This is a genomic window from Streptomyces sp. NPDC058239, from assembly GCF_042882185.1.
Lineage (GTDB): Bacteria > Actinomycetota > Actinomycetes > Streptomycetales > Streptomycetaceae > Streptomyces.
Genome location: NZ_JBHVWS010000001.1, coordinates 376,356 through 559,859 on the forward strand (window position 1 = coordinate 376,356; position 183,504 = coordinate 559,859).

174 protein-coding genes, 8 pseudogenes and 1 riboswitch are annotated in these 183,504 nt (G+C 70.1%); of the genes and pseudogenes, 86 read left to right on the forward strand and 96 right to left on the reverse strand.

All coding sequences use genetic code 11. The features are described 5' to 3' along the window. Positions 1-173: 173 nt before the first annotated feature. The 16 genes from ACFVYE_RS01750 to rsmH all read right to left on the reverse strand — a co-directional run bounded on the left by ACFVYE_RS01750 (position 174) and on the right by rsmH (position 18,177). Positions 174-1,316: a DivIVA domain-containing protein gene (locus ACFVYE_RS01750; RefSeq protein WP_266361984.1), complete on the reverse strand. Its 1,143-nt coding sequence runs from the start codon at positions 1,314-1,316 to the stop codon at positions 174-176. A 49-nt stretch (positions 1,317-1,365) separates the two neighbouring features. Further along, on the reverse strand, positions 1,366-1,650 hold the full coding sequence (locus ACFVYE_RS01755; protein ID WP_114244063.1) for a YggT family protein: 285 nt from the start codon (positions 1,648-1,650) through the stop codon (positions 1,366-1,368). A gap of 70 nt (positions 1,651-1,720) precedes the next feature. Next, positions 1,721-2,338 carry a cell division protein SepF gene (locus ACFVYE_RS01760; RefSeq protein ID WP_114244064.1) on the reverse strand — a complete coding sequence of 206 codons (618 nt, stop codon included), beginning with the start codon at positions 2,336-2,338 and terminating at the stop codon, positions 1,721-1,723. A 126-nt stretch (positions 2,339-2,464) separates the two neighbouring features. Further along, entirely contained in the window at positions 2,465-3,184 is a 720-nt protein-coding gene (locus ACFVYE_RS01765) for a YggS family pyridoxal phosphate-dependent enzyme (RefSeq protein WP_383973594.1), read from the reverse strand. Positions 3,185-3,190: 6 nt separating this feature from the next. Continuing rightward, on the reverse strand, positions 3,191-3,949 hold the full coding sequence (gene pgeF, locus ACFVYE_RS01770) for a peptidoglycan editing factor PgeF (RefSeq protein WP_389603575.1): 759 nt from the start codon (positions 3,947-3,949) through the stop codon (positions 3,191-3,193). Beyond that, complete coding sequence (ftsZ, locus tag ACFVYE_RS01775) at positions 3,946-5,160, reverse strand: cell division protein FtsZ (RefSeq protein ID WP_383973598.1); 1,215 nt, start codon at positions 5,158-5,160, stop codon at positions 3,946-3,948. The genes pgeF and ftsZ overlap by 4 nt, the downstream gene beginning before the upstream one ends. 277 nt (positions 5,161-5,437) lie before the next feature. Then, entirely contained in the window at positions 5,438-6,232 is a 795-nt protein-coding gene (locus tag ACFVYE_RS01780; RefSeq protein ID WP_389603577.1) for a cell division protein FtsQ/DivIB, read from the reverse strand. Between the two features lie 51 nt (positions 6,233-6,283). Beyond that, positions 6,284-7,378, reverse strand: a complete 1,095-nt coding sequence (gene murG, locus ACFVYE_RS01785; RefSeq protein WP_383973602.1) for an undecaprenyldiphospho-muramoylpentapeptide beta-N-acetylglucosaminyltransferase — start codon at positions 7,376-7,378, stop codon at positions 6,284-6,286. Between the two features lie 6 nt (positions 7,379-7,384). Then, positions 7,385-8,830, reverse strand: a complete 1,446-nt coding sequence (gene ftsW, locus ACFVYE_RS01790; protein ID WP_383973604.1) for a putative lipid II flippase FtsW — start codon at positions 8,828-8,830, stop codon at positions 7,385-7,387. A gap of 112 nt (positions 8,831-8,942) precedes the next feature. Further along, entirely contained in the window at positions 8,943-10,370 is a 1,428-nt protein-coding gene (murD, locus tag ACFVYE_RS01795) for a UDP-N-acetylmuramoyl-L-alanine--D-glutamate ligase (protein ID WP_383973617.1), read from the reverse strand. Continuing rightward, the gene (mraY, locus tag ACFVYE_RS01800) at positions 10,367-11,437 is read right to left on the reverse strand and encodes a phospho-N-acetylmuramoyl-pentapeptide-transferase (RefSeq protein WP_382957260.1); all 1,071 of its coding nucleotides are present in this window, start codon (positions 11,435-11,437) and stop codon (positions 10,367-10,369) included. The genes murD and mraY overlap by 4 nt, the downstream gene beginning before the upstream one ends. Beyond that, positions 11,434-12,840: a UDP-N-acetylmuramoyl-tripeptide--D-alanyl-D-alanine ligase gene (gene murF / locus ACFVYE_RS01805; protein ID WP_389603580.1), complete on the reverse strand. Its 1,407-nt coding sequence runs from the start codon at positions 12,838-12,840 to the stop codon at positions 11,434-11,436. Before murF ends, mraY begins: the two co-directional genes overlap by 4 nt. A 4-nt stretch (positions 12,841-12,844) precedes the next feature. Further along, complete coding sequence (locus ACFVYE_RS01810) at positions 12,845-14,572, reverse strand: UDP-N-acetylmuramoyl-L-alanyl-D-glutamate--2,6-diaminopimelate ligase (RefSeq protein ID WP_389603582.1); 1,728 nt, start codon at positions 14,570-14,572, stop codon at positions 12,845-12,847. An 18-nt stretch (positions 14,573-14,590) separates the two neighbouring features. Further along, complete coding sequence (locus tag ACFVYE_RS01815) at positions 14,591-16,573, reverse strand: penicillin-binding transpeptidase domain-containing protein (protein WP_389603584.1); 1,983 nt, start codon at positions 16,571-16,573, stop codon at positions 14,591-14,593. A 4-nt stretch (positions 16,574-16,577) separates the two neighbouring features. Beyond that, positions 16,578-17,162: a septum formation initiator family protein gene (locus ACFVYE_RS01820; protein ID WP_383973610.1), complete on the reverse strand. Its 585-nt coding sequence runs from the start codon at positions 17,160-17,162 to the stop codon at positions 16,578-16,580. Positions 17,163-17,211: 49 nt separating this feature from the next. Further along, positions 17,212-18,177 carry a 16S rRNA (cytosine(1402)-N(4))-methyltransferase RsmH gene (gene rsmH / locus ACFVYE_RS01825; protein ID WP_351258542.1) on the reverse strand — a complete coding sequence of 322 codons (966 nt, stop codon included), beginning with the start codon at positions 18,175-18,177 and terminating at the stop codon, positions 17,212-17,214. 317 nt (positions 18,178-18,494) lie between these two features. Between rsmH and ACFVYE_RS01830 the strand changes: the two genes are divergently transcribed. The 4 genes from ACFVYE_RS01830 to ACFVYE_RS01845 all read left to right on the forward strand — a co-directional run bounded on the left by ACFVYE_RS01830 (position 18,495) and on the right by ACFVYE_RS01845 (position 24,223). Further along, entirely contained in the window at positions 18,495-19,121 is a 627-nt protein-coding gene (locus ACFVYE_RS01830; protein WP_383973613.1) for a beta-class carbonic anhydrase, read from the forward strand. Between the two features lie 244 nt (positions 19,122-19,365). After that, positions 19,366-20,415, forward strand: a complete 1,050-nt coding sequence (locus ACFVYE_RS01835; protein ID WP_383973615.1) for an AAA family ATPase — start codon at positions 19,366-19,368, stop codon at positions 20,413-20,415. Then, positions 20,415-21,803: a DUF58 domain-containing protein gene (locus ACFVYE_RS01840; RefSeq protein WP_389603587.1), complete on the forward strand. Its 1,389-nt coding sequence runs from the start codon at positions 20,415-20,417 to the stop codon at positions 21,801-21,803. The genes ACFVYE_RS01835 and ACFVYE_RS01840 overlap by 1 nt, the downstream gene beginning before the upstream one ends. Then, positions 21,800-24,223, forward strand: coding sequence for a DUF3488 and DUF4129 domain-containing transglutaminase family protein (locus ACFVYE_RS01845; protein ID WP_389603589.1), 2,424 nt, complete (start codon positions 21,800-21,802; stop codon positions 24,221-24,223). Before ACFVYE_RS01840 ends, ACFVYE_RS01845 begins: the two co-directional genes overlap by 4 nt. A 371-nt stretch (positions 24,224-24,594) precedes the next feature. Here ACFVYE_RS01845 and ACFVYE_RS01850 read toward each other — a convergent pair whose 3' ends face one another. The 3 genes from ACFVYE_RS01850 to ACFVYE_RS01860 all read right to left on the reverse strand — a co-directional run bounded on the left by ACFVYE_RS01850 (position 24,595) and on the right by ACFVYE_RS01860 (position 26,671). After that, on the reverse strand, positions 24,595-24,987 hold the full coding sequence (locus tag ACFVYE_RS01850; protein ID WP_383978771.1) for a DUF3040 domain-containing protein: 393 nt from the start codon (positions 24,985-24,987) through the stop codon (positions 24,595-24,597). 295 nt (positions 24,988-25,282) lie between these two features. After that, on the reverse strand, positions 25,283-26,041 hold the full coding sequence (locus ACFVYE_RS01855; protein ID WP_383978774.1) for a class I SAM-dependent methyltransferase: 759 nt from the start codon (positions 26,039-26,041) through the stop codon (positions 25,283-25,285). Positions 26,042-26,143: 102 nt separating this feature from the next. Continuing rightward, positions 26,144-26,671, reverse strand: a complete 528-nt coding sequence (locus ACFVYE_RS01860) for an SAV_6107 family HEPN domain-containing protein (RefSeq protein WP_383978777.1) — start codon at positions 26,669-26,671, stop codon at positions 26,144-26,146. A gap of 165 nt (positions 26,672-26,836) precedes the next feature. Between ACFVYE_RS01860 and ACFVYE_RS01865 the strand changes: the two genes are divergently transcribed. The 5 genes from ACFVYE_RS01865 (at position 26,837) to ACFVYE_RS01885 (ending at position 32,882) form a co-directional block, all read left to right on the forward strand. Continuing rightward, positions 26,837-27,625 carry an ATP-binding cassette domain-containing protein gene (locus ACFVYE_RS01865; protein WP_383978780.1) on the forward strand — a complete coding sequence of 263 codons (789 nt, stop codon included), beginning with the start codon at positions 26,837-26,839 and terminating at the stop codon, positions 27,623-27,625. Continuing rightward, positions 27,597-29,684 (forward strand): YhgE/Pip family protein, encoded by a 2,088-nt coding sequence (locus tag ACFVYE_RS01870; RefSeq protein WP_383978783.1) that lies wholly within the window; start codon positions 27,597-27,599, stop codon positions 29,682-29,684. Before ACFVYE_RS01865 ends, ACFVYE_RS01870 begins: the two co-directional genes overlap by 29 nt. Positions 29,685-29,713: 29 nt before the next feature. Next, on the forward strand, positions 29,714-30,325 hold the full coding sequence (locus ACFVYE_RS01875; protein ID WP_383978786.1) for a TetR/AcrR family transcriptional regulator: 612 nt from the start codon (positions 29,714-29,716) through the stop codon (positions 30,323-30,325). A gap of 397 nt (positions 30,326-30,722) precedes the next feature. Beyond that, positions 30,723-31,340: a DUF4126 domain-containing protein gene (locus ACFVYE_RS01880; RefSeq protein ID WP_389603592.1), complete on the forward strand. Its 618-nt coding sequence runs from the start codon at positions 30,723-30,725 to the stop codon at positions 31,338-31,340. A 30-nt stretch (positions 31,341-31,370) separates the two neighbouring features. Next, positions 31,371-32,882, forward strand: a complete 1,512-nt coding sequence (locus ACFVYE_RS01885) for a phytoene desaturase family protein (RefSeq protein WP_389603594.1) — start codon at positions 31,371-31,373, stop codon at positions 32,880-32,882. Between the two features lie 103 nt (positions 32,883-32,985). Here the strand turns inward: ACFVYE_RS01885 and ACFVYE_RS01890 are convergent, their stop codons facing one another. The 6 genes and pseudogenes from ACFVYE_RS01890 to ACFVYE_RS01915 all read right to left on the reverse strand — a co-directional run bounded on the left by ACFVYE_RS01890 (position 32,986) and on the right by ACFVYE_RS01915 (position 37,819). Further along, the gene (locus tag ACFVYE_RS01890; RefSeq protein ID WP_383969724.1) at positions 32,986-33,900 is read right to left on the reverse strand and encodes a hypothetical protein; all 915 of its coding nucleotides are present in this window, start codon (positions 33,898-33,900) and stop codon (positions 32,986-32,988) included. Positions 33,901-33,950: 50 nt separating this feature from the next. Beyond that, complete coding sequence (gene metF / locus ACFVYE_RS01895) at positions 33,951-34,868, reverse strand: methylenetetrahydrofolate reductase [NAD(P)H] (RefSeq protein ID WP_383055282.1); 918 nt, start codon at positions 34,866-34,868, stop codon at positions 33,951-33,953. A 99-nt stretch (positions 34,869-34,967) separates the two neighbouring features. Next, positions 34,968-35,621: a thiamine phosphate synthase gene (gene thiE / locus ACFVYE_RS01900; protein WP_383969721.1), complete on the reverse strand. Its 654-nt coding sequence runs from the start codon at positions 35,619-35,621 to the stop codon at positions 34,968-34,970. A 103-nt stretch (positions 35,622-35,724) separates the two neighbouring features. Further along, positions 35,725-36,090: an Rv2175c family DNA-binding protein gene (locus ACFVYE_RS01905; protein WP_030919271.1), complete on the reverse strand. Its 366-nt coding sequence runs from the start codon at positions 36,088-36,090 to the stop codon at positions 35,725-35,727. Positions 36,091-36,160: 70 nt separating this feature from the next. Next, positions 36,161-37,414: an NAD(P)/FAD-dependent oxidoreductase gene (locus tag ACFVYE_RS01910; RefSeq protein ID WP_383969717.1), complete on the reverse strand. Its 1,254-nt coding sequence runs from the start codon at positions 37,412-37,414 to the stop codon at positions 36,161-36,163. A gap of 28 nt (positions 37,415-37,442) precedes the next feature. After that, positions 37,443-37,819, reverse strand: a pseudogene (locus ACFVYE_RS01915) (hypothetical protein). A 50-nt stretch (positions 37,820-37,869) separates the two neighbouring features. Continuing rightward, positions 37,870-37,983: riboswitch (TPP riboswitch) on the forward strand. Between ACFVYE_RS01915 and thiO the strand changes: the two are divergent. The 6 genes from thiO to ACFVYE_RS01945 all read left to right on the forward strand — a co-directional run bounded on the left by thiO (position 37,981) and on the right by ACFVYE_RS01945 (position 43,773). Next, positions 37,981-39,165, forward strand: coding sequence for a glycine oxidase ThiO (thiO, locus tag ACFVYE_RS01920; protein WP_383969715.1), 1,185 nt, complete (start codon positions 37,981-37,983; stop codon positions 39,163-39,165). (Overlaps the previous riboswitch by 3 nt.) Then, positions 39,162-39,380 carry a sulfur carrier protein ThiS gene (gene thiS / locus ACFVYE_RS01925; RefSeq protein ID WP_383969712.1) on the forward strand — a complete coding sequence of 73 codons (219 nt, stop codon included), beginning with the start codon at positions 39,162-39,164 and terminating at the stop codon, positions 39,378-39,380. Before thiO ends, thiS begins: the two co-directional genes overlap by 4 nt. A 2-nt stretch (positions 39,381-39,382) precedes the next feature. Continuing rightward, positions 39,383-40,177 (forward strand): thiazole synthase, encoded by a 795-nt coding sequence (locus tag ACFVYE_RS01930; protein ID WP_327275691.1) that lies wholly within the window; start codon positions 39,383-39,385, stop codon positions 40,175-40,177. Positions 40,178-40,298: 121 nt separating this feature from the next. Next, entirely contained in the window at positions 40,299-42,215 is a 1,917-nt protein-coding gene (gene pknB, locus ACFVYE_RS01935; protein WP_389603598.1) for a Stk1 family PASTA domain-containing Ser/Thr kinase, read from the forward strand. Between the two features lie 6 nt (positions 42,216-42,221). After that, positions 42,222-43,079, forward strand: coding sequence for a deoxyribonuclease IV (locus ACFVYE_RS01940; protein WP_383969707.1), 858 nt, complete (start codon positions 42,222-42,224; stop codon positions 43,077-43,079). A gap of 100 nt (positions 43,080-43,179) precedes the next feature. Next, positions 43,180-43,773, forward strand: a complete 594-nt coding sequence (locus tag ACFVYE_RS01945) for a DUF4396 domain-containing protein (protein WP_389603600.1) — start codon at positions 43,180-43,182, stop codon at positions 43,771-43,773. Between the two features lie 32 nt (positions 43,774-43,805). On the opposite strand, the gene ACFVYE_RS01950 is transcribed toward ACFVYE_RS01945, so the two are convergent. Continuing rightward, positions 43,806-44,438 (reverse strand): sulfite oxidase-like oxidoreductase, encoded by a 633-nt coding sequence (locus ACFVYE_RS01950; protein ID WP_389603602.1) that lies wholly within the window; start codon positions 44,436-44,438, stop codon positions 43,806-43,808. 154 nt (positions 44,439-44,592) lie between these two features. Here ACFVYE_RS01950 and bfr point away from each other — a divergent pair, with 154 nt between their 5' ends. Further along, complete coding sequence (bfr, locus tag ACFVYE_RS01955; protein WP_383969698.1) at positions 44,593-45,072, forward strand: bacterioferritin; 480 nt, start codon at positions 44,593-44,595, stop codon at positions 45,070-45,072. A 15-nt stretch (positions 45,073-45,087) separates the two neighbouring features. On the opposite strand, the gene ACFVYE_RS01960 is transcribed toward bfr, so the two are convergent. Both ACFVYE_RS01960 and ACFVYE_RS01965 read right to left on the reverse strand, forming a co-directional pair. Next, positions 45,088-45,396, reverse strand: coding sequence for a bacterioferritin-associated ferredoxin (locus ACFVYE_RS01960; protein WP_383969695.1), 309 nt, complete (start codon positions 45,394-45,396; stop codon positions 45,088-45,090). A gap of 169 nt (positions 45,397-45,565) precedes the next feature. Continuing rightward, positions 45,566-46,912: a class II 3-deoxy-7-phosphoheptulonate synthase gene (locus tag ACFVYE_RS01965; RefSeq protein WP_383969732.1), complete on the reverse strand. Its 1,347-nt coding sequence runs from the start codon at positions 46,910-46,912 to the stop codon at positions 45,566-45,568. A 103-nt stretch (positions 46,913-47,015) separates the two neighbouring features. Between ACFVYE_RS01965 and ACFVYE_RS01970 the strand changes: the two genes are divergently transcribed. Beyond that, a complete protein-coding gene (locus tag ACFVYE_RS01970; protein ID WP_107408160.1) occupies positions 47,016-47,072 on the forward strand; it encodes a trp operon leader peptide in 57 nt (18 codons plus the stop codon). A 94-nt stretch (positions 47,073-47,166) separates the two neighbouring features. After that, positions 47,167-49,107 carry an anthranilate synthase family protein gene (locus ACFVYE_RS01975; RefSeq protein WP_383969692.1) on the forward strand — a complete coding sequence of 647 codons (1,941 nt, stop codon included), beginning with the start codon at positions 47,167-47,169 and terminating at the stop codon, positions 49,105-49,107. 43 nt (positions 49,108-49,150) lie between these two features. On the opposite strand, the gene ACFVYE_RS01980 is transcribed toward ACFVYE_RS01975, so the two are convergent. The 5 genes from ACFVYE_RS01980 to ACFVYE_RS02000 all read right to left on the reverse strand — a co-directional run bounded on the left by ACFVYE_RS01980 (position 49,151) and on the right by ACFVYE_RS02000 (position 54,096). Beyond that, positions 49,151-50,152 (reverse strand): 2-hydroxyacid dehydrogenase, encoded by a 1,002-nt coding sequence (locus ACFVYE_RS01980; protein WP_383969690.1) that lies wholly within the window; start codon positions 50,150-50,152, stop codon positions 49,151-49,153. Positions 50,153-50,251: 99 nt separating this feature from the next. After that, the gene (locus tag ACFVYE_RS01985; protein WP_383969687.1) at positions 50,252-51,280 is read right to left on the reverse strand and encodes a 6-phosphofructokinase; all 1,029 of its coding nucleotides are present in this window, start codon (positions 51,278-51,280) and stop codon (positions 50,252-50,254) included. A 109-nt stretch (positions 51,281-51,389) separates the two neighbouring features. Beyond that, a complete protein-coding gene (locus ACFVYE_RS01990) occupies positions 51,390-52,082 on the reverse strand; it encodes a response regulator (protein ID WP_383969685.1) in 693 nt (230 codons plus the stop codon). Beyond that, positions 52,079-53,302, reverse strand: coding sequence for a MacS family sensor histidine kinase (macS, locus tag ACFVYE_RS01995; protein ID WP_389603606.1), 1,224 nt, complete (start codon positions 53,300-53,302; stop codon positions 52,079-52,081). Before macS ends, ACFVYE_RS01990 begins: the two co-directional genes overlap by 4 nt. Before the next feature lie 50 nt (positions 53,303-53,352). Next, complete coding sequence (locus tag ACFVYE_RS02000; protein ID WP_383969679.1) at positions 53,353-54,096, reverse strand: lysophospholipid acyltransferase family protein; 744 nt, start codon at positions 54,094-54,096, stop codon at positions 53,353-53,355. A 195-nt stretch (positions 54,097-54,291) separates the two neighbouring features. On the opposite strand from ACFVYE_RS02000, the gene ACFVYE_RS02005 reads away from it, so the two are divergent. Together ACFVYE_RS02005 and ACFVYE_RS02010 are read left to right on the forward strand one after the other, a co-directional pair. Next, positions 54,292-55,071 (forward strand): alpha/beta hydrolase, encoded by a 780-nt coding sequence (locus ACFVYE_RS02005; protein ID WP_383969676.1) that lies wholly within the window; start codon positions 54,292-54,294, stop codon positions 55,069-55,071. Continuing rightward, positions 55,064-55,786, forward strand: coding sequence for a hypothetical protein (locus ACFVYE_RS02010; protein WP_383969673.1), 723 nt, complete (start codon positions 55,064-55,066; stop codon positions 55,784-55,786). The genes ACFVYE_RS02005 and ACFVYE_RS02010 overlap by 8 nt, the downstream gene beginning before the upstream one ends. Before the next feature lie 42 nt (positions 55,787-55,828). Here ACFVYE_RS02010 and ACFVYE_RS02015 read toward each other — a convergent pair whose 3' ends face one another. The 6 genes from ACFVYE_RS02015 to ACFVYE_RS02040 all read right to left on the reverse strand — a co-directional run bounded on the left by ACFVYE_RS02015 (position 55,829) and on the right by ACFVYE_RS02040 (position 60,918). Then, entirely contained in the window at positions 55,829-56,587 is a 759-nt protein-coding gene (locus tag ACFVYE_RS02015) for an endonuclease/exonuclease/phosphatase family protein (RefSeq protein WP_389603609.1), read from the reverse strand. 79 nt (positions 56,588-56,666) lie between these two features. After that, a complete protein-coding gene (locus ACFVYE_RS02020; protein WP_383969667.1) occupies positions 56,667-57,608 on the reverse strand; it encodes an ROK family glucokinase in 942 nt (313 codons plus the stop codon). Positions 57,609-57,682: 74 nt separating this feature from the next. Then, a complete protein-coding gene (locus tag ACFVYE_RS02025; RefSeq protein WP_327275676.1) occupies positions 57,683-58,141 on the reverse strand; it encodes a DUF5304 domain-containing protein in 459 nt (152 codons plus the stop codon). A gap of 83 nt (positions 58,142-58,224) precedes the next feature. Continuing rightward, a complete protein-coding gene (locus ACFVYE_RS02030) occupies positions 58,225-59,550 on the reverse strand; it encodes an ArsA family ATPase (protein ID WP_389603611.1) in 1,326 nt (441 codons plus the stop codon). A 4-nt stretch (positions 59,551-59,554) separates the two neighbouring features. Further along, on the reverse strand, positions 59,555-60,004 hold the full coding sequence (locus ACFVYE_RS02035) for an SRPBCC family protein (RefSeq protein ID WP_389603613.1): 450 nt from the start codon (positions 60,002-60,004) through the stop codon (positions 59,555-59,557). A 107-nt stretch (positions 60,005-60,111) separates the two neighbouring features. Beyond that, positions 60,112-60,918 carry a metallophosphoesterase gene (locus tag ACFVYE_RS02040; protein WP_389603615.1) on the reverse strand — a complete coding sequence of 269 codons (807 nt, stop codon included), beginning with the start codon at positions 60,916-60,918 and terminating at the stop codon, positions 60,112-60,114. A 280-nt stretch (positions 60,919-61,198) separates the two neighbouring features. On the opposite strand from ACFVYE_RS02040, the gene ACFVYE_RS02045 reads away from it, so the two are divergent. Next, a complete protein-coding gene (locus tag ACFVYE_RS02045) occupies positions 61,199-62,995 on the forward strand; it encodes an AMP-dependent synthetase/ligase (protein WP_383969656.1) in 1,797 nt (598 codons plus the stop codon). 173 nt (positions 62,996-63,168) lie between these two features. Here ACFVYE_RS02045 and ACFVYE_RS02050 read toward each other — a convergent pair whose 3' ends face one another. Continuing rightward, complete coding sequence (locus ACFVYE_RS02050; protein ID WP_383961037.1) at positions 63,169-63,933, reverse strand: response regulator transcription factor; 765 nt, start codon at positions 63,931-63,933, stop codon at positions 63,169-63,171. Positions 63,934-64,060: 127 nt separating this feature from the next. On the opposite strand from ACFVYE_RS02050, the gene ACFVYE_RS02055 reads away from it, so the two are divergent. The 4 genes from ACFVYE_RS02055 to ACFVYE_RS02070 are packed head-to-tail and all read left to right on the forward strand — an operon-like array spanning position 64,061 to position 67,666. Further along, on the forward strand, positions 64,061-64,594 hold the full coding sequence (locus ACFVYE_RS02055) for a hypothetical protein (protein WP_383961034.1): 534 nt from the start codon (positions 64,061-64,063) through the stop codon (positions 64,592-64,594). 14 nt (positions 64,595-64,608) lie between these two features. Next, positions 64,609-65,649 (forward strand): efflux RND transporter periplasmic adaptor subunit, encoded by a 1,041-nt coding sequence (locus ACFVYE_RS02060; RefSeq protein ID WP_383961048.1) that lies wholly within the window; start codon positions 64,609-64,611, stop codon positions 65,647-65,649. Then, positions 65,646-66,428 carry an ABC transporter ATP-binding protein gene (locus ACFVYE_RS02065; protein ID WP_383961033.1) on the forward strand — a complete coding sequence of 261 codons (783 nt, stop codon included), beginning with the start codon at positions 65,646-65,648 and terminating at the stop codon, positions 66,426-66,428. The genes ACFVYE_RS02060 and ACFVYE_RS02065 overlap by 4 nt, the downstream gene beginning before the upstream one ends. Continuing rightward, positions 66,425-67,666 (forward strand): ABC transporter permease, encoded by a 1,242-nt coding sequence (locus tag ACFVYE_RS02070; RefSeq protein ID WP_383961030.1) that lies wholly within the window; start codon positions 66,425-66,427, stop codon positions 67,664-67,666. Before ACFVYE_RS02065 ends, ACFVYE_RS02070 begins: the two co-directional genes overlap by 4 nt. Before the next feature lie 73 nt (positions 67,667-67,739). On the opposite strand, the gene ACFVYE_RS02075 is transcribed toward ACFVYE_RS02070, so the two are convergent. Both ACFVYE_RS02075 and pdxH read right to left on the reverse strand, forming a co-directional pair. Then, positions 67,740-69,095, reverse strand: coding sequence for a PAS domain-containing protein (locus tag ACFVYE_RS02075; protein WP_389603618.1), 1,356 nt, complete (start codon positions 69,093-69,095; stop codon positions 67,740-67,742). Positions 69,096-69,465: 370 nt separating this feature from the next. Then, a complete protein-coding gene (gene pdxH / locus ACFVYE_RS02080) occupies positions 69,466-70,092 on the reverse strand; it encodes a pyridoxamine 5'-phosphate oxidase (RefSeq protein ID WP_389603723.1) in 627 nt (208 codons plus the stop codon). A 222-nt stretch (positions 70,093-70,314) separates the two neighbouring features. Between pdxH and ACFVYE_RS02085 the strand changes: the two genes are divergently transcribed. Next, positions 70,315-71,424 (forward strand): citrate synthase 2, encoded by a 1,110-nt coding sequence (locus ACFVYE_RS02085; protein WP_383961022.1) that lies wholly within the window; start codon positions 70,315-70,317, stop codon positions 71,422-71,424. A 45-nt stretch (positions 71,425-71,469) separates the two neighbouring features. Here the strand turns inward: ACFVYE_RS02085 and ACFVYE_RS02090 are convergent, their stop codons facing one another. The 7 genes from ACFVYE_RS02090 to ACFVYE_RS02120 form a co-directional block, all read right to left on the reverse strand. Continuing rightward, positions 71,470-72,063 carry a TetR/AcrR family transcriptional regulator gene (locus ACFVYE_RS02090; protein WP_383961019.1) on the reverse strand — a complete coding sequence of 198 codons (594 nt, stop codon included), beginning with the start codon at positions 72,061-72,063 and terminating at the stop codon, positions 71,470-71,472. Further along, positions 72,051-72,797: an enoyl-CoA hydratase family protein gene (locus ACFVYE_RS02095; protein WP_383961017.1), complete on the reverse strand. Its 747-nt coding sequence runs from the start codon at positions 72,795-72,797 to the stop codon at positions 72,051-72,053. The genes ACFVYE_RS02090 and ACFVYE_RS02095 overlap by 13 nt, the downstream gene beginning before the upstream one ends. A gap of 86 nt (positions 72,798-72,883) precedes the next feature. Then, positions 72,884-74,080, reverse strand: coding sequence for an acyl-CoA dehydrogenase family protein (locus tag ACFVYE_RS02100; RefSeq protein ID WP_383961011.1), 1,197 nt, complete (start codon positions 74,078-74,080; stop codon positions 72,884-72,886). Beyond that, entirely contained in the window at positions 74,077-76,023 is a 1,947-nt protein-coding gene (locus tag ACFVYE_RS02105; protein WP_389603621.1) for an acetyl/propionyl/methylcrotonyl-CoA carboxylase subunit alpha, read from the reverse strand. Before ACFVYE_RS02105 ends, ACFVYE_RS02100 begins: the two co-directional genes overlap by 4 nt. An 8-nt stretch (positions 76,024-76,031) precedes the next feature. Further along, positions 76,032-77,639 (reverse strand): acyl-CoA carboxylase subunit beta, encoded by a 1,608-nt coding sequence (locus ACFVYE_RS02110; RefSeq protein ID WP_389603623.1) that lies wholly within the window; start codon positions 77,637-77,639, stop codon positions 76,032-76,034. After that, positions 77,636-79,351: an acyclic terpene utilization AtuA family protein gene (locus tag ACFVYE_RS02115; protein ID WP_389603625.1), complete on the reverse strand. Its 1,716-nt coding sequence runs from the start codon at positions 79,349-79,351 to the stop codon at positions 77,636-77,638. Before ACFVYE_RS02115 ends, ACFVYE_RS02110 begins: the two co-directional genes overlap by 4 nt. Further along, positions 79,348-80,142 carry a TIGR03084 family metal-binding protein gene (locus ACFVYE_RS02120; protein ID WP_383961000.1) on the reverse strand — a complete coding sequence of 265 codons (795 nt, stop codon included), beginning with the start codon at positions 80,140-80,142 and terminating at the stop codon, positions 79,348-79,350. The genes ACFVYE_RS02115 and ACFVYE_RS02120 overlap by 4 nt, the downstream gene beginning before the upstream one ends. Positions 80,143-80,375: 233 nt before the next feature. Here ACFVYE_RS02120 and ACFVYE_RS02125 point away from each other — a divergent pair, with 233 nt between their 5' ends. Beyond that, entirely contained in the window at positions 80,376-80,897 is a 522-nt protein-coding gene (locus tag ACFVYE_RS02125; RefSeq protein ID WP_383960997.1) for a GNAT family N-acetyltransferase, read from the forward strand. Between the two features lie 48 nt (positions 80,898-80,945). Here the strand turns inward: ACFVYE_RS02125 and ACFVYE_RS02130 are convergent, their stop codons facing one another. Next, positions 80,946-81,908: a DMT family transporter gene (locus tag ACFVYE_RS02130; RefSeq protein WP_383960996.1), complete on the reverse strand. Its 963-nt coding sequence runs from the start codon at positions 81,906-81,908 to the stop codon at positions 80,946-80,948. 146 nt (positions 81,909-82,054) lie between these two features. Here ACFVYE_RS02130 and ACFVYE_RS02135 point away from each other — a divergent pair, with 146 nt between their 5' ends. Together ACFVYE_RS02135 and ACFVYE_RS02140 are read left to right on the forward strand one after the other, a co-directional pair. Next, positions 82,055-82,945: a LysR family transcriptional regulator gene (locus ACFVYE_RS02135; protein ID WP_389603628.1), complete on the forward strand. Its 891-nt coding sequence runs from the start codon at positions 82,055-82,057 to the stop codon at positions 82,943-82,945. Between the two features lie 36 nt (positions 82,946-82,981). Continuing rightward, positions 82,982-83,113, forward strand: a complete 132-nt coding sequence (locus ACFVYE_RS02140; RefSeq protein WP_389603630.1) for a hypothetical protein — start codon at positions 82,982-82,984, stop codon at positions 83,111-83,113. A gap of 73 nt (positions 83,114-83,186) precedes the next feature. On the opposite strand, the gene ACFVYE_RS02145 is transcribed toward ACFVYE_RS02140, so the two are convergent. Beyond that, the gene (locus ACFVYE_RS02145; protein ID WP_389603632.1) at positions 83,187-86,057 is read right to left on the reverse strand and encodes an FAD-binding and (Fe-S)-binding domain-containing protein; all 2,871 of its coding nucleotides are present in this window, start codon (positions 86,055-86,057) and stop codon (positions 83,187-83,189) included. A gap of 291 nt (positions 86,058-86,348) precedes the next feature. Between ACFVYE_RS02145 and ACFVYE_RS02150 the strand changes: the two genes are divergently transcribed. From ACFVYE_RS02150 to serC, 7 genes are all read left to right on the forward strand, one after another. After that, the gene (locus tag ACFVYE_RS02150; protein WP_389603634.1) at positions 86,349-87,788 is read left to right on the forward strand and encodes an ATP-binding protein; all 1,440 of its coding nucleotides are present in this window, start codon (positions 86,349-86,351) and stop codon (positions 87,786-87,788) included. Further along, the gene (locus ACFVYE_RS02155; RefSeq protein ID WP_383960976.1) at positions 87,785-88,231 is read left to right on the forward strand and encodes a roadblock/LC7 domain-containing protein; all 447 of its coding nucleotides are present in this window, start codon (positions 87,785-87,787) and stop codon (positions 88,229-88,231) included. Before ACFVYE_RS02150 ends, ACFVYE_RS02155 begins: the two co-directional genes overlap by 4 nt. Further along, positions 88,228-88,590: a DUF742 domain-containing protein gene (locus ACFVYE_RS02160; RefSeq protein ID WP_327273701.1), complete on the forward strand. Its 363-nt coding sequence runs from the start codon at positions 88,228-88,230 to the stop codon at positions 88,588-88,590. The genes ACFVYE_RS02155 and ACFVYE_RS02160 overlap by 4 nt, the downstream gene beginning before the upstream one ends. Further along, entirely contained in the window at positions 88,571-89,221 is a 651-nt protein-coding gene (locus ACFVYE_RS02165) for an ATP/GTP-binding protein (RefSeq protein ID WP_383960973.1), read from the forward strand. Before ACFVYE_RS02160 ends, ACFVYE_RS02165 begins: the two co-directional genes overlap by 20 nt. Then, positions 89,218-90,510, forward strand: a complete 1,293-nt coding sequence (locus ACFVYE_RS02170; protein ID WP_389603637.1) for a cytochrome P450 — start codon at positions 89,218-89,220, stop codon at positions 90,508-90,510. Before ACFVYE_RS02165 ends, ACFVYE_RS02170 begins: the two co-directional genes overlap by 4 nt. Next, entirely contained in the window at positions 90,507-91,715 is a 1,209-nt protein-coding gene (locus tag ACFVYE_RS02175) for a cytochrome P450 (RefSeq protein ID WP_389603639.1), read from the forward strand. Before ACFVYE_RS02170 ends, ACFVYE_RS02175 begins: the two co-directional genes overlap by 4 nt. A 93-nt stretch (positions 91,716-91,808) precedes the next feature. Further along, positions 91,809-92,927, forward strand: coding sequence for a phosphoserine transaminase (serC, locus tag ACFVYE_RS02180; protein ID WP_389603641.1), 1,119 nt, complete (start codon positions 91,809-91,811; stop codon positions 92,925-92,927). A 302-nt stretch (positions 92,928-93,229) separates the two neighbouring features. Here the strand turns inward: serC and ACFVYE_RS02185 are convergent. After that, a pseudogene (locus tag ACFVYE_RS02185) lies at positions 93,230-93,340 on the reverse strand (GNAT family N-acetyltransferase); the annotation flags it as partial. Between the two features lie 51 nt (positions 93,341-93,391). Continuing rightward, positions 93,392-94,390: a WD40 repeat domain-containing protein gene (locus tag ACFVYE_RS02190; protein ID WP_383960963.1), complete on the reverse strand. Its 999-nt coding sequence runs from the start codon at positions 94,388-94,390 to the stop codon at positions 93,392-93,394. Between the two features lie 58 nt (positions 94,391-94,448). Between ACFVYE_RS02190 and ACFVYE_RS02195 the strand changes: the two genes are divergently transcribed. Continuing rightward, on the forward strand, positions 94,449-95,135 hold the full coding sequence (locus tag ACFVYE_RS02195; RefSeq protein WP_383960960.1) for a GDSL-type esterase/lipase family protein: 687 nt from the start codon (positions 94,449-94,451) through the stop codon (positions 95,133-95,135). Between the two features lie 56 nt (positions 95,136-95,191). Then, a complete protein-coding gene (locus ACFVYE_RS02200; protein ID WP_383960958.1) occupies positions 95,192-95,821 on the forward strand; it encodes a histidine phosphatase family protein in 630 nt (209 codons plus the stop codon). 30 nt (positions 95,822-95,851) lie between these two features. On the opposite strand, the gene ACFVYE_RS02205 is transcribed toward ACFVYE_RS02200, so the two are convergent. Together ACFVYE_RS02205 and ACFVYE_RS02210 are read right to left on the reverse strand one after the other, a co-directional pair. Beyond that, positions 95,852-96,478 carry a helix-turn-helix domain-containing protein gene (locus tag ACFVYE_RS02205; RefSeq protein ID WP_383960956.1) on the reverse strand — a complete coding sequence of 209 codons (627 nt, stop codon included), beginning with the start codon at positions 96,476-96,478 and terminating at the stop codon, positions 95,852-95,854. Positions 96,479-96,513: 35 nt separating this feature from the next. Next, positions 96,514-97,104, reverse strand: coding sequence for a TetR/AcrR family transcriptional regulator (locus tag ACFVYE_RS02210; protein ID WP_383961042.1), 591 nt, complete (start codon positions 97,102-97,104; stop codon positions 96,514-96,516). 216 nt (positions 97,105-97,320) lie between these two features. Here ACFVYE_RS02210 and ACFVYE_RS02215 point away from each other — a divergent pair, with 216 nt between their 5' ends. Both ACFVYE_RS02215 and ACFVYE_RS02220 read left to right on the forward strand, forming a co-directional pair. Further along, positions 97,321-97,794: a phospholipase D-like domain-containing protein gene (locus tag ACFVYE_RS02215; RefSeq protein WP_383960953.1), complete on the forward strand. Its 474-nt coding sequence runs from the start codon at positions 97,321-97,323 to the stop codon at positions 97,792-97,794. 207 nt (positions 97,795-98,001) lie between these two features. Further along, complete coding sequence (locus tag ACFVYE_RS02220; protein WP_383960950.1) at positions 98,002-98,745, forward strand: class I SAM-dependent methyltransferase; 744 nt, start codon at positions 98,002-98,004, stop codon at positions 98,743-98,745. Positions 98,746-98,779: 34 nt separating this feature from the next. On the opposite strand, the gene ACFVYE_RS02225 is transcribed toward ACFVYE_RS02220, so the two are convergent. Further along, positions 98,780-99,364 carry a cysteine hydrolase family protein gene (locus ACFVYE_RS02225; protein ID WP_389603645.1) on the reverse strand — a complete coding sequence of 195 codons (585 nt, stop codon included), beginning with the start codon at positions 99,362-99,364 and terminating at the stop codon, positions 98,780-98,782. A gap of 171 nt (positions 99,365-99,535) precedes the next feature. On the opposite strand from ACFVYE_RS02225, the gene ACFVYE_RS02230 reads away from it, so the two are divergent. Beyond that, on the forward strand, positions 99,536-100,303 hold the full coding sequence (locus ACFVYE_RS02230) for a hypothetical protein (protein WP_383960944.1): 768 nt from the start codon (positions 99,536-99,538) through the stop codon (positions 100,301-100,303). Positions 100,304-100,404: 101 nt separating this feature from the next. On the opposite strand, the gene ACFVYE_RS02235 is transcribed toward ACFVYE_RS02230, so the two are convergent. Then, positions 100,405-100,860, reverse strand: a complete 456-nt coding sequence (locus tag ACFVYE_RS02235) for a MarR family winged helix-turn-helix transcriptional regulator (RefSeq protein WP_383960942.1) — start codon at positions 100,858-100,860, stop codon at positions 100,405-100,407. 164 nt (positions 100,861-101,024) lie between these two features. Here ACFVYE_RS02235 and ACFVYE_RS02240 point away from each other — a divergent pair, with 164 nt between their 5' ends. After that, positions 101,025-102,482 (forward strand): MFS transporter, encoded by a 1,458-nt coding sequence (locus ACFVYE_RS02240; protein ID WP_383960939.1) that lies wholly within the window; start codon positions 101,025-101,027, stop codon positions 102,480-102,482. 245 nt (positions 102,483-102,727) lie between these two features. Here ACFVYE_RS02240 and ACFVYE_RS02245 read toward each other — a convergent pair whose 3' ends face one another. Further along, positions 102,728-103,708, reverse strand: a complete 981-nt coding sequence (locus ACFVYE_RS02245) for a hypothetical protein (protein WP_383960936.1) — start codon at positions 103,706-103,708, stop codon at positions 102,728-102,730. 191 nt (positions 103,709-103,899) lie between these two features. Here ACFVYE_RS02245 and ACFVYE_RS02250 point away from each other — a divergent pair, with 191 nt between their 5' ends. Together ACFVYE_RS02250 and ACFVYE_RS02255 are read left to right on the forward strand one after the other, a co-directional pair. Continuing rightward, a complete protein-coding gene (locus ACFVYE_RS02250; protein WP_383960933.1) occupies positions 103,900-104,178 on the forward strand; it encodes a type II toxin-antitoxin system Phd/YefM family antitoxin in 279 nt (92 codons plus the stop codon). Between the two features lie 4 nt (positions 104,179-104,182). Next, a pseudogene (locus tag ACFVYE_RS02255) lies at positions 104,183-104,462 on the forward strand (type II toxin-antitoxin system RelE/ParE family toxin). Between the two features lie 29 nt (positions 104,463-104,491). On the opposite strand, the gene ACFVYE_RS02260 reads toward ACFVYE_RS02255, so the two are convergent. After that, on the reverse strand, positions 104,492-104,911 hold the full coding sequence (locus tag ACFVYE_RS02260) for a hypothetical protein (protein ID WP_383960930.1): 420 nt from the start codon (positions 104,909-104,911) through the stop codon (positions 104,492-104,494). 81 nt (positions 104,912-104,992) lie between these two features. On the opposite strand from ACFVYE_RS02260, the gene ACFVYE_RS02265 reads away from it, so the two are divergent. Both ACFVYE_RS02265 and ACFVYE_RS02270 read left to right on the forward strand, forming a co-directional pair. Further along, positions 104,993-105,805, forward strand: coding sequence for a helix-turn-helix domain-containing protein (locus tag ACFVYE_RS02265; RefSeq protein WP_383960927.1), 813 nt, complete (start codon positions 104,993-104,995; stop codon positions 105,803-105,805). After that, positions 105,802-105,981 carry a DUF397 domain-containing protein gene (locus tag ACFVYE_RS02270; RefSeq protein WP_383960925.1) on the forward strand — a complete coding sequence of 60 codons (180 nt, stop codon included), beginning with the start codon at positions 105,802-105,804 and terminating at the stop codon, positions 105,979-105,981. Before ACFVYE_RS02265 ends, ACFVYE_RS02270 begins: the two co-directional genes overlap by 4 nt. A 224-nt stretch (positions 105,982-106,205) precedes the next feature. Here ACFVYE_RS02270 and ACFVYE_RS02275 read toward each other — a convergent pair whose 3' ends face one another. After that, positions 106,206-106,883 (reverse strand): GAP family protein, encoded by a 678-nt coding sequence (locus ACFVYE_RS02275; RefSeq protein ID WP_383960922.1) that lies wholly within the window; start codon positions 106,881-106,883, stop codon positions 106,206-106,208. 25 nt (positions 106,884-106,908) lie between these two features. On the opposite strand from ACFVYE_RS02275, the gene ACFVYE_RS02280 reads away from it, so the two are divergent. The 4 genes from ACFVYE_RS02280 to ACFVYE_RS02295 all read left to right on the forward strand — a co-directional run bounded on the left by ACFVYE_RS02280 (position 106,909) and on the right by ACFVYE_RS02295 (position 110,463). Beyond that, positions 106,909-107,181, forward strand: a complete 273-nt coding sequence (locus ACFVYE_RS02280) for a hypothetical protein (RefSeq protein WP_383960919.1) — start codon at positions 106,909-106,911, stop codon at positions 107,179-107,181. Positions 107,182-107,311: 130 nt separating this feature from the next. Beyond that, complete coding sequence (locus ACFVYE_RS02285) at positions 107,312-108,433, forward strand: catalase family protein (protein WP_383960916.1); 1,122 nt, start codon at positions 107,312-107,314, stop codon at positions 108,431-108,433. A gap of 92 nt (positions 108,434-108,525) precedes the next feature. Continuing rightward, positions 108,526-109,911, forward strand: coding sequence for a Dyp-type peroxidase (locus tag ACFVYE_RS02290; RefSeq protein WP_383960914.1), 1,386 nt, complete (start codon positions 108,526-108,528; stop codon positions 109,909-109,911). Between the two features lie 72 nt (positions 109,912-109,983). After that, entirely contained in the window at positions 109,984-110,463 is a 480-nt protein-coding gene (locus ACFVYE_RS02295; protein WP_383960913.1) for a hypothetical protein, read from the forward strand. A 66-nt stretch (positions 110,464-110,529) separates the two neighbouring features. Here ACFVYE_RS02295 and ACFVYE_RS02300 read toward each other — a convergent pair whose 3' ends face one another. From ACFVYE_RS02300 to ACFVYE_RS02320, 5 genes are all read right to left on the reverse strand, one after another. Then, complete coding sequence (locus tag ACFVYE_RS02300; RefSeq protein WP_383960911.1) at positions 110,530-111,393, reverse strand: ABC transporter permease; 864 nt, start codon at positions 111,391-111,393, stop codon at positions 110,530-110,532. Continuing rightward, complete coding sequence (locus tag ACFVYE_RS02305; RefSeq protein WP_389603651.1) at positions 111,353-112,222, reverse strand: ABC transporter ATP-binding protein; 870 nt, start codon at positions 112,220-112,222, stop codon at positions 111,353-111,355. Before ACFVYE_RS02305 ends, ACFVYE_RS02300 begins: the two co-directional genes overlap by 41 nt. Then, the gene (locus ACFVYE_RS02310; protein ID WP_383960906.1) at positions 112,219-112,677 is read right to left on the reverse strand and encodes a MarR family winged helix-turn-helix transcriptional regulator; all 459 of its coding nucleotides are present in this window, start codon (positions 112,675-112,677) and stop codon (positions 112,219-112,221) included. Before ACFVYE_RS02310 ends, ACFVYE_RS02305 begins: the two co-directional genes overlap by 4 nt. Positions 112,678-112,791: 114 nt before the next feature. Continuing rightward, a complete protein-coding gene (locus ACFVYE_RS02315) occupies positions 112,792-115,656 on the reverse strand; it encodes a S8 family serine peptidase (protein ID WP_389603653.1) in 2,865 nt (954 codons plus the stop codon). Beyond that, entirely contained in the window at positions 115,614-116,153 is a 540-nt protein-coding gene (locus ACFVYE_RS02320; RefSeq protein ID WP_389603655.1) for a S8 family serine peptidase, read from the reverse strand. Before ACFVYE_RS02320 ends, ACFVYE_RS02315 begins: the two co-directional genes overlap by 43 nt. A gap of 9 nt (positions 116,154-116,162) precedes the next feature. Between ACFVYE_RS02320 and ACFVYE_RS02325 the strand changes: the two genes are divergently transcribed. Further along, complete coding sequence (locus tag ACFVYE_RS02325; RefSeq protein WP_383960900.1) at positions 116,163-116,729, forward strand: hypothetical protein; 567 nt, start codon at positions 116,163-116,165, stop codon at positions 116,727-116,729. 13 nt (positions 116,730-116,742) lie between these two features. On the opposite strand, the gene ACFVYE_RS02330 is transcribed toward ACFVYE_RS02325, so the two are convergent. Then, the gene (locus tag ACFVYE_RS02330) at positions 116,743-117,252 is read right to left on the reverse strand and encodes a hypothetical protein (protein ID WP_389603657.1); all 510 of its coding nucleotides are present in this window, start codon (positions 117,250-117,252) and stop codon (positions 116,743-116,745) included. A 65-nt stretch (positions 117,253-117,317) separates the two neighbouring features. Between ACFVYE_RS02330 and pip the strand changes: the two genes are divergently transcribed. From pip to ACFVYE_RS02345, 3 genes are all read left to right on the forward strand, one after another. Continuing rightward, positions 117,318-118,295, forward strand: a complete 978-nt coding sequence (pip, locus tag ACFVYE_RS02335) for a prolyl aminopeptidase (protein ID WP_383960894.1) — start codon at positions 117,318-117,320, stop codon at positions 118,293-118,295. Positions 118,296-118,492: 197 nt separating this feature from the next. Then, positions 118,493-120,766, forward strand: a complete 2,274-nt coding sequence (locus ACFVYE_RS02340) for an N-acetylmuramoyl-L-alanine amidase (protein ID WP_389603659.1) — start codon at positions 118,493-118,495, stop codon at positions 120,764-120,766. Between the two features lie 127 nt (positions 120,767-120,893). Beyond that, the gene (locus ACFVYE_RS02345; protein ID WP_383961040.1) at positions 120,894-121,889 is read left to right on the forward strand and encodes an aldo/keto reductase; all 996 of its coding nucleotides are present in this window, start codon (positions 120,894-120,896) and stop codon (positions 121,887-121,889) included. A gap of 95 nt (positions 121,890-121,984) precedes the next feature. On the opposite strand, the gene ACFVYE_RS02350 is transcribed toward ACFVYE_RS02345, so the two are convergent. Then, complete coding sequence (locus tag ACFVYE_RS02350; protein WP_389603661.1) at positions 121,985-122,515, reverse strand: PadR family transcriptional regulator; 531 nt, start codon at positions 122,513-122,515, stop codon at positions 121,985-121,987. A gap of 87 nt (positions 122,516-122,602) precedes the next feature. Here ACFVYE_RS02350 and ACFVYE_RS02355 point away from each other — a divergent pair, with 87 nt between their 5' ends. Next, positions 122,603-123,379 (forward strand): alpha/beta fold hydrolase, encoded by a 777-nt coding sequence (locus tag ACFVYE_RS02355; RefSeq protein WP_389603663.1) that lies wholly within the window; start codon positions 122,603-122,605, stop codon positions 123,377-123,379. Between the two features lie 263 nt (positions 123,380-123,642). Here the strand turns inward: ACFVYE_RS02355 and thpR are convergent, their stop codons facing one another. After that, the gene (gene thpR / locus ACFVYE_RS02360) at positions 123,643-124,215 is read right to left on the reverse strand and encodes an RNA 2',3'-cyclic phosphodiesterase (protein WP_389603665.1); all 573 of its coding nucleotides are present in this window, start codon (positions 124,213-124,215) and stop codon (positions 123,643-123,645) included. 98 nt (positions 124,216-124,313) lie between these two features. Here thpR and ACFVYE_RS02365 point away from each other — a divergent pair, with 98 nt between their 5' ends. Next, positions 124,314-124,904: a Uma2 family endonuclease gene (locus ACFVYE_RS02365; RefSeq protein ID WP_383960880.1), complete on the forward strand. Its 591-nt coding sequence runs from the start codon at positions 124,314-124,316 to the stop codon at positions 124,902-124,904. An 81-nt stretch (positions 124,905-124,985) separates the two neighbouring features. On the opposite strand, the gene ACFVYE_RS02370 is transcribed toward ACFVYE_RS02365, so the two are convergent. Both ACFVYE_RS02370 and ACFVYE_RS02375 read right to left on the reverse strand, forming a co-directional pair. Next, positions 124,986-126,320 carry an MFS transporter gene (locus ACFVYE_RS02370; RefSeq protein WP_389603667.1) on the reverse strand — a complete coding sequence of 445 codons (1,335 nt, stop codon included), beginning with the start codon at positions 126,318-126,320 and terminating at the stop codon, positions 124,986-124,988. 95 nt (positions 126,321-126,415) lie between these two features. After that, positions 126,416-126,856: a MarR family winged helix-turn-helix transcriptional regulator gene (locus ACFVYE_RS02375; protein WP_093899797.1), complete on the reverse strand. Its 441-nt coding sequence runs from the start codon at positions 126,854-126,856 to the stop codon at positions 126,416-126,418. 145 nt (positions 126,857-127,001) lie between these two features. On the opposite strand from ACFVYE_RS02375, the gene ACFVYE_RS02380 reads away from it, so the two are divergent. Continuing rightward, the gene (locus ACFVYE_RS02380) at positions 127,002-127,217 is read left to right on the forward strand and encodes a ribbon-helix-helix protein, CopG family (protein ID WP_383960875.1); all 216 of its coding nucleotides are present in this window, start codon (positions 127,002-127,004) and stop codon (positions 127,215-127,217) included. Here the strand turns inward: ACFVYE_RS02380 and ACFVYE_RS02385 are convergent. Beyond that, complete coding sequence (locus tag ACFVYE_RS02385) at positions 127,210-128,664, reverse strand: NCS2 family permease (RefSeq protein WP_383960872.1); 1,455 nt, start codon at positions 128,662-128,664, stop codon at positions 127,210-127,212. The two genes, ACFVYE_RS02380 and ACFVYE_RS02385, sit on opposite strands and share 8 nt — an antisense overlap. A 220-nt stretch (positions 128,665-128,884) precedes the next feature. Between ACFVYE_RS02385 and ACFVYE_RS02390 the strand changes: the two genes are divergently transcribed. Further along, complete coding sequence (locus tag ACFVYE_RS02390) at positions 128,885-129,193, forward strand: DUF2530 domain-containing protein (RefSeq protein WP_383960870.1); 309 nt, start codon at positions 128,885-128,887, stop codon at positions 129,191-129,193. A 179-nt stretch (positions 129,194-129,372) separates the two neighbouring features. Further along, positions 129,373-131,853: an HAD-IC family P-type ATPase gene (locus tag ACFVYE_RS02395; RefSeq protein WP_383960867.1), complete on the forward strand. Its 2,481-nt coding sequence runs from the start codon at positions 129,373-129,375 to the stop codon at positions 131,851-131,853. A gap of 24 nt (positions 131,854-131,877) precedes the next feature. On the opposite strand, the gene ACFVYE_RS02400 is transcribed toward ACFVYE_RS02395, so the two are convergent. The 5 genes from ACFVYE_RS02400 to ACFVYE_RS02420 all read right to left on the reverse strand — a co-directional run bounded on the left by ACFVYE_RS02400 (position 131,878) and on the right by ACFVYE_RS02420 (position 139,486). After that, on the reverse strand, positions 131,878-132,672 hold the full coding sequence (locus ACFVYE_RS02400) for a calcium-binding protein (RefSeq protein WP_389603671.1): 795 nt from the start codon (positions 132,670-132,672) through the stop codon (positions 131,878-131,880). Between the two features lie 102 nt (positions 132,673-132,774). Further along, the gene (locus tag ACFVYE_RS02405) at positions 132,775-133,659 is read right to left on the reverse strand and encodes a calcium-binding protein (RefSeq protein ID WP_383960861.1); all 885 of its coding nucleotides are present in this window, start codon (positions 133,657-133,659) and stop codon (positions 132,775-132,777) included. Between the two features lie 246 nt (positions 133,660-133,905). Continuing rightward, positions 133,906-134,838, reverse strand: a complete 933-nt coding sequence (locus ACFVYE_RS02410; RefSeq protein WP_389603673.1) for a hypothetical protein — start codon at positions 134,836-134,838, stop codon at positions 133,906-133,908. 190 nt (positions 134,839-135,028) lie between these two features. After that, positions 135,029-138,235: a sacsin N-terminal ATP-binding-like domain-containing protein gene (locus tag ACFVYE_RS02415; protein WP_389603725.1), complete on the reverse strand. Its 3,207-nt coding sequence runs from the start codon at positions 138,233-138,235 to the stop codon at positions 135,029-135,031. A gap of 315 nt (positions 138,236-138,550) precedes the next feature. After that, a complete protein-coding gene (locus ACFVYE_RS02420; RefSeq protein ID WP_383965771.1) occupies positions 138,551-139,486 on the reverse strand; it encodes a DUF3027 domain-containing protein in 936 nt (311 codons plus the stop codon). A gap of 433 nt (positions 139,487-139,919) precedes the next feature. Between ACFVYE_RS02420 and ACFVYE_RS02425 the strand changes: the two genes are divergently transcribed. Genes ACFVYE_RS02425 through ACFVYE_RS02440 form a run of 4 tightly spaced genes read left to right on the forward strand, consistent with a single transcriptional unit; the run spans position 139,920 to position 143,464 of the window. After that, entirely contained in the window at positions 139,920-141,344 is a 1,425-nt protein-coding gene (locus tag ACFVYE_RS02425) for an MFS transporter (RefSeq protein WP_389603675.1), read from the forward strand. Between the two features lie 27 nt (positions 141,345-141,371). Then, positions 141,372-141,854, forward strand: coding sequence for a DUF2771 domain-containing protein (locus ACFVYE_RS02430; protein ID WP_383965766.1), 483 nt, complete (start codon positions 141,372-141,374; stop codon positions 141,852-141,854). A 40-nt stretch (positions 141,855-141,894) separates the two neighbouring features. Continuing rightward, entirely contained in the window at positions 141,895-142,617 is a 723-nt protein-coding gene (locus ACFVYE_RS02435; protein WP_383965763.1) for a futalosine hydrolase, read from the forward strand. Continuing rightward, entirely contained in the window at positions 142,598-143,464 is an 867-nt protein-coding gene (locus ACFVYE_RS02440; protein ID WP_383965762.1) for a 1,4-dihydroxy-6-naphthoate synthase, read from the forward strand. The genes ACFVYE_RS02435 and ACFVYE_RS02440 overlap by 20 nt, the downstream gene beginning before the upstream one ends. Before the next feature lie 28 nt (positions 143,465-143,492). On the opposite strand, the gene ACFVYE_RS02445 is transcribed toward ACFVYE_RS02440, so the two are convergent. Further along, positions 143,493-143,876: a cold-shock protein gene (locus ACFVYE_RS02445; RefSeq protein WP_072485776.1), complete on the reverse strand. Its 384-nt coding sequence runs from the start codon at positions 143,874-143,876 to the stop codon at positions 143,493-143,495. A gap of 208 nt (positions 143,877-144,084) precedes the next feature. On the opposite strand from ACFVYE_RS02445, the gene ACFVYE_RS02450 reads away from it, so the two are divergent. The 6 genes from ACFVYE_RS02450 to ACFVYE_RS02475 all read left to right on the forward strand — a co-directional run bounded on the left by ACFVYE_RS02450 (position 144,085) and on the right by ACFVYE_RS02475 (position 150,015). After that, entirely contained in the window at positions 144,085-144,309 is a 225-nt protein-coding gene (locus tag ACFVYE_RS02450) for a hypothetical protein (RefSeq protein WP_382900632.1), read from the forward strand. Between the two features lie 467 nt (positions 144,310-144,776). Beyond that, the gene (locus ACFVYE_RS02455; RefSeq protein ID WP_383965758.1) at positions 144,777-145,175 is read left to right on the forward strand and encodes a DUF6507 family protein; all 399 of its coding nucleotides are present in this window, start codon (positions 144,777-144,779) and stop codon (positions 145,173-145,175) included. Positions 145,176-145,180: 5 nt separating this feature from the next. Beyond that, positions 145,181-147,457 carry a hypothetical protein gene (locus ACFVYE_RS02460; protein ID WP_389603678.1) on the forward strand — a complete coding sequence of 759 codons (2,277 nt, stop codon included), beginning with the start codon at positions 145,181-145,183 and terminating at the stop codon, positions 147,455-147,457. Positions 147,458-147,485: 28 nt separating this feature from the next. Beyond that, complete coding sequence (locus ACFVYE_RS02465; RefSeq protein ID WP_383965752.1) at positions 147,486-147,941, forward strand: hypothetical protein; 456 nt, start codon at positions 147,486-147,488, stop codon at positions 147,939-147,941. A 28-nt stretch (positions 147,942-147,969) separates the two neighbouring features. Continuing rightward, the gene (locus ACFVYE_RS02470) at positions 147,970-149,388 is read left to right on the forward strand and encodes a DUF6177 family protein (protein WP_383965750.1); all 1,419 of its coding nucleotides are present in this window, start codon (positions 147,970-147,972) and stop codon (positions 149,386-149,388) included. 42 nt (positions 149,389-149,430) lie between these two features. Then, positions 149,431-150,015, forward strand: coding sequence for a DUF1877 family protein (locus tag ACFVYE_RS02475; RefSeq protein ID WP_389603680.1), 585 nt, complete (start codon positions 149,431-149,433; stop codon positions 150,013-150,015). 183 nt (positions 150,016-150,198) lie between these two features. Here ACFVYE_RS02475 and ACFVYE_RS02480 read toward each other — a convergent pair. The 5 genes and pseudogenes from ACFVYE_RS02480 to ACFVYE_RS02500 all read right to left on the reverse strand — a co-directional run. Then, a pseudogene (locus ACFVYE_RS02480) lies at positions 150,199-150,300 on the reverse strand (hypothetical protein); the annotation flags it as partial. 18 nt (positions 150,301-150,318) lie between these two features. Continuing rightward, positions 150,319-150,507, reverse strand: coding sequence for a DUF397 domain-containing protein (locus tag ACFVYE_RS02485; RefSeq protein WP_383965745.1), 189 nt, complete (start codon positions 150,505-150,507; stop codon positions 150,319-150,321). Positions 150,508-150,518: 11 nt separating this feature from the next. After that, positions 150,519-150,635, reverse strand: coding sequence for a hypothetical protein (locus ACFVYE_RS02490; RefSeq protein WP_383965743.1), 117 nt, complete (start codon positions 150,633-150,635; stop codon positions 150,519-150,521). A 128-nt stretch (positions 150,636-150,763) separates the two neighbouring features. Then, positions 150,764-150,973 (reverse strand): annotated as a pseudogene (locus ACFVYE_RS02495) (Scr1 family TA system antitoxin-like transcriptional regulator); the annotation flags it as partial. Between the two features lie 51 nt (positions 150,974-151,024). Next, positions 151,025-151,617 (reverse strand): annotated as a pseudogene (locus tag ACFVYE_RS02500) (IS5 family transposase); the annotation flags it as partial. 101 nt (positions 151,618-151,718) lie between these two features. Between ACFVYE_RS02500 and ACFVYE_RS02505 the strand changes: the two are divergent. The 3 genes from ACFVYE_RS02505 to ACFVYE_RS02515 all read left to right on the forward strand — a co-directional run bounded on the left by ACFVYE_RS02505 (position 151,719) and on the right by ACFVYE_RS02515 (position 153,846). Next, positions 151,719-152,129 (forward strand): peptidase inhibitor family I36 protein, encoded by a 411-nt coding sequence (locus ACFVYE_RS02505; RefSeq protein ID WP_383965740.1) that lies wholly within the window; start codon positions 151,719-151,721, stop codon positions 152,127-152,129. Positions 152,130-152,369: 240 nt separating this feature from the next. Further along, a complete protein-coding gene (locus ACFVYE_RS02510; protein ID WP_389603727.1) occupies positions 152,370-152,705 on the forward strand; it encodes a peptidase inhibitor family I36 protein in 336 nt (111 codons plus the stop codon). Positions 152,706-152,898: 193 nt separating this feature from the next. Continuing rightward, complete coding sequence (locus ACFVYE_RS02515) at positions 152,899-153,846, forward strand: hypothetical protein (protein WP_383965736.1); 948 nt, start codon at positions 152,899-152,901, stop codon at positions 153,844-153,846. 51 nt (positions 153,847-153,897) lie between these two features. On the opposite strand, the gene ACFVYE_RS02520 is transcribed toward ACFVYE_RS02515, so the two are convergent. The 4 genes and pseudogenes from ACFVYE_RS02520 to ACFVYE_RS02535 all read right to left on the reverse strand — a co-directional run bounded on the left by ACFVYE_RS02520 (position 153,898) and on the right by ACFVYE_RS02535 (position 155,954). Next, positions 153,898-154,164 (reverse strand): hypothetical protein, encoded by a 267-nt coding sequence (locus ACFVYE_RS02520; protein ID WP_383965733.1) that lies wholly within the window; start codon positions 154,162-154,164, stop codon positions 153,898-153,900. A 200-nt stretch (positions 154,165-154,364) separates the two neighbouring features. Further along, positions 154,365-154,520 (reverse strand): annotated as a pseudogene (locus ACFVYE_RS02525) (hypothetical protein); the annotation flags it as partial. A 376-nt stretch (positions 154,521-154,896) separates the two neighbouring features. Then, entirely contained in the window at positions 154,897-155,091 is a 195-nt protein-coding gene (locus ACFVYE_RS02530) for a DUF397 domain-containing protein (RefSeq protein ID WP_383965731.1), read from the reverse strand. 11 nt (positions 155,092-155,102) lie between these two features. After that, entirely contained in the window at positions 155,103-155,954 is an 852-nt protein-coding gene (locus ACFVYE_RS02535; protein ID WP_383965728.1) for a helix-turn-helix transcriptional regulator, read from the reverse strand. A 211-nt stretch (positions 155,955-156,165) separates the two neighbouring features. On the opposite strand from ACFVYE_RS02535, the gene ACFVYE_RS02540 reads away from it, so the two are divergent. Beyond that, positions 156,166-156,627 carry an ATP-binding protein gene (locus tag ACFVYE_RS02540; RefSeq protein WP_383965726.1) on the forward strand — a complete coding sequence of 154 codons (462 nt, stop codon included), beginning with the start codon at positions 156,166-156,168 and terminating at the stop codon, positions 156,625-156,627. Between the two features lie 144 nt (positions 156,628-156,771). On the opposite strand, the gene ACFVYE_RS02545 is transcribed toward ACFVYE_RS02540, so the two are convergent. Beyond that, positions 156,772-158,736, reverse strand: a complete 1,965-nt coding sequence (locus tag ACFVYE_RS02545) for a transglycosylase domain-containing protein (RefSeq protein WP_383965724.1) — start codon at positions 158,734-158,736, stop codon at positions 156,772-156,774. A gap of 198 nt (positions 158,737-158,934) precedes the next feature. Then, positions 158,935-159,558, reverse strand: coding sequence for an HAD family hydrolase (locus ACFVYE_RS02550; RefSeq protein ID WP_383965721.1), 624 nt, complete (start codon positions 159,556-159,558; stop codon positions 158,935-158,937). Between the two features lie 108 nt (positions 159,559-159,666). On the opposite strand from ACFVYE_RS02550, the gene ACFVYE_RS02555 reads away from it, so the two are divergent. The 4 genes from ACFVYE_RS02555 to ACFVYE_RS02570 all read left to right on the forward strand — a co-directional run bounded on the left by ACFVYE_RS02555 (position 159,667) and on the right by ACFVYE_RS02570 (position 163,804). After that, positions 159,667-160,677 carry a FecCD family ABC transporter permease gene (locus tag ACFVYE_RS02555; RefSeq protein ID WP_389603684.1) on the forward strand — a complete coding sequence of 337 codons (1,011 nt, stop codon included), beginning with the start codon at positions 159,667-159,669 and terminating at the stop codon, positions 160,675-160,677. Beyond that, a complete protein-coding gene (locus ACFVYE_RS02560; protein WP_389603686.1) occupies positions 160,674-161,753 on the forward strand; it encodes a FecCD family ABC transporter permease in 1,080 nt (359 codons plus the stop codon). Before ACFVYE_RS02555 ends, ACFVYE_RS02560 begins: the two co-directional genes overlap by 4 nt. Next, complete coding sequence (locus tag ACFVYE_RS02565; RefSeq protein ID WP_383965712.1) at positions 161,750-162,604, forward strand: ABC transporter ATP-binding protein; 855 nt, start codon at positions 161,750-161,752, stop codon at positions 162,602-162,604. The genes ACFVYE_RS02560 and ACFVYE_RS02565 overlap by 4 nt, the downstream gene beginning before the upstream one ends. Before the next feature lie 222 nt (positions 162,605-162,826). Then, entirely contained in the window at positions 162,827-163,804 is a 978-nt protein-coding gene (locus tag ACFVYE_RS02570; protein WP_389603688.1) for an ABC transporter substrate-binding protein, read from the forward strand. A gap of 144 nt (positions 163,805-163,948) precedes the next feature. Here ACFVYE_RS02570 and ACFVYE_RS02575 read toward each other — a convergent pair whose 3' ends face one another. After that, positions 163,949-165,019: a hypothetical protein gene (locus ACFVYE_RS02575; protein WP_389603690.1), complete on the reverse strand. Its 1,071-nt coding sequence runs from the start codon at positions 165,017-165,019 to the stop codon at positions 163,949-163,951. Positions 165,020-165,093: 74 nt separating this feature from the next. On the opposite strand from ACFVYE_RS02575, the gene ACFVYE_RS02580 reads away from it, so the two are divergent. Together ACFVYE_RS02580 and ACFVYE_RS02585 are read left to right on the forward strand one after the other, a co-directional pair. Then, positions 165,094-167,553: a helicase-associated domain-containing protein gene (locus ACFVYE_RS02580; RefSeq protein WP_389603692.1), complete on the forward strand. Its 2,460-nt coding sequence runs from the start codon at positions 165,094-165,096 to the stop codon at positions 167,551-167,553. Between the two features lie 235 nt (positions 167,554-167,788). Further along, complete coding sequence (locus tag ACFVYE_RS02585; protein WP_383965705.1) at positions 167,789-169,432, forward strand: DNA repair helicase XPB; 1,644 nt, start codon at positions 167,789-167,791, stop codon at positions 169,430-169,432. Between the two features lie 27 nt (positions 169,433-169,459). Here ACFVYE_RS02585 and ACFVYE_RS02590 read toward each other — a convergent pair whose 3' ends face one another. From ACFVYE_RS02590 to ACFVYE_RS02600, 3 genes are all read right to left on the reverse strand, one after another. Beyond that, on the reverse strand, positions 169,460-169,849 hold the full coding sequence (locus ACFVYE_RS02590; RefSeq protein WP_383965702.1) for a hypothetical protein: 390 nt from the start codon (positions 169,847-169,849) through the stop codon (positions 169,460-169,462). Positions 169,850-169,858: 9 nt separating this feature from the next. Beyond that, entirely contained in the window at positions 169,859-170,263 is a 405-nt protein-coding gene (locus ACFVYE_RS02595) for a hypothetical protein (protein WP_383965699.1), read from the reverse strand. Between the two features lie 72 nt (positions 170,264-170,335). Then, on the reverse strand, positions 170,336-170,539 hold the full coding sequence (locus ACFVYE_RS02600) for a hypothetical protein (protein ID WP_383965696.1): 204 nt from the start codon (positions 170,537-170,539) through the stop codon (positions 170,336-170,338). A 361-nt stretch (positions 170,540-170,900) separates the two neighbouring features. Between ACFVYE_RS02600 and ACFVYE_RS02605 the strand changes: the two genes are divergently transcribed. Continuing rightward, entirely contained in the window at positions 170,901-173,024 is a 2,124-nt protein-coding gene (locus tag ACFVYE_RS02605; protein WP_383965693.1) for a HelD family protein, read from the forward strand. Positions 173,025-173,207: 183 nt separating this feature from the next. Here ACFVYE_RS02605 and ACFVYE_RS02610 read toward each other — a convergent pair whose 3' ends face one another. Then, positions 173,208-173,897, reverse strand: coding sequence for a copper homeostasis protein CutC (locus tag ACFVYE_RS02610; protein ID WP_383965690.1), 690 nt, complete (start codon positions 173,895-173,897; stop codon positions 173,208-173,210). Positions 173,898-174,152: 255 nt separating this feature from the next. Here ACFVYE_RS02610 and ACFVYE_RS02615 point away from each other — a divergent pair, with 255 nt between their 5' ends. Next, complete coding sequence (locus tag ACFVYE_RS02615) at positions 174,153-176,435, forward strand: heavy metal translocating P-type ATPase (RefSeq protein WP_389603695.1); 2,283 nt, start codon at positions 174,153-174,155, stop codon at positions 176,433-176,435. Positions 176,436-176,461: 26 nt separating this feature from the next. On the opposite strand, the gene ACFVYE_RS02620 is transcribed toward ACFVYE_RS02615, so the two are convergent. From ACFVYE_RS02620 to ACFVYE_RS02630, 3 genes are read right to left on the reverse strand one after another with little or no spacing between them, the layout of a single operon-like run. Beyond that, positions 176,462-177,322 (reverse strand): biotin-dependent carboxyltransferase family protein, encoded by an 861-nt coding sequence (locus tag ACFVYE_RS02620; protein ID WP_389603697.1) that lies wholly within the window; start codon positions 177,320-177,322, stop codon positions 176,462-176,464. Beyond that, entirely contained in the window at positions 177,319-177,969 is a 651-nt protein-coding gene (locus ACFVYE_RS02625; protein ID WP_389603699.1) for an allophanate hydrolase subunit 1, read from the reverse strand. Before ACFVYE_RS02625 ends, ACFVYE_RS02620 begins: the two co-directional genes overlap by 4 nt. Next, positions 177,966-178,715: a LamB/YcsF family protein gene (locus ACFVYE_RS02630; RefSeq protein ID WP_389603729.1), complete on the reverse strand. Its 750-nt coding sequence runs from the start codon at positions 178,713-178,715 to the stop codon at positions 177,966-177,968. The genes ACFVYE_RS02625 and ACFVYE_RS02630 overlap by 4 nt, the downstream gene beginning before the upstream one ends. 174 nt (positions 178,716-178,889) lie before the next feature. On the opposite strand from ACFVYE_RS02630, the gene ACFVYE_RS02635 reads away from it, so the two are divergent. The 5 genes and pseudogenes from ACFVYE_RS02635 to ACFVYE_RS02655 form a co-directional block, all read left to right on the forward strand. Continuing rightward, positions 178,890-179,612: a GntR family transcriptional regulator gene (locus ACFVYE_RS02635; RefSeq protein WP_389603701.1), complete on the forward strand. Its 723-nt coding sequence runs from the start codon at positions 178,890-178,892 to the stop codon at positions 179,610-179,612. Between the two features lie 307 nt (positions 179,613-179,919). After that, positions 179,920-180,651: a DUF969 domain-containing protein gene (locus ACFVYE_RS02640; RefSeq protein ID WP_383965676.1), complete on the forward strand. Its 732-nt coding sequence runs from the start codon at positions 179,920-179,922 to the stop codon at positions 180,649-180,651. Next, positions 180,648-181,616 carry a DUF979 domain-containing protein gene (locus tag ACFVYE_RS02645; RefSeq protein ID WP_383965674.1) on the forward strand — a complete coding sequence of 323 codons (969 nt, stop codon included), beginning with the start codon at positions 180,648-180,650 and terminating at the stop codon, positions 181,614-181,616. The genes ACFVYE_RS02640 and ACFVYE_RS02645 overlap by 4 nt, the downstream gene beginning before the upstream one ends. 86 nt (positions 181,617-181,702) lie before the next feature. Continuing rightward, positions 181,703-182,731, forward strand: coding sequence for a DUF2891 domain-containing protein (locus ACFVYE_RS02650; protein ID WP_383965672.1), 1,029 nt, complete (start codon positions 181,703-181,705; stop codon positions 182,729-182,731). A 296-nt stretch (positions 182,732-183,027) separates the two neighbouring features. After that, positions 183,028-183,504 (forward strand): annotated as a pseudogene (locus ACFVYE_RS02655) (hypothetical protein); the annotation flags it as partial.

The following is a 183,504-nucleotide window of genomic DNA, read 5'->3' on the forward strand; positions in this document are numbered from 1 at the left end:
TTTTTTTCCCCCCGCCGGGCCCTTTTTTCCCGGGTTTTTGGGGCGGGCCCCGTGTTCGCTTGGGGGGGGGGGGGCAACCCCCCCCCCCCCCGCAACCGGGGGGGGCCCGGGGAAAACCCCGGGGCCCGGCCCTCAGCCTGCCGACGGCTACGCGCTCAGCGCGCGTACCCGGCTCAGTTGTCGTCCTCGTCGATCAGGAACCCGCGCATCGGCGAAGGAGCCTGCTGCATCGGCTGCGGCGCCTGCGGCCGCACCGGCGCCATCGGCTGGGTCATCGCCGGCGACATCTGCTGCTGGCCACCGTACGAGGGCCCACCGCTCATGGACGGGTTGCCGCCCATCTGCTGGTTGCCGTGACCGCCGTGGTTGCCGCCCATGGTGTGGCCCATGGCACCCGCACCGGCCGGAGCCAACGAGGGCGACGGCGGCAGCGAAGCGGTCGCCGGGGTCCGCGGCGGGGCCAGCGAGTCGTCGGCCTGGGTCTCCAGCTGACGCAGCTGGCTCTCCAGGTAGGACTTCAGCCGGGTCCGGTACTCGCGCTCGAAGCCACGCAGGTCCTCGACCTTGCGCTCCAGCGTCGCGCGGGCCGACTCCAGCGAGCCCATCGCCACGCGGTGCTTCTCCTGCGCGTCCCGCTCCAGCGCGTCCGCCTTGGCACGCGCGTCCCGCTCCAGGCCCTCGGCACGGCTGCGCGCCTCGCCGACGATCTTGTTGGCCTCGGAACGGGCCTCCGCGATCGCCTGGTCGGCGGTCTGCTGCGCGAGCGAGAGGACACGGGCGGCGCTGTCGCCACCAGGGCCCTGACCGGGCTGCTGCATCTGCGGCGGCTGCTGCATCTGCTGCATCTGCTGCTGCGGGGCGTGACCACCCATGGGGCCGCCCATCGGGCCACCCATGGGACCGCCCTGCATCGGACCGGGGCCGTGCGGGCCCTGCGGGCCGGGGCCGTGCTGGCCCTGGGGACCAGGACCGTGACCGCTGGGACCGGCGGGCAGCTGCGGAGCACCACCGGGCAGCTGGGGCGGACCCATCTGCGGGGGCTGCTGCTGGACCGGCGGACCCGATATGGCGGCGGGCACAGGCGCCCCGGGCCGGTCCTGCGGCTCCGGCTTGCGCATCCCCTGCTGCTGGTTCTGCGCGGCGGCACGCGTGGCGGCGGCCAGCTTGGCGCGCAGGTCCTCGTTCTCACGGAGCAGGCGGGTCAGCTCGGACTCGACCTCGTCGAGGAAGGCATCGACCTCGTCCTCGTCATAGCCTTCTCGGAGACGGACAGTCGTGAACTGCTTGTTCCGCACGTCCTCGGGGGTCAGCGGCATCTCTTCTTCACCTCTACGTAGTCGTCGGCAGTCGGCAAGACCGTATCGCTCACAGCCTGATCACGATGCCGATCAGGATGTAGACGATGATCATCAGAACGAAGAAGGACAGGTCGAGTGCCACGCCCCCGAGACGCAGCGGCGGGATGAACCGCCGCAGAAGCTTGAGCGGTGGATCCGTGACAGTGTAGGTGGCCTCAAGTATGACCACCATCGGCTTGCCGGGCTGCCATGAACGTGCGAACTGGAAGACGTAGTCCATGACCAGCCGGAAGATCAGCACGATGAGGAAACACATCAACGCGATATAGACAACCTGCAGTGCGACGCCCATTTCGCGCTTCCCTCTCCCCTGGCTCTCGTAGCTCCGGCCTTACGGCCGGGTCGTTCCCGGTGTCGTGTTCTCAGCTCTGGTTGAAGAATCCGCCCTCAGCAATGCGGGCCTTGTCCTCCGCCGTGACATCGACGTTAGCAGGCGACAACAGGAACACCTTCTGCGTCACGCGCTCAATGCTGCCATGGAGACCGAAGACGAGTCCTGCGGCAAAGTCGACAAGTCGCTTCGCGTCCGTATCGTCCATCTCCGTGAGATTCATGATCACCGGAGTGCCCTCACGGAAGTGTTCCCCGATGGTACGGGCCTCGTTGTAGGTCCTGGGGTGCAGCGTGGTGATGCGATAGGGCTCCCGCTCGGACACAACCTTGGGCATGATCACCGGTGCGTTCTTCTCCATGTTCGGGCGTTCAGGTGTGATGGATGCCACGGGGGCGATTCGGGCGGGTCGCTCCCTCTCCGCCGGGATCTGAACCGGCTCCCGCTGCGCGGGAGGCTGCACCACTCGCACCGGTTCGTCCCTTTCCCGGTCCCGCTCCACCTGATGCGCGGGCTGGTGCCGCCGCCGGTCGCGCTCGGGCTCCGGCTCGGGTTCGAATTCGTCGTCGGGGTCGAACCCCGGACCGTCGTACCCATCGTCCTCCACGAGGCCGAGGTAGACCGCCATCTTGCGCATCGCGCCGGCCATGCTCTGAGTCCTCCGCTCTGTGGTGGATCGGCATCTGTCACCAAGTGCCCCGCGATCCACTGAGGCCTGCCCGCCAAAGGCGGGAATGACCATATTTTCTGCTGTGGTCCGACTTGCTTGGCGACGTTACCCGAGCCTCGGTCGGACTCCGAGTACCGCCGTACCGACGCGCACATGTGTCGCTCCGGCCGCAACCGCTTCCTCGAGGTCCGCGCTCATCCCTGCAGAGACCATGTTCGCAGCCGGATGGTTCCCGCGCAGGCGGGATGAGAATTCCATCAGCCGGTCGAAGGCGGCGCGTTGCCGTCCCGCGTACGGCCCGGCGAGCGGTGCGACGGTCATCAGACCGCCGAGCCGCAGCCCGGGCGCGGATTCGACCGCGGCGGCCAACTCCTCGATCCCGTCCGGCGCGACGCCACCCCTGTCACCCCGCTCGCCGCTCTCCGCGTCGAGCGCGACCTGGATGAGGCAGCCGAGTTCGCGCCCCTCACGCACGGCCGCCGCCGAGAGAGCCGTGACCAGTTTGACCCGATCCACCGACTGCACGACATCGGCATAACTCGCCACAGAACGAACCTTATTCGTCTGCAATTGACCGACAAAGTGCCATGTGAGCGACAGATCCGCACTTTCGGCTGCCTTGGGTGCCGCGTCCTGGTCACGATTCTCTGCGACATGGCGCACACCGAGTTCATGCAGAATCCGCACATCGCTCGCGGGGTAGGTCTTGGTGACCACGATGAGGGTCACTTCTTCCCGTTTGCGGCCGGCGGCGATACAGGCGGAAGCAATACGTTCCTCCACCTGTGCCAGATTTTCGGCGAGTTGAGTCTTACGGTCCGTCATGCCCTATCAGTCCAACCAGACATATCCGGCGAGCCGCCCGGTGGTGCGGTCGCGGCGGTACGAGAAGTGGTCGCCCGATTCGAGGGTGCAGACCGCAGATGCGTGCCGGTCCTGGACCCCGAGGGCTTCGAGCTGGGCGTGGACCCCGGCGGTGACATCCACAGCCGGGGTGCCCCAGCTGGTCTCGGACCATGAGGCCGGGACGCTCTCGGCGACCTCGGCACGCATCCGGGACGGGACTTCGTAGCACCGTCCGCAGACCGCCGGTCCGGTGCGGGCCATGATCCGGGAGGGCTCGGCACCGAGCCCGATCATGGCCTCGATCACGGCGGGGACGACTCCGGCGACCAGACCTGGACGGCCCGCGTGCGCTGCCGCCGCGATCCCGGCGACCGGGTCGGCAAGCAGTACGGGGGTGCAATCGGCGGTGAGCACAGCGAGCGGGAGTCCGCGCCGTGCGGTCACCACCGCGTCCACCGCGGGGATTTCCGAAGCGTCTCCCCACGGGCCGTCGACGACCGCGACGTCCCGCCCGTGCACCTGGTTCATCCAGACGACCTGCGCCGAGTCAAGGCCGAGGGCCCGCGCGGCGCGCCCCCGATTGGCCAGAACGGCGGCGGGGTCGTCTCCGACCGCGCCGCCGAGGTTGAGCTCCTCGTACGGAGCGACGCTCACCCCGCCCCACCTGTCGGTGAAGGCGAAGTGCGCGCGACCCCCCGAGGGTACTGAAGACACTGCGGGCACTGCGTGGTGCGGACCTATCACTTCAAGAAGTCCGGAACATCCAGCTCTTCGGCCTGGGAGTCCTGGTAGGGACGGGCCGGCGGGATGTGCGGCGGAGCGACCGGCGGCAGATGACTCTCGCCGACCGCCGGAACGGGCTCGGTCTGGACCGGGGACTCCTCGCGCGGGGGCACGGAGCCCAGTCCGCCGGTCTGGCGCACGGGCTCGGCGGTGCGGACCGGCGGGGCCGGCTCCTCACGCTTGGTGGCGTTCGCGCCCAGGACGTTCTCGCGACGGGCCGGCGGCTGTCCGCCATCGAAGCCCGCTGCGATCACGGTGACGCGTACTTCGTCGCCCAGTGCGTCATCGATGACCGCACCGAAGATGATGTTCGCCTCGGGGTGCGCCGCCTCGCTCACCAGCTGGGCCGCCTCATTGATCTCGAAGAGACCGAGATCGCTGCCGCCGGAGATGGAGAGCAGGACACCGCGGGCGCCGTCGATGGACGCCTCCAGGAGCGGCGAGGAGATCGCCATCTCCGCGGCGGCCACCGCGCGGTCGTCGCCGCGGGCGGAACCGATGCCCATGAGTGCCGATCCGGCCTCGGACATGACCGACTTGACGTCGGCGAAGTCGAGGTTGATCAGACCCGGGGTCGTGATGAGGTCGGTGATGCCCTGGACACCCGAGAGCAGCACCTGGTCGGCCGACTTGAACGCGTCGAGCACGCTGACCTGGCGGTCCGAGATGGACAGCAGTCGGTCGTTGGGGATGACGATGAGGGTGTCGACCTCTTCGCGGAGCTCGGCGATGCCGTCCTCCGCCTGATTCGCGCGTCGACGGCCCTCGAAGGTGAACGGGCGGGTGACCACGCCGATCGTCAGGGCGCCGAGCGAGCGCGCGATGTTGGCCACGACGGGTGCGCCGCCGGTGCCGGTGCCGCCGCCCTCTCCGGCGGTGACGAAGACCATGTCGGCCCCCTTGAGGACCTCCTCGATCTCCTCACGGTGGTCCTCTGCCGCCTTGCGACCGACGGCCGGGTTGGCCCCGGCGCCGAGGCCGCGGGTGAGTTCGCGGCCGACGTCGAGCTTGACGTCGGCGTCGCTCATCAACAGGGCTTGCGCATCAGTGTTGATCGCGATGAACTCGACGCCCTTGAGACCGACCTCGATCATTCGGTTGATGGCATTGACACCACCGCCGCCGACACCGATGACCTTGATGACTGCGAGGTAGTTCTGCGGTGCTGCCACGTCGAAGGCCTCTCGCCTCGAGTTACGTGTCGTCGCTTTGCGGTGGTACCGCCGCGACGACGGATGCCGATTGGGACGGTCCGAAACGCCGACCCAAACCCTAACGTTGAAGTTTAGGGTTACCAGTGTGTCTGCTTCATGGACTCTTCCGAACAGGACACTAAGTCGACAAGTGGCGCACGTTCAACGAACACGCCGAACCTCCCGTTTTTCTTTTCACCCTATGTGATCACCCGTAGCGCTGACCAACCAGGGTGCTGGCCAGGCCAAATGTGCGTCAACTGCCCGACACCGCAGGGGCGGTGGGTGCACTCACGTCGAAGTGTCCCGCTTTGGGAGCGGTTTTCATGAGTGCGGTGAGGACTCTTGCCTTCACCGGTCCCTCTTCACCGCTGCCCCAGACCACCGTGCGCCCCCGGGTGAGTTCCAGGGAGATCAAGTCGTACGAGGTGACCCGTACGACCTTGGTGTCCTTGGCGACGCCGGCCGGCAGTTCACCCGCGACCCGGACCGCTTCCCGCACCAGCCGGGCGCTGCCGAAGCGACGCAGGCTCGCGGACTGACCAGGCGTCAATTCCAGCAGCGGTACACGTCCGGGCGATTTGTCCACCGTTGCGAAGCGCACGCCTTTCGCGTCCACTTCAATGAACTTTGCGCCCTTTTTCACCAACAGGACCGGCTGTCGTTCGATCACCTTAAGTCTGATTCCGTGCGGCCATGACCGTACGACATCCACCGAGTCGATACGAGGCAGCTTCTGGCGCAACCGGTCGGCGATGGCGTCGGTGTCCACGGAGATCAGCGGGGCCCCGATCGGTACCGCCGCCGCGGCTTCCACCTCGGCCGGTGTCAGTACGTCGACACCGGTGGTCCCGACCTGTTCGGCCCGGAGCCAGGAGGAGCCGTAGAGCGCCCAGACGGCGCCGGAGGCGAGCAGCAGCACGAGCACGCCGATCACGATCAGCTGTCTGCGGCTGGGCAATCTGCGCCCTTCGGGGCGCGGACGCGGCGGGCGGGCCGGGGAGTCCTTCTGCTGCGCTGCACCGCGCTGGGCGGTCGTCGGTCCGGCCACGCTCGCTCCTTATGCCGGGTCCGGGGGCCACCGCTCCCGGACCCGTCCGCCTCACGCGTTGCGACGTGCGGCAATCGCCTCGTACACCATGCCGACGAGCAGGTCGTCGGCGTCCCGGCGGCCGAACTCGGCGGCGGCGCGGGACATCTCGTACAGCCGGTGCGGATCCGCAAGCACCGGAAGGACGTTGCCCTGCACCCACTCGGGGGTGAGCGCCGCGTCGTCCACCAGCAGACCGCCCCCGGCGTTGACCACCGGCTGGGCGTTGAGCCGCTGTTCGCCGTTGCCGATGGGCAGCGGTACGTAGGCGGCGGGGAGCCCGACGGCGGAGAGTTCGGCGACGGTCATCGCGCCCGCGCGGCAGAGCATCATGTCGGCCGCCGCGTACGCGAGATCCATCCGGTCCACGTACGGTACCGGGATGTAGGGCGGCATCCCGGGCATGTTGTCGACGCGCGGCAGTTCGTTCTTCGGGCCGACCACGTGCAGGATCTGGATCCCGGAGCGCTGCATCAGCGGGGCGACCCGCTGGACCACTTCGTTGAGGTGGCGGGCGCCCTGCGAGCCGCCGGAGACCAGCAGCGTCGGCAGGTTGGGATCGAGACCGAAGGTGGCACGCGCCTCGGGGCGGACCCGGGCCCGGTCCAGGGTGGCGATGGTCCGGCGGAGCGGGATGCCGATGTAGCGGGCACCACGCAGCTTGCTGTCGGGGGTGGAGACGGCGACCCCGTGGGCGTACCGCGAGCCGATCTTGTTGGCCAGGCCCGGCCGGGCGTTGGCCTCGTGGACGACGATCGGCACACCGGCCCGTTTGGCGGCGAGATAGCCGGGCAGGGCGACGTAGCCGCCGAAGCCGACCACGCAGTCCGCCTTGGTGCGTTCCAGGACCTGCTCGGCGGCCTTGATGGTGCCGCGCAGCCGTCCCGGGACGGTGATCAGCTCCGGGGTGGGCTTGCGCGGCAGCGGCACGGCCGGGATCAGGGCTAGTTCGTACCCCCGCTCGGGTACGAGCCTGGTCTCGAGTCCGCGCTCCGTGCCGAGGGCAGTGATTCCCACGGTCGGGTCCTGCCTGCGCAGGGCGTCCGCGAGGGCAAGCGCGGGCTCGATGTGGCCGGCGGTCCCCCCACCGGCGAGTACGACATGCACCGAAATTCACCGCTCTCCGGACGGACGCTTCTTGACGCGCCGTCTCATCGTCTTCCATCTCACCCCGGGCCTCCGCATGGCCAGGGCCGCCTTCGCCGCGGGATCCTCTCGCGCGAACGCGATCAGCAGCCCAACAGCGAACATGGTCGGCAGCAGGGCCGATCCTCCGTAGGAGAACAGCGGGAGCGGGACACCGGCGATCGGCAGCAGGCCGAGCACCGCACCAATGTTGATCACGGCCTGCACCGTGATCCAGGTGGTCACACCTCCCGCGGCGTACCTCACGAAGGGGTCCTCCGTGCGTCCGGCCACGCGGATACCCGCATAGCCTAGAGCCGCGAAGAGGGCGAGTACCGACAGCGTCCCCGCCAACCCCAGTTCCTCCCCGGTGATGGCGAAGATGAAGTCGGTGTGCGGTTCAGGTAGTTGACCCCATTTTTCCACACTTGCACCGAGCCCGGAACCGAACCATCCACCGGACGCCAGAGCATAGATGCCGTGCACGGCCTGCCAGCAGGAGTCCCCCGGGCCGGGCTCGCTGGCGCCGATGCAGGCGAGCCTGGACATCCGGTTCGGGCTGGTCTTGATCAGCACGAAGGCGACCGCTCCGGCGAAGGCGAGCACTCCGGCGAAGAGCCGGGTGGGTGCCCCGGCCAGCCAGAGCAGTCCGAACAGGATCGCCGTGAGAATGATCGCAGTGCCCATGTCGCCACCGAGCATGATCAGCCCGAGGAGCATGAAGGCGACCGGGACGAGCGGTACGAGCATGTGCTTCCACTGCGTGAGCAGCCGTTTGTCCTGTTTACGGGCGAGCAGGTCCGCGCCCCACAGGACCAGGGCGAGCTTCCCGAACTCGCTGGGCTGGAGCTGGAAGGGGCCGCCCAGATAGAGCCAGTTCTGGTTGCCGTTGACCGACATCCCTATCCCCGGCACCTGGACCAGCACCATCAGGAAGACGGTTCCCATGAGCAGCGGATAGGCGAACGCCCGGTGCAGTTTGGCGGGCATCCGGGCAGCGAGCGCCATCAGTCCGGCGCCGATGACGGCGGCGAGGAACTGTTTACGGAAGAAGTAGGTGCCGGGTTTGTCCAGCTCCAGGGCCTTGATCATCGAGGCGGAGTAGACCATCACCAGGCCGAGCACGGTGATCAGCAGGCCGGCGCCCAGGATCAGGTAGTACGCGGTCAGAGGGCGGTCCCAGGCCCGGCGTGCCTGCTCGTACATCCGCCGCACACCGCCGCCGCGGGGGGACCGGGGGCCGCCGGAACGCCCCTTGGGGCGTGGCGCCGAGGGGCGCCGGGAGCCGGTGACCGAACGGACCCGCAGGACGGGGCCGAGGGGCGCCGGGGAGCCCGCACCCGCGAGCAGGGGCGGGGTGATCGCCCGGCTGATCGCCGCGGCGGCCCGTGAGCGGTCCCCACGGGGCGCGGCGGAGCTCTCTTCGGCCGGCATTGTCGCTGTCCCCTCCACTGCTCGTGCCCGGGGCTGCCACCGAGGGCCGGGCCCGTGGCGCGGCCGCCCGCACCCGGTCGTCCGGGACAGTACGGCGCGGGGGCCGGGCCCGTCAGTCGCTCTCGGCGGCGAGTGCGCGGACCGCGTCCGCGAACGCCTCGCCCCGCTTGTTGTAATTGACGAACATATCCATCGAGGCGCAGGCCGGGGCCATCAGTACGGTGTCCCCCGGACGGGCGAGCCGTGCCGCCTCTCGGACCGCCTCGGACATCGCCCCAGTGTCGGTCCGGTCGAGGTCGACCACCGGGACCTCGGGGGCGTGTCGCGCGAGGGCTTCGCGGATCAGGGCCCGGTCGTGGCCGATCAGTACGACGCCCCGCAGCCGCCCGGCTGCCCCGGTCACCAGCTCGTCGAAGGTGGCTCCCTTGGCGAGGCCGCCGGCGATCCAGACGATCGGGTCGTAGGCCGCGAGGGAGGCCTCGGCAGCGTGGGTGTTGGTGGCCTTGGAGTCGTCGATGTACGCGACCCCGGCGACGTCCGCGACATGCTCGATGCGGTGCGGGTCGGGGCGGAAGGCCCGCAGTCCGTCCCGTACGGCCGCGGGCTCGACACCGAAGGCGCGGGCCAGGGCCGCGGCCGCCAGGGCGTTGGCGATGTTGTGCGGGGCCGCCGGGTTGACGTCGGTGACCTCGGCGAGCTCCTGGGCCTGCTTCTGCCGGTTCGTCACGAAGGCGCGGTCGACGAGGATGCCGTCGACGACGCCCAGTTGGGACGGGCCCGGTGTGGCCAGAGTGAAGCCGATGGCGCGGCAGCCCTCTTCGACGTCGGCCTCGCGGACGAGGTCCTCGGTCGCCTTCTCGGCCGCGTTGTAGACACAGGCGATGCGATTGCCCTCGTAGATCCGGCCCTTGTCCGCGACGTACGCCTCCATGGAGCCGTGCCAGTCGAGGTGGTCGGGGGCCAGGTTGAGGACTGCCGCGGAGTGGGCGCGCAGCGAGGGCGCCCAGTGCAGCTGGTAGCTGGACAGTTCGACGGCGAGTACGTCGTACTCCTCGTCGCCGAGGACGGCGTCGAGGAGGGAGACGCCGATGTTGCCGACGGCGGCGGTGCGCAGCCCGGCCGCCTCCAGGATCGAGGCGAGCATCCGTACGGTCGTGGTCTTGCCGTTGGTACCGGTGACCGCGAGCCAGGGTGCTGGTTCTCTGCCGTCCCGACCGCGCAGCCGCCAGGCGAGTTCGACGTCGCCCCAGACCGGGACGCCCGCCTCGGCGGCTGCGGTGAAGAGCGGCTTGTCGGGCTTCCAGCCGGGGGTGGTGACGATGAGCTCGGTGGACTCGGGCAGGGTCGCCCCGTCGCCGAGGCGCACGGTGATGCCCTGCGCCTCCAGCTCCGCGGCCTGCGCACGGGAACCCTCGTCGTCCCCGTCGTTGACCACCGTGACGACGGCCCCGAGGCCGTGCAGCACCTTGGCCGCCGGGATTCCGGAGACTCCGAGTCCCGCGACGGTGACGCGCTTGCCCTGCCAGTCCTCGTTGCTCACTTCTCGGCTGCCCATCCTGCGTAGAAGAGACCGAGTCCGACGATCACGCACATGCCCTGGATGATCCAGAAGCGGACCACGACAAGGACTTCGGACCACCCCTTGAGTTCGAAGTGGTGCTGGAGCGGTGCCATCCGGAAGACCCGCTTACCGGTCATCTTGAAGGAGCCGACCTGGATGACCACGGACATGGTGATCATCACGAAGAGGCCGCCGAGGATGGCCATCAGGAACTCCGTGCGGGAGCAGATCGCCAGGCCGGCGAGCGCGCCGCCGAGGGCGAGCGAGCCGGTGTCACCCATGAAGATCTTGGCGGGCGAGGTGTTCCACCACAGGAAGCCGAAGCAGGCGCCCATCAGGGCGGAGGCGACCACGGCCAGGTCCAGCGGATCTCGTACCTGGAAGCAGGCGTTGGGGTTGGTCAGGGTGTCCGCGTTGACGCAGGACTCCTGGAACTGCCACAGCCCGATGAAGGTGTACGCGCCGAAGACCATCACTGACGCCCCGGTGGCCAGGCCGTCCAGACCGTCCGTCAGGTTCACGCCGTTGGACATGGCGAGGATCATGAACAGGGCCCAGACGACGAACAGCACCGGGCCGATCGACCAGCCGAAGTCCGCGACGAATGACAGCCGGTCGGAGGCCGGTGTGTTGCCCTGCTTGTCCGCGAACTGGAGCGAGAGGACGGCGAAGGCGATGCCGACGATCAGCTGGCCCGCCATCTTCGCCTTGGCCCGCAGCCCCAGCGAACGCTGCTTGACGATCTTGATGTAGTCGTCGAGGAAGCCGACGAGGCCCATGCCCGTCATCAGGAAGAGCACCAGCACGCCGGAGAATCGCATCTCCTCGCCGGTGATCAGCTTCGCCGCGATGTACGCGATGATCGTCGCCAGGATGAAGGCAATGCCGCCCATGGTGGGCGTGCCCTTCTTGGACCCGTGGGTGCGCGGGCCGTCGTCCCGGATGAACTGCCCGTATCCCTTGCGGGCGAGCAGTTTGATCAGCAGCGGAGTTCCGACCAGGGTCAGGAAGAGCCCGATGGCCCCCGCGAAGAGGATCTGCCTCATCGGCCGGCGACCTCGCCCTCGGACGCGTTCTCCAGCAGTGCCTGGACGACCCGCTCCAGGCCGACCGACCGGGACGCCTTCACCAGCACGACGTCTCCAGCGCGCAGTTCACTGCGCAACAGGTCGACGGCCGCCTGTGCGTCGGACACGTGCACCGACTCCTCACCCCACGAACCCTCGTTGTATGCGCCCAGTTGCAGCCAGGAGGCTTCTCTGCCCCCGACCGCGACGAGCTTGCTGACGTTGAGCCGGACGGCGAGCCGTCCGACCGCGTCGTGCTCGGCGAGCGAGGCGTCGCCGAGCTCGGCCATGGGGCCGAGCACCGCCCACGTACGCCGGCCCTTCCCCATGGCGGCCAGCGCGCGCAGCGCTGCTTTCATGGATTCGGGGTTCGCGTTGTAGGCGTCATTGACGAACGTCACGCCGTCCGGACGCTCGGTGACCTCCATGCGCCAGCGGGAGAGGGTGCCCGCCTCGGAGAGCCCTTCGGCGATCTCGTCTGCGGACAGGCCCAACTCATGGGCGACGGCGGCCGCGGCGAGCGCGTTCGACACGTGGTGCTCACCGTACAGGCGCATGGTCACGTCGCTGCACCCGGTGGGTGTGTGGAGCTTGAAAGTGGGGCACCCGTCGTCGGTGAGACGGACATTCTCTCCCCGTACGTCCGCATCCGCGGCTTCGCCGAAGAACAGCAGCCGGGCTTTCGTACGGGAGGACATGGCGCGCACGAGCGGGTCGTCGGCGTTGAGTACGGCGAGGCCGTCCTCGGGCAGGGCCTCGACCATCTCGCCCTTCGCCTTGGCGATCTGCTCACGGCCGCCGAACTCGCCGATGTGGGCGGTGCCGACGTTGAGGACGAGGCCGATCCGGGGCGGGACGAGGCCGGTGAGGTAACAGATGTCTCCGATGTAGCGTGCACCCATCTCCAGGACGAGGTGCTGGGTGTCCTCGGTGGCACGCAGCGCGGTGAGCGGCAGGCCGATCTCGTTGTTGAGGTTGCCCGCCGGGTAGACGGTGGGCCCCTTGCGTTCGAGGAGCTGGGCGATGAGGTCCTTGGTGGAGGTCTTGCCCGCGGAGCCGGTGAGGGCGACGACGGTGGTACCGAGGCGGCCGACGACGGCGCGGGCGAGCGCGCCGAGCGCGGTCACGACGTCGTCGACGACGATCGCCGGAACACCGACGGGGCGGGCGGCCAGCACGGCTGCCGCGCCCGCCTCGACGGCGCCCTGCGCGAAGTCGTGGCCGTCGACCCGCTCGCCGGTGAAGGCGACGAACAGGCTGCCTTGCTTCACCTCTCGGGAGTCCATGACGACAGGGCCGCTGACGGTCGCTGCCGGATCCGGTATGTCGTACGACTGCCCGCCGACGATTTCGGCGATCTCGGCGAGGGAAAGGGCGATCACTTGGTCATCCCTGACTGTTGTTCTCGTGGGTGTGGGCGCGGTGGGCGGCGCTCTCGGTGCTGCTCTGCCCCAGGGACCGCTCGATGGCCGCGCGCAGGACCACGCGGTCGTCGAAGGGGCGTACCACGCCATGGATGTCCTGGCCCTGCTCGTGGCCCTTGCCGGCGATGAGCACCGTGTCACCGGGCTCGGCGCGGGCGACCACGGCTGCGATGGCGGCGGCCCGGTCGGCGTCGACCAGGACGTCGCCCCGCTCGTGGACGGGCACCTCTGCGGCGCCCGCAAGCATTGCGGCGAGGATTCCGAGCGGGTCCTCGGAACGGGGGTTGTCGGAGGTCAGTACTGCGGTGTCGGCGAGGCGGGCCGCGGCGGCGCCCATCGGGCCGCGCTTGGTGGTGTCGCGGTCGCCGCCGCAGCCGAGGACGATGTGCAGCCTGCCCTCGGTGACCTTCCGCAGGGAGCGCAGCACGGATTCGACGGCGTCGGTCTTGTGCGCGTAGTCGACGACCGCGAGGTACGGCTGTCCGGCGTCGATGCGTTCCAGGCGGCCGGGGACGCCCGGAACGGCGGCGACACCATCGGCTGCGGTCTGCGGGTCGAGGCCCGCGACGGCGAGCGTGACGATCGCGGCGAGGGTGTTGGCGACGTTGAACGGGCCGGGCAGCGGGGCCCTGGCGGCGATCCGCTCGTCCTTGGGGCCCACGACGGTGAAGGTGGAGCCCAGCGGCCCGACTTCGACGTCCTCGGCGCGCCAGTCGGCGTCCGGGTGGCCCTCGGCGGAGAAGGTGACGACCGGGACGGAGGCCTCGGTGACCAGCCTGCGGCCGTACTCGTCGTCGAAGTTGACGACGCCCTGCCGGCTGCGCAGCGGGGTGAAGAGCTGCGCCTTGGCCTGGAAGTAGTCCTCCATTCCGGAGTGGAACTCCATGTGCTCCGGGCTGAGGTTGTTGAAGACCGCGACGTCGAAGACGCAGCCGTCGACCCGGCCGAGCACCAGGGCGTGGCTGGAAACCTCCATGGTCACCGAGTCGACGCCGCGTTCGCGCATGACGGCGAACAGCGCCTGCAGGTCGGTGGCTTCGGGGGTGGTGCGCTCGGACTTGATGCGCTCGTCGCCGATCCGTGTCTCCACGGTGCCGATCAGCCCGGTGGCACGCCCGGCGCCCTGGAAGCCGCCCTCGATGAGGTAGGCGGTGGTGGTCTTGCCGGAGGTTCCGGTGATGCCGATCTGGAGGAGGTCGGCGCCGGGCCGTCCGTAGATCTCGGCAGCGAGTTCGCCCATCCGGCCGCGCGGGTCCTCGGTGACCAGCACCGGCAGTCCGGTGGCGGCGGCGCGCTCGGCGCCGGCCGGATCGGTGAGGATCGCCGCCGCGCCGAGGCCGGCAGCCTGGGCCGCGAAGTCGGCGCCGTGGAAGCGGGCGCCCGGCAGGGCCGCGTACACATCACCGGGGCGGACCGCCCGCGAGTCGTGGGTGATGCCGGTGACCTCGCCGGTTCCCGGCGGTTCGACTCCCAGCCGGGCTGCCAGCTCGCCGAGGGGCGTCGGCCTGAGCCGGTCCGGGCGGGGCGCTCCCGGGTAGTTCACAGGGGCGTCCTTCTGGGTGGTTTGGAACTGATCAGCGTGGGGCACGGCGGTGAGCGTACCGGGCCCACCCCGCCTCTCGCGAAGTGAGGGGGCGGGGCTCTGGTGGTTCCCGTTCCGGTTCCCGGGATCGGGGGTGATGGTTGTCACTGGCTGGTTTCCCCGTGTTCACTCGCCGGGATTGAAGGACACCGGCAGCCGGGCTGGCTTGCTGCCGGACGGTGGGGTCTGAAGGGTCTTGAGTGCGAACTCCATGACCTGCTTGTAGATCGGTCCGCAGATCTGGCCGCCGAAGTAGCTGCCCTTGGTCGGGTTCTGAATCGCGCAGTAGACGGTGATCTGCGGGTTGTCGGCGGGTGCGAAGCCCGCGAAGGACGCCGTGTAGCCGTGGTAGCCGCCGCGTACCGGATCGACTCGGTTGGCCGTACCGGTCTTGCCCGCCACCCGGTAGCCCGGGATCTTGGCCTTCGTCCCGGTGCCTTCCTCGTCACCGACCACCGACTCCAGCATGGCGGCGAGCGACTTGGCGGTCTTCTCGCTGACCACCCGGGTCCGTTCGGCAGCGGCGGCGGCCTTGAAGTGGCCGTCGGGGCCCTTGGTGCCACGTACCAGTGTGGGCGCGACGCGCACCCCGCCGTTGGCGATCGTCGAGTAGATGGAGGCGGCCTGCATGGCGTTGAGCGAGAGACCCTGGCCGAACGGGATCGTGTACTGCTGCGAGGTCGACCAGTCCTCGGGCTTGGCGAGGATGCCGGGGGTCTCGCCCGGGTAGTCGAGACCGGTCGGCGAGCCGATCCCGAATTTGCGCAGGTAGGAGTAAAGGACCTTGTTGGCCTCGGCCTGGGTCCTGCCGAGTTCTCCGGTGGCCAGGATCGTGCCGATGTTGCTCGACTTGGCGAGTACTCCGTTGAGCGTCAGATACCAGGTGGGGTGGTCGATGTCGTCCTTGAAGAGCCGGTCGCCGCGGTGCAGCCGGTTGGGGACGGTGACATGGGTGCCGGGGGTGGCTGCCCCCTCCTCCAGCACGGCGGCCATGGACATGACCTTGCTGGTGGAGCCGGGCTCGTACACGTCCTGAAGCGCCGCGTTTCCCAGCGACGCCGCGTCGGCCCGCGAGAGGTCGTTGGGGTCGAAGCCGGGTGCGTTGGCCATGGCGAGGACCTCGCCGGTCCTGGTGTTCTGCACGATCACATAACCGCGGTCCGCCTTGGACTTCTTCACCTGGTCGGTGATGGCCTGCTGGGCGGCCCACTGGATGTCGCGGTCAATGGTCAGTTCGATGTCGGACCCGGCGACGGCCGGGACCTCCTTGGTGCCCGCGGTGGGTACCCGCCGGCCGCCGGACTGGGCGTACTTGATCTTGCCGTCCTCGCCCGCGAGCTCCTCGTCCAGCTGCGATTCGAGGCCGCCTGCGCCCTTGCCGTCGGTGTTGACATAGCCCAGTATCCCGGCGGCGAGCCCTCCGTTCGGGTAGACCCGCTTGGTCGTCGACTCCTGGAAGACCCCGGCCAGCACATTGGCTCCGGCACCGCCGGCCGCCTTGTCCTTCGCGGCCTTCTCGGCGAAGACGGACTTGAGGTCCTTGATCTGATTCCAGACCTGCGGGGTCTGGCGGCGGGCCAGAACGGTGTAGCGGCCCTTCTTGGACAGCTTCTCGGTCAGTTCGAAGGCGTCGGCGCCGAGGATCGGGGCGAGGAGCGCCGCCGCCTGCTGGGGCGCGTCGGGGGCCTTGCTGATTTCCGGCGTGAACATCGACGGGTCGGCAGTGATGTCGTACGCGTCGACGCTGGTGGCCAGGGCGATACCGCTGCGGTCGGTGATCTCGCCGCGCTCGGCGGAGATCGTGTAGCTGAGGTAGCGGTTCTCCTTGGCCCTCGCCGCGTAGGCGTTGGCGTCGACGGCCTGGACCTGGAGGAGCCGGACGACGAACGCCAGCATGACGAGCGTCAGGGCGAGACTGACCAGGCGCAGCCGGGGACGCGGGCTGCCGAGGCGGAGGGGGCGCGCGGGCCGATTGCGGGGCGTACGGGCGCGCGGAGCCGGGGACGACGGGCGGCGGGCGGCGGGCCGGGGGCGTCCCTGGCCGCCTGCGGCGCCGCGGGGGCGCGCGGGGCCGGGGACCCGGCGGCGCGGTGGTTCCTTGGAAGGCACTGCGTCACCTGCCGGGGCTCGTCGAGGGCTGGTTTGCCGGGGCACGCGGCCCGGCGGGCGGGGCCGCGGAGGTGCTGGGCTTCACGGCGGCGCCCGAAGGGGTGGCCGACATCGAGGGAGAGGGCGGGCCGGCGGCCGGGGTGGAGGCGGCGGACGGTGCGGTCGCGGGGGGCGCCTGGGGTGCTCTGGGCTTCTGCGGCGGCGTTGCGGGGGTCGGCTCGGCGCTGGCCTCGGCGGCTACGCCGCGGACCCTACCGTCCGGATCGAGGAAGGCGGGGCTGCCACCGGGCACCATGCCCAGCTTGCGGGCGCGCCGCTCCAGGGCGTCCGGCTCGGAGTAGCTGTCGACGTCGCGCTGGAGGGCCTGCTGCTCGTCCGTGAGCTCGGTGGTCCGTTTCTTCAGCTCGCTCAGCCTGAACGATCCTTCGTTGAGGGCCGAGTTGAGGACCAGAAGCGTGATGAGCCCTCCGCCGAGGAGCAGCACGACCAGCAGGACGAAGGGGGTACGGGCCGCGTTGCTGGGCCCGGACGGCATCAGCCGGGCGAGCCGCGCTGCCCGCCCTTTCAACTGCCCGGCCGGTTTGCTCACCACGCCGCCCCGGGTGTCGCCGGTGTCCGGGTTCCCGGACGCCGGACGCTCATCGTTCCTCCTCGCGGATCCGCTGGGCGCCGCGCAGCCTGGCGGGGGCGGCACGCCGGTTCTCGGCGACCTCTTCCTCCGTGGGCAGCTCCGCCCCGCGGGTCAGCAGCTTCAGCCGGGGCTGATAGCGCTCGGGCACGACCGGCAGTCCGGGCGGCGCCGTGGTGGCGGCGCCCGCCGCGAAGACCTGCTTGACCAGCCGGTCCTCCAGCGAGTGGTACGAGAGGACGGCGATACGGCCGCCGACCGCGAGACTCTGCACGGCGGCCGGAATGGCCCGCTCCAGGACGGTGAGCTCGCCGTTGACCTCGATGCGCAGCGCCTGGAAGGTGCGCTTGGCAGGGTTGCCGCCGGTGCGCTTGGCGGCCTGCGGCAGCGAGTCACGGATCAGCTCGACGAGCCGGGCGCTGTTGCTGAACGGCTCCTTCTCGCGCTCGCGCACGATCGCGGAGACGATCCGCTTGGCCTGCTTCTCCTCGCCGTACGCCCGCAGGATCCGTACCAGTTCGCCCGGCGGATACGTGTTGAGCACCTCGGCCGCGCCGATGCCGGTCGTCTGGTCCATGCGCATGTCGAGCGGGGCGTCCTGGGCGTACGCGAATCCGCGGTCGGCCTCGTCCAGCTGCATGGAGGAGACCCCGAGGTCGAACAGGACGCCCTGGACCTTGGGGATGCCGAGTCTGGCGAGCACCTCGGGCAGTTCGTCGTAGACCGCGTGCACCAGGGTGGCCCGGTCTCCGTACGGGGCGAGCCGCTCGCCGGAGAGCCGCAGCGCCTCCTTGTCACGGTCCAGCGCGATCAGCCGCGCGGAGGGGAAGGCGGAGAGCAGCGCCTCGCTGTGTCCGCCGAGGCCGAGGGTGCAGTCGACCACCACGGGCTGCGGCGGGCCGGGCGCCTCCAGAGCCGGGGCCAACAGGTCCAGGCACCGCTGGAGCATCACCGGGACGTGTCGGGTCTGGCTCATGCGCCCTCTCAGGCTCAGGTCCCGTGCGGCTGCACGTACGGCCTGGTCCCCGCCCGCTCGGAAGGGGAGGTCGGCCGGCGCCGGGGAAGGGGCGTCGGTCGACCGGCGAGCGGGAGAGGGCCGGACCGTACGCACGCCGCACACACGGGGGAAATCTACGGAATGTGCAGGGTGTCGGTAACTTCCCGTCACTTTAGTCCACCCTGCCATTCGATCGATTCCCGATCAATCAACCGGGCAGCGCGTCGCCCTGCCCGCCGTTCACCCGGCCGAATGAACAGCTGTGAGGCTTGTGGGTTACCTCACAACAAGCCTCGTTGACGTTCTTTGTCCCTTCTCACAGCACGACGGGACCAAGGGTGACAGCTAACGTCATATCCATGTCGACTTCCGCGCACTCCCCCGCCGAGCCTTCCGCGCCCGCTGCCGACCACGCCCGCACCGGGGGCACGGTCACCGACCGCCTCGTCGAGGCGAACGTCCGGTACGCCGCCGAATTCACCGACCCTGGCATGGACGCCAAGCCGGTGCTGCGCGTCGCCGTGGTCGCCTGCATGGACGCCCGGCTCGACCTGCACGACGCACTCGGTCTGTCGCTCGGCGACTGCCACACCATCCGCAACGCGGGCGGCGTGGTCACCGATGACGTGATCCGTTCGCTGACCATCAGCCAGCGGGCTCTCGGCACCCGCAGCGTCATACTCATTCATCACACGAATTGCGGCCTGGAATCGATCACCGAGGAATTCCGCCAAGAGCTGGAGTTGGAGGTCGGTCAGCGTCCGGTCTGGGCGGTCGAGGCATACAAGGACGCCGACCAGGACGTACGGCAGTCGATGCAGCGCGTGCGCACCTCGCCGTTCCTGCTGCACACCGACGACGTCCGCGGCTTCGTCTTCGATGTGACCAGCGGCTTGCTGCGCGAGATCCTTCCCGTCTCCTGACCGCCCGGACAGGTGTTCGTCGGGAACCGATAACCCCACCGACCCCGACATATCGCCCCCACTTGTCCACAGGCGAGTGACACGAAGCGGTAACGGCAACAAGAATGCGCATGTGGCATCTCGCCGGACGTTTCCGGAGGGGTGTCCGTGTTTCGGGGTGGGCCGGGCCGCTGCATGCGCGTCGGCCCGTGAATGGGGTATCCCCTGCTCCTGGTGAGCGTGGGGCAGGGCCGAGGAGGGCCGGGTGACGACCTATGACGATCGAGCGAGCCTCACAGATCTGACCACGACTGCGGAGCGGGTGCGCAGGTCGGTGGAGAGCGTGATCGAGGGCAAGCCTGAGGTCGTACGGCTTTCGCTGACCGTGCTGCTGGCGGAGGGGCATCTCCTCATCGAGGATGTCCCCGGGGTCGGCAAGACGATGCTGGCCAAGGCGCTGGCGCGGTCCATCGACTGCTCGGTGCGGCGCATTCAGTTCACACCGGACCTGTTGCCTTCGGACATCACCGGTGTGTCCATCTTCGACCAGCAGCGGCGCGACTTCGAGTTCAAACCGGGCGCGATCTTCGCCCAGATCGTGATCGGCGACGAGATCAACCGTGCCTCGCCGAAGACCCAGTCGGCGCTGCTGGAGTCGATGGAGGAGCGCCAGGTCACCATCGACGGGCACACGTACGAGCTGCCCGACCCGTTCATGGTGGTGGCCACCCAGAACCCGGTGGAGATGGAGGGCACCTATCCGCTGCCCGAAGCCCAGCGCGACCGGTTCATGGCCCGGGTTTCGATCGGCTATCCGAGTGCGGACGCCGAGCTGCGGATGCTCGATGTGCACGGCGGGACCTCGCCGCTCGACGATCTGCAGCCGGTGGCGCACGCGCACGACATGGTGAAGCTGATCGACGCGGTACGGACGGTCCATGTGGCCGACGCCGTGCGGCGGTACGCGGTGGAGCTCGTCGGGGCCACCCGCAGCCATCCCGATCTCCGGCTCGGCGCCTCGCCGCGGGCCACCCTGCATCTGCTGCGCGCGGCGAAGGCCTCCGCGGCGCTGAGCGGCCGGGACTACTGCCTGCCGGACGATGTGCAGGCGCTGGCGGTCGCTGTTCTCGCGCACCGGCTGCTGCCGACGGCACAGGCCCAGCTGAACCGTCGTACCGCCGAGCAGGTCGTGCTGGAGATCCTGCAGCAGACACCGGTACCCACCGCCGGTGGCGGCGCCGCCACCGTGCAGCCCCAGCACCAGCCGGGCCGTCCGGTGTACAGCCGGCAGCAGCCCGGCGTACGGCGGGTGTGATGACCTCCGGGGGGCCGGCCGCGATGGACGACGGCGACGACAAGGGCGGTCTGCGGGCCGCTCTGAGCGGGCTGACCACACGCGGGCGGTCCTTCCTCGCGGCCGGTATCGCCGCGGCGATCTGCGCGTATGTGCTGGGACAGGCGGATCTGCTGCGGGTCGGGCTGCTGCTCGCCGCGCTGCCACTCGTCTGTGTCGTGGTGCTCGTCCGCACCCGTTACCGGGTCGCGGGCACCCGGCGGCTCTCGCCGTCCCGGGTGCCCGCGGGCACGGAGGCGCGGGTCCATCTGCGGATGGAGAACGTGTCCCGGCTGCCGACCGGGCTGCTGATGCTGCAGGACCGAGTGCCCTACGTGCTCGGGCCGCGGCCCCGGTTCGTGCTGGACCGGGTGGAGGCGGGCGGTCGTCGCGAGGTCTCCTACCGAGTGCGGTCGGATCTGCGCGGGCGCTATCCGCTGGGTCCGCTGCAGCTGCGGCTGAGCGATCCGTTCGGGATGTGCGAGCTGACCCGTTCGTTCAGCGCGTACGACACCCTCGTCGTCATTCCGCGGACCGAGCCGCTGCCGCCGGTACGGCTGGCGGGCGAGGCCTCCGGATACGGCGAGGGACGGCAGCGTTCGCTGGCGCTGGCCGGTGACGACGACGTGATTCCGCGCGGCTACCGGCACGGCGACGATCTGCGCCGGGTCCACTGGCGCTCCACCGCGCGCTACGGCGAGCTGATGGTGCGCCGCGAGGAGCAGCCGCAGCGGGCCAGGTGCACGGTGCTGCTGGACACCCGGCGGGTCGCCTATCAGGGGACGGGGCCCGACTCCGCCTTCGAGTGGGCGGTGTCCGGTGCGGCGTCCACGCTGGTGCACATGCTGGAGCGCGGCTTCGCGGTCCGGCTGCTGACCGACGACGGGAACGCGGTTCCGGGCGAGGGCGAAGGAGGCTTCGCCGGATCGACGCAGGAGTCCGCCGACTCCGCGGGGCTGATGATGGACACCCTGGCGGTGGTAGATCACTCCGACGGGGGCGGTCTGTCACGTGCCTACGACGTACTGCGCGGCGGCAACGAAGGGCTGCTGATCGCGTTCTTCGGCGATCTGGACGAGGAGCAGGCGGCGGTGGCGGCCCGGATGCGGCAGCGCAGTGGTGGCGCCGTCGCGTTCGTACTGGACAGCATGGCCTGGGCGCAGGGCGCCGCGCCCGCGGGGGCGGACACGGCGTTCGAACGGCGGCTGCGGCTGCTGCGTGAATCGGGCTGGACGGCGGTGGCGGTGGCGCCGGGGACCGGTCTCGCCCGGTATTGGCAGCAGGCGGGACACCAGGGCGTGGCGACGCAGTCCGCTGCCGTCGGCGGCACCACAGGTGGCACGACAGGTTTCTCCGGGGGATGGTCATGAGCGGTCGTGGTCGGCTGACGCTGTGCGCTTTCGCGGCGACGCTGATGGCGGCGGGCTCGATGCTGCCGCTGGTCGAGCCGGCCGGGTGGTTCCTGCAGGCCGCGTTTGTGCTGGCGGTCCAGAGCGGGATGGGCGCGCTCGCCCGCCGGGTGCCCATGCCCCGGATGCTGATCGTCGCGGCGCAGACACTGGTCACGCTGGTTCTGCTGACGGTGGTGTTCGCCAGGACTCAGGCGTTGGCCGGTGTCCTGCCGGGTCCGGAGGCCGTCCAGCGGCTCGCGGATCTGCTGACATCGGGCGCCGAGGATGTCGGGAGGTACGCCGCTCCGGCGCCCGTGACGGACGGCATCCGGCTGATGCTGATCGGCGGTGTGCTGCTGGTCGGTCTGGCCGTGGACGCCCTCGCTGTGACGTTCCGCAGCGCGGCCCCGGCCGGTCTGCCGCTCCTCGCGCTGTACTCGGTGGCCGCGGGACTTTTCGAGGGCGGAGCGGACTGGCTCTGGTTCCTGCTCGCGGCCGGTGGCTATCTGCTGCTTCTGCTGGCCGAGGGCCGGGACCGGCTCTCCCAGTGGGGGCGGGTCTTCAGCGGCGCGACCAGCCCCCCTGGCGGTCCGGCGGTCGGTGCGGCGTTCTCCGACGGCCGTCCGACGGCCCCGGTCCGCACCGGACGCCGCATCGGTGCGCTTGCGCTGGGGATCTCACTGGTCGTACCGGCGGCGCTGCCCGCACTCGACAGCGGTCTGCTGGCCGGTACGGGCGGCACGAACGGCAAAGGGAGCGGCGGAGGCACCATCTCCGCGGTCAACCCCCTGGTCTCGCTGCAGAACAATCTGAACCAGCCGGAGAACCGGGAGGTGATGTCCTACCGCACCGATTCCGGTGACCCGCAGGGCTTCTATCTGCGGATCCTGGCCCTGGATCAGTTCAACGGAAGCGAGTGGCGGCCCTCCACGCGCCGTCTGAAGGATGTACCGAAGCGGCTCCCGACCCCGGAGGGCCTCGGCCCGGACGTCCTGGCCACGGAGATCAGGTCGAACATCTCCGCGTCCCGTTCCTACCAGCAGACCTATCTGCCGCTCCCCTACCCCGCGACCGAGGTCAGGATCGGCGGGCGCTGGCGATACGAGCCGATGGGGCGGACGCTCGTCGGTGACCGCGGGGAGACGACCCGCGGTGCGCAGTACCAGGTCTCCAGTCTGATGGTCCAGCCGACCGCTGATCAGCTCGCCGCGGCAGGCGCCGCGCCGGCCGCTCTGCAGCGCGAGTACACCAGTGTTCCCGACTCCCTGCCGAAGGTGGTCGGGCAGACCGCGGACAGGGTGACGAAGGGCGCCGCCAACAACTACGAGCGGGCGGTGAAGCTGCAGAACTTCTTCGCCTCGGACGGCGGCTTCACCTACGACACCTCGGTGAACTCGGGCACCGGGAGCGCGGCGATCGGCCGGTTCCTGAAGGACAAGCGGGGCTTCTGCGTCCACTTCTCGTTCACGATGGCTGCGATGGCGCGGACACTGGGCATTCCGGCCCGGGTCGCGGTGGGCTTCACTCCCGGCACTGCGCAGCCGAACGGTTCGGTGTCGGTGGGGCTGCGCGATGCTCATGCCTGGCCCGAGCTGTATTTCGAGGGCATCGGGTGGACCCGTTTCGAACCGACGCCGACGCGGGGCACCGCCCCGTCCTACACCCAGTCGGACGCCCCCGTCGGCGGCACGTCCGATCCGGCCCGGCCGGAGAAGGGCGCCTCGGCCGCTCCGACTGTCGCGCCGTCCGTCTCGGACAGCTGCCCGGCCCAGATGCGCAAGCAGGGCGAGTGCGGCAGCTCGGCGGCGCCGGGGGCAGCGGCTCCGACGGATTCCGGGACGCCGACAGGCACCGTCCTCGGTCTGGTCCTGGCCGCCGGGTTGATCCTGGCGCTCCCGTTGCTGCCGATGCTCTGGCGGGTTCGGGCGCGCAGGCGCCGGCTGAGTTTCTCCGCCGGGCGTACGCCGGCGGATGCGACAGCCAGAACGCTGGCGGCCTGGCAGGAGATCATCGACACGGCATGGGACCACGGCATCGAGCCGGATGACTCCCGGACCCCGCGCAAGGCGGCGGCCCGGGTGGTGCGGCTGGGTCAGCTCGGCCCCGACGAGGCCGCCGCGGTGCACCGGGTGGCGGGGGCGGTGGAGCAGGTGCTCTACGCCCCGGAGCCCCGGTCGGGTACCGGGCTCGCCGAGGACGTGGAGACGGTGCGGGCCGGACTGCGGGCGTCGGCCGGGCGGTTCGCCCGGATCCGCGCAGTCGCGGCGCCACGCTCGGCCGTTCGGGTGATCTGGGCGGCCTCGGATCGCTGGGCGGCGTTCACCGGCAGGTGGGCGGCGCGGTGGCGCCGGGACCGGTGGGCCGGTTGGCTGCGACGGCCTTCCCGCCAGCAGGGGTGACGGGGCCTGGCCTGCGGCCCGGTTCTGTCACGCCGGCAGGGGTGACGGCGGGCCTGGCCTGCGGCCCCGTCTCTGTCCTCGATCGCCGGACGGGCCGGTAGGCGCTTCGGGCCCGCCCGGCGGCCTTCGCCCCGGCAGCGGACGGGCCCGAAGCTTCCTGGGGCCCGCCCCCGACAGTCCCTTGCCCCGATTGGCCGGACAGGTTCGGAGCTTTCTCGCACTGCCCCGGACGAAGGTATGCACTCAAGCGCCGGGCAGGCTCGGTTTTCGGGGCCGCCCGGCATGTGAGTGCGGCGGCGGGCCGAACCCGGGCACACGTGAGGGGCGGCGGCTGAAATGCGTCTGCAAATCACCCACGATTGTTCGAGGCCCTATTGGCCCTGCTCGTCACGGCGACGCTGCCACCGCTGCTCGATCCGATTCATCACGGTCCGGCGTTGCTTGGGCTGACGGCGCTCGCCGCCGCCTCCGGCTGCCTGTCGCTCGCCCGGCTTGGGCGCTTTGCGCCAACCTGTGACCGCAAGGACCGCGCAGCCGAGCATGACGAGGAACCCCACCACGCTGATCCAGATCTGCTGGGCGACCATTCCGGCCATGAGGAGCGCGATACCTACCAGGAAGCCTGCGACCGCCTGGTAGACCCGTCGCCGGGTGTACGTACGCAGCCCGCTTCCCTCGAGCGCTGTCGCGAACTTGGGATCTTCGGCGTACAGCGCTCGCTCCATTTGCTCGAGCATTCGCTGCTCGTGCTCCGAGAGCGGCACGGAGTCCTCCTCGTCGTCGGCCGCGGGGGGCGGCCGGTATGCGGCCCTTCCAGGATAGGCAGGGAATCGCCCCCGTGAAACCCGCCCTCTTTGCCAATCAGCCAGTCCGGGCCGCCATGACGACTCAGCTGCTGAGGCGTTGATTCCCCAACCTCCGATCCGTCATGCCGGATGGTGTCCCCCGATCATACGTGGCGAAGCCCCCGATCGGGGGTCCTGGGGCGTACTCCATCTGCGGCTGCGTCCCTGATCAGCCGCGCTACAGCTGAGCTACCACTGGTCGGCGGCCGCGCGCTCAGGCGCGCTTCGTGCCCAGAACGTGCAGCTGCGTCGCGACCGAGTGGAAGGCGGGCAGTTCGGCCGCGGCCGCCTCCAGCTTGAGCAGGGCCTCCATGGCACCGGGCTCGGTGTCCACCAGGACGCCCGGTACGAGGTCGGCGAAGACTCGTACGCCGTGGACCGCACCGACCTCGACGTCCGCCGCGGAGACCAGCTCGGTGAGCTGTTCCGCGGTGTAGCGCCGGGGCACCGGGTCCCCGTCGCCCCAGCGGCCCGCCGGGTCGCTGAGCGCCTGCCGCGCCTCGGTGAAGTGACCGGCGAGTGCCCGGGCCAGGACCGCGCCGCCGAGCCCGGCGGCGAGCAGGCTGAGCGCACCGGACGGACGGAGCGCCTCGACCGCGTTGCGCACACCTTCGGCGGGGTCGTCCACGTACTCCAGGACTCCGTGGCACAGCACCGCGTCGTAACCACCGCGCTCCACCACCTCGAACAGGCCGTGGATGTCGCCCTGGACGCCGCGGACCCGGTCGGCGACCCCGGCCTCGGCGGCTCGGCGCTCCAGGGCGAAGAGCGCGTTGGGGCTGGGGTCGACGACGGTGACCCGGTGGCCGAGACGGGCGACCGGCACCGCGAAGTTGCCGGTGCCGCCGCCGGTGTCCAGGACATCCAGGGCGTCCCTGCCGGTCGCCTTGACCTGGCGGTCGAGGGCGTCCTTCAGGACCTCCCAGACCACGGCGGTACGGAGGGAGGCGCGGGGGCGCAGCTGGTCCGACACGGCAGATGACTCCTCGGCACGGTGCCGCCGCTGACGGCGGAGCGTGAACAGTGCAGGTGGTACAGGTGCTGTCCACCCTATTGCCTCGCGCCCCCGTCGCCGTCATCCTGCGTCGGGCCGCTCCCTCCGGGCCTGCGGGAGCACCGGCTGAAGCGCCAGCAGCCGCTCGACCAGGCGCAGGAACATCGCCGCGTCACGCAGCAGATCGTCGGCGTCCCGCCGGCTGGCCGCACCCGGTATACCGGCTTCCGCGCGGGCTCTGCGACGGGCGCCGGAGGCGAACAGTGCGCTCCATTCGGTCAGTTCGGGGGCTATTTCCGGGAGAACCTCCCAGGCGCTGCGGATCCGCTCGCGGCGCCTCCGGGATGCCTCGGGGCGGCCCCGCACGGCGAGCACGGCGGCAGCAGTGCGCAGCGCGGCGAGGTGGGCGGTGGCATACCGCTCGTTCGGCACATCGAGAACGGCGGCCTCGTCGAGGCCGGTGCGGGCCTGGGCGAGCAGATCGAGGGCGGCGGGCGGCGCCGTGGTGCGGCGCACAACGGGATGGACATCGTTTGCCGGACCGGTCAGTGAGGGGGCAGGGCCGTCTGCGCGGCGCCGGGGTGCGGCTGCTGCGGACGAGTGGGCCATGACGAAACCTCCTGTCTCGTGTAACGGCTCCGTGGCCGTATGTATCCATCGTGAGGGGCGCCACTGACAATCGGCCCCGCCTACCGCCTGACCTGCCCTTTTGCTTCGATCGCGAGTTCGGGATACTTTTTAGACTGACCAGTCAGTTCAAAAAGGGGAGAGTCTGTGGACAGCCCGCACGGGGCAGCTGTCACCGCCGAGGATTTCGGGCTCAAGGGACCACGCGGCTGGGCCTTCCGGGGTGCAGGCATCGAGGCCGGGCCCGGCTCACTCGTGGCGATCGAGGGCCCGTCCGGCTCCGGCCGCACCTGCCTGCTTCTCGCCCTCACCGGCCGGATGCGCCCCACCGAGGGCCGGGCGGAGATCGGCGGACTGCGCCTGCCGCGCCAGATGGCCGCCGTACGCCGCATCAGCGCACTGGGCCCGGTGCCCGGAGTCAGCGAGCTCGACCCGGCCTTCACCGTCGCCGAGCACCTGCGGGAGCGGGCCCTGCTGCAGCGCCGCTTCGACGGTTCGTTGCGCGCTCTGCTGCGTCCGCGCGCCGAGCGCATCGCCGCCGCGCAGGAACGGATCGACGCGGCGCTGGACGCCGCCGGACTCGACCCCGCCGCCCTGCCCAAGGCCGAGCGGACCTCCGTACGGGATCTGGAACGGCTGGAGGCGCTGCGGCTGTCCATCGCCCTCGCGCTGATCGGCCGGCCCCGGCTGCTCGCGGTGGACGACACCGATCTCAAGCTCTCCGACGCCGAACGGGCCCAGGCCTGGGAGCTGTTGCGGTCCATCGCCGACAGCGGGACGACCGTGCTCGCCGTGTGCAGCCAGGCACCCGAGGGCGCCATCACCGTACGTACCGACACCACGGCCGCTCCGGCGGACGCGCAGGACACCGCAGCCGAGGAAACCACGACCGAGGAGGGACCGGCCGATGCGTTCGCCGAGACTGGCCGCGCTTGAGCTGAAGCGTTTCGGCAGGGGAAAACTGCCGGTCGCCGCACTGATCGCGCTCCTGCTGCTGCCGCTGCTCTACGGCGCCCTGTACCTGTGCTCCTTCTGGGACCCGTACAGCCGCCTCGACAAGATCCCGGTCGCGCTGGTCAACGACGACAAGGGCACCACCGCCGCCGGAAAGCACATCGCGGTCGGTGACGAGATCACCGGCAAGCTCCTCGACTCCAAGACCTTCGAGTGGCACGAGGTGAGTTCCGCCGAGGCGCACAAGGGCGTCGAGGACGGTACGTACTACCTCTCGCTCACCATGCCGTCGGACTTCAGCAAGCAGATCGCATCCAGTTCGGGTGACTCCCCCGAGACCGGCGCGCTCCAGGTGCGGACCAACGACGCCAACAACTACATCGTCGGGCAGATCTCCCGGACGGTGTTCTCCGAGGTGCGCACCGCCGCGTCGACCAACGCCTCGCGCGGCTTCCTCGACCGGATCTTCATCAGCTTCTCCGACCTCCACGACGCGACGGCGAAGGCCGCCAAGGGTGCCGACGACCTCAAGGGCGGCATCGGCAAGGCGAAGAAGGGATCGCAGGATCTGGCGGACGGGCTGAAGGACGCCAAGGCCGGCAGCAGCAGTCTGGCCGGTGGGATCGTCAAGCTGAACAAGGGCGCCGGCGACCTCGAAACCGGCTCCCGGCAGGTCGCCGACGGGACCCAGCTGCTCGCCGACAAGGTCAACGGGGTGGCGGCCGACGTCCGCCCGTTCCTGAAGGACAACGGCAAGTCGATCGGCGACACCGCCCGGCTGGTCGCCGATTCCTCGCAGACCGTACGGGACAACCTCGACCTGCTGGTGAAGTCGGCGCCCACCGCGGCCACCGCCGCCCACACAGCCTCCGACGACCTGGCCGACGTCTACCGCACCCGCTGCACGGAGCAGCTGCTCGCCGACCCCACCGTCTGCCCGCCGCTGAAGCGCGCGAAGACCGCGGCGGCCGATGTCGCGAAGGTGGCCGACGACGTGAATGTGCTGGTCACGAACCAGAACGGCGATCTGAAGAAGCTTCGCGCCCAGCTGACCACGCTGCAGCAGCAGGCCACTGACCTGGCCGAGAGCGCGCCGCACCTGAACGAGGACCTCAAGTCCGCCGTGAAGAAGGTCAACGCGCTCAACACCGGCGCCCACAAGGTCGCCAAGGGAGCGGACGAACTGCACACCGGCCTGGCCACGGCCAAGACCGGCTCCGCCGACCTGGACACCGGGGTGAGCAATCTCAAGAAGGGCGCGAACGACCTGGACGGCGGACTGATCCGGCTCGGCGACGGTTCGGCCACCCTCGCCCAGGGACTCAACGACGGCGTCGGCAAGATTCCCGACTACGACAAGAAGGACCGCGACGCGCGTACGGAGGTCATGGCCGACCCGGTGCAACTGGCCTCCAAGTCGCTGCACTCGGCCCCCAACTACGGCACCGGCTTCGCCCCTTACTTCATCCCGCTCTCGCTCTGGGTCGGCGCGATGGTGGCGTACATGCTGATCCAGCCGCTCAACCGGCGCGCACTCGCCGCCGGGGCCTCCGCCTGGCGGATCGCCTTCGCGGGCTGGCTGCCGGTGGCCGCGATCGGTCTGCTGCAGGTGGCCGCCCTGATGTCCGTACTGCACTGGGGCCTCGGTCTGCAGATGACCCGTGCCGCCGGAACGATCGGCTTCCTGGCGCTGGTCACCTGCTGCTTCGCAGCGATCGTCCAGTGGCTCAACGCCCGGTTCGGAGCTGCCGGACGGATTCTCGTGCTCGCGGTGCTGATGCTCCAGCTGACCTCGGCCGGGGGCACGTATCCCGTCCAGACCAGCCCCGGATTCTTCAACGCGATCCACCCCTACCTGCCGATGAGCTACGTCGTCGATGGGCTGCGCCGGCTGATCACGGGCGGCGGGCTCGGTCCCGTCTGGCAGGGCTGCGCGGTGTTGCTGGCCTTCACAGCGGGGGCGCTCGCACTGACGGCGGTCTCCGCACGCCGCAAGCAGGTGTGGACCCTGGACCGCCTTCACCCGGAGCTGAGCCTGTGAGCGCGCCCGGACCTGTGAGAATCAGGGGCATGGAAAGCAGTAGCACCACGCGCCGCCAGGCCACCCGGCAGAAGCTCTACGAGGCGGCCGTGACTCTCATCGCCGAGAAGGGCTTCTCGGCGACCACGGTGGACGAGATCGCCGAGCGCGCCGGGGTCGCCAAGGGCACGGTCTACTACAACTTCAAGAGCAAGACCGAGCTCTTCGAGGAGCTGCTGCGCCACGGCGTCGGGCTGCTCACGGCATCGCTGCGCTCGGCGGCGGAGGAGACCGAGGGGCGCGGCGGCACCCGGGTCGAGGGCCTGGACGCGATGATCAGGGCCGGTCTGGTCTTCATCGACCGCTATCCGGCCTTCACCCAGCTGTACGTCGCGGAACTGTGGCGCACCAACCGGGCCTGGCAGTCGACCCTTCTGGTGGTGCGTCAGGAGGCCGTCGCCGTGGTCGAGGAGGTGCTGCGCGAGGGCGTGAAGAACGGTGAGCTCAGCGAGGAGATCGACATCCAGCTGACGGCTGCCGCCCTGGTCGGCATGGTGCTGGTGGCGGCTCTGGACTGGCAGGCGTTCCAGCCGGAGCGGTCGATCGACGATGTGCACTCGGCGCTGTCGCTGCTGCTGCACGGGCGCGTCAGCGGGCGCTGACCCCGTGGGGGCCGGCCCCTGAGGCGGGGCCACCCCGCCGCGGCCGCCCGCACCGACACACAAGGACGCCGGTCCGGCAAGGCTCGATCCCCCCGAGCCTGCGCCGGACCGGCGTCTGCTGTGCAACCGGAGAACCTTCCCCCGTGACCCCCGTTTTCCCCCGTGGTCCCCGGGCTCTCCGTCGTGCTCCCCCGCTCCGGAAGGAGTGCCGCGCCCGTTCCGCCGCCCCGTGTCGGCGGTGCCGGTGCCGCGCCCCTCTCCGTGGGCTCCAGTCTCCCGTCCGCGCAGGTGGGAACCCATCCGCGCACCTACTCATCTCGTTGTCTAGGTACGGATACTCAGGGCTGCGCACCGAACCCCACTCCGGGCCGATCGCCGTCTGGTTACGATCGCGTCCGTGTCCGTACTCCCTCTGGTGTTCACAAGCGGCTGGGCGAGCGGGATCAACGCCTATGCGGTGGTCCTGCTGCTCGGTGTCTTCGGCGCGACCGGGATCAGCGACGAGGTGCCCGCATCGCTGCAGCGCACCGATGTCCTCGTCGTTGCCGGTGTGCTCTTCCTGTGCGAGGTGGTGGCGGACAAGATCCCGTACGTGGACTCGGTCTGGGACTCGGCGCACACCGTCATCAGGCCGGTCGCCGGTGCCGTCGTGGCGGCGCTGCTGGCCGGCGAGAGCGGTTCGCTGCCGGAGCTCGCGGCCGGGGCCGTCGGTGGTTCCACGGCGCTGATGAGCCATCTGGTGAAGGCCGGCACCAGGATGGCGGTCAACACCTCCCCCGAGCCGTTCAGCAATATCGCGGTGAGCACGGCCGAGGACCTGGGCGTCGCAGGAATCGTCACGTTCGCGATATTCCATCCGCTGGCGGCCGCGATCATCGCCGCGGCGCTACTGCTGCTCGGCATGGTGATACTGGTCTTCCTGGCCTCCCGGATCCGTCGGTTCCTGCGCCGCAGGGCCCAGCGCCGCGAGGAGAAACGCCTGGCCGGGACCGGTTCGCACTGGCCGCTGGACTGAGTGTCCCAGGCGGCCGTTAAGGTCACTGACATGGCACGAATTGCGGTGATCGGCGCCGGGATGGGCGCGATGGCGGCGGCCGCCCGGCTCGCCGTGGCAGGCCACCGGGTGACGGTGTACGAGCGGTCGGAGACCTTTGGCGGCTCGGTCGGCCGGTATGCCCACGAGGGCTTCGCCTTCGACACCGGTCCCACGCTGCTGCATCTGCCGGCGGTCTACCGCGACTTGTTCGTCAAGACGGGCAAGGAGCCGCTGGAACGGTGCGTCACCATGACCCAGGTCGATCCGGCGAGCCGCCACATCTTCGCGGACGGCACGGCCGTCTCGCTGCCGAATGCCTCACGGGCCGGGGTGGTCGCCGCCCTGGACACCGCCCTCGGGGGCGGCGCGGGCGCGGCCTGGGGCGAGTTCCTCGACCGGGCGCGCGATGCCTGGGACCGGTCCCGGCGTCCGCTGCTGGAGGAGCCGTTGCGCTCCGACTGGCAGGTGCTCGGCCGTGATCCGTATCCCGCGCTCCGGCAGCGCCGGCTGCTGCGCCCGGCCCGTCGGGCGGGCACGGTGACGGAAGTCGGCGCGTGGGAGCTCTCGGATCCCCGGCTGGCCGCCCTGTTCGACGGGTACGCCCTGTCGTACGGCCTCGACCCGCTGCGCGCCCCGGCGGCGGCCGCCCTGCTGCCGTACATGGAGGAGACCTTCGGCAGCTGGTACGTCTCCGGCGGGATCCGGGCCCTGGCGCAGGCGGTGTACGAGCGGTGTCTGGCCCGGAAGGTGGAGTTCGTCTTCGGCGGCGAGGTGGCCCGGGTCGTCGAGAAGGACGGCCGGGCGGCGGGCGTCGAGCTCCTGGACGGGACGGTTGCCGAGGCCGGCCATGTGGTGCTGGGGGCCCGTCCGAATCCGGGCCTGGTGCCCGGTCAGGAGCTGTGGCGGGACGGCGATGTCGCGGTGCAGCCGGGGCAGGCAGTGGTGCCGGGCCGGTTCCTGGTCCTGCTGTCGCTGCGCGGCGCCCGGCCCGCGGATGCCGTGCACCGGACCCTGGTGCACCCGGCGGACGGCGGGGCGGAGCGCGAGGCGGTGTTCGGCGGAAGGCTTGCCGACCGTCCCACGGTGGCGGTGCTGCGCCCGGACGACCCGTCGACCCGCCCCGACGACGCGCACGAGGCAGTGACCCTGATGGCGACGGTCGCCCCGCACGGCGCGGTGGACTGGACGGACGCGGCGCTGCGCGAGCGGTGCGCCGACGCACTGATCGAAGCGGCCGGCGCGGCAGTGCCCGGCATACGGGAGCGACTGCTCCACGCCGAGGTACGAACCCCGGCCGAGACGGCGGCCGACACCGGCGCCGAGGGCGGCTCGGTGCCCGCGCCCGCGCTGGCCGGGGCAGGGGGCGCGTATCTGCACCCGGGCAATCGCACCCGGCTGCCGGGGCTCCATGTCGCGGGCGGCTGGTCGCATCCGGGTGGCGGGCTCGCCCACGCGGGGATGTCGGGGGCGCTGGTCGCCGGGCTGATCGTGGAGGGGGACGGGTTCCGGGGCTCCCGATGAGGGAGAGGCCGCCGGTCGTCGGCGCCACCGGGGTGCCGGGCAGGTCCGATCGCCGCCCTGCCCTCGGTCACTCCCGCGGCGCCCTGTTCCTGCCGGTCCGCCGTCAGTAGCGGTACTGCTGCTCGTTGTAGCCGGTGTCGTAGCCGTTCGGGTACGGGGCGGGCTGTGCGGGCTGCTCCGGAGGTGCGGGCGGGTACTGCTCGCCCTCGCGCTGCTGCGGCACCCAGACGCCGCCGGGCGGGGTCTCGGGGGCGTACTGCTGGGCGTACGGATCGGCGGCGTACTGCTGCTGGCCGCCGTAACTGTCGTAGCCGTTGCCGTTGCTGTCGTACGAGGTGTACTGCGTGGAGCCGCCGGTGGTGCCGGTCCCGATGTACGGGTCGGAGTATGCGGCGTACTGCTGCTGGCCCGTGCCGTAGTCGTACTGCCCGGCGAACGGCTCCTGACCGGCGTACGGCTCCTGGCCCGGTGCCGTGTACGTGGAGTGGTCGGCGTAGGGGTCGTACGCCGCGTACTGGGGCTGCTGCTCGGGCTGCCGGCCCTGGTTCTGTCCCTGCTGCGACTGCGGGTGATCGCTGTAGATGCCGTACTGCCCGGTGTCGTCCGGCAGCGGCTCCGGCTCGTAGACCGCGGCCCCCGGCGCCGCGGCGCCGGCCCGCTGCGGGACCTGCTCGTCGTACTCCATCTCCAGGTCCGACACCTCGAGCGTGGGCTCGCGACTGTCCCGGTCGCCCCCGCCCCGGCGGCGACGGCTCTCGCCGGGGCTGCCCCCTATCGCCCAGCCGGTCGAGAAGCCGCGCCTGAAGGACAGCGTGACGTACGTCTGCCCCGTCGCGAACGCGATCGCGCCGACGGCGATGACGAACACGGACGGCATCAGTACGCCGACGACCACACAGCCGAAGCCTGCGAAGGCGAGCAGACGCCAGCGAAGGCGCGCCTTGTACTGCAGGAGCACCTCGCCGAGCAGCCACAGCGCGACGATTCCGAACGCGATGTAGAGGACTGTCCAGCCCATGCCCGCCCCCTCCTACGGCCACCGCCCCGGGTCGTGGCGGGTACGGCCGGTCACGACTGCTTGTGCAGTCCGAGATTCTCGTAGATTTCGAGCGTCGCCGTCGAGTTGTTGAGCGTGATGAAGTGCAGTCCGGGCACACCCTCGGATCGCAGCCTCGCGCAGAACTGCGTTGCGAAGTCGATGCCAATGGAGCGTACAGCGGCGGGATCGTCCTTGGCGGCGAGGATGCGTTCTTTCAGTGCGGAAGGGAAAGACGCGTTGCTGAGCTGCGCAAACCGGTCCAACTGCTTGACGCTGGTCAGCGGCATGACCTCGGGGATGATCGGCGTTTCGCAACCCGCAGCGACCACACGGTCACGCATCCGCAAATAGTCCTCCGGATTGAAGAACATCTGGGTGATCGCATAGTCGGCACCGGCGCGGCACTTGTCCACGAAATGCCGGGTGTCGGTGTCCCAGTCGGTCGAGCGCGGGTGCATCTCGGGAAATGCCGCGACGCCGACGCAGAAATCGCCGGATTCCTTGATGAGCCGAACGAGATCGGCTGCGTACCGCACACCCTGCGGGTGCTCGACCCACTCGCCCATCGGGTCGCCGGGCGGGTCTCCGCGCACGGCGAGGATGTTCCGGATTCCGGCGTCGGCGTACTGCCCGATCATGTTGCGCAGCTCGGCGACGGAGTGGTTGACCGCCGTGAGGTGCGCGACCGGAGTGAGGGTGGAATCGGCAGCGATCTGCTGAGTGGCCTTGACCGTCCCGGCCCGGGTGGAGCCACCGGCCCCGTAGGTCACGGAGACGAAGCTCGGCCCCACCGCCTCGACGCGGCGCAGCGCATTCCAGAGGTTCCGCTCGCCCTTCTCGGTCTTGGGCGCCCAGAACTCGAACGAATACGAAGTCTTACCGGTCGCGAGGAACTCACGCACCGTGCGCGCGTGGTCTGTCCTGGTAGAAGGTGTGCCAAGGGCCATACGGGCAGGTTAACCAGAGCGCGACGACCACAGGACCAGACCAGCGGTAATTGCCCGAATTGACTGGTTGTTTGTCCATCCTTCGGACACTTGGCCGGATCACGCTCCGGTGCGCACCCGGATTCGCTTGGCCAGCTCGGCGGTGGCGGCAGCCGGGTCGATGGCCTCGGTGATCGCCCGTACGACGACCACCCGGCGCGCTCCGGCGTCCAGCACCTCGTCGAGATTGCCCGCGTCGATCCCGCCGATGGCGAACCACGGACGCCGCTGGTCGAGCGAGGCGGCGTACCGCACGAGGTCCAGGCCCGGGGCGTGCCGGCCGGGCTTGGTCGGGGTGGGCCAGCAGGGGCCGGTGCAGAAGTAGTCCACCCCGGGCTCGGCGACGGCCGCGTCGACCTCGGACTCGGCGTGGGTGGAGCGGCCGATCACCACATCCTCGCCGATGATGGCGCGGGCGGCGGGGACCGGCAGGTCGCCCTGGCCGAGGTGCAGCACATCGGAGCCGATGGCGTGGGCGACATCGGCCCGGTCGTTCACCGCGAGGAGCTTGCCGTGGCGCCTGCAGGCCTCGGCGAATACCGCCAGGTGATCGAGCTCCTCGGCCGCTTCCATGCCCTTGTCGCGCAGCTGGACGATGTCCACCCCGCTGGAGAGGACGGCGTCGAGGAACGCGGGGAGGTCACCTTGGCGCCTGCGGGCGTCCGTGCACAGATAGAGCCGGGCATCGGACAGCAGTGCGCGAGGCGTGGACATGGTGCGTTTCCCCCTGAAGAGCCTTGCGGAGCGGTTGTCGGTACAGCACGGGGGTGCGGGCCGCGCACTCCTGCGCGGCCCGCCCCTCACATACGGACTGCGGTCAGACGGCGAGCGCCTGGGCGCGGCGCTTCACCTCCGTGCCGCGATTCTCACTCAGCGCCTGGGCAGGGGTGCCCGGCAGGGTCGGGTCGGGGGTGAAGAGCCATTCCAGCATCTCTTCGTCGGTGTAGCCGTCGTCCCTCAGGAGCGTCAGGGTTCCGGAGAGACCCTTGACCACCTTGTTGCCGTCGATGAAGGCGGCAGGCACCTGCAGCGTCCGGTTCTCACCACGTCGTACGGCGATGAGCTGGCCCTCCTTGACCAGTTGCCGCACGCGTGTCACCTCGACATCGAGCATTTCGGCGATGTCGGGAAGGTGGAGCCAGGCAGGGACGAGAGCATCGATCTTTGCGTCAATCTCGGTCACAGGGACAAGCGTGCCATCCCGGACCGACAGTCGGTAGCCGGGCCGACCGTACGGGGGTCGGGGTACGCCGTCAGAGGGTCGCCGACTTCAGCGGTACGGAGGGGTCGGCGGCCCGTGCCGGATCGAGCCGGACCCCCGCCTCGATGAGCTTGCGCCCCTGCGCCAGATCGCGTGGCCGGCCGACGGCGAGGACCGCGACCAGGACGCCGTCCCGCAGCCAGCACACCGACCAGGAGGGACCGGCCGGATCGCCGCGCCACAGCAGGGTGTCGGCGCTCCCGTGGTGGCCCGCGTACTGCACGAACCGGTCGAACTGCTCGGACCAGAAGTACGGCACGGGGTCGTACGTCTGCGGCGCCGGGCCGTCCTCGGCCCCCGCCCCGATGATGTTGGCGGCGGCGGTCCGAGGGCCCTGGAGGGCGTTGTCCCAGTGGTGGATGAGAAGGCGTTCGCCGTACCGCAAGGAGGGGAACGAGGCGCAGTCACCGACCGCGTACACATCGGGGAGCGAGGTGCGCAGCGCCCCGTCGGCGGTCACCGATCCGTCGGGGCCGAGCGCGATACCGGAGCCGGCCAGCCAGCCCGTGGCGGGCCGTGCGCCGATTCCGACGACGACCGCTCCGGCCGGGATCGTGCGGCCGTCCGCGAGGATCACCCGGCCGGGTTCGATGCGGGCGACCCGGGCTCCGGTGAGGAGTTCGGCGCCGCTCTCGGCGTACCAGGCGGTCATCGGGGCGGCGACCTCGGCGGGCATCGCGTCCGCGAGGGGCCGGTCGGCGGCCTCGACGACGGTGACCTCGCAGCCCGCGGCGCGGGCCGCGGTGGCGAACTCGGCGCCGATCCAGCCCGCGCCGACGACCACGACGCCGTGCTGCCCGTCGAGTACGGGCCGCAGCCGTGCCGCGTCGTCGAGGGTGCGCAGCAGATGGACGCCGGGAACACCCTCGGCGCCGGGCAGGACAACCGGTTCGGCGCCGGTCGCGATCACCAGGACGTCGTACGCAACGGGTCCTGACGGGGTGTCCAGCTCATGCGCGCCCGGTCGTACACCGGTGACTTCGCGGCCCAGCTGCAGATCGATGTCCAGCGCCTCGAAGTCGACGTCGAAGGCGGAGTCCTCGGCCTTGCCGAGCAGTACCGCCTTGGACAGCGGGGGCCGGTCGTAGGGCTGGTGCGGTTCGGCGCCGATCAGGGCGACGGAGCCGGTGAAGCCCTGTTCCCGCAGGGCCACCGCCGTCTGCACGCCTGCCATGCCCGCGCCGACGATGACGACACGGCGTCCTGCCTGCCGGTCCGGCTGCTCTGACTGCTGCTGCTCGCTCACCCGTACACCTTAAGCATCTGACGGTTCGTCAGGAAGAGGGGAACTCTTCGACCGTGCTCGTACCACTGCCCTCCTGCGACTCCCACTCCCACCGCTCGTCCAGCCGGACCCGGCCGTCCGCGAGGTCGACGACAGTGGAGACACAGTGACCGGAGGATGTCGTGCCGTCCTGCTTCAGCTGGACGGAGGGGCACCTCCCATGCCTTTGAGGCCATGGGGGAGGAAGTCGAGGGTGTCGTCGACGCGGGTACCGACGAGATGGCCGCGGACCACGTCGCCGCCCGCGTACTCGGCCCAGACCTGGCCGTCCTTCTCGTGGTACGTGAAGCGGGTACGGGTACCGACCTGTCCCGGGGCCTGGTCGGCGACCGGTGAGAGAACGAGTCCGTCGAGCGAACGGGCCACGGTGGCTGCTCCCTTACCCGGTCCGGGGGACGGGGTCTAGGGTGGCGACGTAAAACACTCGCGGGAGCCCGGACGCACCGGGCTGAGAGGGAGGCTGGGGCGGCCTTCGACCGTACGAACCTGATCCGGGTCATGCCGGCGAAGGGAGGGGCTGGACGCCCATGCGTTCTTCTCGCAACGGAAACGGATCCGATGTCCTTGTCGTCGGGGGCGGGATCATCGGTCTGGTGACCGCCTGGCGGGCCGCGCAACGCGGACTGCGTACCGCGGTCGTCGATCCCGAACCGGGTGGCGGAGCCGCCCGGGTGGCGGCCGGCATGCTGGCCGCCGTCACCGAACTCCACTACGGCGAACAGATGCTGCTGGGCCTCAATGTCGCCTCGGCCGCCCGCTATCCGGCCTTCGCGGCCGAGCTGGAGGCGGCGAGCGGACAGGGGACGGGCTTTCGCGCCTGCGGCACCCTGGCCGTCGCGCTGGACTCCGACGACCGTGCCCATCTGCGGGATCTGCACGCCCTGCAGCAGCGTTCGGGCCTGGAGTCGGAGTGGCTCACCGGCCGCGAATGCCGCCGCCTGGAGCCGATGCTCGCGCCGGGCGTCCGCGGCGGTCTGCGGGTCGACGGCGACCACCAGATCGATCCCCGCCGGCTGGCCGCCGCACTGCTGACCGCCTGCGAGCGGGCCGGGGTGATCTTCCATCGCGGATGGGTGGAACGCCTGACGGTGACACACGACCGGGCCGCCGGAGCCGTGCTCGCCGGGGGTACGGAGCTCGCCGCCGACCAGGTCGTACTCGCCGCGGGCAGCCTCAGCGGCCGGCTCCCGGGGCTGCCGGACGAGGTCGTGCCGCCGGTCCGGCCGGTGAAGGGACAGGTGCTGCGGCTGACCGTGCCCGCCGCGTACGCACCGTTCCTCACCCGGACGGTCCGGGCCGTGGTTCGGGGCAGCCATGTCTATCTCGTACCGCGCGAGAACGGCGAACTGGTCGTCGGCGCCACCAGCGAGGAGATGGGCTGGGACACCACCGTCACCGCGGGCGGCGTCTACGAGCTGCTGCGGGACGCCCACGAGCTGGTGCCCGGCATCACCGAGCTGCCGCTCACCGAGACCCGGGCCGGTCTGCGCCCCGCCTCCCCCGACAACGCCCCGCTGCTCGGCCCCACCGCCCTGCCCGGCCTCCACCTCGCCACCGGCCACCACCGCAACGGGGTGCTGCTGACCCCCGTCACCGGCGACGTCATGGCGGAGTTCCTCACCACAGGCGAGCTGCCCGAGGTGGCCCGCCCCTTCACCCCGCACCGTTTCTCGTCCGCCGCCGTCTCCGTACGTCAGGAGCAGCCCGCATGACCGATTCCGCGCCCCTCTCCGTGTCCGTGAACGGCGAGGTCCGTCTCCTCGCCGCGGGCACCACCCTGGACACCCTTGTCGCCACCCTGACCGCCGCGCACTCCGGCGTCGCGGCCGCCGTCAACGAGACCGTCGTCCCGCGCGGCCAGTGGTCCACCGCCGCACTCGGTGACGGTGACCGCGTCGAGGTCCTGACCGCGGTCCAGGGAGGCTGACCATGTCCGACGACCTCTTCACCCTCGGCGACACCGCCTTCGGCTCCCGGCTGATCATGGGAACCGGCGGGGCGCCCAGCCTCGACGTGCTGGAACGCTCCCTGACCGCCTCCGGTACCGAGCTCACCACCGTCGCGATGCGCCGCCTCGATCCGACCGTGCAGGGCTCGGTGCTCTCCGTGCTCCAGCGGCTCTCCATCCGCGTACTGCCGAACACGGCGGGCTGCTTCACCGCGGGCGAGGCCGTGCTGACCGCCCGGCTGGCCCGCGAGGCGCTCGGCACCGACTGGATCAAGCTGGAGGTGGTGGCCGACGAGCGGACCCTGCTGCCCGACCCGATCGAGCTGCTGGACGCCGCGGAGACCCTGGTGGACGACGGCTTCACCGTGCTTCCGTACACCAATGACGACCCCGTGCTGGCCCGCAGGCTCCAGGATGTGGGGTGCGCGGCGATCATGCCGCTCGGCTCCCCCATCGGCTCCGGCCTCGGCATCCGCAATCCGCACAACTTCCAGCTGATCGTCGAGCAGGCCCGGGTGCCGGTGATTCTCGACGCGGGCGCCGGGACGGCCTCGGACGCGGCGCTCGCGATGGAGCTGGGGTGCGCGGCGGTGATGCTGGCGTCCGCGGTGACCCGGGCCCAGGAGCCCGAGCTGATGGCCGCGGCGATGCGGCATGCGGTGGAGGGCGGGCGGCTGGCGTACCGCGCGGGCCGGATCCCGCGCCGCCACTTCGCCGAGGCCTCGTCGCCGGTGGAGGGACGCGCGGTGCTGGACCCGGAGCGCCCGGCGTTCTGACCCACCGGACCGCCGGCGGCGGCTGCGGCACGCATGTCCCTGTCACGGCTCGGCTGCAGTACGGCCCCGGGTCCGCCCCGGCCGGTGGGCCGTGTCCGTGGCGGCTCGTAGACTCGCATGCGTGGATACGACCCTCCAGGACCCTCTCGTCGGGCAGCTGCTCGACGGCCGCTACCGCGTCGATGCCCGCATCGCCGTGGGCGGCATGGCCACGGTCTACCGGGCCGTGGACACCCGGCTCGACCGGGTGCTCGCCCTCAAGGTGATGCACCCGGCGCTCGCCACGGACGCCTCTTTCGTCGAGCGCTTCATCCGCGAGGCCAAGTCCGTGGCCCGGCTCGCGCACCCCAATGTCGTCGCGGTCTTCGACCAGGGCGCCCAGGGGCAGTACGTCTACCTCGCGATGGAGTACGTCGCGGGCTGCACCCTGCGCGACGTACTGCGCGAGCGCGGCGCCCTGCAGCCGAGGGCCGCACTGGACATCCTGGAGCCGGTGCTCGCCGCCCTCGGCGCCGCGCACCGGGCAGGCTTCGTGCACCGCGACATGAAGCCTGAGAACGTCCTGATAGGGGACGACGGCCGGGTCAAGGTCGCCGACTTCGGTCTCGTACGAGCCGTGGGCGCCGTCACCAACACCACCGGGTCCGTCCTGGGCACCGTCTCCTATCTCGCCCCCGAGCAGATAGAGCACGGCACGGCGGACACCCGCACCGATGTGTACGCCTGCGGTGTCGTCCTGTACGAGATGCTGACCGGCTCCAAGCCGCACGCCGGCGACACCCCCGCCCAGGTCATCTACCAGCACCTCAACGAGGACGTCCCGGCCCCGTCGGCCGCCGTCCCGGGGCTCCCCCTCGAACTCGACGACCTGGTGGCCTGCGCCACCGCCCGTGACCCCGAGGTCCGCCCGTTCGACGCGGTGGCGCTGCTCGCCGAGACCCGCGCGGCCCGCTCCGGCCTCACCGACGCCCAGCTGGACGCCGTGCCGCCGCAGGCTCTCGCCGAGGTGCACGACGCCGCCGAGGACCGCACGAGCGTGATCCCGCGGCTGCTCCCGGCCGACCAGGGCGTCGCCCACCACACCAGCCGGCTGGAGATGCCCCCGCCGACGCCGCCGCAGCCCGCGCCGCACGGCCTGCGTCGCCGCGGTCCGCGACGCTCCGTCATCGCCGTGGTCGTCGCGGTGCTGCTGGCGCTGGGGATCGGCACCGGTGTCTGGTACATCAACTCCGGGCAGTTCACCCGGGTCCCCTCGGTACTCGGCCAGACCGAGAAGACCGCCCAGAAGCGGCTCTCGGACGCCGGCCTGGAACTCAAGAGCGTCAAACGGGCCTACAGCGACACCGTCGAGCGCGGCAAGGTCATCAGCAGCGACCCCGAGTCCGGCGCCCGTATCCGGGGGAACGACACGGTGACGCTCGTCGTCTCGCGCGGCCCGGAGATCGTGAAGGTGCCCGATGTCCAGGACCTCTCGCTCGGGGATGCCAGGCGCGCGCTGAAGGAGACGGGTCTGGTGCCCGGCATGGTCACCAAGGAGTTCAGCCAGGAGACGGGACGCGGCGAGGTGATCCGCACGGACCCGGTGGCGGGCACCGAGCGCCACCCGGACTCCGCGGTCGCCCTCGTCGTCAGCAAGGGCGCTCCGGTCGACGTCCCGGATGTCACCGGGCTGTCCGTCGAGGACGCCACCGCCGCGCTGGACGAGAAGGGGCTGAAGGCAAAGGTGCTGCCCGACCGGGTCAGCTCCCCCGAGGACGCGGGTGACATCGCCCGTCAGACGCCGGGCGAGGGCACCGAGGCCGCCGAGGGCGACACCATCACGCTCACGGTCTCCGAGGGACCGCGGATGATCAACGTCCCGGACGTCATCGGGAAGGACGTCGACGACGCCAGGAGCGAGCTGGAGGACGCCGGCTTCGAGGTCAAGGTCGACCGCCCGTTCCTGTCCTTCGGCGACACCATCGACAGCCAGTCCGTCGACGGCGGCCGGCAGGCCCCCGAGGGCAGCACCATCACCATCAAGACCAAGGGACTCTAGATCCACATGCGCAACCCAGTCGGCGGCCATGTTCCCGTGGCCGGCGGCCTCGCCAAGGTCGGCCTCCCCTACGCCCGCGAGATGGGGGCGGAGGCCGTCCAGGTCTTCGTCGCCAACCCGCGCGGCTGGGCGACACCCGCCGGCAACCCGGCCCAGGACGAGCGGTTCCGCGCCGAGTGCGCCGCCGACTCCATACCGGCGTACGTCCACGCTCCGTACCTGATCAACTTCGGTTCGCACACCGTGGCCACCGTCGAGAAGTCCGTGGACTCGCTGCGCCACTCACTGCGCCGGGCCCGCGAGATCGGCGCCCTGGGCGTCGTGGTGCACACCGGATCGGCAACGGGCGGCCGGCCGCGCGAGCAGGCCCTCGCACAGGTACGCACGCACATGCGGCCGCTCCTGGACGAGCTGACGCACGACGACGACCCGTATCTGCTGCTGGAGTCGACCGCCGGGCAGGGGTTCTCGCTCTGCTCGCGGACCTGGGACTTCGGCCCGTACTTCGACGCACTCGATGCCCACCCCAAGCTCGGCATCTGCCTCGACACCTGCCACATCTACGCGGCGGGCCACGACCTGACGGGCCCGGCGGGCATGCGGCAGACGCTGGACCTGCTGGTGGACACGGTCGGCGAGGGCCGGCTGAAACTGATCCACGCCAATGACTCCAAGGACGTGGTGGGAGCCCACAAGGACCGGCACGAGAACATCGGCGCCGGGCACATCGGCGAGGAGCCGTTCCGGGAGCTTTTCGCTCATCCGGCGACCGCCGGTGTACCGCTGATCATCGAGACGCCGGGCGGCAAGGAGGGGCATGCGGCGGATGTGGCGCGACTGAAGGGGCTGCGCGACCGGGGCTGAGTGCCTCGCCCCGTACTGATTTCCCCATTGAGGAATACCCCATGGGGGTATACGGTTCTTGCTGTCGGCAGGAACCGCTACTCGGCATTGGGGGATCGCCATGCGGCACGACACACACCACGAGCAGCACAGCCACCATGAGCGGGGCGAGCAGCACGGGCAGCACACGGATCGCAGCCAGCGCGTGGACCACGGCGAGCACGCAGCCCACTCAGGTCACGCCGACCACACCAGTCACGCCGACCGCCGCCTCGGCAAGGCCGGCTGGGCCACGGCCGCGCAGGCCACCCTGCACTGCCTCACCGGATGCGCCATCGGCGAGATCCTCGGGATGGTGATCGGCACAGCGCTCGGCTGGGGCAACATGGAGACGATGGTGCTCGCGATCGTCCTGGCCTTCTTCTTCGGCTACACGCTGACGCTGCACTCCATCCGGAAGGCGGGAGTGGACTTCCGTTCCGCCCTGCGGGTCGCCCTCGCCGCCGACACCCTGTCCATCGCGGTGATGGAGCTGATCGACAACGGTGTGATCGCACTGTGGCCGGGCGCCATGGACGCCACTCTCTCCGACACGCTGTTCTGGGGAGCGCTCGTGCTCTCGCTCGCCGTCGCCTTCGTCGTCACCACACCGGTCAACAAGTGGATGATCGGCCGCGGCAAGGGCCACGCGGTGGTGCACCAGTACCACCACTGAGGGCGGACCGGGCCGGCCCGGGAGCCGTCCGGTCAGAGTTCGGGGCCGTCCCCGAGCTCTTCCTGGTAGGAGTAGCGCTGCTCGCGCCACGGATCGCCGATGTTGTGATAGCCGCGCTCCTCCCAGAAGCCGCGGCGGTCGGCCGTCATGTACTCGATGCCCCGGACCCACTTGGGCCCCTTCCAGGCATAGAGGTGCGGCACGATGAGCCGGAGCGGGAAGCCGTGCTCGGCGGTGAGCAGCTCACCGCCCTTGTGGGTGGCGAAAAGTGTTCGGTCCGAGGCGAAGTCGGAGAGCCGAAGGTTCGAGCTGAACCCGTACTCGGCCCAGACCATCACATGGGTGACGTCCGGCGCGGGTGGCGCGAGTTCCAGGACCGTGCGGGCGAGCACCCCGCCCCATTCGGCGCCGAGCATGCTGAATTTGGTGACGCAGTGCAGGTCGGCGACGACCGAGTTGAACGGCAGTACCGAGAATTCCTGGTGGTTCCAGCAGTGCTTCTCGCCGTCCGCCGTGGCGCCGAAGACCCGGAACTCCCAGCGGTCGGGCTTGAACTTGGGCACGGGCCCGTAGTGGGTAACCGGCCAACCACGCTGGAGTCGCTGTCCCGGCGGAAGCTCGGACTGCTCTGACGCGCTGTTTTCCCGGCTTTCCGGCTGACCCATGACTCCATGGTGACAGACAGGCAGGGGTGGTCCTGACCAGGGAAAGGGCAATTCAGGCAACTCGTACTAAGCATGTACTTACTGGACGATCACCGGGTGCGGTGCGAGGATGCGGCCAACTTGCCCAGTTCACCGGTTGGAAGGAGCCTCTGCGATGCAGGGCGACCCCGAGGTCCTTGAGTTCCTGAACGAGCAGCTGACCGCCGAGTTGACCGCCATCAATCAGTACTTCCTGCATGCAAAGATGCAGGACAACTTCGGCTGGACGAAGCTCGCGAAGTACACCCGCTCCGAGTCGTTCGACGAGATGAAGCACGCCGAGATCCTCACGGACCGCATTCTCTTCCTCGAAGGACTGCCCAACTACCAGCGGCTGTTCCACGTACGGGTGGGTCAGACCGTCACCGAGATGTTCCAGGCCGACCGCCAGGTCGAGGTGGAGGCGATCGACCGCCTCAAGCGCGGGATCGAGCTGATGCGCGGCAAGGGCGACATCACGTCCGCAAACATCTTTGAGTCGATCCTGGAGGACGAGGAGCACCACATCGACTACCTCGACACCCAGCTGGAACTGGTCGAGAAGCTCGGCGAGCCGCTCTACATCGCCCAGCAGATCGAGCAGCCCGACAGCTAGGGCCTGCCCGGCGGATCAGGCCGCTTCGGGGAGCCGGATGCCCGGGGCCATGCCCGGGGCGGTGCCGGGAGCGATACCCGGATCGATCTCGGGGACGGTGTCCGTGGCGGCATCGGCGGCAGTGCCCGGCGTCCGCTTCCGGTTGATCAGCTCGCGGCTCGGGCAGGCGCCGCGGCCGAGCACGGCCTGGATCGCGCGGACGCAGCCGCCGCAATCCGTACCCGCCTTGCAGGCGGAGGCTATCTGCCGGGGCGTGCACGCCCCGGCTTCCGCATGCTCCTTGACCTGCTTCTCCGTAATGCCGAAGCACGAGCAGACGTACATGCGGTTCACCTCCCGGCGGGATCGGTCGTCGGCGCCACCCCGTTAATCGGTGAGGCTAACCTAACCTTACCCGGCGCTCCAAGCCCTTGAAAGCCTCCGAACGCCCTGTGGGGCACGGATCACATCGATCCGTGCCCCACAGTCGTACGCGCGCTGCCTGCGGTGATGCCTACTGGTCCCGGTACATCTCGGCGACCAGGAACGCCAGGTCGAGGGACTGGCTGCGGTTGAGCCGCGGGTCGCATGCCGTCTCGTAGCGCTGGTGCAGATCGTCCACGAAGATCTCGTGGCCGCCGCCGACGCACTCGGTGACATCGTCACCGGTGAGCTCGACGTGGATGCCGCCCGGGTGCGTACCGAGGCCCTTGTGCACCTCGAAGAAGCCCTTGACCTCGTCCAGGACGTCGTCGAAGCGACGGGTCTTGTGGCCGGAGGCCGCCTCGAAGGTGTTGCCGTGCATCGGGTCGGTGACCCAGGCGACGACCGCCCCGGAGGCGGTGACCTTCTCGACCAGCGCGGGAAGCTTGTCGCGGACCTTGTCGGCGCCCATGCGGACGATGAAGGTCAGCCGGCCGGGCTCGCGCTCCGGGTCGAGGCGTTCGACGTAGCCGAGCGCCTCGTCGACGGTGGTCGTCGGGCCGAGCTTGATGCCGATGGGGTTACGGATCTTCGAGGCGAACTCGATGTGCGCGCCGTCCATCTGGCGGGTGCGCTCACCGATCCAGACCATGTGGCCGGAGGTGTCGTACAGCCGGCCGGTGCGCGAGTCGGTGCGGGTCAGCGCCGACTCGTAGTCCAGCAGCAGACCCTCGTGCGAGGAGTAGAACTCGACCGCCTTGAACTCGGCCGGGTCCGTACCGCACGCCTTCATGAAGTTCAGCGCGTTGTCGATCTCGCGGGCGAGCGCCTCGTAGCGCTGTCCGGACGGCGACGACTTCACGAAGTCCTGGTTCCAGGCGTGCACCTGGCGCAGGTCGGCGTAACCGCCGGTGGTGAAGGCACGGACGAGGTTCAGCGTGGAAGCGGATGCGTGGTACATCTGCTTCAGCCGCTCCGGGTTCGGGACCCGGGCTTCCTCGGTGAAGGCGAAGCCGTTGACGGAGTCGCCGCGGTAGGTCGGCAGGGTGACGCCGTCGCGGGTCTCGGTCGACTTGGAGCGCGGCTTGGAGTACTGCCCGGCGATCCGGCCCACCTTGACGACGGGTACGGAGGCCGCGTAGGTCAGGACGGCGCTCATCTGGAGCAGCGTCTTCAGCTTGGCCCGGATGTGCTCGGCCGACACGGCGTCGAAGGCCTCGGCGCAGTCACCGCCCTGCAGCAGGAACGCCTCGCCCTTGGCGACGGCTCCCATGCGGGCGCGCAGCTGGTCGCACTCGCCCGCGAAGACGAGCGGCGGATACGACGCGAGGTCCGCGAGTACATCGCGCAGAGCCTCGGCATCGGGGTACTCGGGCTGCTGCGCCGCGGGAAGGTCTTGCCAGGTGTTGCCACCGGCGACGGAGGTATTGGCGTTCACGGTCACACCGACAACATTACGGGGTCCGGCGGTGCGTCCATCCGTAGGCTCAATAGTTGAGACGCGCGCTCGGATGACGTGGTCATCCGTTAGGGTTCGGAACATGTTCGCGCAGACAAACCAGAACTGGTGGTGGACCGCTCATCCGGCGGCCCACTGATCGATCGCGCGCAACAGACCACGCGAAGGCCGCCCGAGGGGCGGCCTTCTCTGCGTTTCAGGAGCCGTTCCTCCATCCGGAAGGAACACCCCCGATGTCTCAGCCTCACCGCACGGACCTCGTCATCGAGAGGCTTCTCCGTGACGACTGCCCGCCGTTCGCGCTGCTGCGCCGGCGCACCCCCGGCCACGACCAGGACACCGTCGAGGTGCTGATCGGCCGGGTGCGGGAAGCGGACCGGCTCGCCGATCTCCCGGTCGGTGCGCTGCCCTCGCTCGCCCTGGTGCCGTTCCGGCAGATCGCCGAGCGCGGTTTCGATGTGCGCGACGACGGGACGCCGCTGTCCGTGCTGGCCGCGGAGGAGACGTACGAGCTGCCGCTGGCCGAGGTGCTGGACCACCTGCCGGCCCATGACGTGCGGGTCGAGGGCGGCGCCTTCGATGTCCCCGACGAGGAGTACGCCGGGATCGTCCGGCGGGTCATCGAGGACGAGATCGGGCAGGGAGAGGGAGCGAACTTCGTCGTCCGGCGGACCTTCCGGGGCGAGATCCCCGGCTTCGGCCGGGCCGACGCCCTGGCCCTCTTCCGGCGGTTGCTGGCCGGTGAGCGGGGCGCGTACTGGACGTTCGTCGTGCACACAGGTGACAGCGGGCCCGAAGGGCCCTCGTCATCGGGGCGGCGGGCGACGGGCGGGCGGACGCTCGTCGGTGCCAGCCCCGAGGTGCATGTGCGGATGTCCGGCGGGACGGTCGTGATGAACCCGATCAGCGGGACGTACCGCTACCCCGCCGAGGGCCCGACCGTCGGGAATCTGCTGGCCTTCCTCTCCGACCGCAAGGAGAGGGACGAGCTCTCCATGGTGGTCGACGAGGAACTCAAGATGATGTGCACCGTCGGCGACATGGGCGGGGTGGTGGTCGGGCCGCGGCTCAAGGAAATGGCCCATCTCGCACACACGGAGTACGAGCTGCGCGGGCGTTCCTCGCTGGATGTGCGGGAGGTGCTGAAGGAGACCATGTTCGCGGCGACGGTCACCGGCTCCCCCGTGCAGAACGCCTGCCGGGTCATCGAGCGGTACGAGCCCGGCGGCCGCGGCTACTACGCGGGCGCGCTGGCGCTCCTGCGGCAGGAGCCGGGCGGGGCACAGACCCTGGACTCACCGATCCTGATCCGTACCGCCGACATCTCGGCCGACGGGCATTTGCAGGTACCGGTCGGGGCGACGCTCGTACGCCACTCCGATCCGGACAGCGAGGTCGCCGAGACCCATGCGAAGGCGGCCGGCGTGCTGGCCGCACTGGGGGTGCGGCCGGGCCGGCCGCGGGCCGAGGCGACACGTCCGCAGCTGGCGGGCGATCCGCGGGTGCAGGCGGCACTGGACGCCCGGCGCGGCGGTCTCGCGCCGTTCTGGCTGCGGATGCAGGAGCGTACGCACGAGCTGTCCGGCCATGCGCTGGTGATCGACGGCGAGGACACCTTCACCGCGATGCTGGCGCATCTGCTGCGCTCCTCGGGTCTGGAGGTTTCGGTGCGCCGCTACGACGAGCCGGGGCTGCGCGAGCGCGTACGGGCGCACGAGGGTCCGGTCGTGCTGGGCCCCGGGCCCGGGGATCCGGGTGACACCACCGACCCGAAGATGCGACTGCTGCGCGAGTTCGCCGCGGAGCTGGTCCGTGATCACCGCCACGGGCTGCTGGGGGTCTGCCTCGGCCATGAGCTGATCGCGGCGGAGCTGGGTCTGGAGATCGTCCGCAAGACCGTGCCGTACCAGGGCACGCAGACCCGGATCGATCTGTTCGGGCGGCCGGAGACGGTCGGCTTCTACAACAGTTTCACCGCGCGCTGCGACGACGGCGCGGTCGACGAGCTGGCGGCGCACGGTATCGAGGCGAGCCTGGACGAGGCGACCGGGGAGCTGCACGCGCTGCGCGGTCCGGGCTTCGCCTCGGTGCAGTTCCACCCGGAGTCGGTGCTGACACTGCGCGGCGCGACGATCGTGGCCGGGCTGCTGGCAGGGCTGCCGGTGGCCGGCTGAAGGGGGCTCGTCGGGGACCCCGGAGGAGCACCGGGGTCCCGGTTCACCGGGAAAGCACCGGGACGAGGACGTTGTCGCTGCGGCGGCCGGCCAGATAGTCGGCGACGTTCTGGACGGTGGCGTCGATGATCTGGGCCACGGCGTCCTGGGTGTAGTACGCCTGGTGTGAGGTCACGACGACGTTCGGGAAGGTGACGAGCCGGGCGAGCGTGTCGTCGTCGACACCCTCCAGGGACTTGTCGAGGAAGAAGAGCCCGGCCTCCGCCTCGTACACATCGAGTCCGACACCCAGGAGACGGCCCGCGCGCAACTCGGCGACCAGCGCCGTGGAGTCGATGAGTCCGCCGCGGCTGGAGTTGATCAGGATCGCGTCGTCCTTCATGTGTGCCAGGGCGTCCTTGCCGATGATGTGGTGTGTCGAAGGCAGCAGCGGGACATGCAGGCTGATCAGGTCGGAATCGGCGAGGAGCTGTTCCTTCTCCACGTATTCCATGCCGAGCCCGACGCAGGCGGGATTCTCGACGACGTCCCAGCCGAGCAGCTTCATGCCGAAGCCGTGGGCGATCCGGGTGAAGGCCTCGCCGATCTTGCCCGTACCGATCACGCCGGCCGTGCGGCCGTGCATGTCCCGGCCGAGGAGGCCGTCGAGCCGGAAATCGAAATCGCGGGTGCGGCTCGCGGCCCGGATGATGCGGCGGTTGACCGCCATCGCGAGCGTCCACGCGAATTCCGCGACCGAGTATGGCGAGTAGTAGGAGACGCGGGCGACCCGCAGGGCCAGCCGCTCGGCGACATCGAGATCGATGTTGTTGAAGCCGGTGGAGCGCTGGGCGATCATCTGCGTGCCACCCGCTGCGAGGGTCTGCAGGACGCTGCTGCCCAGGTCGGCGTTGACGCTGGTGGAGATGATCTCGTGGCCCGCCGCGATGGGGGCGGTGTCCTTGGTGAGGAAGACGTCCAGGCAACGGACCTCGTGCTGCCCGGCGAAGGCCTTCTCGAGCAGCGGCTTCTCGTCGGACTGCACACCGAATGCCAGGATCTCCACGACTTCTCCCGTTCATTGCGCAGATCAGGGGACATGGGCCGGTCATCGCGAATATACGACCCATGCCCCCGGTGCGCCGTCCGGTCCCCGGTGCGCCGCTCAGCCGAAGAAGACACCTACCTCCGCGTAGAGGGCCGGGTCGACGGTCTTGAGCCGGGCGGTCGCCTCCGCGATCGGCACCCGGACGATGCCGGTGCCCTTCAGGGCGACCATCGTGCCGAAGTCGCCGTCCCGCACGGCATCGATCGCGTGCAGGCCGAAGCGGGTGGCCAGCCAGCGGTCGAAGGCGCTGGGGGTGCCGCCGCGCTGGACATGGCCGAGGACGGTCGTTCTGGCCTCCTTGCCGGTGCGGCTCTCGATCTCCTTGGCCAGCCATTCGCCGACGCCGGAGAGCCGGACATGGCCGAAGGAGTCGTGTGATCCGTCCTTGAGAATCATCTCGCCCTGCGCGGGCATGGCTCCTTCGGCGACCACCACTATCGGTGCGTAGCTCGCCCTGAAACGGGAGGTCACCCAGGCGCATACCTGATCGATGTCGAAGCGCTGTTCCGGGATGAGGATGACATTCGCACCGCCGGCCAGTCCCGAGTGGAGCGCGATCCAGCCCGCATGACGGCCCATCACCTCGACGACGAGAACCCGCATATGGGACTCGGCGGTGGTGTGCAGCCGGTCGATGGCCTCGGTCGCGATGCCGACAGCCGTGTCGAATCCGAAGGTGTAGTCGGTGGCGGAGAGGTCGTTGTCGATGGTCTTGGGAACGCCGACGCACTTGATGCCGTGTTCGTCGGACAGGGTCGCCGCCACGCCGAGGGTGTCCTCGCCGCCGATCGTGATGAGCGAATCGACCTCGTACTTGGCGAGGTTGTCCCTGATCCGACGGACGCCGTGCTCCGCGCCGAGTGGATTGGTGCGCGAGGAACCGAGGATGGTGCCGCCGCGCGGCAGGATGCCGCGCACCGCCGGAATGGAGAGCGGCACCGTCTCGCCCTCCAGCGGGCCGCGCCAGCCGTCCCGGAATCCGATGAAGTCGTAGCCGTACTCCTGCACGCCCTTGCGGACGATGGCGCGGATGACCGCATTGAGCCCGGGGCAGTCGCCGCCCCCGGTCAGTACTCCGACCCGCATGGAAGCATCCCTTCGCCGAGTGAGCTCACTGATGACCACGCTAATCGTGATCCAGGTCACTCAGGGATGGGTCGGAAGGTCAAATTCCGTGCAATCCGGGCGGGTTGGGTCAGGCGTCGTCGAGGCCACGCTCGATCGCGTACCGCACCAGCTCCACCCGGTTGTGCAACTGGAGCTTGCCCAGGGTGTTCTGCACGTGGTTCTGGACGGTGCGGTGCGAGATGACCAGACGCTCGGCGATCTGCTTGTAGGAGAGCCCCTTGGCGACCAGCCGCAGCACCTCGGTCTCGCGCTCGGTGAGCTGCGGGGCCTTGGGCTCGTCGGACGCGACGGGCGTGGGGTCGGAGGCGAGCCTGCGGTACTCGCCGAGGACCAGTCCGGCAAGGCCCGGGGTGAAGACGGGATCGCCGACGGCGGTGGACCGCACGGCCTCGGTCAGCTCCTGCGTACTGGCCGACTTGAGCAGATAGCCGGTGGCGCCGGACTTGACCGCCTCCAGTACGTCGGCGTGCTCGCCGCTCGCGGAGAGCACCAGGACACGCAGTCCTGGGTGGGAGCCGACGAGTTCCTTGCAGACCTGTACGCCGGGCATGCCGGGCAGATTGAGGTCGAGTACGAGGACGTCGGGGGTGGCGGCCTTCGCCCTGCGGACGGCCTGCGGCCCGTCACCGGCGGTCGCCACCACTTCGAAACCGGACTCGGAAAGGTCGCGGGCGACGGCATCGCGCCACATCGGGTGGTCGTCGACGACCATCACCCTGATGGTCCGCTCCTCGGCACGCTGGATGTTCTCCGTGCTCATCTTGCTGATCCTGCCTTCCCCCGTGAAACCTTCGGAACCTTCAACTCGACCTCGGTGCCCTGGCCGGGCACCGAAATCAACTCCGCCGTGCCGCCCAGGTCACGCAGCCTTCCCCGGATCGACAGGGCGACCCCCATCCGCCCCTCCCCCTCGGCCTGGGCGAGCCGCCCGTCCGGGATGCCGGGGCCGTCGTCCCGGACCGTCACGATCACCTCGTCCGGCCAGTCCTCGACGAGGATCCAGGCCTGGGCATTCTCCCCCGCATGGACACGGACATTGTCCAGGGCGGCATTGACAGCGGCCGCCAGTTCCTTCGCCGCCCCGGGAGCGAGCAGCACCGGTGCGCCGGGCTCCGCGAAGCTGATCCGGGAGCCGGCGTGCGGGGCAAGCAGGGAGCGCAGATCGCATTCGGCCTGCCCGGACGGTTCGTCGTCGACCTCGACGCTGCGGACCACTGCGCCCTCGGCAAAGTCCTCGGAGACCCGGGTGGTGGGCACCAGACCGCTGGAGACCAGGGTGCGCAGGGCGACTTCCTGCTCCCCGGCCATCCGGCCCAGTTCGGCGGCCTCGCCGCCCAGCGCCGTGCCGCGGCGCTGCACCATCGCGAGGACCTGGAGCACGCTGTCGTGGATGTCGCGGGCCAGCCGCTCCCGCTCGCGGGTGGCGGCCTCGATCTCCAGGGCGCGGGCGAGGGTGCGCTCACTGGCCCTGGCCACCTCCACGACGTAACCGATGGCGATGGAGGCGACCCAGACCAGCAGGACATTGTGGAAGGTGTCCCGGCTGGGCTCGCCGCGCTCGATGATGTTGGCGACGGCGACGAAGGTGGAGGCGAAGGCCGCCCAGCGCCAGCCGCCCTTGATCGCGAAGGCCAGCACGGCGCCCGCGGTCCAGATGGACGACAGCGTCGGACCGTCGATGTGCTGGGCGTCGAAGTCGGCGAGCGGGGTGAGGAGGATACCGACGAGGGCGAGGGCCAGGTCGGCGCCGAGGAAGCGTTTGGTGCAGGCGACGGCGCCCGCGACTTTCGGGAGGGTACCCAGCGTCCAGGCCGCCATCACCACCAGGAAGACGACGGCCACCCAGGGCCGCTCGTACTTGTCCCGGCCGAAGACGGCGAGCAGGACCGCGTAGACCATCGTCAGAATGCGGTACGCCGTCAGCGCACGCCACAGCGGCTGCTCGACCGACATGCGCACGACCCGCTCGCGCCTGGCCATTTCCCCACCCCCCGGACGGAAACGACGCGGTTACGCGCCGGACCGTTCCGTCACCCTTGCGTTCCGGACTCTCTGCCCGCCTGCTTCTGCTCCTCGGCGCGGCGCTTCACCTCGTCGGCGATCTGCCGCTTGGCGGCGGTCGCGTAGATGTCGACGTACTCCTGGCCGGAGAGCTTCATGATCTCGTACATCACCTCGTCGGTGACCGAGCGCAGGATGAAGCGGTCCCCCTCCATGCCGTGGTAGCGGCTGAAGTCGAGCGGCTTGCCGATCCTGATCCCCGGCCGCATCAGCTTGGGGATCACCTGGCCCGGTGGCTGGATCTTCTCCGTGTCGATCATCGCGACGGGGATGACGGGCGCTCCGGTGGCCAGCGCCACCCGGGCGAGTCCGCCGGGCTTGCCGCGGTAGAGACGGCCGTCGGGCGAGCGGGTGCCCTCCGGATAGATACCGAAGAGCCCGCCGCTTTCGATGACCTCGATGCCCGCCTTGATGGCCGCCTCGCCGGCGCCTCGGGCACCCGAGCGGTCCACCGGGAGCTGGCCGACGCCCTTGAAGAACGCGGCGGTCAGTTTGCCCTTCACGCCGGGCGCGGTGAAGTACTCGGACTTGGCGATGAAGGTGACCTTGCGGTCCAGGACGGCCGGCAGGAAGAAGGAGTCGGAGAACGACAGATGGTTGCTCGCGAGAATCGCCGGTCCCTGCGCGGGGATGTTCTCCAGGCCCTCCACCCATGGCCTGAAGGCGAGCTTCAACGACCCGCCGATGGAGAACTTCATTGCGCCGTAGATCAACTCGGGTGCCTCCTGTGTGCTGTCCGACAGACCTTAACCCGTGGGGCCGTCCGCGCTCCCGCCCGGCACGGAGCCGAAGCGGCGGCCGGGGCCGTGACGGCCCTGGTCGGTGTCGGTCCGGTCGCGTACGGTGAAGTAATCCTTCTGCACTCCCCCCTCTCGCTCCCCTTCGAGCCTCATGAACAGGAGACCCCGGTGCCGGTCCTGCCTGGAGCCGAGCCGTTCCGCCACGAGGGCGGAGAGGTCGGCGTCCTTCTCTGTCACGGATTTACCGGTTCCCCGCAGTCGCTGCGCCCCTGGGCCGACCATCTGGCGGAGCGCGGGCTCACCGTGTCGCTGCCGCTGCTGCCCGGGCACGGCACCCGCTGGGAGGACATGCAGCTCACGGGCTGGCAGGACTGGTACGCGGAGGTGGACCGGGAGCTGCGCGCCCTGCTGGAGCGGTGCAGCCAGGTCTTCGTCTTCGGGCTCTCCATGGGCGGCGCGCTCACGCTGCGGCTGGCGGCGAAGCACGGGGACGCGATCAGCGGTCTGGTGCTCGTCAATCCGGCGAACAAGGTGCACGGCCTGTCGGCGTACGCGCTGCCGGTCGCCCGCCATCTGGTGCGGACGACGAAGGGGCTGGCGAGCGATATCGCCCTGGAGGGCTCCGCCGAGGTGGGGTACGACCGGGTGCCGTTGCACGCGGCGCATTCGCTGCGGAATTTCTTCCGCCTGGTCGACGCCGAGCTGCCCCAGGTCACCCAGCCGATCGTCCTGCTGCACAGCCCGCAGGACCATGTGGTGCCGCCCGCCGACTCGGCCCGGATCCTCAGCCGGGTGTCGTCGACGGATGTCGAGGAGATCCTGTTGGAACAGAGCTACCACGTGGCGACGTTGGACCACGATGCGGAGCGGATCTTCGACGAGAGCTACCGGTTCATCGGCCGCCTCGCTCCGAGCGCAGGAAAGAAGGGGAGCACGTCAGGTGGCTGAGCACGACGCGGAGCGCGCGGGCAGCGAGGAGGGGCGCGAGCCCCTGCCCGCGGAAGGAGCTGCTCTCCCCGCGGAGGGAGCGGCTCTTCCCGCGGAGGGGACGTCCGTCCCCGACGATGGTACGGGGCCGCAGGATGCTGCTGCCCAGAAAGTGCAGCCGGGCGCCGACGGCGAGCGGTCCGACCCGTCGGTCGACGAGGACGCCGTGTGGAAGGCGATCGTGGCGGGGTACGGCGAGGAGCCGCCGGACCCGCCGGGCGCCAAGCCGTTCAGGTCGATCGAGGATCTCGTACTGCCGGAGGACGATCAGTCGGGCGTCCTGGATCCGGACAAGGGTGTCGGGAAGAAGACCCCGAAGCCGCCGGAGAAGCCGCTCGGCAGCTCGATCGTGTTCGCCCCCGGCGTCGCCGGTCCGCGCGACTACGAGGTCGAGGAGCCGAAGGACGGCGACATCGGCGACAGCGACGAGGGGCATTTCGTCCCTCCGGAGCCGCCGCCGCTGCCGGAGGCCGATGTCACGGCGAAGTTCGCCTGGCTGGCGGTCGTCGGCGGTCCGGTGCTGATGCTGGTCGCGGTGCTGCTGCGATGGGACATGACCTGGTGGCTCACGACGGTCTGCGTCGGCGGCTTCCTGGGCGGCTTCGTCACACTGGTGGCGCGGATGGATGGCGACGACGAGGACGGCGACGACCCGGGGCGCGGAGCGGTGGTCTGAGACCGGGCCGGTCGAGGTGGCCTTGAGCTGCTGTCGCGCAGCTCAAGGCCTGGTCGCGGGCACCCGTAGTGCCGCCAGCACCGGCAGGTGGTCCGTGGCCGCCCGCAGGTCCGCGTCAGTGACACCGGGCAGCCCTGCGGGGACACCGCAGCCGAGCACCTCGATCCCGCCCGTCGCGAACACCGCGTCGATGCGCCGCCGCGGTCGGTCCGGCGAGAAGGTGTTCTCGTCACCCCATGGCCTCACGGCCCAGCAGTCCTGAAGCCGCCCGGCCAGCCGCCGGAACGCGGTCCCGGTCGGTACATCGTTGAGGTCGCCGGCCGCGACGGCGTGCTCGACGCCCATCGCGTCCAGCTGTTCCAGCAGCATCTCCGTCTGGACCAGGCGTTCGTCGCGCTGCAGGCTCAGATGGAAGCTCAGCAGACCGATGCGGGTGCCCGCGATCCGTACCACCGATGTGGCGAAGCCCCTGCGGTGCAGTCCGGGGGTGAGTGGCAGCAGCACGTCCTGTGTCCGCTCCACGGTGGCCCGCAGCGAGCAGAGGAGCAGCGGCCCGGCCGCCGTGGCGCCGCCGCTCAGGACAACCAGGTCGGTGCGGGCCGCGAGCCAGGCGGCGCGCTTGCGCCAGCGGAAGAAGCGCGGGGCTTCCTGGATGAGGACGAGGTCGGGGGCGCAGGCGCTGATGACGCGGGCCAGTGCCTCGCAGTCGTCGCGCATCGACCGGACGTTGTAGCTGAGCACTCTGATGACGGCCGAACCATCCGGCTCGGTACGGGAGTCGGGCAGCGGCGTCAGGACCATGCGTCTCACGATACGACGGACGCCCGCCGCTCCCCCAGGGGGCGCGACAGGCGTCCGGCTCTGTCCGGTTCCGGCTGGTTCAGCCCTGGCGGGCCAGGTCGGCCGCGCCCACCAGACCTGCCTTGCCGCCCAGTTGGGCCGCGAGCACCTGGGCGTGCGGACGCCATTCGCCGCCGATCAGCCAGCGTCGGAACGACTTGCGGATCGGGTCGAGGACGAGCTCGCCCTCGTCCGAAACGCCGCCGCCGACGATGAACGCGGACGGGTCGAAGAGCGAGGCGAGGTCGGCAAGTCCGGCGCCGGCCCAGCGGGCCAGCTCGCGGAACGAGTCGATCGCCACCGCGTCGCCCTGGCGTGCGGCCTGGCTGATGTGCTTGCCCTCGATGCCGTCCACCGTGCCGTCGCCGAGCGACAGCAGGATCGTGGCGTTTTCCGGGGTGGCGTTGGCGCGCTGCTTCGCGTAGCGGACGAGCGCACGCCCGGAGGCGTACTGCTCCCAGCAGCCCTGGCTGCCGCAGCCGCAGAGCAGCCCGTCCGGGACGACCCGGATGTGGCCGAACTCGGCGGCCACACCGAAGCGTCCGCGGCGCAGCTTGTTGCCGATGATGATGCCGCCGCCGAGACCGGTGCCGAGAGTGATGCAGATGACGTCGTCGTGGCCCTGTCCGGCGCCGAAGCGGTATTCGCCCCAGGCGGCGGCGTTGGCGTCGTTCTCGACGACGACCGGAAGGCCGACGCGCTGTTCGACCTTGTCCTTCAGCGGCTCGTGCCGCCAGTTGATGTTCGGCGCGAACAGCACGGTGGCGCGCTTGTCGTCGACATATCCGGCGGCGCCGATGCCGACGGCCTCGATCTGATGGCCCTCGCTCGCCCCGGACACGGCCGTCGCGATCGCGTCGACAATGCCTTCAGCCGTCGGCGGGGTCGGCACCTTGAACATCGAGAGGATCTGTCCCTCTTCGTCGACCACTCCAGCTGCGATCTTCGTGCCGCCGATATCGACGCCGATGGTGAGTCCCATGAATCCCTCAGTTTCGGTCGAGCCCCGCTGTGACCAACGGTACCCGAGCCGGGGACCCGACCCATCGGTGCCGGTCAGTCCAGGTCGATGTGTTCGCCCGCGGCGGGGCCCTCGTCTCGCGGGTCGGTGGGGTCGTCGGCCTTCTTTTCGGTGCCTGCGGGGGCCCCGGCGCCCTGGGTCCAGCGGCGTTCCTGGCCTTCCACGGCGGAGCGGTAGGCGGCGAGGAGTTCGTTGCCGGCCGCGGCGATGTGGTCGAAGACGTCCGGATTGCGTTCGATGACGGGCTCGACGGCGGACTTGGCCTGCTTGATGATCTGCTGCACGGTGCCCTGGGCCGCCGCGCCGAACAGCGGCGACCGGAGGGACGAGACCTTGTCGGCCACGGCGTCGACCAGCTTGCGCAGTTCCTCGGCCGCGGAGCCGGGCGGCGGGCCGTGCTGGGCGCGGCGGCGGGCCTTCTCCGCTTCGAGGTCCTCTGCGCAGGCCTTCGCCCACGCGTCGTCGTCGACGGGACGATCGGTGGCTTCGCTCATGGCGGTCTCCTGCGACGTGGTTTACCGGCGGCCCGGCATACGGGACACGTACTACCGACGTTACCCGAACCGTGATGCGTCGTTCAGCTCGTCCGGGGCCACAGACCGGGGTCCGGCGTGAACCTGACCCGGAGCACCCCGTCGGTGAGGGCGGCGCCGGAGACGGTGCAACGGCGCAGCCCGGACTCCAGGGGGACGATCCGGTGGAACGGGCCCACGGTGAGGAGGAGTTCGTCGCCGCGGCGCACCAGCTGGAGGTCCGACTTGACGGCGCCGGGCAGGGGGAGGCACCAGACCAGAACGCAGTCGCCCTCGCCGGGCGGCGGGGCGGTCACGATCCGGCTGCCGGGCAGCAGCGGCCGCAGCTCGTCCAGGCCGTCCGGGGCGTTCGGGTCCTCGATCCACCAGGGGTCGTCGGCCCGGCCGGGGCTCCGGTCGTCCAGTTCCACGGCGAGTCCGTCGCCCTCGAAGAGACCGCCGCCGGTGCCCGCCTCCTCGAAGACGGTGGAGCCGGCTCCGGTGTCGAGGAGGGTGAGGTCGTCCAGGCCCCGCGGATCGCGGCCGAGGTGGGGCACTTCGCACAGGGCTGCCGCGGGCACCCATTCCTCGTACCAGTGGTCGATGGTCTTCTCCTGCTGCGCGGCGAGGGCCGCGAACCAGGGGTCGCCGGAGTGCCTGGGCAGTACCCGGTTCACCGCGAGGGTGTCGACGCGCAGGCCGTGCAGGGCGAGTCCGGTGCGGGCGGTGCGCAGGGCGTCCTCGGCGGCGGGGCCGGGTTCGGCGACCAGCCGCAGCGTGGTGTTGCGGTCCTCGATCAGTGTCTGGACGGCGGCCAGCTCGGCGTCCCTGCGGGCGGCGGCCTCGTACAGCCACTGGGCGGGCATGGGTACGCCGGCGAGCTGGGCGAGCATCGGGCGCAGGGCGCGTGCGGCCTGGCGTTCCTGGGGCAGCAGCCGGCGCAGATAGCGGCGCAGCTGTTCGGGCAGGGCGAGTACGGCGAGCGCCTCGCGCAGCGGCGGCAGGTCGACGACGAGGAGTTCGTAGCTGCCCGGCGACCAGTCGCCCCGGGCGGCGCGGCGCAGGGCGTGCAGAAGGGCGAGCTGGGCGCTGCCGGGGAGTTCGGTGAGTTCCTCGCCGTCCAGCCGGTTCCCGCCGAGCAGGTCGAGCACGCCGGACGCCTGGTCCTGGAGGGTCAGCAGTTCGCTGCGGAAGTGTTCGCCGGAGTCGATGCGGGCGGACCACAGGCCGTCCGTGACCTCGGTGGGTTCCGTGCCTTCGGGGAAGCCGGGTATGGCGTCGGCGGAGAGCAGCAGGGTGCGGCGCCCGCGACGGGCCGCGGCCAGCGCGGTCGCCGCCGCGACGGTGGTACGGCCGGCGCCGCCGGGGCCGGTGACGAGGACCGTACGCACCGGGTCAGACCTTCGGGACGGACTCGACGCGCTTCTTCAGGCCGGCCAGGGCGCGGTCGATGATGACCTTCTCGGCCTTGCGCTTGATCATGCCGAGCATCGGGATCTTGACGTCGACGGTCAGCCGGTAGGTGACCTCGGTGCGGTCGCCGTCGCCGAGCGGGGCCAGCGCGTAGGAGCCGTCGATGGCGCGCAGCATCTGGGACTTGACGAGGGTCCAGCTGACCTCGTAGTCGCCGATCCAGGTGTACGCGAGGGTGTGGTCGTCCTTGATCGCTCCGGCGTCGAGGACGAGACGGACCTTCTCGGCGCGGCCCTGGTCGTCGGTGGAGAGGACCTCGGCCTCCTTGACCTCGCCGGTCCACTCCGGATAGCGGGCGAAGTCGGCGATCACTCCCATGACGTCGGCCGGCGCCGCCTCGATCGTGATGCTCGAGCTGGTGTGTTCAGCCATCGCCGTGGCTCCTCCAGTGCGGTGTACCGGTGCGTCGGCAGAGGCCTGCCGTCAGAAGGCTATCGCGTGTGCGCGGCGCCTCGTTCCAGGGTCCGGTGCCGTCGCGGTCACCATTCCAGGGCCCAGGGCCTGCCGGTGGACGCGAAGTGGCCGACGTTCACGCATTCGGTGGTGCCGATCCGCATCCGGCGGACCAGCGGCTGGTGGACATGGCCGAACAATGCGTAGCGGGGGCGGGTCCTGCGGATGGCGTCGAGCAGGGCCCGGCTGCCGCGCTCGAAGCGCCGCGCCACCGTGTCGTACGTCAGCTCCGGCACCTCGGGGGGAATGTGGGTGCAGAGCACGTCGACCGGGCCGACGGCCTCGATCTTGGCCGCGTACTCCTCGTCGCCGATCTCGTACGGGGTGTTCATCGGGGTCTTCAGGCCACCGCCGACGAAGCCGAATACGCGGCCGCCGATCTCGACGCGGTCGCCGTCGAGGACGGTGGTGCCCGGGCGTGCGTACTCGGGCCACAGATCGGGGATGTCGACGTTGCCGTAGGTGGCGTACGTCGGGGTGGGGAAGGCGGCGAAGAGTTCGGCGTACTGCTTGCGCACCGCCGAGACGATCGCGGCGTTGCGGTCCATGCCCGCCCACAGGTCGCGGCCGAACTCGCGGGCCTCCTCGTAGCGGCGAGCGGTGCGCAGTTCGACGATCCGGTCGGCATTCTCCACGCCGAACAGATCGGGGAAGATGCCGCGCGAGTGGTCGGCGTAGTCGAGGAAGAGCACAAGGTCACCGAGGCAGATCAGCGCGTCGGCGCCGTCCCCGGCGCGGGCCAGGGCCTCGGTGCTGCCGTGTACGTCACTGACCACATGAACGCGCGTGCGCCGCGCGGTCGAGATTTCTCGGCTGTTCGGTCCGGCTGGCATGACGATCACCCTAGAACTCTGCTGTCCACCTGGGTAGAGGCCGCCGGACCTGCGACGACCTCCGGGTGGTAACCACAGTGGACTACTGTGCGCGCAAGGATCACCGTTGTGTGTGACGCATAAGACATCTGGCCTGAACCCCCTATCGGGAACCGAGTACTGGTGGGTAACGTCCGGGCAGTCCAGTCGTGCTCACCCCACTGAGCACCCGCCAATCTTGGACCGCAGCCGGTGCGTCACACAGAGCCGTGGCACCGGAGCCCGATGAGGAGCAGCAGTTTTGCGCGAGTTCAGCCTTCCGGCCCTGTACGAGGTCCCCTCGGACGGCAACCTGACGGATCTCATCCGCCGCAATGCCGCTCAGCATCCCGATGTTGCGGTGATGAGCCGCAAAGTGGCGGGGGTGTGGACCGATGTCGACGCCACGCAGTTCCTGGCCGAGGTCAGAGCCGTCGCCAAGGGCCTGATCGCCGCGGGCATCGAAGCGGGCGACCGGGTGGCCCTGCTCTCCCGCACCCGCTACGAGTGGGTACTGCTCGACTTCGCGATCTGGAGCGCGGGCGCGGTCTCCGTCCCGGTGTACGAGACCAGCTCGCCCGAGCAGATCCAGTGGATCCTCGGTGACTCCGGTGCCACCTTGTGCATCGTGGAGTCGGAGGATCACCAGGCCTCCGTGGTCTCGGTCCAGGCGGATCTGCCTGCTCTGAAGGGCATCTGGCAGATCGATGACGACGCGGTCCGTCAGCTGTCGGCGACCGGCGAGGACGTCTCGGACGAGACCCTGGACCTTCGGATGGCGAGCGCCAAGGCGGACGACCCGGCCACCATCGTCTACACCTCGGGCACCACCGGCCGTCCCAAGGGCTGTGTGCTCACGCACCGCAGCTTCTTCGCGGAGTGCGGCAATGTGGTGGAGCGGCTGAAGCCCCTCTTCCGTACCGGCGAGTGTTCGGTGCTGCTCTTCCTGCCCGCCGCGCATGTCTTCGGACGGCTGGTCGAGGTGGCCTCGGTGATGGCCCCGATCAAGCTCGGCTGCGTACCGGACATCAAGAACCTCACCGATGAACTGGCCTCCTTCCGGCCGACGTTGATCCTCGGCGTGCCGCGGGTCTTCGAGAAGGTCTACAACTCGGCGCGCGCCAGGGCGCAGGCCGACGGCAAGGGCAAGATCTTCGACAAGGCCGCGAACACGGCGATCGCCTACAGCCGCGCGCTGGGTACTCCTCAGGGCCCGTCCATGGGCCTGAAGTTCAAGCACAAGGTCTTCGACCGGCTGGTCTACGGCAAACTGCGGGCCGTCCTCGGCGGACGCGGCGAGTACGCGATCTCCGGCGGCGCACCGCTGGGCGAGCGGCTCGGCCACTTCTACCGCGGTATCGGCTTCACGGTGCTCGAGGGCTATGGCCTCACCGAGACGTGCGCGGCCACCGCGTTCAATCCGTGGGACCGGCAGAAGATCGGTACGGTCGGCCAGCCGCTCCCCGGTTCGGTCGTCCGGATCGCCGACGACGGCGAGGTACTGCTGCATGGCGAGCACCTGTTCACCGGCTACTGGAACAACGAGGCGGCGTCGGCCGAGGCGCTGGCCGACGGCTGGTTCCACACGGGCGACATCGGCACGCTCGACGAGGACGGTTATCTCGCGATCACCGGACGCAAGAAGGAGATCATCGTCACGGCGGGCGGCAAGAACGTCGCTCCCGCGGTGATCGAGGACCGCATCCGCGGGCACGCCCTGGTCGCCGAGTGCATGGTGGTCGGCGACGGGCGGCCGTTCGTGGGCGCGCTGATCACCCTGGACGAGGAGTTCCTGGGCCGCTGGGCCGAGGAGCACGGCAAGCCGGCCGGCTCGACGGCCGTGTCGCTGCGTGAGGACCCGGAGCTGCTGGCCGAGGTGCAGCGGGCGGTGGACGACGGGAACGCCGCGGTGTCCAAGGCGGAGTCGGTACGCAAGTTCCGCATCCTGGCTTCCCAGTTCACCGAGGAGGCCGGTCACATCACACCGTCGCTGAAGCTGAAGCGGAATGTGGTGGCGAAGGACTTCGCGGACGAGGTCGAGTCGATCTACCGGGGCTGACCCGAGGCGCGGGGGGGGGGGGGGGCCCCGGGGGGGCCCCGCGGGGCCCACCGCGGTCAGCACACTGGCGTAGAGGCCCTCGCTGACCAGCAGGTAGACCAGCCCCACCAGCAGGGCGCCGGCCAGCACCAGCAGTCCGCCGTACAGCGCGGTGAGCCGGGCGCGCTCGCTGCTCACCGGCCCTCCCCCGGCCGGTTCGCGGAGTCGTCGTCCGGCTGGTCCGCCGACCCGTTCACCGGTCCGGTCGCGGGGCCGTGGTCCCCGGGTCCGTCGGCGAGGCCGTCCCCGACGCGGTAGCCGGCCCCCGGAACCGTCTCGATCACCGGGGGCGCGCCCAGTTTGGCGCGGAGCTTGGACAACGTGACGCGGACCGCGTTGGTGCGGTAGCTGGTGTCCTCCTCCCACACCTCCTCGATCAGGTCGTCGCCGCTGACGACCGCGCCCTCGGCTCGCAGCAGGGTCTCCAGCACGGCGAACTCCTTGCGTGAGAGCGAGAGGTAGCGGCCGTCGCGGCAGACCTGGCGGCGGGCGGTGTCCAGCGTCAGCCCGGCCCGTTGAAGGACCGGCGGGAGAGCAGGGCGGGCACGGCGGCCGAGCGCCAGGACCCGGGCGAGGAGTTCGTCGTACGCGAACGGTTTGGTCAGGTAGTCGTCGGCGCCGAGCCCGAGGCCGGCCACCCGGTCCCGTACCGTCCCGGACGCGGTGAGCATCAGGATCCGGGTCAGCAGGCGCATGCCGACGACCCGCCGGCACACCTCGTCGCCGTGCAGCCCCGGCAGATCGCGGTCGAGGATCATTACGTCGTACGCGCCGAACCGAAGCCGGTCCAGCGCCGCCCGGCCGTCGGGGGCGATGTCCACCGCGACGGCGTCGCGGCGCAGCCCCTCGGCGATCATCCCGGCCAGGAATTCCTCGTCCTCCACCACCAGCACACGCATGGGTCCTGTGTAACCCAAAGCGATGTTTCGTCGGTGTAAGCATCCGGGCTGAGAGAAACGAAACCGCGTCCTCGCGCACGCTCAAGCCGTTCGTACCCGGCCTGTCAGCAACGGACGAGGAGCCCTCATGAACCCGACCATTTTCCACCGGACCACCTCCCGCGCACAAAGTCGCGGCGTCGCCGCCGCCTGCCTGATCGCCGCCGCCGTCGTCCTGTCGGCCACCGCCTGCTCGGGCGACGGCGGCGGAAGCGGAAGCGGAACCAAGAGCGGCGGATCGGCTTCGGACACCAAGAAGACGGAGGAGGACCAGGCCCTGGAGCACCGCAAGTGCCTGCGGGAGCAGGGTCTGGACGTCCCGGAGCCGAAGCCGGGCGAGAACAGCCACGGAATAACCATCAACGGCGGCGGCAAGAGCAAGAAGGAGATGGAGAAGGCGTTCAAGGCCTGCCAGGACAAGGCGGTCGGCGGCGGGCCCAAGGAGATCACCCAGGCCCAGAAGGACAAGATGCTCGCCTTCGCCCGGTGCATGCGCAAGAACGGCATCGACATGCCCGACCCGAAGTTCGACGGCGGGATGGCGCAGGCGCCCGCGATGCAGCAGAAAGACATGAAGAAGTTCGAGAAGGCCAACGCGGCGTGCGAAGGCGCCGGGCGGTGAGGCGCGGACGCGTCATGGTGGCCGCCGCGGCGGTGCTCGCCGTGACGGCCGGGTCACTGGCTCTCACCCGGTTCGGCTCCGCCGAGGAGACGGGCGGCCCGAAGAACACCGGGCTGCCCCCGGCCACCGCCGCGGTCGAGCGCGGCGACCTGCGCGACAGCGCCCAGGCGGACGGGACGCTCGGCTACGACAAGCAGCGCAAGGTCAACGCGGGCGCGGCGGGCACCATGACCTGGACCCCGCGCACCGGCTCGACCGTCAAGCGGAACGAGCGGCTGTACGAGGTCGACGGCCGGGCGGTGTGGCTGATGTACGGCTCGGGACCGATGTACCGGACGCTGAAGCCGGGCGACCGGGGCCGGGACGTGGAGCAGCTGGAGCGCAATCTCGTAGAGCTCGGCTACACCGGCTTCACCCCGGACGACGAGTACACCGAGCTGACCGCGGCCGCCGTCAAGCGCTGGCAGAAGTCCCACGACAGCCAGCGGACCGGAACGGTGGGGCCGCAGGACATCGCCTTCGCCCCGGGGGAGGTCCGGATCAAGAGCGTCGAGGCGGCCGTCGGCGAACTGGCCCAGCCCGGCGCTCCGGTCCTCACCACGACCGGCTCCGAGCGCATCGTGACGTTCGAGCTCGACGTCGCCGAGAGCCAGCTCGCCAAGGCGGGCACCAAGGTCACCGTCGATCTGCCGGACGGCAGCAGCGCGGCCGGGGCGGTCTCCTCGGTCGGCCGGACGGCGAAGCCCGGCAACGACCCGCAGGACAACAGCCCCAAGGTCACCCTGACCGTCTCCTTCGACAAGCCGGCCAAGGTCGGCGGCTTCGACCAGGCGCCGGTCACGGTGAACCTGACCGGCGAGCTGCACAAGGACGTCCTCAGCGTCCCGGTGAACGCGCTGCTCGCGCTGCCCGGCGGCGGCTTCGGCCTCCAGGTCGTCCAGGGCGGCACGGTCCGCGACGTGAAGGTCGAACTCGGCATGTTCGCCGAGGGCCGGGTCGAGGTGTCCGGCGGCGGGCTGCGCGAGGGCATGAAGGTCGGGGTGCCGAAGATATGAACACGGTCGTCGGCCTCAGGGGCGTCACCAAGGAGTACCCGGGCCCGGTCGCCGCCCTGCGCGGGGTGGACCTCACCGTCGAGGAGGGCGAACTCCTCGGCATCGTCGGCCCGTCCGGCTCCGGCAAGTCCACACTGCTGCACATCATCGGCACCCTGGACCGCCCCACCGCCGGGTCCGTCCACATCGCGGGGCACGACGTGGCGGCGCTCTCCGACCGCAGGCTCTCCGCGCTGCGTGCCCAGCACGTCGGCTTCGTCTTCCAGGCGTTCCACCTGGTGCCGGGCGTCAGCGCCCGCGACAACGTCGCGGAAGGCCTGCTGTACTCGGGCCTGTCCCGTGCCGTACGCCGCCGCAGGGCCGCCGAAGCGCTGGAGCGGGTCGGGCTCGCCGACCGCCTCGACCACAAACCGCACCAGCTCTCCGGCGGACAGAAACAGCGGGTCGCCATCGCACGGGCCGTCGTGGGGGAACCCGCGCTGCTGCTGGCCGACGAACCGACCGGGGCGCTCGACTCGGCATCAGGGGAAGCGGTGATGAAGCTGCTGCGCGACCTCAACCGGGAGGGCGCCACCATCGCGGTCATCACGCACGACACCGAGATCGCCAGGGACCTGCCGCGCGAGGTGCGCATCCGGGACGGCCAGGTGGTCGCGGACGTACGCAATCCGTCCGCGGACGGAAGCGATCCGTCCACGGGCATGCACGATCCGTCCACGGATGTGCACGACGGCTCCGGAAACAACCGCTCCGCCGCCGCGACGGGAGCGGACCAGTGAGGGCGCGGCGCGCGGACCGCGACGCCGGCGGCCGGGGCCGGGGGCGGGGGCGGCTGAAAGCGGCCCGGCTCGGCCCCCGGGACGTGCTGCACGTCGGCTCGGCGGGGCTGCGCAGCCGGCCGATGCGGGTCGTGCTCTCCGCCCTGGGCATCGCCATCGGTATCGCGACGATGATCTCGGTGGTGGGCATCTCCGCCTCCAGCCAGGCCCAGCTGCTCCGGGAGCTCGACAAGCTGGGCACCAACCTGCTCGTGGCCTCCCCCGGCGATTCGATGTTCGCCGGGCAGGACGTCGAGCTGCCCGAGGACGCGGTCGGGATGGTGGGCCGGATCAAAGGCGTCCAGGGGGTGGGCGCGACCGCCGACCTCGACGCGACCGCCCGCCGCAACGAGAAGATCGACAAGGACGATACGGGCGGGATCACCGTCAAGGCGACCACCGGCGACCTGCTGCGGGTGCTGCGCGGCGAGGTCCGCAGCGGCAGCTGGCTCAACAGCGCGACCGGACGCTACCCCTCCGTCGTGCTCGGCCATGTCTCCGCGGAGCGTCTCGGCATCACCGCTCCGGGCCGGCAGGTGTGGATCGGCGACCGGTACTTCACCGTGGTCGGCATCCTCGCCCCGCTGCCGCTCGCCCCGGAGATCGAACGCTCCGCACTGGTCGGCTGGGAGGGTGCGAAGCGCCTGCTGGGCTTCGAGGGCCACCCCACATCGGTGTACGAGCGCTCGGCCGACGCGGCGGTACAGGACGTGCGCAAGGTCATGGCGGCGACGGTCGACCCGCAGAACCCGCAGAACGTGAAGGTCACCGACCCGTCGTCGGCGCTCCGGGCGAAGGCGGCGACCGAGGGGGCGTTCAGCAGCCTGCTGCTGGGCCTGGGCGGCATCGCGCTGCTCGTCGGCGGCGTCGGGGTCGCCAACACCATGATCATCTCGGTGCTGGAGCGGCGGTACGAGATCGGGCTGCGCCGCTCGCTCGGCGCGACCCGGGGCCAGATCCGCATCCAGTTCGTCACGGAGTCGCTGATGCTCTCCGGCCTGGGCGGCCTGGCGGGCGTGGCGCTCGGCGCGGCGGCGACCGGGGTGTACGCGTACTCCGGCGGGCTGCCCTGGGTGGTGCCGCCGTGGGCGGTCGGCGGCGGCTTCGGCGCGACGCTGGTGATCGGCACGATCGCGGGCCTCTACCCGGCGGTGCGGGCGTCCCGTCTCTCACCGACGCTGGCGCTGCACGCGGCGTGAGGACGGGCCCCGGCCGGGGGCGGTGCCGGGCTCCGCGACGGGGCCCGGCACACCCCTGGCCCAACCGCGTCGCCTACGGCCGCTTCGTCACCTGCGCCAGGTCCACCGCTGCCGCGACCCGGACCGCCACGCTCTCCGCGTACGCCGCGTCGGGGCGTTCGAAGGCCGTGCGATGAGCGGAGCGCAGAAACGTCACCACACCCAGCGTCCGCCCCCTGCTCCGCAGCACCGCGCACAGCGCGTGCACCGAATCCCCCGGCCACTGCCGTTCGGCCGCCCACACCCCGGCCCCGGGCCCCGCCCCCGCGCTGGACCGTACCGAACCCGTACGGTCCACCGCCTGAAGAGCCGGGTGCCCCGGCGTGTACCGCAGCGGAATACCGCCGCCGGCCACCAGCAGGCACGGACCCGGCTCACCGGACGGGGTCGCCGCCACCCGCACCAACCGCTCCCCCGCCACCAGGTCGGCCAGCACATGGTCGGCGAAACCCGCGAGCGCATAGTCCAGATACGACGTCGCCGCCTCCATCGGGTCCTCGCACTCGGACGCCGACCGCGAAGCCCGGTGCAACTGGTTCGAGCGGAACCGCACCCGGTCCGCCTCCTGCGCCGCCAGCTTCTCCGTGGTCACGTCCTGGAACAGCCAGCCGACCCCCAACGGGACCGGCTCCTCCGCAAGCGGCGACGCCAGCCGCAGAAAACCACTGCGCCAGCAATGCCGCCGCTCCCCCTCCGCCGTCCGCAACGTCACCCACAACTCGGCGGGCGCCGGCGGTGCGCCCTCGGCGAGTACGTGCTGCAGCGCGCCCTCCAGATCCTCGACGCCCTGCGCGATCAACTCCCCCAGCGGGCGGCCCAGCAGCGTCGTACGACCGCCGCCCAGCGCCCGTGCCGCGTGTGCGTTGACGACCGTCGGGCGCAGATCGGCGTCCACGAGCACCACACCCCACGACGCGTCCTCGAACAGCGCCTCACTCAGCGCGATCGACCGCTCCAGATCGATCTGCGCATGCACCTCCCCGAACGCGCAGTACACCCCGGCCGGCTTCCCGTCCGCACCCCGGACCCCCGCCGACTGCGTCCGCACGAGCACCCGCCCACCGTCCTTGCGCAGCAGGGCGAACTCATGCACCCGGCGACCGGCACCGTCCATGGCCGCCATCAGCCGCCCCTGCACCTCCCCCGCATCCGCCCGCCGCACCGCCCAGCCGGCAAACCCGGGCCGGCCCACGGCCTCCTCGGCGGACCAGCCCAGAATCCGCTCGGCCTCACGGTTCCAGTGGGTGATGGTGCCGTCCGCGTCGAACGCGCAGAGCGCCGCATCCATCCCGTCGAGCAGCGCCGCAAGCAACTCGGCCCCGGGCCCCGCCCTCGGACCCTCTTCGGGCTCGAGCGCGTCGGTCGTCCCACTGCTCGTGGACGCACTCATCCCGTACCCCCCGCAGGACGTATCCGGCATTACCGCACGTCAGACCATTGAACTCGAACGTGTCCCAGCGCACACCGACTTCTCTGAAATAGGCCGGTCCATTTAATTCGGTTGTGCGGTCCCGGAAGGGTTCCTAGTGTGTGCCGTACACGTTGAGAGGAGGTGATCCGAAAAGTGCAGTCTTATCGGATTCGTGAGGTGGCTGCGGGCTGACAGCCCGTCGTCGCACACAGTGCACCTCGGCAGGCTGTCTGCCGAAACCCAAGCAGTCACCGACCCGCAGGCTCGCCGGTAAGTCCGGCCGGCTCCTTCGTGCACGGAGGAACCAGAGCCTGCGGGTTTCTGCATGTCCGGAGGGGAATGGGGCGGATTACGGGCACAGGCGCTCGACGCGCCACTTCTCGCCCTCGCGTACATACCTCAGCCGGTCGTGCAGCCGGTTCTCGTGGCCCTGCCAGAACTCGATCGTGTCGGGGACCACGCGGAAACCGCCCCACTGAGGGGGCGCGGGGACATGTTCGCCCTCCGGATAGCGGGCGGCCAGTTCCTCGTAGCGTTCGATCAGCTCGTCGCGGGAGCCGATCACCGTCGACTGGGCGCTCGCCCAGGCGCCCAGCTGGGAGCCGTGCGGACGGGTGCGGAAGTAGGCGACCGTCTCTTCGCGGCCGACGCGGGCCGCCGTGCCGGTGACGACGACCTGGCGGGCCATCGGGTGCCAGGGGAAGAGCAACGAGACGTACGGGTTGGCGGTCAGTTCGCGGCCCTTGCGGGATTCGTAGTTGGTGAAGAAGACGAAGCCGCGTTCGTCGTACTTCTTCAGCAGCACGGTGCGTGAGGACGGCCGGCCCTCGGGGGTGGCGGTGGAGACCACCATGGCGTTGGGCTCGTGGAGCACCCCGCCCACGGCTACCTGCCGGAACCAGTGGGCGAACTGCTGCATCGGGTCGGCAGGCAGCGTGTCCTCGGTGAAGGCCACGGAGCGGTACTGCTCGCGCATCGCGGCCGGATCGGTGGTGGAATCGGAGGGGGAGTCTGCGGTGGGCACGGGGTCATCCTGCCGCAGCGACCGAGTCTTCCCGGCAAGGAGGGGTGTCAACCCGTCATCGGTGAATCGGGAAGCTGTGCCGGATGTCACGCTTCCCCGCGTCGTGGGAACCCGCCAATATCTTGGGGCAGGCCACTGTGGCCTCCGTACAGCCACCGACCTGAGGGAGCCGCCATGTCCGACTTCGTACCGGGACTAGAGGGAGTCATCGCGTTCGAGACGGAGATCGCCGAACCGGACAAGGAAGGCGGTTCGCTCCGTTACCGCGGTGTCGACATCGAGGATCTCGTCGGCCATGTGTCGTTCGGAAATGTCTGGGGTCTGCTGGTCGACGGGGCGTTCAACCCGGGGCTGCCGCCGGCCGAGCCGTTCCCGATCCCGGTGCACTCCGGGGACATCCGGGTCGATGTGCAGTCCGCGCTGGCGATGCTCGCTCCCGTGTGGGGCCTGAAGCCGCTGCTCGACATCGACGAGGAGACGGCGCGCAACGATCTGGCGCGGGCCGCGGTGATGGCGCTTTCGTACGTCGCCCAGTCGGCGCGCGGGCAGGGTCTGCCGATGGTTCCGCAGAGCGAGATCGACAAGGCGAAGTCCGTGGTCGAGCGGTTCATGATCCGCTGGCGCGGTGAGCCGGACCCCAAGCACGTCAAGGCCGTCGACGCGTACTGGACGTCGGCCGCCGAGCACGGCATGAACGCCTCCACGTTCACCGCCCGGGTCATCGCGTCGACCGGCGCCGATGTGGCGGCGGCGCTTTCGGGTGCGGTGGGCGCGATGTCGGGGCCGCTGCACGGTGGTGCGCCGTCCCGGGTCCTCGGCATGATCGAGGAGATCGAGCGGACCGGGGATGCCACCGCGTATGTGAAGAAGGCCCTGGACAAGGGTGAGCGGCTGATGGGCTTCGGGCACCGGGTCTACCGGGCGGAGGACCCGCGGGCGCGTGTTCTGCGGCGTACGGCGAAGGAGCTGGGCGCGCCGCGCTTCGAGGTGGCGGAGGCGCTGGAGAAGGCGGCGCTGGAGGAGTTGCACGCGCGTCGCCCGGACCGGGTGCTGGCGACGAACGTGGAGTTCTGGGCGGCGATCATGCTGGACTTCGCGGAGGTTCCGGCGCACATGTTCACGTCGATGTTCACGTGTGCGCGTACGGCGGGCTGGTCGGCGCACATTCTGGAGCAGAAGCGGACGGGGCGGCTGGTGCGGCCGTCGGCGAGGTATGTCGGGCCGGGGTCGCGTGATCCCCGGGAGATCGAGGGGTTCGAGCAGATCACGGATCTGGGCAACTGAACCCGTGATGTGAGGTCCGGGGCCGGCAGGCCTGTCGGCCCCGGCTCAGTCGAGTGCGTCGTCCAGCAGCTCCGCCCACTGTGCCACGACCTTCTGACGCCGGGCGGTGTCGTCGGTGAGTACGTTGGCCAGGCCCAGGCCGCGGGCCATGTCGAGGAGGCCCTGGACGGTTTCGCGTACGCCGGGCCTGGTTTCGTCGGCGGTGAGGAGTTCGACGGCGATGCGGTGGGTCTCGCGGCCGACTCGGGCTTCGAGTTCGGTGACGCGGGGGCGGAGTTGTTCCTCGTTGGACGCGGCGACCCAGAGCTGGAGTGCGGCGCGGAAGAGCGGGCCCGTGTAGAGGTCGACGAGGGCGGCGACGACGGCCGTGCGGCCCTGGACGGGCAGGGCGCGCAGGGCGGCGGAGCGTTCCTCGGCGACGTATTCGACGGCTGCGGTGAACAGGTCCTCGCGGGTGGGGAAGTGGTGCTGGGCGGCGCCGCGGGAGACGCCTGCGCGTTCGGCGACGACGGAGACGGTGGAGCCTGCCCAGCCGTGTTCGGCGAGGCAGGCGACCGCGGCTTCGAGGAGTCGCCGGCGGGTGGCGCGGCTGCGGTCCTGCTTGGGGGTCCTGTCGGTGGAGGGCGTCACAACACCCATGCGGGGTCCCGTCGTTCGAGGAAGGCCGTCATCCCTTCCCGTGCCTCGGCGGAGGCGAAGAGTGCTGCCGAGCGGGCGATGAGGTCTTCGGCGTACTGGTCGAAACTTATCCGCACAGTAGCTGTGACCAGCTCCTTCGATGCTGCCAGCCCCTGTGGTGAGGCTCTGCGCAGTCCGTCCAGTACGGGTACGAGTGCCTTGTCGATGTCCTCGGCGGACCCGACGGCGATCGTGATCAGGGAGATGCGGGCCGCTTCGGACGCGTCGAAGCGTTCGCCGGTGAGGTAGTAGCGGGCGGCGGCGCGCGGGTCGGTGCGGGGCAGCAGCGGCATGGAGATGACGGCGGGGGCGAGGCCGAGCCGGGATTCGGTGAGGGCGAACGAGGCGCCGGGGCCTGCCACGGAGATGTCGCAGGCGCTGAGCAGTCCGAGGCCGCCCGCCCGGACGTGTCCCGTGACCCGGGCGACGACGGGCTTGGGCAGTGTGACGATCTGCCGCATCAGGGCGACGAAGGCTGCCGGGTCGGGCGGTCCGGTGAGGTCGGCGCCCGCGCAGAACGTGTTGCCGGTGTGGGTGAGGACGACGGCTCGTACGGTGTCGTCGGCCGCGCACGTGTCCAGGGCGGTGGAGAGCTCGCCGACCAGTTGCGCGGAGAGTGCGTTGCGGTTGGCCGGTGAGTCGAGGGTGAGGGTGGTGATGCCCCGGTCGTGGGTGGGTTCGGCGAGCGGCGTCATGTGTCGGTCTCTTTCTCGCGGGGCTTCTCGAACGCGGCGGGAGCCGCGGTGGGCAGCTGCGGCGTGGAGAGACAGGGTGTCCCGCGTCAGTACGACTTGGGGAGACCCAGGGACTGATGGGACACGTAGTTCAGGATCATTTCCCGGCTGACGGGTGCGATCCGGGCGACGCGGGCGGCGGTGATCAGGGACGCGAGGCCGTATTCACGGGTGAGGCCGTTGCCGCCGAGGGTGTGTACGGCCTGGTCGACGGCTTTGACGCAGGCTTCGCCGGCCGCGTATTTCGCCATGTTGGCGGCCTCGCCGGCACCGGTGTCGTCGCCGTCGTCGTACAGCCGGGCGGCTTTCTGCATCATCAGCCGGGCCAGTTCCAGTTCGATGTGGGCCTGGGCGAGGGGGTGGGCGATGGCCTGGTGGGATCCGATGGGTTCCTTCCACACCTGGCGGGTCTTCGCGTACTCGACGGCGCGGGCGATTGCGTAACGGCCCATGCCGATGCCGAATGCGGCGGTCATGATGCGTTCGGGGTTGAGCCCGGCGAAGAGCTGGAGCAGTCCGGCGTCCTCTCCCCCGCTCTCGGCTTCGCCCTTGTGGGAGGTACCCCCTCCCACAAGGGCGTCGGCGGGCAGCCGTACATCGTCGAGGGCCAGCTCGAACTGCTTCTCCGGGGCCTGGAGTTCCATGTCGATCTGCGAACGCCGGAAGCCGGGTGTGTCGCGCGGGACGATGAACAGGCAGGGCTTGAGCCTGCCGGACCTGGCGTCCTCCGTGCGGCCGACGATGAGGGTGGCGTCGGCGATGTCGACGCCGGAGACGAAGACCTTGCGCCCGGTGAGCAGCCAGTCCTCGCCATCCTTGCGGGCGGTGGTGGTGATGCGGTGGGAGTTGGAGCCCGCGTCGGGTTCGGTGATGCCGAAGGCCATGATGAGGCTGCCGTCGGCGAGGCCGGGGAGCCACTGCCGCTTCTGGGTTTCGGTGCCGAAGCGGGCGATGACGGTGCCGCAGATGGCGGGGGAGACGACCATCATGAGGAGCGGACTGCCGGCCGCGCCCAACTCTTCCAGGACAATGGAGAGTTCGGCCATGCCGCTGCCTCCGCCGCCGTACTCCTCCGGGAGGTTCACGCCGAGGTAGCCGAGCTTGGCGGCTTCGGTCCACAGCTCGCGGGGGTGGGCTCCGTCGCGTACGACGGAGGTCATGTAGTCCCGCCCGTAGCGCTTTCCGAGGGCGGCGACGGCTGCGCGCAGGGCCTGGTGCTCTTCGGTTTCGAGGACGGTGCTCATGCGTTCTCCTCAGGGTCTGCGGGTTCGGTGACGACGGCGAGCAGGGCGCCGACCTCCACCTGGAGGCCGGGGGCGGCGTGCAGTGCGGTGAGGGTGCCGGAGGCGGGGGCGAGGATGCGGTGTTCCATCTTCATCGCCTCCAGCCAGATCAGTGGCTGCCCGGCTTCGACCGTCGCCCCTGCTTCGAGGCCGTCCGCGATGCGGACGACGGTGCCGGGCATGGGGGCGAGCAGCGAGCCGGGTTCGGTCCGGTCGGTGGGGTCGGTGAAGCGGGGCAGGGCGGTGAAGGTGTACGAGCCGGTGGCGGTGTCCACGTACGCCTTGTCCCGGTGGATGGTGATGGCGAAGTGGCGGGTGACCGAGCCGACTTCGAGGGTGACGTGGTCGGGGCGGGCGGCGATGACCCGCTCTCCGGTTTCGGGGACGGGGCCGGTGCGTGTGGTGCGGTAGGCGGCCAGGTGTTCGGTGCCGTCGGGTTCGGCGCGGTAGCGCTTGACCTGGGGTTGCGAGGAGATGTTGCGCCAGGCGCCGAAGCGGGCGGGACCGGGGCCGTCGTGTCGGGTGGCGGCGTCGGCGAGGGCGGCGGCCAGGGCGGCGGTGCGGTGGTCCGCTTCGTCCGGGGCGGGGGTGAGGGTGTCCAGGTGGCGGTCGTAGAAGCCGGTGTCGAGGCGGGCGGCGCGGAAGTCGGGGTGGCGCAGCGACCGTACGAGCAGGTCGCGGTTGGTGACCGGGCCGTGGATGCGGGCGCGTTCCAGGGCGCGGGCGAGGAGGCGTACGGCTTCGCCCCGGGTGGGGGCGTGGGCGATGACCTTGGCGAGCATCGGGTCGTAGTGCACGCCGATGGTGTCGCCGCCGGTGTATCCGGTGTCGAGGCGCAGTCCGGGTTCGTCCGGCACATCCAGTGTGAGCAGTGCTCCGGTCTGCGGCTGCCAGTCGCGGGCGGGGTCCTCGGCGTAGAGGCGGGCCTCGACGGCGTGGCCGTGCGGCTCGGGGGGTGCGGTGGCGGGCAGCGGTTCGCCTTCCGCGATGCGCAGTTGGAGGGCAACGAGGTCGAGCCCGAAGACGGCTTCGGTGACGGGGTGTTCGACCTGGAGGCGGGTGTTCATCTCCAGGAAGTACGGCCGTCCGTCGGCCGCGAGGAGGAACTCGACGGTGCCCGCGCCCCGGTAGCCGACGGCGCGGGCGGCGGCCGCGGCGGCATCGTGCAGCCGGGTCCGCAGCGCGTCGTCGAGACCGGGTGCGGGGGCCTCCTCGACGACCTTCTGGTGGCGTCGCTGGAGCGAGCAGTCCCGGGTGCCGAGCGCCCAGACCCCGCCGTGCTCGTCGGCCATGACCTGGACCTCGACGTGCCGGCCCCGCTCCACGTACGGCTCCGCGAAGACCTCGCCGTCCCCGAAGGCGGCAGCGGCCTCGGCGGAGGCGGCCGTCAACTCACGGGATAGATCGGTGAGTTCACGTACGATCCGCATTCCGCGTCCGCCGCCGCCCGCTGCCGCCTTCAGCAGCAGCGGAAGGTCGTCGGCGGTGACTTTCTCCGTGTCGACGGGCGCGAGCAGCGGCACCCCGGCGGCGGCCATCAGCTCCTTGGCGCGGGTCTTGGACGCCATCAGCTCGATGGCCTTGACCGGCGGCCCCACCCAGACGAGACCGGCGTCCTGCACGGCCCCGGCGAATCCGGCGTTCTCGGAGAGGAAGCCGTACCCGGGGTGGACGGCGTCGGCGCCCGCCGCCAGCGCGGCGCGTACGACGAGGTCACCGCGCAGATAGGTGTCGGACGGGGCGGCGCCCGGCAGCCGTACGGCGGTGTCCGCCTCCCGTACGTGCAGTGCGTCGGCGTCCGCGTCGGAGTACACGGCGACGGTGGCGATGCCCAGCGCACGGCACGTGCGGAAGATCCGGCAGGCGATCTCGCCCCGGTTGGCAACGAGCAGTGTGGAGATCATCTGTGGCCTCACATCCGGAAGATTCCGAAGCCGCCGCGGGCGCCTTCGACCGGGGCGGTGTGGATCGCGGACAGGCACATCCCGAGGACGGTCCTGGTGTCGCGCGGGTCGATGACCCCGTCGTCGTACAGCCGCCCGGAGAGGAACATCGGCAGCGACTCGGACTCGATCTGCTGCTCGACCATGGCGCGCAGTCCGGCATCGGCCTCGTCGTCGTACGGCCGTCCCTTCGCGGCAGCGGAGGCGCGGGCGACGATGGACAGCACCCCGGCGAGCTGCTGCGGCCCCATGACGGCGGACTTGCTGCTGGGCCAGGCGAAGAGGAAGCGCGGGTCGTACGCCCGTCCGCACATGCCGTAGTGCCCGGCCCCGTACGAGGCGCCCATCAGCACGGACAGATGCGGGACCTTGGAGTTCGACACCGCGTTGATCATCATCGCGCCGTGTTTGATGATGCCGCCCTGCTCGTACTCCTTGCCGACCATGTAGCCGGTGGTGTTGTGCAGGAAGAGCAGTGGGATGTCGCGCTGGTTGGCGAGCTGGATGAACTGGGCGGCCTTCTGCGACTCCTCGCTGAACAGCACACCTTGCGCATTGGCGAGGATGCCGACGGGATAGCCGTGAAGCGTGGCCCATCCGGTCACCAGGCTGGTCCCGTACAGCGGCTTGAACGCGTCGAAGTCGGAGCCGTCGACGAGCCGGGCGATGACCTCGCGCGGGTCGAAGGGCACCTTCAGATCGCCGGGCACGATGCCGATCAGCTCGTCCTCGTCGTACTTCGGTGGTTCGGCCGGTCCCGGATCCGCGTGTGCCTTCTGCCAGTTGAGGCGGGCGACGATCCGGCGGGCCTGGCGCAGCGCGTCCTGCTCGTCGACGGCGAAGTGGTCGGCGAGCCCGGAGGTGCGGGCGTGCATCTCGGCGCCGCCGAGCGATTCGTCGTCGCTCTCCTCGCCGGTCGCCATCTTCACCAGGGGTGGTCCGCCGAGGAACACCTTGGACCGCTCCTTGATCATGACGGTGTGGTCGGACATGCCGGGGACGTAAGCCCCACCGGCGGTCGAGTTCCCGAAGACGACGGCCACGGTCGGGATGCCGGCCGCCGACAGCCGGGTGATGTCGCGGAACAGCGCCCCGCCCGGGATGAAGATCTCCTTCTGCGACGGGAGATCGGCGCCCCCGGACTCGACGAGACTGATGCAGGGCAGCCGGTTGGCGAAGGCGATCTCGTTCGCCCGCAGGGCCTTCTTCAGGGTCCAGGGGTTGGAGGCTCCGCCGCGTACGGTCGGGTCGTTGGCGGTGATCAGGCACTCCACGCCCGACACCACCCCGATCCCGGTGACGAGCGAGGCGCCGACTGTGTACTGGGGGGCCTCGCTCCCCCAGGCGGCGAGCGGTGACAGCTCCAGGAACGGGGTGTCCTCGTCGATCAGCAGCTCGATCCGCTCCCGGGCCAGGAGCTTTCCGCGCGAGCGGTGCCGCTCGGTGTACTTCTCACCGCCGCCCGCCTGCGCCTTGGTGTGCTCGCCGGCCAGCTCGTCGAGTTTCGCGAGCATGGCCGCACGGTTCGCGGCGTATTCGGGGCTCGCGGTGTCGAGCCCGGTGGGCAGGACGGTCATGCGTTCACCTCCGGTGCGTGGGCGGCTTCCAGCAGCGATACGGGGATGGGGAGGTGCCGGGAGCGCAGCCACTCCCCCACTGCCTTGGCCTGCGGATCGAACCGGTGCCGGGCGGCGACGCCCTCACCGAGCAGCCCGTGCACGACGAAGTTCAGGGCGCGCAGGTTCGGCAGGACATGGCGTACGACGGTGAGGTCGGCGGTCTCCGGAAGCAGCTCCCGGAACCGTTCGACGGTCAGCTCATGGGCAAGCCACCGCCAGGCGTCGTCGCCGACGGCCCACACCCCCACGTTGGCGTCCCCGCCCTTGTCGCCGCTGCGGGCACCCGCGACCCGGCCGAGCGGGGCGGTCCGGGTGGGTCCGGCGGACGGCAGGGGCTCGGGCAGCGGCGGCTCCCCGGCTTCCCTAAGGGGCTGCGTCCGTGCGGGATGTTCCTGGCTCTCCCGCCGTCCGTCCGGCAGGACGGCGACGTGCGGGACCTCGCCGGCCGGTACGTACTCTGCCTCGAACACCCCGTACGGTGCGCCCTTTCCGGGCGGGGCGGTGACATGGAAGCCCGGATAGCTGCCGAGGGCGAGCTCGATCGCCGCGCCGGAGACCGCGCGTCCGACGGCCTCCGGGTCCTGGTCGCGCACGACGAGCCGGAGCAGGGCGCAGGCCCTCTCCTCGGTGTCGGCGTCTGCCCGGTCGGTCCGGGCCAACTCCCAACGGACCTCGGCGGGTCGGGTACGGGACCGGTCGAGTGCTTCCGTGAACTGGTCCTTGACGAGCTGTGCCTTGGCCTCGATGTCGAGCCCGGTGAGCACGAAGACGACTTCGTTGCGCCAGCCGCCGAGCCGGTTGAGTCCGACTTTGAGTGTGGGCGGCGGGGCCTCGCCGCGCACGCCGGAGATCCGTACCCGGTCGGGGCCTTCCTGGGTCAGCCGCACGGTGTCGAGTCTGGCGGTGACATCCGGTCCGGCGTACCGGGCCCCGCCGGTCTCGTACAGCAACTGGGCGGTGACGGTGCCGATGTCGACGACGCCGCCCGTGCCGTCGTGCTTGGTGATGACGGACGACCCGTCGGCATGGATCTCGGCGACGGGGAAGCCGGGCCGGCGCAGGTCATGGCCCCGGAAGAACGAGTAGTTCCCCCCGGTGGCCTGGGTTCCGCACTCCAGTACGTGTCCGGCGACGACGGCCCCGGCGAGGGCGTCGTGGTCGCCGGGGCCCCAGCCGAAGTGGGCGGCGGCGGGCCCGGTGACGAGGGCGGCGTCGGTGACCCGTCCGGTGACGACGACATCGGCGCCCGCGGTGAGGCAGGCGGCGATGCCCGCGCCGCCGAGGTAGGCGTTGGCGGTGAGGAAGCCCTCGGGTACGGGAAGGCTGTCGCCCTCCACATGGGCGACCCGTACGGGCACTCCCACCTTCTGCGCCAACTCCCGCACGGCGTCGGCAAGTCCGGCCGGATTGAGCCCTCCGGCATTGGCGACGATCTTCACTCCGCGCTCGTGGGCGAGCCCGAGGCCCTCTTCGAGCTGGCGCAGGAAGGTGGTGGCGTAGCCGTGCGCGGGATCCTTGAGCCGGCTCCGGCCGAGGATGAGCATGGTCAGCTCGGCGAGATAGTCCCCGGTGAGTACGTCGAGGGGCCCGCCGGTGAGCATCTCTCGTACGGCGTCGAAGCGGTCGCCGTAGAACCCGGAGGCATTGCCGATGCGCAGCGGTCCGGTCACTTGCCGCCTCCCCGGGGTGCGCGGCCGGGTCCGGCGGGCCCGGCGAACGCCTGGGCGATGTCGAGCCACTGGTCGGCGTCGGGCCCGACGGCCCGGACGGCGAGGTCGTCGCGGTGGGCGCGCTGGGTGACGAGAAGGCAGAAGTCGGCCAGCGGCCCGGTGACGCGTTGCGGTGCGTCCTCGGCCCCGAAGGCGATCAGCTCTCCGTCCGGGGCCAGGAGTTCGACCCGGAACTCCTCCTCGGGCGCCTTGATGCCCCGTACCAGGTAGGCGTAGTCCCTGGCCCGCACCCCGATCCGGGCGACGTGCCGCAGCCGGGCGGTGGGGGTCCTGGTGACCCCGAGGGCGTCGGCGATGTCCTGGCCGTGTGCCCAGGTCTCCATGATCCGGGCGGTCGCCATGGAAGCGACGCTCATCGGCGGCCCGTACCAGGGAATACGGGTACCGGCGGGTGCGTCCCGCAGCGCCGCTTCGAGCCGCACCCGCCCGTCGCGCCACCGCGCGAGCAGTGTGTCCGGGGCGAGTACGGCCAGTTCCTCCGCGCCCCGGTCGACAAAGGATTCGGGCGCCTCCATGGCCTCGGCCACCTCCGCGGCGAAGGCACCGGCATCGGTGGCGGCGAGCAGTGCGACCTCGTCGGTCCAGGTGAGATGGGCGATCTGGTGCGCGATGCTCCAGCCGGGAGCCGGGGTCGAAGCGGCCCATTGCCCGGCGCTCAACCCCCGTACGAGTACGTCGAGTTCCTGGCTCTCATCGCGCATGTCGTCGATCACGGCTGCGACATCGGGCACGGTGCGCTCCCCTCGGGGCAAGGCGGTGTGCCCAGGAGCATGGCAGCGGACCCATAAACAAGCAAGCGTGCTTGCATTGTTTTCCGACTGTGCGATCCCGTGCCGGCCTGCGCACGGTGCCACCATGCGGGCCGGTCTCGCGAACGTGACACTCGGGTCCGATGTGTCACGTTCGCGATCACCCTTTGCCTCGCAGCGGCGAGACGGGCACGGCGTCGTGTGAGTATCGGGCAATGGGTGCAATAGAGATCCGCCGCCGTCGCGGCGACGACATGGAAGCGTGCGTCGACGCGCTGGCCACCGTGCACGAGGCAGACCGCTACCCGGTCGAATGGCCGGCCGACCCGGGGGCCTGGCTCACCCCTCATGGGCTGCTCGACGCCTGGGTGGCGGTGGACGGCCCGACGGTGCTGGGGCATGTGGCACTCACGCGCACGGAGGATGTCCTGGCGAAGGAGACCGGTCTGCCCGCGGCAGACCTGGCCTCGGTCGCCCGGCTCTTCGCGCGCTCCGAGGCCCGTCGCCGCGGGGTGGGCGGCGCGCTGCTCGACATGGTGACGGCGTCGGCAGCAGCCGACGGCGTGCGGCTCGTTCTGGAGGTCGAGGACGGCGGGGCGGCCGCCATCGCACTCTATGAGCGCGCCGGGTGGCGATACGTCGGCAGCCGCACCGACGACTGGACCACGGCCGACGGGCGTCCGGCCCGGTTGCATGCGTACGTGGCCCCGGCCGGCCCTGTCGGGAGCCTTCCGTGATCCGCTGATCCGTCCTGCCGAAGTCCCGCCGCACCGCAGGGCGGACCGTCAGGTGTGGTTCTGGCTCCGCATGCCCCGTACCTGGCTGCGTACCGCGCCCATGCTCGCCCCGATGACCAGTGCGATGGCAAGGGCGTCGGTGGCCGTCAGCGCCTGATCGAGGATCAGGAAACCGGCCGTCGCCGCGATGGCCGGTTCCAGGCTCATCAGTACCGCGAACGTCGGCGCGGGCAGCCGGCGCAGCGCCATCAGTTCCAGCGTGTACGGCAGCACCGAGCTCATCAGCGCCACCGCCGCGCCCATCGCGAGAGTCGACGGGACCGCGAGCTTCGCGCCCGACTCCAGGATGCCCAGCGGAAGCGACAGGATCGCGGCAACCGCCATCGCCAGGGCCAGGCCGTCGGCCTGCGGGAAGCGGCGGCCGGTGCGGGCGCTGAAGACGATGTACGCCGCCCACATCGCCCCGGCACCGAGTGCGAACGCCGCGCCGACCGGGTCCAGGCGGTCGAAGCCTCCACCGCCCAGGAGGAACACTCCGCCCAGGGCGAGCCCCGCCCAGACGAGATTGATCAGGCGGCGGGAGGCGACGACCGAGAGCGCGAGCGGTCCGAGCACCTCCAGGGTGACGGCCACGCCCAGCGGAATGCGGTCGAGTGCTTGGTAAAAGAGCATGTTCATAGCGCCCATCGCGACGCCGAACGCGACCACTGTGCCCCAGTCGGCCCGTGAGTGGCCACGCAACTTCGGGCGGCAGACCACCAGCAGCACGACCGCGGCGACCGCCAGCCGGAGCGTGACCACGCCGAGCGCACCCGCCCGCGGCATCAGCAGCGCCGCGACCGCCGAGCCGAACTGGACGGAGAGCCCGCCCGCGACCACCAGCGCCACCGGAGCGAGCGCCGCCCTGCGGCCGCCCGGACGTGCGGGGCCCGTGCCGTCGAGGGCGGACACCGCCTCCGGTACGGCGACGGCTGCTGCGGCCGGCTCCACGGCACTGCGCTGGTCTTTCACGGGCTGCCTTCATCCTCGAAGAGTTCAATGTGTTGCACTTGGCAATTGAAGATACTGCACTCCTGCGGTGCGGCTCGTTTCTTCACCGTAGAGACGTCAGCGCGGCACGTGAAATGCCGATTGCGCTCTCGTTATGCTCCACACGCATGAGCACAGGACAGGGCCCCGGCCGCGCCGTCGAGCTGCGTCACCTGCGCGCCTTCCTCGCCGTCGCCGAAGCGGGCAATGTCACACGCGCCGCAGCCGCGCTCCGGCTCACCCAGCCCGCCGTCTCCCGCACCCTCGCCGCCCTGGAGCAACACCTCGGCGTCCGGCTCGTCGACCGCTCCACCCACCACCTCTCCCTCACCCCCGAGGGAGTCGTCTTCCGCGACAAGGCCGCCGCCGCGGTCGCCGCCTTCGACGAGGCGCTCGACTCCGGCAGGCTGCGCCACTGGCCGCTGCGGCTCGGACACGCCTGGTCGGCGTTCGGCCCGTACACCACACCCCTGCTCCGACGCTGGCAGGAGCGGTATCCGCAGACCCCGCTCGAACTGCTGCGGATCGACGACCGCACCGCCGGGCTCACCCGCGGCGAGGTCGATGCGGCGTTGCTGCGGGGACCGGTCGAGGCGCCGGGGCTCGTCACCGAGGTGCTCTTCGACGAGGACCGGGTGGCGGCGGTGGCCGCGGACGGGCCGCTCGCCGCCCGCGCCATGCTCCGTCTCGCCGATCTGGCGGGCGGCACCGTCGTCCTCAACACGGTCTCCGGCACCACCACCGTCGACCTGTGGCCACCGGATGCCAGACCCGCCGCGACCCTCACCGTCGCCAACACCGACGATTGGCTGACCGCCATCGCGGCGGGGCGCGGCGTCGGGGTCTCCGCCGCGTCCACCGCCGAAATGCATCCGCACTCCGGGGTCGCCTACCGCCCGCTCGTCGACGCCCCGACCGTCCCGGTCCTGCTCGCGCGGCGCGACGCCCCCGGCCATCCCGCACTGCCGAAGCTCGCCGCGCTCGCCCGCGAGATCGTGGGGCGAGACGCCGCGGAATGAGGGAATTTCCGCGCACAGTCGCCCAGTTGGGGTGCCGTGGCCCGCAACGCGAACATCAGGATCAGCGCGAAGGTCGCCAGCAACCACGATGCGATCCTCAAGAAGGACTCCCCGGCCGTCGCCGAGGCCGTACGCGAGGTCGCCGCTCTCGACCGCGGGGGGCGCTGAAGACACGCCGCGGGCCACGGCACCGCTGTACCGATGTTCCCCAAGGCCGTGGGAGGAGGGGCGGGGGCGGAGCCTAAGGGCCGGGAGGTCCCGCGGACGGGGTCTCGTTGTTCAGGCCCTCCGCCAGTACCTCTGCCAGATGTCTCGCCCGCACACCGCCCAGTTGCTCCAGCTGCGTCCGGCAGGAGAAGCCGTCCGCCAGGAACTCCGTGCCGGGCTCCGCGGCCCGTACCGATGGCAACAAGGTCTCCTCCGCGCAGGCCGCCGATACCGCCCAGTGGCCCCGTTCGAAGCCGAAATTTCCGGCCAGTCCGCAGCAGCCGCCGCTCAACTCACCGGTCAGTCCGGCCCGTTCGCGCAGACGGCGGTCCGCCGCGTCGCCCAGGACCGCGTGCTGGTGGCAGTGGGTCTGGCCAGTGGCCGGGCGGTCCAGGCGCGGCGGTTGCCAGTCGGGGACGTACTCCTCCAGGTACTGCGCCAACGTCCTGACCGACCCCGCGAGTTCGGCCGCGCGTGGGTCGTCGGGGAGGAGTTCGGGAAGGTCCGTGCGGAGAGTCGCGGCGCAGCTCGGTTCGAGGACGACGAGCGGATCGCCGAGACGGACACCCATCCGGTCCAGGGTCCGGCGCATGACCTTGCGGGCCTTGTCGAGCTGGCCCGTGGACACGTACGTGAGGCCGCAGCACACGCCCCGGCCGGGGTACACGGCTGTGCGGCCCGCCGCATCGAGGACCCGGACCGCCGCTTTTCCGACCTCCGGGGACAGGTACGTCGTGAAGGTGTCCGGCCAGACGGTCACCGTCCGGACCCTCCACCGGCCGTCCGACAGGATTCGCGTCTTCCCGTCCCAGCCCTTGCGGACCCACCGGGTGAACGTCTCCCGCGCCAGTAGCGGGAGCGTCCGCTCCGGGGCGATGCCCGCCAGCCGTTTGGCCAGGGCCGCCAGCGGGCGGACCCGGGCCAGGGCGTTCAGGACGGGTGCGAACGGGGCCGCCGCACGCAGCCAGGCCGGCAGCCGTCCCATCGCGTAGTGGGCGGCCGGGCGCAGCCGCCCCCGGTAGTGGTGGTGCAGGAACTCCGCCTTGTACGTGGCCATGTCGACACCCACCGGGCAGTCGCTGCGGCAGCCCTTGCAGGACAGGCAGAGATCGAGCGCGTCGCGCACCTCCGTCGACCGCCAGCCGTCCGTGATCACCTCGCCCGCCAGCATCTCGTGCAGCAGGCGGGCCCGGCCGCGGGTGGAGTGGGCCTCCTCGCCGGTCGCCCGGAACGACGGGCACATCACGCCCGCGCCCGCCGGCTCCGCCGTACGGCATTTGGCGACGCCCACGCATCTGCGTACCGCCGCGGAGAAGTCTCCGCCGTCGTGCGGGTAGCCGAACGTGACGTCCACCGGGCGCCTTGGCAGCACCTCGAAGCGGAGGTTCTCGTCGAGCCGGGCGGGGTGGGTGAGGATGCCGGGGTTCATGCCGCCGTACGGATCCCAGATGTTCTTGAACCGGGAGAAGAGAGCGACCAGTTCGTCTCCGTACATACGTGGGAGCAGTTCGGCCCGGGCCAGGCCGTCGCCGTGTTCCCCGCTCAGTGATCCGCCGTGCGCGACGACCAGGTCCGCCAGCTCCTCGGAGAAGCGGCGGAAGCGGACCACTCCCTCGGGGTTCAGCAGATCGAAGTCGATCCGGACATGGATGCAGCCGTCGCCGAAGTGCCCGTACGGGGTGCCGCGCAGTCCGTGGGCGGTGAGCAGGGCACGGAAGTCGCGGAGGTACGGGCCGAGGCGGGCGGGCGGTACGGCGCAGTCCTCCCAGCCGGGCCAGGCCTCCGTGCCGTCCGGCATCCGTGTGGCGGTGCCGGCGGCGTCCTCGCGGATGCGCCACAGGGCCCGCTGTCCGGCGGGGTCGGTGACGACCATGCCGGCCGGCGCGTCGGCCGCACGGAGGATGCGCCCGGCGTGCGCCCGGGCCTCGGCCGGGGTGGCGCCACCGGTCTCGACGAAGAGCCAGGAACCTCCGCGCGGCAGCCCGGCCGGTTCCCGCACGAGATCGGCGGCCATGCCCTCCACAGTCAGGGGGTGGAACGGCAGCAGGCCGCAGGCGGCTTCAGCGGCCGCGGACTCGTCGGCGTATGCGAGTACGGCTAGCGCGCGGGCCACCGGTGCCTCGACCAGTCGTACGGTCGCCTCCGTCACCACACCGAGCGTGCCCTCGCTGCCGCAGAAGGCGCGGACGAGGTCGGTTCCGCGCTCGGGCAGGAGTGCGTCCAGGGCGTATCCGGAGATACGGCGCGGGAGCTCGGGGAAACCGGTGCGCAGGAGGGCGAGGTTCTCGCCGATGAGTTCGGGGAGTCCGGGGAGTCCGGGGAGTCCGGTGGGGGGTTCGGCCTCCCCTGCCCGGCCCAGACGCAGCGTGTCGCCGCCGTAGCGGGCCACGGTCAGGGCGCTCACATTGTCGGCCGTGGTGCCCCACGCGACCGAGTGCGCGCCGCAGGAGTTGTTGCCGATCATGCCGCCGAGCGTGCAGCGGCTGTGCGTGGAGGGGTCGGGGCCGAAGGTGAGGCCGTACGGGGCGGCGGCGGTGCACAGGTCGTCCAGGATCACGCCCGGCTGGACGACCGCTGTACGGGATTCGGCGTCCAGCTCGACGATCTTCCGCATATGGCGGGTGAGGTCGAGGACGACGCCGGTGCCGGTGGCCTGACCGGCGATGGAGGTGCCGCCGCCGCGCGGGACCACGGGCACGGCGTGCGAACGGCAGACGGCGAGCGCGGCGGCCACGTCGTCGGCGTCGCGCGGGGTGACGACGCCGAGCGGTACGCGGCGGTAGTTGGAGGCATCCATCGTCGTCAACGCCCTTGCGGTGGGGCCGAAGTCGACCTCTCCGCGGACCGCGGCGCTCAGGGCCTGTGCGAGTGCGGCGGATTCCGGCGGTTTGCGATGTGCGGCCATGGGCCCAGGATGCCGTTGATCCGGCCACTCGGCGGCCCCGCGCCCGCGCGATTCCCCCGAATACGTCAATACGTCGGAGTACGTCGGATGCGTGGTCACATACGTGACAGAGAACGCCACAAGCGCTTCCCAAATGGAGCGTCAATTCTCATATAGTGACCATGACTTGCCTTGGAATTGTCAGCTCCAGTTGTCGCGTTCGTCCCTGTCGTACAGAACTGTCCCGATCAGAACCGTTGGACCTTCCTGCCCTGTCCGTCCCGTTTACCCCGTCCGCCCCAAGGACTGCACTTGAGCCCCTCATCCCGGCCGGCCGCACTGGCCCTGCTGATATCACTGGCCGTCACCGGATCCCTGTGCCTGTGGGCGGTCGTCGCCGCCCCCGACTCGGTACGGACCACGCTTGCCTGGGGGGCAGGCGCCTGCGCCGTGCTGCTGTCCGCCGCCGTGGCCGCCGCCGTCCATGCCCGCGCCACCGCGAACCGGTTGCGCGCCCGTCTCGCGGCGGAGACCCAGCGGTTCACCGGCGAGATCAGCCGGCTCGTCTCCGCCTCCGCGGTCGAGGGCCAGCGGTTCACCGCCGAGACCGCCCGGATCAAGGCCGCCGCCGAGGCCGAGACCGCGAGGATCGCCTCGCAGGCCGCCGCCGATACCGAACGGCTCACCGCCGAGGTCGAGCGGCTCGGCGCCCGCGCGGCCCGCAGCGACACCGAGCGTTCCGCCGCGGTCGCCGCCTGCGCCAACGCCGCGGGCCGGATGCAGGCCCTGGCCACCAGCATGCTCGCCGACCTGCGCGAGATGGAGCACCGGCACCCCGCCGAGGACGTGCTCGGCGATCTGCTCCATCTGGACCACCGCACCGCCCAGGCGGGCCGGCTCGCCGACTCCATCGCCGTGCTGACCGGCGCCCGCTCCGGCCGGCGCTGGGCGAAGCCGATCGTGATGGAGTCGATCCTGCGCGGCGCGATGGGCCGGATCAGCGGCTATCAGCGGGTACGTCTCCACTCGACCAGCGATGTCGCGGTCGCCGGCCACGCCGCCGAGGGCGTCATGCACGCACTCGCCGAACTCCTCGACAATGCCGCCAACTTCTCGCCGCCCACGGCGGAGGTCCATGTGTACGTCGAGGAGGTGCCGGCCGGCATCGTCCTGACCGTCGAGGACAGCGGCCTGGTCATGAGCGATGTGCAGCTGCGCCGCGCCGAGCGCGCGGTGTCGGCCGTCAACCAGGACCTGACGGGTCTTTCCGGCACCCGGCTCGGCCTCGCCGTCGTCGGCCGACTGGCCCGTAAGCACGGTCTGACCGTGTCGTTCCGGCCGTCCGCGCGCGGCGGCACGGGCGCCCTGATGATGCTCCCGCAGGAGCTCCTCACCCGGACCCCGGAGCCGGCGCCCCAGCCGGCGCCCCGGCTGACATCCGAGCCGAGGCCCGAGCCGGAACCCACGCACGAAACGGCTGCCACGACGGCAACGGAAGCCGTCCCCGCCCCCTCGGACTCCCCCGCGTCCGAGACCACCGGCAACCTCCCCCGGTTCGGCGAGAGCGGGCTCCCCAAGCGCTCCCGCGGCCGCACCCTCGCCGCCGCCGAGGCCCGTACCAACGCCAACGGTGCCACCGCAACTCCCCGGCCCCGTACCGCCGACCCCAAGGAACAGGCAGCCCGCTTCAGCAGCTTCCGCCAGGCTGTTCGGGCCAACTCCCCGCACCCGGAAGAAGGCAACACCCGATGACCGCGACCACCGACGAGAAGCTCAACTGGCTGCTGGAGGGGCTCCTGGAGCGCACCCCCGGCACCCGCCATGCCCTTGTCCTGTCCAGGGACGGACTCAAGTTGTGCCGTACCCCCGAGCTCTCCGTCGACCAGGCCGACCAACTGGCCGCGATCTCGGCCGGTATCCAGAGCCTGTCGCACGGCGCGTCCGTCGAGTTCGGTGACGGCACCGGCGGCGTACGGTCCGCGATGGCCGAGTTCTACGGCGGTGTGCTGTTCATCGTCGAGGCGGGTGCGGGCGCCCATCTCGCGGTCGTCGCCTCGGAGGACGCCGACGTCGGCTTCATCGGCCACAACATGAGCGAACTCGTCGAGCAGTTGGGCGAGCACCTGAGCGCCCCGCCGCGTTCCCCCTCGGCCTCCGGGGCCGCCGCGGTCGTCGACGCGACAGCGGACGTATGACCCGCCCCCGTCCCGGCCGGGACGACGCCCCGGACCGGCTGTACACCCTCACCGGTGGCCGCAGCCGGTCCGACTCGGACGCTTTCGACCTGGTGACGCTGGTCGTCTCCGAGTGCGAGCCGGCCCCCGGCATGCAGTCGGAGCACGTCACGATCCTGCGGATGTGCACGCGGCCCACCGCGGTCGTGGAGATCGCGGCGAGCCTCGGCCTGCCGGTCAGCATCGTCCGGATCATGCTGTCCGATCTGCTGGACACCGGCCGGATCAGCGCCCGTCACCCCCGTACCGCCCGTGTCGCGGACCGGCTCCCCGACCCCGACATCCTGGAACAGGTGCTCGTTGGACTCCGCAACCTCTGACCGTGCCGCCCTGCAGGCGACGGCCGACAACGGACTGAAGATCGTCGTCGTCGGCGGCTTCGGTGTCGGCAAGACCACCATGGTCCGCTCCGTCAGCGAGATCCGTCCGCTGAACACGGAAGAGACCATGACCCGCGCGGGCGAGGCCGTCGACCATCTCGACGGTGTGCAGTCGAAGACGTCCACGACCGTCGCCTTCGACTTCGGCCGGATCTCGCTCGACGAACGCTCGGTGCTGTACCTCTTCGGCGCCCCCGGTCAGGAACGGTTCTGGTTCCTGTGGGACCGGCTGTTCTCGGGCACGCTCGGTGCCGTCGTCCTCGTCGACACCCGCAGGCTCGCCGACTCCTGGTACGCGATCGACCGTCTGGAGCACCACGGCACGCCGTTCATCGTGGCGTGCAACGACTTCGGCGGCCCGCTCCACACCGAACAGCAGATACGGGAGGCGCTCGACCTCTCGGACGACGTACCCCTGGTGGAGTGCGACGCCCGGGACCGTTCGTCCAGCAAGTACGTACTGATCACGCTGGTCGAGTACCTGCATGCCCTGTCGCAGGGCAATGCCTCCGCCACGTCCGCCGACCGTCCGGAGATCACGCCGGAGAAGACCCCGGAGCCCACCTCGTGACCCAGCCTCCGGCGCCGGCCTCCGGCTGCCCCGTGTCCCAGGGCCGCGCGCCGCTCTCCGGCCCCCGGTTCCAGACCGAACCGACCCGGCTGTACCGGGAGATGCGCCGTGACCACGGGGCCGTGGCGCCCGTCGTCCTCGACGGCGACGTCCCCGCCTGGCTCGTGCTCGGCTACCGCGAACTGCACCAGCTGACCAGCGACCCGGTGCTGTTCAGCCGCGACTCCGACCTGTGGAACCAGTGGGAGCGCATCCCCGACGACTGGCCGCTGCTGCCGATGATCGGCCGCAAGCAGCCGTCGATCCTCTACACGGTCGGCCCGCGGCACACCGAGCGCGCCGGAATGATCAGCAATGCGCTGGAGGCCGTCGATCCGTTCGCGCTGAAGCGGTACGCGGAGGAGTTCGCCGACGGTCTCGTCGACCGGTTCTGCTCCACGGGCGGGACCGAGATCATCGCCGAGTACGCGATGCTGCTCCCCGCCCTCGTACTGGCGAAGATCTACGGCTTCAGCGACACCATCGGCGCGGCGCTCGTGGGCTCGATCAACGACATGATCGACGGCCGGGAGCGGGCCCTCGCCGGGCAGCAGCACCTCGCCTCGTCCATGGTCCGGCTGCTGGCCGACAAGCACGCCGCGCCCGGCGACGACGTCGCCACGCGGATGCTCGCCGACACAGGCGGTTTCACCGACGAGGAGATCGCCCAGGACCTGATGGTCATGATGGCCGCGGGCCACCAGCCGACCGCCGACTGGATCGGCAACTCGCTTCGGCTGATGCTCACCGACGACCGGTTCGCCGCCTCTCTCTCGGGCGGCAGGCACAGCGTCGCCGAGGCCATGAACGAGGTGCTCTGGGAAGACACCCCGACGCAGAACATCGCGGGCCGCTGGGCGTCGCGCGACACCCATCTCGGCGGGCGCCACATCCAGGCGGGCGACCTGCTGCTGCTGGGCATCGCCGCCGCCAACGCGGACCCGCAGATCCGCACCGACGGTTCCGCACTGACCGGTGGCAACAACGCGTTCCTCTCCTTCGGCCACGGCGAGCACCGCTGCCCGTTCCCGGCCCAGGAGACCGCCGAGGTCATCGCCCGTACCGGCATCGAGGTGCTGCTGGACCGGCTCCCGGACATCGACCTCGCCGTCCCCGCCGAACAGCTCACCCGGCGCCCCTCCCCCTGGCTGCGGGGCCTGACGGACCTGCCGGTGACCTTCACACCCACCCCTGCCGTCGGAACCGCCGTCGGACACGCCGTCGGACACGCCATCGGAGGCCAGAGATGACCCGGATCGCCCTCGACCCCTTCGTCGCCGACCTCGACGGCGAGAGTGCCCGACTGCGGGCGGCGGGCCCGCTCGCCGAGGTGGAACTGCCGGGCGGAGTGCACTGCTACGCGGTCACCCGCCACACCGAGGCGCGGCAGCTGCTCACCGACAGCCGGATCGTGAAGGACATCAATGTCTGGGGCGCCTGGCAGCGCGGCGAAATACCGATGGACTGGCCGCTGATCGGCCTCGCCAACCCGGGCCGCTCCATGCTCACGGTCGACGGCGCGGACCACCGCCGACTGCGCACCCTGGTCGCGCAGGCGCTGACCGTGAAGCGGGTGGAGCGGCTGCGGGCCGGCATCGAGGCGCTGACCACGGCGAGCCTGGACCGGCTGGCCGCGCTGCCCAGGGGCGGAAAGGTCGACCTGAAGGCGGAGTTCGCGTACCCGCTGCCGATGAACGTGATCGGCGAGCTCATGGGCGTGGACAGCGCGGACCACCCGCGGCTGAAGGAGCTCTTCGAGAAGTTCTTCTCCACGCAGACGCCGCCGAAGGAGGTCCCGCAGATGATGGCGGACCTCGGCGCGCTCTTCACGAAGATCGTCGACTCCAAGCGGGAAAATCCGGGCGACGACCTCACCAGCGCGTTGATCGCGGCCTCCGAGGACGGTGACCACCTCACCGACGAGGAGATCGTCAACACCCTCCAGCTGATCGTCGCGGCCGGTCACGAGACCACGATCAGCCTGATCGTGAACGCGGTCGTCGCACTCCAGACCCACCCCGAGCAGCGCAAACAGGTGCTGAACGGTCAGGTGCCGTGGGAGAACGTGATCGAGGAGACCCTGCGCTGGAACACCCCCACGTCCCATGTCCTGATCCGGTTCGCCACGGAGGACGTCGAGGTGGGCGACAAGGTCCTGCCCAAGGGCGAGGCGCTGATCGTCTCCTTCGGTGCGCTCGGCCGCGACGAGGCGCAGCACGGGCCGACGGCCGGTGACTTCGACATCACCCGCTCCCCCAACCGCCACATCGCGTTCGGCCACGGCCCGCACGTCTGCCCGGGTGCGGCACTGTCCCGGCTGGAGGCGGGGGTGGCGCTGCCCGCGCTGTACGAGCGGTTCCCGGATCTGGAGCTCGCCGTCCCGGCCTCCGAGCTGCGGAACAAGCCGATCGTCACCCAGAACGACCTGTACGACCTGCCGGTCGAGCTGGGCTGATCCGCCGTTCGATGTGGTCCACAAGCCGGAGCGGGTGTCTCATCCGACGGACACGGTCCTCGACCGTGTCCGTGAGGTACTACGCTCCGGTTCGTGGCCGATATCCAGATTCCCGCTGACATCAAGCCCGCCGACGGACGCTTCGGCGCCGGTCCTTCCAAGGTGCGGACGGAGGCGCTCGACGCGCTGGCCGCCACCGGTACGTCTCTTCTCGGCACGTCCCACCGCCAGGCCCCGGTCAAGAACCTGGTCGGCTCGGTGCGTCAGGGCGTGCGCGACCTCTTCTCCCTCCCCGAGGGATACGAGGTGATCCTGGGCAACGGCGGCTCCACCGCCTTCTGGGACATCGCGACGCACGGTCTGATCGAGACGAAGTCCCAGCACCTCAACTTCGGCGAGTTCTCGTCGAAGTTCGCGAAGGCCGCCAAGCTCGCCCCGTGGCTGGCCGACCCGACCGTGATCGCCTCCGACCCGGGCACCCACCCGGACCCGCAGGCCGAGGCGGGCGTCGACGTCTACGCGCTCACGCACAACGAGACGTCGACCGGTGTCGCCATGCCGGTCAAGCGCGTCGCGGGCGCCGACGAGGGCTCCCTGGTCCTGGTGGACGCCACCTCCGGTGCGGGCGGCCTGCCGGTCGACATCACCGAGTCGGACGTCTACTACTTCGCCCCGCAGAAGTCGTTCGCCTCCGACGGCGGCCTCTGGATCGCCGTGTTCTCCCCGGCGGCCCTGGAGCGCGCCGCACGCATCCACGCGTCCGGCCGGCACATCCCGGAGTTCTTCTCGCTGCCGACTGCGATCGACAACTCCCTCAAGAACCAGACGTACAACACCCCGGCGCTCGCCACGCTGTTCCTTCTGAACGAGCAGCTGACCTGGCTGAACACCCAGGGCGGCCTGGACTTCTCGACCGGCCGCACGGCCACCTCGGCGCGGAACCTGTACGGCTGGGCGGAGGAGTCCAAGTACGCGACCCCGTTCGTCACCGACCCGGCGAAGCGCTCGCAGGTCATCGGCACGATCGACTTCGCGGACGAGATCGACGCCTCCGTCGTCGCGAAGGTCCTGCGCGCCAACGGAATCGTCGACACCGAGCCGTACCGCAAGCTGGGCCGCAACCAGCTGCGCGTGGCGATGTTCCCGGCGATCGACCCGTCGGACATCCAGGCCCTGACGGCCTGCATCGACTACGTGATCGAGAAGCTGTAACGAGGACGCACACAGGAGAAGGGCCCCGCGCCGATGCGTGGGGCCCTTCGTCGTTCACTCGACCGGGTGGCGGACTTCCCGGCGCGGGCGGCCGGATCGTCCTACGGAGATGGCCTCGACATAGCCCCTTCAGGCGGCCCGCAATGTCTGCAGCAGCAGCCGGGCGCCCCTGTGACGGTGAGCCGGAATCGCTGCTCGAAACGGCCAACAGCCTCATGGATCCCGGTGACTCTCGACATCGACGAGCTCATCCGAGCCGGCCGCCCCCGGGCCTGATCCGCCCCGGCACGAGGAACCGCGCTCGTGTGCAGGGCCGGGTCGTCGAGCACGGCCGCCATCTCGTCCGCGTACCCCACCCGCAGCGGCAACGCGTCCAGCCGGGCGGTGGCGAAGGGCCCGGGTCCGGGAATCATTCGGTTCTCCACAGCTGCCCGACCCTATGCGCGTCGCGGCGGACCGGACCGTCAGTTCCCCTTCCGCCGCCGCCCCATGAACACCAGGACGGCGATCCCCGCCAGCACCAGCACACCGGTCAGGGTCGTGCCCTTCACGTCCCCGGTGCTTGTGCCCCCCGCGCCGGCGGACGACGCCGACGAGTCGCCGCCCCGGGACGGCGACTTCCCGTCGCCTCCGCCCCCGCTTCCGCCCACGTCCACCCGCACCACATCGCTCTGCTCCCCCTCCGTGCCGAACATCAGCGCCGAGCCGTCCGCCGTGTACGTCACCGACTCGGCCTGCCGCTGCAGCGGTGCCTGGACCGCGTGGTCGGCGCCGAGCCTGCCGTCCTTGAAGGCGTAGCCACGGGCGCTGAAGTACGAGCGCAGCACCAGCTCCTTGCCGTCCGGCGAGAACGCCCCGTCCGTCACCCACGGCACCTCACCCACCCGTCGGAAGACATTGGTGGCGCCGGTGGTGAGCTCGGCCGGGCCCTCGTACAGTCCGCCGCCGTCCTCGTTCTTCGACGCGATGTAGACGCGCCCGGTCGTGGGGTGGACCATCAGCGCCTCGGCGTTGCGCGGTCCGTCCGCGTACTTCACATCGAACTGTGTGGCGCGGACCGTCGCGTCCTTCAGCTGTTTCGGCTCCGGAAAGCGGTAGATCCAGACGTGGTCCCAGCTGCCGTTCAGGTTGTCGCCGATGTCACCGACGTACAGATTGCCGTCGGGTCCGAGCGAGATGGCCTCGACGTCGCGCGGCTGCCCCACCCCCCGCAGGGTGATCGTCGCGACGGTCTTCCCGGTGCGGGAGTCGACGGCGTAGATGTACGGCCCGTCGTCGCTGTCGTTGTGCGTCCAGTAGATGCCGGGGTGGGCGCGGCTGGCGGCCAGGCCGCTGGACTCGGTGATCCGGGGGTCTTCGATCGTGAAGCTCCGATCGGCTCCGTCCCCGGCCGCGACGGCGGGAGCCGCCCCGGTGAGGAGGAGCACCGCGGCGGCTCCGGACACAGTCAGGTACGAACGCATGACACAAGTGTCCATCGTCACGTCGCAGGTCGGACGAGTGATCCGCGATGATGGCGCCATGCGTTTCATGTTTGTCGGCGATTCCATGTCGATCGGCCGCGCCGGCGACTTCACCTGGCGCTACCGGATGTGGCAGCACCTCGCTTCCACTTTCGGTGCCCCGTTCGCGATCGTCGGCCCACGCAGCGAGCTGTACGACACCGGGACGGGCGCCCCTGTCTCGTACGAGTACGGCGCACCGGAGTTTCCCGCCGAGGCCCGCACCCATCTGGCCGGCTGGGGTGAGGGCTGGCTGCACATGGCCCCGGTGATCGCCGACACGGTCACCGAGCACCGCACGGACATCCTGCTCGTCTCGCTCGGCCTGATAGACCTCGGGTTCTATACGGACAGCGGTCGGACCGCCCTGAACGCAAGGGCGTTCATCACGGCGGCCCGCACCGCGAACCCGCACGTCAAGATGGTGCTCCTGCCCGTGATACCGAACATACGGGCCGAGTCGGACGCCCCGTTCGCCGCCGAGTGCGACCGTTTCAACGAGCTCCTGGCGAAGGCCGTCGCCGACCTCGACGACCCGATGTCCCCGATCCTGCTGGCCTCCCGCCCGCCGGGGTACGACATCCACCGGGACACGTACGACGGGACGCATCCCGGCCCCAGCGGCGAACACAAGCTGGCGGCCGCGTTCGCCGACGCGATGCACCAGGCGTGGGGCCTGGGCGGCCCGTACGCAGCCCGCCCGTAGCCGACATCCGCAGTCGGCACTCGTGGCCGGCCGCGAAGAAACCGAAGGACCCGGACATGACAGGAACGGCCACCCGCTACCTCTATCTCGCCCGGCACGGCGAGGCGGAGGCGGAGGCGGACAGCAGCGGACTGACGGAGAACGGCCGCCGCCAGGCGTACCTGCTCGGCCGACGGCTCCGCGAGCACCCCATTTCGGCGGTGCATCACGGCCCGCTGCCCCGGGCCGCCGAGACCGCGCGGCTGATGGGCGAACAGCTCGGCGACATCCCCCTCCAGGTGGCGGAGACGGCCGGGGACTACGTCCCCCACTTCCCGGACCGGGCCGAACTGCCGACGAACTGCGCCGACGCCCTCCTCCGCTTCCTTGAGCCGTGCACAGCCGAAGAGCGCGTGCAAGGACCGGAGTTGGCGCGCCGGGCCCTGGAGGCGTACACCGGCCCGGTGGCAGGCGACGAAGACGTCCACGAACTGGTCGTCACCCACAACTTCCTGGTGGCGTGGCTGGTACGGCACGCGATGGCCGCACCGCAATGGCGCTGGCTCGGTCTGAACCACGGCAATGCGTCGCTGACGGTCATCCGTTACAGCCCGGACCGCCCGGTGTCGGTCCTGGTCTGCAACGACATGCGGCACCTGCCCGACGAGCTGCGCTGGACGGGCTTCCCGCCCGGCCCCCGCCTCTGAGAACCCGCCCGTCACCGGATTCCCGGCACCTCAGCGCTCCGACCCCGTGGGCCGGGCCCTCACATGCATCCGCTCCCCCTGCTGCCCGAACAGGCTGAGGAATTCGACCGGATCGGGCCCGGCACTGGCCCACGCATGCGGCGTACGCGTGTCGAATTCGGCGACCTCGCCGGCCGTGAGCACCAGATCGTGCTCGCCCAGCACCAGCCGTAGCCGCCCCGCGAGTACGTACACCCACTCGTACCCCTCGTGCACCCGCTGCTCCAGCGGACCCGTCGCCCCGCGACCGCCGGGCAGGATCTGCTTGTACGCGTGCAGCCCGCCGAGGTGCCGGGTGAGCGGCACGAAGGTCATGCCGTCCCTGGTGAAGGGGCGGATATGGATACGTGGATCTCCGGTGGCGGGTGCGCCGACGAGTTCGTCCAGTTGCACCCCGTACGCCTTGGCCAGTGGCAGCAGCAGTTCGAGCGTGGGTTTGCGGCCGCCCGATTCCAGGCGCGAGAGGGTGCTCAGGGAGATCCCGGTCGTCTCGCTGAGCTGCGCCAGGGTCGTGCCGCGTTCCCGGCGCAGGGCGCGCAGCCGCGGCCCGACGCCTGTCAGGACGGTCGAGATCTCGTCGTCCGTACGCTCTGCGCGCTCTCCGTCTTGTTCATCCATCTCCCCATTATTTGCCGTCCCGGCAACGGGGTGTGTCAGGACGGCAGGATCATGGCCAGTGAGAGACGGGTCAGCTCATCGGTCAGCCACTCGGCGTCGACCTGCCGGGGGCGGCGGCCGTGATGGGCCATGAGTTCGTCCACCGAGTGGTTCAGCACGGTGACGGTCACGGTGTGGTCGCTCGCCACCGCCTCGCCCCGTCGCACGGCACGCTCGGCCTCGGAGGTCAGGAAGTCGATCCACATCGCCCGCCATGTCGCGAGGTGCTTGTCCACCTCCCGGCTCACCCCCAGCACCTCGACGAATGCCACCCGGGCCGCGCACGGGTCCTCGGTGACCGCCTTCACATAGGCGTCGAAGAGCAGCCGGACCCGTTCGGCCGTCGGGCAGTCCTCCATGCCCTCGGCCATCAGGGCGTTCTCGGCGGCACGCAGCCCGTAGGTCGCCACCTCGTCGTAGATCGCCATCAGGAGCACCTCCCGCGAGACGAACTCCTGTTGGAAGATGTGGACGGGCACCTTCGCCTGCTCGCACAGGGCCTCGACGCTCGTGTGCGCGTATCCGTACGCGGCGAACAACTGGCGTCCGGCCCGCAGGAGTCGGTCCCGCGCCCCCGGACCCTCCATGGCCTGTCCGACCGCCCTCTTCCGCTGGTTCGCCACGACACCCACCATCGGTCCTCCTTCGTCGTCCGTACCGCTGCCCCCACTCTCCACGCTCTGCCCCGCCGGTGGTGTCACCGCCACGCGCTCGGGCACGCGCAGGGCAGTGCTTCGGTCAAGTCCGATTGCCCATCGAATCGTTGCTGCTACGGTCTGAAATTTGGATCTACGGAGGTGTCCATGCCGCTGCCCCTGCCCATGCGTCCGCGCCACGCACCCGCACGCGCGGCGGCCGCGCTCGCGTTCTGCTGGGTCGAGGTCCTCCACCAGCTCCCCAAGGGTTACGCCTCCGAGGCCCCCACGGGCTCCACCCGCAAGACCCAGGCGGCCCTCACCGCCCCGTTCAACGCGTACAACGGCCCGGTCGTGCACACCTTCCCCGAGTCGGCGAACGGCTCCACGCCCTTCCACTCCAAGTTCCTCCTGGTCAAGGGCGGCTACGACGACGGCTCGGCCAAGGTCGACGACCGCAAGATCCTCTGGACCGGCAGCCACAACTACACCTTCAACTCCCTGCGCTACAGCGACGAGGTGTTCGTGAAGCTGGAGGACAGCTCGGTGTACGACGCGTACGAGGCGTTCTTCAAGTCGGCACTCCCGAGCGCCACGTGCACCTGGGTCGAGGGCACCTGGTCCCCGAGCAGCTGCTCCTGACCAAAAAGACCCCTCAGCGACCCCGGAGAACCCCCTTTCGTGCCACTCCACGGGTGCACCCGCACCCAAAAGGATCAGGCGCGAGGGGGGTGCCGACCAACCCGCCCCGGGCCGCAAGGCGCCCACCAGCGGCCCTCACCGGCACTTTTCCACCGGGGCTCCGACGCCGGACGGATCTACGATCTCCCTCCTGGAAAGGGGATCCGCATGGACCGGAACATACGCACGGTGGACGACGTACTCAGGCTCCTGGACGGCCTGTTCACGCGGGAGGCCGACCGGTGGACAGCCGACGGGGCCTCCTGGTGGGACAGCTTCTACGCGGACCGGACCAAGCCTGTCCCGTTCTTCGTGGCGAAGCCCGACGAGAACCTCGTCTCGCACCTGGACCGCGGCCTGATCACCCCGGGCCGCGCCCTCGACCTGGGCTGCGGCCCGGGCCGCAACGCCCTTCACCTCGCCTCCCGGGGCTTCGTGGTCGACGCGGTGGACCTGTCCCGGGCGGCCATCACATGGGCCGAGGACCGCGCCCGCGAGGCGGGGGCCGATGTCCGGTTCCACTGCGGCGACGCGTTCACCCTTGCGGCGACCGAGCTGACCGGCCCGTACGACCTGATCTACGACTCCGGCTGCTTCCACCACCTGCCGCCCCACCGCCGCATCAGCTACCTCGCCCTGCTCGACCGCTGCCTCGCACCCGGCGGCCATCTCGCCCTCACCTGCTTCGCAGCCGGTGAGACGGGCATGGGCTCCGAACTCCCCGACGCCTCCTTCTACGACCGGGCCGGCCTGCAGGGCGGCCTCGCCTACACGCCGGAGTCGTTGCGCTGGATCTTCTCCGACCTGACGGAGATCGAACTCCGCCGCATGCACGACGAACCGCCCGAGTCCCCGTACTTCGGCGAGCCCTTCCTCTGGACGGCCCTGTTCCGCCGAACCACCGAGTCCTGACGAGCGATTGTCCGCTGCCCGACTGCCGAGCGTTTCAGCAGGACCGCGAGGGCAGGGCCGTGAACATGACGTCTTCGGCCCGAGCGGTGACTTCGAGCTCGTCGCCAAGAGCCCATTCGGCGACCCGCGAGACCGTGGCGGCCGGGATGCGGTCGCTGATTCCGGGGGCCGCCGGAATATCCTGCGTCGCATGGGCGTCGTGCGGCATGAGGACCCGATACCCCAGCGCCAGGGCTGCGCGGGCCGTCGCCTGGACACACATCTCCGACATCACACCGCAGATGGCGAGCGCCTGTACCCGCGATTCGGTCAAGAGGCCGCCCAGCGAAGTCCCGTCGAACCCGTTGTCCTCGGTCTTGCGGATCACGACCTCACAGGGGCCGGTCTCGACGGGATGGTGGAGTTCCCAACCGGGCGTGTGCGGCTCGTCGCCCGCTCCGGCCGGCCCGTCGTTCTGAATGTGGACAACGAGCGCCCCGCTCCTTCGCGCCCGTGCGATCAGGTCTGCCGTCCGGTCCAGGAGCCGGGCCGTCCCGGGCACTGCCCTGTCACCGCAGACGGCGGCCTTCTGAACGTCCACAACGAGCAGGGCTTCCGCAGGAAGCGCACGATTGTCCATGCCGTCATCATGTCCGCCGAGGCCGTGCACCTCTACGTGTTTTCGACCTGATGGCAGGAGAGGGCGCCGCCTTCGCATCACCGAACACATTGGTGCGATCGTCAGCACAATGTGGCGTGAGCGCATGCATGGAACGGGGATGGAGTTGCGAGCGAAGGGACTGAAACCCAAGTGACTGACCATTCGTCACACGCGGTGCTGGAGCGACTGCGCGCCATCGACTGGAGCGACGATCTCAAGGCATTCGAGCACGCGAATTCGCGTGCCCTGTTGATGCGGGAGTACCTGCGCCGCGCTGCTCTGTGGGCGCGAGCGTGCGGTGCCGAGCAGTCCTGGCCGTTCTTCGATATCGCGGAGCACGCCGCCGAGGCGATCCAGACGCCCCCCGAAGTCGCCGCCGCTCTGGAAGAGGTCCTGAGCGGACTCGCTCCGGCCTCCCTCAAGATCACATGCCGAGGTGCGGTCCGGTGGGCAGCGCTCCGGCAGGCCCAGGTCGAGTGGCCCGGCGATCTGCCCGATCCCTACGAACCGTTGCTCCTCATGTACGAACGCGGCGGAGGCTATTTCCTTGAGGAGTTCGTCGACCTCAATGGCGTGATGATCCGGCTGGGAAACGTGGAGAGCAACCTCTCCGCCACCCCCTTCCTCGCCCTCGCCCCCGCGACCCTCGATGCCCTGGACGCCGAGGGCGAGATCACATACTTCGCGAAGATCGACGAGCGGAATCCCAGGAGCAACCCGCGCGGCGTCGTCCGACGCCGAGTCGACGACGACCAGACGTATGACGAAGCCTTCACCCGCAACCTCCGGTGGGAGCCGACCGAATACCTGAGGCGGTACGCCCTCGGACACAACGACATCGACCACGTCGGGATCAGCGCGACCGAGGCCGCCGCGTTCATTGGGGCCGTGACGAAGAAACTCATCGGAGCCCGCTGAGCAGAAGTTCAGCGAGGCCCTGACCGACACCCTCAAGTGACACAAGGAACCCGGCTGGGCCCGGCCGGCACTCCGCGCCCATCCGGTCGGCCGCCCGAACCTCAGGGGCGCGGCCACCGGCGTCCGCTCAGGCGCTCGATGTCTGCGTTGAAGCGCCTGAGGTACGCGGCGAAGGCCGAGACGTCCTCCTCGGACCAGTCGGACATGATCTGGTCCAGCGAGCTCGTATTGCGCTCCCGCTCGTCATCGAGCATGCGCACACCCTCGTCGGTGATGCGGAACTTGCGAGCCATGCCGCCCTCGGGGTCGGGTATGCGCTCGACGAGGCCGGCGCGCTTCGCCGCGGCGGTCTGCCGGTTGAGGGTCGAGGCGTCGAGCCCGAAGGCGTCGCTCAGTTCACCGATCGACATGGGCCCCTGGACACGGATACGGCTGAGCAGGATGTAGGCGCTCCGCTCCAGCCGGCTGTCCTCACGGCGACCACCCCTGTGATGCAGAAGTCCATGGCGGCTGAGCAGCATCTGCTCGTACTCGACCTCTTGCGTAGCCCTGACCATGCGACCGCTGCCTCTCGCTCCTTGCCGGGCCGCCGGCACGTTTCATTTCGGAGCGGCCCCGCTCCATCCTCTCACACGACTATGTATCACACACACAATGTGGTTGATGCATAAGTCATGTACGATGCAATTCGATACCCGACAGACACCCGAGGAGTCCCGGCATGGGAACCCCCCAAGCATCGACCCGCGCGAACGGTGTGATCGCCACGCTGGCATTCGCCGGCACCGTGGCAGCGATCATGCAGACCCTGGTCACGCCGCTCATCGCGGAACTGCCGCAGATCCTGCACACCAGCTCCGCGAACAGCGCCTGGGTGATCACGGTGACCCTGCTGGTGGGGGCGGTGTGCGTGCCCGTCACCGGACGCCTCGGCGACCTGCTGGGCAAGCGCCGGATGCTCCTCGCCTGTTCCGTGCCCCTCATCGCGGGATCGGTGGTCTGCGCCCTCGCATCGTCCGTCGTGCCCATGATCATCGGACGTGGTCTACAGGGCATGGGCATGGGCATGGTGCCGCTCGGCATCGCCCTGCTCCGCGACGTGGTCCCCGCCGAGAAGCTCAGCTCCTCCATCGCCCTGGTCAGCGCGTCCATGGGTATCGGCGGCGGCCTCGGCCTGCCGATCGCCTCGGCCGTCGCTCAGTACGCGAACTGGCGCGTGCTGTTCTGGGGCTCCGCCGTCCTGGCCGTGGCCATCGCCACCCTGATCTGGTTCCTCATCCCGGACGTCCCGGCCAGCGCCAAGGGGCAGCGTTTCGACGCGCCCGGTGCGCTCGGCCTCGGCGTCGGCCTGGTCTGCCTGCTGCTCGCCGTCTCCAAGGGCGCCGAGTGGGGATGGACCTCCGTGACGACGCTCAGCCTGTTCATCGCCGCCGTCGTCGTGCTGCTGGCCTGGGGCGCGTGGGAACTGCGTACCCGTGACCCGCTCGTCGACCTGCGCACCACGGCCCGCCCGCGCGTGCTGATCACCAACGTCGCCTCGATCTTCGTCGGCTTCGGCATGTACGCCAGCATGTTGATCGTGCCGCAGCTGCTCCAGTTCCCCGAGGCCACCGGTTACGGTCTCGGCCAGTCGATGCTGGCGGCGGGCCTCTGGATGGCCCCCGGCGGCGTCATGATGATGATCGTCTCTCCGTTCGGCGGAAAGCTCACCGACGCGCGCGGCCCGAAGTTCACCCTGATCTGCGGCGTCCTGGTCCTGGCCGCCGGGTACGGCCTCTCCCTCGTCCTCATGGGCACCGCCTGGGGGCTGATGCTGTCCCTCATGGTCATCAACAGCGGTGTGGGGCTCGCCTACGGCTCCATGCCGGCCCTGATCATGGGTTCCGTGCCGCTCTCCGAGACCGCCGCGGCCAACGGCTTCAACACACTGATGCGTTCCCTCGGCACCTCGATCGGCGCCGCCGTGATCGGCGTGGTCCTGTCCCAGATGACCACCACGGCGGGCGGCCACAGCTTCACCTCGGAGAGCGGCTTCCGCACCGGCCTGATCATCGGCTGCGGCGTCGCCCTGGTCGCCGCGGCGATCGCCGTCGTCATCCCGGCGGTGCGCAGCAGTGCGTCCGGCACCGCAAAGGACGATGCGACCCCCGCCCCCGAACAGGCCACTGTCGAAGCCTGACCGGCCCGACACCCGTTGTGGCACCCCACCCGGGCCGCAAGCCCGGCGGGGAAGCGCATCCACGCTGCCCGGCGTCGCCTCTCGGCCGACGCCGGGCAGCGGGCCGAGCGGCGGGCGGGAAACCGTTCGGCCGGATGCCAGAACACGGTCGAGCGTCGACCGGCCGGCGGGTCCCCAGGTCGCCTTGGAGCCGGGAAGGCCCAGGTCCCCGGCTCGGCCGATACTGATGCACCGCCGATCGCCCTTCAGGCGGTCTCGGCCGGGTTCGCCGTGAGGGAAGCGACTCGTTCGCGCCAGGGGATGTGGGGAGGCTGCTGCGCGTACGCGGCTGCTTGGGCGGCCCAGGATGCCCGCGCCTCCTCCTGGCGGCACGGGGCGCAGTGTGTTTCGTCGCCCACCGCCCGGAAGACGTGATCCTCGCCGGGACCGGCGCAGGGGACGAGTTCTCTGACGCGGGGTGCATTCGCGGGGCGGGCAGTGGTGGGTTCCGGGGGCTCCGGGAGTTTCTGTACGAGGCGGTGGCGCAGGAATCCGACCGCTGACCGCACGCCCTCCGGGGGCAGTTCGCTGGTCAGGGCCCGATGTAAGTCGGTGGTTGTGATGCCGCGCCGAATCCACTCCGCGGCGAGCTCGGCGAGCCCCCGGGCCTCGCGGACTCCCAGGTGCAGCTGGGGTGTTGCGTGGCGAAGTGACAGCAGGAGCCGTTCTGTCACGTTCAGTTCGGGGTCAGGGGTGCTGTCGGGGCCGGGCTCGGCTTCGGGCTCGGCTTCGGAGGGTGGGTGGGGATAGTTCTTCTCACGTTCTTCTTCTACCGGTAGTGAGTCACCGGCCGCCCGAACCCTCGGCTGACCGACCGTCCGTTCCTGCGTACTCGGCTGGGGGGCAGGCATCACCACCGGCCCGTCCTGGACCCGTCGGGCCTGTTCCGCCGTGAGGGGGACGTTCGAGCAGAGCTGGTCGGTGGCCCAGTGCCCCCGGCCGACCTGCCGCCGCCGCTCATGTACGAACCCGTTCTCCACCAGCTGCTTCTTGGCCTTCTGGTACGCCCGTCCAGTGATCCCGAGCTTCGCCGCGTGCTCACTGAGCGCCTGCCCGGCCTGGTCTTCGGGAAGCCCCTGTACGTACACGAGGAGGACCTTCGCGTCACTGCCCAGACGCGGATGGCGCACGATGTCGTGCGAAGCCTTCGTGAAGCGCCGAGACGGCGCGATAGCATGCCGAAGCATCCCGGTGGACTCCGTATCCACTCGCGGTGAAGGCCCTCGGCGAGGTGTTGGTAGCACCCCCGGGGGCCGCCCTGCATGCAGGTACAACACAGAGCGTTATGACGCGATCACCGTACCGCAGACCGTGGGAGCCTTGCCCCCTTTCCCGCACATCCCTCGCACAACAGATGTACATCCGATACATTTGCTACATGAGCGAACCTGTCACTGAGTCCATGGCAGAGGTCCGCCGCCACCTCGCCGATGTCATAGACCGCGCGCGACGGGACGAGACCCCGACGATCATCACCCGCCGCGGCAAGAGCGAAGCCGTACTGGTCGATATCGACGAATACCGACGCCTGAAGCAGGTCGCCGAGCAGTACGCGGAAGAGTGGCTCAACCGACTGGCCGACGAGGCCGAGTCCGAGGGCCTCAACGGTTCGGTCTCCATGGAAGAGATGGCCGCACTCCTCCGGTCTGCGCCCTGACCTCATGGGATACGTCACGCGGTTCGCTTCGCGCGCGCAACGAGACTTGCTGAAGATTCCCCGTCAGGACGCGCTCCGCATTCTCTTCCGCCTCACCGAGCTCCAGAAGGCACTGGATACGGGAGATACCGCAGCCTTTGACATCAAAGCTCTCCAGGGGCACTCGGACAGGTGGCGGCTGAGAATCGGCGACTACCGCGCCGTGTACACCGTCGAAGACGGTCAGCTCATCCTGTGGGTGCTGGCCGTCGCGCACCGCCCGCGAGGTCTACCGCAGCCTGTAACTCACGCTCCAGGTCCCTGGATCACGTCCTCACCCCTCCCTGGCCGTCACCTCCAGGACCAGTTCGTGCAGCAGGCCGACATCCACGAACGGGGCCTCGACCGTGGGCAGTGAGCGCCAGTCGAGCGGCCAGGTCATTCCGTGCAACGCGGGCACCCCGACGAACGCCGCGTTCTGCCCGTAACATCCCATCATCTGCGCCTCCGACGGCCACCGGTGTGCGCGGGCGCTTCGCGGTGGCAACAGGAAGTACATGCTGCGCTCCCCGATCCCCGACCGCACGATCGGGCCCGCCTGGAAGTCGGTGAACTGCATGATCTCGTACGCGACTTGCTCGCCGAGTACGCCGGGGATCCGTACCGCGTCGAAGTGAACGCCGACATGTCGCAGGGCGTGCCCGGACGCGGGCACCCACGAGGGCACCGGAGTGAGTGAACTTTTCCGTTCCATACGGAAAGCGTCCCGGCCGACACCTAGTGTGACCAGGGACACAGGGCGTCTGTGCACTGTTGTGTTCGCAGGGGAGAGATTGTGCACTCCAGTGGTCGTGGCAGCAGCAACGCCGAAATGTTCGGCAAAATGCTGCGTTTCTTCCGTGAACGGGCAGGGCTCTCGCAGGAGGCCCTCGGCTTGAAGATCGGCTATTCCAAGTCACAGGTGGCGATGGTCGAACGGGGGCAACGGCCTCCCAAGGACGAATTCATCGCGGAGGCGGACTGCGCGTTGGGTGCACAAGGTGCACTGACGGCCGCAGGCGAGGGGGTGACGTTCGGCTATCTGGCGTCTTGGTTCGAGCCGTTCGCCGAGGAAGAGATCACCGCATCCGCCAGACACGAGTACGAGACTCACGTCGTGCCTGGGATGTTGCAGACGGAGGGCTACGCCCGCACCGTATTGGGCAGCGGCTACCCACCCGTCGACGACGACAAGGTCGAGGGCCGAGTCGCGGCCCGTTTGGCACGCCAGAAGCTCCTGTCCCGAAAGCCCGTGCCGGACATCGGCTTTGTGCTGGAACTCGCCGCTCTCACCCGCCCCATCGGGGGGCGTCGGGTGCACAAGGAGCAGCTCGACCACATCCTGGAGGTCGGGGCACTCCGACATGTGCAGATGCAGGTGATGTCACCACGTCGGCAGACCCATGCCGGTCTCAGTGGCCCGTTCGTTCTACTGGAGACCAAGAAGCGGCGTCAGCTCGCCTACGTCGAAGTTCAGGACCACAACTTCCTCATCAACGAACAACCGGCGCTGGGGAACCTGTTCGGGAAATATGGCATTCTGCGGGCACAGGCCCTCAGCCCCGAAGAGTCCAGAGACGTGATCGAGCAGGTGGCGAAAGACCTATGAACACCGGCCTCAATTGGTTCAAGAGCAGCTACAGCGGCGAAAACAGCGGCAACTGCGTCGAGGTCGCCACCTGCCCCCACACCGTCCACGTCCGTGACTCCAAGGACCTGACCGTCCCCGCCCTCGCCCTCTCCCCCGCCGCCTGGGCCGACTTCCTCACGTACGCCGCGCAGTAGGGCCGCGTGGTGGCGCTACCGGAAACTGCGCGCAGGCGTGCGCCAGGGACGTGGTGCGCGGTGGCCATCGCGGCGGTGCCGTGGACGGGCCGGGGTGTTCCGCAGGTGCTGTTCTGGGTGGGGCTCGTACCGACGCTGCTGACGATCCGGTTCGACCGGCCGCGCACGCGACAGGCGTACGGGAGGTCCAGCAGTACGTGGTCGCCGGTCAGGAGATGCTGCGGTCAGGAGACCAGGATGCCGATGCCGTCTCCTAGCAGTTTCGCCCCGAGCACGAAGAACAGGACTGCCATCACAGCGACGTTGTGCCGGGCGGTCCAGTCCTTCCAGCCGCTCAGCACGGCCGTCGCCCGCTCCCCCGCGAACAGCAGTACTGCGAGCGGGGTCAGCAGTCCGAGGGTACCGATGACCACGAAGACTGCCAGCGAGGCGATCTGCTCCCCCGGGGGGAGGCCGGCCGAGCTGATGGAGGCAGCCGCGGCAACGGTCAGCGAGGCGTTTTTGACATTGGCCGCCGCCAGGGCCAGCCCGAGACCGAAGACCTTGACCGGCGTGAAGCGGTCGATCGCGGCCATCCATTTCGGCAGCTGCGCCTCCGATGTGGGGGCGGGGCGCCGGTGCCACTGCCGGGCACCGAACAGCACAAGGAGCAGTCCCAGCCCGAGCTTGAGGGCGCCCACCCAGGTGGCCGGCTGATGCTGGGCGGACGCGCCGCCGGGGCCGCCGATCACCAACATCACCGCGCCCAGCACCGAAAGCCCCACGACCCAGCCGACGGTGAACAGCAGCCCGTTGAGCCGCCCTCGGGGCGTGACCAGTACAAGGATGATCGCGATGATCGGGAGCGGGCTGATCGCGACACCAGCCGCCAGGCCCAGGACATCGCCGAGAACTTTACCCATGGCGCCCTCCGGGCGGCGATCAAGGATGAACCGGCCGACCGGGCCCGGACCGGACGCCGTCTCCAGCCCCCGCGAGCTTCTCCGGTCGTTCGCCGAGCACGTGGAGAACCTCTCAACAGTCATCATCGACCGCATCAGCGGACCGCGCGACACAGGCGGCCCGGCCGTGCGACACGACGACGAGGCGCGAGCCACGACCACGTCCGGGCGGCCCTGCGGACAGTTCTTCGCGCTGCCCTGCCGACCGGAGACGGGCCGCCTTCAACGCGCGGCAGCCGTCCACCCGTGCCTACGCTGACTGTGACCAGGGCCTGGGCCCGCAAGCCGTCCTGCCTGTCGGCAGGCAGCGACGTGGCGCCGTACGGGTCGGCCCGGAGTACGAGGCGCCGCTCTCACGAGCGGAGCTGCCGATGAGAAACGGCCGATTCATGCCATCACGGTTCATCCCTTACACGCAGGACGTCGAAACCGCTGAGCCCGGTTTCGACGACAAGCTGCGGACAGTGATCGGGAAGACCGAGCGGTACATCACCGAATCGGTCACGGCCGAAGGCACCGGCGCCGCGGTGCGTGACGCGCATGCCAAGGGTTACGGGCTCGTGCGGGGAGAAGTCGAGATCCTCGACCGGCTTCCCGCCGAGTACGCCCAGGGCATCTACGCGACTCCAGGGCGCCACGATGCCCTCGTGCGGTTCTCCAACGGCTCTCCGCACGCCGGAGCCGATGCACGGCTCGGCCGTGCGACCGGGCTGGCTCTCAAGATCTTCGACATCGACGGTCCGACGCTCCTGGACGACGAGCCCGACACCCGCACCTTCGACTACGCCCTCATCAACGCGCCGGTCTTCTTCTGCAACACCGTTGAGCATTACCTGTTCATCCAGGAACTCTTCCTCGAAGCACCCGCCTACTTCGCCCAGGGTGCGCCCGGCCGGCATCGCTTCTACCGCGACTTCGTGACGGGAAAGGGCACCCTGGAGCAGGACGAGTGGGCGTGGGACGAATTCCTGGCGTTCCTCAGGGTGTCGCAGCCGCCCTCGGTGAACGTTCTGCTGTCGACCTACTGGACGATGGGCGCGGTCCGGCACGGCGACCACATCGCCAAGGTACGTATCGCCCCCGCCCCCTCCTTCGCCGAAGCGGTGGTCCGGCGCGCCATCGACCTGACATCGGCGGCAGAGGTGTTCCGGCCTGCACTGGTCACCGAACTGCAGGAACGGCCCTACGCGTTCGACATCCAGGTCCAGCTGTGCACCGGCCTGGACCGGATGCCGGTCGAGGACGTCACCGTCGAGTGGCCCGAGCAGCTTTCCCCGTTCGTCACGGTGGCCAGGCTGCGCCTCCCGCAGCAGGACATCTCGGACGAGGAGAACCTCAAGAGGATGGACGCGCTCTCCTTCACTCCGTGGCGGGTGACCGGTGCGCACGCGCCCCTCGGCAGCATCATGCGCGCACGCAAGGAGGTCTACCGCCGCTCCTCCATCGTGCGCCACCAGCTCAATCGTCAAGAGCGTACGGAGCCGCGCAGCGCCGATGAGGTGCTGCCGTAGAGGGCGGTCGCCCCTCGACGCTCCCTCGACCGGAACACACCGCGTCACCACGTGCGTGGCCCGCCATCACGGATGCACGGAGACGGATTGCGATGACAGAGACCACAGACCCGGCCCAGGTGCTGGAGCTGGACGACATCCAGGGCACCGTGCTGCGGCAGCGTCCGTCGCCCTTCACGGGCACCTATGTCCTGCTGCGCATCGACGATGCGGCGGACGGCCGCCGGATGCTGCGGCGCCTGGCGCCCCATGTGGCCTCGGCCGCCAGGTGGTGGGATCCCCCGAAAAGCGCATGGCTGAGCGTGGCGCTGAGCCACTCCGGGCTGCGGGCCCTGGGCCTCCCCCAGGACTCGCTGGACAGCTTCCCGGCCGCCTTCCGCGAGGGCATGGCCGCCCGCGCCACATGGCTCGGCGACACCGGTGAGAGCAGCCCGGAGCACTGGGACGCCCCGCTGGGCAGCGCCGACGTCCATGTCGCAGTGTCCGTCTTCGCCCCGGACGACGCGACACTGCGGCCCCTGCTGGATACGGCCCGCGAGGCCCTGAGCGACTTGCCCGGGGTGTCGGTGATCTACCGGCTCGATGCCAGCCAGCTGCCGACCAAACGCACCCATCTGGGGTTTGTGGACGGTATCGGCGAACCAGACATCGAAGGCGCCGGGGTGGCCAGCATCGCGCAGCAGATGGGCACCGGCGACTACGGCTACCTGCCCGGCTTCGGCCCCACCATCAGGGCCGGCGAGTTCCTCCTAGGCTATGTCAACCAGGCGGCACAGCTCACCCCCATGCCCCGGCCCGACGCCCTGAGCCGCAACGGCACGTACGTGGCATTCCGCAAACTGCACCTGCGGGTCGCCGCGTTCCGCCGGTACCTGAAGGAGAACGCCTCGTCACCCGAGGAGGAGGAACTGCTCGCCGCCAAGATGGTCGGCCGCTGGCGCAGCGGGGCACCCCTGATGCTCGCTCCCGAGCACGACGACCCTGCGGTCGCCGCCGATCCGCAGCGCGTCAACGACTTCAGCTACCGCGAGGAGGACCCGGGCGGCCTGCGCTGCCCCCTCGGCTCCCACATACGGCGGATGAATCCACGCGACGCCCTGGCCGACTCCATCGTGGACGTGAGAATGCATCGTGCCCTGCGCCGGGGCACCACCTACGGCCCCATGCTCCCCGAAGGAGAGCTGGAGGACGACGGGGCCGAGCGCGGCATCGTGTTCATCTTCATGGGTGCCGACCTCGTCCGTCAGTTCGAGTTCCTCAAGTCCCAGTGGGCCAACGACGGCAACTTCGCCGGTCTCGGCACCGAGAAGGACCCGCTCGTGGGCGACAACGACGGCACCGGGACGTTCACGATCCCGCGGCGCCCCGTCCGCCGACGGCTCCAGCAGCTTCCCCGCTTCGCGATCACCAAGGGAGGCGAATACCTGTTCATGCCCGGAATCCGGGCGCTGAACTGGCTTGCCGAACTCGATGACTGAACCCACCGTCACCGTCACACCCGCCCCGCCGTGCGACGCGCACCCTGCGGGCACACTGGAGGGAATCCCGTCATGGCCACCAACGCAGAACCGTCCAGCCGGCCCGGATTGAGGCACGGGAGGACGAACGAGTTCACCCTCTTCTTCGACGTCAAGCCCGGCCACGGACAGCAGATCCGCGAGGTTTTCCAGAAGCCGGGATTCGAGGAGAGGCGCAAGGAGATCAGCGCGAGCATCGGCACGCTGCACGACGCCAGGTGGGTGCTCTTCGACGACGACACACGGCTCATGTTCGCCACGAACTTCGATGGCGACTGGGACGCGTACATCGATGATTTCGCCGCCAAGATCCCCGACGTCTTCGATGTCGTCCTGGAGCACACGGTGGACTACCCGGGCATCGGCGATCCCCATATCAAGGACCTCATCGTCGCCCACCAGGCCACAGCCTGCTCGTACTTCCGCGCCATCCCGGATGCCACGGTGAAGGATCTCCAGAAGGCGCTGCGTGTGCAGGACGCATTCCAGCGTCTGCTCGACGAGGCGAGCTGATCACCGGGACGGACGAGGCGAGCTGATCGCACGAACGGCCGGTGAACCCGGACAGCCCTACGGTGCTCAGCGGGCCAGGCGGCCCAGCAGCGAACCGGCGGCGACGATGCCGACCAGCGCCGCGAAGGCGAGTACGGCCAGGTCGAGGCCGAGATGCGCGTGGGTGCCGATGAGCAGCCCGCGCAGGGCGTCGACCTCGTAGCTCAGCGGGTTCACCCTGCTGACGGCCTGGAGCCAGCCGGGCATCAGGGCGACCGGGTAGAGCGCGTTGGAGGCGAAGAACAGCGGCATGGTGATGGCCTGGCCGATACCCATCAGGCGGTCGCGGGTCAGCACGATCCCGGCGATCGACATCGACAGGCAGGAGAAGAACGCCGAGGCGAGCACGACCACCACGACCACCCCGAGCAGCCGCAACGGATTCCAAGTCATACCGACACCGATCAGCGCGGCGATCACGATGACGACCGCCGCCTGGATCACGGCCTTCACCCCGGCGGCGAATGCCTTGCCGGTCACCAGGGCGGTCCGGGGCGTCGGCGTGACCATGAGTTTGGTGAGGACGCCCGAGTCCCGCTCCCAGATGATCATGATGCCGTAGAAGATCGCGATGAACATGGCGGACTGGGCGATGATGCCGGGCGCCAGGAAGTCGAGATAGGGGACGCCGCCGGTCGGGATGGCGTGGATACGGGAGAACGTCACGCCGAAGATCAGCAGCCAGAGCGCGGGCTGCACGGCGCGGGTGTAGATCTCGGTGCGGTCGTGGCGCAGCTTCTGCATTTCGACGACGCACATCGCGATGACGCGCGCGGGGACGACGCGCCAGCCGGTGCGGGGCGGTGGCGGGGTCAGCAGCAGCGCGAAGCGCTGATCCGGCGGGCCGGACTCAGCCGAGGCGGGATGCGGTGCGACGGGTACGGCGGACATCTCGGAACGCTCCTCTCTCCTCGTTCTCCGCGGCGGAACCGGGGTCGTTCAGTCCGCTTCCGGAGTGGTAGCGGAAGACGTCCTCCAGGGACGGTGGCGGAAGGCCCCGCTCCCCCGATTCCCGGCGGTGGGCGACGAGTTCGCTCTTGAGCTGGGCGGGGGTGCCGAGCGCGCGGAGTCGGCCGAGGTGCATCAGCGCGAGCCGGTCGCAGCGCTGGTCGGCCTCGTCCATGGAGTGGGTGGTGACCAGTACGGTCATGCCGGTGCCGGTCCGTATCTCGGTGATGCGGTCCCAGACGCTGTCGCGTGCGATCGGGTCCAGGCCGATGGTCGGCTCGTCCAGGATCATCAGCCGGGGCGCGCTGACCAGGGCCTGTGCGAGTTCGAGGCGGCGGACCATGCCGCCGGAGTACGTGGCGGCCAGCTGGTGCGCGACATCGCCGAGACCGACCGCGTCCAGCGCCTGGGAGACCCGCGCGGCGCGCTCGCGGCGGGGCACGTCGAAGACGCGGCCGAAGAGCTGGACGTTCTCCCGGCCGGTGAGGCTCGCGTCGGCCGACAGCTGCTGCGGTACGTAGCCGAGCAGGCGCCGTACCGCCATCTTGTGCCGGGCAGCGTCGTGGCCGAACACCTCGATGACGCCGGGCGGTACGGGCAGGAGCGTGGTGATCGCGCGCATCGTGGTGGTCTTGCCCGCGCCGTTGGGCCCCAGGAGGCCGAACACCTCCCCCTGGCCGACCAGCAGGTCCAGGCCGTCGACGGCCTTCGCGTCGCCGAAGCTGTAGCTCAGACCGGTGCAGTTGAGGGCGGGAGCGGTTTCCGTGGTCACGCGGTCTCATCCCCTTCGCCTCGCAGCGAGGCAGCGAGTCTGTGCAGGGCCGGGAGTGCGGCGGCGAGTGCCGCCCGGTCGGCCTCGCCGAGTCCGGCCAGGTGTTCGCGGAAGAGCGCCTCGCGACGTGAGTGCCAGTCGCGCAGCTTCCCGAGCCCTGCGGGGGTCGGGAACAGCAGCGCGGCCCGCCCGTCCCCGGGGTCCTTCTCCCGTCGCAGCAGCCCCTCCGCGACGAGGTGGTTGACCAGGGTGCTGACGGAGTTGGGCGCGAGACAGAGGCTGTGTGCGGCCGTCGAGACGCGGATGCCGGGCTCGGCGGCCACCAGCCGCAGCAGTTCGGCGTGCGCCCCGCGCAGCCGGGGCGCCGGCAGGCCGCTCCACAGCCTTCGCCGGGCGAGCCTCTGGATGCGGGGCAGGAGTCCGGCGAGCTCATCGGGTAGATCACCCGCCGCCATCCGTCCATTTTAACTCTGTATGCGAGCTAATGTCACAACCCGTATAAGAGCGGAGCCGCCGTCTCCCGCGATGTGCGGGAAGCGGCGGCCCCGGTTCAGCGGAACTCGCGCGCGCTACTTCAGGGCGTAGGCCCGGTGGATGGTCTGCACGGTGCGGTTGCCCGCGGCGTCCCGCACCTCGGTCCGCAGGGTCACGTACCCGTTGGTGTTTGACAGCTTCGGGTGGTGTACCGACGCCTGGAAGGAGTTGTCGTCCTTGCGCTTGATCTTGGCGTTCTCCCAGGTGGCGCCGTCGTCGTACGAGACGGAGACCTTGGCGCCCGCCATCACGGTGGAACCGGACCAGCCCTTGGGCCGGCCCGCGTTCACGGTGAAGGTGTACGGGCGGCCCGCCGGTGCCTGGTTGAGGATGTCCAGGGGGACGTCGTAGCCGAGCATGACGGCCGGCATGGACTCGCAGAGGGTGGGCTTGGGCAAGAACTTGTCGCAGTCCTTGACGGCCATCGTGGTCGGCGCCGCCGAAGCGAAGTTCCACTCCGTGCGGACCTTGCCGCCCAGCGTGACACCCGGGTAGTCCTTGGCCCGGACGACCTCCTGGACGAACCGGTACTGGGCCTTCTCCGGGACCATCAGCTTGGACGCGTCGGTGATCTGCTCACCATTGCGGTAGAACGTCCAGGTGTTGGTGGGCCCGGTCACCATCGAGTGGTTCGGGTCGCTGTCGCCTGCGATGGTGCCGGTGGTCCGGGTCCAGACATCGCTGCGGCAGAAGGCGCAGATCGACGGGTCGGTCATCGGCGGGTGCATCGGGGCGGCGAGCCAGTTCTCCCGGTAGGTCTTTCCGGCCGTCGTGTACGTCGTACGGGGGCCCGTCATGTACGAGTTGTACTGGGTGCTGGGGTACACCATCCGCTGGTACGCCAGGTCGGAGCCGGCCAGCTGGTAGTCGTCCCTGGTGGTGCCCAGATTGAGGGGCTGACCGGCGCGGAACGAGGTCACCTGGCCCGGGACCCAGCTGTGCAGGGTGTCGGCGCCCTGGTGACGGATGCCGTCGGCGTGGTACGCACTGCGGACCTTGACGAAGTCGGCCACGTCCACGGTCCGGGTCAGGTCGGCGGGGATGCCGCTCGTGCCGAACGGCATGGAGTAGACGTAGCCGGATTCGAGAACACCCTTGAAGGCGATGGAGACCTTGCCGTTCCCCTTGCCGAGCAGGGTGCGCAGCTTCTCGCCGTTGTCGTGGCTCGCGATGGCGACCGGCACGGTCTGGTCGGCGGCGAGCGATCCGTTGAACAGCGGGCCCTGCTTGGCGGGCACCGCGATCACGGCGGTGGCCCCGGCGGCCGCGGCACGGCGCACCTCGTCGTCCATCTTGCGCGGGTCGGCCACGGAGATGAGCGCGGCCCGGCCCTTGAGGTCGGCGCCGGCGATGTCCTCGGCGGTTCCGGCGCCCGCGTCCGCCAGCCGCAGCTTCTTCGTGCCCTCGAAGCGCTGGGCGAACCCGGGTGTCACCACGGGGACGGAGAGGCGCTCGGGGCTGGTGACGGTGAGCCGAGTCAGCGGCTCGCGCTGGCTGAGGGCGTTGAACAGATGCAGATCACCGGTGGTGGGCTGCTCGGTGGGCACGGCGCCGATCTTCGAGTCGGAACCGTTGATGAGACCGGCTTCGCCGATGGTGGAGTTGTGGCCGCCCGCTCCGTCGCTGCGGTTGACGAGCGTCATCCACGAGGCGTTCTCCAACGGGCGCTTCTCACCGGTGACCTTCACGGTGAAGTCGGTCGCCCTGGTGCCGTCGACACTGCGGGTCACGTCCTGGTCCGCGAGGTCGATGTCTGGAAGGGAGAAGCCGTCGATCGCGTAGGTGCGGGTCGGGTCGTCGGGGACCGCCGTATAGGTGAGGCCCTCGACGGAGTAGGAGCCGACCGGCACCTTGAAGGTCGTGGAGCCCTGGCCGATCAGGGTGGCGCTCCGGAAGGTGGTGTTGTTCATGCCGTGGAGGATGAGGCCGCCCCGTCCCGGGGTCTTGCCGAACCGGTCGGCGACCTTGACCGTGATCTCGTGCTGCTCGACGTCCATCACGAAGCCGATTGGGGTGTGCACCGATTCGCCGTCGGTGCCGGTCGCGGTGATGTAGCCGGTGAACTGGCCGGTCTTCAGCCCGTTCGGGTCGAGGGTGACGGTCACCTCGCTGCTGCCGCCGGCCGGGACGGTGACCTTGCCGCCGGTCATGTCCGGGCCCGACAGGGTCAGCGCGCCGTCGGGCAGCGCGGTCCCGCTGCTGTCCTTGACCGAGGCGGCGAGGTCCAGCGTGACCGCGGACGAGGCGGAGTTGTGGAAGGCGACGGTGCGGGTCTCCTTCTCGTACGTGCCCTTCTGCCACTCGACCAGACCGAAGTCTGCCGTGCCCGACAGGTCCAGCGCGGGGTCCAGGGCCGCGGGGATGTCGACGCGTCCGTAACCCTGCTGGTAGGGGGTGTAGTTGTCCGACTTCTTGGAGTGGGCGGTGAGCGTCTCCTTGATGCGCTCACCGGACCAGTCGGGGTGGCGCTGGGCCAGGATGGCCGCGGCCCCGGCGACGTGCGGGGTCGCCATGGATGTGCCGCTGGCCGCCGTGTAGTCGGCGTCGACCGGGGTGCCCATGGCCGTACCCGCGGCGCGGGCGGCGACGATGTTCACGCCGGGGGCGGTGATCTCCGGCTTGATCTTCATGTCGCCGAGGCGCGGGCCGCGGGAGGAGAAGTTGGCCAGGGCGTCGGACTTGTCGACGGCGCCGACGGTGAGCGCGGCGTCGGCGGTGCCCGGGGTGCCGAGCGTCGTCTGTCCGGGTCCGCTGTTGCCTGCGGCGATGACGAAGAGGGTGCCGGAGGAGGCGCTGAGCGAATCCACGGCGTCGGTGAGCGCGTCCCCTTGCGGGGTGGTGTCTGGGGATCCGAGGCTCATGCTGACGATGTCGGCGCCCTGGGCGACCGCCCAGTCCATGCCTTCGAGGATGCCTGAATAGCCCCGCTGCCCGCGTTGGCGAGCACCTTGCCGACGAGGAGGTCGGCGCCGGGGGCGACACCCTTGTACTTGCCGCCGGAGTTGGCGCCGCTGCCCGCGATCGTGGAGGCGACATGCGTACCGTGACCGTGGCCGTCCTGGACCGCCTCGCCGGGGACGAAGCTCTTGCTCACGGTGATACGGGACTTGATGTCGGCGTTGTTCAGGTCGGCGCCGGTGTCCAGCACCGCGACCTTCACGCCCTTGCCGTCGAAGCCCCTCGCCCACGCCTCGGGGGCGCCGATCTGGGGCACGCTCTGGTCCAGGGTGACCTTGGCCCGGCCGTCGTACCAGAGCTTGGTCACTCCGGCGGTGCCGGGAACCACTGCGGCATCCGAGCCGCTCCTGGTCTTGCCTGCCGTCGGCCTGACTGTGCGCCAGAAGCTGTTCGCCTTCTCCTTGTCGACGTGCACCGCCGCCAGGCCGAACCGGGGCATGGTGCGTTCGTGCCCGAACTCGATCTGCTCAACCGCGGTCTCACCGTCCGGGCTCTGTACGACGCCGCCGGCATCGACATCCCCGGCCGTCAGCAGCTGGTGCGCATGTGGGCGGAGGCGGGCGAGGAGGCCCGAGTGCTGGCCGGTCTGCCCACCAAGATGGCGCTCGTCGACGACCGGCTGGCCGTACTGCCACTGAGGGCCGGTTCGGGCCCGGACCCGAGCCCGTCCTTCGTCGTTCTGCACCGCTCGGCGGTCCTCGACGCACTGTCCGCGCTGTTCGAGGCCCTGTGGGCGGTCGCCCAGCCGCTCCGCACGCAGGACGTGGCGGGAAACGACCCCCAGGCCCTGTCCGAACAGGACCAGCTCCTCGTCAGCCTGCTGACCGCCGGGCTGCCGGACGAGGCCATAGCCCGCCAGGCCGACCTCAGTTACCGCACGCTCCAGCGCCGTCTGCACGCCCTGATGGAACGGGCCGGGGCGAGCACCCGGTTCCAGCTCGGCATCCACGCCGCGGCGAACGGGTGGGTGACCGGAGTGAAGCGAGGGAAGTCCGCGTCCGCCGGCGACGAGTAGTACCGCCGCGCGGTCAGTGACCGGCGAACCGCTCCCCGCACCGGCTGCAGAACACCGGCTCCGGGTCCTGCGAGAGCCGGCCGCACTCGGGGCAGACCCGGTCCAGCATGCAGGGCGCCTCGCCACCTTCGTACGCCGACGAAGGCGCAGCCAAAGGCGCGACCGAGGGCTTGACGGTCAGGCCGGGACGGCGGCGGTGGACGGTCACATAGGCCAGACCGTCCGGCCCCGCGGCAAGGGCGCGGCGGGAAGTGCGGGGCAGCCAGACGACACTGGTCGGCGTCAGGTTCAGCGCGTCGCCCCCGGCGACGACGACCCGGCCGCTGCCCGCGATGACGACGAGAAGGACGTCCAGGACGTCCTCCTGATGCTCACCGACCTCCGCGCCCGGCGGAAGGCGTACCAGATTGGCATCCAGCTCCCGGCCCTGCTCGGCCAGCTGCCACAGAGCACCGCGGTCGTCGTGGGCGGCGGCGGTCAGCAGGTCGTCGAGTACGGCCAGTACCCGGGGTGCGGAATTCACGGAAATCAGGCTACGCCCGCCCTAGGCTGACCCCTTTGCCCGCCGAGCCGAGGAGCCACCGCGCCATGGACCGCAAGCCCGACGAGAAGTACCCGCCCATCGAACCGTACGAGCACGGCATGCTCGATGTCGGGGAAGGCAACCTCGTGTACTGGGAGGTGTGCGGCAACCCGGACGGCAAACCCGCACTCGTCGTGCACGGCGGTCCGGGGTCGGGGTGCACCGAGCGGCCCCGGCAGTACTTCGACCCGGACCGCTACCGCGTCGTCCTCTTCGACCAGCGGGGCTGCGGCCGCTCCACCCCGCACGCGAGCGACCCGGCCGCCGACATGCGGTACAACACGACCGACCGGCTCATCGCCGACATGGAGCGGCTGCGCAGCCACCTCGGGATCGGCACCTGGCTGCTGTACGGCGGGTCCTGGGGCTCGACGCTGATCCTCGCGTACGCCGAGCAGTACCCGGAGCGGGTCTCCGAGATCGTGATCCCGGCCGTCACGACGACCCGGCGCTCGGAGATCGACTGGCTGTACCGGGGCGCGGGCCGGATCTTCCCCGAGGCCTGGGACCTGTTCCGGGCCGGAGTGCCGGAGGCCGAGGGGGATGCGACCTTGGACGTCCTCGCCGCGTACGCCCGGCGGATGGAGAGCCCCGACGCCGGGGTGCGTGAGAAGGCGACGGCCGACTGGTGCGCCTGGGAGGACGCGGTGCTCTCCCAGGAGACGTACACCGGACCACCGCCGTACAGCGGGCGCCCCGGCCGGGCGCGGCAGGCGCTGGTGCGGATCTGCTCGCACTACTTCTCCCACGGCGCCTGGCTGGAGGAGGGGCAGCTGATCCGGGACGCGAGGCGGCTGACGGGGATTCCGGGCGTGCTGGTGCACGGACGGTTCGACCTGGGCGGGCCACTGATCACCGCGTGGGAGCTGGCGAAGGCATGGCCGGACGCGGAGCTGACCGTGATCGACGGTGCGGGGCATCTGGGCGGTCCGGCGACGAGCCGGGCGGTGCTGGCGGCGCTGGACCGGTTTGCCCGGCCGTGAACGGAAGCGGAATTCGCGGCTCCCGACGGCGGCGGGGGCGGGGCAGGGGTCCGTTTGTCGGAGCGGCATGGCAAGCTATGCCTCCGCTGCATGCGCGGTAGCACTCGTACCCCCCACTGGTCTCGTCATGAGCCAGTGCTGTCGCCGGACGCAGCGCCTGACGAAACCGATGTCCGAAACCATCCGTGGGGTACGACTTGAGATCGAAGCGAAGAATCTGGATCACGGCTGCCCTGGCCACGTCCGCCGTGGCGGGTGTCCTGGTCTTCGAGGGGGTGACGGGCAACTCCTCGGTGGACGCCGACGCCAAGTCCGGCCCGACCAAGGCCGATGTGCACGCGACCGCGCTGAAGGTCGCCGGTGACGGCAGGTCCGCCGCCCTCGGCAAGCGGGACACCGCACCGTTCAGCATGCTGGGCATCACCTGGACCGACCCGGCGGCCAAGGTCACCGGAGCCGTGGAGGTACGGACCCGGTCCGCCGCCAACGGGAACTGGACGTCCTGGCTGCCGCTCGAAACCGATGTCGACGGGCGTACGGAGACGGGCCGGTCCGGCGTACGAGGGAGCACCGAGCCGCGCTGGGTTGGCCCGTCCAACGGTGTCGAGGTACGGATGAACGCGGGCGGCAAGGTCTCCGCGAAGCTGCCCGCGGGGCTGCGGCTGGACACCGTGGACCCGGGCCGCAGCGGCACCCTGAACGCGGACCCGGCCGCTTTCGCCGCCGACATCCCCGCGACCGACCCCTCGGCCGATCCGTCGGCCTCGGCCACATCCGAGCCGCCCGCGCCGAGCAACAGCACGGAACCGCCCGCCGAGGTCATACCGTCCGACCCGGCGTCACCGAGCCCGACCGACTCGGCCACGGTGGAGCCCACTCCCCCGGTCAGCCAGAGCCCCTCTGCGTCCGCGAGTTCGTCCCCGGCCGCGACTCTGCCGCCCGCGCCGCCGTCGACCGTGCCCAAGCCGCCCATCACCTCGCGTGCGGGCTGGGGCGCCGACGAGTCGATCAGCCCGGAGGCTCCGGAGTACCTGGACACCGTCAAGGCGGTCTTCGTCCACCACACCGCGGGGACCAACGACTACTCCTGCGCCGACTCCGCGGCGATCGTGCGCAGCGTGTACGCGTACCACGTCAAGAGCAACGGCTGGAAGGACATCGGCTACAACTTCCTGGTCGACAAGTGCGGGACCATCTTCGAGGGCCGTAAGGGCGGGGTGGACCGGCCGGTCCTCGGCGCGCACACCTACGGCTTCAACCGGGAGTCGACCGGCATCTCGGTCATCGGTACGTACACGGACTCGGCCGCCCCCAGCGCGGTGACCACCTCGGTGGCCCGGATCGCCGCGTGGAAGCTCGGCCAGTACAAGGGCGACCCGGCGGGCAGCACCATGCTCACCGCGGGCGCCACCGGCAGCAACCTCGCAGGCACCAAGTTCACCGCCGGTACGCAGTACTCCTTCAAGCAGATCTCCGGCCACCGCGACGGCTTCGCGACCGAGTGCCCCGGCACCAAGCTGTACGGGCAGCTGCCCGCGATCCGCAGCCTCGCCGCGGGTCCCGTCACCGGACTGGCCATCAAGTCGGTGACCGGCGGCGGGCTCTCGGGCACGACGTACTACGCCAAGTCCACGGTCACCGTGGGCTGGTCGGCGACCACCCCGAGCGCGTTCATCTCCAAGTACGAGCTGCTGGTCGACGGCAAGTCCGTCGCCACCACCGCGGGCACCGCCACCTCCGCCAAGGCCACGCCGACCGTCGGCAGCCACCAGGTCCAGGTCCGCGCCACCCACCAGTCGGGCAAGGTCACCACGTCCGCTGCGGTCACCGTGGTCGCCGACCAGACGGCGCCCGCCTTCACCACCAAGCCGAACCTGGCCCTGCGCACCGGCACGGTGAACACCACGGCCGTCCCGGTCACCCTGAAGTGGAAGGCCACCGACGCCGCTTCGCTCAAGGAGGTCAGGCTCACCGCCCCCCTCGCCAAGACCTACGGCCCGACGACCACCAGCGCCTCGCACACCGCGAAGTCGGGTGTGGCGACCAGCTGGGGCATGACCGCGTACGACCGGGCGGGCAACAGCGCCGCCGCATCGGTCTCCGGCACGCCGGTCATCGTCCAGGAGAGCTCGGCGACGAAGACGGGCACCTGGACGACGAAGTCCTCGTCCAGCTACCTCGGCGGCAAGTCGTACTCCAGCTCGTCGAAGAGCGCGAGCCTGAGCTGGACGTTCACCGGCCGCTCGGTCGCCCTGGTGGCCTCCAGGGCTGCCACCTCCGGCCAGGTGTACGTCTATGTGGACGGCGTGAAGGTGTCCACGGTGGACCTGAAGTCCAGCACCACCAAGTACCGCGACGCGCTGTGGACGAAGAGCTGGTCGAGCAGCGCCAAGCACACCGTCAAGATCGTCGTCGTGGCCACGTCGGGCCGGCCGACGGTCACCACCGACGGCATCGTCTACCTGAAGTGACCGAGGCAGCCGAAGCATCCGCGTAAGACATTCGCATGACGCCCTGCCCCCGGCACTCCGCCGGGGGCAGGGCGCGTGCGGGGTCGCCCTTGCTTCGAGCGGACTCGAAGGCGTTGGCTTGGTGCCCATGAAGTACACGCAGCTCGGACGCACCGGACTCAAGGTCAGCCGCCTCGTCCTCGGCACCATGAACTTCGGCCCGCAGACCAATGAGGTGGACAGCCACGCCATCATGGACGCGGCGCTGGACACGGGCCTGAACTTCTTCGACACCGCGAATGTCTACGGCTGGGGCGAGAACAAGGGCCGCACCGAGGAGATCATCGGCACCTGGTTCGCCAAGGGCGGCGAACGCCGCGACAAGGTGGTCCTGGCCACCAAGATGTACGGGAACATGGCCGCCGACGGCGAGGCCTGGCCCAACCACGACAAGCTCTCCGCCGTGAACATCCGGCGCTCGGTCGACGCGTCGCTGAAGCGGCTCCAGACGGACTACATCGACCTCTACCAGTTCCACCACGTCGACCGGAACACCCCCTTCGAGGAGATCTGGCAGGCGATCGACGTCCTGATCCAGCAGGGCAAGATCCTCTACGCGGGTTCCTCGAACTTCGCCGGATACAAGATTGCCCAGGCCAATGAACTGGCCGCCCGGCGCGGTTCGTTGGGCCTGGTCAGCGAGCAGTGCATCTACAACCTGATGGAACGCCGCGCCGAGATGGAGGTCATCCCGGCCGCGCAGGAGTACGGCCTCGGCGTCATCCCGTGGTCCCCGCTGCACGGCGGTCTGCTGGGCGGTGTGCTGAAGAAGGAGCGCGAGGGCACGGCAGGGCGTTCGGCCTCCGGCCGCAGCGCGGACGCGCTGAAGAACTCGGCGCAGCGCGAGAAGATCCAGGCGTACGAGGACCTGCTCGACAAGCACGGCCTGGAGCCGGGCGAGGTCGGCCTCGCGTGGCTGCTCGCGCAGCCGGGGGTGACGGGGCCGATCGTCGGACCGCGCAACCAGGAGCAGCTGGACTCGGCGCTGCGGGCGCTGGAGCTGGAACTCTCCGCGGAGGTGCTGGCGTCGCTGGACGAGATCTTCCCGGGTCCGGGGCCGTCGCCGGAGGCGTTCGCCTGGTGAGAACGGTCTGACGGACTGTCCGTCCGATACGTATGGGCCGCCGCTGCCCCGTCCCCGTTCGGGGCGAGGCGACGGCGGCCCGTTGCGTGTCCGCGTCAGAGCGGCGCTTCGAGTTCCTTGAGCGTCTCCCCGAGCCAGCTCAGCTCCGCCTGGCTGGTCGCACGGGCGATCCTCAGCAGACCCTGCCGGAACGGGTCCTCGAACGTCTCGGCGCCGAGCGGCTGCTCGCCCTCGTAGAAGAAACTGCTCGGCTCCTCCAGGAACGCGAGCCGGCGCCGCAGCACCTCCGCCTGCTGGGCCGGGGACACCAGATGGCGCAGGAAGGCGAGGACGGTGAACCAGCGGTTCTCGTCACTGATGTCCGTCTCGTCGGCTTCCCGCAGCCGGCGCCGCAGCTCCTCGCGCCCCTGCTCGGTCAGGGTCAGCGTGTGGCGGGGGGCAGCCCTGCTGCCCGGCTCCGTCCGGCGCTCCAGCCATCCGGCTCGCTCCAGGCGCTTGATCGCCGGGTACAGCGTGCCGTCCGCGATGGGGCGGACATGTCCGGTGAGGTGGGCGACCCGACGCTTCAGCTCGTAGCCGTGCAGCGGTTGTTCGTACAGAAATCCCAGGATGGCCAGTTCCAGCATGCAAGCATCCTCCCCCATGGCGTTATACATCGGTGCCGATGTATAGTCTCACCGAGGTTACTGGCTGTGGGTCAAGGAGGAGGAAACATGCAGAACGCTCAGGTGACGGCCGACGGTGCGTGCATCCGGTGGGTGGAGCTCCCCGGCCGCCCCGGCACGTCCCGCACCCGCGTCTATCTGCACGGACTCGGGGCCTCGTCCGGCCCGTACTTCACCGCGAGCGCCGTGCATCCCCTGCTGGCCGACAGCCGGTCGCTGCTCATGGACCTGCTCGGCTTCGGAATCAGTGACCGCCCCACAAACTTCGGCTACACCCTGGAAGAGCACGCCGACGCGGTGGCGGCGGCACTGAAGGCGGCCGGCGCGTACGACACGGACGTGGTCGCGCACAGCATGGGCGGCGCGGTGGCCATCGTGCTCGCGGCACGCCACCCTCAGCTGGTGGCCCGGCTGGTGCTGGTCGACGCCAATCTGGACCCGACCGCCCCGGACCCGACTCGGCCGGCCAGCAGCGGCCTCGCCCGGTACACGGAGGAGGAGTTCCTGGCCGACGGCCTGGAGGAAGTACGCGACCGGGTGGGGCCCCACTGGTGGGCGACCATGCGCCTCGCGGGTCCCGAGGCACTGCACCGCACCGGGGTGCATCTCGCCCGCGGGACGACACCGACGATGCGCGAGCTACTGCTGGACCTGGAGATTCCGCGTACGTACCTGCGCCCGCGGGACAACGGACCGCTACCCGGCGAGGACACGCTGATCGAGAACGGGGTGCGGGTCGTGGCGGTCCCGGACTGCGGGCACAACATCATGCTGGACAACCCGGAGGCGTTCGCCAAGGAGACGGCACTGGCCCTCGACGCCTGAGACGGAGGGGTGCGCGTCGGACGCGACAGGCCCGGGCCCGCACCCATGGTTCGGTCGTACCGCCCCGCGGTCATGGGCTTCTTTCACCTGGGCGGCGATCGTCGCGCGTCTCCGTCGCCGGACCGGCCGCCCGCGACACGGCCGCCGATGGTCACCCTCCGACGGCGGCTGCCACGGCGACGACGACGAACATCAGCACGAGCACGGCGGCCATGATGCGGTTTCTGGTCTTCGGATCCACCCTCCGAGCCTAACCGCCCGTCTCAGTGGCCCAGCGACCAGGATGCGATCGCCTCGTACCGCGGCTGCTCGCCCAGTACCCCGGCAACCGGCAGGTTGCTGCGTACGAGGGCGACCTCACCCACCTCCCACGGGGTGCCCTCGAAGCCCCCGAGAGCCTCGACGAAGGGGCGCAGGTCGGCGTCGGTGCGGCTGCGGGCGAGAGTGAGGTGCGCGGCGTAGCGGCGGTGCTCCTCCATCGGGATGCCGGTGCGGCGGGCAGCGGCATCCGCGCGTTCGGCCAGAAGCCGCAACGTGTCGATCCCACCCGCGGCCCCCGCCCACAGCGCCCGCCCGCTGAACCGGCCGGCACCATGGATGCGCAGCGGGAAGAGCTCGGTACGACGGGCCGCCCGTTCGAGGCGCGCACACAGCTCGGGCAGCACCTCCTCGTCCACGGACCCGAGGAACGCGAGCGTGAAGTGCCAACTGGGCGTACCGGTCCAGCGCAGCTTCCCGGCACCGGGCAGCGCGCGCAGCGGGTCGACGGCACGGCGCAGTTCCTGGACCGCGTGGTCGGGTGGCAGAACGGCGACAAAGAGTCTGAGGCGGCTCATGGGCAGAGTGTCGCACCGTAACGGCGTGTCCCGGGCTCCGTGCGTATCGTTGTACCGGGCGGCTGCCCGCGCGTGCGGCAGCGGGGAGGAGCGCCACGGTGACCGTCGTAGAGACCGACAGGATCGAGATGGCCGAAGAGAGCGACGAGCGGACTCTGGACTCCATGTTCGAGTGGCTCGAGAAGATGCCCGTCCCCGAGGGAATCAAGACCGAGATCGTCGGGGGAAACATCTTCATGTCGCCGCAGCGGGACACCCACTGGGACATCATCGCCGACATCTTCGAGCAGCTTCGTGGCACGTATTCGCGCCGACGTCTGAAGTCCGATGTGCGCGTCGACTTTCCCGGGCATCTCAATGGATTCGCGGCAGATGTGCTGGCACTGAGGGAGGACGCCCCGAAGGACAGCAAGGGAAACTGGCTGTTCGAGGGTGTGGAGTTCGTGGCCGAGGTGATCTCGAAGGGCACCGCGGCGAACGACTACGGGCCGAAGAAGGACGCGTACGCCGCGGCAGGCGTTCCTGTCTATCTGATCGCCGACCCGTACAGCGGCGAGTGTCACGTCTTCCGGAGCGCCGCGAACGGTGTGTACGGATCCAAGCTGACCGTGCTGTTCGGCACGGATATCGACCTCACCGACACCCCGGTGGGCCTCGTTCTGCACACCCGCGAGTTCCCCCGCGACTGACCCATCCCGTACATGCCGCGGCCCCGACCGGATTCCCCGGTCGGGGCCGCTCCGCCTTCCATGCCCCTGCGGACACGGCCCTCAGGCCGCCGTAGCCAGCTCTTCACGCGGGACGAACCGCACATGCGGGCGGCCCGGCCGGAGGTCGACCTTGAGGCGGAGGCCGCCCACGCGGGCCAGCATGAAACCGACGCCCACTGCGGCCACCAGCGAGAACGCACCGCCGACCGCCATGGCCGTACGGACCCCGTAGGCGTCGCTGACCCAGCCGACGATCGGGGCGCCCACCGGCGTACCGCCGGCGAAGACCATCATGTACAGGCTCATGACGCGGCCGCGCATCGCCGGGTCGGCGGCCATCTGGACGCTCGTGTTCGCGCTGATGTTGGTCGTCAGACCGATCATGCCGATCGGGACCAGCAGGATCGCGAAGAGCCAGACGGACGGCGACAGGGACGCGATGATCTCCAGCAGACCGAACGCCGTGCCCGCGGCCACCAGCATCCGCAGCCGCGAGGAGCGGCGGCGGGCGGCGAGCAGGGCGCCGGCGAGGGAGCCGGCCGCCATGAGGATGTTGAAGAACGAGTACATCCCGGCGCCGCCGTGGAAGATCTCGTCCGCGAAGGCCGTGAGCCAGATCGGGAAGTTGAACCCGAACGTGCCGACGAAGCCGACCAGGACGATCGGCCAGATCAGCTCGGGGCGGCCGGAGACATAGCGCAGGCCCTCCCGCAGCTGCCCCTTGGCGCGCGGCACGACGGTGGTCTTGTGCAGCTCGCTCGTACGCATCAGCATCAGGCCGACCAGCGGGGCCGCGAAGGACAGACCGTTGAACATGAAGGCCCAGCCGCTGCCGACCGTGGTGATCAGGACACCCGCGACGGCGGGGCCGATGAGCCGGGCGGACTGGAAGTTCGCCGAGTTGAGACTGACCGCGTTCCGCAGCTGGGCGGGGCCGACCATCTCGGAGACGAACGACTGGCGGGCCGGGTTGTCGACGACCGTCACCATGCCGAGCAGGAACGCGATGAGATAGACGTGCCACACCTGGACGACACCGGAGAGCGTGAGCACCGCAAGGGCGATCCCGCACATGCCGAGAGCCGCCTGGCTGACGAGAAGAAGCTTCCGCTTCGGGAGACGGTCGGCGATGACACCGCCGTACAGGCCGAAGAGAAGCATCGGAAGAAACTGGAGGGCCGTGGTGATGCCGACGGCGGCGGCGGACCCGGTGAGGCTCAGGACGAGCCAGTCCTGCGTGATGCGGGACATCCAGGTACCGGTGTTGGAGATCACGGCGCCCGTGGCGAACAGGCGGTAGTTACGGATCTTCAGCGACGAGAAGGTCCCGCCGGGCTTGCTCTCGTGGGTGGAAGTCGGTGCGGGGGCGGAGTCTGCTCCGGATCCCGTACTCAAAAGGGTTCGCCTCCTCGGGCGTATACATTTCGCTGACTGACGGGATGCGGCGGTGCGGGCGGTGCGCCGGCTGTGATCCGGCGCGGCCGGCCCCGCTACAGGTGGGCGAGCTTCTCCAGCACGGGCGCCGCCTTGCGCAGCGTCTCCCACTCTTCCTCGTCCAGGCCCTCGGCGAGGGTGGTCAGCCAGGCATTCCGCTTGGAGCGGCTCTCTTCGAGCATGGCTTCCGCCTGTTCGGTCTGGCTGACCATCTTCTGGCGACGGTCATCGGGGTGCGGTTCCAGTCTGACCAGTCCCTTTGCTTCCAGCAGCGCGACGATGCGTGTCATCGACGGAGGCTGCACATGCTCCTTGCGGGCCAGCTCACCGGGCGTGGCCGAACCGCAGCGGGCGAGCGTGCCGAGCACCGACATCTCGGTGGGGCTCAGCGACTCGTCGACGCGCTGGTGCTTCAGGCGTCGGCCGAGCAGCATCACGGCGGAGCGAAGGGAGCTCACGGCGGCCGCACTGTCGCCGTCGTGGATCAGGTCAGGCATGTTTATTAGCGTAACTCATTACCTACCCTAAAGACCATTCGTGTTACACGCGCGAGAGCCGCATCACCCAATCGATCACCCAAACGAGTGAGTCGGGTCCGGAAAGTGACGTGAAACGACCTCGTGGGCCGTAACCCTGCTTGCCATGGGATCGACTGTGCTCAGCCTGCGGATAGACGGTGAGCTGCTCGACCGGCTCAGGCAGCATGCCGCCAAACGCGGAATGAGCGTCCAGGACTATGTCGTCCGGACGCTCATTCGCGATGACTTCGACGAGCGCTTCAAGGCGGCCGTCGACGAGACGGAGAAGTTCTACGGCTCGGAAGGGACCCCGGGGATCAGGGCGGAAGAGGTCACGTGAGGCCGAGGGCCGGCATCGCGTAGTAGAAGACGAAGACCGCCGACACCACATACATGGCCGCCGGCACCTCGCGCCAGCGCCCGGCCACGACCCGCAGCACGGAGAAGGCGATGAAGCCGATGCCGATGCCGTTGGTGATCGAGTACGTGAACGGCATCATCAGCATGGCCAGGAAGGCCGGGATGGCGAGCGTGTAGTCGCTCCAGTCGATGTCCCGCACCGAACCCGAGATGATCAGGAAGCCGACCGCCAGCAGCGCCGGGGTGGCCGCCTGCGACGGAACCATGGTCGCCAGCGGCGTCAGGAACAGCGCCACCGTGAACAGCAGACCCGTCACGATGCTCGCGAAGCCGGTGCGGGCTCCCTCACCGACACCCGCCGTGGACTCCACGAAGCAGGTGCCCGCCGAGGCGGAGCTCGCACCGCCCGCGGCGACCGCGATGCCGTCGACGAACAGCACCTTGTTGATGCCGGGGAAGTTGCCGTCCTTGTCCGTCAGCTTCGCCTCGTCGCCGACACCGAGGATGGTGCCCATCGCGTCGAAGAAGCAGGACAGCAGCACGGTGAAGACGAACAGGATGCCGGTGAGCACACCGACCTTGTCGAAGCCGCCGAACAGACTGACCTTGCCGATCAGCCCGAAGTCCGGGGTGGCGACCGGGTTGCCCGGCCACTGCGGGACGGTCAGACCCCATGCCTCGCCCGGCAGATCGGCGACCGCGTCGATGATCATCGCGACGACCGTCATCGCGACGATGGAGATCAGGATCGCGCCCGGCACCTTGCGGACGATCAGCGCGAGGGTGAGCAGCGCGCCGAGGATGAAGACCAGGACCGGCCAGCCGTTGAGGTGACCGTCGCTGCCGAGCTGGAGCGGCACGGTGGTGTGCGCGGCATCCGGGATACGGGAGACGAAGCCCGAGTCGACCAGGCCGATCAGCAGGATGAAGAGACCGATACCGATCGCGATGCCCTTGCGGAGCGACTTCGGTACGGCGTGCATCACGCGTTCGCGAAGCCCGGTCGCGACCAGCAGCATGACCACGATGCCCGCGAGGACGACCATGCCCATCGCGTCCGGCCAGCTCATCCTGGGGGCGAGCTGGAGGGCCACGACGGTGTTGACGCCGAGGCCGGCGGCCAGCGCGATCGGCACATTGCCGATGACGCCCATCAGGAGCGTGGAGAACGCGGCGGTCAGCACGGTGGCGGTGACCAGCTGCCCACCGTTGAGCTGGTGCCCGTACATGTCCTTCGCGCTGCCGAGAATGATCGGGTTCAGCACGATGATGTACGCCATTGCGAAGAACGTGGCGAATCCGCCGCGGATCTCGCGGGCAACCGACGACCCCCGCTCGGAGATCTTGAAGAAACGATCCAGGCCGTTGTGCGGCTGAGGAGCCGGAAACTGCTTGGAGTCGACCGAAGCGGTGGCCGAGGGGGGCATGTATGACCTCAGTGGTGCGTAGAGGGGGTTAAAAGTGGTCAGCTTTGGACTTTTACACGAATAATTCGAGATAGCCGTAAGCAGATTCAGTATGAATACATAAGGCGAAGATCGCTATCTCCGCGCGTAGACCCTTGCGCCACCTGGTCTGACGACCTTTATGTATGCCGTCTTCACGGGGTACGGGAGGGGGCCGCGGGTGGGCCCATACACTGAGGTCATGGCGAAGTGGACACCGAAGCACGAGGCACCCGAGCCCCTGGAGGGGCCCGTCGTCGCCACCATCACCGGCGGCACGATCCTCTGGTTCGTCCTCTTCCTGGTCCAGCTGCCGTTCTACGGCTGGTTCGACGACCACGGGCACCTGTGGTGGGTGTGGACCTGCCTGGCCGGTGCGGGGCTCGGCCTGATCGGTATCTGGTACGTACGGGGGCGCGACGCGGCGATCAAGCGGGCGGCTGCGGCTTCCGGGGCTTCCACGCCGAGCGCCGGGCCGGACACGGAGGGCACGTCGGGCGCCACGGCGTGAAACCGTCGGGCGCCACGGCGTGAAGCCGGCCGGCGCCTCTGGTGCCGCAGTCCGGCGCCGTCCGATGCCGCCCGGCATCAGGGCCTCCGTACCACCGCAGGACCATTCCCCTCCTCCCCCGGTCTGATCTTCGGACCCCCGGTGGGTGAATCGGACGATCCACCCGTACCGTCGGAACCATGACGCAGCGGGCACCCCACTCCTTCGGCGAGCAGACTCCCGGGGCATCCGGCACTTCCGGCCGCCCCGGACCGGCCATGATCGACGCCGGGTCCGAGCTCGACCCGGTCCACCCGATGAAACTGCCGGCCCCGGCCGTGAGCACCCGCGGGCTGACCGCGGCCGAGGTGGCCGAGCGGATCGCCCGCGGTGAGGTCAACGACGTACCCGTCCGCTCGTCCCGTTCCGTCCGCGAGATCGTCCGCGCGAACGTCTTCACCCGGTTCAACCTGATCATCGGCGTGCTCTGGCTGATCATGCTGTTCGTCGCGCCGATCCAGGACAGCCTCTTCGGCTTCGTGATCATCGCCAACACCGGCATCGGCATCGTCCAGGAGTGGCGGGCCAAGAAGACCCTCGACAGCCTCGCGGTCATCGGCGAGGCCAAACCCACGGTGCGGCGCGACGGGGTCTCGGCCGAGATCTCCACCTCCGAGATCGTCCTCGGCGATCTCGTCGAGCTCGGCCCCGGCGACAAGGTCGTCGTGGACGGCACGGTCGCCGAGGCCGACAGCCTGGAGATCGACGAATCGCTGCTCACCGGCGAGGCCGACCCGGTGCTGAAGCAGCCCGGCGACCCCGTGATGTCCGGCAGCTTCGTCGTCGCGGGCGGCGGCAGCTTCGCCGCCACCAAGGTCGGCCGCGAGGCCTACGCCGCACAGCTCGCCGAGGAGGCGTCCCGCTTCACCCTCGTCCAGTCCGAGCTGCGCACCGGCATCTCCACCATCCTCAAGTACGTCACCTGGATGATGGTGCCGACCGCGATCGGCCTGATCATCAGCCAGCTCGTCGTCAAGAACAACAACTTCAAGGAGTCCATCGCCCGGACCGTCGGCGGCATCGTCCCGATGATCCCGGAAGGCCTGGTGCTGCTCACCTCGGTCGCCTTCGCGATCGGGGTCGTGCGGCTCGGCCGCAAACAGTGCCTGGTGCAGGAACTCCCCGCCATCGAGGGTCTGGCCCGCGTCGACGTCGTCTGCCTGGACAAGACCGGCACCCTCACCGAGGGCGGCATGGACGTCACCGAGGTCCGGGCGCTGGGCGGTGTCGACGACACGTACATACAGCGCGTGCTGGGCGCCCTCGGCGCGTCCGACCCCCGGCCCAACGCCAGCCTGAAGGCCATCGTCGACGCCTACCCCGACGGGGAGGAGTGGCGTTGCACGCAGTCACTGCCGTTCTCCTCGGCCCGCAAGTACAGCGGCGCCGCGTTCGACGAGGGCGGCGGCCGGGCGTCGGCCTGGCTCCTGGGCGCCCCCGATGTGCTGCTGCCCGAGCAGGACCCGGCACTCACCGAGATCGAGCAGCTCAACGAGCAGGGGCTGCGGGTGCTGCTGCTGGCCCGCGCGCAGGGCGAGCTCGAAGGGCCGGAGATCGCCGCCGGAGCCGTACCGAGCGCACTGGTCGTCCTGGAACAGCGGCTGCGGCCGGACGCCGGGGAGACGCTGGCCTACTTCGCCGACCAGCGGGTCGCCGCGAAGGTCATCTCCGGCGACAACGCGGTCTCCGTCGGCGCGGTCGCCGGAAAGCTCGGCCTGCCGGGCGCCGAGAACACCCTGGACGCGCGCCGGCTGCCCACCGATCCGGACGAAATGGCCACGGCCATGGAGGAGAACGCAGTCTTCGGCCGGGTCACCCCGCAGCAGAAGCGGGACATGGTCGGCGCGCTCCAGTCCCGTGGTCACACCGTCGCGATGACCGGCGACGGCGTCAACGACGTGCTGGCGCTGAAGGACGCCGACATCGGCGTCTCCATGGGTTCGGGCTCCGAGGCGACCCGGGCCGTCGCCCAGATCGTGCTGCTCAACAACAGCTTCGCGACGCTGCCGTCCGTCGTCGCCGAGGGCCGCCGGGTGATCGGCAACATCACCCGGGTCGCCACCCTGTTCCTGACCAAGACCGTCTACTCGGTGCTGCTGGCGGTTCTGGTGGTCTGCTTCCAGGTCGACTACCCGTTCCTGCCGCGCCATCTGACCCTGCTGTCGACGCTGACGATCGGCGTCCCGGCGTTCTTCCTGGCCCTCGCCCCCAACAAGGAACGGGCCCATCCGCACTTTGTGCGCCGCGTCATGCGGTACGCGATCCCGTCGGGCGTCATCGCTGCCGTCGCCACCTTCGTGACGTATCTGGTCGCCCGGCACTACTACTCCGGTACGGGTGCGCTGGACGCGGAGACCAGCGCGGCCACGCTCACGCTGTTCCTGGTCTCGATGTGGGTCCTGGCGATCATCGCCCGCCCGTACACCTGGTGGCGGATCTGCCTGGTGGCGGCGATGGGGCTGGCGTTCCTGATCGTGCTGGTGGTGCCGTGGCTGCAGGGCTTCTTCGCGCTGAAGCTGGTGGGAGCGGCGATGCCGTGGACCGCGGTGGGGATCGCGGTGGTGGCGGCGGCCGGCCTGGAGTTCGCCTGGCGGCTGGTCGGTCGCCGCTTCCCGGTGTAGTTCCTGTGCTGCTGCGTACGGGGGCTACTTCACGTCGACGAAGTCGCCCGCGGTCGTGACGGCCGGGGTGGTGGACGTGCCGGCGAAGCTGTAGCGCCAGTAACCGTCGACCGACGCCTTGACCGTCGTCTTCAGGGTGCCCGTGCTGTTCGTCCTGATCGTCCTGACCGTGGTGTAAGTGGAGCTGGTCTTCTTGCGGAACTGGAGCTTCACCGGCTGCCCGGTGTAGCCGTGGTACGCGTGGTCCTCCCAGTTCGCCCGCGACAGCTTGCCGGTGACCGTGATCGTCCCGCCCTTCTTCACGGGCTCCGGAGCGGCGTTCACCGTCAGCTTCGACAGCCGCTGCACACGGGCGGTGGCGTACGAGTCGTAGTACGTGCTGCTGCCGTCCTCGGCGGTCGCACCCGTGAGGATGTGCCAGGAGCCCGCGAGCTTGTTCTTCGGCAGATCGGTCCTCGGGTCGATCGTGAGGGTGAGCGAGCAGGTGGCGGTGGTGACGACGTTCGCGTTCTTGCAGGTCGCACCCCCTTCGGACACCAGCACGCCGTCCAGTCCCTCGTCCAGGTCGGTCCCGTGCCACAGGAGCACCCAGCCGTCGACGATGCCGGAGGCGTGCGACGCGGTGACCGAGAGGGTGATCGTCTTCGGGGCCGTGGTGCCCAGGACGGTGTCCTTGCCGCCGTTGACGGAGACCTTGGAGATGACGGGGAGCGCGGAGGCGGGCTTCACGGCCTCGCCCGCCTGGGCGGCCGGTGCGGTCAGGGCCGTCGTCAGGGCGATGGCACCGGAGGCAGCGGCCACCGTGGCACGGATACGCATGAGCTTCTCCAGTCTGCTGAACGGGCCGTGCCCGGAGGACGGGAGACGTCCCCGGACACGGCCCGGAGTGGTGCGCGGTGGTGCTTGTTGCGTACGGAAGAACTACTTCACGTCGACGAAGTCGCCCGCGGTCGTGACGGCCGGGGTGGTGGACGTGCCGGCGAAGCTGTAGCGCCAGTAGCCGTCGACCGACGCCTTGACCGTGGTCTTCAGGTTGCCCGTGCTGTTCGTCTTGATCGTCTTGACCGTGGTGTAAGTGGAGCTGGTCTTCTTGCGGAACTGGAGCTTCACCGGCTGCCCGGTGTAGCCGTGGTACGCGTGGTCCTCCCAGTTCGCCCGCGACAGCTTGCCGGTGACCGTGATCGTCCCGCCCTTCTTCACGGGCTCCGGAGCGGCGTTCACCGTCAGCTTCGACAGCCGCTGCACACGGGCGGTGCTGTAGAAGTCGGTGTAGGCGATGTCGGTGTTGTTACCGGCGAGGGCACCCGCGGTGACGTGCCAGGTGCCGGCCAGGGCGTTCTTGTACAGGTCGTAGCGCGGGTAGACCGTGAAGGTCAGCTTGCAGGTCGAGGTCGTCGCGTTGACCTTGGTGCACTTCGCGGCGTCCTCGTTCGGCAGGATGGCCCCGTCGATGGTGTTCTCGGAGGACGGGTCCGTGCCGTGCCACAGGTCGGCGTAGGCATCGACGACACCGTCCGGGTGCGACGCCGTGACCGAGACGGAGATCGTCTTCGAGGCCGTGGTGCCCAGGACGATGTCCTTGCCGCCGTTGACGACGACCTTGGAGATGACGGGTTCCGCCGTGGCTGCGCGGGTGGCCGCGGCGGCCTTCGACGAACCCTTGGCGGCGGTGCCGAAGACCTCGGCGGCCGACGTCGGCTTGTGCAGGTTCGCAGCAGAGTGGTCGCCCGCGTGGGCGGCCGGGACGGCCAGAGCGGACAGAGCCAGGGCGCCCGAGGCGGCTGCAACAGTGGCACGAATACGCATGTGTTTCCCCAGTGGAGAAAGGGGCCCCGCGAGTACGTGGTTCGACCCGGTCGGGGCTCGTTTGGTCTGTGAGTCTGCTGACTCGAAAGACCAGACCTCTTACGCATGTGAAGGGTTGTACGCAATGTGGGGATCTCGCGCATTGTCCCGCGGTGAAAGATGCGGCGACCCACGCGACGGGCCGCGCCCGGGGACGGTAGCCGTCCCCGGGCACGGCCCGCGGTGGTGCATGTGGCGCGACGGAAATTACTTCACGTCCACGAAGTCACCCGCGGCCGAGACGGCCGGGGTGGTGGTCGTACCGGCGAAGCTGTAGCGCCAGTAACCGTCGACCGACGCCTTGACCGTCGTCTTCAGGGTGCCGGTGCTGCTCGACTTGATCGTCTTGACCGTGGTGTACGTGGAGCTGGTCTTCTTGCGGAACTGGAGCTTCACCGGCTGCGTGGCGTAGCCGTGGTACTTCAGGTCGTCGAAGTTCGCCCGCGACAGCTTGCCGGTGACCGTGATCGTCCCGCCCTTCTTCACGGGCTCCGGAGCGGCGTTCACCGTCAGCTTCGACAGCCGCTGCACACGGGCGGTGCCCAGGCCGTCCTGCAGCGCGAAGCCGATCTTGGTGGCGTCGGGGTTCTTCGGGTCCTGGCCGTTGTAGTCGACGGCGAAGCCCATCGCCTTCCACGTCGTGGCGTCGGCGTTGCCGATCAGGTCGTACTGCGGCCAGATCGCGATCTGCCCCTTGCAGGTGGCGACCGTGGAGGAGACGGCCTTGCAGGTGGGGGCGACATCGCCGAAGAGCTCGTTCGTCGGAGTCTCGAACGAGCCGCGGTAGAGCTCGACATCGAGCGCGAAGTCCGAGGCGAAGATGTTCACATCGGCGGCGTGCGTCACGGTGAACGTGGTCGGCACGGTCTTCGTGGCGGTGGTGCCCACGGCGATCGGCTTGCCGCCGTTCACCGTGAACTTGGAGAAGGTGAGGTCGAGCTGGCCGGCGGCGCTCTCGGCCGCGAGGGAGCGCGCGCCGGACTTGGCGCCGGAGCCGGCACCGGTGGCGGACTGAGCGGCACGTGCGACGTCGCTGACGGTCGAGCGGTGCGCGTCGTCGGCCTGAGCCGCCGACGGAATGACAAGGGCGGAGAGAGCCAGGGCGCCGGTTACGGCGGCCACGGTGGCACGAATGCGCATGTTCATTCCCCAATATGGAGAAGGGGGCCCGCGGAGGTCGTCCGTCCACAGGCCCAAGATCGTCTGTGAAGCCTGGTGGCTTCACAGGAGAGACCATCGGGGCACGTGAACGGTTGTGGGCCTGTTGGGGATTTCTTGTGCACTCGCCCCATGCCCCGGCAAGGATGTGCCTCGGACCCGCTCCGGCCGGTCAGTCGAACCAGCGGTCCCGGGCCAGTTCCTCCGTACGGGACGGGTCCTCCAGCAGCGCCGCGACCTCGAAGCGGCGCGGCCACTGCCCCGCCGCCCAGGCCAGGCCCGCAGCGACGCCTTCCAGCGTGGCGGCGTGCACGGTCCCGTCGGGGGCGCGGCGCCAGTCCAGTTCGACGCCGCCCGCGTGCAGTTCGTCGTGCTCGATGTACGCGTCCGGGGTTCCGGCGCCGAGCAGGACCCGTACCGAATCCGGCACTCGGTGCTCCTCGCCCTCCGTCGTCACCTCCGCCTCGACGCTCTCGCCGAGCCTGCGCACCTGGAACAGCTCGGCCAGATCGGCTGCGCGTGTCGGGGCGACAGGGAGCAGCGGGAGCCTTCCGGCGAGCGGCAGCAGATCCGGGGCGTCCGCGATCACGGCGTCCGCCGCGTCGACAACCCGGACCTCACCGTCGACCACGGCCCGCAACGCGTCGGGCAGCGTGACCTGTTCCGGGTCGAGATCGGCCAGGGCCGTGTACAGGGAGTGCAGTTGTACGGGGCCGACCACACGGTCCTCGTCGGCGAGCCGGCCGAGAAGTTCGGCGGCGCCGCCCGGCTCGTCGAGGAGAGCGGTCACGGACGTCCGTACGCCGAGGGCACGCAGCACCTGGGCGTCGTCGAAGCCGGTCGCGTCGGCGGAGTCGTACAGTCCGGCCAGTCGCGGGTCGCCGCCCGCAGACCGCAGACCGGCCGGGCGGCGGCCGTCGAGCACGGGGTGGTCGCGCAGCCACCAGGCCGTGTAGGGGCGGACCGACTGTGTCGTGCCGTCGGGCAGCAGCACCCGCACCGGCTGGGTCAGCGCGTCGCGCAACGGCGGCTGGGCGAGCAGGGCGAGCGCCTGCGGCCAGGCGTCGTCGTCGACGAGGTCCAGGTCGCGAACGGCGACGAGTTCGGTGGCGACCGGCGGCACGGGCGTGTCGGGCAGCTGGTCGAGGATGTCCTCGCACCACACGTCCACGGCGTCGAGCAGCCCGGCGTCGTCGGGCTCGGCGAAGTCACCCTCACGGGGCTCCAGTTCGTCCGGATCCAGGACGACATCAGTGGCCCGCACGAGGGTGAAGGTGGCGAGCACACCACAGGCGGTGAGCGGCTGGTCACCCCAACGGTCGGTCAATTCCTGGTCGCAGAGCGCCAGTTCACCCTCCCGCATGACGGCCGCGAACGGGCTGCCGGGCAGCACGAGTTCACCGGCAGGCGCGGGTTCGCCCTCCTCGTCGGGAAGGGCGAGCGCGCCGAGCCAGGGCTCGTCACCCGGTGCCAGTTCCGCGTCCCGCACAAGGGTGAGGACGGTCTCCGCGAGCTCTTCGGCGTCCAGCGCGTCCTCGTCCCAGATCTCGCCCGCGTCCAGCGATCCGGCGACGGCTGCCCGCACCTGCGGGGTCGTCAGCACGGCGCGGGGCGTGGCGGGCAGGGCGCCCAGCTTCTCCAGCAGCGGATGGGCGGCGTCCGGGTGCGCGACCTTCAGCCCGAGCCGGGCGAGGCGGCCCAGGACGGGGCCGGTGAGCGCGTCGGGGAACGGGAGAAGGACCTGGCGGGGGCCGATGGCGGTGCGGGGGGCGGTCGGGGTCTCGGTGTCCTGTGCTTCCGGTGTACCGGCGAGCGGGACGGGCAGGCCGGTCAGACGGTCCGGGTCGATGCCGGACAGGCTGTCGTACAGCCGCCGCCACCAGCCGGGGTCGCGTTCCAGACCGGCGAGACGGTCGATCGCCTCGGTCAGCGGGACGCGGGCGATGCCGAGGGTGCGCAGTTCGCTGCGACGCTCCAGCCCGGCGGGCAGCAGGCACGGCAGAACTTCGGCGAGCACCCGTACGGTCTCGGCGCCCACGCCTTCCAGCACCTCGGCCTCGATGGGGCGCAGCGCGGTGGTGGCCGTCCGACGGATGCCGTCCGCCTGCGCGTCCCAGGTGTCCCACCGGTCCGTTTCGGTGGTGGCGTCGCGAGGGGCGGCGGGCTCCAGGAACGCGACGCGCGGCAGCCGCTCCAGGATCGCGCCGCGCAGGGCGCCGTCCAGTTCGCCCTTGCCGAGCGGTCCGGGGACGAGATCGATGGTGTCGATGGACACCGGCTGCCAGTCGGCGAGCAGCTCGGCGTACGCATCGGCCGCGCGCTGCACCAGGAAGTCGGTGAGCGGTCCCGGTGCGAAGTGACGGCGGGTGGTGTCGAGCGGCAGCGACGCGATGAGCAGCGCGGGGATACCGAGGGGTTCGTCGGTGGGGGTCGGAGCGTGGACGACGGGGACGGTGCGGGGGCGTACCGGGGCGCCCTCCGCGTCCACCGGCACCGCCCAGGTGACCGACCAGTGCGGGCGCAGCCGTTCCTCGCGGGGCCGGTCGGCCAGCAGTGCGGGCTCGACGGGGCCGTGCCGGGTGACGGTGCGCCAGCGGTGCGTACCGTGCGCGGAGTCCTCGACGTGGGTGTACGAGCCGTGCTGCGACCGGCGCAACGTCCGTACGGCGTCGGGGGTTTCGATCACGATCTCGTCGAGGCCGCGCAGGGTGAGCAGGAGCGCGTCGTCGACCGCGTCGAGCAGCCGGACCACGAGGTCCTCGGCACCGCCGTCGCGCAGCGGGAGGACGACGACGGTGTCGTACCCGTCGGGTGCGGTGCCCTCGGCGGGCAGCGGGAGCCGCAGCAGGGGTACGTGGCCGTCGCGGCGGCGGAGTTCGTCGCCGAGACCCGGGCTGGCGACAGCCGCCCTCGCGGCGAGGTCGCGGGCCTCGGCGAGGGACCAGCGGACGCCGCCGTGCCGGCCGACGACGGCGGGCTCGTCGCTCACCGCGAGCACGGCGGCGAACCCGACGCCGAACCTGCCGACGGCCCCCTCGTGGCCCTCGCGCTTGGCGGAGGCGCGCAGGGTGGAGAGCGACTCCACGCCGGTGGCGTCGAGGGGGGCGCCGGTGTTGGCGGCGGCGAGTGCGGCGGGGGCGTCCGCGGTCGCCGGATGCAGGGTGAGGCGGAGCCGGCCGGGGACCTGTGCGCGGGCTGCGGCGTCGGCGGCGTTCTGGGCCAGCTCGACGACGAGGCGGTCGCGGTAGCCGCCGAGCGCGAGGTCCTCCTCGGCGTTGGCGTCCTCGCGGAATCTGGCAGGTCCGGCGCCCCAGGAGTCGAGCACGCCGCGTCGCAGCCGTGCGGTCCCGAACGGGTCGGCCCCCTCGGTCGCATTCATGCTCACGCTCTGACTCCGCTCTTTCCGGTTACGCGCTGCCCGTGCCGCCAGTGTGCGCCTGAAGGTACCGGGTCCTCTCGCCGGACGGGGCGTCGCGAACGGCGCTCCGCGCGGGGGCGACGTGGACGGCCTGGGGTTTGCCTGGACGAGCCGGGTGTACCCGGACAGCGAAATCGGGTGTGCCCGGGCGGCAGGATCAAGCCCGAGCGGCAGAATCAGGCCCGTCCGGCGATTGAGGACAGAATGGTTCGCCGGGCGGGCCCGCAGGCTTGGTGGCCGGGCGCGCCCGGAAGGCCCGGGAGCCCCGCCCCTCCGTCAGGAGTGACCGAGGTCCTCCGTCGGGCCGTCCGGTTCCGCCGGGACCGAGCCCGAGTCCCGCGCCGGACGCAACGGATACTCGTCCACCTGCATCGTGTCCAGCGCATGCGGCGCCGGCTTCGGCGGCTTCGGCATCACCGCCGCCTCCGAATGCCCACCGCACCCGTACGACAGCGACACCACATGCCCGTCCGCCGGACCGAACTCGTTCGCGCACACCCCGAACGCCTGCTTCAGCGAACCCGCCAACGGCACCAGGAACGCACAGGTGACACAGGACGCCGGAGCCGCCTGAGCCATCGGCGTCTTCGCGCCGAACGCCTCGTCCCACCGGTCGGCCGCCGTGTGCAGCCCGTACCGCGACAGCACCCGCGCCCGCCGCATACCGAGCTCCTCCGCGACCGCCGCGATCGAGCCCCGGCTCGTCGTCGCGGGGCGCGTCGTCAGCTCGGCGTCCTCCGCGTCGACGAGGTCGGCCATCTCCTGGGACATCTCGGAGACCGCGGAGTTCGGCGGCGGCTCGTCCTCGCCGGTGTAGCCGGGCTCCAGGCGGATGTCGTCCGCCTCGGTGGGCAGCAGATCGCCGGGCCCCATGTCCCCGGGACGCAGCCGCTCGCTCCACGGCACCCACTCCGGAGCGAGGAGCGCGTCGCTGCCGGGCAGCAGCACCGTCTCGTCGAGGGTGACGTTCTTCGCCCGGGACGCCCGGGCGACGGTCACCGCCCAGCGCCAGCCCCGGTAGCCCGGCTCCTTGCACTCGAAGAAGTGCGTGACGACCCGGTCCCCCTCGGAGACCACGGCCACATGCTCACCGACGACCCCCGGCGCGGCTGCTTCCTCGGCCGCCGCGCGGGCGAGGTCTACTGCCTCGGCGCACAGACGGTCGGGAACAGGGGTACGGGCCGTACGGCTTCGCGTCGTCGCAGCACTCACAGGTCTCGCTTCTCTCCTACGCCAGTCTCACGAGCGCGCCAGCACATCCATCGATTTCGGCAATGACGGATGCGGGCGGAGCGGACCTGAGGGCCGCGTCGACGTCCACACCCGTTGTGCCTGCCTCGGGCGCACCTTCTGCTATCCATTCTGCGGGATCGCCGATAGGCGCGCGGCCGAGAACAACCGCCGGTGGCGCGCTACGCACGCTACCCTCTCCGCCGCCCCCCGCCCACCTGCCCGTCCCAATCAAGGCCGTATCCGGCGCCGTGTCCTGCGCAAAGTCCGCCTCGGAACGGTCACAATTGCCGGCCGGCCCGGTCCGGGCAGGCCGGGCCCGGACCGGGCGGACCACTGACCCGACAGGGCGGAGTGCACCGTGCCCCGCGCCGATCCCGGTTCGCCACCGCCGTGACTGGGGCACTATGACGAAGTGACTTCCGCCAGGTCGCACAAGGATTCCGGCCCGCTCCGCAGGACGGGCCGGACGATCGGTCATGCCCTCCACACCCCGTTCACCGGCACCGCGAGAGGAATCCGGAAGGCGACCCACGCCCACGGCGCCGGGGAGTCCGGGCTCGGCAAACTGATCGAACTGCACGCCGTGAACGGCGCGGGCGATGTGATGATCACGATCGCGCTCGCCTCGACGGTGTTCTTCTCCGTACCGACGGACGAGGCCCGCGGCCGCGTCGCCCTCTACCTCGCCGTCACCATGGCGCCCTTCACCCTCCTCGCGCCCGTCATCGGCCCGCTCCTGGATCATCTTCCGCACGGCCGCCGCGCCGCGATGGCCGGTGCGATGCTGGCCCGTGCGGTGCTCGCGCTCACCATGTCGGGCGCGATCGCCACCGGCGGCCTGGAGCTGTATCCGGCCGCGCTGGGCGTCCTGGTCTGCTCGAAGGCGTACGGAGTCGTACGCAGCGCTGTCGTGCCACGTCTGCTGCCACCCCGCTTCTCCCTGGTGAAGGCGAACTCCCGGGTCACCCTGGCCGGGCTCCTGGCGACCGGGGTCGCCGCCCCGATCGGGGCGGGGCTGCACACCATCGGGGCCGCCTGGCCGCTGTACGGCGCGTGCGTGATCTTCATCGGGGGGACCGTCCTCGCCTTCACGCTGCCGCACAAGGTCGACTCCTCGAAGGGCGAGCGGAAGGCCCAGCTGGTGCCGCCGCACGGCGTGACGGCCCCCCGGCCCGAGGCGAAGCAGAACGGGAAGGTCAACGGAAGGGCGAGAGGCAGGGAGAAGCGGGGCGAGAAGCGGCCCGGGCTGCGGTCCGTGGGGCCGTCCGTGCTGAACGGGCTCCAGGCCAACACCGCGCACCGCGCGCTCTCCGGCTTCCTGATCTTCTTCCTGGCGTTCCTGCTGCGCGAGCAGCCGCTCGCCGGGCAGAGCGCCGCCGTCTCGCTCGGCATCGTCGGTGTCGCGGCCGGCGTCGGCAACGCGCTCGGTACGGCGGTCGGCTCCTGGCTCCGGGCCCGCGGCCCCGAAGTGATCGTCGCCTCGGTGCTGGCCCTGGCCCTGGGCGTCGCCGTGCTCGCCGCGCTCTTCTTCAGCACCGTCATGGTCGCCGCGCTCAGCGCGACGGCGGGCTTCACCCAGGCCCTGTCGAAGCTCTCGCTGGACGCGATGATCCAGCGCGACGTGCCCGAAGAGGTACGGACATCCGCGTTCGCCCGGTCCGAGACCGTGCTCCAGATGGCCTGGGTGGTCGGCGGCGGTATCGGCATCGCCCTCCCCCTCAACGGCGTACTGGGCATGTCGGTCGCCGCGGGAATCCTCACCCTGGGCGCCGCCACGTCCGTACGGGGTCTGCTGAGCGCCGCCCGGCGCGGCTCGCCGCACCCCCGCGTGGCGTGAGCCGGAGCGACCGATAGCCTTCGGCCCATGACCGTTGCGTTCTTCTCCGGTAAGGGCCGTCGAATCGGCGTCGCTCTTGGTGCCGTGTCCGCGGGACTCCTTGTCCTCTCCGCCTGCGACAAGCCGACGCCGCTCGCGACCGTAACGGTCGGCGGCAACACGGTGAGCACCGAGGCGACCTGCTACAACGACGGCGATGCCCTCAAGGCGTCCGAAATCCAGAGCTGCCTCAACAAGAAGGCGGAGAAGTCCGTCAAGGTCGCGATGGACGACAAGGTCCGCTTCGGCGTCGACCCGGAGATCGCGGAGAACGGCTGGACGCTGTTCATCAACGGCCAGCAGGCCGAGCAGGAGCCGTACAAGAAGACCTACCGGTCCATCCCGGGCAGCGCCTTCTTCTCCAGCCAGACCGGCGAGACCACGAGCGACAAGACGCAGATCAGCATCGTGGAGACCAAGGGCAAGAAGCTCACCGGCATCTGGCACTTCGAGCTGAAGAAGACCTCCTGACCCCCGCTCCTCCCCCTCCTGACCTCGGAGGATTCGCCCCGTGCGTGTGCTCGTCGTGACCGCTGTCCCAGCAGAACGGGACGCGGTCACGCGCGCGTTCGGGGACGTGTCCGAGGTGGTCGTGCGCGAGGTGCCGGGCGCTCGGCTCCACCGCGTCGACGCCCTCGGCGGCTCCGGCGTCGTCGATGTCCTCGCCGGCGGTGCCGGACCGGCCGCCGCAGCCGCCTCGACGGCTTTCGGCCTTGCCTCCGGCCCGTACGACCTCGTCGTCTCGGCCGGGATCGGCGGCGGATTCGCGCCCCTCGCCCCGGTCGGCTCGCTCGTCGTCGCGAGCGGCATCGTCGCCGCCGATCTGGGCGCCGAGACCCCCGAGGGCTTCGTGCCCGTCACCGGTCTGGGCTTCGGTCGCGACCGGTTCACACCACCACCCGCGCAGGTACGCGACGTGGCCGCCGCCACCGGCGCGCTCACCGGCGAGATCCTCACCGTCTCGACCGTGACCGGCAGCGCCGAGCGCGCCGCCGCCCTGCTGGCCGCGCACCCTCGGGCCGCCGCCGAGGCCATGGAGGGCTTCGGTGTCGCCGAGGCCGCCGAACGGACGGGCGTACCGGTGCTGGAACTGAGGGCGGTCTCGAACGCCATCGGCCCGCGCGACCGGGACGCCTGGCGCATCGGCGACGCGCTGGCCGCACTCACCGGGGCGTTCGGGAAGATCGTCCCCGCACTGGAAGGTTGGACCCACCATGAACGACACGACTCGTAACCCGTCGGATCCGTTGAACATCGCTTTCTCTCCGTGCCCGAACGACACCTTCGTCTTCGACGCCTGGGCGCACGGAAGGGTCCCCGGCGCGCCCGCCCTCGATGTGACCTTCGCCGACATCGACATCACCAACAAAATGGCCGAGCGCGGCGAACTCGACGTGCTGAAGGTTTCGTACGCGGTGCTGCCCTGGGTGCTCGACGAGTACGCGCTGCTGCCGTGCGGCGGGGCGCTGGGGCGGGGCTGCGGACCGCTCGTCCTCACGAAGGAGGCGGGCACGGATCTGACGGGAAGGACCGTCGCCGTGCCGAGTGAGCGCTCCACGGCTTATCTGCTGTTCCGGCTCTGGGCGGCGGAAGTGGTGCCGGGAGGGGTCGGCGAGATCGTCGTCATGCCGTTCGACGAGATCATGCCCGCCGTGCGCGACGGGAAGGTGGACGCCGGCCTCGTCATCCACGAGGCCCGTTTCACGTACCAGAACTACGGGCTGCACAACCTCGCGGACATGGGCCGGCACTGGGAGGAGACGACCGGGCTGCCGATCCCGCTCGGCGCGATCATCGCCAAGCGGTCGCTGGGCGCGGACACGCTTGAGCTGCTCGCCGAGTCGGTGCGCACCTCGGTACGGATGGCCTGGGACGACCCTCAGGCATCACGGCCCTACGTGCTGGAGCACGCGCAGGAGATGGACCCGGCCGTGGCGGACCAGCACATCGGGCTGTACGTCAACGAGTTCACCGCCGACCTCGGCGAGGACGGCTACGCGGCGATCCGCGGACTGCTGACCCGCGCCGCGGCCGAGGGGCTGGTACCGCCCCTCGGCCCGGATGCGCTGTCGTTCGTCTGAGATCCGCCGGGATCCGGAAGTCCGGAAGTCAGACGTCGAGCTGGTCGGCGACCGCGCGCAGCAGGCCGCCGATCTTCTTGCCGGCCGCCTTGTCGGGGTAGCGGCCGCGCTCCAGCATCGGCGTGATGTTCTCCAGCAGGGTGGTCAGGTCCTGCACGATGGACGCGAGCTCGTCCGGCTTGCGGCGCTGTGCGGCCGCGACGGACGGGGTCGGGTCCAAGATCGCCACCGAAAGCGCCTGGTCTCCGCGCTGACCTGCAACGACGCCGAATTCGACACGCTGGCCGGGCTTGAGTGCGTCGACGCCGTCGGGAAGAACCGAGGAGTGCACGAAGACGTCACCGCCGTCGTCGCGGGAGAGAAAGCCGAAGCCCTTCTCGCTGTTGAACCATTTGACCTTGCCAGTCGGCAAAGCACGCACCCCATCTCAACCCGTAAGCCGGAACAAGCCTCAGCAGGTCAGGCTATCCAGTGGTGGTGCTCCCCTGCTGGCAGCAGCCTCCCCAGGTGAAGTACCCCTCGTCAAGCCTGGTCATCCGGACTCTGTCCAGAAACGGTGCTTGCGTGGCGCGTGGCTCGCCGTGGGACGGTTCACGGCCGTCGGGAACTACTCTGGCGGGGTGAGCACTACTCCTTCTGGCGCAGGTGACCGGCTCGTCCGGATCGGCGCGATCGTCTTCTTCATCGGCGCACTGGCCACGCTGGCCACGGTGGCCCCGCTGTTCCTCGGAACCCATCCGCTTCCGTCCATCGCATGGTCGCTGTGCATGCTGATGGGGGTGGGGTTCCTGATCGCCGCGGCGGGCGTGGTGCTGTCGGTGCGGGCGGGGGCGCCGAAGCGATAGGGCCGGGGTCGTCCGGCGGCCGCTCCGTCCTCAGTCGCCGGACGGGCTTGATCTTGCTGCGGGACGGGGCGCTTCTGAGCCGCCCGGCGGTCGAGGACGGAGCCGGGCACGCTCGGGGCCGAGGACGGGTTGGGTGCCTCGATCCGCTGGACTCCTCCGTCCGGACACTCACAGATCTTCCCTACCGCAAACACAGCTGGACGTCCTGTCGACTGTCCGATCACTGTCCGGCGAGACAGCAGCAGGGAACGGAAAGGGTGGCGCAAGCTGCCAATCTGGCGAGGTTTCTCGATCGCCACGACATCCCGGCGACAACGCTGCGCGATCAATACAACACGCGTTTGGCTTGAAGTGCGTTGCCAATGCTACGAGCAACTTGATACTGATGAAGATCCTGTCGCCAGCAGCATGCGCGTTGCTGGGCGCAGTTGAGGAAACGTATCGGCCGGGGGATGCAGGGGGTTGGCATGACGGGGTGGGACATCAGGCCGAGCGGGGTGGAGTCGATTCTGTCGTTGGTGGGGCTCGCGTCCGACGACCTGGGCAAGGACGTCAAGGGCTACGGCGAGAGCGTGGAGAGTGCCGCGCTGTCCGCGGGGACGATCAGTGGGCCGTACTGCGGTGAGGCGCCCGCGGGGCCGGTGGGGGCCGCGGTGGCGAACTTCGTTTCGGACAACGAGTACGAGATCAGGTTCATGGCCGCCCGCACCAAGAAGACGATGGACGGCACGGTCGAGGCCACCACCGAGTACATCGAGGGCGACCTGGCCATGGCCGCCCAGGCCCAGCGCGACGCGGCCAAGGCCCCCACCCCTGCTGAGATCAGGGCGGTCGGGCAGAGGACGGACCACAAGGGCGGGGAGTAGCCGACGTGATCGAGCCGGGCGGGATACCGCAGTACACCGGTGACTTCGCCCAGTTGGAGAAGGCTGCTTCCAACCTGCGTACGCGCGCCACGGGCATTCGAACCGGCGGGAAGGACGTTCACTCCCGCTTCCAGGCGATGGCCGCCTATTACAAGGCTCCTGAAGCGGACAAGCTGTTCTCGTCCACCCAGCCGGTGATGGACACGGCAGAGGAGTTCGCGGGGAACATCGAGTCGCTCGCCGACGCCCTGGACACCTTCATCCACGATGCCAAGCCGCACGCCGACCGGCTCAAGCAGTTGAAGCTGGACGCCATCGACTTCGTCGACAGCGTCCGGGGTGATGACGACTGGACCGAGGACCAGAGCAAGACCGACGCGCACCAGGCGTTGCTGGATGGCGTGGTGGCGGCGCGTGAGGGCTTCCAGGAAGCCGAGCGCAACGCCGCCAACAAGATCGACGCGATCAGCCCGGGCGCCTGCCGCCCGAAGTGGATTGTGGACGACGGCACCCACGGGCTCGGCATGTACGGCCAGAACGCCGACGCGCTCAAGGACGTGAAGGACCTGCCGTGGGGCAGCCCGGAGGGGCGTACCTACGAGCGCTGGAGCCTGGAGTGGTGGGGCCACGGAGCCAAGAGCTGGGCGTGGGACGGTATCGCCAAGGACAGCATCTGGGGCGGCATCGACGGCCTGGGCACCCTGATCGGCTTCCACGGAGAGCAAGAGCGTGACCAGGCGTGGGATGGTCTCAGGCGCACCGCCGTGGGCGGCTACGCCTACGGCATGGATCTCTTCGGGCAGGACGAGCACCTGTCCGACTGGCAGCGCGAGAGCAAGGCGTACGCGAAGGAGTTCGGCAAGCAGTTCATCGCGTACGACATGACGGCGGAGGACCCCGCTCGCGCCCATGCCGTGTTTTCCTTCAACCTGCTCACGCTCGCCTCCGGTCCTCTGGCCGCCGCGTCGAAACTCGGCAAGGGCGGCACGTTCGCGAAGGCGGCCGGCACCATGGCGAAGATCGGCGACGCCCTCGACCCCCTCGGCGGCGCTTTCAAGGCCGCCAAGGCCCTCTCGGACCTGCCCAAGGTCTCCCAGGTGCTGGCCAACGTCAGCGACCACCTTCAGATACCGAAGTCGAAATTCCCGGACGGCGCCTTTGACCTGAGCGACCGCTACCGGGTCGAGAAGGACGGCAAATTCGTCCCCCTCGATCCCGACGGCACAACCAACACCACCCCAGCGCTGCGTGAGCCCGCCGCAGCGGACCGAACAGTTGGCGCCAGCCCAGATGACCGTGAGCTTGTCGGTGCAGGTGCCCGGGCAGGCGAGGGTGCGGCCCGCATGAGAGGAGAGAACCTGCCACCGCGAGCCAGCCATGATGGCTCGGCAGGGGGCAGCAGCGATACGCATAGTGAGGGCAGCCGCGGCGTCAAGGGCGGCGGTGCTGCCGCCACGCATGGTGCGGGCTCTGGGGACAGAGGTCAGGCTGCCACAGGTTCGAGGGACGCAGGTGGCGGCGGCCATCAAGGGACCGGTCCCGCGAGTCGCGAAGGTCACTCCGGGGGCGCACACGTAGATGGCCGGGGCGGGCACGGCTCGGAGGGTGCTGACGGATCAGGAGATGGTAAATCAGACAGCCGTCACGAGTCGATGCACGGCCATGACGATGCTCATGGAAGTGCTCATGAACCGGATGAGCAGCGTGGAGAATTGGCTGTCGCCGATTCGGCGGGCACGTCCCACGATGCGGGGCAACACGGTGACGGTGAAGGGGCTGGGGAGCCCGACTTCACCCGCCCGACCTTGCCACCTGGCGAGGCTCAACTGTCCCTGCGCCAGCTGCGTGCCCTGCGCGCGGGGCGTCACCGTTACACAATGGCGGAGGAGATAGGTCGGGAAATGTTCGGCGGTGGCCCCGAGCGGCACTTTCCTGTTCCGACTCATGATCACCCCTACTATCCGGTAGAGGCCCCGGGCGGACGTAAAGTGGATGTGCCCGTAGATTTGCCGGACGGTCGCACATTGGCCGTGGAAATAAAGCACTACCTGCAATTCCGAACGGTTAAACTTTCCGATGGGTCGAGTCAGATAGTTAGGGGGGAAGTACCCATGAGCAAGGGTATAATGGAGCAGATCAATAAAGATCTGACGCTGCGAAGAATAGATCCGGGCTACGATCCGCGGTGGGTATTCATGGATGCACCCCCATCCCAGGCTCTCCGGAATTACCTCACTCAGGCCCGCATCGTTTTTGTTGAATATGGACCACCCCCCAAATAAGTGTCAGTTGTAGCGGAAGGTGTCAGAAATGGTAAGGGCTGGTGTTCCGGAGCCGGATCTCGAGCGATGGGCTGAAGAGGGGCGTCAGACAATCATCGATATCGCTGACATGCTGGGAGTCCCTCCAGCTGTGTACACCAGGGATCCACTGAATCTGATTCCTGCTCTACAGAATTACGTGTCGCGCCTACCTCTCGACCAGTTCGAACAATCGGACTGGTCAACATTGCACAGCGACCTGATGTCATATGTGTCAGATTTCCTAATCCAAAGGCATGGTGCCCGCTGGGTTGTGGTGGATGACTCGACCGCACCTCGTGGCTATCGCTATGTAATCGAGGCGGAAGATCGCGATGGAGTGAACCGTAAAATTGATCCCGCAGATGTCGTGATGGCCGAGTTCGGTAATCTTCCCATTGAGATTACGAGAATGCTTGCCAGTGCGGAACTCACGCTACGGTTGGCATCCCTGACCAGCGATTAGGAAGATTCAGCGCTTCAGAAAGTGCGACATGACCCAGGACGTCATAGCCCTCACTCCGCAGATGCCGGACACCAGGACGCTGCTGGCCGGGCTCCACGCCGGTGGCCCAGATCTTCGGGTGAACCGGGCGGCCGACGGGTCCGTCGCTCAGCTGTGCACCGCTGCCGGGCAGGCGCTGGTGTCGCTCGAAGCACCCCGGTACATCCAAGTGCCGGGCGAAGCAGCCCGGTTGCTCGGGCCGGCCACACAGGCGGAGTCGCCCGTGTGGTGGACCGAGGCGCGGGCGACCACCGCTGTGGAGGAGGCCGGGCGGCTGGCCGGGTCCGTCGCCGGGCGCCTGACGGCCGTACTCGGGGGCACTGTCTGGCCGCGCGAGGCCGGTCATACCGACGTCGTGGCCGATCTCGCTGGCACCGTCACAGAGGCGGCCCCCATGGGTGTCGACATGCTCACCGACAGGGCCGCCGTCGTCATCCAGGGCCGTCCCGTGATCGCTGCCACGACCTGGCTCACCGACGTGGTGCGCAACACGGCCCGCACCGCGCGTGAGCTGCAGATCGTCACCCCGCCCGGCACCCGGCTCACGTTCCCCACCCGCACGCTGCTGGACGGGCTGCCCTCCCGCTGGGTCGTGCGCGACCCCGAGTGCGGCTACTACGACGGACTCTCCGGGGCCGTACTGCACTGGCACGGCGCGCGCTTCACCCCTGTCCCTGCCGGCGACGGTTCACCCCGGATCGCGGATGCCTTCCGGCCTCGACCCGGCACTGAAGGGGAACGGCAGTTGCTGCTCTCCATCCGTACGATTCACCCGGCCGACGAACGGCTCGTCCTCAGCAGCGCTCTGGAACAGGCCTGGCGCACGCTCACCGGAGCCCCACCCGCCGGATGGTCCACCGCCGAACCCGTCAACGTTCCCTGGTCCCCACGGCAGCTGACCGACCTGGCCCGCACCCGCGCTCAGCAGTCCCTGCCCACCTGGATTGCCGCCGTCGGCGCCCCCGACCGCCCGGCGATCGCCACGGTGCGCATCGCCCGCACCCGCATCGGCGTCGAAGAGCACATCACTCTGGCCATCGGGTACGGAGCCGATGAGGGCACTCCGGTGGATGCCCTGCCCGAGCTGGCCGAGTCCCTGATCACCGGCCACAACCTCGCCACGATGATCAGCCAACTGCACACTGCACGCGCGGATCTGACCACCCCGGCCCACTACGAGCCGCCCCCGGTACCTCTCTCCTTCACCCTCGGCCCCGACGCCGTCGCCGACCTCGGCCTCGACGGGGCCCCCAGGGGCTTCGCGCCCGTCCGGCTCGGTCCAGCCGCCCGGCCCGCTCTGCACTACACGCTCGGCGACGGCACCGACCCCGCCGCCTGGCAGCGCCTGCGGCAGATCAACGACCATGTGAACGGCGTCCGGCAGCAAGGGAACCACGACGGTGAGTGACGCGACCCGTCCAAGGAAAGGGACCTGACGGTGGGCTTCTGGATGGGAATCACCCGGCACGACTACGCAGAAATCCTCCGACTGCTCGACCACCCGGAAGGGCCGGACGCGGGCAGGGAGCGAATTCGCGACGAGTGGAACTCCGACGACGACTGCCACCGGCCCGGATCCCTGTTGCACACGCTGGAGTCGACATGCATCACACGCACCTGGGATGCGATCCATGTGCTGCTGACCGGTTGCGAAAACGTCGACACGGCCGACTTCGCCCCTCCGACCGGTGAACCGCCGGCCTCCGACGTCATCATGGGTGGCCTCGTCATCGGGCGCCGCGGTGGCCACGGCCAGCGGACGAACAATCTCCTACTGCTGACGCCGGACGAGGTCCGAGCCGTTGACCGATTCCTCCAGGACCTCGACCTGGATGAGCTGATCCGGGAGCGCCGTGACCTGCTGGATGACGTGTACGTGTACTCCTTTTACACGACCATTCAGGGGGAAGACGGCAGCGACCAAGACGCAAGCATGATCGAAGACGGCAGCCTCGCAAGAGACTTCGCGACCTTGCGCGCCTTCTACGCCCGCGCAGCTGAGGCCGGACACGCCGTTATCAAGGACATCTCGTGACCGGTCGCAAGCTCTTCCCGCCATCCCACTCGGGCGTGGGCGGTGAGGGGGCGTTGTCTCGTGACGTCAGGACGGGGTGACCGGACCCTCGCCGTCGAGTTCGGCGAAGTGGTCGAACTCGCCGACAATGACGCCCTTGGTGAAGGCGTCCCATTTCGTCGTGGTCGTCGTCACGACGTTCTCGGGGTCGCCGGTCTCCCGCAGGTGGACGAGTTCGTCCGGGCCGAAGGCGATCTCGATCCAGGGGCCGGGGCCCTCCTCGCCCTCGGGGCCGCGCGGACCCAGGTGAGGTCGGTGGGCATGTCAGCCATGGACGCGGGTCTCCTTGAGGGTGCGTACGAGGGCGGCCCAGGCGGCGGGTGTGGTGCGGAGTATCGCCCCGGTGGGGTCACTGCTCTCGGTGAGGCTGACCGTGCTGTTGCTCGCGGCGACGTGCAGGCAGGATTCGCCCTGTCCGCAGTACGAGGACCTCTGCCATGAGTGCTGGTGCATATCCAGCTCCTTCACTGGTCGGCGATCAAGCTGTGGATGAAGTCCCGCGACTTGTCCGGCGCCAGCGCCACGGCCTCCATGCGTGCCAGCAGGAGGCGGTATGCCTCCAACTCCGCCTCGGCATCCACCAGGACAGGGCCGTGTGACTGGTCCAGCGAAACCGTGTCGAGGCGGGGACCGAGCCGTGTACATACAGGATGGTCTGCCCGGATCCGGGATAGGCGCCGATGGCGAACGAAATTACCTGGACCGTGATGTGTTCCCGCTCGCTCTGCTCAACCAGATGTCGAAGCTGGTTCCTGGCGATGGCGGGGTCGCCAACCGGCACGCAGAGGGCAGCTTCATGAATGACTGCCCGGTACGTTGGCGGGCTCGATCGGCCAAGGAGGGCCTGGCGCTGAAGTCGGTGACTCACTCGGTGCTCGATGTCTGAGCGAGAGAGCTCCGGCACCACTTGCCGGAAGATCTCGCGAGCACGGTCCGTGGTCTGGAGGAGACTCGGAACATGGTGTGGCTTGGTTTCGTAGTCGCGGGCGAGTCGGCGGTGGTGCATGAGCCAGCCGAAAGTACGCTCCACGACCCAACACCGCGGGATCACCTTGAAGCCCTTGGTGCCGGGATCGCGTTGGACCACTTCGACGTCGATGCCGAGCCGGGCGCCGTGATCGATGACTTTGGTGCGGTAGCCGCTGTCGGCCCATGCCTTGGTCACGCAGGGGTTTGCGGCGGCGATATGGGACAGCAGGTGTATGCCGCCGGCATTGTCGGACACGCTGGCGGCGGTCACCCAGACGGCCAGTAGGAGGCCGAGGGTGTCGACACCGAGATGTCGTTTGCGACCTGCGATTTCCTTGCCCGCATCAATGCCCTGGCCGACAACGGGCACGTTGGCGGACGTCTTGACGCTCTGGGCGTCGATGACGCAGGCGGTCGGCTCGGAGTTGCGGCCTTCTGCCTCGCGGACCAGATGCCTCAGGAGGCCGTTGAGCTGGGTGAAGACGCCGTCTTCCTGCCAGGCGGCAAGTAGCCGTAGACGGTTTCCCACGGCGCGAAATCGTGCGGCAAATAGCGCCACGGGATGCCAGTGCGGTCGACATAGAGGATGGCGTCCATGCCGAGCCTGACTTTGCCGAGAATCGACCACCGAGCTTGATCGCCTTGACATAGACTCGTCACAACCTCCAAGTTTCCGTCACATCAAGGAGAAACCAGTGCAGTTGAGGCACATAGGCGCGACACTCACCGCGACGCTTGCCGTAGTAGCGGGCAGCACGCTGGTCAACGCAGCACCCGCTGCCGCTGTGGGAGGATGCCCCTCGGACAAGCTCTGCCTCTACCGCAGCACCGAGTACCGCACAATGTCCTTCGCGGCTGCCAGCACCAGCGCATGCTTCTGGCTTTCCGACTACGGGCTGACCTACCCCTTCAACGGCATTAGCTCCTACGTCAACAACCTCCCGGTGAAGGCAACGCTGTGGAGCGGCAACGCCGCGGATCCGAACAGCTGGTACCAAAGGGCGTCGATTCGCTCCGGGGGCTTCTCGAGTGACACTTTCAACGGGGGCGACAACAACCAATGGACGACTTCGGACATGGTGTGCACCGGCAGCGCCAAGCCCTGACCTCTAGCAAGTCACGGGGCTGAGGGTGGTTGACTCCGTCGAGGTCTGCGCGCACCGATGGGTAACTCGATTGACTCCACTCGACCCGGCGGTTTGTACCGGCAGCACGTTTCCGTGGGACGAGTTGCCATAAAGCTAGCGCTCAGCAAGGTTTAATAGACCCACAGAATGAGGCGTAGCGTGAATTGGAAGAGTAGAGCAGCAAGCAGTGTGGCAGTTCTTGCATTGATGACCGGAGCGATGACGGCAACCGCATCATCCGCGTCGGCAGCAGCGACGGTTGGGGGGTGCCCATCTGGCAAGCTGTGCCTGTACGAGGGGATTAACTACGATTTCCTTTCGGTTACCTCCACCAGCACGCAAGCATGTATATACCTCAGCAATTACGGTGCACGTTTTCACGACGGAATAGGGTCGTACGTCAACAACCTTCCGGTTAACGCGGTCGTCTACCATCGGTCCGGCAGTTCCTTTGTTCTGGACGGTACGATTCGCCCCGGAGGTTTCAGCAGTAATTCATACAACTTGGTCTTTGGTGAAGAGGGTGCGGTCTGCATGGGCGGCGTCCGTCCATAAACGCACTACGCAGCGAAGTGGGGCCTCCCTCTTGTGAGGCCCCACCGCATTACCTGGCGCTGCCATCGGCTGGCCACCTGTCTGATGAGTCGACTCCAAGTCAAGCTAGCGGGTGGCAGGGATTCAGAACTTCGGGGGATCTGTGACTTTTCCTTGCAAGCGCTCGTTCTCATTTGCTGCACTTGTTGCAGTATTGGGTATTTCCGCGGCAGCGTGGCCTGCCTTCGCAGCGTCGACGGTGTTCGACTTTCAGGTGAATCCACCGAGCGCCCCGGACACGTACAAAGACGTTCCCGGCACGGAGGTCGTGTTCAACGCCGCGGCGGGCGAAGAGTCCTACCTGTGGTCGCGGAACCTGACCGCGACCCCGGTCACCACGCTCAAGAACGGCGAGAACATCGGCATGACCTTCGCCGTGCGCTGCCAATACTCGGACGGTTCTGCGCTGCCTCAGGGAGCGGAGACCGGCGCCTACTGGGCAGCCAACCTCGTGCCCCCGGGCGAGACGAGCCTGGCCCCTGGACTGCGCTGGCTGTTCCGGGCCCCCAGCACGGCGACCTACAAGTGCCGCCTGTCGGTCACCAGCTATTCCAGCATCATCAACGCCGACCGCCAGGTCACCATGCGCATCCCTGCCGGCGCGGAACTGGGCCGTATAGCTACCGGTTCAGGTGCGGCCCGTTGGACCCTACCTGCCGCCAGCGCCACAACGGTGGCCCGCGGGGCAACCGCGACCACCCTCGGCTACACCTACACCCCCACCGGCGGGGAACGAACCACCATCGTCCAGGACGCCAACCTCACCACCTGCGTCGCCAGCTCGCGTATCTGCGCTGGAGGTACCTCGGCCTACAAGGGAACAGAGGCCGAGACCTGGATCGAGGCACAACCCCAGATGCCGAACGGAGCCCCGTGCGGGGGGCCAGTCAAGGGGCCGGTCGCCAAGTGGAGTATCTCCGACGCCAAGCATCACCAGGCGGCCACGAACACCCTCAACATCACCAAAGCGCAACTGGGCGGCTGCACCCAGATCCGTACCAGCCTCAAGGTGAGAATCACAGACGGCAACCCTCTCCAGATCCACGCGGGCCACGCCTCCGAACAGATTGCTGCCACGCACGGCCTGGCCTACAGCCTCTGACACACCCTCAGTAGGGTCGGGGACCGGCGAGGAGGCTGACGGTGCGGTGCGTCAGCGCAGGCGGTTCGCCGCGTCGCGGCAGTGGTTCTGCACAGGGATCTGCCGCAGGGCCTGGAGGCGCGGACCGTACGCGCGGCCTGCCCCGTGCTCGCGCAGGTGCTCCAGCAGCCGGACGGCGTCCTTGACGGTGGTGTTGATCCTGGTCTTAGCTCGGGTGGGGTTCTTGCCCAGGCGGACCGGGCGTCCGTAGCGGCGTCCCCATTCCTCGTCCAACAGGCCAACCAGTAGGTGCGGAGCGGTGCCGTCGGTTTCTTCCAAGGCAGGTCGCGCATTGCGGCCGACACGTGGATGGAGTCGGTACATTGGGTGGTGCGTTCGCGCGCCAGCCCGGCGTCCTTGAGGCGAGCCAGCGCGAGGTCGAGCAGACGGCGGGGTCGCCCTCGGTGGGGCGCTCGCGGAAAGTCGGCCAGCGCACTGCGGTGGAAGCCGGGATCGTCCAGCTCCAGGGCTATGGCGTATGTGAAGTCAATGCGGCGGCGCACCACCTTGGCGGCCTGACGGTTCGACAGGCCGAGCAGAAACTGGAGTACGCAGACGGTGGCGGGCGGGCGAGAGGCCGGGACGCCTGTCACGGGGGGACCAGTCGACAAAGTCCTCGTCACACCACAGCCCATCGAGCTGGTCTCAGAGAGGGAACCTGCTCACCGGAACGGGGACGGAGGGACAACGGACACCTCAGCAACTACATCGATCTGCAGAACGGCCCCAAACATACCCGTTGATCACGCTATCGCACGGGGAAACCCCGAGATCCCCGACAGAGTCAAGCTGGAGCCTCGTCGTCGAGTCCTGCCAAGTGCTCGAACTCGCCGGCCATGACGCCCTTGGCGAAGGCCTCCCATTTCGTCGTGGCCGTCGTCACGACGCGCTCGGGGTCGCCGGTCTACTGGAGGTGGACGAGTTCGTCCGGGCCGAAGGCGATCTCGATCCAGGGGCGGGGCCCTCCTCGCCCTCGGGGCGGCGCGGACCCAGGTGAGGTCGGTGGGGATGTCAGCCACGGACGCGGTTCTCCTTGAGGGTGCGTACGAGGGCGGCCCACGCGCCGGGCGTGGTGCGGAGTATCGCTCCGGTGGGGTCGCTGCTCTCGGTGAGTTTGACCCCTCCACCGGCGCCCCCGGCGATGTGGATGCACGAGTCCCCCTGGGCGCAGTGGGACGACTTCTGCCAGTGGTCGTACGTGGGCATGGGCGTTCCTCTCATAGGTGCTGACTGACGTGGTGGATCAGATTCCGGGTGTCCGCGGGCGACAGCGCGGCGTCCTCGATCCTGGTGAACAGGGTCCGGTAGTTCTGGAGTTGGGTCTCGGCGTCGAGGAACGCGAGGCCGTGGGACTGGTCGAGGTGGACGGTGTCCAGTTCGGGGACTGGGCCGTACGCGTAGTAGATGGACTGGCCGGAGCCAGGTACGGCGCCTGCCTTGAACGGGATGACCTGGATGGTGATGTGGTCCCGCTCGCTCATGTCGAGGAGGTGCTGCAGCTGCGACCGCGCCGTCTCGGGGCCACCGACTTCGGTACGAAGCGCCGCCTCGTGGATGAGCGCCTGGTACGGGGTCGGCTCGGCCCCGTACAGCACTGCCTGGCGCTTCATTCGGAACGAGACACGGTGCTCGACATCCGGGGGCGGGAGCTCCGGGACGTGCTGCCGGAAGATCTCCCGCGCGTGGTCGGCGCTCTGGAGAAGTCCAGGAATGTGTGCCGTGATAGCACCGCGCAGCTGTCCGGCGTGGTGTTCCAGTTCCGCAAGGTCCAGGAGAGAGGTCGGCAGGAGCTCCTGGTACTCGGACCACCATCCGCGTCTCCGGTCCTGGACCATGTTGACCAGTGCCTCGATGAAGGCGTGGTCGGAGCAGGCGTAGTTCTGCGCCATGGCGCGCAGCCGTTCGCCGCTCACTCCGAACCGGGCGGTCTCGATGTTGCTCAGCTGGCCCTGGCTGATGCCATGCACTCGGGCGGCCTCGGTCGCTGTGAGACCTGCGCGCTCACGAAATTTGCGCAGTTCGGTAGCGATTCGGATGCGTCGACCGGTGGGGGCGGACCTGCCTGACATGTAACTCCTCCTTGGCGGGGTTGAGTTCGACTCATCACTCACACGAGGGGATCTGCATGCAGTTTCATGAATGCAGCGCAAATAGAACTTGCAGAGAACTTAGTCTCTGACTCAGGCCACCCGCCCGGAAGTACCCCGCTCGACGGAGCGACCTCGTCACTGGGCAACTAGAAGTGCATCCTTCAACTTCCCTCCGTGAACGGAGACTTCCATGGTCAGTGCCACGGTATCCCCGCCCTGGACATACACCCTCCAACTCCCGCAGGATCCCCGCGCCCCCGGCGTGGCCCGCTCCACCCTCCGCACCATCCTGCGCGTCCACGGCATGCGCGAACTCACCGAGATCGCCGAACTGTTGGCGAGCGAGCTGGTCACCAACGCCTACCTGCACTCCTCGGGGGCGTACTCCCTGCGCCTGCGCGACGCCGGGCGCAGTCGTATCCGGCTCAGCGTCTGGGACACCAACCCGCACATCCCCGCCCCGTTCCAATGGACCGCCGAGGCCCCGGCAGAGCTCGCCGAACGAGGGCGGGGGCTCTACCTCGTCACCCTCTACGCGGAGAGCTGGGGCGCCCACCCCATGGGGACCGGGCTGCCGGGGCAGGTCGGGAAGCTGCTCTGGGTGGAGTGCGCAGCCAAGGGGGACGATGCTCCGCCGTACGGCACTCAGTGATCTGGAGCCGAAACGGGGGACACCATCGCACCCCGCTTTCGGGGCGGTTCCTGCGGGCGGGACCATCCTCCTGTGCCGGAGGCGTCCCGGCATCTCATTGGTCGCACCACGCGAACCGACTGTGGATCGCATACGCGGGTGGGCCTACCTCCCCGTGACGTAGGTGCTCCAGATCCGGAGCGGGAAGACATTGCCGCGCTCCGAATCGGGTCCGCCCACGCCCTGCATTCCCAGCAGTTGAGGGGTGCCCGGCTTGCTGCGGAACATCGTGACGGCCGTGGTCAGCCCCTCGGTGTGGCCGATGAACCAGGCCGACTTCATCCGGTCGTCCTTGCCGGTCGCGCCCGCCAAGAGGTCGTCGCCGGCAGCCCTGGACTTGGCGAACTCGGCGAACTTTCCGTCCTGCCCCAGCCTCGTCCAGGCCACCGCCCCCAGAGTGTCGTTCACATCGTTCGCCACCGAGGCGTCCATCACGCGCCGCGGCTCGGGCTTCCCGAAGCCCTCGACCGCCTCGCCGTCCCGGATCACCTTGGTCACCGAGTAGGGATCGGCCCTCACGCCGTCGTTGCTGAAGGTGGTGTAAGCGTCCGCCATCCTGACCGCGCTCGGTGTGGACGTGCCGAGGGGGAAGGACTTGTCCAGGCGGGCCAGGCTCTCCTCGTGCAGCCCGGCCGCGACCGCCAGCTCCTTCACCTTCTTCAGCCCGATGCGCTTGCCGAGTTGCACGAAGGTGGCGTTGGCCGACTTGACCAGCGCGTCGCGCAGGGTCGTCGGCACCGTAACGCTCACCTGGTCGGGACCGGCACCCGGCGGAGCGGCGGGCACCGCGCGCGTGCCGCCCGTGAACAGACGCCCCTCACTGTCGTAGCCGCTGTCCAGGGTGATCCCGCCGCCGTGCTGAAGCGCCGCGGCCAGCACGAAGGGCTTGAAGGCCGAGCCGACGGGGACGCCCGCGGTGTCGGCGTTGTTGGCGAAGTGGGTGATCGCGTCGGCTCCGCCGTACACCGCGACCACGGCCCCGTCCTCGGGCCGCACGGATGCGGCGCCGACCTCGACGTACCGGTCCTCGGGGCGCTTCTTGGGGTCGAGGTCGCGCTTGCGCACGCCCTGCACGGCCCGCTCCAGCTGCTGGACCTTGGTCTTGTCGAAGGTGGTGTGCACCCGGTAGCCGCCCCGGGCTAGGTCCTTGTCGGTGAGGCCCGAGCGCCTCTTGATGTACTTGTTGGCGATGTCGACGAGATAGCCGGTCTGGCCGCCGAGGCTGGTCGGCTTGGCGGCCTTCCGTGGCTCGGGGAACTTCTGGTGTGCGGCCCGCTCCGCCTTCGTCATCGCGCCGTTCTCGACCTGCCGGTCGAGGATCCACTTCCAGCGGGCGACGGCGCGTTCGTGGTTGCCTTCGCCGTCCGCGGGGTCGTACTGCTCCGCCCCCTTGAGCATGGCCGCGAGCAGCGCCGCCTGGCTGGGGTCGAGGTCCTTCGCGGGGATTCCGTAGTACGCGTACGCCGCTGCCTGGATGCCGTAGGCGCCGCGGCCGAACCAACTGGTGTTCAGATATCCCTGGAGGATCTCCGCCTTGCTCTGCTTGTTGCTCAGCTTCAGCGAGATGAAGAACTCCTTGAACTTCCGGGTGGCCGACTGTTCCTGGCTGAGATAGGTGTTCTTCACGTACTGCTGGGTGATGGTGGAGCCGCCCTGGGTCTCACCGCCTTTGACCATGCTGACGGCCGCGCGGGCAATCCCCTTCGCCGATACCCCCGAGTCGGAGTAGAAGGTCTCGTTCTCGGCGGCGATGACCGCGTGCTCCACCGAATCGGGTATGTCGGCGAGCGTGACGTTCTGCCGATTGACCGCGCCCACGCTCACCATCTGGCTGCCGTCCGCCCAGTAGTAGACGGTGCCCTGCCTGCGCGCCTCGTCGTTCGCGTCCGGGATGTCGACGGACGCGTACACCACGGCGAACAGCCCGGCCAGCGCACCGAATCCGAGCAGGATCCCGCTCAGCACCTGCCGCCACGAAGGGACCCAGCGGCGCCAGTTGCTTCTCCCCCGGCGGGGGTAGTCGACACGGAGCCCGCGAAGGCGGATCGGGCGGATGGGGCGTCGGGCCATGCTCCGGCTCCTCGTTCACCGTCCCGCACCGGTGTGGTGCGGGCTTGTGAGAGGAGATGTTCCGGATCGCGGTCAGGTTGTCTCGGGGCCCCGTCCGACACGGGTGGCGAACTCGCACCGGACGACCTTTTGGGGAGAACGGTCCGCGACACCCCACTTGTCGGCCGGCGCTCAGTGGATCCGCCCCCGCCGAAGGGTCTACGCCGTGTACTCGTCCAGCCAGGACGGGAAGTCCGTCAGCGACGACAGGACGACATCCGCCCCCGCCGCCCGGAGTTCCTCCGCGTCGCACGGGCCCGTGGTGACCGCCACCGACAGCGCCCCGGCCGTGCGGGCGCCCCGTACATCCCCGGTGTGGTCGCCCACGTACACATCCGCCCCGTGCTCGCGCAGCGCCTCCCCCTTGGCCTCCGCCCACAGACCGCCGATGACCGCATCGGGCTCGATACCGAGGTGCGCCAGGTGCAGCTCGGCGTTCGGCAGGTGCTTGGCGGTGACGACTATCGCCCGGCCGCCCCGCTCACGGATCGCCGCGACCGACTCCCGGGCACCCGGCAGCGCGAGGCTCGGGACGATGGCGTGTGTGGGATAGATCTCCCGGTAGCGGTCGGCGGTCGCGGCCACCGCATCGGCCGGAAACCAGTTCCGCAGCTCGTCGTCGACCGGCGGGCCGAGCCTGCTCACCACCAGATCCGTGTCGATCGGCGTCCCGGTCTCGGCGGAAAGCGCCAGGTAGGCGGCCTTGATACCGGGCCGGGAGTCGATGAGCGTCATGTCGAGGTCGAAGCCGACCGTCAGCGGGTGCGAAGGCATGGAATCCATTGTCGCGGGGCCGGGCACAAGCGCGGTCCCGGTACGGCCCTCGGGCTCCGGAACGGCGGTGCTTAGACTTAGCCAAGCCTAACTTTGCTTCCCTTTCGATTGGGTCCGATGTCAGCCGCCGCACCACGCCGCTCCAGACGCGCACTCGCGACGGCGGCGGCCGTCGCGGCGCTGCTGGTGTCGGTGCTTCTCAGCCTCGCCATAGGGGCCCGCTCCATACCCCCGTCCGAGGTGATCGACGCCCTGCTGCACGGCGGGCACTCCGACGCCGCCGAAGTCATCCGGAACATGCGGGTGCCGCGCACCCTGATCGGGCTGATGGTCGGCGCGGCACTGGCCCTCGCGGGCACGGTGCTCCAGGGCATCACCCGTAACCCCATCGCCGACCCCGGCATCCTCGGCATCAGCCAGGGCGCCTCGGTGGGCGTGGTGCTGGCCATCGCGTACGCCGGAATCCACACCCTGACGGGGTACGTGTGGTTCGCGTTCGCGGGGGCGGCGGTCGCCTCCGTCGCCGTGTACGCCATCGCCTCCAGCGGACGTGGGGGCGCCACCCCCGTGAAACTCGCGCTCGGCGGCGCCGCGATCAACGCGCTGCTGGTGTCGGTGACGATGGCGGTGCTGACGACCAAGGCGTCCGCGCTGGACGAGTTCCGCTTCTGGCAGGTCGGCTCCATCGCCGGGCGCGAGGCCGATGTGGCCCAGCAGATCTGGCCGTTCATGCTGGTCGGGACCGTGCTCGTACTGTCCGTCGCCCGCGGGCTCGATGCGCTGGCGCTCGGCGAGGACGTGGCGAAGGGGCTCGGGCAGAAGGTCGCGACGGTACGGATCGTCGGCGGCATCGGGGCCACCGTGCTGACCGGTGTCGGCGTCGCGGCGGCCGGTCCGATCGCGTTCGTCGGACTCGCCGTCCCGCACATCGCCCGCGCGATCGTCGGCAGCGACCACCGCTGGGTGCTGCCGATGGCGGCGCTGATCGGACCCGTCATGCTGCTCGTCTCCGATGTCATCGGCCGCGTCCTCTTCCCGCCGAGCGAGGTCCCGGCGGGTGTGATGACGGCGCTGATCGGCGTTCCCTTCCTGGTCACGCTGGTACGCCGGAAGGCGGTGCCCGCATGAGCGACACCACTGTCCGGGTGCGGCCCGCCGGGTACCACGTCGTACGGATCGGGGCGCGGGGCCGGTTCCTGCTGCACCGGCGGGCGGCCGTCGTCGCCGCCGTCCTCGTCGTCCTGCTGGCCGCCGTCTGTGTCACGTACCTCTGCGTCGGCGAGAGCTTCGTCGCGCCCGGCGAGGTCGTGAAGGTGATCCTTGGACAGCCGTCCCAGGGCGAATTGGTCGTCGGCACGCTGCGGCTGCCGCGGATGGTCGTGGGACTGCTGGTCGGTGCGGCGTTCGGGATCGCCGGTGCGCTGATCCAGACCGTCGCCCGCAATCCACTGGCCAGCCCCGACATCATCGGCATCAGCCAGGGGGCGAGCGCGCTCACGGTCGGCGCGATGACCTTCGGCGTCACCTCGTACACCGTGCTGCCGTATCTGTCCGTCATCGGCGGGGTGGCCGCGGCGGCGCTCGTGTACGTCTTCGCCTGGCGCGGCGGGCTGCACGCCACCCGCTTCGTCCTCATCGGCATCGGCTTCGCCATCGCGCTGCGGTCCGTCACCACACTGTTCCTGACGAAGGGCGACTATCTGGTCGCCCAGCAGGCGCAGATCTGGATGACCGGCTCGCTCAACGGCCGCGGCTGGTCGGAGGCCGCGCCGATCGGCTGGACGCTGCTGATTCTGCTGCCGGCCGTTCTGTGGGCCGCCCGCGCCCAGCGCACCGTCTCGATGGACGACGACACCGCGACGGCCCTCGGGGTGCGTCTCGGACGGGTACGGCTGGGGCTTGTCGCACTCGGTGTGATCCTGGCGTCCGTGGCGACCGGGACGGCCGGTCCGGTCGACTTCGTGGCGCTGCTCGCCCCGCAGATCGCCCGCCGGATGACCCGTACCGCGCAGATTCCGCTGTTCTGCTCGGCGCTGCTCGGTGCGGTGATCGTGGTCTTCGCGGACCTGCTGGCGCGCATGCTCTTCTCGCCCACCGAGCTGCCGGTGGGCGTTCTGACGGCGGCGGTCGGCGCCCCGTATCTGATCTGGCTGATCATCCGCGGTCACGGCGGCGGTCGCGGCCGTAGTGGAGGCACCGCATGAGCTCGACCCGTACGTCCGACACCACGGCGACCGCGACCAGCCGGCTCACGGTGCGGGAGCTGACGCTCGCATACGAGGACCGCACCGTCGTCCACGAGCTGGACCTCGCCGTTCCCGACGGACAGGTCACCGTCATCGTCGGCCCGAACGCCTGCGGCAAGTCGACCACGCTGCGCGCGCTCGGCCGGCTCCTCAAGCCGCGCGGCGGGGCCGTGCTCCTCGACGGCACCGAGCTGTCGAAGATCCCCACGCGGAAGATCGCCCAGTCGATCGGGCTGCTGCCGCAGACCCCGGTGGCCCCCGAGGCGATCACCGTCTCCGACCTGGTCGCCCGCGGCCGGCAGCCGCATCAGCACTGGTGGCAGCAGTGGTCGGAGGAGGACGAGCGGGCGGTGACGGACGCGATGGAGCGTACGGACATCACCGCGCTCGGCGACCGGGCGGTGGACGAGCTGTCCGGCGGGCAGCGCCAGCGTGTCTGGATCGCGATGGCGCTCGCCCAGGAGACCGATCTGCTGCTGCTCGACGAGCCGACCACGTACCTCGACATCGCACACCAGGTGGAGGTCCTGGACCTGGTGCGCCGGCTCACCGCCCCGGCGGCGGACGGCACCCGCGGCCGGACCGTCGTCACCGTGCTCCACGACCTCAACCAGGCCGCCCGGTACGCGGACCACCTGGTCGCCATGAAGGCGGGCCGGATCGTCGCCGAGGGCCACCCGAACGGCATCGTCACCGCCGGTCTCGTGCGCGAGGTCTTCGGTCTGGACGCGGTGATCGTCCCGGACCCGGTGACGGGTTCGCCGCTCGTGGTTCCGGGTGCTCCCTGGCAGGCCACGCCGGCGTCGTGAACCCGCGCCCCGGTTTCCGGCCCGGGTGAGTGCCCGCCAGGACGGTTGCCCGGCGCTGCGGGCCACGCTCCTTCCCCGGACTCCCGGCCCCTGCGCTTCGTTCGAACGGCGGAGTTCCCACGGGGCCCAGGACCCCATCGCCCCTGCCGACCCGGTGCCCCGCAGCGGCCGGCCGCCGACACACCTGTGACCAACCATCCCGACCCCGACGAAGGGCACTCCATGACCACCTTCACCCGCCGCCGCGGCGTCACCCTCGGCGCTCTCACCCTGGCCGGCGCCCTCGCGCTCTCCGCCTGTGGCTCCTCGGACTCCGACAGCGGCAACGACAGCGGCTCCGGCACCGCCAGGACCCACACCATGAAGACGGCCATGGGCGACGTCAAGGTCCCCGTGAACCCGCAGCGCGTCGTGGTCCTCGACACCGGTGAGCTGGACTCCGCACTCTCCCTCGGCGTGCAGCCGGTCGGCGCGACGCACTCGGCGACGGAGGACGGCTTCCCCTCCTACCTGCCCGAGAGCCGGACGAAGGACATCAAGGAGGTCGGCGAGATCGCCAACCCCAATCTGGAGACCGTCGCCTCGCTGAAGCCGGACCTGATCCTCACCAGCAAGGTCCGTGACGGTGACCGTTACGAGCAGCTCAGTGCGATCGCCCCCACCGTGATGACGGAGTCCACCGGAACCGCTTGGAAGGAGAACTTCCAGGTGCACGCCGATGCGCTCGGCAAGCAGGCCGAGGCGAAGAAGGTCGTCGCCGAGTACGACGCCCATGTAGCGGACGTGACCGAGGCGATCGGCGGCAAGGAGAAGGCGGCCGCCACGGACGTCAACTTCGTCCGCTTCGTCGAGGGAGCCGACATCCGCATCTACGGCAAGCAGAACTACATCGGCTCGATCCTCGCCGACCTCGGCATGGGCCGCCCCGCGATCACCGACAAGGCCAAGGACGGCTTCTCGTACGACGTGTCCCCCGAGAAGATCGACCTCGCGGACGCGGACGTCGTCTTCACGTCGACGTACGGCGACCCGGACAAGGCGGGAACGACCAGGACCATGAACAGCGGCCTGTGGAAGGGGCTGACGGCGTCCAAGAACGACAAGGTCTTCAAGGTCGACGACCGCCTGTGGATCGCGGGCATCGGGTACACGGCCGCGAGCCAGATCCTCGACGAGTTCCAGACGGATCTGACGAAGTAGGGCGGGGCGGGGTGAGCCTGTCCGGCGAACGTCCGGGCTCGGGCGAGAACGCGCAACGGTTCCGTCCTCGATCGCCGGACGGGCTGAAGGCGCCCTCAAGCGCCGGGCGGGCTTGATCTTTCCGCCGGCCGGCGCGCACCCCGCCTACCCCACCCGCTTCCGCGCCCGCCACACCAGGAACACCGCCGACGCCACCGCGGCCGTGCGTACCACCACCGGCCACACCCCGCTCAGCGCCTCCGCCATCCCGTCCTGCGGGATCGGCTCGCCCCAGCGGCCCTCCGTCCGGCCCCAGAGCCAGACGAGTGCGCCCGCCACGACCACGCCAGGAAGCCCCATCGCGGCCCATTTCGCCTCCGCACGGGACAACTTGCGCGAGCTGTACGCAAGCAGCCAGCCACCCGCCAGGGCCAGCCAGGAGCCCATCACGGCGCCCACGACCAGCAGCGCGGCGGCAAGCAGCAAAAAGGGGTGGGAGAAACCCCGGGCCGTCGACTCGCGCGGGGCGCGGCGGCGGAGGCCCGGGAGCCGTCGGCGTCGCGGCGCGGCCTCGCCGGTGCCGACGTCCTCGGCCGGACCGTCGTCCGCCGAGTCGCCCGTGCGCGGGCGCGGAACGGCGTCCCGGACCGGCGGCGGCGGCGGCTTCATCATGTCCGGGATCTCGACGCCGCCGACGAACCCCGGCACGTCGACCCCCTCACCGAACGGCTCCGGCTCGATCCGCCACCAGTCGGGCTCGCTCCCGGACGGCCCCAGTTCGTCCGTACCGGCCATGTGCGGCGGCGAAGGCACCCGGCCGGCCGCCGCTTCCGGAGCCGCGGAGTCCGCCGAGCCCTCCGATTCCCCGTCCGGCGCCTGCGCCCGCGCCTGCGACGCGCCCTTGCCGGAACTGTCTTTCCGGAGCATCCCCTTGCGCGGACGGGGGATGCCGCGCCCCTCCCCCGCGGCAGGTTCCGGCGGCTGGGGCAGCTCCACCGTCCCGTCCGCCGACGCGGCCGCAGCGGCGACCAGTTCGTCCGGTGTGCCGAGCCTCCCGATGATGCGGCGGACCGCCGCCGGGGTGTCCCCGGACTGCGTTCCGCGCTGCCGGTCGATCTCGCCCCGGAGGGTCGAGACGAGCCTCATCCGGGTGCCCGAGGACAGCTGTTGCTGCTGTGCAAGGTCCCCGACCCGGCTCAGATAGTCGTAGACGAGCTGGTCGCTCTCGATCCCCACGCGATGGTTCCCCTCTGGCGCCTGCACCGACGGTAGCGCCCTCGGGCCTGTCCGGAGCGACTACCGTGGGACGGATGGGGATGACCACACCACCGCGGACGCTCGCCGAAGCTCTCCGCGCCCGGGACGACGAGTCGTTGGCGGGGCTGCTGCGTGCCCGCCCCGATCTCCTCACCCCCGTACCGGGCGACATCACTCAGCTCGCGACGAGAGCCGGCACGCGCGCCTCCGTCGTACGCGCCCTGGAACACCTCGACCGGTTCGCTCTGCAGACCGCCGAGGCGCTCGCAGTCGCCCCCGACCCCGCCCCGTACGAGACGCTGCTCGGTCTCCTCACCGGCGACGGCCGGGACGACGGCGAGCACCGCGGCGACGCGGACGCGGCGATCGGGGACGCGCTGCCCGCCGCCCTGACCACCCTGCGCGAACAGGCCCTCGTCTGGGGCGAGGAGGACCGGCTGCGGCTGGTGCGCACCGCGCGCGAACTCCTCGCGCCGTCCCCGCAGCACCCCTCCCCGACCGGTCTGGGCCCGACCGTCGCGGAGGCGACCGCCGGAATGTCGCCGGGCCGCCTCCAGGACATCCTGGCGACCGCCGGACTGCCCGCCACCCATGACCCGGTCTCCGCCGTGACGTCCCTGTCCGCGCTCTTCACCGACCGGGCCAGGATGGGCGAGCTGCTGGACACCGCCCCCGCCGAGGCCCTGTCCGTACTGGACCGGCTGGTGTGGGGGCCGCCGTACGGGGAAGTGACCCCGAACCCCACCCCGCCGGTGAAATGGCTGCGCGACCGCGGGCTGCTGCTTCCCGTGTCGACCCGCACCGTGGTGCTGCCCCGCGAGGCCGCCCTGCATCTGCGGGCCGGGCGCGCCCACCGCGTGCCGGAACCGCAGCCGCCCGCCGTGGAGGCTGTCGCGAACCGTGATCCACAGGCTGTGGACAGCGCGGCGGCCGGGCAGGCGTTCCTGGCGGTGAACACCGTCGAGGAGCTGCTGAAGAGCTGGAACGGCGGCGGCCCCGCGATACTGCGCGCCGGCGGGCTCAGTGTGCGCGAGCTGAAGAAGACCGCCACCGCCCTCGACGTCTCCGAGCCCGTCGCCGCGTTCTGGGTCGAACTCACCTACGCGGCCGGGCTGCTGGCCTCCGACGGAGAGGCCGACGAACGGTACGCGCCGACGCCCGCGTACGACGACTGGGCCGAACTCCCCGCCCAGGACCGCTGGGTGCACCTCGCCGTCGCCTGGCTCGCCGCCACCCGTACCCCGGGCCTGATCGGCGGCCAGGACGCCAAGGGCCGGGCCCTGTCCACCCTCGGCCCCGACCTCGACCGCTCCGCCGCCCCCGAGGTACGCCACCGGGTCCTGGCCCTCCTCGCCGCCCTGCAACCGGGCACCGCCCCCGACCCGGAGACGGTGCTCGCCCGGCTCCGCTGGGAACGCCCCCTGCGCGGCGCCTCCGCCTCCGCCGGGGACACCACCGACCTGCGGTCCCGGATCGCCCTGTGGACTCTCAACGAGTCCGAGCTCCTCGGCATCACCGGCCGCGGCGCGCTCGCCGCGCACACCCGCGCCCTGCTCGGCACCGGGCCGGCCGAGGCCGCCGCGCTGCTCGCGCCCCTCATCCCGGAGCCGCTGGACCACGTCCTGCTCCAGGCCGACCTGACGGCCGTCGCCCCCGGCCCGTTGGAGCGCCCCCTGGCGGACATGCTCTCCGCCCTCGCGGACATCGAATCGAAGGGCGGCGCGACGGTCTACCGGTTCACCCCCGGGTCCGTACGCCGCGCCCTGGACGCCGGACAGTCCGCGGCCGATCTGCACGCGTTCCTCGCCGCCCACAGCCGTACGCCGGTGCCTCAGCCGCTCAGCTACCTCATCGACGACGTCGCCCGCCGCCACGGCCACCTGCGGATCGGCGCCGCCTCCTCGTACGTACGCTGCGACGACGAGGCCGTGCTGAACGAGATCCTCGCCGACAGGCGCTCGGCCACCCTGCGCCTGCGCCGCCTCGCACCGACGGCCCTGGCCGCCCAGATCGACCCCGCGTCCCTGCTCGACGGGCTGCGCGAGATGGGGTACGCGCCGGCCGCCGAGTCCGCCGAGGGCGACGTCCTGATCACCCGCGCGGGCGCCCGCCGCACCCCGCCCCGCACGGCCCCCGTCCCCGTGCCCGAGGGCCCTCCGGTCCCGGACACCACCCTGCTCGGCGCGGCGGTGAGGGCGATCCGCGCCGGGGACACGGCCGCCACGGTGGTCCGCAAGGACCCGGCCGATGCGCCCGCCGCCCCGTCCGGCTCTCTGCCCCGTACGACCTCCGCCGAGACCCTTGCCACCGTCCAGGCCGCCGCGATGACCGGCTCGGCGCTCTGGATCGGTTACGTCAACGCGGACGGCGCGGCCAGCCAGCGCGTCATCGCCCCGGTCCGGGTCGAGGGCGGGTTCGTCACGGCGTACGACCACACGGCGGACGAGGTCCGCACGTACCCGCTGCACCGGATCACCGGCGTCGCCGAACTGGCCGACGAGGCCACGTCCTGAGTCTTCGCCCGCTCAGACCCGGTCCGGCAGCGAACAGCCGAAAGCGCAGGACTGACGGTATGCGGTGGTCCGGCCGGTCCGATCGTTCCGGGGCCGTCGCCCCGGCAACTGCATCAGTCATCCCCGGACCGTACGTCTTTGTGCGGAGCAGCACACCGCCCCATGGGCCCCGCATGCGGCACACTGGACGTTTGGCCGTTCCCGGCCGTTCCCGCAGCAGAAAGGGCCGACGCGCGTGACCGGACCCCTCATCGTCCAGAGCGACAAGACACTGCTCCTGGAAGTCGACCACGATCAGGCCGACGCCTGCCGTCGGGCGATCGCGCCCTTCGCCGAGCTGGAGCGGGCGCCCGAGCACATCCACACCTACCGGCTGACCCCGCTCGGGCTGTGGAACGCGCGCGCCGCCGGGCACGACGCCGAGCAGGTCGTCGACGCGCTCGTGCAGTACTCGCGCTATCCCGTTCCGCACGCGCTGCTCGTCGACATCGCCGAGACGATGGCCAGGTACGGCCGCCTCACGCTCTCCAAGGACCCGGTCCACGGTCTGGTGCTGACCTCCACCGACCGGCCCGTGCTGGAGGAGATCCTCCGGTCGAAGAAGGTCCAGCCGTTGGTCGGGGCACGGATCGACCCGGACACCGTGGCCGTGCACCCCTCGGAGCGCGGGCAGATCAAGCAGACGCTGCTGAAGCTGGGCTGGCCGGCCGAGGACCTCGCCGGGTACGTCGACGGCGAGGCGCACCCCATCGAGCTCGCGGAGGACGGCTGGGCGCTGCGGCCGTACCAGAAGCAGGCCGTCGAGGGGTTCTGGCACGGCGGCTCGGGTGTCGTCGTACTGCCCTGCGGTGCGGGGAAGACGCTGGTCGGGGCAGGTGCGATGGCCCAGGCCAAGGCGACCACTCTGATCCTGGTGACGAACACCGTCTCGGCCCGGCAGTGGAAGCACGAGCTGGTGAAGCGGACCTCGCTGACCGAGGACGAGATCGGCGAGTACAGCGGTACGCGCAAGGAGATCCGGCCGGTCACCATCGCCACCTACCAGGTGCTGACGACCCGCCGCAAGGGCATCTACCCGCACCTGGAGCTGTTCGACTCCCGCGACTGGGGTCTGGTGATCTACGACGAGGTGCATCTGCTGCCCGCGCCCGTCTTCAAGTTCACCGCCGACCTGCAGGCCCGCCGCCGCCTCGGCCTCACCGCGACGCTGGTGCGTGAGGACGGCCGCGAGTCGGACGTCTTCTCGCTGATCGGGCCCAAGCGGTTCGACGCCCCGTGGAAGGAGATCGAGGCGCAGGGCTACATCGCGCCCGCCGACTGCGTCGAGGTGCGCGTCAATCTGACGGACTCGGAGCGGCTTGCGTACGCGACCGCCGAGACCGAGGAGAAGTACCGGTTCTGTGCGACGACCGCGACGAAGCGGAAGGTGACGGAGGCGCTGGTACGCAAGCACCGGGGCGAGCAGACCCTTGTCATCGGGCAGTACATCGACCAGCTCGACGAGCTGGGTGAGCATCTGAACGCCCCGGTGATCAAGGGCGAGACGAGCAATGCCCAGCGCGAGAAGCTCTTCGACGCGTTCCGCGAGGGCGAGCTCAGCGTCCTCGTGGTGTCCAAGGTCGCGAACTTCTCCATCGACCTGCCGGAGGCGACCGTCGCCATTCAGGTGTCGGGGACGTTCGGCTCGCGGCAGGAGGAGGCGCAGCGGCTCGGCCGGGTGCTGCGGCCGAAGGCCGACGGGCACGAGGCACGGTTCTACTCGGTGGTCGCCCGCGACACGATCGACCAGGACTTCGCGGCGCACCGCCAGCGGTTCCTGGCCGAGCAGGGGTACGCCTACCGGATCGTGGACGCGGACGAGCTGCTGACCGACAACTGAGGCCGGCAACCGACCCGCGTACGCCGGTCAGTCACTGAGGATCAGCAGCGGCAGCAGGTCCGCCGCGATCACCGCGTGCGGCAGCAGCGCGAAGGCCGCGGCCCGTCGACGGGCCGCGGTCCAGCGCGAGCGCCATGGCAGAACCCACGTGACGAACAGGCCCAGAGGTGTCACGTACAAAATCGCTCGGGCGGCGGTCCACATGATGTTCCGGGTGGCCCTGGTGCCCCAGGAGCAGGCACCCTGCGCGTCGCAGCTGCCGGGCCCCGTGAGGGCGAAGAGGACGATCATCAGGGCGGCGTAGGAGAGGATCACCGCGGCCACGGTGACGACGGCGGGGGCGATCCAGCCGTCGAGGCGCAGGGGGTCCGCGGGCTCGGGCGGCGCAGGCCGCGGTGTCTCGCGTCGCAGGGTCATCACGGGGGGTCAGCCGCCGAGCGTCAGGAGCAGGGCCAGACCGCCCACCGCCGTCAGACCGGGCAGCACCGCGACGGCCGCCGCCCATCGGCGGGCGGTGGCCCAGCGGGGCCGCCACGGCAGCACCCAGGCGGTGATCAGGGCGAGGGGCGTGATGAACGGGGTCGCGTACAGCCCGTAGGCCATGAGGCTCAGCGGAACCGTGATGTCCGACGAGCAGTTGTCGGGGCCGCAGCTGTCGGTGGCCATCACCGCGAAGCCGATGGCGAACATGCCGATGCAGGTCAGAAAGCTGGAAAGAGCCGTGGCAATGGTGGGGGCGATCCAGGCGTTCGGGCTGTGTGCAACGGCGGGGCCGGCGGCGACAGGACCGGCGGGGGCGGGACGCATCACACTGACGTGGCTGTTCTCCATGCCGCTACCCAATCGCGGGGCAGGGCCGGCACACCTCCGGTCAGATACTCACACCGGGCAGGTTCTACGTACTCAGTGCTCGCGTCGGTGGATGCCCCGGTGGACGCCCGCCTCTTCCGCGTACTCGCCGAGGACGACCACGCCGAACGCGGCGCGGGCGTAGACCTTGACGGCACGCAGGGCGTCGCCGACGCGATGGGTGTACGGGTGACCGGTGGCCGCGGTCGCGCCGTGCGCGGGGCCGGTCCTGCGGGGGTTCAAAGAGACGGTGCTCATGTACTCCATGGTCCTGCGCCCGGCCCGTGAAGGCATCGACCCGGGGACGGAGCCCCGAGGCGGTGCGCGTAGGTCTCCGGTCGCACGGCGTCCCCTACGGGATGGACCCGGCATCAAAGCCGTTCGACCGTGACGAGGACGGTCGATACAATCGCCGGTCTGCCCGCCTCCCGCACCGTGGTACCGGCCATCGCCGGCAGCCGGGGGAGCGCCGCCGACCGGACGGAAACCGGCCGACAGCTGTACGCACACCTGCGTGCGTACCCCGTGATCGATCCCCGAGCGGACCGCATCGCCCCCGAGCCGTAACCGGGGCGAGGTGCGGTCCGCCGTCCTGCGTTGAAAAGCCGGAGGCAACACCGTGCCCGCGCACGAACACGAAAGCGACACCACCACCGATCCCCTGGCTCGCGAACGCGCCCATCTCGCCGCGTCCCGTTCCGCGTTGCGCACCATGCGCGAGGACGCCCAGGCCCTCGATATCCGCGATGTCACCGCGAACTGGGTCAACGCGGCCGTCCTGCAGGCCCAGATCCACGAGCGCATCAAGTCCCTCGCCGATCTCGCCCACACCCCGCTCTTCTTCGGCCGCCTGGACTATCTGCACCGGGTCGGTGCCGAGCAGGCCGAAGGCGCATCAAGAGGGGCGGCGCGTAGCGCCTCGGCCAAGGATGGTGGTGGGCGACGGGCGGGAGAGCAGTTCTACATCGGGCGCCGCCACGTCCATGACGCCGACGGCGACCCGATGGTCATCGACTGGCGTGCCCCCGTCTCGCAGCCGTTCTACCGGGCCTCCAAGAAGGATCCCCAGGACGTCGGCCAGCGCCGCCGCTTCGGCTACACCGGCGGTGAGCTGACCGCGTACGAGGACGAGCACCTCAGCGACCCCACCGAGGCCGCACAGACCAGCAAGCTCCTCCAGGCGGAGATCGAGCGGCCGCGTGTCGGTCCGATGCGTGACATCGTCGCGACGATCCAGCCGGAGCAGGACGAGATCGTCCGTAGCGGTCTCGGCGGGACGGTCTGCGTGCAGGGAGGGCCCGGCACCGGTAAGACGGCCGTCGGCCTGCACCGTGTCGCGTACCTCCTGTACGCCCACCGGGAGCGCCTGGCCCGTACCGGCACGCTGGTCATCGGGCCGAACCGTTCCTTCCTCCACTACATCGAGCAGGTGCTCCCTGCCCTCGGTGAGCTGGAGGTGAAGCAGGCGACCGTCGACGATCTGGTGACGGCGGACATCGAGGTGCGCGGCACGGACTCGGCGGCAGCCGCCGTCGTCAAGGGCGACGCCAGGATGGCGGAGGTGCTGCGGCGGGCGATCCGTTCACATGTGACGCTGCCGACGGAGCCGGTGATGGTGGTGCGCGGTTCCCGCCGCTGGCGGGTGCCGGCGTACGAGCTGGAGGAGATCGTCACCGAACTGCTGGCCCGCGACATGCGGTACGGGGCCGCCCATGAGGCGCTTCCGCAGCGCATCGCGCACTCCGTCCTGGTCCGGATGGAGGAGGCCGGCGAGGCGCCCGACGACCGGGTGCAGAACGCGGTGGCCCGTAACCCCGCCGTGAAGGCGGCCGTGAAGGCGATCTGGCCGGCCGTCGAACCGGCCAAGCTGGTGCTGCGGCTGCTCATCGACGCGGAGTTCCTGGCCGCGCACGCGGAGGGGCTGCTCACCGAGGACGAGCAGAAGACGATCCTGTGGACCAAGCCGGTCCGCAGCGTGAAGTCCGCGAAGTGGTCGGCGGCGGACGCGGTACTGATCGACGAGGCGAACGACCTGGTGGCGCGTACGCACTCGCTCGGCCATGTCGTGCTCGACGAGGCGCAGGACCTGTCTCCCATGCAGTACCGGGCGGTGGGCCGCCGCTGCACGACGGGTTCGGCGACGGTTCTCGGTGACCTCGCGCAGGGCACGACGCCGTGGTCGACGGAGAGCTGGGCGCAGGCGCTGCACCACCTGGGCAAGTCGGACGCGGTGGTGGAGGAGCTGACGGCGGGCTTCCGTGTGCCGCGCGAGGTGATCGCGTACGCCTCACGGCTGCTGCCGGTGATCTCGCCGGGTCTTGCGGCGGTGGAGTCGGTGCGTGAGTCGCCGGGTTCGCTGGAGGTGCGGGAGGTGGGCGATCCGGCGGAGCTGGACGCGGCGGTGCTGGCGGCGTGCGAGGAGTCGTTGAGGCAGGAGGGGTCGATCGGGCTGATCGCGGCCGATGCGCGGATTCCGGCGCTGGCCGATGCGCTGGCCGCGGCGGGCCACGCGTATCTCTCCCCCGGTGAGGAGACGACCGCCGAGTCCCGGCTGACCCTGGTCCCGGCGTCGCTGGCGAAGGGCCTGGAGTACGACTACGTGGTACTGGACGAGCCGGCCGCGGTGGTGGACGGCGAGCCGGACGAGCGCACGGGGCTGCGCCGGCTGTACGTGGCGCTGACGCGTGCGGTGTCGGGGCTGACGGTGGTGCATGCGGCGGGGTTGCCGGACGAGCTGTTGTAGGGCGCGGGGGCGGGGCGGGGTGGTGGTTGGAGCGCCTGCGGGCAGGAGGTGTGCCTGCGGCGGGTCGCCGGGCAGGATCAAGCCCGTCCGGCAGCCACCAGCCCGTCCGGCGTTCGAGGACGGAACCGTTCAGCCGGGTGAACCCGAACCCTTCGCCCGGGGCCACCTCAAGCCCCGCCCCCGTTACGCGTCGAGCACCGCCCGCCACTCCCGTACCGCCGCCGCGTCCACCGGACCCGACCAGCCGTGCGGGCGCGCGGCGCCGCCGATGTGTACGGCGTCGATGCCCGCGGACAACAGCTCCGGCAGGTGGTCCAGGCGGAGCCCGCCGCCCACCAGGATCTGCGGCTCGTAGCCGGGCTCGCCCTTGCGCGCCGCCTCGACCAGCAGCGTCGGGATGCCGTCGTCGACGCCCTTCGGCGAACCCGCGGTGAGGTACGTGTCCAGGCCCGGCATGTCCGCCAGCTGCTTGCGCAGGGCGTCCCGGTCGGCGGCCCGGTCGATCGCGCGGTGGAAGGTCCAGCGGCAGCCGTCCAGCTCGGCGACGAGGCGTTCGACGGCGACCAGGTCCGGGTGGCCCTCGGCGTCCAGGAAGCCCAGGACGAACTCCTCGGCGCCCTCCGCCCGCAGCTCGTGCGCCCTGGCCACGAGCACATCGATGTCCCCGGCCGCGAAGCCGTCCGCCAGCCTGAGCATCACCCGCAGCGGAATGTCCACCGCCGCCCGGATCTCCGCGAAGGTCGCACAGGACGGGGTCAGGCCGTCCGCCGCCATGTCGGTGACGAGCTCAAGCCGGTCTGCACCACCCGCCTGTGCAGCGACCGCGTCCTCCGCGTCGAGAGCGATCACCTCCAGGACTGCACGGTTGCTCATGGGATCCCAATCCTCCAGGAAGCAGCAATAGGTCAATAGGTCTAGTCCAATGGCCAGCCTACGGGGCGGTCGACCGGGGCACAGCCTCAATGTGACGTGAAGATACGTGAGGTCAGACGCATATCAGGTGATCGGGCGCGCGCACTCCGGGCCCCAATGATGGATCACCCTTGCGCTTTATGGGGGTGGGGGGTATACCTGAACCAGCAATACATACCCCCCAGGGGTATAAAAGTCTCCGTCAGGGAGGACATCGTGTCCGCGCACACCGCCACAACCGGCACCGGAACAGCCGTCGGCACCACCGCAGAGGTCGAGCTCGCGATCGGCGGCATGACCTGCGCCTCCTGCGCGGCCCGCATCGAGAAGAAGCTCAACCGGATGGACGGCGTCGAGGCCACCGTCAATTACGCCACCGAGAAGGCCAAGGTCAGCTACCGGGGCGAGGACATCTCCGTACAGGAACTGATCGCCACCGTCGAGAAGACCGGCTACACCGCGCACGAGCCCGCTCCCCCGGTACGTACCGAGGACGACGTCCCCGGGGCCGCGGAGGGCGACGAGCTGCGGCCCCTGCGGCAGCGGCTGCTCACCGCCGTCGTGCTCGCCGTGCCGGTGATCGCCATGTCGATGGTCCCGGCGCTCCAGTTCGACTACTGGCAGTGGCTCTCGCTGACCCTGACGGCCCCCGTCGTCACGTACGCCGCCTGGCCCTTCCACCGCGCCGCCTGGACCAACGCCAAGCACGGCGCGGCGACGATGGACACCCTGATCTCGGTCGGCACCTCGGCCGCGTTCCTGTGGTCGGTGTGGGCGCTGTTCTTCGGCACGGCGGGCATGGTCGGCATGACCCACCCGTTCGAGCTGACCATCGGTCGCAGCGACGGCGCCGGGAACATCTATCTGGAGGCCGCAGCCGGAGTCACGGCCTTCATCCTGGCCGGGCGCTACTTCGAGGCCCGCTCCAAGCGGAAGGCGGGAGCGGCCCTCAAGGCGCTGCTCGAACTCGGGGCGAAGGAGGTGACCGTGCTGCGCGGCGGCCATGAGGTGACCGTGCCGACCGCCGATCTCCAGGTCGGGGACCAATTCCTGGTCCGCCCCGGCGAGAAGATCGCCACCGACGGCACCGTCGTGGAAGGCGCATCGGCCGTGGACGCCTCGATGCTCACCGGCGAATCCGTACCCGTGGAGGTCGGCGTCGGCGACTCGGTCACCGGGGCCACGCTCAACGCGGGCGGCCGGCTCGTCGTCGAGGCCACCCGCATCGGCGCCGACACCCAGCTGGCCCGGATGGCCAGGCTCGTCGAGGACGCGCAGAACGGCAAGGCGGCCGCCCAGCGCCTCGCGGACCGGATCTCCGCAGTCTTCGTCCCCGTCGTCATCGCCCTCGCGCTCGGCACGCTCGGCTTCTGGCTCGGCAACGGCGCCGGCCTGACCGCCGCGTTCACCGCCGCCGTCGCCGTACTGATCATCGCCTGCCCCTGCGCCCTGGGCCTCGCCACTCCGACCGCCCTCATGGTCGGTACAGGACGCGGCGCCCAGCTCGGCATCCTGATCAAGGGCCCCGAGGTCCTGGAGACCACGCGCCGCGTCGACACGATCGTCCTCGACAAGACCGGCACGGTCACCACCGGCCGGATGACCCTGCTGGACGTGCACACGGCGGACGGTACGGACGAAAGCGATGTGCTGCGGCTCGCGGGCGCCCTGGAGCACTCCTCCGAGCACCCCATAGCCCAGGCCGTCGCCGCCGGAGCCACGGAACGCATCGGCGGCCCCCTCCCCGCCCCCGAGGACTTCGCCAACGTCGCGGGTCTCGGTGTCCAGGGCGTCGTCGAGGGCCACGCCGTCCTCGTCGGCCGTGAACAGCTGCTCGCCCAGTGGGAGATCCACCTGCCGGTGGAGCTGGCCCGGCAGAAGGCCGCGGCGGAGGCCGCCGGACGGACGGCCATCGCGGTCGCCTGGGACGGCGAGGCACGGGCGGTCCTCGAAGTCGCCGATGCGGTGAAGGACACCAGCGCGGAGGCCGTCGAGCGGCTGCGTGCCCTCGGTCTGACCCCGATCCTGCTCACCGGCGACAACCGCGCGGTGGCCGAGGCGGTCGCGGCCGAGGTCGGGATCGAGAAGGTGTACGCGGAGGTCATGCCGGAGGACAAGGTCGACGTCGTCAAGGACCTCCAGGCTCAGGGCCGGTCGGTCGCCATGGTCGGTGACGGTGTCAACGACGCGGCCGCCCTCGCCCAGGCCGACCTGGGCCTGGCGATGGGTACGGGCACGGACGCCGCGATCGAGGCCGGTGACCTGACGCTGGTGCGCGGGGACCTGCGGGCCGCGGCGGACGCCATCCGGCTCTCCCGCAAGACGCTGGGCACCATCCGTACGAACCTGTTCTGGGCCTTCGCCTACAACGTGGCCGCACTGCCGCTCGCCGCGGCCGGACTGCTCAACCCGATGATCGCGGGCGCGGCGATGGCGTTCTCCTCGGTCTTCGTGGTCGGCAACTCGCTGCGGCTGCGGGGGTTCAGGGCGGGGGCGTAGGGCGCGGCGGCGTTCGGGAGCGGTCCTCAGCCCGCCCTCACGAACCGCACCCGGGTTCCCGGCACCGCCTGTGCCGCGCCCGCGAGTGCGGTTTCGTGCACGACACCGACGACCGGATAGCCCCCGGTCGTCGGATGGTCGTTGAGGAACACCACCGGACGACCGTCCGGCGGCACCTGAATGGCGCCGAGCACCATCCCCTCACTGGGCAGTTCGCCCTCGCGTGCGCGCGTCAGGGCCGGGCCCTGTGTGCGCAGGCCGATCCGGTTGCTGTGCGGCGAGACCCGGTACGTGGCCGTGGTGAGCGTACGCAGCGCCTCGTCCGTGAACCAGGTGTGGCGGGGGCCGAGGCGCAGGGGGAGCACGAGTTCGGCGGGCGCGCCCGGCCACGGCACGGCGTCGGTGCCCGCGGGTCTCGACGGCCCGTGTCCCAGGGGCAGTACGTCCCCGTCGCGCAGGGGGGCCGGGCCCAGCCCGGAGAGCAGGTCGGCGGATCTGCTGCCCAGCACCGGTTCCGGCAGCAGGCCGCCCCCGAACGCCAGATAGCTGCGCAGACCCTGCGTCGCGGGGCCGGCGTCGAGCACCGCGCCCGCCGGTACGTGCACAGGTGTCCCCCAGGCCACGGGCCGCCCGTCGACCGCGACCCGGCAGGGCGCCCCGCCGACGACGGCGACCACGGACCGGTTCGGGCGGACCGCGCAGCCGGTGACGGTCGTCTCCAGCAGTGCCGCGTCCGCCGGATTTCCGGCCAGCCGGTTGGCGAGGCGGCGGGCCGGGGCGTCCAGGGCACCGGCGCGCGGCACCCCGAGGTGCGCCCAGCCGACGCGGCCCGCGTCCTGAACGGTGGTCAGGGCCCCGGCCCGGATCACCTCGATGGCGCCGATCACGGCCGCACCTCCGCCGCGACGAAGCGCACCCGCGCCCCGGGGCTCAGCAGCGCGGCCGGTTCGCGCGCCGGGTTCCACAGTTCGCCCGGCTCGGGCATCCGCCCGATGAGCTGCCAGCCGCCGGGCGACGGGCGCGGGTACACCCCGGTGTACGCCCCCGCGAGTGCCAGCGCACCGGCCGGAACCCTGGTGCGCGGCGTCGCGCGGCGCGGCATGTGCAGGTGCTCGGGGAGGCCGGTGAGGTAGCCGAAGCCTGGGGCGAACCCGCAGAAAGCCACCCGGAATTCGGTTCCGGCGTGGATACGGGGCACGTCGGCGACGGTGACGCCCCAGGCCGCCGCGACGTCCGCGAGGTCCGGCCCGTCGTAGACGACAGGGATCTCGACGGCCTTCCCGGTGCCGCGCCGCAGCGGCGGTATCCGCCAGGAGACGAGCTCACGGGCGAGCCGCGCGGTGCCGTCCGGGGTACGGTCCGCGATCCCGTCGAGGAGCACGGTCCGGGCACCGGGAACGATCTCTCGTACGACGGGAAGCTCACCGAGTGCCCGCCGCCGCAGCAACTCGGCGTGAAAGGCCTCGGCGTGCTCACCGGACGACAGCTCGACAAGCAGCGCTCCGGTCCCGGCGGGAAGGACCTCGATGTTCATACGAACGCCCGCACATCCACGCCCGCTTCTTCGAGCGCCGTCCTGATCCTGCGCGCCAGCGCCGCCGCGCCCGGGGTGTCGCCATGAACGCACAGCGAGCGCGCCACGACCGGTATCCGGCTGCCGTCCGCGCCGATGACGCCCCGGTCCACCGCCATCCCGACACTGCGGCGTACGACTTCACCCTCATCGTGCACCACCGCGCCGGGCTCGCTCCGTGGGACCAGCGTGCCCTGCGGGGTGTACGCACGGTCGGCGAAGGCTTCCTCGACGGCGGTGAGACCCGCGGCCCCGGCGTGGGCGAGCAGGCGTGAGCCGGGGAGTCCGAGGACCGCCAGATCCCCGCCGGCCAGCCGGACGCCCTCGACCACGGCTGCCGCCTGATCGTCGTCCCAGACGGCGCGGTTGTAGAGGGCACCGTGCGGTTTGACGTACGAGACCGCGGAGCCGGCCGCTTCGGCGAAGACCCGCAGGGCGCCGATCTGGTAGGCGATCTCGGCGGTCAGTTCGGCCGGCGGCACGTCCATGGAGCGACGCCCGAAGCCGGCCAGATCCCGGTATGCGACCTGGGCGCCGATCCGCACACCCCTGGCGGCCGCGATGTCGCAGACCCGCCGCATCACGGAGGCGTCGCCCGCGTGGAACCCGCAGGCCACATTTGCGCTGGTGACACAGTCGAGCAGCGCGTCGTCATCGGTGAGGGTCCAGTGCCCGAACCCTTCGCCGAGATCCGCGTTGAGATCCATCGGGGCCGCCGGGCTCGTCGGGTTCGTCAGATCCATCACGGGCGCACGCTAGCGATTGTTCAACAATCTGACAAGGGCCCGGCTTGGGGAGTGAGACGCCCGTGCGGTTCACTGGGCGCAGACTGCATACCGGAAGACGCGCGGAGCAACAGAGCAACAGTCAGGGGACGGGGCATGGCGGGGACTGCGGGCGGTGGCGGCCGGACTTCTCCGGACCTCGCCGAACTGGCGGCGGACAGCGCCTCCCTGGCCCGGTCCGGCACCGCCGAGCGGGTCGCCGCCATCCTGCGGGACCGGATCACCGAGGGCTACTTCCCGCCGGGCAGCCGACTCTCCGAGGAGAGCATCAGCGGCGCCCTCGCCGTATCCAGGAACACCTTGCGCGAGGCGTTCCGTCTGCTGTCCCACGAACGCCTCCTGGAACACCGGCTCAACAAGGGCGTCTTCGTCCGCATCCTCGCCGTCGACGACCTGGTGGACATCTACCGGGTCCGACTGCTCGTCGAGTGCGCGGCCCTGCGGACGCTGGGTGAGCCGCCGTACGACCTGACGGCCGTCGAGGCCGCCGTGTCGACGGGCGAGCAGGCGGCACTGGCGGACGACTGGCCCGTCTGCTCGACCGCCAATATCCGCTTCCACCAGGCCCTGGCCGGCCTCGCGAACAGCCCCCGCACGGACGAGCTGATGCGCAACGTCCTGGCCGAACTGCGACTGGCCTTCCATGTGATGGCCGACCCGCGCCGCTTCCACGAGCCCTACCTCACCCGGAACAGGGAGATCGCGGACAAGCTGGCCGAGGGGGACGCGGCGGGCGCCGAGCGGATGCTGGCCTTCTACCTGGAGGACTCGCGGCGCCAGCTGGCTGAGGCGTACGCGGAACGTCTGACCGGGCGATAGCCCCGCCGCAGCCCCGCCCCTCGCAAACCCCACCCCCGCGCCGCGCCCGCCCATGTGGCGAACCAGACGTTCCACAATCCTCACCACACCTCCGGCCCCGTCCTTCGCACCACCCCATGGGAAAACCCCACACCACGGACGCTCCGCGCCGCTCGACGCCCGCCGCGGCCCGCTCAAGCCCACATTCCCGCACCTCGCACCCTTGTGGGTTTGTTGAACAATCGCTTAATGTCTCGCGCAATACCCCGTCTGATCAGGACCGAGCAGGTCTGTGCCTGCACGTCCATGCGCGGAAGAAGGCCGACGCGTGATCGTTCTCCTCGGCGTGCTCGTGGTGATCCTCGGATTCGCCACCCGCCGCAATCCCCTCCTCGTGGTGGGTGTCGCAGGCATCGTCACCGGGCTGCTCGGCAAGCTCTCCCCGCAGGAGGTGCTGGCCACGTTCGGCAACAGCTTCGCCTCCGCGCGCTCCGTGACCGTCTTCGTCATCACGCTGCCCGTCATCGGGCTGCTTGAGCGGTACGGACTCCAGGAGCAGGCCCGTACCCTCATCGGCAGGCTGGGCAAGCTGACCACCGGCCGCTTCCTGGCGCTGTACCTGCTGATCCGTCAGCTCACCGCCTCCGTCGGCCTCACCAGCATCGGCGGCCCCGCGCAGAGCGTGCGCCCGCTGATCGCCCCGATGGCCGAGGCCGCCGCCGAGGCCAGGGCGGGCGGCCCGCTGCCGCAGAAACTGCGCGAGAAGGTCCGCTCACACGCGTCCGGCGCCGACACGATCGGGGTGTTCTTCGGCGAGGACTGCTTCATCGCCATCGGCTCGATCCTGCTGATCACCGGGTTCGTGAACTCCACGTACGACCAGCACCTCGAACCCCTGCACCTGGCCCTGTGGGCGATCCCCACCGCGATCTGCGCCTTCCTGATCCACGGGGCCCGTCTGCTCAACCTTGACCGGCAGCTGGAGCGCGAGCTCGCCGTCGCCGCCGCCGAGAACGACCTGTCGGCACACGCCGAGCTCCGGACGGAGGACGCCAAGTGATCAAGTCCGAGCACTTCTTCTGGCTGGTCGGCGCGGTGTTCCTCGTCATGGCCGCACAGATGGCCATGGACCGCACCAACCCCAAGCGCTTCGGCTCGGCCGGCTTCTGGGGCCTGCTGGGCGCCGCGTTCTTCTACTCCACCGGAGTCGTCGACAAGTCCCTGCCCGCCGAACCGCTGGGCGTCGCCGTCCTGGTCCTGATCGTCCTGGGCGGCTGCGGTCTCACCGGCAAGGGCGAACCGCGCACCCCGTCCCGCGAGAAGCGCGCCGCCTCGGCCGCCCGCTTCGGCAACAAACTGTTCCTCCCGGCCCTCACCATCCCCGTCGTCGCGATGATCTGCGCGACGCTCGTGAAGAACTGGAAGATCGGTGGCGAACCGGTCCTGGAACCGGGGTACGAGACCATCCTGGGCCTCGGCATCGGGGCCATCGCCGCGCTGGTCGTGGGCATGGTGGTGCTGCGCGAGCGCAAGATCTCCGTACCACTGCACTCCGGTCGCAGCATGCTGGAATCGATGGGCTGGGCGCTGATCCTGCCTCAGCTGCTCGCGGTCCTCGGCTCGATCTTCCAGTCGGCGGGCGTCGGCGAGCAGGTCCGCAGGATCAGCGAGTCGGTACTGCCGGACGGCCAGAAGTTCGTGGCCGTGGCCGTCTACTGCTGCGGCATGGCCCTGTTCACCATCGTCATGGGCAACGCCTTCGCCGCCTTCCCGGTGATGACCGCCGCGATCGGCTGGCCCGTCCTCATCGAGCAGATGAACGGCAACGCGCCCGCGATCCTCGCGATCGGCATGCTCTGCGGCTTCTGCGGCACCCTCGTCACGCCGATGGCCGCCAACTTCAATCTCGTTCCCGCCGCGCTTCTCGAACTCAAGGACCAGTACGGCCCCATCAAGGCCCAACTCCCCACGGCAGCAGCCCTGCTGGTCTGCAATGTCGCAATCATGGCCCTCTTCGCCTTCTGACCCCGAGCCGCCCTTGATCTGAACCGCCCCGACCCGAGCCGCCCCTTGACCCGAGCCGCTCGCACACCCCCTCTGGAGTGACCCCGATGTCCCCCGCGCTCCCCGCCCCGTACGCCGTCCCCTTCGCGGAACTGGCCCTGGCCAACGTCGTACGCGAATACCCCAACGCCCCGGCCCACCTCTACACCGGCCCCGAGGAACTGGTCGCGCCCCGCACGCTGCACCCCGCGTTCTACGGGGCGTACGACTGGCACTCCACCGTGCACATGCACTGGCTGCTCGTCCGCCTGCTGCGCCGCTTCTCCACCACCGGCGACCTCCCGGCCACCGTCACCACTCGTGTCCACGAGGTGCTGAACTCCCACCTCACCCCGGAGAACCTCGCCGTCGAGGCGGCGTATCTCCGCAAGCGCCCGCACTTCGAACGCCCCTACGGCTGGGCGTGGCTGGTGGCGCTGGCGGCGGAGTGCCGCGCGCTCGCCACTCCCGAGGGCGACCGCTGGGCCGACGCCCTCGCCCCCGCCGTGGAGACGGTCGGCGAACTCCTCACCGCCTGGCTGCCCAAGGCGACGTACCCGATCAGGCACGGAATCCACCCCAACAGCGCGTTCGGCCTGGGCCTGATCCTGGACGCGGGCGAGCGCGCCGGCCTGCCCCGTCCGCTCCTCGACGCGGTGACGGGCCGGCTACGCACCTGGTTCGCCGCCGACCACGACGCCCCCGCCCACTGGGAGCCGTCCGGCCAGGACTTCCTCTCCCCCGCCCTGACCGAGGCGGACGCGATGCGCCGGGTGCTGCCCGTCGCCGAGTTCCGTACCTGGCTGGCCACGTTCCTGCCGGGCCTGGCGGACTCCCCGCTGCTCACCCCGCCGGTGATCTCCGACCACTCGGACCCACAGATCGGCCATCTCCTGGGCCTCACCATGAGCCGGGCAGCGGCCCTCCGTACGATCGCCGACGCGCTGGGCGAGGGTCCCGACCGCACCGCTCTGACCGCGTCGGCCGAGGCCCATCTCGCGGTCGGCCTGCCCGCGGTCTCCTCCGGCGACTTCAACACGGACCACTGGCTGGCCACCTTCGCCGCACTGGCCCTGGACACCCCGCCCGGCCACTGACCGGTCCGGCGCACCATCGCCCGTACAACGACCGGGGCGGCTCGTCAGGCCGCCCCGGTCCGGACATCTGCCCCATCGGGCAGTCTTCGTTGCCCGGGCATCCACACCGGTGCCCACGCTTCCGGTCGTTCTCGCCCCCAGACTTGTCGCATGGTGGGGACACTCGACCAGATCGATGACGTCCGCTCGTACCTCGGGTACTAGGGCACGACGCGGTGAAGGACTCTCCTGACAAGGCCTCTGTGTCCGGCCGTGGGGGTACCCCCCGTGCGGAGAACGTGACAGTCACGCCCGAAGTGTCACGTTCGCAGACACCGCCACCCCACCGCCCGCCGGGAGACCGCCCCGCCCCCGACCCCCGCAGCCTGCAACGTCTGCAACACGCAGCCGGCAACCGCGCGGTCTCCCGCCTGGTGGCCCAGCGTTACACGGCCCCGGTGAAGCCGTCGCCGGGGCAGGCTCCCGGGTTCCGCAAGGTGAAGGCGGACGTCGCGGCGAAGAAGACCCGCATCGCCCACCATGCACCGGCCGCGGCCGAGTCGAAGTCGGCGCAGGACGCGGCCGTGGCTCCTCCGGACGACAGGGAGGCGCAGGGCAAGGCGGCGAACGCGGAGAAGATGAACGCGGCGAAGCCGGGCGAGTTCAACAAGCAGGCGTTCATCGACGCGGTGAACAAGGCGATCGACGCGCAGGCCCCGAAGAACCTCAACGACGCCGACAAGTTCTCCAAGTCCGGCAAGGCCGACAAGATCAAGGACGAGGTCGACGGGAAG

Bases quoted from the DNA above. Each gene is read 5' to 3' on its own strand.
- ACFVYE_RS01750 (WP_266361984.1), bottom strand. From the start codon at position 1,316: ATGCCGCTGACCCCCGAGGACGTGCGGAACAAGCAGTTCACGACTGTC.
- ACFVYE_RS01755 (WP_114244063.1), bottom strand. From the start codon at position 1,650: ATGGGCGTCGCACTGCAGGTTGTCTATATCGCGTTGATGTGTTTCCTC.
- ACFVYE_RS01760 (WP_114244064.1), bottom strand. From the start codon at position 2,338: ATGGCCGGCGCGATGCGCAAGATGGCGGTCTACCTCGGCCTCGTGGAG.
- ACFVYE_RS01765 (WP_383973594.1), bottom strand. From the start codon at position 3,184: ATGACGGACCGTAAGACTCAACTCGCCGAAAATCTGGCACAGGTGGAG.
- ftsW (WP_383973604.1), bottom strand. From the start codon at position 8,830: ATGCCGGCCGAAGAGAGCTCCGCCGCGCCCCGTGGGGACCGCTCACGG.
- mraY (WP_382957260.1), bottom strand. From the start codon at position 11,437: ATGAGGCAGATCCTCTTCGCGGGGGCCATCGGGCTCTTCCTGACCCTG.
- rsmH (WP_351258542.1), bottom strand. From the start codon at position 18,177: ATGAGCCAGACCCGACACGTCCCGGTGATGCTCCAGCGGTGCCTGGAC.
- ACFVYE_RS01840 (WP_389603587.1), top strand. From the start codon at position 20,415: ATGACCTCCGGGGGGCCGGCCGCGATGGACGACGGCGACGACAAGGGC.
- ACFVYE_RS01845 (WP_389603589.1), top strand. From the start codon at position 21,800: ATGAGCGGTCGTGGTCGGCTGACGCTGTGCGCTTTCGCGGCGACGCTG.
- ACFVYE_RS01860 (WP_383978777.1), bottom strand. From the start codon at position 26,671: ATGGCCCACTCGTCCGCAGCAGCCGCACCCCGGCGCCGCGCAGACGGC.
- ACFVYE_RS01870 (WP_383978783.1), top strand. From the start codon at position 27,597: ATGCGTTCGCCGAGACTGGCCGCGCTTGAGCTGAAGCGTTTCGGCAGG.
- ACFVYE_RS01875 (WP_383978786.1), top strand. From the start codon at position 29,714: ATGGAAAGCAGTAGCACCACGCGCCGCCAGGCCACCCGGCAGAAGCTC.
- ACFVYE_RS01885 (WP_389603594.1), top strand. From the start codon at position 31,371: ATGGCACGAATTGCGGTGATCGGCGCCGGGATGGGCGCGATGGCGGCG.
- ACFVYE_RS01890 (WP_383969724.1), bottom strand. From the start codon at position 33,900: ATGGGCTGGACAGTCCTCTACATCGCGTTCGGAATCGTCGCGCTGTGG.
- metF (WP_383055282.1), bottom strand. From the start codon at position 34,868: ATGGCCCTTGGCACACCTTCTACCAGGACAGACCACGCGCGCACGGTG.
- thiE (WP_383969721.1), bottom strand. From the start codon at position 35,621: ATGTCCACGCCTCGCGCACTGCTGTCCGATGCCCGGCTCTATCTGTGC.
- thiO (WP_383969715.1), top strand. From the start codon at position 37,981: ATGCGTTCTTCTCGCAACGGAAACGGATCCGATGTCCTTGTCGTCGGG.
- thiS (WP_383969712.1), top strand. From the start codon at position 39,162: ATGACCGATTCCGCGCCCCTCTCCGTGTCCGTGAACGGCGAGGTCCGT.
- ACFVYE_RS01930 (WP_327275691.1), top strand. From the start codon at position 39,383: ATGTCCGACGACCTCTTCACCCTCGGCGACACCGCCTTCGGCTCCCGG.
- ACFVYE_RS01940 (WP_383969707.1), top strand. From the start codon at position 42,222: ATGCGCAACCCAGTCGGCGGCCATGTTCCCGTGGCCGGCGGCCTCGCC.
- ACFVYE_RS01945 (WP_389603600.1), top strand. From the start codon at position 43,180: ATGCGGCACGACACACACCACGAGCAGCACAGCCACCATGAGCGGGGC.
- ACFVYE_RS01950 (WP_389603602.1), bottom strand. From the start codon at position 44,438: ATGGGTCAGCCGGAAAGCCGGGAAAACAGCGCGTCAGAGCAGTCCGAG.
- bfr (WP_383969698.1), top strand. From the start codon at position 44,593: ATGCAGGGCGACCCCGAGGTCCTTGAGTTCCTGAACGAGCAGCTGACC.
- ACFVYE_RS01960 (WP_383969695.1), bottom strand. From the start codon at position 45,396: ATGTACGTCTGCTCGTGCTTCGGCATTACGGAGAAGCAGGTCAAGGAG.
- ACFVYE_RS01975 (WP_383969692.1), top strand. From the start codon at position 47,167: ATGTCTCAGCCTCACCGCACGGACCTCGTCATCGAGAGGCTTCTCCGT.
- ACFVYE_RS01985 (WP_383969687.1), bottom strand. From the start codon at position 51,280: ATGCGGGTCGGAGTACTGACCGGGGGCGGCGACTGCCCCGGGCTCAAT.
- ACFVYE_RS01990 (WP_383969685.1), bottom strand. From the start codon at position 52,082: ATGAGCACGGAGAACATCCAGCGTGCCGAGGAGCGGACCATCAGGGTG.
- macS (WP_389603606.1), bottom strand. From the start codon at position 53,302: ATGGCCAGGCGCGAGCGGGTCGTGCGCATGTCGGTCGAGCAGCCGCTG.
- ACFVYE_RS02015 (WP_389603609.1), bottom strand. From the start codon at position 56,587: ATGGTCCTGACGCCGCTGCCCGACTCCCGTACCGAGCCGGATGGTTCG.
- ACFVYE_RS02020 (WP_383969667.1), bottom strand. From the start codon at position 57,608: ATGGGACTCACCATCGGCGTCGATATCGGCGGCACGAAGATCGCAGCT.
- ACFVYE_RS02025 (WP_327275676.1), bottom strand. From the start codon at position 58,141: ATGAGCGAAGCCACCGATCGTCCCGTCGACGACGACGCGTGGGCGAAG.
- ACFVYE_RS02035 (WP_389603613.1), bottom strand. From the start codon at position 60,004: ATGGCTGAACACACCAGCTCGAGCATCACGATCGAGGCGGCGCCGGCC.
- ACFVYE_RS02040 (WP_389603615.1), bottom strand. From the start codon at position 60,918: ATGCCAGCCGGACCGAACAGCCGAGAAATCTCGACCGCGCGGCGCACG.
- ACFVYE_RS02050 (WP_383961037.1), bottom strand. From the start codon at position 63,933: ATGCGTGTGCTGGTGGTGGAGGACGAGGAATTCCTGGCCGGGATGATC.
- ACFVYE_RS02055 (WP_383961034.1), top strand. From the start codon at position 64,061: ATGAACCCGACCATTTTCCACCGGACCACCTCCCGCGCACAAAGTCGC.
- ACFVYE_RS02060 (WP_383961048.1), top strand. From the start codon at position 64,609: ATGGTGGCCGCCGCGGCGGTGCTCGCCGTGACGGCCGGGTCACTGGCT.
- ACFVYE_RS02065 (WP_383961033.1), top strand. From the start codon at position 65,646: ATGAACACGGTCGTCGGCCTCAGGGGCGTCACCAAGGAGTACCCGGGC.
- ACFVYE_RS02075 (WP_389603618.1), bottom strand. From the start codon at position 69,095: ATGAGTGCGTCCACGAGCAGTGGGACGACCGACGCGCTCGAGCCCGAA.
- pdxH (WP_389603723.1), bottom strand. From the start codon at position 70,092: ATGCGCGAGCAGTACCGCTCCGTGGCCTTCACCGAGGACACGCTGCCT.
- ACFVYE_RS02085 (WP_383961022.1), top strand. From the start codon at position 70,315: ATGTCCGACTTCGTACCGGGACTAGAGGGAGTCATCGCGTTCGAGACG.
- ACFVYE_RS02090 (WP_383961019.1), bottom strand. From the start codon at position 72,063: ATGGGTGTTGTGACGCCCTCCACCGACAGGACCCCCAAGCAGGACCGC.
- ACFVYE_RS02095 (WP_383961017.1), bottom strand. From the start codon at position 72,797: ATGACGCCGCTCGCCGAACCCACCCACGACCGGGGCATCACCACCCTC.
- ACFVYE_RS02100 (WP_383961011.1), bottom strand. From the start codon at position 74,080: ATGAGCACCGTCCTCGAAACCGAAGAGCACCAGGCCCTGCGCGCAGCC.
- ACFVYE_RS02105 (WP_389603621.1), bottom strand. From the start codon at position 76,023: ATGATCTCCACACTGCTCGTTGCCAACCGGGGCGAGATCGCCTGCCGG.
- ACFVYE_RS02110 (WP_389603623.1), bottom strand. From the start codon at position 77,639: ATGACCGTCCTGCCCACCGGGCTCGACACCGCGAGCCCCGAATACGCC.
- ACFVYE_RS02125 (WP_383960997.1), top strand. From the start codon at position 80,376: ATGGGTGCAATAGAGATCCGCCGCCGTCGCGGCGACGACATGGAAGCG.
- ACFVYE_RS02135 (WP_389603628.1), top strand. From the start codon at position 82,055: ATGAGCACAGGACAGGGCCCCGGCCGCGCCGTCGAGCTGCGTCACCTG.
- ACFVYE_RS02145 (WP_389603632.1), bottom strand. From the start codon at position 86,057: ATGGCCGCACATCGCAAACCGCCGGAATCCGCCGCACTCGCACAGGCC.
- ACFVYE_RS02155 (WP_383960976.1), top strand. From the start codon at position 87,785: ATGACCGCGACCACCGACGAGAAGCTCAACTGGCTGCTGGAGGGGCTC.
- ACFVYE_RS02160 (WP_327273701.1), top strand. From the start codon at position 88,228: ATGACCCGCCCCCGTCCCGGCCGGGACGACGCCCCGGACCGGCTGTAC.
- ACFVYE_RS02175 (WP_389603639.1), top strand. From the start codon at position 90,507: ATGACCCGGATCGCCCTCGACCCCTTCGTCGCCGACCTCGACGGCGAG.
- ACFVYE_RS02190 (WP_383960963.1), bottom strand. From the start codon at position 94,390: ATGCGTTCGTACCTGACTGTGTCCGGAGCCGCCGCGGTGCTCCTCCTC.
- ACFVYE_RS02195 (WP_383960960.1), top strand. From the start codon at position 94,449: ATGCGTTTCATGTTTGTCGGCGATTCCATGTCGATCGGCCGCGCCGGC.
- ACFVYE_RS02200 (WP_383960958.1), top strand. From the start codon at position 95,192: ATGACAGGAACGGCCACCCGCTACCTCTATCTCGCCCGGCACGGCGAG.
- ACFVYE_RS02205 (WP_383960956.1), bottom strand. From the start codon at position 96,478: ATGGATGAACAAGACGGAGAGCGCGCAGAGCGTACGGACGACGAGATC.
- ACFVYE_RS02210 (WP_383961042.1), bottom strand. From the start codon at position 97,104: ATGGAGGGTCCGGGGGCGCGGGACCGACTCCTGCGGGCCGGACGCCAG.
- ACFVYE_RS02215 (WP_383960953.1), top strand. From the start codon at position 97,321: ATGCCGCTGCCCCTGCCCATGCGTCCGCGCCACGCACCCGCACGCGCG.
- ACFVYE_RS02220 (WP_383960950.1), top strand. From the start codon at position 98,002: ATGGACCGGAACATACGCACGGTGGACGACGTACTCAGGCTCCTGGAC.
- ACFVYE_RS02225 (WP_389603645.1), bottom strand. From the start codon at position 99,364: ATGGACAATCGTGCGCTTCCTGCGGAAGCCCTGCTCGTTGTGGACGTT.
- ACFVYE_RS02235 (WP_383960942.1), bottom strand. From the start codon at position 100,860: ATGGTCAGGGCTACGCAAGAGGTCGAGTACGAGCAGATGCTGCTCAGC.
- ACFVYE_RS02240 (WP_383960939.1), top strand. From the start codon at position 101,025: ATGGGAACCCCCCAAGCATCGACCCGCGCGAACGGTGTGATCGCCACG.
- ACFVYE_RS02245 (WP_383960936.1), bottom strand. From the start codon at position 103,708: ATGCTTCGGCATGCTATCGCGCCGTCTCGGCGCTTCACGAAGGCTTCG.
- ACFVYE_RS02250 (WP_383960933.1), top strand. From the start codon at position 103,900: ATGAGCGAACCTGTCACTGAGTCCATGGCAGAGGTCCGCCGCCACCTC.
- ACFVYE_RS02260 (WP_383960930.1), bottom strand. From the start codon at position 104,911: ATGGAACGGAAAAGTTCACTCACTCCGGTGCCCTCGTGGGTGCCCGCG.
- ACFVYE_RS02270 (WP_383960925.1), top strand. From the start codon at position 105,802: ATGAACACCGGCCTCAATTGGTTCAAGAGCAGCTACAGCGGCGAAAAC.
- ACFVYE_RS02275 (WP_383960922.1), bottom strand. From the start codon at position 106,883: ATGGGTAAAGTTCTCGGCGATGTCCTGGGCCTGGCGGCTGGTGTCGCG.
- ACFVYE_RS02280 (WP_383960919.1), top strand. From the start codon at position 106,909: ATGAACCGGCCGACCGGGCCCGGACCGGACGCCGTCTCCAGCCCCCGC.
- ACFVYE_RS02285 (WP_383960916.1), top strand. From the start codon at position 107,312: ATGCCATCACGGTTCATCCCTTACACGCAGGACGTCGAAACCGCTGAG.
- ACFVYE_RS02290 (WP_383960914.1), top strand. From the start codon at position 108,526: ATGACAGAGACCACAGACCCGGCCCAGGTGCTGGAGCTGGACGACATC.
- ACFVYE_RS02295 (WP_383960913.1), top strand. From the start codon at position 109,984: ATGGCCACCAACGCAGAACCGTCCAGCCGGCCCGGATTGAGGCACGGG.
- ACFVYE_RS02300 (WP_383960911.1), bottom strand. From the start codon at position 111,393: ATGTCCGCCGTACCCGTCGCACCGCATCCCGCCTCGGCTGAGTCCGGC.
- ACFVYE_RS02310 (WP_383960906.1), bottom strand. From the start codon at position 112,677: ATGGCGGCGGGTGATCTACCCGATGAGCTCGCCGGACTCCTGCCCCGC.
- ACFVYE_RS02315 (WP_389603653.1), bottom strand. From the start codon at position 115,656: ATGGACTGGGCGGTCGCCCAGGGCGCCGACATCGTCAGCATGAGCCTC.
- ACFVYE_RS02320 (WP_389603655.1), bottom strand. From the start codon at position 116,153: ATGCCCCGGTTCGGCCTGGCGGCGGTGCACGTCGACAAGGAGAAGGCG.
- pip (WP_383960894.1), top strand. From the start codon at position 117,318: ATGGACCGCAAGCCCGACGAGAAGTACCCGCCCATCGAACCGTACGAG.
- ACFVYE_RS02345 (WP_383961040.1), top strand. From the start codon at position 120,894: ATGAAGTACACGCAGCTCGGACGCACCGGACTCAAGGTCAGCCGCCTC.
- ACFVYE_RS02350 (WP_389603661.1), bottom strand. From the start codon at position 122,515: ATGCTGGAACTGGCCATCCTGGGATTTCTGTACGAACAACCGCTGCAC.
- ACFVYE_RS02355 (WP_389603663.1), top strand. From the start codon at position 122,603: ATGCAGAACGCTCAGGTGACGGCCGACGGTGCGTGCATCCGGTGGGTG.
- thpR (WP_389603665.1), bottom strand. From the start codon at position 124,215: ATGAGCCGCCTCAGACTCTTTGTCGCCGTTCTGCCACCCGACCACGCG.
- ACFVYE_RS02375 (WP_093899797.1), bottom strand. From the start codon at position 126,856: ATGCCTGACCTGATCCACGACGGCGACAGTGCGGCCGCCGTGAGCTCC.
- ACFVYE_RS02380 (WP_383960875.1), top strand. From the start codon at position 127,002: ATGGGATCGACTGTGCTCAGCCTGCGGATAGACGGTGAGCTGCTCGAC.
- ACFVYE_RS02385 (WP_383960872.1), bottom strand. From the start codon at position 128,664: ATGCCCCCCTCGGCCACCGCTTCGGTCGACTCCAAGCAGTTTCCGGCT.
- ACFVYE_RS02390 (WP_383960870.1), top strand. From the start codon at position 128,885: ATGGCGAAGTGGACACCGAAGCACGAGGCACCCGAGCCCCTGGAGGGG.
- ACFVYE_RS02395 (WP_383960867.1), top strand. From the start codon at position 129,373: ATGACGCAGCGGGCACCCCACTCCTTCGGCGAGCAGACTCCCGGGGCA.
- ACFVYE_RS02400 (WP_389603671.1), bottom strand. From the start codon at position 132,672: ATGCGTATCCGTGCCACGGTGGCCGCTGCCTCCGGTGCCATCGCCCTG.
- ACFVYE_RS02405 (WP_383960861.1), bottom strand. From the start codon at position 133,659: ATGCGTATTCGTGCCACTGTTGCAGCCGCCTCGGGCGCCCTGGCTCTG.
- ACFVYE_RS02410 (WP_389603673.1), bottom strand. From the start codon at position 134,838: ATGCGCATTCGTGCCACCGTGGCCGCCGTAACCGGCGCCCTGGCTCTC.
- ACFVYE_RS02415 (WP_389603725.1), bottom strand. From the start codon at position 138,235: ATGAATGCGACCGAGGGGGCCGACCCGTTCGGGACCGCACGGCTGCGA.
- ACFVYE_RS02430 (WP_383965766.1), top strand. From the start codon at position 141,372: ATGACCGTTGCGTTCTTCTCCGGTAAGGGCCGTCGAATCGGCGTCGCT.
- ACFVYE_RS02440 (WP_383965762.1), top strand. From the start codon at position 142,598: ATGAACGACACGACTCGTAACCCGTCGGATCCGTTGAACATCGCTTTC.
- ACFVYE_RS02455 (WP_383965758.1), top strand. From the start codon at position 144,777: ATGACGGGGTGGGACATCAGGCCGAGCGGGGTGGAGTCGATTCTGTCG.
- ACFVYE_RS02465 (WP_383965752.1), top strand. From the start codon at position 147,486: ATGGTAAGGGCTGGTGTTCCGGAGCCGGATCTCGAGCGATGGGCTGAA.
- ACFVYE_RS02470 (WP_383965750.1), top strand. From the start codon at position 147,970: ATGACCCAGGACGTCATAGCCCTCACTCCGCAGATGCCGGACACCAGG.
- ACFVYE_RS02475 (WP_389603680.1), top strand. From the start codon at position 149,431: ATGGGAATCACCCGGCACGACTACGCAGAAATCCTCCGACTGCTCGAC.
- ACFVYE_RS02485 (WP_383965745.1), bottom strand. From the start codon at position 150,507: ATGCACCAGCACTCATGGCAGAGGTCCTCGTACTGCGGACAGGGCGAA.
- ACFVYE_RS02510 (WP_389603727.1), top strand. From the start codon at position 152,370: ATGACGGCAACCGCATCATCCGCGTCGGCAGCAGCGACGGTTGGGGGG.
- ACFVYE_RS02530 (WP_383965731.1), bottom strand. From the start codon at position 155,091: ATGCCCACGTACGACCACTGGCAGAAGTCGTCCCACTGCGCCCAGGGG.
- ACFVYE_RS02535 (WP_383965728.1), bottom strand. From the start codon at position 155,954: ATGTCAGGCAGGTCCGCCCCCACCGGTCGACGCATCCGAATCGCTACC.
- ACFVYE_RS02540 (WP_383965726.1), top strand. From the start codon at position 156,166: ATGGTCAGTGCCACGGTATCCCCGCCCTGGACATACACCCTCCAACTC.
- ACFVYE_RS02545 (WP_383965724.1), bottom strand. From the start codon at position 158,736: ATGGCCCGACGCCCCATCCGCCCGATCCGCCTTCGCGGGCTCCGTGTC.
- ACFVYE_RS02550 (WP_383965721.1), bottom strand. From the start codon at position 159,558: ATGGATTCCATGCCTTCGCACCCGCTGACGGTCGGCTTCGACCTCGAC.
- ACFVYE_RS02555 (WP_389603684.1), top strand. From the start codon at position 159,667: ATGTCAGCCGCCGCACCACGCCGCTCCAGACGCGCACTCGCGACGGCG.
- ACFVYE_RS02560 (WP_389603686.1), top strand. From the start codon at position 160,674: ATGAGCGACACCACTGTCCGGGTGCGGCCCGCCGGGTACCACGTCGTA.
- ACFVYE_RS02565 (WP_383965712.1), top strand. From the start codon at position 161,750: ATGAGCTCGACCCGTACGTCCGACACCACGGCGACCGCGACCAGCCGG.
- ACFVYE_RS02570 (WP_389603688.1), top strand. From the start codon at position 162,827: ATGACCACCTTCACCCGCCGCCGCGGCGTCACCCTCGGCGCTCTCACC.
- ACFVYE_RS02580 (WP_389603692.1), top strand. From the start codon at position 165,094: ATGGGGATGACCACACCACCGCGGACGCTCGCCGAAGCTCTCCGCGCC.
- ACFVYE_RS02590 (WP_383965702.1), bottom strand. From the start codon at position 169,849: ATGACCCTGCGACGCGAGACACCGCGGCCTGCGCCGCCCGAGCCCGCG.
- ACFVYE_RS02595 (WP_383965699.1), bottom strand. From the start codon at position 170,263: ATGGAGAACAGCCACGTCAGTGTGATGCGTCCCGCCCCCGCCGGTCCT.
- ACFVYE_RS02600 (WP_383965696.1), bottom strand. From the start codon at position 170,539: ATGAGCACCGTCTCTTTGAACCCCCGCAGGACCGGCCCCGCGCACGGC.
- ACFVYE_RS02610 (WP_383965690.1), bottom strand. From the start codon at position 173,897: ATGAGCAACCGTGCAGTCCTGGAGGTGATCGCTCTCGACGCGGAGGAC.
- ACFVYE_RS02625 (WP_389603699.1), bottom strand. From the start codon at position 177,969: ATGAACATCGAGGTCCTTCCCGCCGGGACCGGAGCGCTGCTTGTCGAG.
- ACFVYE_RS02630 (WP_389603729.1), bottom strand. From the start codon at position 178,715: ATGGATCTCAACGCGGATCTCGGCGAAGGGTTCGGGCACTGGACCCTC.
- ACFVYE_RS02635 (WP_389603701.1), top strand. From the start codon at position 178,890: ATGGCGGGGACTGCGGGCGGTGGCGGCCGGACTTCTCCGGACCTCGCC.
- ACFVYE_RS02650 (WP_383965672.1), top strand. From the start codon at position 181,703: ATGTCCCCCGCGCTCCCCGCCCCGTACGCCGTCCCCTTCGCGGAACTG.